The following is a 182,095-nucleotide window of genomic DNA, read 5'->3' on the forward strand; positions in this document are numbered from 1 at the left end:
CGGCATCGTGCAGGTCTCGGCCAAGGACAAGGCCACCGGCAAGGAGCAGCAGATCCGCATCCAGGCTTCGGGCGGCCTCAGCGAGGCCGACATCCAGAAGATGGTGAAGGACGCCGAGCTGCACGCCGAGGAGGACAAGAAGAAGCGCGAGCTGATCGACGCCCGTAACCAGGGCGAGGCGCTGGTCCACTCGACCGATAAGCACCTGAAGGAATACGGCGACAAGGTGAGCCCCACCGAGAAGGCCGAGATCGAGGGTGCGCTCGAGGGCCTCAAGACCGCTCTGGCGGGTGAGGACGTCGAGGCGATCAAGGGCAAGACCAACGACCTGACCCAGGCGGCGATGAAGCTCGGCGAGGCCATGTACAAGGCCCAGCAGGCCGAGGCGCAGGCCGGTGCGGGCGCCGCGGGCGGTGCCTCCGGCGGCGCGACCGATGCCAAGGGCGAGAAGGTCGTCGACGCCGAGTTCGAGGACGTCACCGACAAGAACAAGAAGACAGGGTCCTGAACCGGGACATCCTGAAAGGCAAGGCGGCCTCCCGCGCGAGCGGGAGGCCGACCTGTAAGGGGCGAGTAGGGGCTGCGTAGATCATCATGTCGCAAGACTTTTACGAGCTGCTGGGTGTCAGCCGCACGGCCAGTGCCGACGACATCAAGAAGTCGTACCGCAAGCTCGCGATGCAGTACCATCCGGACCGCAACGACGGTAACGCGGAAGCGGAACGGAAGTTCAAGGAAATCAACCACGCCTACGACATCCTGAAGGACCCGGAGAAGCGTGCGGCCTACGACCGCTACGGACCGGCGGCCTTCGAGGGCGGCGCGGGGCCCGGCGGACCGTTCCAGGGTGGGCAGGGCTTCGATTTCGGCTCGGTGTTCGGCGACATCTTCGAGGAAATGTTCGGCGCCGGCGGCCAGCGCGGGCGCGGCGGACGGGCCGACATGCGCGGCCAGGACCTGCGCTTCAATCTCGAGATCACGCTGGAGCAGGCCTACGCCGGCACCGAGGCCACGGTGCGCGTGCCGAGTTCCGTTTCCTGCGAAGTCTGCCACGGCAGCGGCGCCGAAGCCGGCTCCAAGCCGCAGCAATGCCCGACCTGCCAGGGTCGCGGGCGCATCCGCGCGCAGCAGGGTTTCTTCACCGTCGAGCGCGCCTGCCACACCTGCCACGGCGCGGGCCAGGTGATCGACAAGCCGTGCAAGAACTGCGGCGGCCAAGGCCGCGTGCGTCGCGAGAAGACGCTCAAGGTCAACATCCCGGCCGGCGTCGAGGACGGCACGCGCATTCGCCTCACCGGCGAGGGCGAGGCCGGCGCGCGGGGCGGTCCCGCCGGCGACCTCTACGTCTTCCTTTCGGTGCGCCGCCACCAGCTGTTCGAGCGCGAGGGTGCCGACGTGCATTGCCGCGTGCCGATCTCGATGGTGCAGGCGACCCTGGGCGGCAACATCGAGGTGCCGACGCTCGACGGCAAGATGGCGCGCATCAACATCCCCGCCGGCGCGCAGGGCGGCCACCAGTTCCGCATGCGCGGCAAGGGCATGCCGATCGTGCGCTCCAGCCAGCGCGGCGACATGTACATCGAGATCAACGTCGAGACGCCGACCAACCTCACCTCGAAGCAGAAGGAACTGCTCAAGGAATTCGAGAAGGCCGGCAAGACCAGCCCCGAATCCGAAGGCTTCTTCAGCAAGGTGAAGGAGATGTTCGGCGGCTAGAGTCTTTCCGCGCGAAGCAGAATCGGCTTCCTCCTCATTCAGATGGGGAGGTGGCGCCGTCATACGGCGACGGAGGGGTCAGGGTGTGTGCCGACGAGCATGACCCCATCGCCCCGTATGACGGGGCACTTCCCCATCTGAATGGGGAAGAAACCGATTCCGAAGTCTGACGCTTCAATCCACGTCGGCAAGACTCTAATCCGGCCGCCGCATGAGCCCGTCACAGGGCTCATGGGCACGCGAGCGATGCTTCCTACTGGGCCGCGATCTTCGACGCCGCCGGTGCGAAGTCGCGTTCCATCTCGCGGCGCAGCTTCACCGCGGTCAGCGACTCGTCCATCATCACGTCGGCATAGGTCAGCGACTGGCCGGCCTTGATCGGCTTCACCAGCTTGACGTTGTGCGCGAGGCCGAGCGGCAGGCTGCCGAGGCCGGTCGACTTCTCAGACGGGAACAGCTTGCCGTAGACCGTGTAGCCGCCCTCGCCGTCCAGCATCTCGCCGGGCTTGAGGTCGCGCTTGGCGGTGGCGATCACGTCGGCATGGAAGCCGATCGCCGTACCGGTCGGCTCCTTGCGCAGCCCGATCGAGGCGACCGACATCCCGACCTCGAGGCCGATCAGGTGCCAGCGCTTGTACATGACGGAGTACCGGCCGCTCGGGTCGGTCTGCAGCATGTACTCCTCGAAGCAGTTCTTCTGGTACTCGGTGCCCGCCTCGAACACGACCCAAACGCCCTTGCGGATCTCGTAGGGGATGGCGCGCCCGTCCTTCTCCAGCGACGAGGCCACCTCGACCTGGCCCTTGTGGTGGAGCTGGCCGCCCTCGGAGATCGGCCGCATCACGAAGGGCAGGTCCTCGACAGAGCACGGCGGAAAGGCGAGCCCGTCCGGCGCCGGCGTGAGGCCGGTGGCGTTGGCCACCGCGGTGCTCTCGATGGCGGGCTTGGAGCCGTCGAGGAACGAATTGAACATCTTGGGGTTCAGGCCGCCGCGCTTCGCCTGCTCCTCGTTGAGGCCCCAGTACTTCCACACCGTTTCAGGCGTCGACTGCGCAAAGTGCGGCAGCCACTTGTGGCCGCGGCCGGCCGCCGTCACCTCGAAGCCCGACGTGCGCGCCCAGTCGACCAGCTCGCAGATCAGCGCCGGCTGGTCGCCATAGGCCAGGGAGTAGATCACGCCTGCGGCGGCGGCGCGCTTGGCCAGCAGCGGGCCGCAGAAGGCGTCGGCCTCGACCGTCACCATCACCACGCTCTTGCCGTGACGGAAGGCTTCGAGCGCATGCTCGACAGCGGCGATCGGGTCGCCGGTCGATTCGACGATGATGTCGATCTCGGGATGGCTGACCAGGGCGCGCCAGTCGTCGGTGAGATGGGTGCTGCCATGCTTGCGCGCATCGGCGAACGAGGTCGCCGACGTCACGTCGGGCTTCCAGCCGAGCCGCGCCAGGTTCTCGCGCGCACGGTCGGGCGACAGGTCGGCGATGCCGACAAGATGAATGCCCGGCGTCGTCGGGATCTGCGACAAGTACATCGAGCCGAACTTGCCGGCGCCGATCACACCGATGCGCAACGGATTGGCTTCGGCGGCGCGCGCCAGAAGCATGCGATGGAGACTCATGTTTTCCTCCGGAGTGTCTTGATTATTCCGCCGCGGCCTTGCGGTTGACGGCGCGGATCACCGCATCGTCCTCCCAGGCGTCGACCGGCGTGAAGTCGCGGTGCGCGATGTATTCCGGCCGCTTGAACCGGCGGATCGCGTTGCTGACCGCGTTGTAGGTCACGTAGATGATCTGGCGATCCCACGGCGACAGGTTGGGCGGGCTGCCATGGACCAGCGTGCCGTGGAAGAAGATCGCCGAACCGGGGCCGCCCTTGGGCGAGACGATGCCGCCCTGGTCGACCAGCTTGGCGATCGTGTCGTTGTCGATCGTCCACAGCGGATAGGAGGTCGTGGTGAGGTCGTGCTTGGCCTCGATCGCACCCTTCTTGTGGCTCTTCGGGATGAACCAGAGCGGGCCATTGAACTCGTTCACCTCGTCGATGAACACCGCGAGGTTCATGGCGCGCGCCTCGGGCATGTCGTCGTCGGCCTTCCAGGTGCCGTAGTCCTGGTGCCATTGCCAGACGTCGCCGTCGAACGCGGCCTTCCCGTTGATCTTGAACTGGTGGATGTAGGTCTTGTCCTTCAGGAGCTGCTCGGCCGGCTCCACGAAGCGCGGATGGTGGATCAGTGCCTCGAACACCGGATGATAGGTGTGGACCGCGAAGGCGGTGCGCACCACGTCGCCCGTCTTCTCGCGCACGTTCTCGGGACGGCGCTGCGCGAAGACCTCGGGCACCGAGGATTTCAGGATTTGCGTCTCTTCCGGCGAGAAATAGTCGGGGAAGAAGAGATAGCCCTCTTCGTCGAATTGCCGGAGCTGCTCAGAGGTGAGCTTCATGGCGGTTCCTCCTTGGCTTTCTTTACTTCTTGGTAAACGCCGTCTTCAGGCGGCGCGGGAAATCACGGCCTTCAATCGTCCCGTCAGAATGCCGGCCATCTGCTCGGCATGGCCGCGGCACAGCGCTTCGGCCTCGGCGGCCTGCCCGGCTTCGAGCGCGCGCAGGATGGCCTCGTGCTCGTCCCAAACGCTGACCCGCAGATCCTCCTCGCTCAAGGCGGCGGCCATCACCCGACGCAGATGCTGCCAGTGCGGCTGGGCGGTCTCGCCGATCACGGGGTTGCCCGAGGCTTCGTAGACGAACAGGTGGAAGTCGATATCGGCCTCGATCACCGACGGCACGTAGCCGCTCGCCACGGCGCGCCGGCCGACGTCGAGCAGGGCGCGGCCGCGCTGCACGAGATGGGGCGTATAGTTCGCAGCGGCGAGGCGGGCGGCGGCGCCGTCGAGGGCGGCGCGGACCACGTAGAGGTTGCGGGCCTGCTGCACGTCGAGCGGGGCGACGCACACACCCTTGCGGCCGGCGTCGATCAGGAAGCCCTCGCGACGCAGCAACATCATGGCCTGCAGCACCGGCTGGCGCGACACGCCGAACTGCTGGGCGATCTCCTCCTGGGTGATGCGGGCGCCGGCCTTCAGCTCGCCCGAGCAGATCGCCTCGAGGACGGAATCGTGGATACGCTCGGAAAGATCGGGCTCGGGCAAAATGGGACGCATGTTCTGTATACAGAACACAGGGGCGGCCCGAGTCAACCGCCTAGCGGGCTTTCAGGCCCTTTGAAGCGAGAATCTGCGCTCCCCGGTCCGGATAGTCGGTGATCAGCCCCTCGACGCCCAGGTCGATCAGGCGGCCCATCTCGGCCGGCGCATTCACGGTCCAGGGCACGACCTTGAGGCCGAGCGCCTGGGCTTCCTTCACGTTCTCGGCGGTGACGTTCCGCCAGAACGGCGACCACGTCGCGCAGCCCGCCGCCTTGGCGAGCCGGGGCAGCGAGCCGCTCTGCGCCGCCAGGTCGAGACCGCCCAGCCAGGGCGAGGGACGGCCGCTGCTGCGCTGGACGGTGTCGAAGTTGTTGCTCTCGATGCTGAGGCAGCCGGTGGCGATCTCGGGCGCCAGCTTCCGGACCTCGATCAGGCCGCGCCAGTCGAACGACTGCAAGGTGCTGCGGGCCTCCGCCTTCCCTTTGCGAATGCCCTCGACCGCCAGCCGAGCTAACGTGCCCGGGTCCAAAGTGAGGTCGGGTTTTCCCGGGTCTGTCTTGATCTCGATGTTGAAGCGCACGCCGGGGGCGGCCTGGGCGAAGAACTCGGCCAGGGTCGGGAAGCGCTGGCCGTCGACCGGCTTCTGCTCCGGAAATTGCTGGGCATATTTGCTGGCCGGGTTCACGCGACCGATGTCGTAGCGCTTCAGTTCGTCCAGGGTCAGCGTGCGGATGGCAGGGCCCGCCGCCGCGAGCCACTGCCCGTCCGGCCCGCGCGTCAGGGCGGGGTTGAGCTCCGGGTCGTGGCTGATGACGACGACGCCGTCGCGCGTCACCGCGAGGTCGGTTTCGAGGGTCGTGACGCCGAGATCCTGCGCCACCTTGAAGCCGGCCAGCGTGTTCTCGGGCGCCAGCCCGCGCGCGCCGCGATGGCCCTGCAGGTCGAAGGCCGCCGCAAGGCCGGCGCTAAGCGCCCAGATTGCGCAGGCGAGCGATGCGATCCGCGATATCGGGATGCGTGGCGAGAAGCGCCGGCGTCTTCGAGGTGAACTGGTTGATCGGGTTGACGATGAAGAGATGCTGCGTGGCACGGCTCACTCCGGGAAAGGGGGCCGCCTTCTCCGCGAGCTTGCCCAGCGCAGAGATGAGGCCATTGGGGTTACGCGTGAACTGCACGGATGTCGCATCGGCGAGATACTCGCGCTGGCGCGACACCGCCATCTGCACCGCCTTGGCCGCCAGCGGCGCCAGGATCGCGACCACCAGCAGGACGATGATCAGGATACCGCCGCCCGAGCTGCCCTTGCGGTCGTCGCTGCGCATCCGGCCCCAGTTCATCGTGCGCAGCGCCATGTCGCAGACCAGCGCGATCAGGCCGACCGTGACGCCGACCACGACCATGTAACGCGTGTCGAGGTTGCGGAGATGCGCCATCTCGTGCGCCACCACGCCCTGCAGCTCGTCGCGGCTGAGCGTGTTCAGCAGCCCGCGCGTGACGGCGATCGTGCCGTTGCCGATCCGGTTGCCGGTGGCAAAGGCGTTCAACGCGTCGGTCTCCAGCACCATGACCCGGGGCATCGGCACGCCCGCGGCGATCGAGATCTCCTCGACCACGTTGTAGAGCTGCGGCGCGTCCTGCTTCTCGATCGCCTTCGCGCCGGCCATGGACAGCACCATCCGGTCGCCCACCGCCAGCGAGATCGCGCTCCAGCCGACGCTCGCGGCCGCCATCAGGCCGGCGCCGGCGATGCCGAGTTGGCTGACCGCGGGCAGGGAGCCGGAGGATTCGCCTTCGAGCAGCGCGCCGACCAGATAGCCGACCAGGGCGGCCAGCGCCGTAAGCACCGCCAGCAGCACCATCGTGTTGCGGCGGTTCTGGTTCTGCGCGGCGACGAAATCGGTGGTGGCGCTCATGCGCCGCGGCCCCTCAGCGCAGCGCGACCTTCGGCACTTCGCGCTCGGCCTCCGGCATGTTGAACAGGTCCATCGGCCCGAAGCCCAGCGACGCCGCGGCCAGCACGGCCGGGAAGCTCTGGCGCCGGGTGTTATAGGTGTTCACCGAATCGTTGTAGAACTGGCGCGCGAAGGCGATCTTGTTCTCGGTGGTCGTGAGCTCCTCCTGGAGCTGCATGACATTGTCGTTGGCCTTGAGCTGCGGGTAGTTCTCCATCAGGGCGAACAGGCCGTGCGTCGCCAGGCTGAGCGCCGCCTCGGCCGGTCCGGCTTGCGCCGCGTTGCCGCTGGCCGCCACCGCGTTGTTGCGTGCCTGGATCACCTTGGTGAGCGTCTCCTGCTCGTAGCCCATCGCGTCCTTCACCACCTGCACCAGGTTGGGAATGAGATCGTGCCGGCGCTTCAGCTGCACGTCGATCTGGCTCCACGCCGTCTGTGCCTGGTTGCGGCCGCCGACGAGCCCGTTATAGACGGCGATCAGCCACAGGCCGATGGCGACGACGATGCCGAGGAAGATCCATGAGCTCATGTCCGTTCTCCTTTGCCGCGGCCGCCAGTCTAGTCATGATTAGGGCCGTTCGGGAGGAATAACGATGGATACGTCAGAGCTGCTGAAGGCTTTCTGCTCGGCGGTGGAGCGCCGCGACGGCAAGGGCTTCGCGAGCCTGTTCACCGAGGACGCCGTCTATCACGACGTGTTCTACGGCGACTTCAAGGGCCGGGAGCGGATCGCCGAGATGATCGACGACTGGTTCCATCGCACCGCGCACGAGTTCCGCTGGGACATGCACCGGCCGGTCAGCGACGGCAGGATGCTCTACGCCTACTACACGTTCAGCTATGTCTCGAAGCTCCCCGGCGCCGAGGGCAAGCGCGTCGGCTTCGAGGGCTGCTCGATGATGCAGCTGCGCGACGGCCTGATCCTCGACTATCGCGAGGTGGCCAATGTCGGCCCGGCCTTCGTCGAACTGGGCTTCGCGCCCGAACGCACCTCGAAGATCCTCGCCAAGGAGGGCGCGCATCTCAGGGCCCAGCCGGAGTGGAAGCGTCACACCGGCTGATAGCCGGATCATCCCTTCCCCTTTGCGGACTCCGCAAAGGGGAAGTGCCCTCGTCTTACGAGGGCGATGGGGTCATGACCCCTCCGTCGAGTAAGACGCGACACCTCCCCATCTGAATGGGGAGGAGAATCCTAATCGCGCAGCAGCTCGTTGATCGAAGTCTTGGAGCGTGTGCGCTCGTCGACGGTCTTCACGATCACGGCGCAGTAGGTCGAGGGACGGTCCGGGCCGCCGCCGATGTTGCCGGGCACCACCACCGAATACGGCGGCACCTTGCCGATGTGGATCTGGCCGGTCGAACGGTCGACCACCTTGGTGGTGGCGCTGATGAACACGCCCATCGAGAGCACCGCGCCGGTGCCGACGATCACGCCCTCGACGACCTCCGAGCGGGCGCCGATGAAGCAGTTGTCCTCGATGATCACCGGATTGGCCTGCAGCGGCTCGAGCACGCCGCCGATGCCGACGCCGCCCGAGAGGTGGCAGTTCTTGCCAATCTGGGCGCACGAGCCGACCGTCGCCCAGGTGTCGACCATGGTGCCGGTGTCGACATAGGCGCCGAGATTCACGAAGGACGGCATCAGCACGACCGACGGCGCGATGTAGGAGCCGCGGCGCACGATCGAGCCGGGGACGGCGCGATAGTTCGCCTTGGCGAAGCGGGCGGCGTCCCAGCCCGTGGTCTTGAGCGGCACCTTGTCGAACCAGGGCGCGGCGCCCAGGCCGGGGAACGAAGCGCCGCCGTCCATCGGCACCGAATCGTAGAGACGGAACGAGAGCAGCACGGCCTTCTTCAGCCACTGGTTCACGACCCATTCGTCGCCGAACTTCTCGGCGGTGCGATAGGTGCCGTCGTCGAGGCCGGCGATCGCCGTCTCGACCGCGTCACGGACCTCGCCCTTGGTGGCGCTGTTGACGCCGTCACGCGCTTCCCATGCGGCGTCGATGGTGGCCTGTAGCTGCTTGCTCATTGTTCCCTCGGAATTTTGCCGCCGGACCTTATATGCTGCTCGCGATGGCCTTCAAGCTCCCAGAATCGGTGCTGGTCGTGGTCCACACGCCGCGTTTGGACGTGCTCCTGCTGGAACGCACGGGGAGCGGCCTCTGGCAATCCGTAACGGGCTCGCGCGAACCCGACGACCCGGACCTCGAGGCGACCGCCCGCCGCGAGCTCAGGGAGGAGACGGGCCTCGCGGTCGGCACGCTTACCAATTGGCGGCAGACCAACCGCTACGAGATCTGGGCGCAGTGGCGAGCGCGCTACGCGCCGGACGTCACCCACAATGTCGAGCATGTGTTCGGCTTCCAGGTCGCCGAGCAGACCGTGGCGACCCTCGATCCGGCCGAGCATGTCGCCCAACTCTGGCTGCCGTGGCAGGCGGCGATGGAGAAGGTCTTCTCGCCGACGAACCGGGACGCGATCTGGCAGCTCCAGCGGCGGGTGCCGGCCCGTTGACATGTGCTGCACATGTGATTATCACTTTCGCATGTCGACTATGATCCAAATCCGCAACGTGCCCGACACGCTGCATCGCCGGCTTAAGTCGCGAGCGGCATTAGCCGGCATGTCCCTGTCCGACTATCTGCTGCAACAGATTCGTGAAGTGGCCGAACGGCCGACGATCGAGGAGATGCGCGCAAGGCTGGAACGACGTTCGCCGGTTCAAGTGTCGGTCGACCCCGTCCGTGCCGTCCGGGAAGAGCGCGATAACCGGTGATCGTCGTCGATGCATCGGTCATGGTTGCGCTTCTCATGCGTACTTCCGCAGCGCCTGCGATCGAGGCGCGCCTGTTCGGCGGCCGGCAGACGTTCCATGCCCCGGAGCTGATCGATGTCGAGGTCACGCAGGTCCTCCGACGATACTCGATAGCCGGGCAACTCGATTCCGAGCGCGGCCGGACCGTCATGTCCGATCTGATGGACTTCCCGATGAGGCGCCATCCTCATGGCGTTCTGATGCAGAGGGTGTGGGAACTGCGGCACAACCTCAGCGCCTACGATGCGGTCTATCTGGCCTTGGCCGAGTCTCTCGACGCGGTCTTGCTGACCGATGATCAACGTCTCGTCACTGCGACCCGCCGACATTCTTGGGTGCAAATTCTGTGAGCGAAAACGCAACGCCGCCCGTCCGTGAAGCCTCGAAGGTCGGCCAGTTCAGCTGGGCGCTGTTCGACTGGGCCAACCAGCCGTTCTTCACCATCATCACCACCTTCATCTTTGCGCCCTACTTCGCCAACGTGCTGGTGGGCGATCCGGTGAAGGGACAGTCGGCCTGGGCCTTCACGCAGTCGGCGTCGGGCATCCTGATCGCGCTGATGAGCCCGTTCCTCGGCGCCATGGCCGATGCCGGCGGCCGGCGCAAGCCGTTCATCCTCGTGTTCCAGCTCCTGCTGGCGGTGGGATGCGCCGGCCTGTGGTTCGCCTATCCCAACCGGCCCGATCTGATCCTGCCGATCAGCTGGGCGGTCATCCTGGCCACGGTCGGCGCCGAGATGTCGATCGTGTTCAACAATGCCCAGCTTCCCAACATCGTGCGGCCCGAGCGCATGGGCTGGCTGAGCGGTTTCGGCTGGGGGCTGGGCTACTGCGGCGGCCTCGTCTCGCTGTTCGTCGTGCTCGCCGTGTCGATGCCGGCGATGTTCGGCCTGGCGGCATCGAACGACCGGCCGCTGTTCGGCCTCGATCCCGAAAGCCACGAGCTGGAGCGCCTGGTCGGGCCAGCCTCGGCGGTGTGGATCATGATCTTCGTCCTGCCGATGTTCCTGTTCACGCCGGATTCCGCCGGCGCGCGGCGACAGCCGCTGCTCGTCGCCGCGCGGGAAGGCGGCCGCTCGCTGCTGTCGACCCTGAAGCGCATCCCGCGGTTCGGCAACGCGCTGCGCTATCTCATCGCCTTCATGCTCTACAATGACGGGCTCGCCGCGATCATCGCCTTCGGCGGGGTCTATGCCGCCGCGACCTTCGGCTGGAGCACGGTGACGCTCGGCATCTTCGGCATCATCCTGACCGTGTTTGCGATTCCCGGCGCCTTCCTGGGCGGGCGGCTCGACGACTGGATCGGCAGCAAGCGCACGGTGCAGCTCGCCATCGCCGGGGTGATCGTGGCGACCCTGGGCATCGTCGGCGTCACCGCCACGCACATCCTGTTTGTCGTCCCGGTCGATCCCATCAGCCCGACGCGCGGCCTGTTCGGGTCGGTTCAGGAAAAGACCCTGATGGGCTTCGCGCTGCTCCTCGGCTTCTGCATGGGCCCGATGCAGGCGGCCAGCCGCACCATGGTCGGCCGCATCGCGCCGCACGGCATGACGGGCGAGTTCTACGGGCTGTTCGCCCTGTCGGGGCGCGCCACCGCCTGGATGGCGCCGCTGGCCATCGGCATCGTCACCACCGCCACCGGCTCGACCCGCATCGGCATGGCCTGCGTTCTCTTCTTCCTGGTGCTAGGCTTCGTCCTGCTGTGGAGCGTGCGCGAAGAGCGTGCCCAGGCCTAGGGAGGATTCCATGATCACCGCCATCGTGAACTTCAAGCTGCCGGCCGATGTCGATGCGAAGAGAGCCGCCGAACTGTTCAAGGGCTCGGCGCCGAAGTATCGCGGCATGAACGGGCTGATCCGGAAATATTACCTGTTCGACGACGAGAACCGGATCGGTGGCGGGGTCTATCTGTGGAAGAGCCGCGCCGACGCCGAGGCGGTCTACACCCCGCAATGGCAGGCCTATATCGCCGAGCGCTACGGCGCCCCGCCCGACATCCGCTATTTCGAGACCGCCGTGGTCGTCGACAACGACAGCGACACGATCACCGCGGACGCGGCGTAGTAACCCACCTCATCCTGAGGAGCCGTGCGAAGCACGGCGTCTCGAAGGATGGGCAACACACGTGGTGCTCGTGCCCGCCCTTCGAGACGCGCTCCTGCGGAGCGCTCCTCAGGACGAGGACAATGTTCGACGCCAGGCCTTACTTGCCTCGACGGGCCGCCTCGATGCGGGCGACGTCGATCTTCTTCATGTCCATCATGGCCTCGAAGGCGCGCCTGGCCTCGTCGCCGCCGGCCGCCATCGCTTCGGTGAGCACGCGCGGCGTGATCTGCCACGACAGGCCCCATCTGTCCTTGCACCAGCCGCAGGCGCTCTCCTGGCCACCATTGCCGACGATGGCGTTCCAGTAGCGGTCGGTCTCCGCCTGGTCGTCGGTGGCGATCTGGAACGAAAAGGCCTCGGTCTGCTTGAACACCGGCCCGCCGTTGAGGCCGAGGCAGGGGATGCCGCAGACCGTGAACTGCACGGTCAGCACGTCGCCCTTCTTGCCCGACGGATAGTCGCTCGGCGCGCGATGCACCGCGGTCACCTTGCTGTCGGGAAAGGTCGCGGCGTAGAAGCGCGCTGCGTCCTCGGCGTCCTTGTCGAACCAGAGGCAGATCGTGTTCTTCGCAACGGTCATCTTCCCGGCCTCAGACGTCGAGGATCGGCGCGAAGCCGCCATAGATCATGCGCTTGCCGTCGAACGGCATCTGATGATCCTTCATGCGCTGGTCTTCCATCATCTTCTTCCAGCCCTCGTCGCGGACCTGCTTGGACGGCCATTCGACCCACGAATAGACGATCCTCTCGTCCTGCGTAGCCTTCACGGCACCCTTGTAATCGGTGACCTTGCCGTCGGGCACGTTGTCGCCCCAGGTCTCGACGACGCGCACCGCGCCGCAATCCTTGAACACGGCAGCCGCCTTGCGGGCCATGTCGAGATAGGCCTGCTTGTTGCCGGCCGGCACCGCCGCGAGGAACCCGTCGACATAGCCGGTCTTGCCTGTGTTGCGCTCGTCGAGGATCGGCGTGAAGCCGGCGACGATCATGCGCTGGCCGTCGAAGGGCATGTCCATGTCCTTCATGCGCGGGTCGACCATGATCTTTTGATGAGCCGTCTCGGCAACTTCCTTGCTGGGGAACTCGATCCACGAGAAGACCACCACCTCGTCCGGCTTGGCTTTCACCGCGCCCTTGAAGTCGGTGAGCTTGCCGTCGGGCACGTCGTCGCCCCAGGCCTCGACCTGGCGGGTGGCGCCGAATTCCTTGGCGATCGGTGAGAAGTCGGCGGCGGCCTTGCGATAGGCTTCCTTCTTGTCGGCCGGTACCGGCAATACGAATCCCTGTACGTAGCTCATCAGATCCTCCTCATCGGTGGTTGATTTCAGCGCGATGGGTTGATATCAACGTAATTGCATCATGTCAAAGAAACTGAACGCCTCATTCGAGACGACGTTGCACGTCTACGACCACTGCCTGTGTTTCGCCGCACAGCGTGCCGCGCGCGCGCTGGCACGCCGCTTCGACGAAGCCTTGTCACCCATTGGTCTCACCAGCGGCCAGTTCTCGCTCCTGACCTCGCTCAATCAGCCCGACCCGCCGTCGATGGGTTCGATCGCCGCGCTGCTGGTGATGGACCGCACCACACTCACCGCCAATCTGAAGCCGCTCGAGCAACGCGGCCTGGTGGAGATCGCCGTGGATGAGGCCGACCGCCGCGTGCGGCGGCTGATCCTGACGCCGGCTGGTCGCAAGGTCCTGCAGTCGGCCCTGCCGGTCTGGGTCGAGGTGCACGGCGAGATCGACCGGCTGCTGCCCGCCTCCGACGGCCGCACCTTGCGCCGCGGTCTGAGGGCGCTGGCCTGACACGTCAGGCGGCGAGGGCGCCGATCCCGGCCGCCACGAACGGCAGGGCGACCAGCGCGAAGAGCGTCTGCATCGCCGTGATGCCGGCCATCAGCGGCGCGTCGCCGCCGAGCTGGCGCGCCATGATGTAGGCCGAGGACGCCGTCGGCAGGGCCTGGAAGAGCAGGGCGATGACGAGGGCCGGTCCGCTCAGGCCCATGAGGGAGGCGACGAGCACGGTCATGACCGGCATGGCCAGGAACTTGATTGCCGACGACGTCGCGACCGGCGCCATCCAGCCGCGTACCGATCCGAATTCGAGGGCCGCCCCGACGCAGAGCAGGCCGAGCGGCAGCGATGCAGCACCCAACGCCCGCAGCGCCGGCTCGAGTCCGGCCGGAAGACTGAGCCCGAGCAGCTGGAAGCCGATGCCCGCGAAGGAGCCGAGCACCAGCGGGTTCGTCACCAGTTGCCGGGCGATGCCGCGGCCGCTCAAACGTGCGGCGCCGTGGCGGGCGAAGACCAGCACGCAGAGAATGTTGACCGTGGGCACGATGGCGGCGCTGCACAGGGCGGCCAGCGCGAGACCCTGCGCGCCGAACAGGCCGGCGGCCAGGGTCACGCCGACATAGTTGTTGAACCGGATGCCACCCTGGAAGATCGAGGTGAAGGACGGCCCGTCGACCCTCAGCACCGGCCGCAGGGCGACGAGCAGCGCGGCCACGGCGAGGATCGAGAGAATGAGGGTCGTGACGAGCTCGCGCGCCGGCAGCGAGTCGAGCTTGGCGGTGGCGAGACTGTGGAAGAACAGGCACGGCACCAGCACGTAGTAGCTGAGCCGTTCCGCCTGCGGCCAGAACCCGTCGGCGAGGAAGCGCAGGCGCCGCAGCAGCATGCCGAACCCGATCAGCAACACGATGGGCAGGAGGGCGAGGATCACGTCGGCGCTCATGGCGTGATCTGTACGCCGCCGGCGACCCTGAGCGAAAATTCTTAATACTCAATCGATCGATGACAAATTATCATCGATTGCATGTCGCTCCGCGCCCTCCGCACGCTGCAGGCCATCGCCCGCCATGGGTCCTTTGCCGGCGCCGGCAAGGCGGTCGGGCTGACCCAGTCGGCCGTCAGCCTGCAGGTGAAGGCCCTGGAGGAGGAGTTCGGCGCACCGCTGTTCGATCGCTCGCGGCGCCTGCCGGTGCTGACCGAAGCGGGCCGGATCGTCGTGGCGCGGTCCGCCGAGGTGCTCGCCCTCTACGACGACATCGCGGCCGCGCTGGGCGACGAGCGATCGCTCGCAGGCCGCCTCAGGGTCGGTGCCGTGCAGACGGCACTGGCCGGCGTGCTGCCCGATGCGCTGGTCGCCCTCAATCGCGCCCATCCGCGCGCCCGCGTCTCGGTGTCGGTCGGCCTGTCGGCGGAGATGGCCGAAAAGGTGGCAGCCGGCGAACTCGATGCGGCGCTGACCACCGAGCCGGTGCGGCCCTATCCGGCCGGCCTCGTCTGGACACCGCTCTACCAGGACCGTTTCTGGCTGTTCGCGCCGCCGGGCCAGGGCCAGCGCAGCGCCCGCGACCTGCTGCAGGAGCTGCCCTTCATCCGCTTCGACAGCAAAGCCTGGGCCGGGCGCGTGATCGACCGCGAGCTGCGGCGCATGCGGGTCGAGGTCCATGAGGAGATGGTGCTCGACAGCCAGGACATCATCCTGCGCATGGTCGAGAAGGGGCTGGGTGTCGCGGTTCTCGCGGTATCGGACGAGATCTTCGCCGGCCAGAAGCTCACCTGCCTGCCGTTCGGCGAACCGCAGCTCATCCGCAACATCGTGATGCTGGAACGCCAGGACCGCCGCGGCGGCCGCCTCGCCGTGGCGCTGGCCGAGGCCGTGAAGGGTGCCAAGGAAGCGGCCTCGGCCCCGAAGCGGTCGAAGGGCACTCGCAAGCCTAGGCCGCGACGGTCTTCCCCTTGAAGGTGCAGAGGTCGTTCACGACGCAGGCCGGACACAGGGGGGTGCGTGCCTTGCAGGTGTAGCGGCCGTGCAGGATCAGCCAGTGATGGGCGTGCAGCTTGTATTCCTCCGGCACGCGCTTCAGCAGCTTCAGCTCGACCTGCAGCGGATTCTTGCCCGGCGCCAGGCCGGTGCGGTTGCCGACGCGGAAGATGTGCGTGTCGACGGCGATGGTGGCCTCGCCATAGGCCACGTTCATCACCACGTTGGCGGTCTTGCGGCCGACGCCCGGCAGCGCCTCCAGCTCCGCGTGGGTGCGCGGCACCTCGCCGCCGTGCCGCTCGAGCAGGAGCCGGCTGAGCGCGATCACGTTCTTCGCCTTGGTGCGGAACAGGCCGATCGTCTTGATGTGGTCGATCAGCTTCGCCTCGCCCAGCGCCACCATCTGGGCCGGCGTCTTCACGAATTTGAACAGCGGCCCGGTGGCCCGGTTCACCCCGACATCGGTGGCCTGCGCCGAGAGCACGACGGCCACCAGCAGCTGGTAGACGTTGTCGTATTCCAGTTCCGTTTCGGGCTCGGGCATCGCCTTCTTGAGGCGTGCAAAGAACTCGGGGATGACGGCGGTCTTCATCAGGGCCATATAGTTCCATACCATGACCGAAGCGCCCGTTCCGGCGGTTCATTTCGCCACCTCGCTGAAGCCCTATCGCAGCCTGTCTGCGGACGGCTTCCGCTTCGTCATGCTGGGCGCCGTGGCCGCCAACCTGGTGATCGGCCTGCCCCTGTTCCTCATGGGCGCCTGGCCGGTCTTCGGCTTCATGGGCCTCGACGTCTTCCTGCTGTGGTGGCTGTTCCAGCGCAGCTATTTCGACGCAAGGCGCAGCGAGACGCTGACCCTGACCGACCGCGACCTGGTCGTGGTCCGGATCGCGCCCGATGGCGAGCGCGAGGAGCTGCGGCTCGATGCCTATTGGCTGAAGGTCGAGGCGACCGAGGAGCGCCTGGTCGTGACCTCGCGCGGCAACCGCGCCGTGATCGGCCGCTTCCTGGGCCCCGACGAACGCCTGCGGGTCGCCGACCAGCTTAAGCAAGCGATCGCCGAAATGCGCGCGCCCCGCTACGACCACGCCTGGGACGAATAGGCGACGCCTTCCGGAGTTCTTCGCCTCTTCCCCATTCAGATGGGGAAGTGCCCCGTCATACGGGGCGATGGGGTCATGCCTGTCGACGCCGCAGGGTCTGACCCCTCCGTCGGCGATGACGCCGCCACCTCCCCATTTGAATGGGGAGGAAAGTGATTCACTTCACCCGAAGGGCTCTACAGCCCCAGCACGTCCTTCATGCCGTAAAGCCCGGGCTTCTTTCCCTCCAGCCACTTGGCCGACGTCACGGCGCCCGCCGCGTAGGTCTCGCGGCTGAAGGAGCGGTGGCTGAGTTCCAGCCGTTCGCCGGCCGCCGCGAAATAGACCGTGTGCACGCCCACCTCCTCGCCGCCGCGCAGGGTGGCGAAGCCGATCTCGCCGCTCGGCCGCGCGCCGGTATGGCCGTCGCGGCTCTTGCGCCAGACATCCTCGAGCTGGACCTTGCGGCCGGCCGCCGCGGCGCGGCCGAGCGCCAGCGCGGTGCCCGAGGGCGCGTCGATCTTGTGGCGATGGTGCATCTCCAGCACCTCGATGTCGTAGCTGGGATCGAGCATCGACGCCGTCTTCTCGACCAGCGCCAGCAGGATGTTGACGCCCAGCGCCATGTTGGCCGCCCACATGATCGGCACCTTCGTCGCCGCATCCTGGATCAGCTTGGTCTGGATGGGATCGAGGCCGGTCGTGCCGATCACCATGGCGACGCCGTTCTCGCTGGCCACCTTGGCATGCGCCACCGTCGCTTCCGGCACGGTGAAATCGATCACGCACTGGGCGGCCCTGATCGCGGCAGCGCTGTCGTCGCCGATCAGCACGCCGTTCGGCTCGATCCCGGCCAGCTCGCCCGCATCCTTGCCCAGCGCCTTGCTGCCCGGCCGCTCGCTGGCGGCGGCCAGGGTCACGCCCTCGGTCCGTGCGATCTGGCGGACCAGCATCTGGCCCATGCGCCCCGAGGCGCCGACGACGGCGATCTTCATCTCGTTCCTCTTTCCATTGACTGGCCTAGACTAACGGACCGGAAGCGAGGGGAACACATGCTCTTCATGGTGGTCGAGAAGTTCAAGAACCAGGACGGCAAGGCCGTCTATCGCAAGCTGCAGAAGGGCCGCGGCCTGCCCGACGGCCTCGAGTTCGTCGCGAGCTACGTCACCGCCGATCTCGGCCGCTGCTTCCAGCTCATGCGCACCGACGACATCACGACCTTCCAGAAATGGATCGCCGACTGGCAGGAGGTCGTCGAGTTCGAGGTCGTGCCCGTCGTCGAAGGCAAGACGACGCGCGAGGCGCTGGAGCCGTTGCTATAGACAGAAGTTCCAACGCAGGAGAGCAGACGATGATTACAGGTGGCTGCCATTGCGGCGCGATTCGCTATCAGGCCGAGGGCGACGCCCTCCACCATGCGCTCTGCCATTGCACGGATTGCCGCCGGCATGCCGGCGCGCCGATGGTGGGCTGGACGATGTACCCGCAGGACGCGGTCAAGGTGACCAAGGGCACGCCCCGGGTCTACGCCTCGTCCGAGGATGGACGGCGGCACTTCTGCCCCGACTGCGGCACCGGGCTGTTCTACGACAATGCGAAGATGTTGCCGGGGCTCATCGACATCCAGAGCGCGACCTACGACGACCCGGACGCGGTCCCGGCGCAGGTCCATATCCAGGTCGCCGACCGGATCGGATGGATGAAGAACGCCCACGAACTGCCGGCGTTCGACCGCTATCCGCCGCAGCCGTAGGCGGGCGGATATTTCCAGGGAGCGGCTACCTTCGGCCAGAACAGTGTAGTTCGAGGTCGTTCCCGTCGTCGAAGGCAAGACGCGCGAGGCGCTGGAGCCGCAACTCTGAAGGATTGCTCCTTGGCTACGGTTCATGCGGCTCCACTTTCATTGCGGCGCTAATCCTTGCCGCCCGTGCCTCGAAGAAATCGCGATCAAGTGAGAAGCTGACTTGTTTTAAGCCCTTACGGGAACCGGGCATTGGTTGCGGCTTTTGGCCGTCTCGTTCCGCCTCGAGCGAGATCCGTTTCCAAGTTACTTGCATGTCTGCGGCCTGAAGAGGCAGCACTTCTTTATCGTCTTCCCAACGGGGAGAGTGCTTGAGGATCTGGGTTAGTATGTCTGGCGGATCGAGATTCGTTGAGTGCTTCAATGCATGGTCACGTAGAGCTTCCCATGCCTCTAGGACCTTCACCTTCTCCATCGCCTGATTGTCAAAAATGATATCAAGCCGCTCGCTAGGTAACTCGAAATTATGAAGGGCCCGCGCTAGTTCGGGCATCAGCGCAGAGACCGCTGTGTAATATGGATTGAGCCATCTCTTATCGAAGTTGGCGTGTGTTTCCTCAAGATGATCGACCCGGAAACTGATCGAGAAGCCAGAGATGTCAAAAAGTTCGATCACGCCGCGCATGATGCCCGCCCGCTCCATGCGAAGAGCCTCAGATGCCCCGTTAAACTCGCCCTCGCCTCTCAGGGCTTCCCTGAGTTTGAAGTACCTAATGCGTGAGCGCATTTCGAGGGCGCTTCGCCATTTTTCTGAGAAGCGAGTCCAAGTATCCGAGGTCGCAATGTAACCGCCCAGCACGAAGATGGGGGGTGAACCTTCTGATTTGCTGTCGTCGATGAATGCTTGGAGCATGAGCCTTCTATCGAGGAATTCGTTATGATCCTCGCCTCAGAAGAGAAATGAGCCTTTCGATTCTCATCCAGGTTCCGCCTACGGTTGCGTAAAGCACTTCCTTGACATAGTCGGTGGTTGCTACCCAAGGCCGGCCTGACCGCCCGAGCGTGTCATTGTAAGCTTCTTGCGCGTCACCGAGCACGGCGTCCCTCACGCGCGCGGGTAATAAAATTCGAAACACCAATTGCAGTATTGCAGGAGGCTCAGACGTATTGTTCGAATGCTCCATGGGCGCGGTCGGAGCGAACACAATTGCACCCGTCGCTTCTGCCGCCGTAACTCTGGCACTTGCGTTGATGGCTTCTGCTTGTCCCTTAAGTGCCCCGCCATAGGAGAACGAAGTTTGACGCAAGCCTGAGAGTATCTGGGTGGCGGGTAGGTATGAATATTTTGTCGGCACTTTGCCGGTTAGCAATCGGGCTCCAGCGCTGGGGTGCGATATGAATATGAGACCGATGGCTGGGATAGTGGCCTTATTTTTGTCGGCGCGCACCTTGTCCGAGTTATCTTTGTCTGAGGTGCTCAAGCGACGCCTCCCTGCAGCGCGACGGCGGAGTCACGCATTCGATCAAAAGACTCGAAGGTCTGCGCCAGGATGCGTTGACCTTTTCCGGTAATGGAAAAATATCGCTTCGCCTTTCCACCCCGCTCAGGTGTTGCTTCGCCTTCGCGCGACGTAACTAAGCCATCTTGTTCAAGGCGCGAGAGGATTGTGTATAGCCCCCCGAAACTTAGCTTCGTTCCCGTCTGCTCTTCAATTTCATTGCGGATTACAACGCCGTAAGCATCCCGAATTCGCCGCCGAATTGCGAGTAAAACTAGAACTTCGTTATGCGTGGGCATTCGATTTTTGCCAGCCACAGCCACCATCCGTTGGTCTGGCCATCCATTTAATCTGAAGTTCGGAATAAATCAATGATTTGATGGCTGAATTCTTACTTCCACGGATCCGCCACCTTCGGCCAGAACGGTGTCTTGCGCTTGGTGTAGGGCCAGCGGGTGACGTCGGGGTCGGCGGCGCCGGGGGTGGCGACGTAGAGGATCTCCTTCGCGACGCCGACGAAGCCGTTATAGAAATGCTGCGCGCTCTTCACGACGACGACGCGGTAGTCGGCGGGTTCGGCGCCGACCGCGCGGAAGGCGTCGGCGTGGAAGGTCTGGTTGCGGCGGGTGCAGATCGCGATGTCGACATGCTCCGACGACAACAGCGCCATGTCGCCCAACGGCGACATCACCGGCCCGTAGGGCTGGAAGACGTTGCGGGAGATCTTCTTCACCGTGACGTCGAGGTCGATCGGATCGCCGCTCACCGTGCCCGACTTGCCACCCAGCCGCATGCGGATGCGCGCACCCTCGCCCGCCTCCTCGGCGATCTGGAAGGCCATCGGGTCCCACATCACGCCGAACAGGGCCGGGCCGATCTCGCGTTCGACCAGCGCCTTCAGCACGAAGGTCGAATCGCCCGGCGCGCCCGAGCCGGGATTGTCGGCGCGGTCGGCCAGGACCAGCGGGCCCTGGTTGTGCGAGGCGGCGCGATCCATTGCCTCGTCGACGGTGAGGTACTTCGTGGCATAGCGCTCGCGATTGTCCCACAGCTCCTTGCCGAGCTGCTCGGCCAGCGCCTCGGCCTTCTTCATATCGCCGTCGGCCACCACCAGCGTGCGGGTGCCCACGTCCTCCACGTCGGCGAAGGAGAAGCCGTGGCTCAGCGACACCGAGAGGATGCCGTCCTTGCCCTCGAGGCTCTTCATGCGGACGACGAACTCGCTGATCGGCGGCACGGAGGTGCGGTACTGCGCGATCATGCGGCAGTCGTAGCGCGCCATAACCGGCTTCACCTTCCCGTCGACCGTGTCGGCGATGATGGCGAACAGCTCGGCCGCGCGCTCCATCGTGTCGGTGTGCGGGTATTCCTTGTAGCCCACCAGCACGTCGGCGCTGTCGAGCATCAGGGCGCTCAGGTGACAGTGCAGGTCGAACTCGGCACCGATCGCCACGTTGGGTCCGACGATGGCGCGGATGCGCGACAGGAGATCGCCTTCGCAGTCATCGTAGCCGTCGGCCACCATGGCGCCGTGCACGTTGATCAGCACCGCGTCGAGCGGCAGGGCGGCCTTTACGCCATCCAGGATCTCGCCGCGGAAATCCTCATAGACCTTGCGTACGGTGGTGCCGGAGGGTGCGGCAAAGGTCGAGAGGCCCTCGATCACGGTCCAGCCGCGCTTCTCCGTCTCCGTGCGCCAGACATGCACCGGCGCCGTGAAGTTGGTCGGCGCGTGCTTCGTGGCGTCGCCGTGCCAGATGCCATGCTCCTGGTAGCCGCGCAGGCCGGTCGGAAAGGGGACGAACTGGTTGGTCTCGGTCCCGAGGGCCGCGATGTACACACGCTTTGTCACGATTACTCCTTGGCGCAGTGGCAGCCCACGACATGGTCGTCGACCATGCCGGAAGCCTGCATGAAGGCATAGCAGATGGTGGAGCCGACGAACTTGAATCCGGCCTTCTGCAGCGCCTTCGACATGGCGTCGCTTTCCGGCGAGCGCGCCGGCACGGCTTTCAGGTCCTTCGGGCGATTCTTCTTCGGCTTGCCGCCGACGAAGCCCCACAGGAACTTCGCGAAGGAACCTTCGCGCTCCTGCAGCGCGAGATAGGCCTGGGCGTTGCTGACACTGGCGGCGATCTTGCCCTTGTGGCGGATGATGCCGGGATCGAGCAGCAGCTTCTCCAGCTTCGCAGGGCGATAGCGCGCGATCTTCTCCGGATCGAACCCGTCATAGACCTTGCGATAGTGCTCGCGCTTGCGCAGCACCGTGATCCAGGAAAGGCCGGCCTGGCAGCCTTCCAGGGTCAGGAGCTCGAACAGCGCGCGATCGTCGCGCAGCGGACGTCCCCATTCCGTGTCGTGGTATTCCTGGTAGAGCGGATCGTCGGAAACCCAGCCGCATCTTGGCTTGCCGTCCGCGCCGCTCACTCTATCGTGCTTCCAAACCATGTGAGGAAGCTACCCAATGTCCAAGGTCCCCGCCAATCTGAAGGTCTGCATTTTCGATGTGTTCGGCACGGTCGTCGACTGGCGCGGCAGCCTGATCCAGGATCTGCCCGCGCTCGGCAAGAAATACGGAATCGAGACCGACTGGACGAGCTTCGCCGACGACTGGCGTGGCCTCTACCAGCCGCAGATGGGCAGGGTGCGCAAGGGCGAGCTGCCGTGGACGCGCATCGACGATCTCCACAAGGAAGCCTTCGAGATGCTGCTGCAGAAGCGCGGCCTGAAGCATCCGGGCGAGGAGGGCGCGTGGGAGTTCACGCATCTCTGGCACAAGCTGCGGCCGTGGCCCGATTCGGTCGAGGGCATCGGCATGATGAAGAAGAAGTTCGTCGTGGCGACCTTGAGCAACGGCAACGTCGCGCTGCTGATCAACATGGCTAAGAACGGCGGCATCCCCTGGGACCACTGCTTCTCCGGCGAGACCTTCCATCACTACAAGCCCGACCCCGAAGCCTATCTCGGCGTGGTCGACAGCATGTACGTGAAGCCCGAGCAGGTGATGCTGGTTGCCGCGCACAACAACGATCTGGCCGCGGCGCAGAAGTGCGGCCTGTCCACCGGCTTCGTGCTCCGCCCCACCGAACACGGCCCGAACCAGAAGCGCGACCTCAAGGCCGAGGGCGAGTGGAACGCGGTGGGCACGTCGATGATCGATCTCGCGAAGAAGCTCGGGTGCTGAGCCAACGAAGGGCGTCTTCATCACTTCCACCTCTCCTCCGCTAGGGGGAGAGGAACATGACGATGGAGGATTTCAGCTCCCGTCAGAGTTGCGGGCGGCGCGAACGCCACGGCGTGGCGCGTTCGTAGGCGGCGCCGGCGGCGAGGACGCTGGCTTCGTCGAAGGGGCGGCCGGCCAGCTGGAAGCTGAGCGGCAGGCCGGCGGCATCGAAGCCGCAGCACACCGAAGCCGCGGGCTGGCCGGTGACGTTGAAGGGCATGCTGAGCGAGGGCTTGCCCAGGAAGTGGAAGATCGGCGCCGGATCCTCGAAGACTTCCGGCGGCCCCCACTGGTTGGCGGTCATCACGAGATCGTAGCCGCGCATCGCCGCGCGCGTGTCCTGCTGCAGCTTGCGGCGGAACCGCAGCGCCGAGATGTATTGCTCGGCCGACAGGAAGGCGCCGAGCTGGAAGCGCCGCCGCGTCGTGTAGCCGAACTTTTCGGGCCGCTCGATCACGTCGCGGCGATGGATGGCGTGCGCCTCGGTCGTGATGATGACCCGGCCGCAGATGTGATAGTCGCGGATGTCGGGGAACGTCACTTCCTCGACGATGGCGCCGAGATCGCGCATCACGCGCACGGCCTCTTCCATGCCCGCCGCCATGTCGTCGGAGAGCTTGCCGTCGGGCCCTTCGTACCAGCTCCGCGCCAGCGCGATGCGCAGGCCCTTGATCGGGCGTTGCGCCGCCGCGCCGTAATCGACCTTGGGCGCGCGCGCCGAGGCCTGGTCGTTGGGATCGTGCCCGGCCAGCACGTCGAGCATCAGCGCGCAGTCTTCCGTCGTCCAGGCCATGGGCCCGGCCGTGTCGAGGCTGAAGGAGAGCGGGAAGATTCCGCAGCGGCTGACCAGTCCATAGGTCGGCTTGATGCCGGCCGTGGCGCAATAGCCTGCGGGGTTGCGGATCGAGCCGCCGGTATCGGAGCCCATCGCGCCCATGCAGAGGGCGGCCGCGATCGCCGCACCCGAGCCGCTCGACGAGCCGCCGGGCTGATAGGCGGTGTTCCACGGATTGCGCACGGGCGGGAAGGGCTGGTCGGGCGTCATCGCCCCGTTGGCGAACTCGTGCGTGCCGAGCTTGCCCAGGATCACGGCGCCTGAATCCTTGAGGCGCCGCACCGTCTCGGCGTCGATGGCGGGCACGTAGTCGAGCTTGAGATGCGAATGGCCGGTCGTCTTGATGCCGGCTGTCTCGTAGATGTCCTTCAGCCCGATGGGAATGCCGTGCATCGGCCCGCGCCGCAGGCCGCCGCGCATCTCCATGTCGGCCTGGCGTGCGGCGTTCAGCGCGATGTCGGCGGTGACGGTGACATAGCTGTTGAGAGTGCGATCGATGGATTCGATGCGCGCCAGGAAGGCTTCGGTCAGGGCCGTCGCGGTGAGGTCGCCACGCGCCATCAGGCGGCCGGCCTCGGCGATGCCCAGTGTCGTGAGATCGCTCGTCGTCAAATCGGTCATGTGAAACTCTACTCGTCGGCGCGGAAGACTTGCGGCGGCTCGGCGGCCCACGCCCAGCGCTCGGGGATACGCTCCATCAGGCGGAGCAGGCCGACATAGCCCTTGTGCAGGTGGCCGATGTCCTCCTCGGTCAGGGTGAGACCGGTCAGCGCGGCGCGTGCCCGGAATTCCTCGAGCGTCGGCGCCTTGTTCGACGATGCCATTACATTCCTCCGCGACTGTTGATGCATGCAATCGACATGCCGCCTCACGCCTGGCGCGAACATGTTGCGTTGGCTTGGCCCTTGCATGACGGAACGGACAGCGTCTCGCGTCGGGACTGCCGAACCGGAGAGTGGTGAATGTTCAAACGTCTTCGCGTCACTGTCGCCGGCCTGGCGGTCCTCGCAGCGACGGCGACGCCTGCCTTCTCGCAGGGCACTCTGCGCATCGGCATGACAGCCGCCGACATTCCCTTGACGACGGGTCAGCCCGATCAAGGGTTCGAGGGTTTCCGCTTCGCCGGCTACACGATCTATGATGCGCTCGTGAACTGGGACCTGTCGAAGGCCGACACGATCGCCGACATCCGTCCCGGTCTCGCTTTGTCGTGGGCGCCGGTGGAGGGCGAGCCGACCAAGTGGATCTTCAAGCTGCGCGAGGGCGTCAAGTTCCACGACGGCTCGGACTTCGACGCCGATGCCGTGATCTGGAACCTCGACAAGGTGCTGAACGACAAGTCGCCGCAGTTCGACAGCAAGCAGCTCGCCCAGGTGCGCGCGCGCATTCCGACCCTGGTCGGATACAGGAAGATCGACAAGTACACGGTCGAACTCACGACACGCATCGTGAACTCGCTGTTTCCCTACGACATGTCCTACGTCTTCTATTCCAGCCCGGCGAACTGGGAGAAGCAGGGCAAGGACTGGAACAAGGTCGCCCTGAACCCGTCGGGCACCGGCCCGTTCAAGGTCGATCGCGTCGTGCCGCGCGAGCGCATGGAACTCTCCCGCAATGCCGACTACTGGGAAAAGGCGCGGGTGCCGAAGCTCGACAAGGTGATCCTGTTCCCGATGCCGGAGGCGGCGACCCGCACGGCGGCGCTGCTGGCGGGCCAGGTCGACTGGATCGAGGTGCCCGCCCCGGACGCCATTCCGCGCCTCAAGCAGGGCGGCATGACCATCGTCACCAACAAGTATCCGCACAACTGGGCCTACCAGCCCAGCATGGTCGAAGGCTCGCCCTGGACCGATATCCGCGTGCGCAAGGCGGCCAACCTCGCCATCGACCGCGCCGGTCTCAACAAGCTGCTCGGCGGCCTGATGATCGAGTCCAAGGGCCATGTCTATCCGGGGCACCCCTGGTTCGGCTCGCCCACCTTCGACATCAAGTACGACCCGGCGGCGGCCAAGAAGCTGCTGGCCGAGGCCGGCTACAGCGCGACCAAGAAGCCCAAGATCAGGATCGCGATCTCGACCTCGGGCTCGGGCCAGATGCTGCCGCTGCCGATGAACGAATACGTGCAGGAGAACCTGAATGCCGTGGGCTTCGACACCTCGTTCGAGGTGATGGAGTGGAACGCGCTGGTGAACTTCTCCTTCCAGCCAGCGACGGGCGAGAATGCGAAGAAGGCGGGCGTCAACGCCATCAACATCAGCCGCGCCACGGTCGATCCCTACTCGGCCTTCACGCGCCTGATGAACAGCAACTTCGTGACACCGGTCGGCGCCAACTGGGGCATCCTCAAGGACGAGAAGCTCGACGCCATGATCAACAAGGCGCACGCGAGCTTCGACAAGGCCGAGCAGACCAAGGCCCTGGCCGACGTGCACAGCTACGTCGTCGACCAGTCCTACTGGGTCTGGATCGCGCATGACCTCAACCCGCGCGCCATGAGCCCCAAGGTGAAGGGCTTCGTGCAGGCGCAGAGCTGGTTCCAGGACCTGACGCCGGTCGAAATCAAGTAGCTCACAGAAACTAAGGAGAGGCGGGCCGCAATGCTCCTCTATGCCCTACGCCGCCTGATCTACCTGATACCCGTCGCGTTCGGCGTGTCGCTGCTCGTCTTTGCGCTGGTGCACCTGGCGCCGGGCGATCCGATCTCGGCGATCGTACCGCCCGACGCGCCGAAGGAAGTGGTCGACAAGCTCAAGGAATATTACGGCTTCGACAAGCCGCTGCCGGTTCAGTACCTGCGCTGGCTCGGCGTCACCCTGACGGGCGATCTCGGCACCTCGATCGGCACCGGCCGGTCGGTGGCGGCCGAAGTCGGCAGCGCCTTCGGCAACACCATCATCCTGGCGATCGCCGCCACGCTGCTCGCCTTCAGCCTCGCGGTGATCCTGGGGACGGCCGCCGCCTACGCCAAGTCGCGCATCGTCGACCGGCTGGTGACGATGATCTCGTTGATCGGCGTCAGCGTGCCCCATTTCTGGCTGGCGATCGTGCTGGTCATCATCTTCGCCGTCGAACTGGGCGTGCTGCCGCCGATGGGCATCGGGCCGGAGAACTCGACCGGCTGGCAGTTCGATCGGGCGCACCTCGCCCACATGGTCCTGCCGACCATCGCCCTCTCGGTCATCCCGCTTGGCGTCGTCACCCGCACGGTGCGTTCCACCGTCAAGGAAACGCTCAGCATGGAATTCGTGACGGCGCTGCAGGCCAAGGGCATGCGCGACAGCCGCATCCTGTTCCATGTGCTCAAGAATGCCGCCCCGACCTGCCTCGCCGTCATGGGCCTGCAGGCCGGCAACCTGATCGGCGGCTCGATCCTGATCGAGACGGTGTTCGCCTGGCCGGGCACCGGCTTCCTGCTGAACAGCGCCATCTTCCGCCGCGACCTGCCGATCCTGCAGGGCACGACCCTGGTGCTGGCCGGCTTCTTCATGCTGCTCAACCTGACCGTGGACATCATCCAGACCATGGTCGATCCCCGCATCAAGCGAGGCTGACCCGATGGCCCTGCAAAGTCCCTCCCTCGACGTCGGCGGCGCCATCCTGGTGAAGCCGACCCCCACCTCGGCCGGCCGCGGCTACTGGCAGTCGGTCGGACGGCGCCTGCGCCGCGATCCGGTCACGCTGATCTGCGCGGCGATCCTGATCCTGCTGGTCGTGGCGTCGATGGCCGCGCCGTATCTCAATCTGGCGGATCCCTACAAGACCTCGATGCTGCGCCGCCTCTATCCGCTGGGGTCGCCCAACCACTGGCTGGGCACCGACGAGCTGGGACGCGACATGTTCGCCCGCCTGATCTACGGCGGTCGCCTGTCGCTGTTCATGGGCGTGACGCCGGTCGTCTGCGCCCTGCTGATCGGCGGCAGCCTGGGCATTCTCGCCGGCTTCGTCGGCGGCAAGACCAACATGGCGATCATGCGCGTCATGGACGTGTTCTACGCCTTCCCGTCAGTGCTGCTCGCCATCTCCCTGTCGGGCGCGATGGGCGCGGGCACCGAGAACACGCTGCTGTCGCTCACGCTGGTGTTCATCCCGCCGATCTGCCGCGTCTCGGAGAGCGTCACCACGCAGGTGCGCGGCTTCGACTTCGTCGACGCCGCCAAGGCCAGCGGCGCCTCGGCCTTCACCATCGTGCGCGTGCATGTGCTGGGCAACGTGCTGGGACCCATCCTGGTCTATGCCACGTCGCTGATCAGCGTCGCGATCATCCTGGCCGCCGGCTTGAGCTTCCTCGGCCTCGGCGTGAAGCCGCCGGAGCCCGAGTGGGGCCTGATGCTGAACACGCTGCGCCAGGCGATCTACGTCAATCCGGTCCTCGCGGCCCTGCCGGGCGTGATGATCTTCATCACCTCGATCTGCTTCAACCTGATGAGCGATGGCCTGCGCGCGGCCATGGATGTGAAGGCCTGACATGGACACGCTGGTTCCCATCGAGGATCGCGGCGGCCCGGCCCAGCCGCTGCTGCTCGCCACCGGCCTGCGCAAGCACTTTCCGGTCGCCGGGGGCCTGCTCGGCCGCACCACCAAGGTGGTGCGCGCCGTGGACGATCTCACGCTTTCGGTCGCCAAGGGCGAGACGCTGGGCGTCGTGGGCGAATCGGGCTGCGGCAAGTCGACGGTAGCGCGGCTGCTGATCCGCCTGATCAAGCCGGACAAGGGCACGATGGTGCTGGACGGCGATCCGGTCGACGAGCCGCACGGCATCACGGTGAACGAGCTGCGCCGCCAGGTGCAGATGGTGTTCCAGGATTCCTACGCCTCGCTCAACCCGCGCCTCACCATCGCCGAGACCCTGGCCTTCGCACCGCGCGCGCACGGCCTGCCGGCGGCCGAGGCGCGCGAGCGGGTGCGCGATCTCCTGAGCAAGGTCGGCCTCGACCCGGCCAACTACGCCACGCGCTATCCGCACGAACTGTCGGGCGGCCAGCGCCAGAGGGTCAACATCGCTCGCGCGCTGGCCCTGCGGCCACGGCTGATCATCCTCGACGAGGCGGTGTCGGCGCTCGACAAGTCGGTCGAGGCGCAGGTGCTGAACATGCTGGTCGACCTCAAGACCGAGCTCGACCTGACCTATGTCTTCATCAGCCACGACCTGAACGTCGTGCAGTATCTCAGCGACCGCGTGCTGGTCATGTATCTCGGCAAGATCGTCGAGCTGGGCCCCGTGGAGGCGATCTACGGCAACCCGCAGCATCCCTATACGCGGGCGCTCCTCTCGGCCCGCCCGTCGATGGATCCGCGCAAGCGCACGCGCGAGGCGCCGATCCAGGGCGATCCGCCCAACCCGATCGACCCGCCGTCGGGCTGCCGGTTCCGCACCCGCTGCCCCTTCGCGGAAGAGGTCTGCGCCCGCACCGAGCCGCTGCTGGCCGATACCGGGCACCAGGCCGTGGCCTGCCACATGAGGGTGGCGGGTTCGGGACACTCAAAGGCGATGGCTGCATGACGAACATGCTTCAGGTACGGGACCTTCACGTCACCTTCGTCACGCCCGATCGCACGGTGCATGCCGTCAACGGCGTCAGCTTCGACCTCGCGCGCGGCGAGACGCTCGGCATCCTGGGCGAATCCGGCTCAGGCAAGAGCGTCACCCTGCGCTCGATCCTGCGGCTGCATCCCGAGCATCGCACGCGCTGGTCCGGCAGCATCAAGCTCGAGGGCGACGAGGTCCTCGAAATGGGTCCCAAGGCCTTGTCCGACCTGCGCGGCCAGCGGGTCTCGATGATCTTCCAGGAGCCGGCGACCGCCTTCGATCCGGTCTTCACCATCGGCCAGCAGATCGCCGAGACGGTCCGCCGTCACACCGGCAAGAGCGAGACCGAGGCCATGAAGCGCGCCAAGGACCTGCTGGAGATGGTGCGCATCCCCTCGCCGGCGCAGCGGCTGAAGGCCTATCCGCACGAGATGTCGGGCGGCATGCGCCAGCGCGCCATGATCGCGCTCGCTCTGTCGTGCAACCCGACGCTCCTGCTGGCCGACGAGCCGACCACGGCGCTCGACGCCACGGTGCAGATCCAGGTACTGCTGCTGGTCCGCGAGTTGCAGCGCGAATTCAACCTCGGCGTCATCTTCGTCACCCACGATATCGGCGTGGCCGTCGAGGTCTCCGACCGGATCGGCGTCATGTATGCCGGCAAGCTGGTCGAGATGGCCCCGGTCGAGCGCATGGTCGACGCGCCGCAGCACCCCTACAGCCGCGGCCTGCTGGCCTCGACCGTGCACGACGGCATGCGCGGCCAGCGCCTCGAATCCATTCCCGGCGCGCCGCCCGACCTCGCGGAAGTCCCGTCCGGCTGCAGCTTCGCCCCGCGCTGCAAGTTCGTCCGCCCCGACTGCACGGCGGCGATCCCGTCGCTCCGCGACGTCGAAGCCGCGCACGCCGTGCGCTGCGTGCTGGCGGCTTAGAGCCGCTCGACCGCATCCCAACACTACCTCACCCTGAGGAGCATCGCCCCTCGAGTACCTCGGGGTAAACTCCACGATGCGTCTCGAAGGGTGGGCACGCGCACCCCGTCTGTTGCCCATCCTTCGAGACGCCGTGCTACGCACGGCTCCTCAGGATGAGGTAAGTGCTTGAATCGATTCAGTTCCTTTCCGGTCGGCGTCTCGGGATGAGGTGGGTGGCTCAATGCGAGAAGGAAGGACTCTAGCGACCGCTCCTTCATGCCGCTAAGATTCGGTGGGGAGCACAACCATGAAAACGCCAAAACCACGCCGAACACGGCGTGAGGGCCTCGTTTATGGCCACCTGGAGCGCGTATCGCGCGACCTGCTGAAGGAACATTTCGCGACCGTGCAGAGATATGTCGGCAAAGGCTCCGGCATCTATGCTCTCTACCGCAAGGATCGGCTGATCTATGTGGGCCTCGCTTCGGCTTTGAGCGGCCGGGTCCGCGCCCATCTTCGGGACCGGCACAAGGAGACCTGGGATCAGTTCTCGATCTACCTGACCGTCCGCGACCAGCACATCAAGGAGCTTGAAAGCCTGCTGCTCCGCATCGCCAAGCCCGAGAGCAACGTCCAGGGCGGCAAGCTCTTCGGATCGAGGGACCTCAAGAGCAAGGTCCAGCAGGCGATCCGGCAGCAATACAAGCAGGAGATGGCCGGCCTGTTCGCTCGTTCTTCGCGCGCTGCCAAAGCCCTGCCGAAAGCCAACAAGGAAGAGAAGGAAAAGGTCCTCCAACTCTTCCCCGAAGGCGCGCGCGTGCGGGCAACCAACCACACGAAGTCATTCAGGGCCGTCATCAGGCGCGACGGTCAGATAAGGTTCGACGGAAAGCTCTACGGCTCGCTGTCCGCCGCGGCGAAGGCAGCGATCGGCAGATCGGTGAATGGCTGGTGGTTCTGGCAGGTCGAGCGGGGCAAGAACAATTGGATTAGACTGAGAGAAGCACGACGTGCGGGGATCCCCATCTACCGGCGAAAGTGACCCCCAACAGTTGAATATCGGAAGTCCCTGCGTCCCATGAACGATTCGAAGCTTTCCGCGTTTCTGTGGTCCGTCGCCGATCTCCTTCGCGGAGACTACAAGCAATCCGATTACGGCAAGGTGATCCTGCCCTTCACGGTGCTACGGCGCCTGGATTGCGTCCTGGAGCCGACGAAACAGGCCGTGCTCGCCGAGCTGGCCAAGCGCAAGGCGTCGGGCGTCAATCCCGAGCCGTTCCTGCTGAAGAAGGCCGGGCAGCGCTTCTGCAATATCTCCGATCTCGACCTGAAGATGCTGATGGGCGACCAGGGCAACATCGCGGAGAACCTGCGGGCCTATCTTCAGGGCTTCTCGCCGTCCGTCCGCGACATCTTCGAGAGCTTCGACTTCCACACGCAGATCGACCGGCTCGCCAAGGCCGGGCTGCTCTATCTCGTCACCGAGAAGTTCGCTAACGTTGACCTTCACCCCGATGTCGTCAGCAATGCCCAGATGGGCATGGTGTTCGAGGAGCTGATCCGCAAGTTCGCCGAACTTTCCAACGAAACGGCCGGCGAGCATTTCACGCCGCGCGAAGTCATCCGCCTCATGGTCAATCTGCTCTTCATCGAGGATGACGACGCGCTGACCAAGCCCGGCATCGTGCGCTCCATCTACGACCCGACCGCCGGCACCGGTGGCATGCTGAGCGTCGCCGGCGAGTACCTGGCCGAGCACAATCCCAAGGCGCGGCTCGTCATGTACGGCCAGGAGCTGAACCCCGAATCCTACGCCATCTGCAAGGCGGACATGCTCATCAAGGGCGAGGACATCACCAACATCGTGTTCGGCAACACGCTCTCCGCCGACGGCCTCCCGGGGCAGAAATTCGACTACATGCTCTCCAACCCACCCTTCGGCGTGGAGTGGAAGAAGATCGAGAAGGAGATCCGCAAGGAAGCCGAGCAGATGGGCTTCAACGGCCGCTTCGGTCCCGGCCTGCCGCGAGTCAGCGACGGCTCGCTGCTCTTCCTGCTCCATCTCGTCTCGAAGATGCGCCCCGCCGCCGAGGGCGGCAGCCGTTTCGGGATTGTGCTGAACGGCTCACCGCTGTTCACCGGCGGCGCGGGTTCGGGCGAGAGCGAAATCCGCCGCTACATGCTGGAGAACGACCTGGTGGAGGCCATCATCGGCCTGCCGACCGACATGTTCTACAACACCGGCATCGCCACCTATGTCTGGATCGTCAGCAACGCAAGCCGGCCCATCGCAAAGGCAAGCTCCAGCTCATCGACGCCAGCGGCTTCTGGCAGAAGATGCGCAAGAGCCTCGGCAGCAAGCGCAAGGAGCTGAGCGACGACCACATCGCCGATATCACCCGCCTGTTCGGAAGCTTCAAGGAGGCTACGCGCGACGGCGTTCCCATCAGCCGAATCTTCAGGAACGAGGACTTCGGCTACCGCACCATCACCGTCGAGCGCCCCGAACGCGATGCCGCAGGCGAGATCGTCGTCGGCACCAAGGGAAAGAGCAAAGGCAAGCCCGTTCCGGATGCGTCCCTGCGCGATACCGAGAACGTGCCCCTGAGCGAAGATGTAGCGACCTACTTCAAGTGCGAGGTCCTGCCTCATGCGCCGGACGCGTGGATCGACCCCGAAAAGACCAAGGTCGGCTACGAGATTCCTTTCAACCGGCACTTCTATGTGTTCAAGCCACCACGGCCGCTCAGCGAGATCGACGCCGAACTGAAGGGCGTCACTGACCGCATCCTAGGAATGATCGGGGGATTGGCAGCGTGAGCTTCCCAAGGCATGCGAGATACAAGGAAAGTGGGGTGGAATGGCTGGGTGACATACCAGAGCACTGGCATGTCCGACGGCTAAAGCACGTGTGCCAAGTGACTCCAAGTAATGTCGACAAGAAGTCACATGAGGGCGAGACCGCCGTAGCACTCTGCAACTACACCGATGTCTATTACAATGACACGATTGTCGCTGACATGAACTTCATGCCGGCAACCGCATCAGATGATCAGATCGCCAAGTTTACGCTGCGCGCGGGCGACACCATTATTACCAAAGATTCCGAAACTGCTGATGACATCGCGGTCGCCGCTTACGTTCCAAATGATCTACCGGGCGTCGTCTGCGGCTATCACCTATCGATAGTTCGCCCTCTGGCCGGTACCCATGGCGCATTCGTTAAGAGATTCTTTGATTCGAGTTATGCGAAGTCTTGCTTCGCAGTGCGCGCTAACGGTCTTACGCGCGTGGGTCTAAGTCAGTATCAAATAGACAACGTGATATTGCCGGTCCCGCCATCTACCGAGCAGGCGCTGATTGCCACTTTCCTAGACTGCGAAACTGCGAAGATTGATGCGCTGATCGCCGAACAGCAGCGGCTGATCGAGTTGCTGAAGGAGAAGCGCCAAGCCGTCATCTCCCACGCCGTCACCAAGGGACTCAATCCCAATGCTCGAATGAAACCTTCGGGAATCGAATGGCTGGGCGACATCCCAGAGCATTGGGCAATAACGCCTCTAAAGTGGCTTACCGATCCAAAGCGACCAATCATGTATGGTATTGTGTTACCTGGGCCAGACGTTAGTGAAGGCATTCCCATTCTCAAGGGCGGCAACGTGAAGCCTTCCCGAATGAACCTTCAATCAATGGCGCGGACCACTCCTGAAATAGAGGCGCCATACGCACGGGCACGCCTCAAGAAAGGTGACCTCGTTTATTCAATTCGCGGATCAATCGGAGACTGCGAGCCTGTACCGACTGAACTTGAGGGATCAAATATCACGCAAGATGTCGCAAGAGTGGCAGTAGTGGCCGGCGTTTGCGCATCGTGGGTGCGATGGGCTCTGTTGTCGGCGGCCGTCCGGGAGGACTTGGCTAGCGGAAGCCTTGGGGCAGCGGTCCGCGGCATCAATATCTTCGATCTAAAGCGCGCAGATATTCCGACGCCACCTCTCGACGAGCAAATCGCGATTGCAGATTATGTCGGCGGAGAGAATTCTCGCATCGAGAAGCTTAGCGCGGGAGCGCAGCACGCCATCGACCTCCTTCGAGAGCGCCGAGCTGCTTTGATATCTGCCGCTGTCACCGGCCAGATTGATGCTCGTGCCTTTGCCGAAAGGAAAGCTGCATGACCCTTTACCGCGTAACAGCAAGCAAGCTCGAGTCGGTTTCTCCCACGAACTTTGCCGCTGAACGGCTGCTGGAACGCAGGGACTTGCAGCGGCTGCTGCGTCAGGACATCAGCGCTATTGGCGAAGACCTGATGGTCATCGACGAAGAGTATGGCAACTGGGAGGACAGCAATCGTCGAATTGATCTGCTCTGTCTCAGCAAGAAGCGCGATCTAGTGGTGGTGGAGATCAAGCGGACCGAGGATGGCGGACATATGGAGCTTCAGGCGATCCGCTACGCTGCAATGGTGTCGAGCATGACCTTGGAGAAGGTTATCCATGCTCACGCCCGTGCTCATGATGGCGATCCTGAAACAGCAAGAAGTGAGATCCTTGGATTTCTCGAGCTGGATTTCGAGAACGAAGCTGAACTGACAGGCACTGTACGCATCGTTCTTGTTGCTGCCAACTTTTCGCCCGAACTCACGACGGCGGTGCTGTGGCTCAACAAGCGTGGGGTCGACATAACGTGTATCCGGTTGCGCCCCTACAAGATGGGGAACGACGTGCTGATTGATGTCACGCAGATTATCCCGCTTCCTGAGTCAGCCGATTACGAAGTGAAATTGCGGGAACAAGACGAGGAGAAAAGGAAGGTCGTTGGTGCAAGGCAGGAAATTTTCCGGAAATTCTGGACCCAGTTTATCGACCGTTCCAAGTCTCACACTCAGTTGCTCGCGAACCGGTCCACCACAACAGAACAATGGATTTCCGCCGGAATCGGACGCGGCGGATTCAGACTCAACATAGCGTTGACCGAAAACAATGGACAAATTCGTTGCTTCATTCGCCCTGGCAGCGAGCAACAGAACTCCGCCGCCTTTAGTGCTCTGCTTGCGCAAAAGAGCCAGATCGAGACGAGGTTTGGAGGAGAGCTAGTCTGGGATGAGGTCTCTGGCCGCCTGCGACGAAGCATCGGGACCGAACTACCCGGGGGGTGGGCCTCACCCGAGGTCGAATGGCCTGAGATTCAGGACCGGATGATCGATACCCTGGTCCGGCTTGAAGGTGCGCTGAGACTTCCCATTCAGCAACTCCAAGTCTGACATCGCGATGAGCCTGCACAAGGAAATCAGCTTCGAGACGGAGATCTGCCAGCATCTCAAGGCGAACGGCTGGTTTTACGCCGAGGCCGATGCCACCAAGTACGACCGCGCGCGGGCGCTGTTTCCGTCGGATGTTCTGGCCTGGGTGCAGGATGCCCAGCCCTCGGCCTGGGAAGCGCTGAACAATAATCACGGCGCCAAGGCTGGCGAAACCCTGCTGGCCCGCCTGCGCGAACAGCTCGACAAGCGCGGGACGCTCGACGTGCTGCGCCACGGGATCGAGCTGCTGGGGCTCAAGCAGCCACTGAAGCTCGCGGAGTTCAAGCCGGCCTTCGGACTCAACCCCGACATCCTCGCCCGCTACGCCGCCAACCGGCTGCGCGTGGTGCGGCAGGTCCGCTACTCCCTGCACAACGAGAACAGCATCGATCTGGTACTGTTCCTCAACGGTCTGCCGGTGGCGACGGCGGAGCTGAAGACGGACTTCACCCAGGGCGTCGCCGATGCGATCGACCAGTATCGCTTCGACCGGCTGCCCCGGCCGAAAGGCCAGGCGCCGGAGTCGTTGCTCTCCTTCCCGCACGGCGCGCTGGTGCATTTCGCGGTCAGCAATGCCGAAGTCCGGATGGTCACGCGGCTGGACGGGCCGGCGACGGTGTTCCTGCCCTTCAACCGGGGGAACGAGGGCGGCGCCGGCAATCCGGTCAATCCCAAGGGCGGGCACCGCACGGCCTATCTGTGGGAAGAGGTCTGGGCGCGCGAGAGCTGGCTGGAGATCATCGGCCGCTACCTGATCGCGCAGCGGGACAAGAAGAAGCAGATCGGGCGGATCGTCTTCCCGCGCTTTCACCAGCTCGACGTCACGCGCAGGCTGCAGGCGGCGGTGCTGGCGGAGGGGGCCGGCGGCAAGTACCTCGTCCAGCACTCCGCAGGATCGGGCAAGACCAACTCCATCGCCTGGACAGCGCACTTCCTGGCCGAGCTGCACGACCTCAAGCACAAGAAGGTCTTCGATTCCGTGCTGGTGGTGTCGGATCGCAACGTGATCGACGCGCAGCTCCAGGAGGCGCTGTTCGATTTCCAGCGCACCACCGGCGTGGTGGCGACGATCACCAACAAGGAGGGCAGCAAGAGCGGCAAGCTCGCCGAGGCGCTGTCGGGCGACAAGAAGATCGTGGTCTGCACCATCCAGACCTTCCCCTTCGCGCTGGAGGCGGTGCGTGAGCTGGCGGCGACGCAAGGCAAGCGCTTCGCGGTGATCGCCGACGAGGCCCACAGCTCACATTCCGGCGAGGCGGCGGCGAAGCTCAAGGCCGTGCTGTCGCCCGAGGAGCTGAAGGAGATCGAGGAGGGCGCGGAGGTCAGCAGCGAGGACGTTCTCGCGGCGCAGATGGCGACGCGGGCCGAGGACCGGGGGATCACCTTCGTGGCCTTCACCGCGACGCCCAAGAACAAGACCATGGAGCTGTTCGGCACGCGGCCCGACCCGACGCGCAAGCCCGCGCCCGACAATGTGCCGGCGCCGTTCCACGTCTATTCGATGCGGCAGGCGATCGAGGAGAAGTTCATCCTCGACGTGCTGCAGAACTACACGTCCTACAAGCTGGCCTTCAAACTGGCCCACGAGGGCGAGGAATATGACGAGGCCGAGGTCGAACGCAGCGCGGCGCTGAAGAAGATCATGGGCTGGGTGCGGCTGCACGCCTACAACATTGCCCAGAGGATCGAGATCGTCGTCGAGCACTACCGGCGGTTCGTGGCGCCGCTGCTCGACGGCAAGGCCAAGGCGATGGTGGTCGTCGGCAGCCGAGTCGAGGCGGTGCGCTGGAAGCTCGCGATCGACACGTACATCAAGGCGCGCGGCTACGGGATCGGCACGCTGGTGGCCTTCTCCGGCGAGGTGAACGACAAGGAGTCCGGTCCGGACGCCTTCACGGAGAACAGCAAGGCGCTCAATCCCAACCTCAAGGGCCGCGACATCCGCGAGGCCTTCAAGGGCGACGAGTATCAGATCCTGCTGGTGGCGAACAAATTCCAGACCGGGTTCGACCAGCCGCTGCTCTGCGGCATGTATGTCGACAAGCGGCTCGCCGGTATCCAGGCCGTCCAGACCCTGTCGCGCCTCAACCGCGCCCACCCCGGCAAGGATACGACCTACGTCCTCGATTTCGTGAACGACGCGATGGAGGTGCTGGAGGCGTTCAAGGTCTATTACACGACGGCGGAACTCTCGGGCACAACCGACCCCAACCTGATCTTCGACCTGCGCGCCAAGCTGGATGCCGTGGGACACTATGACGAATTCGAGGTCGATCGCGTGGTCAAGGTGGACCTCGACCCCAAGTCGAAGCAGGGCGATCTGGTGGCGGCGCTGGAGCCGGTGCACGACCGGGTGATCAAGCGGTACAAGGCGGCGCAGGAAGCGCTGAGGCTCGCCACCGAGAAGCAGCAGGAGAATGCGGCGGCCAACGCGCATGACGAGCTGGAGGCCCTGAAGCTGTTCAAGGCGGACATGGGAGCGTTCGTCCGGCTCTACACGTTCCTGTCGCAGATCTACGACTACGGCAACACCGCCATCGAGAAGCGCGCGATCTTCTACAAGCGCCTGATTCCCCTGCTCGAATTCGGTCGCGAGCGCGAACAGATCGACGTCTCGAAGATCGTCCTCACGCACCATCACCTGAAGGACCTGGGCAAGCAGGCCATGCCGCTCGGCGGCGGCGAGACGCCGAAGCTCGATCCGATCACCGAAGCCGGCAGCGGGAGCCTGCAGGACAAGGAGAAGGCCTATCTCAGCGAGATCATCGAGAAGGTAAACGACCTGTTCGAGGGCGATCTCTCGGACCAGGACAAGCTGGTGTACGTGAACAACGTCATCAAGGGGAAGCTGCTGGAGTCGGAGACGCTGCGGCAGCAGGCGGTGAACAACACCAAGGAACAGTTCGCCAATTCGCCCGACTTGAAAACCGAAATCGTGAACGCCATCATGGGCGCATTGGACGCCCACAATGCCCTGAGCACGCAGGCGCTCAATTCCGAGACGGTGCGGCAGGGGCTGAAGGACGTGCTCCTGAACAATGTCGGACTCTACGAGAGCCTTCGGAAGGGTCCGGGGAATTAGCAGGCTGCAGGAAACATCCAGGATCCTGCAAATAAACGAAACAGACGAGATAAACGAAACAAACGAAACGGAAAAAGCGACTCCCGGCCACGCTCGCTTGACGACACCGAATGTTCATATGAAAGTCATATGAACGAAAACAACGGCCTGCAGAGTTCATTCGAACCATGCAGATCGATCGGGACAGGAAACGGGCTCAGGATCCGGGAATGCAGGCGGAAGAACGCGCCCGCGCCATCGTCGAACGCGTCCGCGGGGACGGTTTCCAGGCGATAGAGGCGCTTGCCCTCCAGTTCGGCGTCACGCCGCAGACGATCCGCCGCGACGTCAACCTGCTCTGCGACCGCGGCCTGCTGCGCCGGCGCCATGGCGGCGTCGAGCTGCCGCCCGAGGGCGAGAACCTCGCCTATCCCGCCCGCCAGGTGCTGAACATCGACGCCAAGCGCCGCATCGCCCGGCTGGTGGCGCGGGAGGTGCCGGACGGCGCCTCGCTGTTCTTCGGCATCGGCACGACGCCCGAGCAATGCGCGCTGGCGCTGGCCGACCATGCCGGGCTGCGGGTCATGACCAACAACCTCAATGTCGCGCTGGCGCTGAGCCGCAGCGCCTCCTGCGAGATCACCGTCGCCGGCGGCCGCCTGCGCAACCTCGACCGCGACGTGGTGGCGGGCGAGGCGCACGGCTTCTTCGGCCGCTTCGCCGCCGACATCGGCATCTACGGCGTCGGCGGCGTCGCCGAGGACGGCACCCTGCTCGACTTCAGCACCGACGAGGTGACGATGCGCAGCGCGCTCGCCGCCCACTGCCGCCAGCGCTTCCTGGTCCTCGATCATTCCAAGTTCGGCCGCGGCGGCACGGTGCGGGGCGGCACCATCACCGAGGCGAGCGCCGTCTTCACCGATCGTCCGGTGCCGGCCGCCATCGCCCGGCAATTGAGCGAGGCCGGGGTCCGGCTCGTCACCTGGTCCGATGAAACCGCGTCCAGCGAATCGACAAGTCAAACAAGGAGGGGTTGATCTCATGTTGAAGAAACTGGCCATCGTGGCCGCCCTGGGCCTCGCCGCCTTCGGCACCGTCACCGGCGCCGCCGCCCAGCAGCGGGCCATCTGCTACAACTGCCCGCCGGAATGGGCCGACTGGGGTTCGCAGCTCAAGGCCATCCAGGCGAAGCTCGGCATCACCGTGCCGCCGGACAACAAGAACTCAGGCCAGGCCATCGCCGCGCTGATCGCGGAGAAGGGCAGCCCGGTGGCCGATGTCACCTATCTCGGCGGCATCGCGGCCGACCCGGCCAAGGATGCCGGCGTTCTGACGCCCTACAAGCCGAAGAACTGGGAGAAGATCCCGGCCGACCTCAAGGACCCGGATGGCAACTGGTTCACCATCCACTCCGGCACGCTCGGCCTGTTCGTGAACAAAGCCGCACTCGGCAACAAGCCGGTGCCGCAGAGCTGGGCCGACCTGCTGAAGCCCGAATACAAGGGCCTGGTCGGCTATCTCGATCCGACCTCGGCCGCCGTCGGCCAGCTCGGCGTGATGGCCATCAACCTGGCACTGGGCGGCACCTACGACAATCTCGATCCGGCCATCAAGTTCTTCAAGGAGCTGGCCAAGAACCAGCCGATCGTGCCGAAGCAGACCTCGTACGCCCGCGTGATCTCGGGCGAGATCCCGATCCTGCTCGACTACGACTTCAACGCCTATCGCGGCCAGCACACCGACAAGGCGCCGGTGCAGTTCGTCATCCCGAAGGAGGGCACCCTGGTGTTCCCCTACGTGATGGCGCTGGTGAACAAGGGCCCGAATGCCGAGAACGGCAAGAAGGTGCTCGACTTCGTCCTGTCCGACGACAGCCAGGCGATGTGGGGCAACGCCTATCTGCGCCCGGTCTTCGCCGATCGGCTCTCGGCCGAGGCCAAGGCCAAGTTCCTGCCCGACGCGGAATATGCCCGCGCCAAGCCGGTCGACCTGAAGAACCTCGCCAAGGCACAGCCGCAGATCGTCGAGCGCTACCGCAAGGAAGTGAACTGACGTCCAGCACGGAACGGCGGGGCGGTTTCAGGGCCGCCCCGCCGTTCCAATCTGACCAACCCCGTCGTCTCGACCGGAGCACCGAAGGTGCGGAGCGGAGAGACCTTCTCTCCACCAAAAGCCGGCAAATCGTGGAGAGAAGGTCTCTCCGCTCCGCGCTGCGCGCTCCGGTCGAGACGACGGAGTTTGATATCGAGCTCTGAGGACTACGAGCAAATGCGGCATGAAACCCGCCGACTGATCCTTCTGCTGCTGCCGGCCGGCATCGTCTTCGCGGCGTTCTTCCTGCTGCCGATGGCGCGGCTGTTCTTTATAGGCGGCAGTGGCAAGACCGGCTGGGCGGCCTATGCCGCCATCCTCACCGATTCCCTCTATCTCGACAGTCTGTTCTCGACCCTCGGCGTGGCGGCCGCGACGACGGCGGCGACGCTTGTCATCAGCGGCATCTCCGGCGTGTTCCTGCAGCGGCACAAGTTTCCCGGCAATGCCCTCCTCGTATCGATGCTGACCTTTCCGCTGGCTTTCCCCGGCGTCGTCATCGGTTTCATGGTGATCATGCTGGCCGGCCGCCAGGGGCTGATCGGCCAGGTGACGCAGGCGCTGACCGGCGAGAAGCTTGTCTTCGCCTACACGCTGTCCGGCCTGTTCATGGGCTACGTCTACTTCTCGATCCCGCGCACCATCCTCACCGTGATGGCGGCCGCCGAGAAACTCGACCCCAAGCTCGAGGAGGCAGCGCGGTCGCTCGGCGCCTCGCCGTGGCGCGTGCTGCTGGATGTCATCATCCCGGGCCTGAAGCCCGCCTTCATCTCCGCGGGCGCGATCTGTTTTGCGACGGCGGTCGGCGCGTTCGGCACCGCCTTCACGCTCGCCGCCAGGATCAACGTGCTGCCGATGGTGATCTATACCGAGTTCACCCTGTCGGCGAACATCGCCATGGCGGCGGCGCTGAGCTTCGTGCTGGGCATCGTCACCTGGCTGGTGCTGGCGCTGGCGCGCACGGCCGCCGGTTCCAGCGTTGCAGCGGCGGGCTGACATGAAGCGCCGCGGTCTCTTCTACCTCCAGCTCGGTTTCACCCTGCTGGTCTGCGCCTTCCTGGTGGTGCCGGTGATCCTGTCGATCATGGCCGGCCTCACCGTGAACTACTTCGTCGGCATCGAGAGCGGCCTCACCCTGCGCTGGGTCATGGAAGTGTGGAACGGCTATCGCGACACGATCTTCCTCTCGATCGGGCTGTCGCTCGCCTGCCTCGCCGTGACGCTGGTGATCGGCGTGCCGGCCGCCTACGTGCTGGCCAAGCGGCAGACCGCGCTCACGCGGGCGCTGGAAGAAATGCTTGTGCTGCCGGTGGCGGTGCCGGGGCTCGCGACCGCGCTGGCGCTGATCGTGACCTATGGCAGCCTCTCGGGCTTCCGCACCTCGTGGGCCTTCATCCTGGTGGGCCACGTGCTCTTCACCCTGCCCTTCATGGTGCGCAGCGTGCTGGCGGTGCTGAGCGCCATCGACCTCAGGACGCTCGAAGAGGGCGCGGCATCGCTCGGCGCCGGCTTCTGGCCGCGCTTCCGCGACATCGTGTTGCCGAACTGCCGGCAAGGCATCCTCGCCGGCTCGCTGATGGTCGTGACCCTGTCGATGGGCGAATTCAACATGACCTGGCTGCTGCACACGCCCTTCACCAAGACGCTGCCCGTGGGCCTCGCCGATGCCTATGCCTCGCTGCGGCTCGAAGTCGGCAGTGCCTACACCCTCGTCTTCTTCCTGATGATCATGCCGCTCCTGCTGGCGCTGCAGGCTTTCGCCAAGCCGCGCCCGGCGAAGTTCGTGGCAGAGGATGCCGAATGACCGACACCGCCAAACCCGTCTCCATTTCGCTCGCGAACTGCGCCAAGACCTTCGCCGACGGCACGCGCGCGCTGGAGCCGCTCGATCTTGCCATCCATGCCGGTGAGACCGTCGTCTTCCTCGGCCCGTCGGGCTGCGGCAAGACGACGACGTTGCGCATCATCGCCGGGCTCGAGGAGCCCGATGCCGGCGGCAAGGTCCTGTTCGACGGGGTCGACGTCACACACCTGCCGATCGAGCAGCGCAACGTCGGCATGGTTTTCCAGTCCTATGCGCTGTTCCCCAACATGACGGTGGCGGGGAACGTCGGCTATGGCCTGCGCATCCGCAAGGTGCCCGAGGCCGAGATCAAGGCGCGCGTCTCGGAGATGCTGGCGATGATGCAGATCACGCGACTCGCGGACCGCCGCATCGACCAGCTCTCGGGCGGCCAGCGCCAGCGCGTGGCGCTGGCCCGTGCCATTGCCGTGCGGCCGCGCGCCCTGCTGCTGGACGAGCCGCTGACCGCGCTGGACGCCAAGCTGCGCGACACGCTGCGCCTGGAGATCGATTCGCTGCTGCGGTCGCTCGGCATCACGGCGATCTATGTGACGCACGACCAGGCCGAGGCGATGGCGCTGGGCGACCGCATCGTCGTCATGGAACACGGCCGGGTCGCGCAGATCGGCAAGCCGCGCGAGATCTACCAGCGCCCCGCCACGCGCTTCGTCGCCGAGTTCATCGGCACGATGAACCGCCTGACCGGCTCGGTGCGCAACGGCACCTTCACCTGCAGGGCGGGCGGCGTCGCCTGGGCGCAAGCGCCGGCCGCCGCCACCGAGATCCTGTTCCGGCCCGAGGACATCCGCGTCGTCGAGAGCGGCGAGGCGACCGGGCTGAGCGGCACGGTCGCGGCCGCGTTCTTCCTGGGCGACCGTACGCGCCTGTTCGTGGATGTGGGCGAGGCGCAGCCGCTGGTGATCGAAAGCACCGCGCGGCGCGACTTCAGCCATGGCGACCCGGTGGGGCTCGCCATCGACCCGCGTGGCCTGCTGGTGTTGTGAGGAGTCTGCCATGCTGATCGCCCAGATCACCGACACCCATATCAAGCTACCGGGCAAGCTCGCCTACCGGAAGGTCGACACCGCGGGCATGCTGCGGCGCTGCGTGCAGGAGCTGCTGGCGCTGAGCCCGCAGCCCGACATCGTCCTGCTGACCGGCGACCTGGTCGATCTCGGACGACCGGAAGAATACGATCACCTGAAGTCGATCCTGGCACCGATCAAACAGCGCATCATCGCCATCCCCGGCAATCACGACGAGCGCGAGGCAATGCGCGCGGCCTTCCGCGACGGCGGCTACCTGCCGGCGATGGGGAAGTTCCTCCAGTTTGCGATCGACGATTATCCGCTGCGCCTCATCGGCCTCGACACGCTGATTCCCGGACAGGGTGGCGGCGAGCTCTGCAAGGAGCGGCTCGACTGGCTCGACCGTACGCTGGCCGACCGGACCGACGTGCCCACCCTGGTGATGATGCATCACCCGCCCTTCGCCACCGGCATCGGCCACATGGACAAGATAGGCCTTTTGGGGCGCGAGGCCTTTGCCGACATCGTGGCGCGTCACCGCCAGGTAGAACTCATCCTGTGCGGCCATCTCCATCGCACGATCCACGCCCAGGTTGGCGGCCGGCCCGTCCTGACCTGCCCCAGCCCCGCGCACCAGGTCGCGCTCGACATCCATCCCGATGCCCCGAGCCGCTTCCGCATGGAGCCGCCGGGTTTCATGCTTCACTGGTGGAACGACGGCCAGCTCGTCACCCATCCCGCCGTCATCGGCGACTATGACGGCCCCTATCCGTTCTTCGACGCCGACGGCAAGCTGATCGACTAGGCAGCCTCTCGACGTGCGCGTGCGAACGCGCCGGGAGAGATACCGGTCCGGCGGCGGAAGGCCGTGCTGAAGGCGCTGGCGGATTCGTAACCGATCTCTTCGGCGAGACGATCGAGCGACTTGGAGCCGCGACCGAGCGCGTCCTGCGCGAGCGCCATTCGCCAGCGCAGGAGATACTCCATCGGCGCGCAGCCCAGCGCCTGGGTGAAACGGGCAGCAAAGGCCGAGCGCGACATGCCGGCGTGGCGCGCAAGGTCCGCGACCGTCCAGCCGCCGCGCACGTCCTGGTGCATGGCGCGCAGGGCGCCGGCCAGCGCCGGATCGCGCAGCCCCGCCAGTAAACCCGCCGGCAGCGTATCGGCCTCGACGCCCGGTCGACGCAGGCATTCGACCAGCATGACCTCGAGCAGGCGCTGCAGGATCATCTCGCGACCGGGCTGGTCGGCCTCACATTCCTCGCGCAGCAGATGGACGAGGCGCGCGAGGCGGGTCGTATCGCCTTCGGCGGCGCGGACATGGATCATGCGCGGTAGCAGACCCGTCAGCAGAGCGGCGTTGACCGGCTCGATCCGGAAGGCGCCGCCCAGCATCTGCACGTCGGGCTCACCGTCGGGATCACCATGCCGGACCGGCGCGTCCGAGGGCTCGACCCGCGTGCAGGCGACTCCGGGATGGCTGAACAGAGCGAAGGCGGGGGTTGCAGGCAGCAGCACGAAGTCGCCGCGCTCGAGCAACACCGGCTCGCCGCCGTCGAGCGCCAGCCAGCACCGGCCATCGAGGACCAGGGCAAAGCCTGGCTGTTCGTAGGCGGCGTACCGCACACCCCAGCGTCCCCGGCCGGTGATCGGCTTCGACAGGGCTGCATGGGGTCGCAACAGCCCGATGACGTCGCTGAAGGGATCCATTTTGGACGATCTGTAATTAACCATGGTCTTCAGATTATATATAATCTGAAATGGATGGCTATCCTGGGCCCGTCGAACAGCCAACGGAGCATCACATGGCCCAGACAGTTCTCATCACCGGCACTTCATCCGGCTACGGCAAGGCGATGGCCGAACTCTTCCTCGACCGCGGCTGGAACGTCCTGGCCACGATGCGGAAGCCGGATCCGGCGGTATTCGCGACCTCTTCGGCGCGGCTGAAGGTGCTTCCGCTCGACGTCACGGATGCCGGCAGCATCGACCGGGCCATCGCCGGCGGCCTCTCAGCCTTCGGCGCCATCGACGTGCTGGTGAACAATGCCGGCATCGGCCTCGCCTCGATCGTCGAAGCTACATCCGACGCAATCGTGCGCGAGATCTTCGAGACCAACACGTTCGGCGTCATCGCGACCTGTCGCGCCATCATCCCGCACATGCGCCGGCAGGGACACGGCACCATCGTCAACGTTACGTCGAGCGTTACGCTGGGCGTCATGCCGCTGGTCGCGGTCTATGCCGCCAGCAAGTGCGCCGTCGAGGGTTTTACGGAATCGCTCTCGTACGAACTCGGCGCCTTCGACGTCAGGGCGCGTCTGGTCGAGCCCGGCTACGCGCCGACCACCAACCTCACCGCCAACGGCGGCGCGCGCATGCAGGGCCTGTTCCCGGAAGAATACGCCGCCATCACACAGTCCTGCTTCGCGAACATGGCGAACTATCCCACGCCCTACTGCACCGAACTGGAAGTCGCCGAAGCGACCTTCGCGGCCGCGACGGCAAATGACGGCAGAATCCGTTTTCCGGCTGGCGCCGATTCGAAGCTCCTCGCCGAGCTGCGCTGGTCGACGTCGGAGGAGCACTATCTGAAGAAGATGCGGGAGATGTTCGGGCCGAAACCCGTAGGCGCCGCCGCCTAGATCGCAGGCTCCGCGTCCTTGGCCTTCGCCCTGGCGGGCCGGCCTTCGGCCGCGTCGCGTTCCTGTTCCTTCCGCGCCTTGAGGAGCTTGCGCAGGATCATGTTCCGCTTGAGGGCGGAGATGTGGTCGATGAACAGGATGCCGTCGAGATGGTCGATCTCGTGCTGGACGCAGGTCGCCAGCAGGCCGTCGCAGGCCAGTTCTTGGGTCTTGCCGTCGCGGTCGAGGTAGCGGACCGTCACCTTGGCCGGACGGACCACGTCGGAATAGTGGTCCGGTACCGAGAGGCAGCCTTCCTCGTAGGAGACGTCCTCGTCCGAAGCCTCGACGATCTCGGGATTGGCCATGAAGAGCGGGCCGGTCTTGGTATCCTCGCGGTCGATGTCGAGCACGATGACCCGCTTCAGGACGCCGATCTGCGGCGCGGCGAGGCCGATGCCCGGCGCGTCGTACATGGTCTCCAGCATGTCATCCATGAGCTGCCGCACGCCGGCGTCGACCGTCTCGACGGGCAGGGACTTCTTTTTCAGGCGTGGATCGGGCGCCGTGAGGATGGGCAGGAGAGCCATTGCGCCTAAATATGCAAGGAAATCGGGCTTTTCAAGGTCATGCGCGGCGGACCATCGTGCCCACGCCGGCCTCGGTGAAGACCTCGAGCAGGAGCGAATGGGGCACGCGGCCATCCATGATCACGGCGGCCTCCACGCCCGAGTTCACGGCGTCGATGCAGTTCTCGACCTTGGGGATCATGCCGCCGGAGATCGTGCCGTCGGCGATCAGGGCGCGCGCCTGCTCGATCGTCATGTCGGGAATTACCTTGCCCTCCTTGTCGAGGACGCCCGGCACGTCGGTCAGGAACAGGAGGCGTTTGGCCTTCATCGCGCCGGCGATGGCGCCGGCCGAGGTGTCGGCGTTGATGTTGTAGGTCAACTCGTCGTCGACGCCGAACCCGATCGGGGCGACGACCGGGATCACATCGGCCCGGCGTAGCTGCTCCAGTACCATGACGTTGATCTTGGCGGGCTCGCCCACCTGCTTCAGGTCGACCTTGAGCAGCTCGCCGGTCTTGGGATCGCGTATCTCGGTGACCTTCTTGGCCAGGATCAGGTTGCCGTCCTTGCCGCAGATGCCGACGGCGATGCCTCCGCATTCGTTGATGTCGGCCACGATCGCCTTGTTGATCGAGCCGGCCAGGACCATCTCGACGATCTCCATCGTCGCGGCGTCGGTAACGCGCAGCCCGTTCACGAAATTGCTCTTGATGCCGACCCGCTCCAGCATCTTGTTGATCTGCGGGCCGCCGCCATGGACGACAATCGGGTTCATGCCGACCTGCTTCATCAGCACCACGTCGCGGGCGACCAGGTCGCCAAGCTTCGGGTCGGTCATGGCATGGCCGCCATATTTCACGACGAAGGTGGCGTCGTTGTGCCGACGCATGTAGGGCAGCGCCTTGGAGATGGTCTCCGCCATGCGGATGAGCCGCTTCTGCTCCTTGTCGGGTTGAACCGGCTCGGCCATTTCCAGCATCTCCAGTTGAACGAAAGCCCTCTCCGCGCCGGGAGAGGGCCAAGGCGCATAATATATCAAGCGGGTCGCGGATAGAAGAACCGGCCCGACCGCGTCAGGATGTCCGCATGGCAGCCACACACGTTTTCGATAGCGAAACCCTGGCAGATCGCGGCTTCGCGGTAGCGCGCGGCCTGATCGGCGCCGACCAATGCCGCGCACTCGCCGCCCTGTGGCCCGAGAAGACCCTGTTCCGCAAGCACATCGTCATGCAGCGCCACGGCTACGGGCAGGGCGAGTACCAGTATTTCGCCTACGACCTGCCCGAGCCGGTCCAGCGGCTGCGCCAGGCGCTCTATCCGGCCTTGGCCGAAGTTGCGGACCGATGGAACGAGCAGCTCGGACGGCCCAGGCGCTTCCCCGCAACGCTGGATGCGTGGCTGCGCGAATGCCACGAAGTCGGCCAGAAGCGGCCGACGCCGCTGCTGCTGCGCTACGGGCTCGGCGACTACAACTGCCTGCATCGCGATCTCTACGGCGAGATGGTCTTCCCGCTGCAGGTCGTCGTGCTGCTGAGCGCGCCGGGCCGCGACTTCACCGGGGGCGAGTTCATGCTGGTCGAGCAGCGCCCGCGCATGCAGTCACGCGGCGAGGTCGTGCCTCTGGAACAGGGGGACGCCGCGATCTTCGCCGTGAACGAACGGCCGGCGAAGGGCGTGCGCGGCTGGCACCGCACCGCCCTGCGCCACGGCGTCTCGAGCCTGCGCAGCGGCGAGCGCTTCACGCTGGGTCTGATCTTCCACGACGCGGCTTAAATGTAGGCCCGTCGTCTCTCCACTACGCCTCGCTGCCGCGAGGCTCCGGCCGAGACGACGGAGTTTCTAAACCTGCGCGACGGCGAAGATCTCGGCGCGCAGTTCGGGAATCCCGAAGCCGGTCTCGCTGCTGGTCGGCAGGACCACGGGATGGGCGGCGCCGTGCTTGCGGGCCACGGCCTCGGCGGCCGCGACGGCGCGCGGCACATCGGCGGCGCGCAGATAGTCGGTCTTGGTGAGCAGGATCTGGTAGGAGACGGCGGCACTGTCGAGGTTGCGCATCGTCTCGCGATCACTCTCCTTCACCCCGTGACGGCCGTCGATCAGCACGAAGATGCGCATCAGGGTCGGCCGGCCGCGCAGATAGGCCGAGGCGAGGTCCTGCCACGTCTCCTTCATCGACCGCGAGACCTTGGCGAATCCGTAACCCGGCAGGTCGACCAGCATCAGCCGGTCGGCCAGGTTGAAGAAATTGACCTGCCGCGTGTGGCCGGGATTGGCCGAGACGCGCGCGAGCGTGCGCCGGCCGGTCAGCGCATTCACCAGGCTCGACTTGCCGACGTTGGAGCGGCCGGCGAAGGCCACTTCCGGCAGCGAGATGCCGGGCAGCGATTCGACCGACGCGGCCCCCGAGACGAAGTCGCAGGGACCCGCGAACAGCTTGCGGGCCGCCTCGATCTCTTCAGGGGAGCGGCGTTCCTCCTTCGTCTCGTCGGGCGACTTGTCCGGCATCAGACCTTCTTCTTGCCCGAGCCCTTGCCGCCCTTCTTGTCGACGGTCGGAGCCGCAGGCGCCGGCGCGGCCGCCACCGGCACCGCCTTGCCGCCGATCGGTGCGCCGTGGCGGCGCATGATCGTGTACTGCTGCGCGATCGAGAGCGTGTTGCTCCACGCCCAGTAGATCACCAGGCCGGCGGCGAAGGGCGCCAGCATGAAGGTGAACAGGATCGGCAGGAACTGGAACACGCGCGCCTGCACCGGATCGGTCGGCTGCGGGTTCAGCTTCTGCTGCAGGTACATCGTGACGCCCATGATCATGGGCCAGATGCCGATGTTGAAGAAGTGCAGGAACTGCGGAACGTCCCACGGGAACAGGCCGAAGCCGGTCAGGATCGTCAGCGGATCCGGCGCGGACAGGTCCTTGATCCAGCCGTAGAACGGCTGATGGCGCATCTCGATGGTGGTGTAGAGCACCTTGTAGAGCGCGAAGAACACCGGGATCTGCACCAGGATGGGCAGGCAGCCGGCAGCCGGGTTCACCTTCTCGCGGCGATAGAGCTGCATCAACTCCTGGTTCATGCGCTGGCGGTCCTCGCCATAGCGCTCCTTGAGCTTTTCCATCTCCGGCTGGAGCCGCTTCATCTTGCTCATCGCCGCGTAGGACTTGTTGGCCAGCGGGAAGAACACGGCCTTCACGATCACGGTCAGAACCAGGATCGACAGGCCGAAATTGCCGAGATGCACGTAGAGCCACTCGAGCAGCCAGAACAGCGGCTTGGTGAAGAACCAGAACCAGCCCCAGTCGATCGTGAGGTCGAATTTCTCGATGCCGTACTGGCTCTCATAGTCGGAAATCACCCGCACGATCTTCGCGCCGGCGAACAGCTTGGCATCCGTCGTGGTGTTGGCCCCGGGAGCGACCGTGACGCCGCTCGAGACATAGTCGATCTGGTACTTCACGTCGGCGCCAGCGCCGGTCTGCTTCAGCGAGACGTCGACCTTCGACTTCTGGTCGGGCACCAGCACGGACATCCAGTACTTGTCGGTGATGCCGACCCAGCCGCCCGTGGTGTTGATCTTCTGTTGCTTGTTGCCCTTGAAGTCGGAGTAGCTGAATTCCTTCAGCGTGCCGTTGAAGACGCCGTACGGGCCTTCATGAAGGATGTACATGCCCTCGTACTTCGGCTCGCCGTAGCGGACGATGAGGCTCCACGGGAACAGGGTCACCGGCTTATCGGTCTTGTTCTCGACGCTCTGCTTCACGTCGAACATGAAGAACTCGTCGATCGAGACGGTGAGGCCGAACACCAGGCCGTCGCCATTGTCCCAGGTGAGCTTGGCCGGCTTGCCGGGCGCGACGGTCGGCGCATCGGACGTCCACACCGTATCCGGGCCCGGCACCTTGAGGGCGGGATCGGAGGAGGACCAGCCGAACTCGGCGTAATAGGGATGCTCACTGCCGACCGGCGACAGGACGGGGACCGGCGGGCTCTTGGGATCGATGGTCTCGCGGTATTTGACGAGCTGCACGTCGTCGATGCGCGCGCCCTTCAGCGAGATCGAGCCGGTGAGCTCGGCGGTGTTGAAGGTGACGCGCGGCGTGAGCGCAACGGCTTCGCTGCGGCTGACCACCGGCTGCTGCGTCGGCGCGGCGCCCGGACCGGGTTGCGCGCCAGGTGTGCCAGGCTGGCCTGTCGGTGCGGCCGGCGCGCTGGACTGCGTCGTCGCCTGCTGCTGGGCCGTGTTGGTCGCCTGCTTGGACGGCGGGAACACCACCTGCCAGCCCACGATGATCAGCACCGAAAGGACGATGGCGACGATAAAATTCTTCTGATCCATTTGTCGGCGATCTTTCGTGGCGCGTCAGGAGCGCCGGGCGGGGTGACAGGAAAGCGGCGCGCGCGAGCGGGCGGCGGCCGGCGGAACGGGATCGTAGCCGCCGGCACCCCAGGGGCCGCAGCGGCACAGGCGATGGGCGGCGAGCCAGCTTCCCCTCAGCCCGCCATGCGTCGACAGCGCCTCGACCGCGTAGGCCGAGCACGAGGGCTCGTAGCGGCAGGCTCCGACGAAGAAGTAGGCGAGCGTGAGTTGGTAGAAGCGAATCGCGCCGCGCAGGACCTGGGACATCATGCGGCCCGGAAACTGGCGATTTAAGCGCCCCGGCGCAAGCTGCCAATGCACGTCATGGCGTCGCTATGGGCGCCACGACGGGTTTGGGGCCGGCCGGCGGCACGGCCAGCGCCTTGAGACGCCGCAGCGCCTCCTGCAACTCGGCCCGCATGGCGAGGAAGTCGCGGCCCAACGCACCCTGGCGACCCACGAGTACATAGTCATGGTCGGCCCGGGCCGCTTCCGGGATCACCTGGCGGGCGATCTCGCGCAGACGGCGACGGACCCGGTTGCGCACCACGGCATTGCCGACCTTGCGGCTGACCGTGAAGCCGACCCGGATGGCCGGAAAAGCAAGTTCGGGAGGGGCGGGGGCGGTTTGCAGCACGAATCCGGGCATGGCGCATCGCCGCCCGGCCTGGACGCGCAGAAAGTCGCTACGATTCGGCAGACGCCCGAGGCGCGCCGCGGCCAATCGGACTAGGCCGACAGACGCTTGCGGCCGGACCGGCGGCGGTTCGCGATGACCTTGCGGCCACCGACGGTCGCCATACGGGACCGGAAGCCGTGCCGACGGGCGCGGACCAGCTTGCTCGGCTGATAGGTGCGTTTCATGACGCAACTCCTTAAAACACAACAAGGCCCCCGCCGCGGTGCACCGGGGGCGAATTCCGTGGGCGAGGGTAATAAGCGGCTGACCCTCCAGAGTCAACGCGCGCTAGGATGGGCCATGAGCCTCTTCCTTCACGGCTATCGCTACAGCGTCTACGTCCGGATCGTTCGCCTGGTCCTGGCGGAGAAGGGCGCGGCCTACGAACGGGTCGAGGTGAACCCGTTCGCTGCCGACGTCCCGGCCGAGTATCTGAGGCTGCATCCGTTCGGCCGGGTGCCGGCGCTCGTCCACGACGGCTTCGCCCTCTACGAGACCGGTGCCATCACCCGGTATGTCGATCGCGCCTTTCCCGGTCCAGCCCTCCAGCCCGAGGACCCGAAGCGGCTGGCGCGCATGGACCAGATCATGGGCGTTGTCGACGCCTACGCCTACTGGCCGCTGGTGCGACAGGTCTTCGTCCACGATGTCGTTCGACCCCATATGGGCACGGCGGGCGACGCCGCGGAACTGGAGAAGGGTCTCGCAGCCTCCGCGAAGGTGCTCGACGCGCTGGAGACCCTGGCCGCGGCCGATTCCTGGCTGACGGGCCCGGACATCTCCCTCGCCGACTTTCATCTCGGCGCGATGGTCGCCTACTTCGCGCAGTCGCCGCGCGGCACGCAGCTGCTCACGGCCCAGCCGCGTTTGTCGACCTGGTGGCAGCGCTTCAAGGCAAGACCGAGCGTCGTCGCCACGGATCCGGGCTTGCCAGTCACTCAGGCGTGACAGCATGTGCTTTGAGGATCGACCCCGCAGCGTCAATATCGAGGCGGGGCGAGACGAAAGGCCAGATGAACACATCGACACTGCGCCGGCTGCTGCCAGTGGCGATCCTGCTGGCGGGGCTGGCGACCTTCCTGCTGCTCGGGCTCGACCGCTATTTCTCCTTCGAGATGCTGGCCCGCCACAAGGCGACGGTGACGGCGTGGGTCGCCGCACATCGTTTGCCGGCGGCGCTCGCTTTCCTGCTGGCCTACGCGATCATGGTCGCGTTCTCGCTGCCCGTCGCCATGGTGGCGACGCCGGTGGGTGGTTTCCTGTTCGGCACCTGGGCTGGCGCCGGCCTGTCCGTGATCGGCGCGACCCTGGGTTCGATCGCCGTCTTTCTCGCCGCGCGATACGCGTTTCGCGATCTCTTCCGCGCCCGCGCCGGCACGAAACTGGCGCGTCTCGAGGACGGATTCCGGCACGACGATTTCAGCTATCTCCTCTTCCTGCGGCTCGTGCCGGTGTTTCCCTTCTGGCTGATCAACATCGTGCCGGCGCTGCTTGGCATGCCGATCCGGCGCTACGTCCTCGCGACGATGCTGGGCATCGTCCCGGCCTCCATCATCTATTCGGGCCTGGGCGCAGGCCTCGGCGCGATGCTGAAGCGGGGCGAGCAGCCCAATCTCGGCATCATCTTCGAATGGCATATCCTGCTGCCGCTGCTGGGACTTGCCGTGCTGGCGCTGCTGCCCGTCGTCTTCGCGCGCTGGCGCCGGCGGCGGTCCGCCTGAGATGAGCGGCCTGCTCACCCCCGACGTCTGCGTCGTCGGCGGCGGCTCGGCCGGCCTCGTGGTGGCGGCCGGCGCAGCGCAACTCGGCCTCGACGTCGTGCTGGTCGAGCGCGCGCTGATGGGCGGCGACTGTCTCAACTACGGTTGCGTGCCGTCGAAGGCATTGATCGCCGCAGCGAAGGCGGCGCAGGCGCAGCGCAGCGGCGCGGCCTTCGGCATCGCGCCGGTCGAGCCCGCCGTCGATTTCGGCAAGGTGATGGATCATGTCGCCGGCGTGATCGCGGCGATCGCGCCCAACGATTCGGTCGAGCGTTTCGAGAAGCTCGGCGTGCGCGTCCTGCCCGAAGAGGCGCGCTTCGTCGGCCGCACCGAATTGCAGGCCGGCCCCCATCGCATCCGCAGCAAGCGAATCGTCCTGGCGACGGGCTCCCGGCCCGCGTTGCCGCCGGTACCCGGCCTCACGGAGGTGCCGCACTTCACCAACGAGACGATCTTCGCCAATCGCGTCCTGCCCTCGCATCTCGTGGTGCTGGGCGGCGGCCCGATAGGGCTCGAGATGACGCAGGCCTTCCGGCGGCTGGGCTCGAAAGTCACCGTGCTGGAAGCGGCGACCTGTCTCGCCAAGGACGATCCGGAACTCGCCGCCATCGTCGCCGCGCGCCTGCGCGGCGAAGGTGTCGACCTGCGTGAGAAGACGCGCGCCACGAAGGTCGAGCGCACGGCCGAGGGAATCGCCGCCGTCCTGGACAGTGGCGCGCGGATCGAGGGCTCGCATCTGCTCGTCGCAACCGGCCGCACGCCCACCATCGACGGACTGGATCTCGATAAGGCCGGCGTTGCCCACGACAGGCGCGGCATCACGGTCGACGACTCGCTGCGCACCGCCAATCGCAACGTCTGGGCGATCGGCGATTGCAACGGCCGCTATGCCTTCACGCACATGGCGGGCCACGAGGCCTCGCTGTTCATCCGTGGCGCGTTGTTCCGCGCCCCGGCGAAGCTCGATCCCGCCATCGTGCCCTGGGCGACCTATACCGATCCGGAGCTGGCGCAGGTCGGCCTCAACGAACGCGACGCGCGAGCCCGGCACGGCGACGGCATCAGGGTCCTGCGCTGGAATTTCGCCGAGAACGATCGCGCACAGACCGAGCGCGAAACCGACGGGCTGTTGAAGGTGGTCACCGACGGACGCGGCCGCATCCTGGGGGCGGGCATCGCCGGACCGCAGGCCGGCGAGCTGATCCAGAGCTGGTGCCTCGCTCTTTCCGGCCGCCTCAGGATCTCGACGCTGGCAGGCTTCGTGCCTCCCTATCCGACACTGGGCGAGACCGCGAAGAGGGCCGCCGGCAGCTATTACACCGAGACGCTGTTCGGGCCGCGCACCCGCGGCCTGGTGCGATTTCTCGCCCGGTTGCCGGTCTGGTAGGCTAGCCGGATGAGCGCCGACGTCACCCTGCCGGCCCAGTCCGCCCGCCCCGCGCGCCGGCGATCTGCTACCTTCGGCCTGTCGTGGCGAATCCTGGGCCTCGTGATCGTCGCCGTGATGACGGCCGAGGTCGCGATCTTCCTTCCGTCGATCGCGCGCTTCCGGCTGGTCTATCTCGAGCAGCTGATCGAGAGCGGTACCCTGGCGGCGCTGGCCCTCGATGCCACGCCCGACAACATGGTGACGGAACAGGTGAAGGGGTCGCTGCTGGCGCACGCCCGTGTCGAGGCGGTCGTGCTGGTCGAACCGAACAAGCCCAAGCGCGCGCTGATGAACATCGAGCCGCGGCCCGAGATGCAGGGCTTCAACCTGAAGGATCGCGGGGCGCTCGGCCTGATCTGGGATGCGCTGGAAGCCATGGCGCGGGACGGTTCGCATTTCATCCGGGTGGGGGGCGAATCGATGCGCCTGCCCGGCGCCATGGTCTGGATCGTCGTCGACGAAATGCCGATGCGCGCCGCCATGTACGGCTACACGAGCCGCATCCTCGTCCTGTCGATCATCATCGCACTGTTCACCGCCGCCTTGCTCTATCTTGCGCTGCGCTGGCTGGTCATCCGGCCGCTGCAGGACCTCTCCCGCGCCATGATCGACTTTCGCCGCGCGCCGGAAGAGGCCGACACCGATCGCGCTCCGGTACAGCGCAACGACGAGATCGGCGTGGTCGACCGCGAATTCCAGCTCCTCCAGCGCGAGCTGCGGACCTCGCTGCGCCAGAAGTCGCGCCTTGCCGAGGTCGGCGCCGCGACCAACAAGATCAACCACGACCTGCGCAACATGCTCTCGACCGCGCGCCTGCTGTCGGACCGCCTGGCGCGCAGCGACAATGAGCGGACGCGCGCGCTGGCGCCCACCATCCTCAACACCATCGACCGCGCCGCCCGACTGGCCAGCGACGCCATCGAGTATGTCCGGGAGAAACCGTCGCCACGCCTTGCCGAAACCGACCTTGCCGACCTTGTCGACGAGGTTGGGATCGCGCTGCAGGAACAGGGCGAGGAGAAGGACCCCAACCTCCTGCGCACATGGGTCAACGAGATCGGCAACGGCAGCATCGCGCGCTGCGACCGCGACCTGCTCTACCGTGTGTTCGTCAATCTCGGGCGCAATGCCTTCGAGGCCGGGGCGACCAGCGTCACCATCCGCACCCGGCGCAGCGGCGGCTTCATGCTGGTCGAGGTTGCCGACAACGGACCGGGCATTCCCGCGGCGGTGGCCCGACAGCTCTTCCGGCCCTTCACCACCGGTGGCCGGCAGGGCGGCACCGGCCTCGGTCTCGCGATCGCGCGCGACCTGGTGCGCCTGCACGGCGGCGACATCACCCTGATCGAATCGAACGCCCAGGGCACGCTCTTCGGCTTCACCCTGCCGATTGCCTGAAGTCCTTCGTCATCCCTCGCTCTTCAGCCGGGCGATGAAGGTGCGGACGCGGTCGGCATTGCCGCCGAGATCGGCCTCGCCGATGCGGCTCTTCGAGCGGATGTCGACCCGGCTGCCGGTCCCCTGGGGGCGAATCCGGACGACGATATCGTCGCGAAAGCCGAACCACGGGCTGGTCACGACGGCTTCCAGGCGGCCGTCCGCCGGCACTCGCGCCACGATCTCCCAGTTGAGCCCGGTCGCCACCCGCTCGGCACGCTTGAAGGCCTCGGCCGGCGGCATGGCCAGCAGGACGGGTTCGATGTCGGGGAAGGCGGCGCGCTGGAGGCCGGCGTTCTCCTTCGGATAGGTCGGCGGATTGGGCGCCCCGCGCCGCAGTTGCGCCGTCGCCACGAGCGGCGGCGGATTGGCCGTGTCGGTCGTGATGTCGTTGATGGCCGGCCGCTGCTGCGCCTGCAGGAACCAGTGCAGCGGGACCCATGCGCCCGCGCCGCCGATCACGACGGCGAGGAAGGCGGCAACGCTGCCGCGGCGCCGGTCGCCGGGCCGCGCCGGAAGGATCGTGGCGAGTCCCAGCGCGACACCCGCGACCGCGAGGTAGAAGCCGTAACGGAAGACGGCGATGGCCGCCTCGATATCGAGGCCGAGATAGCGGTGCAGGGGTCCGGAACCGGCTACGATCAGCGAGCCGACGGTCGCTAAGATGAAGGCGATACGCGCCAGTCGATGACTGATCGGATTGGTCGGCCTAACGAACATCCAGGCTCCGCTGTAATGACATCGTAACCGTGAAATTCATCCAGCGCATCTTCTCGACAATCCTCGCTTCATTCTCTATGCGGCGGCGATGACGAAGACCGACACCGTGCGGCGCCGCGCCATGGCGGCCGGCCTGGTTTCCATCGGCCTGTGGAGTTCGCTGGCCCTGCTCTCGGTGCTGGCCGGCGCAATCCCGCCGTTCCAGATGGTCGCCATGACGTTCGCGGTCGGCGCCGCCATCGGCATCGTCCGCGCCCTGGCCAACGGGGTCGGCTGGGCCGGACTGGTCGGCTGGCCGCGGCGCGTCTGGCTGCTCGGGATCGGCGGGCTGTTCGGCTACCACGCCCTCTACTTCGCGGCCCTCCAGCTCGCCCCGCCGGCCGAGGCCAACCTGATCAACTACCTGTGGCCGCTGCTCATCGTGCTGCTCTCGGCGCCGCTGGCGGGCGAGCGGCTGGGCTGGACGCATCTCGCCGGCGCGGCGCTGGGCTTCGCGGGCGTCGTGCTGCTGGCCCTCGGCCGCGGCCTCGATTTCGCGGACAGCCACGCGCTGGGTTACCTGCTGGCGCTGGGCTGCGCTTTCGCCTGGTCGATCTATTCGGTGCTGTCGCGCCGCTTCGGAGAAACGCCGACCGACGCCATCGCCGCCTTCTGCGCCGCCTCGGCCCTGCTCTCGCTCGCCTGCCATCTCGCTTTCGAGCGCACCGTCTGGCCGGCGAGCGGGACGGCGTGGCTCGCCGTACTGGCGCTCGGCCTCGGCCCGGCCGGATCGGCGTTCTATTTCTGGGATCACGCGGTGAAACGCGGTGACATCCGCGCGCTGGGCGCGATCTCCTATGCGACGCCCATCCTGTCGACGGCGATCCTGATCGTCTTCGGCCTGGCCGAACCGACCGGCACGTTGATCGCGGCGGCGCTGCTGGTCACGGTCGGCGCCGTGCTGGCCTCGCACGAACTCTGGAAGCGTTAGGGCGCCAAGCGGCCTCATTGGAGCGCGCCACTCCAGTGGCGCTCATGAACATGATTGCGCCACTGGAGTGGCGCGCTCCATTGCACTATGCGCCCGGCCGCCAGCCGGGCGGAGCGAGTTCGAAGCCGGCGAAGTCGAAGGCCGGCGCCACGGTGCAGCCGACCAGGGTCCAGTGGCCGAGCGAGCGGGCGGCCTGCCAGACGCCGCGCGGCACGACGATCTGCGGCGTCTCGCCCAGACCGAAGTCGCGGCCCAGGCGCAGACGCCGGGCGGTGCGGCCATCGTCGCTCATCGCGACCTCGAGTGGTGCGCCGTCATAGTGGTGCCAGACCTCATCGGCATCGACCCGGTGCCAATGCGAGCGCTCACCGGCCTTCAACAGGAAGAAGATCGCCGTGCTGGCGCCGCGCCCGTCCTGTCCGGCGGGTGCGCGGAACGTCTCGCGGTAGTGACCACCCTCGGGATGCGGCTGCAGGCCGAGGCGGGCGATGATCTCGTCAGCAGTCATGGAGGCGGTCATGACATCAGGCCGGCGGCGGAACGGTCGCCTTCATCGACGGCAGCTTGGCGAAGGCGGTGAACCACTTGGTGAGCTTCGGCCGCTTCGCGCGCCAGTCATGGTGGCCGAAGCGGAAGTCGAGATAGCCCAGGGCGCAGCCGATCGAGACGGTGCCGATGGTCGGCTTGCCCTTGAGGGCCTTCGATTCGGCTTCCAACTGGTCGAGCACGCCGTCGATCTTCTTCATCTGGCCCTTCGACCAGTCGGGCCAGCGCTTCTCCTCCGGCCGCAGGAAGCTCTCATAGCGCGCGAGCAGCGCGGCATCGAGCAGGCCGTCGGCCATGGCCTGCTGGCGCAGCGCCATCCAGCGCTCGCGGCCCTTGCGCGGGAACAGCTTGCGGCCCTTGTGCTGGCTGTCGAGATACTCGCAGATCACGGGCGAGTCGAAGAGATCCATGTTCTTGGTCGACAAGGCCGGGATCTTGCCGATCGGATTGTGCTTGTCGACGTCGGCGTTGGGCGCGACCGGCGTCAGCGCGACGTTCACCATGTCCATCTTCTTGTCGAGGCCGGCCTCGATCGCCACCACCCTGACCTTGCGGGCATAGGGCGACGACGGCGAGTAATAGAGCTTCATCTTGGCCATGGTCCGTCTCTCCTGTCGTCTTCCGGTCGCGTCAGGCGCCGGCCATCTGCGGGATATCCGTGTCGTTCAAGCGCACCTTGCGGGCCGTATCGACGAGCTGCTGCCAGGTCGTGGTGTCGATCGGCACGCCGTTCTTCTCGCGGTCGAGCTTGCGCGCCCGCTCGGGCTCGCCCGGCACCAGCACCTCGGCGACGCCGGGTTGCGGCCTTGCCGATTTCACCCAGCCGATGAAGTTGTCGACCTCGTCCTCGAAGAAGGCCGTGCCGCCCATCGAGTCGGGATCGATGATGATCGACAGCATGTTGTTGATGATGTCGGTGCCGTCCTTCTTGATCGTGCGCGGACTATGCGTGCGGCCGCCGGTCAGTGCGCCGGCCAGCAGGTCGCAGATCACCGCAAGGCCGCCGCCCTTGTGCAGGCCGAACGGCAGGATGGCGCCGTAGGGAGGATTGTACATCACGCCCGGTTCGGTGGTCGGATTGCCGGCGGCGTCGATCAGGAGGCCTTCCTCCATCTGGATCTTCTTGTTGTTGGCAACCCTCACCTTGCCCATCGCCACCTGGCTGGTCGCGAAGTCGAGCACGATCGGCTCCTGCCCCTTGCGCGGAATGGCCGTGCAGTAGGGATTGGTCGTGAAGCGCGCCTCGGCACCGCCGAACGGCGCGACCAGCGACTTGTGGCCGTGCACGTTCACCCAATGGGTGCTGACCATGCCGGCGCGCGCGCATTGCTCGCCCCAGTGACCGATCCGGCCGATGTGATGGGAGTTCTTCAGGCCGACGACGCAGACGCCGTGCTTCTTCGCGCGCTCGATGCCGATGTCCATCGCCTCCTTGGCGATGACCTGGCCGTAGCCGGCGCCACCCTCGACCACGATCACCGCGCCGTTGTCGCGATCGATCGTGGCGTGATGGTTGCGCTTGCAGGCACCGTTGATCGTATTCTGGATGTAGCTCGGCATCATGCCGACGCCGTGGCTGTCATGGCCGAACAGGTTGGCGAGGACGAGATGGTCGGCGACGAGCCTGGCTTCCTCGGCGGAGCTGCCGTCGGCCCGGCAGATCGCCATGGTGAAATCGTGGAGGCGATCGGGCTTGATACGAACTTCGCCAACAGAACCTTGGCCCTCGGCCATACCCTGATCTCCCCTTTACATTTCGGGCGGCAAGGTTCCGCGTCGTCACGGCGCTGTCAACGACGAAGCGATGACGGTCGGGAGCGCCCACCGAAGGGCGCCCTGATTTCGCCGCTCTGCGCGGCCAGACACGGTCAGCGGCGTGGCCCGGTCCGGGCCGCCCGTGGTAGTGACCGTCAAAGCCCTTTCTTCGTTTCCGGGAATCGCGCACCGAATGCGATCTCTAGCCCGCCTCGCATTGTTCGTGCTGCTGTTCGCAAGCGTCGCAGCCTCGGCCCAGACCGTCCCGCCGCCGCAACGACCGTTCGGCCAGCTGGTCGAGCTGTGGGGCCGGCAGCTCGACCGCATCGCTGCCCGTACCGAGCAGGCCGACCTGCTGCCGGTCGAGATCGACGGATTGCGCGAACAGACGACCGATGTGCGCACGGCTGCGATGGCCGCCGCCGCTTTCGCCCGCAACGACCTGGCCGACACCAAGAAGCTCCTGGCCCCGCTCGACCTGAAGCCCGGCACCGACGCGCCACCGGAGACCGATGCCGTGAAGGCGGAGCGAGAGAGGCTGACCGAACAGGCCACGATCGCCGAGAGCCGGGTCAAGCAATGCGAGGTGGTGATCGCCCGCGCCGACCAGCTGCTGGAACGCCTGACCAAGGTGCGCGGCCAGCTGGTGCTGCAAACCCTGCTGCGCCGCGATCCGTCTCCGCTCTCGCCCCGCGTCTGGAACAAGATCGGCCCGCAGTTCGTCGCATCGATGAAGACATTGACCGGTGCGATGGCGAAGTGGAGCCATGAGGGCTTCCTCACCCTGAGCTCCGGCAGTCCCGAACTGGTACCGCTCGGCCTGTGGGCCGCGCTCACGATCGTTCTATGGTGGGTCGGGCGCGCGCTGCGCCGACGCTTCGGCCGCGGCGGCACGCACATCGACGCACGGCACGACCAGACAATCATCGGCGCCATCGACGGGCTCGGCCTCGTCCTCGTGCCCATCCTGGCGGTATGGCTGATCGGGAAGCTCCTGCTGGCGAGCAATCCGCCGGCGCCGATCGACGCGCTGATCCCCGAGGCCGTTGGCCGCCTCATTCTGCTCCTGCTGGTGTTCGGCATGACCGCCGCGGGCCTGTCGCCGGCGCGTCCCGAGTGGCGCGCCCTGCCGTTCAGCGACGAAAGCGCCCACTACCTGTCCCGGGCGTTGCGGCGACTATACTCGATCAGCCTGCCGCTCGAATTCGTCTACCTCGCGCTCAGCCGCGGCGAGGGTCGCGACGCGGTCGCCTCGGTCGGCGCCGTCGTGCTGACCGCCGTCGTGGCCGTGCTCAGCCTGCCGACCCTGTCGAACCGCGCCTGGCACGCCGTCCGCCCCGAGGGATCCGAACTGCCCCCGATGATCGGCGGGACCTGGTGGGCGGTCGCGCGCCTGCTGCTGGTCCTCGCCGTCCTGTCGTCGATCGTCTGTGCGCTGATCGGCTATGCGACCCTGGGCGCGCATCTGCATACGGCGATTTCGACGACCTGCCTGCTGGTCGCGATCGCCTTCCTGCTTCACAAGCTGGCGGCCGATCTGCTGGACGCCGCCGCCGCCCCGGGTTCACCCTCCGGCGCCTTCGTGCGGCATGCGTTCGGCCTGCCCGCGGACAGCACATTGCGGGGCCAGTACCTGGTGCTGCTGCTGTTCGACGCAGCTCTGGTCCTGCTGCTGGGGATCGCCATTCCGGCAGCCTGGAACGTCGATACCGATGCGATGATCGACGGGCTGAGCCAGCTCGTCCGTGGCGTGAAGGTGGGCGGCGTCACCATCTCGCTCGGCAATGTCGGCATGGCGATCGTGGCATTCTTCGTCTGCATGCTGCTGGCGCGCCTGGTGCGCGGCATCGTGCGCGATCGCGTGATGCCGACCGTCGACGCGCCGATGCCGTTGCGCCAGTCGATCGATGCCGGCCTCAACTACGCCGGCGTGATGATCGCCATACTGGTGGGGATCGGGGCGCTGGGTGTCGATTTCACCAATCTCGCCATCGTCCTGGGCGCGCTGTCGGTCGGTATCGGCCTCGGCTTGCAGAACATCGCCAACAACGTGATCTCCGGCGTCATCCTGCTGGTCGAACGGCCGATCAAGGCGGGCGACTGGGTGATGGTGAGCGGCCACGAGGGCTTCGTGCGACGGATCAACATCCGCGCGACCGAAATCGAGACGTTCCAACGCACGCACGTCATCGTGCCCAACAGCATGTTCCTGCAGAATCCGGTCGTGAACCGCACCTATTCCGACACGTCGAGCCGCATCGAGATCACGCTCACCGTGCCGGTCGGCTCGGACGTCGACGCCATGGAGGCGATCCTGCGCGAGGCGGCGCTGGCGCATGCGCGCGTTCTGCGCATCCCTCCGCCGATCGTGCGCTTCGTCAAGGTCGGTTCCGATGGTCTCCAGTTCGAGCTGTTCGTGTTCGTCGCCCGGCTCGAGGACCGGCTGATCGTGACCAACGACCTCAACCGCGCCATCCTGGCCAAACTGATCGGCCAGAAGATCCTCGATCCCAGCGCGGTGCCGGAGATCCGGCTGCGCGGCCTCGACAAGATGAATTTCTCCCTGCACGCCGACCCTTCACCAGATACGAAGGGAAGCCCCACCGACAGGCCGGGCGATGCCCCCGCGGCGTCGTAGGGACGAGGCGCCGCGCCGGCGCTGGCCGCTCTACGCGCTGTTCGGGGCGGCGGTGCTCGCGGGCGTGGCGATGTGGGCCTACGCGCCGTCGCTGCCGCCCGAGAGCCTGATCGCACGCTATGCCAACGACCGTTCGCGCTTCGTCGATGTCGGCGGCGTCAACGCCCATGTCCGCGAGCAGGGCAATCCCGACGGTGTGCCCATCGTGCTGATCCACGGCTCGAACGGTTCGCTGCACGTGTGGGAGGGCTGGGCGCGCGAACTGGGCCGGGATGCGCGGGTCATTTCGGTCGACCTGCCGGGCCATGGCCTGACCGGCGCCTGGCCGCGGGACGAATATACGGTCGAAGCCTATGCCGACTTCATCGAAGTGTTGATCGACACATTGCACCTCGACAAGGTCGTCGTGGCCGGCCATTCGCTGGGCGCCGCCGTCGCCTGGACCTTCGCGGCGACGCGACCCGATCGCGTCATCCAGCTCGTTCTGGTCGATGCTGCCGGCTATCCGCGGCAGGGCGGCGAGGCGCCGCTGCCGACCCGCCTGGCCCGCACGCCGCTCTTCGGAGACGTCGGCATCTACTTCAAGCCGGAAGGCCTGGTTCGCCGGTCGCTCACCGAAGCCTATGCCGATCCGGCGATGGTGACGCCCGAGCGGGTCAGGCGTTACGCCGAGCTGCAGCGCTTCCCCGGCAACCGCGAGGCGACCCTGCAGCGCGCACGCACGCAGGAACCGCTCGATCCCACGCCGCTCAGGCGCATGGACGTGCCGACCCTGATCATCTGGGGCGCCAAGGACCGCTGGGTGCCGGTCGCCGATGCGTTCCGCTTCCAGGAGGACATCAAGGGCGCCAAGCTCGAGATTTTCGAGAATCTCGGCCACAACCCGATGGAGGAGGCGCCGCGCGCGACCGCCGCCGTCGTCGCGGCCTTCATCGCCAACGCCCCGCTGCCACCGCAGACGGCGGCGCCAGTGGAATCCGATGCCGACGCGACCGTCGACGAGACCGTCCAGCCCGCCGTAGTCCCGGAAAAGGATTAGCAAAAGACCCCGTCGTCTCGACCGAAGCCTCGCGCAACGAGGCGGAGCGGAGAGACCTTCTCTCGACGATTTGCCAACAATTGGTTGAGAGAAGGTCTCTCCGCTCCGCACCTTCGGTGCTTCGGTCGAGACGACGGGGTTTTCTATCTACGGACTCTTGAGCAGCGCCATCACTTGCCCGAACGCGCGGTCGGCGATTTCGTCGATCTCCGCCCTGGTGCGGTTCTGGATCGGATGAGGGACGTAGACGACCGCCGGCTCGAAGCCCAGCGCATCGCTTTGCGCGGTGACGCCGTCCACGAATTCGGTGGTCACGATGTTGACGCCGGGAAGCCCGCGTCCGTCGAGATTATGAAGGTCGTGCAGACTGCACGATGTGCAGGAGCCTCAATCGCTTAAGGCGATCACCGCAAGCTGCGCTTCGGCCGCGATGGTCTGCATCACCGAAGCCGGCGCGACCTTGGTGTTGGTGGGCTTGCGGTAGCGCTTCGTGGCCACGCCGGCCGACTTGAAGTGGCCTTCGAGCCGGTCGAGGAACACCGCGCCCCCCGACTTGCCGATATCCATCAGCGCCACGACCTTGCCGTCGAGCGAGGGCGGCGGCGCGAGCCGGGGGCGGCGCGTCGGCGAGGTCTCGGCCGTTGGATCGCGCAGCTTGCTCGAATAATTCATCGATCTACGTCCTTCAGCGGATCTCGTGGGTGACGGCCTGGCATTCCTCGCGCACGCGCTGTCCGGGCCAGCCGCCGATAATGGCGGAGAATAGACCGGCGGGACCGCCGGCGCGAACGATCAGCAGACCGTCAGGCGGAAACTTGTCGACCATCTTGTCGGCCATCGACGCAGGCAGCCCTTCCGGCACGCCCTGCGCGCCGTGGATCAGGTCGCGGCCGGGACGCTTCAGGGCCTGGAAGAGCTCGTCCTCGATTCGCCGGCGGTTCCAGCCGCCCTCCGTGAAGATCCCGTAATGCTCGGGCGAAAGCACCAGCACGGCGTTCCCCGAATCGCAGAGCTTGGGATGGCCGACCCCGAACAGGGCCATGGCCAGCGAACGCGTCAGCTCCTCCGGCGTGCGCGACTTCTGGTCGATGAAGCCGTGCACGCCCTCGGCATGGAACAAGGTGACGGCGCTCTTGCCGGCGGCGATGCCGCGGCGTTGCGCCAGCGGCTCCCAGTCCGGATCGGATTCGTCCTCGGCGAAGCAGAACGTGTACTTGCCGGGATTGCCCAAGGTGGCGCGGTCCATGCCACCGGGCAGGCCGCCGCCGACATTGCGCACGATGAGCTGCAGCGCCCGGCCGATCGTGGCATTGGCGCGATTGCCCTGGCCCAGCGCATTGATGCCGGAGTTCATGCCGACGGCCTTCGCTGCCGGTCCGTTGATGATGACCAGCGGGCCCGAGAAATGCGTCGTGCAGAGCAGCCCGTGCAGCACGAACAGGGGATCGAGTGCTGCCTCCAGCACGCCCAGCACGACCGGCATGTATTCCGGCTTGCAGCCCGCCATCACCGCGTTGATCGCCACCTTCTCGACCGTGCAGGGCGCGAGGTTGGGCGGGATCAGGCCGACGATCTCGTCGGGCTTGCGGTCGGTGCCGCCCAGCATGCGCAGGATGCGCTCGTCGGTCGGCGGCACGACGGGCAGGCCGTCGCTCCAGCCGCGTTCGAAGCAGGCCTCGATGGGATCGTCCCATTCTCCCACCGGAATCTCGCGCGACGCGAGGCCGGGATCGCCGTAGCGCGCGATCAGCGCCTCCTGCACGCCGGGCTCGACGCTGCGCGAACCGCAGCCGGGCTACCAGGCCGGCAGCCCCTCGCCTGCAGCCGCTTCGCCGGCGAGGCGCGTCCATTCGGCGCGATCCCAGCCCACGGTGCGGCCGACCTCGCGCCCGCCCTCGAAGCGGATCAGGGTCGGCACGGCCTCAATGTTGAGATGGAAGGAGCGTTCGAGCTGCTGGTCGTCCAGCACGCGGCCGACGCCCGAGGGAAAGGCCGGATCGTCCTGGGTGATGACGGTGAGCGGGCCCGCTTTGTCGAGGCGCTGCATCACCGGCTCGACCAGCACGCAGGTATGGCACTCGTGCTTGGCAACGATCACCAGCCCGTCCGCGGGCAGTACTTCAATCATTCAGCAGAGCCTCCACCTGGGCATCGATGAACGCGGCATCCTCGGGATTGTCGCGCGGGTTGCCGGCGCGATGACCCCATACGGACGGGATCTCGACCAGCTTTCCATACTTCAGATGTGGCAACTCTTCCCTGTTGTCGTCGGTCTGGAAATAGAGATCTGTCGCCGACGGCATCAGCAGCACCCTGGCCTTGATGCCGGCCAGCGCCATCTGAAGGTCGCCGCGATAGAGATCGTTGGCCGAGATGTCGCCGTGCTGCCAGGTCCACAGTTGGGCCAGCAGGTCGCGCATGTCGCGGCGCAGGAAGTTCGCCTCCCAGGAGCGCACCAGGAAATCCTCGAGGCTCGCGAAGCCCAGGCCGCGCCACATCTCGCGGCGATAGAAGGTCTGGCTGAGCGCCCAGCCGGCATAGATGCGGCCCATCGCGCGCAATCCCTGTTGCGGCGTCGCGGCGGCCTGCAGCGTGGTGCGGATGCCTTCGAGGAAGACGAAATTGTGCGGCGCGGTCTTCGCCGAGCCGCAGTTGACGACGATGCGCTCCACCGCCTCGCCGAACAGCGCGCCCCAATGATAGGCCTGCTGCGCGCCCATCGACCAGCCATAGACCAGCTTCAAGTGGTCGATGCCGAACAGCTCCACCAGCATCTGCCGCTGCAGCATGACATTGTCGTAGGTCGTGACCTCGGGGAAGTCCGGCGTGTTGGACGGCGACGAGGACAGGCCGTTCGTCAGCATGTTGGGGATGACGATGAAGTAGCGGCTGGGATCGAGGCAGTGCCGCACGTCGACCAGCCATTCGATGTCGGTGTGATGGGCACCGTAGCTGGTCGGGTAGAGGATGACGTTGTCGCGCCTGGGCGACAGCGTGCCGTAGGTCTTCCACACGATGCGGGCCTGCTTCAGGGTGCCGCCGCGCTGCAGCCGGACATTGTCGGCCGACCAGGTTCCTTCGTTCGTCCGCATTATCCGACCTTAGCCGAAGCTGCGGATGATCTCTGCATGTGTCTGGGTATAGGTCCTCGCCACGTATTTGAGGTGCGGCCGCAGATGCCGGTGCGCCTCGGGCAGGTGATGGAACGGGATGTTCGGCAGCAGGTGATGCTCGGCATGGTAGGGCAGGTTCCACATCAGGAAGCGCACGATGGGATTGGAGATCGTCGTGCGCGTGTTGGCGAACCCGTCGTCGCTGTTGGGACAGAGCGTATGCTCGGTCAGGAGATAGAGCCGCAGCAGGGGCAGGCCGATCAGCAGCGGGAAGAACCAGACCCAGAGCAGCACGTCGGTCCTGAGCAGGATCGAGCCCACGATCAGCACCGCATAGAAGGCGAGCAGCCAGCGGCCCCAGCGCCGCACCTCGGGCCATGCGGAATCGTGGATATAGGTCACGTCGCCCCGGAAGCCGAAGGGGAACAGGAAGATGTCGCGCACCCGGATCATCAGGAACGGGATCGCGCTGATGCGGAAGAGGTAGCTGCGCCACCCGGTCGGCGTGACCGAGGTGATCAGCTCGGGGTCGCGATCGGGATCCTGCGTGTAGCGGTGATGGGCGAGGTGATAGTGCCGGTAGAAGCCGGCATTGTTCAGGATCGCCGCGCCCGAGAAGAAGGCCAGCAGATCGGCCATCCAGCGCGTCTTGAACGATCCGTAATGCACCGACTCGTGCATCGCGCCGAACAACGCGTTGATGAAGATGCCCTGCAGCAGCAGCGCCGGCAGCACCCACCAGGTGCCGCGCGTTTCGAGCACCAGCCAGCCACCGAGCACCAGCAGCGCGAGATGCGCGCCTGTCTGGATCAGGCCCTTGGTGTCGTCGCGGGCATAGAGGCGCTTCAGCACCTCCGCCGGCACCACCCGCATCTGGCGGGCGCGCTGGCCGGTTACTGTATAGGTGCCCACAGTCCCTCCTTGTATGCGTGTTCGGTGGCGGCCTCGCGCTTCTTCTTCTCCTCTTCGCTGAGGCCGATCTGGTCGCCGACCATGCGCGAGATCGAGGGGAAGGTGCCCTTGGGCTGGACATAGTCCGGCGACCACAGGCGCGAACGCAGCAGCGCCTTGGCGCAGTGCAGGTAGGCCTGGCGCACCGAAACCACGATGGCGCATTTCGGCGCCTTGCCCTGCACCGCCATCGACTCGAGCAGCGCCGGATCGACCGAGAGCCGCGCCGTGCCCGCCACCCGCACCGTCTCGTTGACGCCCGGCAGCAGGAAGATCAGCGCGACTTCGGGGTTCTCCAGGAGATTGCGCAGCGTATCGAGCCGGTTGTTGCCCGGCCGGTCGGCCAGCGCGATCGTCTTCTCGTCGAGCACCTTGAACGAGCCCGGCGGATCGCCGCGCGGGGTGACGTCCTGCTTGCCGGACGCATCGGCCGTCGAGATCAGGCAGATCGGCGACAGGCCGATGAAGCGGCCCATATGCGCATCGATCCGACCGATATCCTTGACCGCGGCGGTCACGCTGACCGGCGCATAGGAGGCGACCAGCGCCCGCGCGCCCGCATCGTCGAGCAGCGCCGGTTCCGTCGGGGGAGCCGAAAGGGGCATTGAATCGGGCATTCTGTAGACCTCCGGAATTTGCAAGGCAGGGTAGCAGCCACCCCCCTGCGGCGAAACCATCTGGCCCAAGGAGTCGTTGGTTCTCCAGCCACAGCAAAAGGAGGACCAGATGAGCGATTATGATCCCAACCTGGGCCCGGGCCGCTTCGGATACGATCCCAAGGACCCCTACCGTGCGCCCCATGACGGTCGCCCGGGCTATATCCTGCTGGCCGCGCTGGCCGGCGTCGCCCTGGTGGGCGGCTTCCTGTATTTCGGCAACCCGCAGAATAGCGCCGGCCCCGAGCAGGCGCAGGCCCCGGCCCCGATCGAGCGGACCGTGACCGATAGGCCGGCAGCAACCCCGGATGCCGATCGTCCGGCGGCCGTTCCGCTCCCCGCGAACCCGGCCAGCCCGGCTCCGGCGACCTCGCCAGCGGCGCCGCAGGAGTAAGGGGCGATGAGCGATTATGACCCCAAGCTCAACAAACCCGCTTACGACGACGTGGCTTTCGAGCCGCACCCGCCGAGCCGAGGACTCTATCTGGTGGTGGGCGTGGTGGCCGCGATCGTGGCGGCGGCAGGCCTGATGTTCTTCTCGGGCGATCGCCCCGGCGGGAATGAACTGGCCCGCAATCCGGATCCGGCGGCGATCGACGCGCAGACGAACGCGACGCGGACGCCGGCCGTTCCCCGGGTCGCGCCGATCCCGGCCACGCCGACGCCCGAACCGGTCACCCCGGCTCCGAGCCAGCAGCCGTAACGGCGGCAGCGCCTGGACAAAAAAATAGCCCGACCGCGAGATCCGCGGTCGGGCGCACAGGCCTTTATTCTCTGCATTCCTCACGTAGCACAGCCCGCTGTGGGAGCTGGCGAGTCAATCCTGCAGAGCTGGCCTGCTATTCTTCATTACATCGTGAGTTCAACCTTCAGCGCCTCGCCGAGCGCGCGGAAGGTTTCGGAACGTGCGGACGAACGCCGCCAGGCGAGACCGATGCGGCGGTGCGGGACCGCGCCGGCCCTCACCATGTCGAGGGGCCGCACCGTCACGTCGAGGCCGCGCAGGATGCCGGCGTCGAGCGCCATCTGCGGCATCAAGGTGACGCCCAGCCCGTTCGCCACCATCTGCGCCAGCGTATGCAGGCTGGTGCCGTTGAAGCCGGCATTGCGCCGCGCGCCCTCCAGCTCGCAGGCCGCCAGCGCCTGGTCGCGCAGGCAGTGCCCGTCCTCCAGCAGCAGCAGGTTCTCGTCGGCGATGTTGGATGCGGGCACGTGGCCGGCCGGCTGGACGATCGAGAACCGGTCCTCGCCGAGATCCATCACTTCGAGGTCGCCCAGCGCATAGGGCAGCGCCAGCAGAACGGCGTCGAGAGCGCCCGAGTCCAGCCGCTCCAGCAGACGTGCGGTCTGGTCTTCCCGCAGGTAGAGCTGCAGCTTGGGGAAGTTCTCGCGCAGGCGCGGCATGGCGCGCGGCAGCAGGAACGGGCCGATCGTGGGGATGACGCCGAGATGCAGCGGCCCCGACAGCGGATCGCGTGACGCCTGGGCCAGGTCCACGAGATCCTCGGCGCCCTTGAGCAGGCTGCGGGCGCGGTCGGCGACCTTCCGCCCCAGCGCCGTCGGCACGACCGAGCGCTTGGTGCGCTCCAGCAGCGGGGCGCCCAGCAAGTCTTCGAGTTCTTGGATGCTGGCGCTCAAGGTGGACTGGCTGACGGTGCAGGCCGCCGCCGCCTGCCCGAAATGACAGCGATCGACCACCGCCACCAGGTAGCGGAGCTGTCGCAGTGTCGGGGTAGGTTTCATCGGGGGCATATAATCGCTTTTACCGATTATTCAATTCGGTATTTTGCGCTTTAAACGATCTTAGAATGCCCCTAAGTAACGGTTGCCAAGAGTTAACCAAGGAGTTTCAAGCGTGTCCCTCATCAACACCGAGATCAAGCCGTTCAAGGCCACCGCCTTCCAGAAGGGCAAGTTCATCGACGTGACCGACGCCGACCTGAAGGGCAAGGGCAAGTGGTCGGTCGTGTTCTTCTACCCGGCCGACTTCACCTTCGTGTGCCCGACCGAGCTCGAGGATCTGGCGACGAACTACGCCGAGTTCAAGAAGCTGGGCGTCGAGATCTACAGCGTCTCGACCGACACGCACTTCAGCCACAAGGCGTGGCACGACACGTCGGAAGCCATCAAGAAGATCGAGTACGTCATGGTCGGCGACCCGACCGGCACGATCACCCGCAACTTCGGCGTGATGATCGAGGAAGCGGGCCTGGCCGATCGCGGCACCTTCGTGGTCGACCCGGACGGCAAGATCCAGATCGTCGAGATCACCGCCGGCGGCATCGGCCGCGACGCCCAGGAGCTGCTGCGCAAGGTCAAGGCGGCCCAGTACGTCGCCGCCCATCCGGGCGAAGTCTGCCCGGCCGCCTGGAAGGAAGGCGAGAAGACCCTCGCCCCCAGCCTCGACCTGGTCGGCAAGATCTAACCAAAGGGCGGAGGGGCCTCATCGGAGGTCCCTCCACTCCGCTTCGATACATTTCAGTAGGAGTACCTCCCATGTTGGACGCCAACCTCAAGACGCAGTTGAAGGGCTATCTCGAGCGCCTGACCTTGCCGGTCGAGCTGGTGGCGTCGCTCGACGGTTCGGCCAAGTCGGCCGAGCTGAAGGAGCTGCTGCAGGAGATCGCGAGTCTCTCGGACAAGGTGACGTTCGCCGAGGCCGACGAGGACATGCGCAAGCCCTCCTTCGCCATCGTGCGCGCGGGCACCGACATCTCGGTCCGCTTCGCCGGCATCCCGATGGGCCATGAATTCACCTCGCTGGTGCTGGCGCTGCTGCAGGTCGGTGGCCACCCGAGCAAGGAGGCGCAGGACACGATCGAGCGCGTCAAGAACCTCGACGGCGACTACACGTTCGAGACCTATTTCTCGCTCTCGTGCCAGAACTGCCCCGACGTGGTGCAGGCGCTGAACCTGATGAGCGTGCTGAACCCGCGCATCCGCCATACCGCGATCGACGGCGCCCTGTTCCAGGACGAGGTCGAGAAGCGCGGCGTGATGGCCGTCCCGTCGATCTTCCTGAACAGCCTGCCGTTCGGCCAGGGCCGCATGAGCCTGGAGCAGATCCTGGCCAAGCTCGACACCGGCGCCGGCGAACGCGCGGCCGAGGAGATCGCGGCCAAGAAGCCCTACGACGTGCTGGTGGTCGGCGGCGGCCCCGCCGGTGCCGCTGCAGCCATCTACGCCGCGCGAAAAGGCATCCGCACCGGCATCGCCGCCGAGCGCTTCGGCGGCCAGGTGCTGGACACGATGGGCATCGAGAACTTCATCTCGGTCTCGCACACCGAGGGCCCGAAGATGGCGGCGGCACTGGCCGCGCACGTCAAGGACTACGAGGTCGACGTGATGGACCTGCAGACCGCCACCAAGCTGATCCCGGCCGCGACGCCGGGCGGCCTGGCCACGGTAGAGCTGCAGAACGGCGCGACGCTCAAGGCCAAGACGATCGTCCTCTCGCCCGGCGCGCGCTGGAGGCAGATGAACGTCCCCGGCGAGGCCGAGTATCGCAACAAGGGCGTGGCCTACTGCCCGCACTGCGACGGCCCGCTGTTCAAGGGCAAGCGGGTGGCGGTGATCGGCGGCGGCAATTCCGGCGTCGAGGCGGCGATCGACCTCGCGGGCCTGGTGAGCCACGTCACGCTGATCGAGTTCGACGGCCAGCTGCGCGCCGACGCCGTGCTGCAGGCCAAGCTCAACTCGCTGCCCAACGCCACGGTGATCGTCTCGGCGCAGACCACCGAGGTGCACGGCGACGGCGCCCGGGTGACAGGCCTCGCCTACAAGGACCGCGCCACAGGCGAGCAGAAGACGATCGAGCTCGAGGGCATCTTCGTGCAGATCGGCCTGGTGCCCAACACCGAGTGGCTGAAGGGCGCGATCGCCTTGAGCCCGCGCGGCGAGATCGAGGTCGACGCCCGCGGCCAGACCTCGGTCCCCGGCGTCTTCGCCGCCGGCGACGCCACGACCGTGCCCTACAAGCAGATCGTCATCGCCATGGGCGAGGGCGCCAAGGCCGCCCTCTCGGCCTTCGACCACCTGATCCGCAGCACCCCGGTCGAGGTGAAGGAAGCCGCTTAGAAGGGCCGGACGGTGGACGCCTGCGTCTGGCGCATGCGTCCACCATTCGCTCATGACGTTGAGCCAAATCCGCTTTTTTCAGTTCATTTGTTTCGTTTATTTCGGTTATTTCGTTTGTTCGCCAGAAAATCCAGCAATTTCAACGGCCCGCTAGGCCACCCGCCGCGGGCGGCCGCCCTTGCGGCCGTTGGCACGGGCGGCGGCGGCCTTGGCCTTGGATTTCGTCTGGCCGGCGCGGCGTGCCAGCTCCGACAGCATCCAGGCGCGGGTCCCGAACACGCCCATCAGCAGGCCGGGCACGGTGAAATCGGCATCGAGCGCGGGCCAGTGCAGCCCATGGCCGGCGCCGAGGATCTCGATCTCGGCCAGCTCCGCGTCGGTCGCCTGCGCCAGCCCCTGCAGCGAGCGCGCCGGAAAGACGAAGCTGCAGCCGTTGGTCAGATCGACCACGACCCGGCCGGTCCGCCGTTCATAGTGCGCGCGCTCGGCCTGCGGCTCGCTCACGGCCCGGTGCCGACCGCGCGCCAGGGCGCGGTCGATTTCGCGATCCATCTCGGCCTTCGATCGATCACCGACCATCCCGAGCTTTCCCGTTCCCCGACGCCCCGTGATTGGACTTAGTGTAGCACATCGGACGGCCACCGGCGCGTGCTGCCTCACCCCGGCATCTTGTCGATGAAGCCGACCACGGACTCGAGCCGGCCGTCCGGCGCCAGAGTGCAGAAACCGACGCCCTCGACGACCGAGGGCCCGCCGGCCGGACCCAGCGACCAGGTGAAGCGCAGATAGCGCGCCCCTGCACCGCCGGAGGGGCCGCCCGGGGAACCGCCCGGGGAGCCACCGTGCGTGTCGATCTTCGAGGTGCGCGCGAGCACGAAGCCCGGGAACTTCGCCTGCACGCCCGCCAGCATGGCATCGATCCCGGCCGGCCCGTCGCCCGCCATCACCGGATCGCGATAGATCCCCGTCTCGGTCCAGGCCGCGGCAAGGCCGGCGCGGCGGCGCGCGGGATCGGTCTCGTTCCAGGTGGCGACGTAGGCCTCGACGACGGCGTCCGGCGTGGCGGTGGGATGGGACATGGCTTCCTCCTGCGGATGGTTGATCCACGCGGGAGATAGGCCGGCACAGGCGATGCGGCGATTGTCTGGGAGGTAATGAGGCTGGAACAAAGCTTCCTTGTTAGTGTCCCAATTTGATGAGTGAGCCGAACCGGATTTCCCACATGCTGGCCTTTTCCTCGTCATCTTCGATAAGAACGAGTCTCCTTGGGAGCTTATTCAATTTAGTGCATTCGCCCGGTAAAAATCATTGCCAATCCGCCTTCAGAACCAAAGACTGCCAAAGCTTTCGATCGACAGAACACAGGATCAGCCAATGAAACCGATGATCACACGGGTTCACGCGGGCACCCGCACGGACACCACGCTAGATCTGGAGATCCACCTGCAGAATCACGAGGTCATCAATCTCCATCTTAACGCAGAGGGCGCTGCCGCAATCATTGCGGCGATAGTTGAGCACTGCCCGCCTGATCCGACGCGCTCGGTCGGTTTTCCTTGTTATGGCTTCGCGACAACCCCCTCTGTCGAGGGAGACACAGTTCTAGGTTTCCAGCTTTCCGCAAACCGCTACCCGATAGCGATCAGGGTTCCTCAAGAGAAGCTACTTGAGGTGCGCGCCGGCATTGCGAAATGGGAAACCCAGCGACCCGGCAGAGCATGACTGGGTTTCAACTGGAAGGGAAAGGCGCGCGACATCAGGATCAGACCCTGCTGCCTAAGATCTGACGCCAATCGGGACGTTGCCACTTGCTTGCATCGCTTGCTGCCAACCGTGGGCATTTGCGTTGGTGGCAATCCGGCGACGCCACGACTGCGCCCTACAAGCAGATCGTCACCGCCATGGACGAGGGCGCGAAGGCCGCGCTGTCGGAGTGCGGCCACCTCATCCATAGTACGCCGGTCAATGCCAAGCACTTCAAGTGCACCCGAATGGGAAAGCCACACAATGGTGAGCCTTCCATTGAAATAGCCTTGAAAACGCCCTCACCCTTAAGCAACCGGCCCACCAACCAATCTCACTCTTCGTCAGCGAGTTCCTGACTGGCGCGTAGATCACTAAATCTTTCCCAAGCGCGAGCTATTTCTTGCAACCCTTCAAGCCCCAAGCCCCACAAAGGCACAACCGCCTTATCCAACGCGTCTTGCAGTGATTGGCCCATGTCACCTCGCCTCGCGGCCTGATGACAATCCTTCGAAGCCATCACAATATTTTTGTGCACGCTGTTACTTGCCATAAATCGCGGGAGTTTAATGAACTCAGTTACATGAGTGCTCTTTCCGGTGTTCGTCGTATAGGCAGCGATAGCGAGCCGACACGGCGTACTCATAAGTACGCCACAGACATAGTGCGCCTCATCGGCGGACTTCGTTGGAACAAACATGACATGGTGCTCAGGGCATACTTCTCCAGACACAACAGCAGCCTGAATTGTTAGGCCCATGTCACGCCACACCACTTTGTGGGTATCCAGAGTGCGAGGCCCAATATTATACATAGTATAAAAGGGATCCGTTTGCTTAAAATATCGCTGGAATAACTTCCGTCCGCGTAGTGTGCCTCGCTTCTTGGTTTTGGAATCTCCCTCAAATAGCTTCAAATAAGCATATAGTTTAGGCGCTTCCTTCTTTAATTTAGATTCGGAAATGCCGATCTTAGAGATCGCATCTTGAACAAAAAGAATCTCTAATGACGGGACCGCCTGCCAAGGCTTGATATCTCGTCCCCGAAGCAGTGGCTTAACATACCTGCTCTCGATTGCTTTCTGAACATGCTCAACTTTAATTTTTCCGATGTCGTGGAGATTCTCGATGATGCTGATCTCACCACGTTTCTCTAGCGTTCTTACCCAATAGACACCGTTCAATCCTCCGGTGTTGGCACCCTCCAGGGCTTCGTACAAACCCTTTCCTAGAATCTGTCGGATGGCCTTTGATGCAGCCTTGGGCAAAGACAACCATGGCGACCGCTCGTTTCCATCGATCGGCGCTGCCTCCATCGAAATCCGCTGGGTAAACTTGAGGACTTCCGAAAGCTCTCGATCTTGTGAAATTCTTGCGGGCCCAGTCCAGAGCTTATAAGGAACCGGATACGCAAATCGCCGCGAAGTTTTCTCCGCAACAAAGGTAGCCGTGGCGTTAGAGGCGCCGTCGAAAACTTGGATTCGACTCAAGTCCTCTATCTCGATTGGCTTAATGTAAGTCCGAACATTGTCGATATCGAAATTAAAGCGCCGAAAGCCATCGCCTGCGCCTTTCGTCTTAAAGATGGATTGAGTAATTACGAAACCTAGCCGGCCGCCGAGTCTTAAATAGCGTTCCATACATACGTAGACGAAGAGCATGGATAAGTCCTTTTTCCCACCTCCATGTCTTCCCGCTGCGCCATCGAGCGTGAGCAAATTGTACCGATTCCAAATCGTCTTAAGTTCTTCTCGATAGTCATTCGGCAAGCTTTCCCAATTTACCCATGGCGGATTCCCGAGAATAAGATCAAACCGATCCAACAACAGAGGGGCAAAAGCATTCTTTATGATGCGCGCCCAAATACCATCCTGACCGGCGTTGTTCAGTTTTGTGAGGATACCGAAAAGTGCAGCGTGCTCTTTAAGGTCGGCAACGGCAAACTTTTCCGTTTTGCATCGATCGAGAAATTCCGCCGGTGAGTATGCGTTACTGACACACTCTTCCAACAACTCCGTGTAAGCACGAAGCTTTCGCCAATCTCCAGTGACTTCCGCCGGAATGATAAACTCGGCAACCGAAGTTCGCAGGCGCCGCTGCCGCTGAAACAACGAGCCATACTCGGATGGTGTCGCAATCGAATCACAGAGATAAACAGGGAGCTCGACCTCGCCGAGGTACTTGAGCAAATCGCGTACAGCCAACAAGTAATTTACTCTGGCCGCCATAACTGCGAGCGGATTCAGATCGAAACCCACGATATTCGCTAAGACGCGGCGGGCAAACTCGCTCTCGTCAAAACCGCAATCATGGCGATGTTCCTCGAACCATATTTTGCACCGGTTTATAGCTTCAACGAGAAAGGTGCCAGATCCACAACCGGGATCGAGGACTCTTATTGCTGGATCTCCGCTAAACCCAACCTTGTTTATTAGTCGAGTCGCGAGCCAATCTGGAGTGTAATATTCGCCTAGATCATGGCGCACAGTTCGGGGGAACAGCTGTTGATATAGGTGCTTGAGGAGATCTCGATTTTCATGATGATCGACGCTCAAGGTCGCCGGATCGTACTCTATAAGGATTTCTGCGATTTTACGAACGACTGCAGCTACATCATCATTCCACGCGGCGAGATACCAAGAGAAGAGATCGCCTTCTAGAAAATTTGTGATCCCTAACTCTGTCCAGATACCACCTTGCTCCAGACGCTGCATGAGGCCATGCAGCTTCGCGGAGGATGATGAGGCGGCGCATTGCCGAACAATTGATGTTCCCAATGGTGTAAACGTAGCTGCAATCTCTGCAGCCAAAAATTTCATTACAATCGCATAGTAACTTTGAAGCGAGAAAAGTAGTTGGGCCGCTTTAGGGTTATCAATCCCATAGCTTTCAGCAAGGGCTGTAATCTTGTCGTTTTCCGAACTTACATCGTAGCCACAGACCTCACCGAAAAGCACTGTCCACTGATGGAAAAAGACTTTTGCTTTTGGTGACTTAGTGACAATTAGAGTGTTGTAAAGTGCGCGGACACCGCTTTGGGCCTTTTGGCTTGTGTTTCCGAAATCGCGGACTAGGTTCTCGGCCGTAAACGAGTGCCCACGTGCGCCGAGTGAAAGAACAGCACGCAGGAGTCGGCGCATCGATATTGGTGAGACTGGCATCGGCGTTTCGACATCGAACTCGCCGCCGCGGCTTCTGGAAAAAATGACATAACGCCCGTCGATTCCTACTCCCAAGACCTTTTCAATAGGTATAGACTCACTGGCAACAAAGTCTTCGAACCTACCTCTGAGCTGCTTGATAGCCGCCTTGCTTCCGCGTCCTTTTCCAGTCGAATCCAATCGATCGGCGCCGCTCGGATTCTTGTATTCTACGATTAAGCCACCGTACTTAGAGTCAATGCGGCCACCGGCTAAGCCGTACTCATGTCGCGCTCGCAGGTTGAGATTTGCTTGCGTTGCGAACAGATCTATTCGAGTAGCAACAGCGATTCGAACATCTTCTTCCGACGCATGTCCGGTAAGTAGGCTCGCGAGATTGGCACTGAGTGCTTCTGCGTGGGCGCTAACCAATCCCTCAACGTCGAGTGCCCCGCCGGTGTCGTCGCTATTCATTTTATCTTTGCGCTGCAAGCAAAATGCGCAGCCCCCTTGTCCGATGGTGACTTAATCACGCGAGCACTCTTGTAGCAATCGTGCGTTGTAAAGCTCCGTTGATTAATGAGGAAGCTCGCGATGAATCAAGAATCGATCAATGCGCTTTCGATACATCTCATCACCTGCGACCTCACCCCCCCGCCGCCTTGATCCTCTCCTCCAGCATCCCACGGATCGGCGCATCCGCCGGCAGCAGGGCCAACAGCGTCTTCCAGCGCTGCAGCGCCGCCGGCTTGTTGCCCGCGGCTTCGGCGGCGACGCCCAGGTAGAACAGGGCCAGCGCGTTGCGCGGCTCGGCCTTCTCCAGCCGCTCCAGCACGGCCACGGCCTGCGGCGACGGCACGGCGCCGGGTGCGAGCTGGCGCACATGCGCCTCGGCCCAGTCGGCCAGGATGGGCGCGTCGACGGGGGCCAGCGTGTCGGCGCGGGCGTAGGCGTCGGCGGCGTTGGCGTTCTCGCCCAGCACCTTCCAGGCATTGGCCAGGCGCAGCCAGCCGGCGCGGTCCTGCGGCGCGTCGGCGAGGCGCGCGGCCAGCCCCTCGACCATGGTGCGGATCGCCTGCTGGCGCTGCTCCGGCGTGAGCTGGGCCATCGCCTCCTGCTGCTCGCGGCTGGGCTGCGGCGTGGTGGATTGCGGTGTCTGGGTTGGCGGCACTTCGATGCCTGCTGCTTTTGAGACGCGCGCGATCTCGGCGCGCAGCATCGGCAGCCAGGGCGCGTCGGTTGGGCTCTTGGCCTCCAGGTCGCGCCAGCGGGCGATCGCGGCCTTCGACTCGCCGCTCTGCGCCTCGTGCAGGCCGAGATAGTAGAGGATGCGCGCATCGTCGGGCCGCGTCTTGAGCGCCCGCTGCAGCGCCTCGAGCGCTGGTTGCGTGACGGTGCCGCCGGCCTCCAGGGTCAGGCCTTCGCCCAAAGCGGCCAGCGCGTCGGCATCGTTGGGGTCCTGCGCCAGGCGGGCGCGCGCCTCGGCCAGCAGGCCAGCGATATCCATCTGGCGCGACGGGGCGGGCTGTTCGGCGCCCCTCTCCGCAAACGGCGCGGCGGGCAGGCCGGGGCGGCCGACCTGGAGGTAGAGGCCGAGCGCCAGCAGCGGCACGAAGAGCGAGAGCGCCGGCGGCAGCCACTTCTGCACCGCGTCGGAGGCGCGTGCGGTTTTGGGGCTGGTGGCGGCGGCGTCGCCGGCGGCCAGCATGCGGCGCTCGATCTCGGTGCGGGCGGCGGCGGCCTCGGCAGTGGGGAGCGTGCCGGCGGCGCGCTCGCGCTCCAGCTCGGCCAGCTGGTCGCGGTAGATCGCCAGTTCGCCCGAGAGACGGTCGCGCGCCGGCAGACGCATCCGCATCAGCGGCCAGAGCAGGGCGGCGACGGTCGCGGTGGTGAGCAGCGCCAGCAGGAATTCGAGCATGGCTGCGTCAGCCCTTCAGGAGCGCGTCGAGGCGGCGGCGCTCCTCCTCGTCGAGCGGTTTGGGCGCGACGATGGGCGTGGCGCGGCGGCGGCGCGCGGCGAGCAGGAGTGCGGCACCGGCGACCAGCAGCACGAGCGGCGCGCCCAGCCACAGGATCAGCGTGCCGGCCTTGAAGGGCGGCTTCAGCAGCACGTAGTCGCCGTAGCGCGCGACCATGTAGGCGAAGACGTCGCCGTCGCTGTCGCCGGCGGTCAGCCGCTCGCGCACGGCGCGGCGCATGTCGCGCGCCACCTCGGCCGAGGAATCGTCGATCGACTGGTTCTGGCAGACGACGCAGCGCAACGAACGGCCGATCTCGCGGGCGCGCGCTTCGAGCGCGGGGTCGGGCAGGATCTCGGACGGCTCGACGGCGAGGGCGGGGAGCGCGAAGAGCAGCGCGAGGAGGCAGAGCAGGCCTCTCAACCAAACCCTCCGTCGTCCTGAGCGGAGCGAAGCGCAGTCGAAGGACCTGTCTTCCGTTCGACCGCCCGTGCGCCGGAAAAGAGGTCCTTCGACTGCGCCACCCTTCGGGTGGCTTCGCTCAGGACGACGGAGGGGGCGGTGTGCGCCGATCACTTCACCGCCCCCTTGAGAAACGGCAGGATCGTCTCGTTCAGGTCGCGTTCGGTGATGGGCCCGCGATAATGCCGCCGCACGATGCCGGCGCCGTCGATCAGGTAGGTCTCGGGCACGCCGCTCAGCCCCCAGTCGAGGCCGGTCTTGCCGTCGAGGTCGAGGCCCGCGAGTTTGAACGGATCGCCCAGCTTCTTCAGCCAGGCGGTCGCGTCGTCGCGCTTGTTCTTCCAGGCGATGCCCACGATGGTTGCGCCCTCGCGTTCGCGGAGCCGCGTGAACAGCGGATGCTCGGCGAGGCAGGGCGTGCACCAGCTCGCGAAGAAATTGACGATCACCGGCTTGCCGGTGCGCAAGGATTCATCGGTCAGCGGCGGCTCGCCCGGGCGCAGCGCCGGCAGGTCGAGTTTCGGCGCCGGCCGGCCCACCACCACCGAGCCGATCGAGGCGGGGTCGCGGCCGCTGGTCAGCGACCAGGCGAAGAAGCCCGCCATCAGCGCCAGGGTCAGCAGCGGCAGGATGAAGAGGAGGCGGCGCATCTATTCGGCCGGCTGTAGTGCGGGTTTGCGCGACGGCGCACCGATGCGCAGCCGCCGGTCCGACAGCGAGACGAAGCCGCCCAGCGCGCACAGCGCCGCGCCCAGCCAGATCCACGGCGCCAGCGGGTTGAGATAGAGGCGGATCACCCAGCCCTGCTGCGGGTTGCCCTCGCCCAGGGTGGCGTAGAAGTCGCGCAGCAGGTTGGTCTGGATCGCGGTCTCGGCGACCTGGCGGCGCTGCACGGTGAACAGGCGCCGCTCGGGCTGCAGCACCGTGTAGGGCTTGCCACCGACGCTGACGTTCAAGGTCGCGCGCTCGGCGATGTAGTTGGGGCCGCGCACCTCGTCCATGCGCTCGAGCAGCACCGAGTAGCCGGCGAAATCGACCCGGTCGCCGGGCTTCATCGTGTGCATCAGCTCGGTGTTCCACGAGGAGGTCGCGACCGAGCCCAGCACGACGACGCCGAGCGCCGCGTGGCTGATGACCATGCCCAGGGTCGAGCGCGGGATGGTGCGCAGGGTGCCGCTGCGCACGCGGTCGGAGAGCGACGCGAGGCTGCCGACGATCAGCCAGACGCCGAAGCCGAAGGCCAGCGCCGCCAAGGTCGAGCGGCTGTCGATCATCGTCATCGCGACGACGATGGCGGCCAGCGAGACGACCAGCGCGATCCGCAATCTCATGAGGGCGGGCCACAGCTCGGCGCGCTTCCAGCCGAGGAACGGGCCGACGCAGAGCGCGGCGAACAGCGGCGCGCAGAGTGGCACGAAGGTGGCGTTGAAGAACGGAGGCCCGACCGAGACCTTGTTGCCGGTCAGCAGGTCGAGGAACAGCGGATAGAGCGTGCCCAGCAGCACCGTGGCGGCGAGCGTGCAGAGCAGGAGATTGTTCAGGATCAGCGCGCCCTCGCGGCTGACCGGCTGGAACAGGCCACCGCCCTGCAGCTGCGGCGCGCGCCAGGCGTAGAGCGCGAGGCCGCCGCCGGTGACGAACAGCAGGAACGCGAGGATGAACATGCCGCGCGCCGGATCCTGCGCGAAGGCATGCACGGAGGTCAGCACGCCCGAGCGCACCAGGAAGGTGCCGAGCAGCGACAGCGAGAAGGCGAGGAGCGCCAGCAGCACGGTCCAGCTCTTCAGCGCGTCGCGCTTCTCGACCACGATGGCCGAATGCAGCAGCGCGGTGCCGGCCAGCCACGGCATCAGCGAGGCGTTCTCGACGGGATCCCAGAACCAGAAGCCGCCCCAGCCCAGGATGTAATAGGCCCACCACGATCCGAGCGCGATGCCGAGGGTCAGGAAGCACCAGGCCGCCAGCGCCCACGGCCGCACCCAGCGCGCCCACGCGGCATCCACGCGGCCTTCGAGCAGCGCCGCGATGGCGAAGGCATAGGTCACCGAGAAGCCGACATAGCCCAGGTAGAGCAGCGGCGGATGGAAGGCGAGGCCGGGATCCTGCAAGAGCGGATTGAGCCCGTTGCCGTCGGGCGGCGCCGGAAACACGCGCTGGAACGGGTTGGAGGTGAAGAGCAGGAAGGCCAGGAACCCGACGCCGATCAGCGCCTGGATCGCCAGCACGCGGCTGCGCAACGTGTCGGGCAGGTTGTTGCCGAAGATCGCGACCGCCGCGCCGAACAGCGCAAGGATCAGCGCCCACAGCAGCATCGACCCCTCGTGGTTCCCCCACACGCCGCTGATCTTGTAGAGCAGCGGCTTGGCCGAATGCGAATTGTCGACGACGTTGAGGACGGAGAAGTCGGACGTGACATAGGCCTGCGTCAGCGCGCCGAACGCCAGCAGCACGAGGAAGGCCTGCGTCAGCGCGGCGGTGCGGCCGAGGGCCATCAGTCTGAGATCACCACGCGATGCGCCGACGAGCGGCAGGGTCCCCTGCACGAGCGCAACCGCGAGCGCCAAGATTAAAGCAAAATGACCCAGCTCTGGAATCACGACACCCTCCCCCCGTCGTCCTGAGCGGAGCGCAGCGTAGTCGAAGGACCTCTCTTCTCTTCGACACAGCGTGCGCCGGAAGAGAGGTCCTTCGACTGCGCCGCCCTGCGGGCGGCTTCGCTCAGGACGACGGAGGGAGTCACTTCTTGTCTTTCCATTGCCCCGACTCTTTGATCGCCTTCGCGACCTCCGGCGGCATGTAGTTCTCGTCGTGCTTGGCCAGGATCTCGCGCGCGGTGAAGACGCCGTCCGGCCCGATCGAGCCCTCGGCGATCACGCCCTGTCCCTCGCGGAACAGGTCGGGCAAAATCCCGCGATAGACGACCTTCACCGTCTTGTGCGTGTCGGTGACGGTGAAGCGCACGGTCTGCCCGTCCTTCTGCACGCTGCCCTGCTCCACGAGGCCGCCCAGCCGGAAGCGGCGGTCCGGGCCGATGCTCTTCTCGGCGACCTGGGTCGGCGAATAGAAGAAGACGAGATTGTCGTTCAGCGCCGTGAGCACGAGCGCAGCGGCGACGCCGAGCGCGCTCAGCGATCCCAGCAGCAGCCAGAGGCGGCGGCGCTTCGGGGTCATCGGCGCTTCTCCAGGCCGCGCGCCGCCAGCTCGCGCCGTATCTTCCGGCGCGCGCCCAGCGAGGCGATCACCAGCCCGCCGAGGATCACGGCGGCGACGAGCCAGGAGCCGAGGATATAGGCCGCGTGGTTGCTCATGCCGCAGCCTCGGCATTCTCGAGACGGCGGCGGTCGATCTCGGTCTCGGTGCGCAGCAGCACCAGCCAGACGAACAGGAACAGCAGCGAGACCGCCATCCAGAGCAGCGGCACCAGGATCGAATTGTGGATCGCCGGCGCGTCGAGCCGCGTGATCGAGGCCGGCTGGTGCAGCGTGTTCCACCAGTCGACCGAGAACTTGATGATCGGCAGGTTGATCACGCCGATCAGCGCCAGGATCGCGGCCGCACGATCGCCGCGCTCGGGCGAATCGTAGGCGCGGCTCAGCGCAATGTGGCCGAGATAGAGGAAGAACAGCAGCAGCATCGAGGTGAGCCGCGCGTCCCACACCCAGTAGGTGCCCCACATCGGCCGGCCCCACAGCGAGCCGGTGAGCAGGCACACCGCCGCGAAGCTGGCGCCCACCGGCGCCGCCGCCCGCGCCATCAGGGCCGCCAGCGGATGGCGCCAGACCAGCAGCGAGGCACCGAGCGCAGCCAGCAGCGCGTAGCCGCCCATCGACAGCCAGGCCGACGGCACGTGCAGGAACATGATCCGCACCGTCTTGCCCTGCTGGTAGTCCTCGGGCGCCACGAAGAAGGCCATGTAGGCGCCGACCGCCAGCATCAGCACCGTGGCGAAGCCGAGGCCCGGCAGCACCCGCTGGCTGAAGCGGCGGAAACGTGCAGGATTGGCGAGAAAATGCAGGTCGGCCATCGGCCCCATCCTCCCTATTCGCCGGCTTGCCGCAAGGCTGCGGCAATCGCCCAAGGCGTCGTGGCCAGGGCGACCAATGCAAGAGCGGCGAGGATCGCGACATGTGTCACGATGCCGTCACCCGCCGCCAGCGTCTCGATCGCGCCGGCGCCGAAGATCAAGGTCGGCACGCAGAGCGGCAGCGCGAGCAGCGCCAGCAATGCGCCGGATTTGCGCGCGCCCAATGTCAGGGCCGCCGCGAGCCCGCCGATCAACGACAAAGTGGGTGTGCCGACCAGCAGCGTCGCGCCCAGCGCCAGCAAGCTCGTTCCGTCGAGGCCGAAGGCGATACCCAGCACAGGCGCCAGCAGGCTGAGCGGCAGGCCGGTCACGATCCAGTGAGCCAGGCACTTGGCGAGCGCCGCCAGCTCCAGTGGCCAGGGCGCCAGCAGCAGCAGGTCGAGCGTGCCGTCCTCGTAATCGGCGGCGAACAGCCTCTCCAGCGACAGAAGTGCCGCAAACAGCGCGGCGCACCACAGCACGCCCGCCGCGATGCGCGCCAGCACGTTGGTCTCGGGGCCGATGCCCAGCGGGAACAGCACCGTCGCCACGACGAAGAAGGCCAGCACGACGCCGACATCGCCCGGCCGCCGCAGCACCAGGCGCAGGTCGCGCATCAGCAGGGTCGTGAAGCCGCTCATGGTTCGTCCCGCACGCCGCCGCCGCGCAGGTCGAGCCGCTGCGCGCCCTCGATGCCCAGCTCGGCGTGGGTCGCGGCGATGGCGAGACCGCCGGCCGCCAGATGGGTCTGCAGCGCCGTCCGGAACGCCGCTTGGGCCGGCGCGTCGAGCGCGTTCAGCGGCTCGTCGAGCAGCCAGAGCGGCGCCTGGGACAGCACGACCCGGGCGAGCGCCGTGCGCCGGCGCTGGCCCGCCGACAGCGTACGCACCTCCCGTGCAGCGAGTCCGGCGAGATCGAAGGCCACCAAGGCGCCGTCCAGCCGGTCGCCGGCCTCGCCGCCGCGCAGCCGCTCGGCAACGCCTAAGTTCTCGGCCACCGTGAGGTCGCCCTTCAGCCCCTCGAGATGGCCGAGCCAGGCCAGCCGGCCGCGCCACGTCTCGGGATCCTCGCCAACGTCCACGCCCTGCCAGATGATCGTGCCCGCCTCGGGCGGCGTCAGCCCCGCAAGCGCCCGCAGCAGGGTGGTCTTGCCGCTGCCGTTGCGGCCCGTCAGCGCCAGCAGCTCGCCCGCGCCCAGCCCGAAGGACAGGCGGTCGAACACCAGCCGGCCGCCGCGGCGGCAGGACAGGCCGGTCACTTCGAGGAGCGGAGGCACCATGCGGCGCCCTCCTAGCACGCGATTGATGGCTACGCTGGCCGCAGGCAAAGAAAAAGGCCGTCATCTCGGGGGAGGTGAGATGACGGCCTAAGCGCCTCCGAAGAGGCTAGAACGTGGCTTTGGGGGGACCACGTTCGGGGGAGATACCCAACCTAAATGGAAGTCCCCCGCGGCGACCGCCAGACCTAAATAGGGCAATAGTGTGATTTCTGGGCAACAGTTGGCATGCGAGTGCACGGCTGTTGTCCCAGGAAGAATGGATAAGGATTTCAAGGACTTGAGGGTGTCGCGCCAACCCTCATCCGGTCTGAGCCCGCTACGCGTAAGCGCTGCGCGATTACGCGTAGGGATCCGCAGCGTCCCTCATACCGTCACCCATGAACTGGTACGCGAGGATCACGAGAATGACCGGTACCACCGGCAGCATCAGCCACCAGTTCACGGCGACGACGTTGATGTCCGTCGCCTCGTTCAGCAGCACGCCCCACGAGGTGATGGGCGGCCGCAGCCCCAATCCGAGGAACGACAGCGCCGTCTCGGCCAGGATCATCGAGGGGATCGAGAGGGTGGCCGAGGCGATCAGGTGGCTCATGAAGCCGGGCAGCAGGTGCCGGCCGATGATGCGCGCGGGCTTGGCGCCCATCATCTGGGCGGCCGCCGCGTAATCCTCCTCGCGCAAGGACAGGAGCTTGGAGCGCACGGCGCGTCCAAGGCCCGGCCAGTCGAGCAGCGCCAGGATGATGGTGATGCCGAAATAGACCAGCAGCGGCGACCAGGTGACGGGGAGCGCCGCGGACAGGGCCAGCCACAGCGGCAGGTGCGGGAAGCTCTTGATGATCTCGGTCAGCCGCTGGACCACGCTGTCGATCCAGCCGCCGTAATAACCCGCCAGTCCGCCCAGCACCAAGGCCAGCGCAAACGACAGCGCGATGCCGATGATGCCGATGGTGAGGGATATTCGCGCCGCGTAGACGATGCGGCTGAACATGTCCCTTCCCAATCGGTCGGTACCGAGCAGGAAGATGGTCCCGTCCTCCGGCGGGCAGACGAAATGGAAGCGGCCCTCGATCAGGCCCCAGAACTCGTAGCTTTCGCCCAGGCAGAAGAAGCGCAGCTTCTGCGGCTTGGTCGTGTCGGCCGAGTAGATGCGCTGCAGGGTGGCCGGATCGCGCTCCATCTTGAGCCCGTAGACGAACGGCCCGAGGAAGGAGCCCTCGTGGAAGAGATGGACCCCCTGCGGCGCCGCGAAGATGTAGCGCGAGTGCCGGGTGTGCAGGTCGTAGGGCGCGATGAACTCGCTGATGAGCGTCGAGAAGTACATCAGCAGCAGGAAGACCATCGAGACGACGGCCGGCTTGTGGCGGCGGAAGCGCCACCACATCAGCTTCCACTGGCCCGCCATGTAGTAGCGTTCCTGCTCGGCGGTCAGTCTGTCGGCGACGTAGGGGTCCCACGGCTCCTGCGAGACGAAGTGCGGTGCGTGGCGCTTGGGATCGGGCGTGACGCCGGTGGGTGTCGTGCCAGAGGGTGTCGTGTCTGTCATGGCACCCTCACTTTTCCGAACTGCCGAAGCGGATGCGCGGATCGAGCGCCGCGAGCGCCAGGTCCGAGATCAGCATGCCGATCACGGTGAGGACCGCCACGAACAGCAGGAAGGTGGCGGCGAGGTTGACGTCCTGGGTCTTCAGCGCGCTCAGCAGCATGGGGCCCGTGGTCGGCAGCGACAGCACGACCGAGACGATGACCGAGCCCGAGATCACGTCGGGCAGCAGGCCGCCGATGTCGGCGACGAACGGGTTGATGGCGTGGCGCAGCGGATACTTCACCAGCAGCTTCATGGGGGGCAGACCCTTGGCCCGGCCGGTGACGACATACTGCTTCTGCAGCTCGTCGAGCAGGTTGGCTCGCAGCCGGCGGATCATGCCGGCCGTGCCCGACATGCCGATCACGATGACCGGAATGATCAGGTGCTCCATGACCGACACGACCTTGCCCCAGCTCAGCGGCTTGTCGATGTACTCGGGGTCCATCAGGCCGCCGATCGACAGGCCGAAATAGACCTTGCCGACATAGAGCAGAACCAGCGCCAGCAGGAAGTTCGGGATGGAGAGGCCGATGAAGCCGATGAACGAGGCGACGTAGTCTCCCCATCTGTACTGATGGGTCGCGGCATAGACGCCGATGATGAAGGACACGATCCAGATGAAGGCGATCGTGCTGGTCTCCATCAGGATGGTGAGCATCATCCTTTCGCTGATCAGGTCGGCAACCGGCACCGTGTCTTGGCAGGAAAGCCCGAAGTCCCAGTGGAAGATGCCGACCACCCAGTCGAGGTAGCGGTGCCAGAGCGGGAGATTGAGGCCGTAGAGTTCGCGCAGCTCGGCGGCGCGCGCGTGGGCGTCGGGATCGCCGCGCGCCAGCAGCTCCTCGATCTGCGAGGTGACGCAGTCGCCGGGCGGCAGGTCGATGATGAAATAGACGAGCGCGCTGATCACGAACAGGGTCGGGATCATCAACAGCACGCGGCGGACAATGAACTGCAGCATGTCAGGCACCTCTCCCGACAGCCGACGCGTCGAACGCCCTCTCCGCCCGCGTCATACGCGGGGGGAGAGGGAGGGGACCCGCGTCAGCGGGGAGGGTGAGGTGGGTCATATTTCTCGGGAGCGAAAGCGCGTGGTGTCGAAACACCACCTCACCTTCCCGTTGCTGCGCAACGGGTCCCTTCCTCTCCCCCACTGCGTGGCGGAGAGGACCCATGAGACGAAGACGGCTTTCGTGCAGCATGTCAGACGACCTCTCGCCCATTCGGCCGCGAGACGCGGACATAGTGGCCGGGCTCGGCCTCGGTCCAGAAGAGCGGCGTCTGGCCGTCGTCGCGGAACGGCTCGGGCCAGACCGTGGGATCGGACGCCTTGCCCTCCATCAGCGCGCCGAGATCGAGGCGGGCGTCGGGATCGGGCATCGGCACCGCCGAAAGAAGCGCCCTGGTGTAGGGATGCATGGGATTCTTGAACAACTCGCCGGCCGGCGCGAGTTCGACCAGGCGGCCGGCGCACATCACGGCGATGCGGTCGGCGATGTAGTCGACCACCGCGAGGTTGTGGCTGATGAACAGGTAGGTGAGGCCGAGCTGCTTCTGCAGGTCCTTGAGGAGGTTCAGGATCTGCGCCTGGATCGACACGTCGAGGGCCGAGACCGGCTCGTCGCAGATCACCATGTCGGGCCTGAGCGCGAGCGCCCGCGCGATGCCGATGCGCTGGCGCTGGCCGCCGGAGAAGGAATGCGGGTAACGGCTGAGGTGCCGGCGGTCGAGGCCGACCATCTCCATCAGCTCGGCCACCATCTCTCGGCGATAGGCGTCGTCGCCGATGCCGTGGATGACCAGCGGCTCAACCAGGATGTCGTAGACCGTCATGCGCGGGTTCAGCGAACCAAACGGATCCTGGAAGATGAACTGCAGCTTGGTGCGGAAGCGGTTCAGCTCCTCGCCCTCGAGGCTCATCACGTCGATCTTGCGGCCCCAGTCGTCGAAGATCACGCGCCCGCCCTGGCCCGAGTCGGCCGAGATGCCGCGCATCAGCATCTTGCTGAGCGTGGTCTTGCCGCAGCCCGATTCGCCCACCAGGCCGAGGCACTCGCCGCGCAGCACATCGAAGCTCACGTCGTTGACGGCGCGGATGGAGCGCGTCGTGCCGCCGCCCAGCAGCTGTTCCATCAGCGTGTCGGCCTTGCGGATGCGGAAGGTCTTGGTGACGTGGCGCACCTTGAGCACGGGCGCGTCCGGATTGAACGTCGCCGTCGGCGTCGAGACCGGCTTCTCCTTCAGCAGGTGGCCGGTCGTGCCCTTGATCTCGCGGATCGGCTGGAGCCGCTCGCCGGGTTCCATGTCGAAGCGAGGCACCGCGTGCAGCAGCGCGCGAAGGTAGGGATGCTGCGGATCGCGGAAGATATCGTGCAGATCGCCCGATTCGACGACCTTGCCGCGATACATCACGACCACGTCGTCGGCGACGTTGGCGACCACGCCGAGATCGTGCGTGATCATCAGCAGCGCCATGCCGAGCTCGGACTGCAGGTCCTTGATGAGGCGCAGGATCTGGGCCTGAATGGTGACGTCGAGCGCGGTGGTCGGTTCGTCGGCGATCAGCAGCGCCGGGCGGCAGACCAGCGCCATGGCGATCATCGCGCGTTGACGAAGACCGCCGGACAGCTCGAACGGATAGGTCCTGAGCGCGCGCTTGGGATCGGGGAAGCCCACCATGCGCAGCATGTCGATCGTGAGCCCGTCGATCTCGGCACGGCTGAGCTTGCGCCCACCCTCGCCCCCCTTGCCGCCCAGCGGACCGCCCGGCTGCGCGCCGTGCAACTCCACCGCCTCGCCGATCTGGTCGCCCACGGTGTGGAGGGCCGACAGCGACGTCATCGGCTCCTGGAAGATGATGGAGATCTGCCCACCACGGATGCGCCGCATGGCCGGACCAGTGCGATCGATGCGGGCGATGTCGACGACGCCCTGGTCGACCCGCGGGTCCTGGAACAGGATCGAGCCCGTCGTGATCTTCGCGGTGCGCGGCAGCAGGCCCATGATCGCCTGGCTGCAGACGGACTTGCCCGAGCCCGACTCGCCCACCAGCGCCACCGTTCCGCCGGGTGGGATGGAGAACGACACCTTGTCGACGGCGCGCAGCACGCCTTCGTGCACCCCGAATTCGACGGTCAGGTCCTCAACGCGCAGCAGATCCTTCATACCGGTTCTTCCTGACCCACCACCACGATGCCCATCGACCTCAAGTTCGCCCGCGTCGCGTCGCTCAGCGGCGCGCCCGTCGCCTCGGCTGCCTGCGCCGCCCGCTCCACGATATCGTGAAAGCCTTCCAGCGCGGAATCGACCTTTATCAATCGGCCGCCCGTCGAGCCGACGCTAAGCTGCATCCAGCCATCCGACCGGTCGCGCTTGGTCGAGAAATAGCTGAGCTTCAGGCGGTCGAGACGATTCCATTCCACCAGCGTCCCGGCGGGCCCGTCGGCGCAGAGCGTATCCGGCCCCAGCACGAAACGCGTGCGATGGCGCAGGGCCGTGCGAACCAGGAAGAGCGCAAAGAGCGCGAAACCCGCCAGCAGGAATGCCGCCAGCCAGCGATTGACGTCGAGCAGCAGGAGCGGCGCGCCGCACAGCACCACGCCCGCCGTGGCGCGCAGATAGTCCGCCATCAGCGTCTGCTGCGGATAGCGCAGATCTGCGGAATTCACCCGCGTCCTCCCTGACGTCCGGCTTCAGGAGCAAACAGCTCGCGCGCGCTGCGCACACGGACGTTCTCCAGTCTTGTCATTCTTTCCCACAACGACCTTAGGAAATCCCATGCCCCGGCGTCCATCGCAAGATGATGACTGAGGATGCCGACCGGCTCGCCGTCGCCGGCGCGGGCGCGTGCCAGCGCGGTCACGAGGGCGGCAAGCGCCGCTTCTTCACCGGCGAAGGTGGGACCGCCCTTCCAGTCGATCAGGTCGACATGCGTATTGACCTGCAGGAGGCCGCGAACCGGATGGACGCGCGGTCGCGGCCCGAAGGTCGAGAGGCCGCGATAGCCGATCTCCGGCAAGGTCGACACGAGGACCGGCGCAATACGGTTCCATGGCGGTACCATGACGGCGAGCGCCCGCGAGCCGAACAACCGCTCGAGCGCCATCCAGCCGGTGCCGAGTTCGCCCAGGACCATCATCGCGGGGCGCTGCAGGCCAAGTTCGACCTTCTTCTCCGGCGCCACCGCATGATTGGCGTGGGCATAGCCATGCTGCAGCACGTCGACCGCCGGCTCCTCCGAAAGTCGGCCGGCCAGCGCCGCCGTTGCCTGCGCCGGCACCACCGCAAGCGCCAGCGGCATTTCCACATCGCGCGCGATGGCGAGGAGGCGATCGAGAGCGGGGCCCCCATCGAAGGCGTCGTCGTCGCGCCACCACAGCTCGGCGATGCGGCCCGCGTCGCGCCAGCGCGCCACCTCGTCGGCGAGTGCCTGCCAGCCGCTCATGGCGCCACCATCTGCTTCAGCGCCGCGACCGTGGCCGCCGCGCCCCTGGCATCGACCGGTGGGAAGCTGCGGATCGAAGGACCGGCCCACGCTCTGCCGATGGCGGCCGCGAGGCTCGCGGGCGTGAGATCGCCGGGCGCGACGGCCGCAACCATGCCGCGCTCGACCAGCACGCGCGCGCGATCGGCCTGTTCGGTTTCGCGCGCCGTGCCGAACGGCACCAGCACCGCGCGATCGCCATTGCAGAGCGTCTCGACCACCGTGTTGTAGCCGGCCTGCGAGACCGACAGCACGGCATTGCGCAGCAGCGACGGGAAGTCGGCGCGCACCGGCTCGACGATGATGCCGTCACCGGCAGACGCGCGGAGCGCCGCCACTTCCACTTCCGGCATGTTCGGCCCGACCAGCAGGCGCCACCGGCGATCGGCCAGGGGCGAGAGCGGCCGCGCCGCGATGGCGGCGTGGAGAAGCGGCGCGCCGACAGCTCCACCGCCGGCCGACACGATGACTTCACCCTTGCCGACGGTGTCGCCGGAATCAGGCACAGCCTCCGAATCCATGACGTAGCCGGTATAGAGCGCGCGGTCCTGGATGTCGGGCCAGGCGGGGAAACTGTCGTCCAGTCGCACCAGGGCGGGATCGGCGTGGACCAGCACGGCGTCGAAGGCCTCGAAGGTCTGGACCATCTCGTCGACCCTCGCCGGCGAGGCGGTGCGGCGCAGCACGTCGCGGATCGACGAGACGATCCAGGGTGCCGAGGGCCTGTCCTGCGCCGCGTCGAGCAGCGGCAGCAGCTCGAAGCGAAGCTGCGTGCGGCCGAAGGGGAACTGCTCGGTCAAAAGGATATCGGGCTCCTCGATCGCGAACAGATCGAGCAACTGCCGCGTGCGCTTCGCACGAAACGTCTCGTCGACCACCGAGCCGTCGAGCCGTGCCAGCTCCTTCAACCGCGCATCGGCGGCGCGCACCGGCGGCAATTGATGAAGCCGTGCATCGCCCAGCGCCAGCCCGTCGACCGGCGCGCCTCCCGACACCAGCAGCACGTCGAAGCCGCCCGCTGCCAGCGCCCGCGCCAGGGTCGCGGCGCGGCGCAGATGGCCGATGCCCAGCAGGTGCTGCACGTAGAAGAAGACGCGCGCGCTCATGGGATGAGCGGCACGTTCAGCCGCTCGATCGTCACGCGGCCGTCGCCCTGGGCCACGAAAAAATGCAGGCACGTCCAGTCGAGCTTGTGCGGCGGACGGCCCAGCATGTTCCAACCGGTCGCCAGCGCCAGCAGCGCCCGGATCGCCGCCTTGTGCGACACCGCGACGACCGGCTCGGTGAGCGTCGAACTCCACTGCGACAGCCGGGCCATCGTCATGCGCGGCGACTCGCCGCCCGGCGGATGGAAATCGAGTCCGGCGGCCTCCGCGGCCGCAAACTCTTCGCCGCCCGCTGCGCGCAGCTCCGTCACGGTAAACCCTTCCCAGATGCCGAAGCTCATCTCGCGCAAATGGGAGTCGATCGTGACGGCTGCCGAAGGCTGCACAAGCTCGGCCGTGCGGCGTGCGCGTTGCAGGGGGCTGCTCACCCGCTTCCAGCCGTCAGCCGGCGCCGGCAGGCGCCATTGCCGCGCCGCCGCCTCGCCTTCGGGGCTGAGACAGGTGTCGGTCAGGCCCTGCAACCGGCCCTGGCCATTCCAGACGGTGGGCGCATGGCGCAGGAGGGCGAAAGGCACGGCGCTCATCGCCGCACGCCCTTCAGGGTCGCGAGCGCGGATGCCAGCGCGTGTGCCGCGGCGCGCTCGTCGTGATGCGCGGCCACGCGTGCGGCGGCGGCGGCCCCGAGACGTGCACGCTCGGCTGGAGTCTCCAGCAGGCGAACCACGGCCGTGGCGAATGACGCGGCATCGCCGATCGGGGTCAGCAGGCCCGTGACGCCATCGGCCACGACCGCGGGCACGCCGCCGGTGCGGCCGGCGACGACGGGCAGGCCGGCCGCCTGGGCTTCGAGAAAGGCCATGCCGTAGGCTTCGTTGATCGCGGGCCAAAGGTAAAGGTCCGCGGCGGCGTAGAGCGCCGGCAGTTCCGCTCGCGGCACGGCACCTGCGAAGCGGACGCGCGCGCCGAAAGGCGCCATCAATCCCTCGATTTCGGTGCGCGCCGGACCGTCGCCCACCAGCAGGGCGCGCCATTCCTTGTCTTTCATCAAGGCGAAGGCGCGGGCCAGTACGCGGTAGGAATCGAGCTTGTCGCGCGTGCGCATCATGCCGACGCTCATCAACAACGGCGGCTGGCTCGGATCCCGGCGTGAGGGAACACGGAACGGCGCGACATCGATGAACGGCGGCAGCCAGACCTGACGCGCGCCGGGCCGCAGCCGCGCCTTCACGCCGGCAACGTCGCGCGGATTGACGGTCAGCACGAGGTCGACGGCCGCCAGCGCGCGCTCCACGGCGCGGTGACCGATCCGCGTCGGACCCTGTGCGCGGCGCGGCGCATGCGAGGCTTCGGCGATCACATAGGGGATGCGCAGCGCCCGCGTCACGATGGGACCCAGCCAGTCGGGCTTGCGATAGTAGCAGTGATAGGTGAACCAGAGATCGAAACGCTCCGGATGATGCGCAGGCAGCGCCCGCCAGCGCGCGATCAGCCGCGCCGCCTGTGCGCGCGCGCGACGCTCCCGGGCGAGATGGGCATCCATCGGCGGCACGCCGGGCACGACACGACTCGCCGCCGGCATCAGGACCTTGTGGCCAAGACGTTCGAGCAGGCGAACCAACCCGCGCGCCATCTCGCGATCGCCGGAAGGCACGGGACTGTCGGGTGCCTTCAGCGGCGTGTGCAGCAGCACGCGCACGCCTACTCCGCGGCGCGGGCGGTGGCAGTGCTCTCGCCCGTGCGCCCCTGCAGGGCCGACGCGATCCATTCGACGCCGGCTTCGTAGGAGAAGCGCGTGCGCACGACTTCGCCGGCGCGCTGCGCCAGCCGCTGCCGAAGCGCCGGATCGGCGATCATGCGGGCGAGCGCAAGACCCAGCTCAGGCGGAGCGGCGGGCGGCACGAGCAGGCCGGTCACGCCATCCTCGACGAACTCGCCGATGGCTGCCGCCTGGGTCGACACGAGAGGCAGGCCCTGATGCGCGGCCTCCATCAACACGTTGGGCAATCCGTCCTGGTCGCCGTCGGCGGCTCTCTTGCTCGCCAGCACGAACAGATCGGCGCTCGCCAGCGCCGCAAACACGGCCTTCTGCGGCTGGGCACCCCGCCAGACGCAACGGTCGGCGATGCCGAGGGCAGCGGCCTGCGCCTTCAGCGCATCGGACAAGTCCCCCCCGCCGACATGTTCGAAGCGCCAGTGCAGGTTGGCCGGCAGAGATGCGAGCGCGTTCAGGAGATCGTCGTAACCCTTCTTCTCGACCTTGCGGCCGACCGAGAGGATCACGACCGGATCGGTCGCGTCCGAGCCGTCGCGCGGCGGCCGCGAGGGCGGCGGCGGCGGCAGGTGGGCGAAGTCGAGCCCGTGATAGACGAGGCGCAATTTGCCCGGGTCCGGTGCCAGCTCCTTCAGCCGCTGCAGGCCGACATTGGTGCACGTCACCAGCCAGGCGCAGTCCTCCAGCTTTTCGCTGACGTCCCAGGGCTCGCTGGTCCAGATGTCCTTGGCGTGCGCCGACACGCTCCAGGGCAGGTCGCGCATCGTCGCAGCGTAGCGAGTCACCGAGGCCGGAGTGTGCAGGAAATGCGCGTAGAGCCGCTCGATCGTGTCCGGCATTTCGACCGCCAGCACCAGCGCCTGGCCCCAGCGCCGCACGCGATTAGCCGTGCGGTCGCGCCGGTAGTCGGCAAGGAACTTGGCGCGCGCCGCGGCGTAGCCGGGCAAATGGCGCGCCTTCAGCCAGGCCGACAGTACGCGGCGGCGGTCGTCCTCAAGATACTCGGGCAGATAGACGACCTTGGCCGCGACACGATCGTGGACCGGGTGGCGTGCCTTGTCGGTTGGGTGGCGCATCGACCACAGCTCCAGCGCCACCCCGCGCGCCTCGAGGCCGGCGATCTCCTGGGCGATGAAGGTCTCGGAGAGGCGCGGCCAGCCCTTCAGGATGACCGCGACCTTGGGCCCTATCATTTCGTGCGACATCGGTGTCCGGGAAATCAGCTGCGGTGGCGTCCCGGCAACGGAACGGGGTCCGCCGAGGCGAGTTCGCCGCCCGTATACGCATCCAGTGCCTCCGCGGCATCGAGCGAGGCCGGGCCGCGATGCGGATGGGAAAGCTGCTTGGACACGAGCCGCCAGACGCTGCCCAGCCCGTCGAGCAGGCCCGGCACCACGACGTCGCTCGGCAGGCCCTGCTGCGGCAGGTGGCGTAGTGCCGTGGCCATCGCCTGCGGGTCGCGACCGCGATTGGGATCCAGCATCTCGATCAGGCCGATGTTGCGGGCTGCGCGGGCGCGGATGAACTGCTCGAGGCGCGGATGTGTGCGCGGCACGATGATCGCACGCTTGTCGAACGACAGGATCTCGCAGAACGTATTGTAGCCGCCCATGGCGACCACACCGGCGGCGCTCTGCATCAGGGCGCCGAGATTGTTGGTGAAGGTGAGGGTCCGGATGTTCGGAAACTTCGCAGCGCGTTCCTTGAAGGCTTCGCGCGCCGTGGCCGGCATGAACGGGCCGAACACGATGACCGCACCGTAGGGAATATTGGGGTCGGCCTCGTACGCCGCGAGCACCCAGTCCACGAGCTCGACGCCGTCGCCGCCACCGCCCGGTGTTACCAGGATGAAGGGACCGTCGATCTCCTCCATCTCGTGCGGCACGTCGCCATGCAACGGCAGTTCGCGCCGCAGATAGCCCGTGTAGACCATCTTGTGGCGCACCGAGGGCGGCACGTCGATGCCGGTCAGCGGCTTGTTGACCTGCGGCAGGCCGTAGACCCAGATCTCGTCGTAGAGGTCGCGCAGCGCGGGCACGACGTTCTTGCGCTCCCACTCCTTGGCGAGCTGGGTGGGATCGTCCATCACGTCGCGCAGGCCGAGGATCAGCGGCGTGCCGCGATCCTTGAGCAGGCGCAGGGCGGGTCCGACCTCACCGCGCAGACCGAGCGGCTCCTTGTCGACGATGAAAAGGTCGGGACGGAAGATGTCGGCGGTATCGCGGATGATGCGGGTGCGCATCTCGAGCGTATGCTCGACGTTCATGCGCAGGTTGGCCGAGTCGTATTCGCCGGTCTCGATCTTCACGACGCCGGGGATGCGCACGAAGTCCACGCCCGACCGGAATTCATAAGAACCGACCACCGGCGAGCCGGACAGGATGAGCACCGACACGGAATGGTCGGCCTCGACGATGGCGTTGGCGATCGTACGGCAACGGCTCACATGGCCGAGACCGAACGAGTCGTGGCTGTAGAGCAGTACGCGTTTGGACCGGGTGCTGGCGGGCATTGGCCTCTCCCTCGCCGAAGCAGCTGCCCCGACCGGTGAACGACGGTCAGACTATGCCACAAGCCGCAGGGGCCGCGAAGCCGGGTGCGGCAACCCGGCAAATATCTAATGTAATCAAGGCACTGATCGCCTATAGGGGGAGACTGGATCGCGGCGGCGCAGGATTCATGGAACGCAGTCTCTTCTCCTACATCTGGCGACACAGCCGGCCCGAACAGGTCGTGATCCTGCTGCTGGTGGTCCTGGCCCAGGTTTTCTACTTCATGTCGCTGACGGTGCCGAAGTCGGTCATCAACAACGGCATCCAGGGCAACGCGTTCAAGGACAGCAAGACCATCCCCTTCCTGGTCTGGGAGCTGGACCTCTCCGCCATCTTCCCCGGCAGGGTCATCCGCTTCTTCGACGGATTCCAGGTCGACCAGCTCCAGTATCTCGTGGTGATGAGCTTCGTCTTCCTGGGAGCGGTGATCATCAACGGCCAGTTCAAGAAGACGATCAACACCCAGAAGGGCCGCATGGGCGAGCGCATGCTGCGCCGCCTGCGCTACGAGCTCTACGATCGTATCCTGCGTTTTCCGCCGGCCCACTTCCGCAAGGTCAAGCAGGCCGAACTCGCGACCATGGTGAAGGACGAGGTCGAGCCGCTGGGCGGCTTCATCGGCGACGCCTTCGTCCAGCCCATGTTCCTGGGCGGCCAGGCCCTCACCGCCATCATCTTCATCATGATGCAGAACTGGCTGCTCGGGATCATCGTCATCGTGCTGCTGGCGGTGCAGATGGCCATCATCCCGCGCCTCAGGAAACCCGTGCTGGTGCTCGGCCGCCAGCGCCAGATCTCGGCCCGGCAGCTCGCCGGCCGCATTGCCGAGACTGCCGACGGCGTGCACGAGATCCACATCCATGGCGCCGCGAACTACGAGCGCGCCGACATCTCCGAACGGCTGGGCCTCATCTTCAAGATCCGGTTCGACCTCTACCAGAAGAAGTTCGTCGCCAAATTCTGGAACAACATCCTGTCGCAGGCGACACCCTTCGCCATCTACCTGGTGGGCGGCTACTTCGCGATCACCGGCCAGATGGACGTCGGCGCCGTGGTCGGCGTCCTGCTCGCCTACAAGGACCTGCCGTCGCCGATCAAGGAGCTGATCGACTGGGACCAGCAGCGCCAGGACGTGCAGATCAAGTACGAGCAGGTGATCGACCAGTTCCAGCCCGAGGGCATGATGCCACCGGAGCTGCAGGCGATTCCGGACGGACCGCCGCCGCCGCTCGGCAAGGAGCTGGCTCTGGTCGGGGTAGTCGTGACCGAGGACGGCCGGGTCAAGCAGCTCGACAATCTCTCGCTCACCCTGTCGACCAGCAGTCGCGTGGCCGTGATCGGCGGCTCGGGTTCGGGCAAGGAAGTGCTGGGCCAGGTGCTGGCGCGCCAGACCCTGCCGGCCAGCGGCACGATCCGCGTCGACGGCAAGGATTTCTTCCAGATCCCGGAATATGCCCTCGGCGCGCGGCTCGCCTATGTCGGGCAGGATACCTACCTCTTCCCCCTGTCCGTTCGCGACAATCTCCTGTTCGGTCTGAAGCTGCGGCCCGTGGCGCCGGCGACCTACGACGAGGCGACACGGGCACTGCGCGAGACGTTCTGGAAGGAATCGGTACGCGCCGGCAATCCGGCCTTCGATCCCAACGCCGACTGGGTCGACTACGAGCTGGCCGGCGCCACCGGCCCGGCCGACCTGCTGCCGTGCATGGTGCGGACACTGAAGCAGGTCGAACTCGACGAGGACATCTATTCGCTGGGCCTGCGCGGCACGATCGATGCGGCGGCACGGCCCGACCTCGCCGAGAAGATCCTGAAGGCGCGGCATACGCTGCACGAGCATCTCCAGGACGGTACCTATGCCGGCCTGGTTGAGCCGTTCAACGCCGACCACTACAACAAGAACCTGTCGGTCGCCGAGAACCTGCTGTTCGGCACGGCGCTCGGCAAGCAGTTCGACGGCGACAACCTGGCGGCCGATCCCTACGTGATGTCGGTGCTGCAGAAGACGGGACTGGATCTCGACCTGCAGCGCATGGGACTCACCATCGCCGAGACCATGGTCGAACTGTTCTCCGGCCTGTCGCCCGACAATCCGTTGTTCGAGCAGTACAGCTTCATCTCGGCCGACGAGCTGCCGAACGTCCGCCTGCTGCTGCAACGCCTCGGCGGCAAGGGCATCGAGGCGGTCCCCGAGGCCGACCGCATCCGCCTGATGACGCTGCCGTTCCGTTACATCGAAGCACGCCATCGCCTCGGCCTGATCGACGCGGCCATGGAGGAGCGGATCCTGGGCGCCCGCCGCGCCTTCGCCGAGGGCCTGCCGGCCAGCCTGCGCGACGCCGTCGAGTTCTACGATTTCGAACGCTACAACAGCGCCGCCACCCTGCAGGACAACATCCTGTTCGGCCGTCTGGTCTACGGCCAGGCGCAGGCCGGCGAGCGCATCGGCACCCTGATCGCCCAGGTGTTCGACGAACTCGGCCTGCGCGATTCGGTGATCGAGGTCGGACTGGAGTACAATGTCGGCGTCGGCGGCAAGAGATTGCCGGCGAGCCAGCGCCAGAAACTCGGGATCGCCCGTGCCCTGATCAAGCGGCCGCAGCTCGTGGTGGTCAACGAAGCCGTGGCCATGTTCGACGGCCGCACCCAGGACCGCATTCGCGACAACATCCTGGCCGATGCTTGCGAGCGGGCCTGCGGCGTGTTCTGGATCGCCAACCGGCCCAGCCAGGCGCAGCCGTTTGAGCAGATCGTCGTTATGCAGGGTGGCCGCGTGGTCGCCCAGGGATCGCCGTCGGAGCTGGCGGCAAGAGGCGGGCTCTACACCGACCTGATGGCGTCGGGGTAGGCACGAGGAGGACACGATGAACCTCAACGAAGAAGTTGAACTCCTGAAGGGCGTGCCGATCTTCTCGAAGGTCGAGCAGGCGCGACTGAAGCTGCTGGCCTTCACCAGCGAGCGGGTGAACTTCGGCATCGGCCAGGAGGTCTGTCACCAGGGCGATCCCGGCGACACGATGTACGTCATCCTGGGCGGCACGGCCGACGTGCTGATCGATACGCCGAACGGCCAGATCGCCGTTGCCGAGATGAAGCGCAACAGTTTCTTCGGCGAGATCGCCATCCTGTGCGACGTGCCGCGCACCGCGACCATCAAGGCCAAGGAGCCGCTCGCCACGCTCAAGATCACCAAGGACATGTTCTATCGCCTGGTCGCGGAGTTCCCGGAGATGGCGATCGAGATCATGCGCGAGCTGGCGCACCGACTCGAGGACACCAACCAGAAACTGCGCGCCGCCACCCGGGCCGCCTGATCGCATCAATATGAGCCGTCTCGACAGTTTCATCGCGCGCATGCAGGCGCAGCGCGACTGCCTGAATTTCCTGAAGCCCGCCATCGACGCCGTGCCGGGTCCGATCCTCGAAGTCGGCCTGGGCAACGGCCGCACCTACGATCACCTGCGCGAGCTCTTTCCCGGCCGCGACATCTATGTGTTCGAGCGCAAGGTGGCGGCCCATCCCGACTGCATCCCGCCCGACGACCGGCTGTTCCTCGGCGACGCCGACCGGACGATCGAGGAAGCCGCAGGAAAACTCGGCGCGACGGCCGCGCTGATCCACACCGATCTCGGCACCGGCGACCACGACGCGAACGTCGCGATGGGCAAATGGCTGGGGCCGGCGCTCGACCGGCTGGCCGCCTCCGGCAGCTACGTGCTGGCCAACCAGGCGCTCGACGTCGCGCGCTGGCAGCGCCTGCCCGAGCCTCCGGGAGTGCCGAAGGACCGGTATTTTCTCTATCGCGTGAGCTGACTCAATGGAGCGCGCCACTCCAGTGGCGCAATCATGATCTTGAGCGTCACTGGAGTGGCGCGCTCCATTGATGCGGCGGAACTAACGGCCGAAGAGCTGCACGAGAGCCAGCAGGACGATCGCGCCGATCACCGAACCGATGAAGCCGGCCGGCTGGCCGGCGCGGTAGAGGCCGAGCGCCTGGCCGCCATAGGTGGCGATCACCGAGCCCACGACACCGACCAGGACGGTGATCCAGAAGCCCTGGATCTGGGCGCCGGGACCGATCCAGCGGGCCAGGAGACCGACGACGAAGCCGATCAGGATGGTGACGATGATTTGCAGCATGGCGGGCTCCCCCCAGACTTCACACTAGACCTCGAACGTTGCCGACACCGGCACATGGTCCGATGCCTTCTCCCAATCGCGCAGATCGACGTCGATGTGATGACTGCGGATCGCTCCCGCAAGGGCGGGGCTCGCCAGGATGTGGTCGAGCCGGCGGCCGCGGTTGGAAACGCGCCAGTCGTTGTTGCGGTAGCTCCACCACGAATAGAGCTTCTGGTCGGCGGCCACGAAGCGGCGCGGCACGTCGATCCAGTCGAGCGAGGCCTGCAGCTTGCCGAACAGTTCCACTTCGATCGGCGTGTGCGACACGATCTTGAGGAGCTGCTTGTGGCTCCACACGTCGTGCTCCAGCGGCGCCACGTTGAGATCGCCCACGGTGATGCGGCGCAGGCCCTTGCGGGCGCGCGGACCGGGCTTGCGCGCGGCGTACCAGTCCGCCATCTCGCGGTAGAAGTCGAGCTTGTGCGCGAACTTCACGTTGAGGTCGGGATCGGGAATGTCGCCGCCGGCCGGGATGTAGAGATTGTCGAGCAGGATCGGGTCGGAGCCGACATCGAGCGCGACCTCGACGTGACGGCAATCCTCCTTGCCGCAGCGGTGATGGATGGTGCCGGCGGCGAACGGCACCTTCGACAGGATCGCCACGCCGTTATAGGCCTTCATCCCCTGCACGAACCGGTGCGCGTAGCCCATGCGCTCGAAGGCCTCGTGCGGAAAGAATTCGTCCGGGCACTTGGTCTCCTGGAGGCACAGCACGTCGGGCTTGCGCAACTTCAGGTACCGTTCGACGTTTGCGATCCGCAGCCGGACCGAATTTATGTTCCAGGTCGCAATGGTGAGGCTCATCACCGGGCATTATAGACGATCCGGAGACGATCTCGCCGGGAACATGCCGGCCAAGGAGACCTGATCCATGCGAATGGATGGCGACGAGAGCAGCAACATCGAGGATCGCCGCAGCGAAGGCGGCGGGTTCGGCGGCGGGGGATTCGGCGGCGGCTTTCCCATCCCGATGGGCGGCGGGGGCGGCGGCCTGTTCAAGGGCGGCTTCGGCCTGGTGGCCTTCGTCGTCATCGCCATGATCATGGGCGCCGATCCCGGCGCCATCCTGAGCGACATCGCGGGCGGCGGCACCTCGAGCTATGCGCCGGCGCCACCCTCCTCCTCGGCCAGCCGCACGCCGGGCACGCCGGCGCCGGCCGGCGACGCCGAGACGCAGTTCGTGTCGCGCGTGCTGAAGAGCACCGAGGATGTGTGGCACGAGATCTTCCAGGGCATGGGCCGCCAGTATCGCGATCCCAAGCTGGTGCTGTTCCGCGACGCCACGCGCACCCAGTGCGGCGTCGGCCAGGCGGCGATGGGGCCGTTCTATTGCCCGGCGGACCAGAGGGTCTATCTCGACCTCGGCTTCTTCGACGAGCTGGCGCGCCGCTTCCGCGCGCCGGGCCAGTTCCCGCAGGCCTATGTGATCGCCCACGAGATCGGCCATCACGTGCAGAACCAGCTCGGCATCTCGGCCAAGGTCCAGCAGATGCAGCAGAGCATGAGCAAGCGCGACGGCAACGCGCTGTCGGTGCGGGTCGAACTCCAGGCCGACTGCTTTGCGGGCGTCTGGGCCAACCGCGCCGACAGGCAGCGCGGCGGCCGGATGATCGACGACAAGGACGTGGACCAGGCGCTGGCCGCCGCCACCGCGATCGGCGACGACGCCCTACAGAGGCAGAGCCAGGGCCGCGTGGTGCCCGACAGCTTCACCCACGGCACCAGCGCTCAGCGCGCGCGCTGGTTCCGCAAGGGGTTGGACACGGGCGATCCCCGCCAGTGCGATACTTTCCGCGCGCAACAACTTTAGTTGCGCGCTTCCCGCGTCAGACCAAAACGCACGTCACCGTGCCGCAGCCGTCGACGAAGCCGGACAGCGTGTCGCCCTTCACCACCGCGGCCACGCCGTCGGGCGTGCCGGTGTAGATGAGGTCGCCGGCCGCCAGGGTGACGAGGCCCGACAGGTAGGAGATCGTCTCGGGCACGCTCCAGATGAGCGCGTTGAGGTCGGACTTCTGGCGGGTCTTGCCGTTCACGTCGAGCTGGATGGTGCCCTTCGACGGATGGCCGATCTTCGCGGCCGGATAGATCTCGCCGATCGGCGCGGACTGGTCGAAGCCCTTGCCCATGTCCCACGGGCGGCCCATGTCCTTGGCCTGGTTCTGGAGATCGCGACGCGTCATGTCGAGGCCGACGCCGTAGCCGTAGACGTGCTCCAGCGCCTTCTCGACCGGGATGTCGGCGCCGCCCGACTTCATCGCGACGACCAGCTCCATCTCGTGGTGCAGGTTCTTGGTGGCGGGCGGATAGGCGACCCTGGTCGGATTCTTCGGATCCGCGCAGATCACGATCGCGTCGGCCGGCTTGGTGAAGAAGAACGGCGGCTCGCGGTCGGGATCGTGTCCCATCTCGCGGGCATGGGCGGCATAGTTGCGGCCGACGCAGAAGATGCGGCGCACCGGGAACAGGTCGCCGGTTCCGTGGACCGGCACGCCGACGGTGGCCGGCGGGGTTACGACATAAGCCATCGCTTTCTCCCTCAAGAGCGTGCCTTTATGAAGGGCACCGGAGTGCTGGGCAATGACCGACGAGAATGTCCTGATCGTACAGGCCGATTCGGCCGAAACCTCCCTGGGGTGGGCCACCCTGGGCGGGCGGCGCTGGCGTTGCACGGTGGGTGCAGGCGGCATCCGCGAAGACAAGGTCGAGGGCGATTCCGCGACGCCGGTCGGTGAGTTCCCGCTGCGCCGGATCTATTTCCGCAACGACCGGCTGGTCCTGCCCAAGGTCAACCTTCCGGCACGGCCGATCAACGAGCACGACGGCTGGTGCGACGACCCACGCTCGCCGACCTACAACCGGCTGGTCAGCATTCCCAACGAATGGAGCCACGAGAAGATGTGGCGCGAGGACGGGCTCTACGACCTCGTCGTCGTGGTCGGCTACAACGACGACCCGCCGGAAGGCGAATGGGGCAGCGCCATCTTCCTCCACATCGCGCGCGACGACTATGCCGGCACGCAGGGCTGCGTCGCCTTCTCGCGCGACGATCTCCTGGAGCTGGTGCCGCTGCTCACCCGCGAGACACGCCTTCGTGTCCTCTCACATGCCGCCGACGAAGAGGCACGGCCTCCTTCGGAGGAGGACGTGCGCATGAAGCAGTTCGAGGATTTCGACGAGAAGGATTGGTGAGTTCTTCCTCCTCTCCCCCTGCTCGGGGAAAGGAATATGAATCAGCCAACCACTCTTCCAATCGCGCGGGCGGTGTAGTCGACCAGCGGGATGATGCGCGCGTAGTTGAGGCGCGTGGGACCGATCACGCCGATGGCGCCGAGGATCCGTTCCTGCGAATCGCGGAACGGGGCGACCACCATCGAGCAGCCGGTATTGGCGAACAGCGGGTTGTCGGCGCCGATGAAGATCTGCACGCCCGACGCGGTGTTGGCGAGTTCGAGCAGGCGCACGAAGCTTTCGCCGCGCTCCAGAGCGTCGAACAGGATGCGCACCCTTTCCAGATCCTCGATCGCCGTGATGTCCTCCAGCAGCCGCGCCTGGCCGCGCACGATCAGCGCGCCGCCGCCGGGCTCGCCGGACCAGGTCGCCAGGCCCGATTCGATCACGCGCGCGGTGAGGTCGTTCAGCTCGGCGCGCTTCAGCTTGATGTCTTCCAGTATCAGCCGGCGCGCCTCGTCGAAGGTACGGCCGCTCAGCCGCGCGTTGAGATAGTTGCTGGCCTCGGTCAGCGCCGAGGGCGGCATGCCGATGGGCGTGTCGATCACGCGGTTCTCGACATGGCCCGATTGCGTCACCGTCACGACCAGCGCGCGGCCCGGCCCGAGATTGACGAACTCGATGTGCTTCAGCGGCTGTTCGGTCTTGGGCGCCATCACGAGGCCGGCGCAGCGCGACAGGCCCGACAGCATCGCGGTCGCCTGTTCCAGCGCCTCGGTGACGCTGCGGCCCGAGGGAGCGCAGCGCGCCTCGATCGATTCGCGCTCCTCCTCGGAGACGTTGCCGACCTCGAGCAGGCCATTCACGAACAGTTTCAGCCCGGCATCGGTCGGTAACCGGCCGGCCGAGGTATGCGGCGCATAGAGCAGGCCGGCATCCTGCAGGTCGGCCATGATGTTGCGGATCGTGGCCGGCGACAGGGTTTCGGTGAGCTTGCGGGTGAGGGCGCGGGAGCCCACCGGTTCGCCGGTTTCGACATAGCCTTCCACGACATGGCGCAGCACCTCGCGGGCGCGCTCGTTCAGTTCCGCCACGGAGGCGGCTCGCTGACCTGTCGGGGTGTCGGCATGGGCACCCCCGGGCATGCCGATGCGGTGAATCGCCATGGGAAAAATGTAGGTAGTGCGGAGGGCACGGTCAATGAACGCCGGCTCGAATGCGGTATGGCGGCTGGATTCGCCTTCTCCCGGGCGCTACACACCGGCCGCCCGCCCCTCAGGAGAAATAAATGCGCCCATCAGGCCGCGCCCCCGACCAGCTTCGCCCGGTTTCCCTGGAACCCGGCTTTTCCCGTCACGCCGAGGGGTCGTGCCTGGTGAAGTTCGGCGACACCCATGTCCTCTGCACCGCATCGGTCGACGAGAAGGTGCCGCCGTGGATGCGCAACAGCGGCAAGGGCTGGGTCACGGCCGAATACGGCATGCTGCCGCGCTCGACCCATACCCGCATGGACCGTGAGGCCGCGCGCGGCAAGCAGTCGGGTCGCACCCAGGAGATCCAGCGCCTGATCGGCCGCTCGCTGCGCGCCGTCGTGAACCTGCAGGCCATGGGCGAGCGGCAGATCAACATCGACTGCGACGTGCTGCAGGCCGATGGCGGCACGCGCACGGCCAGCATCACCGGCGCCTGGGTCGCCCTGCACTTCGCCTACCAGCGCCTGATCAAGGACGGCAAGCTGGCGGCCAATCCGCTGTCCGGCACGGTCGCCGCGGTGTCGTGCGGCCTGTGGGAGGGCACCGCCGTGCTCGACCTCGACTATCCCGAGGATTCCAAGGCCGAGGCCGACGCCAACTTCGTGCTGACGGGCACGGGCGGCATCGTCGAGGTTCAGGGCACCGCCGAGACGGACCCCTTCACCGAAGCGCAGTTTCTCGAGCTGCTGGCGCTCGCCAAGAAGGGCATCGGCGAGCTGACCAAGATGCAGCGTGCCGCCGTCGGGCTCGACTGATGGCCCGCCGCTTCGCCCTGCCCAAACTCGTTGTGGCGACCCACAATCGCGGCAAGGCGGGCGAGATCCGCACCATGCTGACCCCGTTCGGCGTCGAGATCGTCTCGGCCGGCGATCTCGGCCTGCCGTCGCCGGACGAGACCGGCACGACCTTCGAGGACAATGCCACCCTGAAGGCGCTGGCGGCGGTCCGGGCAAGCGGCCTTCCCGCGCTTGCCGACGATTCCGGCCTCAGCGTGCACGCGCTCGACCATCAGCCCGGCGTCTACACCGCCGACTGGGAAGGACCGACGCGCGACGCCATGGTCGGTATGCGCCACATCCAGGACGAGCTCGCGGCGCGCAAGGTGCCCCAGACCGATGCGGCACGCAGGGCGACCTTCCATTGCGTGCTGGTGCTGGCCTGGCCCGACGAGCATGTCGAGCTGTTCCACGGCACGCTCGACGGCGCCATCGTCTGGCCGCCGCGCGGCACCGGCGGCCATGGCTACGATCCGTGTTTCCAGCCGGTCGGCGAGACGCGCACGACGGCGGAAATGTCGGACAGCGAGAAGAACGCCATCAGCCATCGCGGCCGCGCCTTCCGGATGATGGTCGAGGCCTGCTTCGGATGAGCCCGGCGCCGCTGGGCGTCTATGTCCATTGGCCCTTCTGCAAGTCGAAGTGCCCCTATTGCGATTTCAACAGCCATGTCCGCGACGGCGTCGAGCAGGCGCGCTGGCGGGCGGCGCTGCTGCGCGAGCTGGAGCATGCCGCGCGCGAGGCTCCCGACCGCCGGGTCGAGACGATGTTCTTCGGCGGCGGCACGCCCTCGCTGATGGAGCCGGAAACCGTCGCCGCGCTGATCGCGCGCACGAAGGAACTCTGGGACAGCGCGCCGGACATCGAGATCACGCTCGAGGCCAACCCGACCTCGGTCGAGGCCAGCCGTTTCGCCGCGCTGGCCGAGGCCGGCGTCAACCGCGTGTCGCTGGGCGTGCAGGCACTCGATGCGGCGTCGCTGAAGTTCCTCGGCCGCGAGCATTCGACCGACGAGGCGCTGGACGCGCTCGCCACGGCGCGACGTCACTTCGCGCGCCATTCCTTCGACCTGATCTACGCGCGGCCCGGCCAGACGCCGGAGGCCTGGGCCGAGGAGCTGGAGCGGGCGCTCACACAGGCCGGCGAGCATCTGTCGCTCTACCAACTCACCATCGAACGCGGGACGCGCTTCTTCACCGATCACGCGCGCGGGAATTTCGTGCTACCGGACGAGGAAGCGTCGGCCGCGATGTTCGAGCAGACGCAGGCGCGGCTCTTCGAAGCCGGCCTGCCGGCCTACGAGATTTCCAACCACGCGCGGCCGGGGGCTGCCTGCCGCCATAATTTGATCTATTGGCGGTATCAGGATTACGTCGGCATCGGACCGGGCGCGCACGGCCGCTTCGCCGTCGGCAGCGCCAAGAAGGCGACCCGCCGGTCGAGCGGACCGGAAGCCTGGCTGGAGTCCGTCGAGCGGACGGGCCACGGCACGGCGGAGACGTCGACGGTCGAGGGACAGGACCTGGTGGAGGAGGCGTTGATGATGGGACTGAGGCTGGCCGACGGCATCGACCGCGCCACCTTTGCGTCCGTCGCCGGCGTCGATCCCGTCGAAGCCATCGACGCCGCGCGACTCGACCCGCTGGTGCGCGCGGGCTTCCTCGAGTTCGACGCCACGCATCTGCGCGCAACGCCGGAGGGACGGCAGCGTCTCAACGCGCTGCTGGAGCGGCTGGTCGCATGAGGCTCATGCTCGGTCTCCTGGCTCTGATTGCGATGACGGGCGCCGCGTCGGCGCAGCAGCCGCAGAAGCCGCCAGCCAAGCCCGCGGCGGCACCGGCCGCCAAGCCGGGGCCGAAGTCGCCGTTCACGCCACCCGCCTTCAAGATCACCATCGCCACCGAGGGCGCCTTCCCGCCCTTCAACTATCTCGACCGCAAGGGCCTGCCCGCCGGCTTCGAGATGGAACTGGCGCAGGAAGCCTGCCAGCGCATCAAGGCGGAGTGCGAGTTCGTCGCGCTGAAATGGGACGAGCTGATCCCGGGCCTGCTGGACAAGAAGTTCGACATCATCATGTCGTCGATGGAAGTGACGCGCGAGCGGCGCCAGCGCATGGGCCTGTCGCGCCGCTATTATCTTTCGCCGGGTGCCTTCATCGCTCCCAAGGGCGCGCCGTACGACGGGCCGCCGTCGCTGCTGCGCAACAAGCGCATCGGCATCCAGAAGGATTCGATGCACGCCGACTGGGCCGACAAGAGCTTCCGCCGCTCCGCCCAGCTCAAGCGCTACAACTCGATCACCGAGGCGTTGAACGCGCTGGCCAACGACGAGGTCGACGCGGTGTTCGGCGACAAGGCGCAGCTCTGGCTGTGGAGCCAGAAGCCCGAAGGCAAGTGCTGCGAGCTGGTCGGCCAGGACATCAAGGACACGCAGACGCTGGGCGTCGGCGTCGCGGCGGGCCTGCGCAAGGAAGACGCCAAGCTGCGCGAGGCGCTCAACAAGGCCTTCGGCGAGATGATGACCGACGGCACCTACAAGAAGATCAACGACAAGTATTTCCCGTTCGCGCTGAATTAGAAGCGACGCCCCCTTATTCATGTCATCCTGAGCGAAGCGAAGGATCTAACGGCAGCAACGGAGTACTTCGCTCGCTCTACCAGGTCCTTCGCTTCGCTCAGGACGACTTTTACGCCGCGTTGATCGCCGCGAAAGCCTCGAACGCATCCTCGACCAGGCTGACGTGGTGGATCATGGCGGCGTGGGCGCCGGCGGCGTCGCCGGAGACGATGGCGCGCACGACGGCGTCGTGTTCCTGGTTGGAGCGCAGCAGGCGGCCGTCCACGCGGAACTGGGCGCGGCGGTAGGGGCCGACGCGGCGGCGCAGGTTCATCGCGTATTCGGCGAGCGGCGCATTGTGGGCTCCGGCATAGATCGCCGAGTGGAAGGCGACGTTGGCATCCGAATAGGCTTCGGTGTCGCCGGCTGCCGCGAGCGCCATCATCGCTTCGTGCCGCGCCTGCAGGCGCCGCCGCTCGACCGGCGTCATGCTCATGGCCGCCAGCCGGGCGCAGGTCGCCTCCATCTCGGCCATGGCCACGAACAGGCTTTCGATCTCTTCGGGCGTCGCCTTGGAAACGATCGCGCCCTTGCGCGGGCGCATGTCGATCAGGCCGCTCATCGCCAGCTGGCGCAGCGCCTCGCGGACCGGCGTCCGCGACACGCCATGCTGCTCGGCGAGGCCCACCTCATCGAGGCGTTCGCCGGGCGGCAACCTACCGTTGAGGATGCCGTCGGCGATCGCCGTGGCGAGCTTGTCGGCCAGGGTCGGGTTGGTGTCGGTGCTCATGCCAGTCTGCATACAAGATGGATGCCAAAGGAGGAATTGCACTCATCCATGCACAAAAAGAATGCAATGAGATGAAATTGCATACAATTAAGGCGGGCAATTTGCCGTTTCTTCGCGGATTCGCCTGCTTTTGGGGCCTCCAGGGCGTGGCACACCGCTTGCTGTTTCCCTTTCGGGCCGCGACGGCCGGACACGCGATCGAGGGGGACGTTCGATGATCGACAAGTTCAATATCGGCCGACGGGCACTTCTGGGCGGCGCGGCCGGCGCAGCCGCTTTCGGTCTCGCGGGCGGCGCCCAGGCGCAGAAGCCGCTGGTGGTGGGCTTCATCTATGTCGGCCCGCGCGACGACTACGGCTACAACCAGGCCCATGCCGAGGCTGCGGCCGTGCTGAAGAAGATGGCCGGCGTGAAGGTCGTCGAGGAAGAGAAGGTGCCGGAGACCGTCGCCGTCGAGAAATCGATGGAGAGCATGATCAACATGGACGGCGCCACGCTGCTGTTCCCGACCTCGTTCGGCTACTTCGACCCGCACATGCTGCGCATGGCGGCCAAGTATCCGAAGATCCAGTTCCGCCACTGCGGCGGCCTGTGGAACCAGGCCAAGAACCCGATGAACACCGGCAGCTACTTCGGCTACATCGACGAGGCGCAGTATCTCGCCGGCATCGTCGCCGGCATGACGACCAAGAGCGGCAAGCTGGGCTTCGTCGCCGCCAAGCCGATCCCCCAGGTGCTGCGCAATATCAACGCCTTCACCATGGGCGCGCGCTCGGTGAACCCGAAGGCCACCACCCAGGTCATCTTCACCGGCGACTGGTCGCTGCCCGTCAAGGAGGCCGAGGCGACCAACTCGATGATCGCGCAGGGCGTCGACGTCGTGACCTGCCATGTCGACAGCCCGAAGGTCGTGATCGAGACCGCCGAGCGCGCCGGCATCTTCACCAGCGGCTATCACACCAACCAGGCGAAGCTTGCGCCCAAGGGCTACCTCACCGGCGCGGAGTGGAACTGGGAGCGGATCTACGTCGACTTCGTCGAGACGATGAAGAAGGGCGGCGTACCGGGCAACTTCGTGCGCGGCGGCCTGAAGGAGGGTTATGTCCGCACCTCGCCGTTCGGACCGGCCGTGTCGGAGGCCGCCAAGGCCAAGGTCGACGAGGTGAAGAGCGGAATCCTGAACGGCAGCTTCGCCATCTACAAAGGCCCGCTCAAGGACAACAAGGGCAACACCGTCATCGACGGCGGCACGGCCTACACCCAGACCGAGCCCAAGCTCGAGGGGATGAACTACCTGGTCGAAGGCGTTCTCGGCGCGACGTCTTAAGCCGCGCCGCGGACCAGGGCCCAGTTGTGAGTACGGGCATCGGCACCGCCCTCGAACGCATCGCCGTCTCGGCGCTGGCTCTGCTGGCGTCGGCGGTGATCTTCGGCCTGCTGCTGATCCTCTATGCGGGCGTCGATCCGTTCGAGGCCTACGCGCTCATGTACCAGGGTGCATTCGGCAGTTGGTTCTCCTTCCAGAACACACTGACGCGCGCGGCACCCCTGATCCTGACGGCGCTGTGCACGGCGCTGCCGGCACGGCTCGGACTGATCATCATCGGCAACGAGGGGGCGCTGGTGCTGGGCGGCGTCGCGGCCGCCGCCGCGGGCGTCGCCGTCGCGGCCTCCGGGCCGCTGGTCACCAACCTCGCCATGGCGGCGGCGGCGATGATCGTGGGCGGTGCCTGGATCGCGCTGGCGGGTGGCCTGCGCCAGTATCGCGGTGTCAACGAGACGATCTCCAGCCTGCTGCTCACCTACATCGCCATCGCCCTGATGAACCACTTCGTCGAGGGCCCGCTGCGCGATCCGACGAGCCTCAACAAGCCGTCGACCCCGCCGATCGGCGACGCCAACATGCTGGGCACGATCGGCGGCAGCGACGTGCATTGGGGCCTCGCCTTCGGCATCGTGGCGTGCCTGCTCTGCTATGTCGTGCAGCGCTTCACCACCTTCGGCTTCGCCATGCAGGTGATCGGCGGCAATCCCAAGACCGCGCGCATGATGGGCCTGAACGTCGGCCGTTACGTGCTGATCGCCTGTGCCGCCGGCGGCGCGGCGGCGGGTCTCGCCGGCATGGTCGAGGTGGCGGCGGTGCACGGCAAGGCCAACGCCTCGCTGGCCGTCGGCTACGGTTTCACCGGCATCCTGGTCTCGTTCCTCGCGCGCCATCATCCGCTGGCGATCATTCCCGTCGCCATCCTGCTGGGCGGCATCGGCGCCAGCGGCGGCCTGCTGCAACGCCGGCTCGACCTGCCGGATGCGGCGGTGGTGGTGCTGCAGGGAATCATCTTCGTCTGCATCCTGGCCAGCGAGACGCTGTACGGCCGCTCGTGGACCTGGTTGTGGCGCTTCCGGGCGGCGGAGGGACGCTGAACATGGACGGCAGCGACATCGGTCTCTGGGGCGTACCGCTGGCCATGCTGGCCGGCGCCATACGCGTCAGCACCCCCTTCATCTTCGTGAGCCTCGGCGAGTGCCTGACCGAGCGCAGCGGCCGCATCAACCTCGGCCTCGAGGGCACCTTGATGATGGGCGCGATGAGCGCTTACGGCACGGCCCTGCTGAGCGGCTCGCCGTGGCTCGGTGTGCTGGTCGCGGCCTTCGTCGGCCTCCTGCTGGGCGCGCTGCATGCCGGGCTCTGCCAGCTCCCCAAGGTCAACGACATCGCCACCGGCATCGGCCTGATGCTGTTCGGCACCGGCCTCGCCTTCTTCCTGGGCAAGCCCTATATCCAGCCCAAGGCTCCCAACCTCGGCGCGCTCGATCTCGGCGGCTGGAGCAGCATCCCGCAGGTGCAGCAGGCGCTGCAGGTCAATCCCCTGTTCATCGTCGGCATCCTGCTCGCCTTCGCCCTGGCCTGGGCGCTGAAGAACACGCGCTGGGGCCTGATCGTGCGCCTCGCGGGCGAGAGCGTCGATGCGGCGCTGGCGATCGGCGCCTCGGTCGGCCGGGTGCGGCTGCTGGCGACCGCGGTCGGCGGTGCCTTCGCGGGCATCGGCGGCGCCTTCCTGTCGCTCTATTATCCCGGAAGCTGGAACGAGGGCCTGTCGAGCGGCCAGGGCCTGATGGCCGTGGCGCTGGTCATCTTCGCGCGCTGGGACCCGATCCGCTGCCTGTGGGCCTCGCTGCTGTTCGGCGCGGCCGGCGCGATCAGCCCGGCGCTGCAGTCGGTCGGCGTGACCCAGGGTTACTACCTGTTCAGCGCCGCGCCCTATGTCCTCACCCTCGCCCTGATGATCGCCACCTGCTCGCCCGCGCGCAGCCTGCGCGGTGCGCCGGGCGAGCTGGGCGCCGTCAAGTAGGAGCCGCCATGAGCAAGACCCATATCGACTCCCGCCCCTATGCCTGGCCGTGGAACGGTGCGCTGCGGGCCGACAACACCGCCCTGGTCATCATCGACATGCAGACCGACTTCTGCGGCGTCGGCGGCTATGTCGACAAGATGGGCTACGACCTCTCGCTGACGCGTGCACCGATCGAGCCGATCAGGAACCTACTCGCGGCCGCGCGAAAAGCCGGCTGGACGGTGATCCATACGCGCGAGGGCCATCGGCCCGACCTCTCGGACCTGCCGCCCAACAAGCGCTGGCGCTCGCAGCAGATCGGCGCCGGCATCGGCGATCCCGGCCCCTGCGGGCGCATCCTGGTGCGCGGCGAGCCGGGCTGGGAGATCATCCCCGATCTCGCGCCGATCGCGGGCGAACCGATCATCGACAAGCCGGGCAAGGGCTCGTTCTGCGCCACCGACCTCGAGCTGATGCTGCGCACGCGCGGCATCGACAACCTCGTGCTGACCGGTATCACCACCGACGTCTGCGTCCACACCACGATGCGCGAGGCCAACGATCGCGGCTTCGAATGCCTGATCCTGGAGGATTGCACCGGCGCCACCGATCCCGGCAACCACGCCGCCGCGCTGAAGATGGTCGAGATGCAGGGCGGCGTGTTCGGCGCGGTCGCCCATTCGGCCGCGGTCCTGAAGGCGCTCGCGTGACCGCGCCGTCCCTCGAGCTGATCGGCTTCACCAAGCGCTTCGGCGCGATGGCCGCGCTCGACGACGTCTCCGTGAAGATCGAGGCCGGCGCCTTCCATGCCCTGCTGGGCGAGAACGGCGCCGGCAAGAGCACCCTGGTGAAATGCGCCATGGGCTACTACGCCGCCGACCAGGGGCAGATCCTGCTGAACGGGCGCGAGGTCGAGATCGCCCATCCGCGCCAGGCGCACGAGCTCGGGCTCGGCATGGTCTACCAGCACTTCACGCTGGTGCCGAACATGACGGTGCTGGAGAACTTCGTGCTGTCACGCGGCGACCTGCCGGCGGTGATCGACTGGACGGCGGAGCGCAGGGCGCTCAACGCCTTCTTCGAGACGACGCCGTTCACGGTGCCGGTCGACGTGCCCGTCGCCGACCTCGCGGCGGGGCAGAAGCAGAAAGGCGAGATCCTTCGCCAGCTCTACCTGAAGCGCAACCTGCTGATCCTCGACGAGCCGACCTCGGTGCTGACGCCGGACGAGGCCGACGAGGTGCTGACGACCCTGAAGAAGCTGACGACGAGCGGGCAGATCACCATCGTCACCATCACTCACAAGTTCCGTGAGGTGAACACCTATTGCGACGCCGTCACCGTGCTGCGCCGCGGCCAGCTCATCGGCACCAAGCCGACGAGCGAACTCGACAACGACAGGATGGCCGAGATGATGGTCGGCCGGCGCGAGACGCGCACCGTCGTCGAGCGCGAGACGCGCCCGCCCGGCAAGGCGGTGCTGAAGCTCGAAGGGCTGTCGGTGGCTGACAATGTCGGCCAGCTCGCGGTCGAGGAGCTGGCGCTCGAGATTCGGGCCGGCGAGATCGTCGGCATCGCGGGCGTGTCGGGCAACGGCCAGCGCGAGCTCGTCGAGACGCTGGCCGGCCAGCGCGACCTCGAAGCCGGCCGGATGCTGGTGCACGGCGAGGTCTACACCGCGACGCGACCCGAGATGGTCCGTCACAAGATCGCCTGCCTGCCGGAGGAGCCGTTGCGCAACGCCTGCGTCGCCGACATGTCGGTGGCGGAGAACATCGCGCTGCGCTCCTTCGACCAGCCGCCCTCCTCGCCCGACGGCATTCGTCTCAGGCGCAGCCCGATGCGCGAGACGGCGCGGAAGCTGATCGAGGCCTACAAGGTGAAGACGCCGGGGCCGGATGCCGCCATCCGCGGCCTGTCCGGCGGCAACGTGCAGCGCGCGGTGCTGGCGCGCGAACTGTCGAGCGAGGGCGATCTGCTGATCGTGGCCAATCCCTGCTTCGGCCTCGACTTCGCCGCCGTCGCCGAGATCCGCGCCCGCATCGTCCAGGCGCGCAACCGCGGCGCCGCCGTGCTGCTGGTCAGCGAGGATCTCGACGAGATCCTGCAGCTCTCCGACCGCATCGTGGTCATGTTCGACGGCAAGCTGGCCCTGCAGACCGATGCCGCGACTGCTGAAGTCGGCGCGATCGGCCGCGCGATGGCAGGACACTGATGAAAACCATAGCGGCACAGCCGTTCGACTTCACCTTCGATCCGGCGCATCTCGCGCTGATCGTGATCGACATGCAGCGCGACTTCATCGAGCCCGGCGGCTTCGGCGCGACTCTGGGCAACGATGTGAGCCTGTTGTCGGCGATCGTGCCGACGGTCGGGCGGCTGATCGAAGCCTTCCGTCGCGCCGGGTTGCCGATCATCCATACGCGCGAATGCCACAAGCCCGACCTGTCGGATTGCCCGCCGGCCAAGCGGCTGCGCGGCAAGCCGTCGATGCGCATCGGCGATCCGGGCACGATGGGCCGCATCCTGATCGCGGGCGAACCCGGCGCCGATATCGTGCCGGAACTGGCCGCCCGGCCGGGCGAGATCGTGCTCGACAAGCCGGGCAAGGGAGCCTTCTACGCGACGCCGCTCGGCGACATCCTGGCCGAGCGCAAGATCACGCACCTGGTGTTTGCCGGCGTCACCACCGAGGTCTGCGTTCAGACGACCATGCGCGAGGCCAACGACCGCGGCTTCGAGTGCCTGCTGGCCGAGGATGCGACCGAAAGCTATTTCCCGGAATTCAAGAAGGCCGCACTCGACATGATCCGCGCGCAAGGCGCGATCGTCGGCTGGACCGCCACCGTCGACCAGGTGGCCGAGGCACTAAATTAACCTCGTCGTCTCGACCGAAGCCGAGCGCAGCGAGGCGAAGTGGAGAGACCTTGTCTCCACCAATTGCCGGCTCTTAGCGGAGAGAAGGTCTCTCCACTCCGCACCTCCGGTGCTCCGGTCGAGACGACGGAGTGTTAGTGCAGCGCCCGCTCGCGCGAGACGTAGTGGCCGCGTTTCAGTTCCTTGAAGAACTGCGGCACCTGCGGATGCGACACCGGCTTGCCGGTATCGTCGGCCAGCAGGTTCTGCTCCGAGACGTAGGCCACGTAGGTGGTCTGCGCGTTTTCGGCGAGCAGATGGTAGAAGGGCTGGTCGCGTCGTGGCCGCACCTCTTCGGGGATCGACGACAGCCACTCCTCGGTGTTCGCGAACACCGGGTCGACGTCGAAGATCACGCCGCGAAAGGGGTAAACGCGGTGCTTCACGACCTGGCCGATGGCGAACTTGGCGCAACGCAGGGGCGGCACCGCGGCCGCCGGGGTAGAAGCCTGATTGATGGGTTCCATAGGCAAAGTATTGCTCCGAACAGGCCGGTAGGCAACGCAGTCGGGACGCCGGATTCGACCGCCGACTGCAAGAATACGCGAAAAACAGCCGCCTGGATCGCTACGCAAGAATGTGGCCAGAATGATGGAGCCTCTTGCCTCGGTTGACGGGACGCACCCGCCTGTGGACTCTGGCGACACAGTTGCCGGGAAGGGTTTGTGGTCGACGGTCTTAAAGTCCGATTCTGGGGCGTGCGGGGATCCATCTCGTGCCCCGGCGCAGAATATGCGCGGTACGGCGGCAACACTTCGTGCCTGGAAGTCACCGCCGGCGGCCGCCGGCTGATCTTCGACGCCGGCACGGGTATTCGCACGCTGGGCGTGGAACTCGCGCGTCAGGCGCCGCTCGACATCGACATCTATTTCACCCACACCCACCTCGATCACATTTCGGGGCTCACTTTCTTTGCGCCGCTGTTCGACCGCCGCAATTCGGTGCGCATGTGGGCCGGCCATCTCGAGGCCCCGTACACGCTGAAGAAAGTCGTCGGCCACCTGATGCAGGCGCCGCTCTATCCGGTGTCCCTCGACGTCTTCCAGGCACGCGTCGAATTCCGGGAGTTCAAGGCCGGCGAGGGCCTGTCGTGCGGCGCGGTCGCGGTACGCACGGCACCGCTCAATCATCCCAATGGCGCCACCGGATATCGCATCGACCATCTCGGCAAGTCGATCTGCTACGTCACCGATACCGAGCATCGTGAGGGCCATGTCGACGGGGGGATCGTCGAGCTTTGCCGCGGCGCCGACGTGATGATCTACGATTCGAGCTACACCGATGAGGAATACGCGCGCTATCGCGGCTGGGGCCATTCGACCTGGCAGGAGGGCGTCAGGGTCGCCGATGCGGCCGGCGTCGGGACACTTGCGATCTTCCATCACGATCCCAGCCATGACGACGCCTTCATGGACGGCGTGGCGCGGGCCGCGGCCGCCGCGCGGCCCGGGATCGCGGCGAGCGGCCTGCCGCGCGCCCTCGTCGCCCACGAAGGCCTGACCCTGACGCCGTGAGCATGTCCCGATGAGTGCCAGCTCCACCCTGCGCGGCCGCTGGCGGCGGTTCGCCCTCGGTCTGCCGACCGTGCTCGGCCTGAAGCCGCGCGGCTGGTTCATCCCGCACCGCTATGCGCCGCTGCTGCCGCCGCCGGGGGCGCAGCCACCCTATCCCGCGATCGAGCGTTTGTTCGAGGAGCATGCCGACCAGTTCGCCGCCATCCTCGATGCCGTCGACGCGCGGGCGGAGGCACTCGAGAACTGCAAGGCGATGTTCGAGCAGTCGTGGTTCCCGTCGCTCGACGCCGCCGTCGCCTATGCGCTGGTGCGCGAACGCAAGCCGCGCCGCATCATCGAGGTCGGTTCCGGCCATTCGACGCGCGTCCTGTCGAAGGCGCTGGGCGGCGTCGGCGAGATCCTGGCCATCGACCCGGCGCCGCGTGCCGACATCGCCGACCTGCCGGGCGTGCGCGTGAAATCGTCGACGCTGCAGGCGGCGCCGGACAAGGTCTTCGACGGCCTGGTGCAGGGCGACGTGCTGTTCATCGATTCCAGCCACATCCTGATGCCCGGCAGCGACGTCGACATCCTCCTGAACCGCGTCCTGCCGCGCCTGCCGTCCGGCACGCTGGTTCACATCCACGACATCTTCCTGCCGTTCGACTATCCCGCAATCTGGGGCTGGCGCGCCTACAACGAACAACAGGGTGTGGTGCCGCTGCTCGCCAGCGGCGCGTTCAAGCCGCTCTTCTCCAGCGTCTGGGCGGAGCGGCGCATGGCCGACCGGCTGGCCGCCTCCGTGATCTCGCGCCTGCCGCGACCGCCGGATGCGCTCCCCGCCAGCCTCTGGCTGGAAAAGCGCTGATGCTGCGCCGCCTGCGCGACTGGTTGTTCGGCAGCGGCGATGCGGCCCAGCTCCCCGTGCGCGTGCGCGAAGCGATCGCGCGCCAGCAGGATCAGAGCGAGATCCTGATCGGCTGGGTGCAGCTCGTCATCGTCGTGCTGGTGGCCACGGTCTATGAAACGAGTTCGATGCCGGGCGGCGTGGTGCAGGAGGATTATTCCTTCGAGTTCGACGTGCTGGTCACCTACGGCATCTTCTGCCTGGTACGCCTCGGCCTTGCCTATGCGCGCCTGCTGCGGCCCTGGATGCTTTATCTTTCGGTGGTCGCCGACATGCTCCTGCTGATGGGGCTGATCTATTCTTTCCATTACAAATATGCCCAGCCGGCCGTCTTCTATCTGAAGGTACCGACTCTCCTCTACGTCTTCCTGTTCATTGCGCTCCGGGCGCTGCGCTTCGAGGCGCGCTTCGTCATTTTTACCGGCCTGACGGCGATCGCAGGATGGATCGGTCTCATCCTCTACGCGGTGGGCGGCCGCGGCGGGCCGGCCAATCCGACCGACGACTTCGTCGAGTACATGACCTCGAACGCGTTGCTGGTCCACGCCGAGGTCGACAAGATCATCGCCATCCTGCTCACCACCCTCGTGCTGGCACTTGCCATCTCGCGGGCGCGCCAGCTGCTGGTGCAGGCGGTGAGCGAGAGCACGGCGGCCCAGGACCTGTCGCGCTTCTTCGATCCGGGCGTGGCGGCCCGCATTCGGGGCGCGGCGATGTCGATCAAGGCGGGCGAAGGCGAGCTGCGCGACGTCGCCATCCTCACCGTCGACCTGCGCGGCTTCACGCGCCTGTCGACCGAACTCCCGCCCGACGCGGTGATGAAGGTCCTGCAGGACTATCAGGGGCGCGTCTGTCCGCTTATCGCGGCGGCCGGCGGCAGCATCGACAAGTTCCTGGGCGACGGCATCCTGGCGTCGTTCGGCGCGGTGATGCCTTCGACCACGGCCGCCGCGGACGCGCTGCGGGCCGCCGACGCGGTGATGCAGGCCGCCGCGGACTGGGCCTCGGAGCGCCGCGCCGCCGGCGCGAGCCCGCTCGAGATCGGATTGGCCGTCGCGGCGGGCCGGGTCGTGTTCGGCGCGGTGGGCGACGGCGAACGGCTCGAATTCACGGTGATCGGCGAGGCCGTGAATTTCGCGGCGAAACTCGAGAAGCACAACAAGGAAGAGCGGACCCGCGCCCTCACCGACGGTATCACCTACGCGCTTGCCGAACGCCAGGGCTATCGCGCGCCCGTGAGGCATGAGCGCCGCCCCGGTCGAACGGTCGGCGGCGTCACCGAAGCGGTCGATATCGTGGTTCTGGCTGCCTGAGAAATGTCGTTGCCCAGGAGGCGGGCAGGCGGTTGCCTTGCCCTTTCCCCATTCGGAGCCTATGTAATTTAGGACAGTGGAGCGCCATCGTGGGAAACAACTACGACATCATCCTGATCGGGTTGGTCGCGGTCTTCTTGATCCTGCGGCTGCGGTCCGTGCTGGGCAAGCGCACCGGCAACGAACAGCCGCCAGCCCGCGATCCCTTCACGCCGCCTGCGCCGCCGCCGGCCACGCCGCGCGTCGGTGATGCCGCGCAAGGCAGCGACAATGTCGTGCCGCTGCCGACGGCCAATGCGCCGGCGCCGCGTCAGTCCTCGGCGACCAGCGGACCGGGCGGCATTCGCGCGACCGTCATGCCGACCGCCGCCCCCGGCGTCGCCGCGATCCGCACCGCCGATCCGGACTTCGAGCCGATCGGCTTCACGGGCGGTGCCCGCGCCGCGTTCACCGCCATCGTCGAGGCGTTCGCGCGCGGCGATACCGCAACGCTCAAGCCGTTGCTCGACAGCGCCACCTACGCGAGCTTCGAGGCCGCCATTCGCGGCCGCATCGAGCGAAACGAGAAAGCGGAGACGACGCTGATCGGCTTCGAGGCCTCGGACATCGCCGCCGCCGAAATGCAGGGCACGAACGCCGTCGTCACGGTGCGGTTCGTCAGCGAGCAGATCAACGTCGTACGCAATGCCGACAGCCAGATCGTCGACGGCAATCCCAACGAAGTTCAGAAGGTCGTGGACCTCTGGACGTTCCGCCGCGATACGACATCGCGCGATCCCAACTGGCAGCTCATCAAGACCGAAAGCGAAGGCTGAGGGAGGCGTTTCCGAGAATGCGACAGAGCCTCCTTGCCGGTGGCATGGCCCTTTTGGCCGCTGCCGGTTTCCTCTCTGCCTGCGCCTCGACCCCCGGCTCCGCGCCTCAGCAGCGCATTTCGATGGAGCCGACCTCCTATAACGAAATCGCGGGCTGGGCTGAGGATCGCCACGCCGAAGCCCTTGCAGCCTTTCGCCGCTCCTGCCCCAAGCTGACCGCCGGCCCGGATGTCGCGATCGCCACCGACGGCGGCGAGAAAACGATCTCCGCCGGGGAATGGAAGCGCATCTGCGACAACGCCGGCGCAGTGAAGCCAGGGGATGCCCGCGGCGCGCGCAATTTCTTCGAGTCGAATTTCCGCCCCCTGATCGTCAAGGTGCAGGGCAAGTTCACCGGCTACTTCGAGCCCGAGATGCGCGGCAGCAAGGTGCCGTCGCGGCTCTTCACCGTTCCGGTTTACCGCAAGCCACCCGACCTCGGCGATCAACCCTACCTGACGCGCGCCGAGATCGAGGCGGGCGCCCTCAAGGGCAAGGGGCTCGAGATCGCCTACGTGCAGGATCCGGTCGGCCTGTTCGAGATGCAGGTGCAGGGCAGCGGGCGCATACAGCTCGCCGAGGGCGGCAGCATGACCCTGGGCTTCGACGGGTCCAACAACCGTCCCTATACGGCGATCGGCACCGTGCTGGTCGAGATGGGCGTGATGAAGAAGGAAGACGCGACCTGGCCGGCCATTCGCGACTGGCTGAAGCGCAATCCGCAGCAGGCCCGGGACGTGATGCGCAAGAACGAGCGCTACATTTTCTTCAAGGACACCCGGACTTCGGCGCCGATCGGTGCCGAGGGCGTGCCGCTCACCGCCCAGCGCAGCATGGCGGTCGATCCCACGATCACACCGTACGGCACGCCGGTCTGGATCGACACGCGCCGTCCCGTCTATCGCAAGCCCGGCGCCACCGAATCCTATCGCCGCCTGATGATCGCGCAGGACACGGGCGCGGCCATCAAGGGCCCGGCGCGCGGCGACGTGTTCTACGGCGCCGGCGCGCAGGCGGCCGACTGGGCCGGCCGCATGAACAGCGACGGTCGCGCCGTCGTCCTGGTTCCGAACAAGAACTGACGGCCGCGACCCATCCGCGACCTTCGGCGGAGGCGCCGGCAAGCCGCCCCATCACGCTGGAACAATTCCAGACAAGCCGCCGTTGCACGCCCATTTCACCGCTGCCATGTTCGGGCCGTGTCCAGATCGCCGTCCAAGCCACCCGCCCGCCCGCGCCGCGTCGCGCTCTTCGTCACCTGCCTGGTCGACCTGTTCCGGCCGTCGGTCGGGTTCGCGGCCGTCAAGCTCCTCGAGGAGGCCGGCTGCACCGTCGAGGTGCCGCCGCTCCAGGTCTGCTGCGGCCAGCCCGCCTACAATACCGGCGACCGCGCGACGACCCGCGCCATCGCCGCACAGGTCATAGACACCTTCGAGGGTTACGATGCCGTCGTGGCACCCTCGGGCTCCTGCGGCGGAATGCTGTCGCATCATTATCCCGGCCTGTTCGATGACGATCCGGCGATGAAGGCCCGCGCGGAGAACCTGGCCGGCCGCAGCCATGAACTCATCTCGTTCCTGGTGGACGTACTGGGTGTCAAGGAAGTCGGCGCACGCTACGACGGGTCGGTGACCTATCACGATTCCTGCTCCGGCCTGCGCGAGCTCGGCGTGAAGGCCCAGCCGCGCAATCTGCTGGGGTCGGTGCAGGGGCTCGAACTCCGCGAGATGAAGACCCCCGAAGTCTGTTGCGGCTTCGGCGGCACGTTCTGCGTGAAGTACCCCGAGATCTCGAACGCCATGGTCGGCGAGAAGTCGGCCGATATCTCTTCCACCGGAGCCGACACGCTGCTGGCCGGCGATCTCGGTTGCCTCATGAACATGGCCGGCAAGCTGCAGCGCGAAGGCAGCGCCATCCGCGCGCGCCATGTCGCCGAGGTGCTGGCTGGCATGGGCGACCTGCCGGCGATCGGCGAACCGGAGCGCGGCTGATGGAATCGACCGCCCATGCCTTCAAGGAGAATGTCGGTCACGCGCTGGCGGATCCCAACCTCCAGGATTCGCTGGCCAAGCTGAAGGTCGGCTTCTCCGAGCGGCGACGCCAGGCCGCCGAGCGGCTGCCCGAGTTCGAGGCGCTGCGCGACCGCGCGCGCGACATCAAGAACCACACGCTGGCCCATCTCGACTTCTACCTGGAGGAGTTCGAGCGCAAGGTCATCGGGCTCGGGGGCCATGTCCACTGGGCGCCGACGGCCGCAGATGCGCGGCGCATCATTGCCGAACTCTGCCAGAGCGTGAACGCCCGCACCGTCGCCAAGTCCAAGTCGATGGTGGCCGAGGAGATCGCCCTCAACGAGCATCTCGAGGCGCTGGGCATCGCGCCGATCGAGACCGATCTCGGCGAGTACATCATCCAGCTGCGCAACGAGCCGCCCAGCCACATCATCGCGCCGGCCGTCCATCTCACCAAGGACCAGGTCGCCGACACGTTCCTCGAACACCACGCCAAGCTGGGCTTCGACAAGCGCCTGACCGAACGCAACGATCTCGTCGCCGAAGCGCGCTACGTCCTGCGCCAGAAGTTCCTCGACGCCGATGTCGGGCTGACCGGCGCCAACTTCCTGGTGGCCGAGACCGGCTCGTCGATGCTGGTGACCAACGAAGGCAATGCCGACCTCTCGAACACGCTGCCCCGGATGCACATCGTGCTGGCCAGCATCGAGAAGGTGATCCCGACGCTCGAGGACGCGGCAGTGCTGCTGCGCGTGCTGGCGCGGTCGGCGACAGGCCAGGAATCCTCGGCCTACACGACGCTGAACACCGGCCCGAAGCGGCCGGGAGACCTCGACGGGCCGGACCAGTATCACGTCGTTCTGCTCGACAATGGCCGGTCGAGCGTCCTCGGCACCGAGATGCAGGAGATCCTGCGTTGCATCCGGTGCGGCGCCTGCATGAACCATTGCCCGGTCTACGGCGCCGTCGGCGGCCATGCCTATGGCTGGGTCTATCCCGGCCCGATGGGCGCGGTGCTGACGCCGCAGCTCGTGGGCGTCGAGGAAGCCAGCAACCTGCCCAACGCCTCGACCTTCTGCGGCCGCTGCGAGAGCGTCTGCCCGGTGCGCATTCCGCTGCCGAAACTGATGCGCCACTGGCGCGAGCGCGAGTTCGAGAAGCACCTGACGCCCAAGGCGGTGCGGCAGGGGCTGGCCTTGTGGAGCTTCGCCGCCCGCCGGCCTGCGCTCTATCGCCGTCTCACGGGAATTGCGAACCGCGTGCTGGCCCTGTTCGGCCGCGCCGACGGTCGCTATCGGGCGCTGCCGCTCGCCGGCGGCTGGACGCGCTTCCGCGACTTCCCTGCGCCGCAGCCTGGCGGCACGTTCCACGCGCGCTGGGCGAAGAGGAAGGCATGAGCGACGCGACGCACGACGCCCGGACCCAGATCCTGGACGGCATTCGCCGCTCGCTGCGTCGCGGCGAGCTTGCCGGCGAGGCCCGCAATGCCGTCGATGCACGCCTCGCCGAGCCGCCGCGCGGCCCGTCGGTGGCGCGCGCGCGCCTGCCGCAAGCTGAGAAGGTCGCGCTGTTCTGCCAATGGGCCGAAGCCCTCAACGCCACCGTGGCGAGGGTCGGCGCGGCCGACGTGCCGGGTGAAGTGACGGCCTATCTCGCGCGCAACAATCTGCCGGCGACCGTCGCGATGGCGCCCTCGCCTCTCCTCGAAGGCTACGACTGGTCGAGCCAGAAGATGCTCTCGATCCGACGGGGTCGCGGCGAAGGCAGCGACCAGGTTTCGGTCACCGGCGCCTTTGCCGGCATTGCCGAGACCGGCACCGTCGTGATGGCCTCGGGGCCCGACCATCCGGTCTCGCTCAACCTGCTGCCCGACACGCATGTCGTGGTGCTGCGCGAGGCCGACATCGTCGGGGGCTATGAGGATGTCTGGGAGCGGCTGCGCGCCCGTTACGGCAAGAGCCGGATGCCGCGCACCGTCAACACCATCACCGGGCCGTCGCGTACCGGCGATATCGAGCAGGCGATGGAGCTGGGCGCCCACGGCCCGCGCCGCATGCACATCCTGGTCGTGCGCGACTGATGGCCGCCGGGGGCGCCACTCCTGGTGAGCCGCGCCCTGGTGAGCTACGCCCGGATGAGCTGCGCCCCGGGGAGCTGCGCCCCGGTGAGCTGCGCATCGTCGGCACGAGCGTTGCCCGCGAGATCGACCTGTTGCTGGACCGCGTGGCCCAGTCAATCGGCAAGCGGACGCCCCGGGTCCTGCAGGTGGGATCGCGCACCCTCGTCGCCGATCGCAACGTACGCAACTGGCGCAAGCTCGTCGCCAAGCGCTTCGGTCCCAAGGCCCGCTTCATCGGTCTCGACCTCATCGAGGGCGCCAACGTGGATTGCGTCGCCGACATCTGCAGCGATCCGCGGACCCTGAAGGGGAAGCTGGGCGAGGAGCCGTTCGACCTCGCGATCTGCTGCCACGTTCTCGAACACACGCGCCATCCCGCGCGCGCGGCGCGCAATATCGAGCAGGCGCTGCGGCCCGGTGGGCTTGCCTATGTGACGGCGGCCTGGTCGCAGGCCTTCCATGCCGCGCCCGACGACTATTGGCGCTTCTCGGTGCGTGGCCTGATGCTGCTGTTCGGGCGGCTCGAAGTTGCTTCATCCTTCTACAGCGGCGGCGACGTGGGCCTCGACGTCGCCTATCGGATCGAGCGGGACGGCAGGCCGGAGCTCGACCCGCGCGCGGGCGCGGTGGAGCAGGGCCTCTTCCAGCTCGTCCTCGACCATGAGGACAATCGTGCCGTGCTGGCGCGTCAGGCGACCGAGCGCCTGCCAGTGTCGCGGACCTACCTGCCCAGCCTGTTCGTCAACCTGGTCGGCCGTCGCGTCTCGCGATAGGAAGCCGCCGTCGCGGCTCGCGACAGGAATCCAAAGTCCGCACAAAAGAAAAGAGCGGGCTTTCGCCCGCTCTCTCCAATTTTCGGATCGCCCTGCGACTAGAAGCGCAGGTCCATACCCAGCAGCAGACCCCAGCTGTTGCCCGAGACGGCAGCAGACGGACCCGAAGCCGTGTACAGCAGACCACCGCCGGTGAGCTTCACGCCCGGCCCGAGCGCGTAGTTCACGCCGATTTCCCACTTGTTGACCGACTCCTGGCCAAACGCGAGAGACGCCGGGTTGTTGCCGGGGCTGAACGCCGTGGAGTTCACGCCCGGAACGCCGGTGGCGGCCGGTGTGGTGCAAGTAGCGCTGTTGACCGCGATCGTGTTGCAGCCAATGGAGCCGTTGCCGTTGTTGTTATACGAACCGACCCAGTTGAACGACATCTGCCACGGACCGGTCTCGTACATGATACCCGCGGTGTAGAAGCGGGTGTCGTTGTTCTGGCCGGTGTAGTAGTTGGAGCCCAGACCCTGGTTGTCCCAGCCAAGCGCGCCACCGAGGGTGAAGCCCTTGAAGCCGACCTGAGCGCCGACGACCCACTGCTTCCAGGCGGTCGCGTTGGCGCCCGTCGCCATGTTGGCGGCGCCAGCGAACGGCTGGTTGCCCGGGATGAAGCTGCCGTACAGGAACGCGCCGTACAGCGCGACCGTGACATCGCCGAACTTGTTCAGGTAGTTGGCGCCGACGTCGAACACGTCCTGATACGAGTAGTCGTTCGTCAGGCAGTTCGGCGCCGAGGTGGCGTTGGTGTAACCACAGACACCGGTCGTGCCGGAACCCGGACCGACGCCGAGGCCGGACATCGCGCCGCCCTGCGGGTTCACGTTGATCTTCGGACGATAGCCGACACCGATCTGCAGGCCCTGGAAGCGCGGGGTGAAGTAGTTGATGCCCTGCGCGTCCTGGAACTGGCCGGCGTTCGTCGTCGTCGTGGCGTGGAACCACGCCTTGTTGTTGGCGATGACGCTCTGGTTGGCCCAGGCGAAGTTCGAGTTGTGCTGAACAGCGCCGAAGCCCAGCAGGGCCGACGGCGTGCCGTAGTACATACGGTAGGTCGCCGGATCGCGCGAACCGAACTCGATGCGGCCCCAGTCGCCGAAGGCGAACAGGAAGGCTTCGTCGATCCAGGCCGCGCCGGTCGTCGCCGTGCTGCCCTGCGCCCAGCCTTCGAGTTCGACGTGCACGCCGACCGAGGTGCCATTGTCCAGCTTGGTCTGGCCGATGAAGTGGATTTCACCTTCCTGCTGGAAATTGAGACCCTTGTACTGCGCCCACGAGCCGTCCGTGGCATAGGTCGACTGGATGCCGCCGGCGATGGCGTAGAATTGGTAATAGCCGCCCACGCCGATCTTGATCGGATCGGCGGCCATGGCCGGCGCGGCCATCAGCCCACCGACGACCAAGGCGGTCGAGCCAAGTAGAAGCTTCTTCATCATTCTCCCTCTCTCATTGATCAGAGACTGGTACGTACCAAAAGGCCTGTCCGACCGGCGGGAACTGGAAGCCTGAAGACACGAGGCCCACCGAATCCACCAATGCGGCAGGGCTATAAAACACTTCGCCAAAACGAGGGTCAAGAAATGGTCGCCCGACGGCTTCATTCTGCCCGCACCTGTGGCGTCTTTGTCACATTTTGCGAGCCTTCCAAGCGGCGGCGAAGGCTTCGTGGATAATTGGTTGCAACACAAGATCGACAAGGAACAAAAGAAGGTGGCTACAAGAAACTCATTGCGTCGTATCGCCCCGCCGCTTGCAGTTCAGGTCGCCTTGCGCCTATGGTCCCCGCCACTGTCTCCGCCGCAGAATTGCGGCCCATGGGAAGAGTAAGGCGCCATTCTATGACGGGACCGTCCAGATTAGCGAGCATTGTTGCGGCTGCGTTGTTGGCAGTGGGCGCCACCGGCTGTGCCGACGAAACCAGCAAGTATGAAAGGGCCACGGGTCCGTCGGGCGACCGCAGCAGGGAGGACGTTCGAGCGGGACTGGGCGGCCGCACCCAGGAGCAGGGCACGCTGTTCGGTCCCGGCGGCCTCCTGGGTTCCAAGGCGGAAAAGAGGGACGACACCGGCACCGGCGTGGCGGTGAATGCCTATCTGTGGCGGGCGTCCCTCGACACCATCAACTTCATCCCGCTGGTCTCGGCCGATCCGTTCGGCGGCGTCATCATCACCGACTGGTATACCCCGTCCGAGACGCCCAACGAGCGCATGAAGGTCCAGGTCACCATCCTCGACCGCGAGCTGAGGGCCGACGGTGTGCGCGTCTCGGTCTTCAAGCAGCAGACCAGCCCCAAGGGCGGCAACTGGGTCGACGCCCAGGTCGACCCACGCACCAACATCGACATCGAGAACGCGATCCTCACGCGCGCCCGCCAGCTTCGCATCGCCGGCGGGTCCTGAGTCGGCTCTCCTCTCTGTCAAAGCTTGACGTGAGAGGCCGCAGCGGGCATCCGCTGCGGCCTCAGTCTTTTCTGGGTACACCCTTTTTCGGGAAGAACTCCGTGTCGTCGACGCAAGCCGCACCCGCCGTGCGCTACAATTTCACCGAAACCGAGAGCAAGTGGCAGAAGGTCTGGGAAGAGCGCCAGACCTTCAGGGCCGCGATGGACAAGGCGCGACCCAAGTACTACGTGCTCGAAATGTTCCCCTATCCGTCGGGGCGCATCCACATGGGGCACGTGCGCAACTACACGCAGGGCGACGTGATCGCCCGCTACAAGCGCGCCAAGGGCTTCAACGTGCTGCACCCGATGGGCTGGGACGCGTTCGGCCTGCCGGCCGAGAACGCCGCCATGGAGAAGAAGGTCCATCCGAAGAAGTGGACCTACGAGAACATCGCCACGATGAAGAAGCAGCTGAAGTCGATGGGCCTGTCCCTCGACTGGAGCCGCGAGCTGGCGACCTGCGACCCGAGCTACTACCGCCACCAGCAGAAGATGTTCCTCGACTTCTGGAAGGCCGGGCTCGCCTATCGCAAGGAAGCCTGGGTCAACTGGGATCCCGTCGACAACACCGTGCTGGCCAACGAGCAGGTGATCGAGGGCAAGGGCTGGCGCACCGGGGCACCGGTGGAGCGGCGCAAGCTCACCCAGTGGAACCTCAAGATCACCCACTTCGCCGATGAGTTGCTGAGCCGCCTCGACACGCTCGACCGCTGGCCCGAGAAGGTGCGCCTGATGCAGGCGAACTGGATCGGCAAGAGCCGCGGCGCGCGCGTCTTCTGGCAGCTCACCGACGCCTCGGGCGCCGCCTTGCCTGAAAAGGACGGGGGCAAGCTCGAGATCTTCACGACGCGCCCCGACACGCTGTTCGGCGCCTCGTTCATGGCCCTGTCGGCCGAGCATCCGCTGGTCCAGGGCCTCGCCGCGGGCGATCCCGGCCTGCAGCACTTCGTTGCCGAATGCCGCAAGACCGGCACGGCCGCCGCCGAGGTCGAGACCGCCGAGAAGCAGGGCTACAAGCTGCCGCTTCTGGCGAAGCACCCGTTGATACCGGGCAAGACGGTCCCGGTCTTCGCCGCCAACTTCGTGCTGATGGAATACGGCACGGGCGCGATCTTCGGCTGCCCCGGCCATGACGAGCGCGACCACGAGTTCGCGACCAAGTACGGCCTGCCGATCCTGCAGGTCGTGGCGCCGGTCGACGGCAAGGCGCTCGACATCGCCGCCGCGCCCTATGTCGAGGATGGCGTCATCGTGAACTCCGGGTTCCTCGACGGGCTCGGCGTCGAGGACGCGAAGGCCAAGGTGATCGCGCGCCTCGAGGAGATGGGCGTCGGCAAGGGCACCATCCAGTATCGCCTGCGCGACTGGCTGGTCTCGCGCCAGCGCTACTGGGGCTGCCCCATCCCGGCGATCCATTGCGAGGACTGCGGTGTCGTGCCGGTGCCGGACAAGGACCTGCCGGTCGAGTTGCCCGACGACGTGACCTTCGATCGTCCCGGCAATCCGCTCGACCGGCATCCGACATGGAAGCATGTCGCCTGCCCGGCCTGCGGCAAGCCCGCCCGCCGCGAGACCGACACGTTCGACACCTTCATCGATTCGAGCTGGTACTTCGACCGGTTCACCTCGCCGCATCTCGAGACGGCGCCGTTCGACCGCGAGGAGAACCAGTACTGGATGCCGGTCGATCAATATATCGGCGGCGTCGAGCACGCGATCCTGCACCTGCTCTATTCGCGCTTCTGGACTCGCGCGATGCGCGAGGTCCAGATGACCAGCCGCGACGAGCCGTTCGACGGTCTCTTCACCCAGGGCATGGTCTGCCACGAGACCTATCGCGCGAGCGACGGGACGTGGCTGACGCCCGAGGAGATCGCGCGCGAAGGCGGCAAGGTGGTGCGCCTCTCCGACAAGACCCCGGTCGATGTCGGCCGCTCGGAGAAGATGTCCAAGTCGAAGAAGAACGTCGTCGACCCGGACCAGATCATCCGTGACTACGGCGCCGACACCGCGCGCTGGTTCATGCTGTCCGACAGCCCGCCGGAACGCGACCTCGAATGGACCGAGGCCGGCGTCACCGGCGCCTGGCGCTTCCAGCAGCGGCTGTTCCGCATCGCCTCGCAGGCGATCGAGACCATACCGGCCATCGGCACGGCCAGGCCCGCGACCTTCTCGGACGCGGCCGTCGCCCTGCGCCGCGCCGCGCACAAGTCGATCGCCGGCCTCTCGGCCGACATCGAAGCCTTCCATTTCAACAAGGCCGTCGCCCGTCTCTACGAGTTCGCCAACACGATCGATTCGGTCGAGGCCAGGGACGACTCGACGCGCTGGGCGCTGCGCGAGGCGCTGGAGATCTTCGTGCGCCTGATCGGCCCGATGACGCCGCATCTCGCCGAGGAGCTGTGGCACGCACTCGGCCACAGGAGCCTGCTGGCCGATGCGCCGTGGCCGCTGCCCGAGGACGCGCTGCTGGTCGACGACACCGTCACCGTCGCCGTGCAGTTGAACGGCAAGCTGCGCGGCACCCTCGCACTGGCCAAGGACACGCCCAAGGACGCGGCGGAAGCCGCGGCGCTGGCCCTGCCCGAACTCATCCGCGGCCTCGACGGCAAGACCCCCAAGCGGGTGATCGTCGTGCCGAACCGCATCGTCAACGTCGTGGTCTAGGGTTCCAACACCCAGAAAGGCCGGAGAACATGGCACGCAAGCCGAACTACGATTTCGAGCGTCGCGAACGCGAACGTCTCAAGGCCATCAAGGTCGCCGAGAAGGCCGAAGCCAAGCGCGCCGCCCGCGAGCGCGCCAAGCTGGGCGAGGGCGGTGAAACGCCCGAGGACGAGAGCAAGCCTGCGTGAAGATCGAGGCACGCCAGGTCGAAGCCTTCCTCAAAAAGCCGGACCCCAAGGTCCGGGGCGTGGTGATCTACGGCAACGATGACGGGCTGGTCGCCGAGCGCGCCGTGGCGCTCGCCAGAACGATCTGCGACGATCTCAAGGATCCGTTCCGCGTCGTCGATATCGCGGGCGACGTGCTGAAGCAGGATCCGGCGCGGCTGGCCGACGAGTTCGGCGCCCTGTCGATGATGGGCGGCCGCCGCGTGATCCGCGTCCGGCCGGCGGGCGAGGAATCCGTCGCGGCGCTGGAGAACCTCGTCGAAGCAACGGCCGGCGATGCGCTGATCATCGTCGAGGCCGGCAACCTGACGCCGCGCTCCAACCTGCGCACGCTCGCCGAGACCGAAGCCACGCTGGCCGCCATGCCCTGCTACATGGACAACGAAGCTGCGCTCGAAGGCCTCGTTGAAGGCGCGGCTCGCGCGCAGGGCATGACCGTCGAGCCCGACGCGCTGGACTGGATCGTCGAGCGGCTGGGCGGCGACCGCGGCCAGACGCGCGGCGAGATCGACAAGCTGCTGCTCTACAAGGGCACCGACGCCGGCAAGACCATCACGCTCGAAGATGCGATGGCCGTGCTGGGCGACACCGCCTCGATCGGCATCGACGACGTGATCGCCGCCACCTTCGACGGCGAACTGGTGGCGCTGGATCGTGCACTCGATCGCGTCTTTGCCGAGGGCGGCAATCCCGTCCAGCTCGTGCGCTCGCTGCAGCGCCATGCCGACCAGCTGCATCTCGTGTCGGGACACGCCGCCAAGGGCGGCAATCTAGAAGGCGCGATGTTCAAGGCACGCGGGCTGCCGCGCGGCGGCCCGGTCCGCCAGCGCTTCGAGCGCCACCTGCGCACCTGGCCGCTGCCGCGATTGAGCGCGGCCCTGTCGACGATTCTCGAAGCGGAGATCGAGTGCAAGCGCACCGGCTTGCCCGACGAGGCGATCGCCCGCCGGCTCTGCCTGCGGCTCGGCCAGGCCGCGCGTTCGGCCAAGGCGCGGCGTTAGCTTCAGCTTCTACTTGCCCGCCGACACCAGCGGGATCGCCGCCTGTGGCGACAGGACGAGGAAGGTGAAGCTCTCCTCGATGTAGAGGCGCACGCGTTCGGTATCGTGCTCGAGATAGCCGATCGAGAAATCCTGGCCGACCGTCAGCTCGAAGTCGCCGCCGCGCAGCGAGATCACCAGGCCGCCATCGAGGCCGGGCGCGGCATGGACCTCGCCGTCGATCAGGCGCTGCACGTGGCTCAGGATCGGATAGCCGCCGTCGGTGCGGGCCTGCAGGTCCTTATAGAGCTGCTCGCTCAGAACGACGGCAAAGGGACCTTCGACGCCTTCGTCGCGCAACTTCTTCAGCGCCGCGGCGACGGCATCGGGATAGTCGGCGTGGCTGGTGCCGAGCGCGACAGCCTGGCCCTTCTGGGCCTCGCAGATGCCGGTGATCTGGGCCGCCTTGTAGCCGTGGAAGATGGCGCGGTCCTCGGCCATGGCGATCTCACGCGCCGCCGCCGTCACATTGTCGAGGTCGGGATCGCGCGCGCCCCGATCGATCGCGTCGAGCTCGGCGCGCGACACCTCGAAGGGGATGCGCAACTCGACCAGCGGCTGGATACGGCGCAGGAGTGCCCGCACATTCTCGCCGCCGCGCGGCGACGCGATGGGATCGGCGCGACCGAGTTCGACGTCGGAGGCACCCCAGCCCAGGGGTCCCCGGAAGTCGACCACGCGGCGTGCCGCGAGCAGGGCGCGCAAAGTGCGCTTGGCTTCCTTCTCGATTTCTTCCCAGCCGGCCTCGGTGATGGGCGCGCGGTCGCGAAACAGATGGTTCTTCATGGTGTCACCGGCTCGACTTCTTGCGCAGGCTGCCGATTCCCAGGCTGCCGTCTGATTGAGAGGCCGGCTCGGCGTCGTCGCCAGCTTCGCCACCGCCCTTGATCATGGCGGCCTCGATCCCGGTGATTGGGCCTTCCTTGAAGAGGAACGTGCGAAGGTGCTCGTCCATCTTCGGATCGTTGCGCCGCAACCATTCGAGGGCCATTGCCGCGTGTTCCTTTTCCTCGTCGCGATTGTGCTCGAGGATGGATCGCAGCTCGGCGTTGGCGGTGGCCTTGGCGCGCTGGTCGTACCAGTCGACGGCTTCAAGTTCTTCCATGAGGGAAACGATCGCGCGATGGCGATCGATGACCTCGGGGCCGAGCCGGGCCGGGTCTTCGTGGAGCGTTTCACTGGACATGCGCGCGACAACGCTTGCTGCGCGCGGAAGTTCCTCTTGCTTCGCAAAGGCAACCGAACCGTCATTGCGAAGCATTCGCAAGGACGATATCTAGAGCTTGTGACGCCCGAGTCCACCTCCCTGTTCATCGAACACCGGCTCTCGCTGGTCGACTATGCCGCCGGCATCGTCGGGTCGCGCGCCGCCGCCGAGGACGTGGTTCAGGAGGCCTGGCTTCGCTTCGATGAAGTCTCGCGGCGCCAGCTCCTCAACCAACCGCTGAGCTACCTGTACCGGATCGTCCGTAACCTCGCGATCGACGGACATCGCAAGCAGGTGCGCGAGGAACGCTACATGGTTCCTGGCGCCGCCGTGCTGGCGGAGAGTCTCGCCGAGGATCGGCCGACGCCGGAGGCCGAGGCCGAGGGGCGAGGCGAGTTGCGCGCCCTGCTGGCGGCCATGCAGGAATTGCCGGAGCGCACACGTGTTGCCCTCGAGATGCATCGCATGGGCGGCGCGACGCTGCGGGAAATCGCCGAGTATCTCGGCATTTCAGTAGGGCTTGCGCATACCCTGGTCATCGATGGCCTCGAACATTGCCGAGCGCGCCTGGCCCGCCCTGCCGCGCGTTAGCCCCCTCCAAATCTTTTTCTGAACATCGCGCCTGCCGCCGTCGTCTAGAGGGTGTGGTGTAATGCGCCCATCGGCGGGAGTGGCATGGCTGAGCAAACGCGTCCGGCAAACGAGGGAATGCCCACCAGGGCCAGCGAATGGCTGGTGGCTCTGGCCGAGCAGCCCGGGAACCCAGACCTGCGCGCGCAGTTCGATCGCTGGCTGGCCGCAAGCGAAGATCGCGCACGCGACTGGAAAGAGATCCAGCACGCGTCAACGCTCTTGTCGTCCGCTGCGCCGAAGAAGCCGGAATGGGCAAGTTTCCTCAATCGGCGCCGTGCGATGGAAGCGGCGCGGGCGCGCCGGCAGCGTCGGCGTCGGTTGACCGGCCTGGTCGCGGTGGCGGCGGCGGCGTGCCTGCTGGTGTTCTTCCAGGCCGGGAACCTGCTGCTCAGGATGGAAGCCGATCATCTGACGGCAACCGCGGAGCAGCGCCGAGTCGTTCTCACCGACGGCACGGTGGCGTTGCTCGGAGCGGAGAGCGCAATCGACGAAGCCTATTCCCGATCCGAGCGCCGGCTCAGATTGCTGAAAGGCGAAGTTTTCTTCGAGGTCGCGGGCAATGACCGGCGACCCTTTTCCGTGGAAGCACGCGATGTCGTGGCGCGCGACATCGGCACCGCGTTCGAGATTCGGTTGGGTCTTCATGCAACCGAGGTTGCCGTCCGCGAAGGCATCGTCGATGTCGCCCGCGTGGCGGCGGCGATGCCGCCCCAACGCCTCCTCGCAGGCGAATGGGCACGCCTCGCACCGGATGGCGGTGTCGAACGCGGACGGGTGCCGCCGGATCAGGTGGCGTCGTGGACCCAGGGGCAACTGGTCGTGAACGACCGGCCGGTGGCGGAGGTCGTCGAAGCATTACGGCCCTATTTCGACGGCATGATCGTGCTGCGCGGCAGCCGCCTCGCGGCCGAGCCGCTGACCGGCGTCTACAACCTGGGCGATTCCCTGGAAGCGCTGCGGGCAGTCGCGCGCGCACAAGGCGCTTCGCTGCACCGGATATCACCGTGGCTGGTCGTCATCTCCGGCGATTGAATTCCATCGACTCACAAAATCTGAACATGGGGCGTGTCGCCATCGTCTCCTGATGGAGGGCTGTTGACGCGTCGCCTGTTGCCATCGTGCTCAGCCTCCGAGAATGAGCGATGCGCATACAGGCGATGGGAACGGCGGCCGGACTCGTGCTGGCTCTTGGTGCGACATGCCAGATGACAGGCATCGGGCCTGCGCACGCGCAGAACCTGCAAGGGCAGACGCCGGCCGAAACGTCGGGCCAGCGAGCCCGCACGTTCGACATTCCGGCGCAGCCGCTTGCCGACGCGCTCACCCGGTTCGGGCGCCAGAGCGGATTGCAGGTTTCCGCCCACGGCGATCTCCTGCGCGGCTTGTCGGCGCCGAGCGTCAGCGGACTCATGACAAGCGAACAGGCGCTGGGTCGGCTGCTGACCGGCAGCGGGCTCGTCTACAGCATCAGCGACGGAGGCACCGTCGTGCTGCAAAGACCCGGCCCCGCGGGTGCATCCGGTGCGCTGCAGCTCGACCCGGTGCAGGTGCAGGGCGTCTTCCCGGTGCCCTCGCAAGCGATGATCGACAACCTGCCGCCGCCCTATTCCGGCGGCCAGGTCGCGACCGGTGGACAGGTCGGCCTGCTGGGCGACCGCGGCGTGATGGACACGCCCTTCAACCAGACGAGCTACACGGCGAAGAAGGCACAGGACCAGCAGGCGAAGACGGTCATGGATGTGCTGGTCGACGATCCCTCGGTGCGCGTGCTCCTGCCGGGCAGCACGCCGGGATCCGACGCCGTCAGCATTCGCGGCTTTCTCGCCGACACGCTCGATATGGCCTATGGTGGACTGTTCGGCATCAGTCCGCACTACAGCATCATGGCGGAACTCGCCGAACGCGTGGAGGTTCTCAAGGGTCCGAACGCGATGCTGTACGGGATGCAGCCGCGCGGCGGCATCGGCGGTACGGTCAACATCGTTCCCAAGCGCGCACCGGAAGAGCCGCTGACTCAGGTGACCGCCAACTATCTGTCCGCGGCGCAGTTCGGCGGTCACGCCGATGTCGCCCGGCGCTTCGGTTCCGAAAAGCAGTTCGGCGTGCGCGTCAACGGCGCCTTCAGGGCCGGGCAGACGGACGTCAAATGGAACAGCGACGAGCGGGCGCTCGCCGTTCTCGGCCTCGACTTCCGCGGCGAGAATATGAGGTTCTCCGCCGATCTCGGTTACCAGTATCGCTATACCGGCGGCGTGCTGGGCTTCCTCAGCCTCGCCGACGGCGTGCCTCTGCCGTGGGCGCCGAATGCACGCAACAATCCGGCGGGCCAGCCCTGGAGTGCCTCGGAGCACAAGGATCTCTTCGCGACGTTTCGGGCCGAACTCGACGTAACGCAAGGTGTAACCGCTTACGTTGCGGGCGGTGCCCACGATTGGCGGATGAACAACACGCTGGCGTTCGGCATCAACATTACCGACCCAGGCGGCAACGGCACCGGCTTCGCGCCCACCGCCCAGAGCTATTGGCGCGGCTTCAGGACGGCGGAGGCTGGCGTGCGCGCGCTCGCGACCACCGGTCCGGTCGGGCACGAGCTGGCCTTCACGGCCACCAGCTACAATCAGACCGGTGGCGCTTCGAGCGTGGCCCAGGGCGCGGCCTTCGCCACCAACATCTACAACCCGACCGTCATCGCGCCGCCGACCGGCAGCACGCCCCTCGCGAACATGAACTCGACCTTGGAACTATCGAGTCTCGCCATCGCCGATACCCTGACGGGTGCCGACAAGCGCATCCAGTTGACGCTCGGCGCCCGTCTGCAGCGCGTGGTGTCGCAGAACTTCGACGACATGAGCGGGGTCATGACCTCGAGCTACGATCAGAGCGCGCTCAGCCCATCGGTGTCGCTGGTCCTCAAACCCTGGGCAAACGTGTCGGTCTACGGCAACTGGATCCAGGGGCTTCAACCCGGCTTCACCGTCGGGCCGTCTTACGCCAATTCCGGGGAGGTGTTCGCACCCTTCAAGTCGACGCAGTACGAGGTCGGCGTGAAGGCCGACTGGGGCAAGTTCACCACCACGGTGAGCGCCTTCCAGATTTCCCAGCCAACGACGGTATCCGTGGCCGGTCCGGCGTTGCCGACCCTCAGCCTCGCCGGCGAGCAGCGCAATCAGGGCCTGGAATTCAACGTGTTCGGCACGCCCACCGAGGGCGTTCGGCTGCTGGGCGGCGCGATGCTTCTCAATCCGGTCATGACCCAGACGCAGGGCGGCGTGAACGATGGTTGGATCGCGCCTTTCTCTCCGACCTTCCAATTCAACCTGGCGGGCGAATGGGATCTTCCCTTTGCCCGCGGTCTCACCCTGAACGGTCGTGTCGTCTACACGGGATCCCAGTATGTCGATCTCACCTGGCCGCGGCGCAGCCTCCCGGCATGGACGCGCTTCGACCTCGGTGCCCGTTACGCCTTCGAGAATCCAGGTGCCAAGGGCAAGCTGCTCGTGGCGCGCTTCAATGTCGACAACGTGCTGGACACCAATTACTGGGCCGGCGGCTCCAGCGTTTCCAGTCTCTACCTCGGCGCCCCGCGGACCTTCCGCCTGTCTCTCACGGCGGATTTCTGAGCCAAGTCTTCGTGCTCCCGGAAAAATAGGCCCTCCAGAGAGAGAAAATCGTCCCTGCGATTCGTCTGATTAAGAGGACGGTGACGGAAGCGGTCTTTGCAGATGCGTGCATATTTGGCGGAAGCCTGACTTGGAGCCGACATTTCGCGCGTCCATGAACTGGCTGCACACCTGGGCGGGCGTCGTCCTGGGTGGGTTGTTGTTCGCCATCTTCTGGATGGGCACCTTGTCGGTCTTCGATCGCGAGATCGATCTCTGGATGAAGCCGGCGACGCGCATGGATTCGTCCCGGCCGGTCGCCGCCGACATCCTCGCGCGCGAGATGAAGCCCTTCATCGGCGATGCGATTCAGTGGTTCATGCTCTTCCCAACCGAGCGGGAACCGGCGGTCCGTATCGGCTACCGTGGCGAGAGCGGACCGTTCGTGCAGCGCAGCGCTGATCCTGCGACCATGGCCCTGCTGCCGGAAGCGGGAACCCTGGCCGGCACCGGGTTCATCTTCCCGTTCCACTACAGTCTGCACATCCGCTTTGCGTCGCTGGGCTACTGGATCGTCGGGCTCGCCGCGATGGCGATGATGGCGCTGTGCGTGTCGGGCGTCGTGATCCATCGCAAGATTTTCACCGACTTCTTCACTTTCAGGGCCGACAAGAAGCCGCGCCGGCTCATGCTCGACCTGCACAATGTCGCGGGCGTTCTGGGGCTGCCGTTCCATTTCATGATCACACTGTCGGGCGTGATCATCTTCTTCTCCATCTACTTTCCCACGACGATGGAGTTCGCCTACGGCGACGATCGACGCGCCTTCAACCGGGAAGCGTTCGGAAATTTCAGCCGGCCCAAGGCGAATGCACCTGCCGCCGCTTCGGCATCACTGGATGGCCTTCTGGCCGATGCCTCGCGCCGATGGGATGGCGGGAGGCCTTACTTCCTGCGGGTCTGGCATCCGGGGGACGCCAACTCCTACGTCGAGATACGCCGGGCCTACGACGATGCGATCACCATGAATCTCGACGTCCTGTACTTCGACGCCGCGGCCGGCGAGCTGCTCCGCAGCTCCTCCACCTCTCCGGTGATGACCGCGCAGCGCTTCATCTCCGGCCTGCATTTCGTCCAGTTTCGCCACTGGACCCTTCGCTGGGTCTATTTTGCGCTGGGGCTGACCGGGTGCCTCCTGATCGCGACCGGCTATTTTTTCTGGCTGGAGTCGCGAAGAAGGAAACATGAGCAAATGGGCCTGCGCGGTGTGCGCGTAGTGGAAGGCCTGACCGTCGGTTCCGTGACCGGCATCGTGATCGCGACGCTGTCCTTCTTCGTCGTGAACCGGCTGCTGCCGTCGGGGGCCAAGTTCCTCGGCGAGGAGCGTGCCGCCCTCGAAGTGTGGACCTTCTATCTCGTCTGGCTCGCGACCTTCGCCCATGCGTGGCTGCGGCCGGGCAGGGCGTGGCTCGAACAATGCTGGACGGTTGCGGCGCTCGCGCTCGCCGCCGTCGGGCTCAACTGGATGACGACGGGACACCATCTCGGCCGCAGCCTCGCGCAACCGCATCTCCACGCCATTGCCGGCATGGATCTGCTGTTGTCGCTCGGCGGTGCTGGTGCAGCCTTGGCCGCATTGAGACTCGCGAGGAGGACGAGGGCGACCGTTCGCGGCACACGTCCTCAGCATTCCTGAAGTCCTCGGCTCGTCAGGCGCTCAGGGCTCGTCCGGGCATTTAATTTGCGAATAATTATCAATTCAAATAGGATGGCCACCGACTGGAGCGAGCGGAGAGTTGGGTATCAGTGCCTTCGGACACGACTGCTTTATTCGTCGAGCACCGCGGCTCCCTGGTTAACTACGCCACGAAGCTGGTCGGCTCGCGCGCGCAGGCAGAGGATCTCGTGCAAGAGGCGTGGTTGCGGCTCGACGCGGCCGCTCGCGAAAGCGCGGTGCATGAGCCGCTCGGCTATCTCTATCGCATCGTCCGCAACCTCGCCGTCGATCAATCGCGGGCGGCCGGCCGAGCACGGGGCTGGCAACGCGACGAGAAGGCAGGTCTCGAGGTCGTCCTCGGCCTGCGCTCGACGGCGACGCCCGAGAACATCGCCCTGCATCGCGACCAGATGCGCCTGCTCAGGGCGGCGCTCGACGAGCTGCCGGCCCGCACGCGTATCGCCTTCGGCATGCATCGCGTGGGCGGGTTCAAGCTGCGCGAGATCGCCGATGCCCTCGACATCTCCCTGCCCATGGCGCAGAAGCTCGTGACCACCGCCCTCCTACATTGCCGCAAGCGTCTTGGTCGCTGAGGCGCCGGCCAAGTAGAAAAGGGCCGCTCGTAACCGTCTAGGAATTACGCCGAGGCCGATCAGCGGGTCGGCACATGAAGGATGGGATGAAAGCCAGGTCGGACATTCCCAGCAGGGCGATCGAGGAAGCTGCGGAATGGTCCGTGCTGCTGATGGACGAGCCCGGCGACCTCGACCTTCGCCGGCGTTTCGAAGCTTGGCGCCGGCGGAGCACGGAGAATGCGGCGGCGTGGGTAGACATCCAGCAGACCATCGACCTCGCCGACGAAGCCTTGCCCGACCATGCGCATGAGTGGCGAGCGATGGCAGCCCCCCGCAGGCAGCGTCGGGCCAAGGCGGGGCGGCGGCGGTGGCTGATGCCGGCAGCTGTCGTCGCGCTGGCGGCCGTCATCGGCTGGTCGGTGCTGCCCGGCGCCCTCCTGCGCCTGCAGGCCGACCATGTCACCGCGACGGCCGAGCTCCGCACCATCGGATTACTGGACGGAAGCACCGTCACCTTGGGCCCCGACAGCGCCATCTCCGTCACCTTTTCGCCCCGCGAGCGACAGGTGCGGCTGATCAAGGGCGAGGCCTTCTTCGAGGTCGCAGCCGATCGCAACCGGCCCTTCAAGGTCGCGACGCCATGGGCGCAGGCCTCCGTGCTGGGCACGCGCTTCGAGGTGTGCCTCGATGATGCCGGCACGAAGGTCGCGGTCGAGGAGGGGCATGTCCTGGTCGAAGGAACGCACGGGCGCGAGACGCTCGATCCGGGACAGGCGATTGAGGTGGCGACCACAGGCACCTTGCAGCGCGTGAACCTGGAGGCGGGCTCCGTCGCGATGTGGCGCCAGCGCTTGGTCTATCTGAAGAACCGGCCGATGGCGGAAGCCGTAAACGAGATCCGCCGCTATTTCCCCGGCAGGATCGTCGTGACTGATGACGCCTTGGCGGAACAGCCGACCACTGGCGTGTTCAACCTCAACGATCCGGAAGCCGCCTTGCGTGGCCTTGCGCAGGCCCACGGCGCCAGGGTGCGCCGCATATCGCCATGGCTGCTCGTCGTTTCCGGCTCGTAGCCGGCACCGATGATTCTTTCGGTATAAAAACCGGCGAGCCCATCGTCTCCGGGCGGGAGCAAATCGCGACGCACTAGCCCGGTCACCGCCAAGCGTTCCGACGAGCCCGAATTTTCGGAGATGGGAGCGAGCCTGTGACCACGCACTTCGGCAGACACTTTCGTCGCGCGCTTTTCGGCGCCTGTGTTTCGCTGGCGGGGGTGGGCGCTGACCTGCAGGCCAGCGCGCAGGATACGTCCGCACCGCAGCTCGCCCAGACGCAACCACGCGCGTTCAACATTCCCGCACAGCCTCTCGAATCGGCGTTGCTCGCTTTCGGACAACAGTCGGGCCGTCAGATCGTTTCCCACGGCGACCTGGTGAAAGGCCTCTCGTCGCCCGGCGTGCGGGGCATGCTGTCGATCGAAGCGGCGCTCCAGCAGCTCCTCGCCGGAACGGGCCTGACCTATTCGACGAGCGGCGGCGCCGTCTCCTTGCAGCGAGCGGGCCAAGGAGCGGGTTTACCGCCGGGCGCCCTGCAGCTCGACCCGGTCCAGGTGCAGGGCGCCTTTCCGGTGCCGGCGCAGGCGATGATCGACAACGCGCCGCCGCCCTACGCAGGCGGGCAGGTGGCCACCGGCGGACAGCTCGGCCTGCTCGGCAATCGCGGCGTGATGGATACGCCCTTCAACCAGACGAGCTACACGGCGCAGAAGGCGCAGGATCAACAGGCCAGGACGGTGAAGGACGTGATGGCCGACGATCCCTCTGTGCGCTCGCAGCGCCGCGTCAACGCGATCGGCGACGACAACGTCTTCATCCGCGGCTTTCAGGTCAGCTCCACCGCTACCGCGTATGGCGGGCTCTACGGCATCCTGCCGACCGCGTCGATCTCCGCCGAGCTTGCAGAGCGCGTCGAGGTCCTGAAGGGCCCGAGTGCCATGCTGAACGGCATGGCACCGAACGGCGGCTTCATCGGCGGCACAGTCAACGTCGTTCCCAAGCGCGCACCCGATGCTGACCTGACGCAGATGACAGCAAGCTATGGTTCAATCGGCCAAGTCGGCGCGCATGCCGACGTGGCACGGCGCTTCGGCGAGGAGAAGGAATTCGGGGTCCGGTTCAATGGTCTTTTCAGGGCCGGGCAGACCGAGGTCGAGTGGAACAGCGAGCAACGTGGGCTTGCGGCTCTCGGCCTGGACTATCGCGGGCAGCGACTGCGGCTTTCAGCCGATCTGGGCTATCAGTACCAGTATGTGGGCGGCGTGATTCCCTTCATCGGACTGAGCCCGGGCGTTCAATTGCCATGGGCGCCCGATGCGAGCAAGAGCCCGGGCGGCCAACCCTGGGCGTGGCAGCAGCGCAAGGATCTGTTCGGCGTCGCACGCGCCGAGTTCGACGTCACAGACAACGTGACGGCCTTCGCGGCCTTCGGCGCGCACGACTATCGGCTGACCACACTTACGACGCCAATCGTCACAGTCACGAACTTCAGCGGCAACGCCACATCGACGGCACCGGAAAATACCAGCAGCGCCTATACCTATCTCTCTGGCGAAGCTGGTGTACGTGGCTTCGCCGACACGGGCCCGATCCGGCACGAATTCTCCTTGGCCGGTTCGATCTTCCGACAGTTCACCAGTTCCGGCTCGGTGACAGGCGCGGCCTTCACCACCAATATCTACGCGCCCAACGTCACGGCGATACCGAATCTCGCAACACCCGCGGCCAACCTCGCCTCGACGGCCGCCCTGTCGAGTATCGGCCTCGTAGACACGATGTCGGGCGCGAACGGGCGGGTGCAGCTCACTGCTGGTGCCCGTCTGCAACAGGTGCAGGCCAACAACTACAATCCGCTGACGGGCATCCAGACCTCGAGCTACGATCAGAGCGCAATCAGTCCCACGGTTGCGCTGGTCGTCAAGCCATTCTGGGAGAACGTGACCTTCTACGCCAACTACATCCAGGGCCTGCAGCAAGGCAGTGTCGTGCCGAACAACTTCGCCAATGCCGGCGAGATCTTTCCGCCCTTCCAGTCGACGCAGTACGAAGCCGGCATAAAGATCGACTGGGGCAAGCTCACGACGACGGCGAGCATCTTCCAGATTTCCCGACCCAGCACGCTCACCAACGTGGCAACCAACACGCTCGTCCTTTCCGGCGAGCAGCGCAACCAAGGGCTCGAACTGAATTTCTTCGGCGAGCTCGCGGAAGGCGTGCGGGTACTGGGCGGCGTCATGTTCCTGAATGCCGTGCTGACCAAGACGCAGGGCGGCGCCACCAATGGCTGGATCGCGCCCTTCGCGCCCGGTGCGCAGTTCAACATCGCTGGCGAATGGGATCTACCCTTTGCAAAGGGCCTCACCGCCCTCGGCCGATTGACTTACACGGGCTCGCAATACATCGACACGACGCTCCCACGCCGCAGCCTGCCGGAGTGGACCCGCTTCGACGTCGGCGCGCGCTATGCTTTCGAGAATCCTAGCGCCAAGGGCAAGCTGCTGGTCGCCCGCTTCAACGTCGACAACGTACTGGGCGCCAACTATTGGGAGGGCGGCAACCAGGTGACGACGCTCTTCCTCGGACAGCCGCGCACGTTTCGCCTCGCTTTGGCCGCGGACTTCTGAGGCAACAGCGCGTCAGCGCCGCATGAAGAACTGTACGGGTACGACCAGCCTCAAGGTTTCGCCGGGCTGGTCCTGCGGCAGCGGCGGCAGAGGTTCGGCGCGCGTCAGGAGTTCCAGACCTTCGCGGTCGAGCACGGCACTGCCTGCGCTGCGCTCGATGCGGGCGCTCAGAACGCGTCCTTCGCGCGTTATCGTGAACAGAACGTAGGCGACACCTTCGCTCCGGTTGCGTTGCGCTTCCGCCGGGTAGCGCTTGTGCCGTTCGAGGTGGCGGAGGAGCTGCGCCTTCCACGTCGGCAGGGCGGTCGACTGCCGATCCGGGGACATGCCGAGCGTCGGCGCGGCGGTCGCCGGAACGTCGTCGGAGGAGGCCGACGGCGTCGCTTTCGCTTCGACGGGCGGTTTCTCCGGTTTCTTGTCGGCTGGCCTCTTCTGTGTGCGAGGACGCGTCGAGGTCGTCGGCGCGGGTTGGTGGATGCTCACCGCCGCGATCGCTGGCGGCAGCAGCTCGACCGGCGGCGGCGGCTCCGGCTCCGGGATCATCTCGCTCAAATCGGGAACGGGAAGCGGGTCGGGCTCGGCCTCGGGCGCCAGCGGCGCCAGTTCCAGCAGGATGGCGGCCGGCGGCTCGAGGTTCCGTAACGGTGGCGCAGTCGGTTCTTGCTCCAGGGCGAAGGCAAACAGCGCTGAGTGCATCGAGAGCACGAACGCAAAACTGCCGGACCACCGTAGGATTTCGGTTAAAGCCAACGCGTAGAGCCTCGCTTTGCGGGCGGCGGCTTCCGGATTCAGGGCTTGAGTCTAGACAAATTGCGACTAATTATCAATTGCCTTTTTGCAGCCACGCGCGGAGAGCGATCCGACCGCAACGATGGCGGTTCGCCACGCGTTTCGTCGGTCCAAGTTCCCCGGGAGGAAGACGTGCGCGCTTTGGGTTGCCTGCTGACCGCCTCGATCCTGCTCGCCGGATGCGCCTCCGTCCCCATGGCCGGTCCCGCGGCGGACGCCGAGGGCAAGCGCTTCGATCCGCCGCCGCCGGGTCAGGCCGTCCTCTATCTCTACCGAAGCTCCTTGCTGGGATCCGAGGTCGCCTTTTCGCTGGCCGACAACCAGCAGCCGATCGGGTCTCTGGCCGACAAGACCTGGATTCGGCTGGAGGTCGCGCCGGGGCAGCACGTGATCACCTGTAGCGCACCCAGCTACGCACCACTCACGCAGACGCCGGCCCAGGCGGCCATCGTAGATCTCGCACCGGGCGAAACGCGCTTCCTCGAAGTCGACGTGTGGCCCGGACTGCCGCTGAACCCGCGCTGCAAGGCGACCGAGGTATCGGCGGACCAGGGCCGCGCCGGCGTGACCGGTGGCAATCGCGCAATCGCATCGGGCAGCTAGGTCGATCCGAACCGTCGGTCGAGAAATCCCAGCAACAGAGCATTGAAGGCCTCGGGCTCCGTGACGTTGAGCCCATGGCCGCCATAGGGCACGACGTCGAGGGTGGCGTCGGCCAGCTGCACCGCCAGCGTCTCGGACTGGCTGCAGGGCACCAGCACGTCGTCGCGCGCCGCCGACAGGAGAACGGGCAGGCGCAGGGCGTGGAGATGCGGCGTCGCGTCGAAGCGCAACAGCGCCTCGATGCGGCGCAGCAGGTTGTTGCTGCCCTGGAAGCCCGACAACGCGTGCGCGTCCTCCGCCACCATGCGCTCGGCGTTCGCGGCCAGCCAGGTCGCGGGATAGAGGAAGATCGGTTGGGCGCGGACATAGGCTTCGACCCCGGCGCCTTTCAGCAGCGCGACACGGATCTCGAAGCAGCGCCGCGTATGGGCATCGGCCGCGGCCCATCCATTCACGACGGTGAGCGAGCGAACGCGATCGGGATGGCGCAGCGCGAGGTCGATGCCGGCGAGGCCGCCCAGCGCGTGACCGACGAAGTGACAAGTCTTCGTCGATGTCGCATCGAGAATCTCAAGGACCTCATCGGCCATATCGGAGATGGCATAATTCGCCGGAAGCTGCGGCGCGCGGGCGCGGCCGGTGCCGCGCTGATCGTAGGTGATGACGCGATAGCGCGCGCCGAGGGCGGCGAGCTGGGGCGCCCAGTAACCGGCCGCACCGCCAAGGCCCGCCGAAAGCAGCACGGTCGCGGCGTCCGGCCGCTCGCAGGCGTGAACGTCGAAAGTCACGTCCTGCCGATATGCGCGACGGTCGCGATCTCGATCAGTGCGTCCTTCTTCACCAGGCCGCACTGGATGCAGTACCGCGCCGGCTTGTCGCCCGGGAAATACTGCGCATAGACGGCGTTGATCGCGGCGTAATGCGCCCAGTCGGTGAGGAAGATCGAGTTGAAAGTGACGTCGGCCATCGCGCCGCCGGCGGCTTCGATCACCGACTGGATGGTCTTCAGCACGTGATGCGTCTGCGCCGTCGGATCGCCGACATGCACCACGTTGGTCTCGGCATCGAGCGGCAGGGTGCCGGAAACGTAGACGATGCCGTCGGCCACGACGCCGGGCGAATAGGGTGCCAGCGTCTTGCCGGTGCCGGGCGGGATCACGGGCTTCATGGGCATCGGTCTTATCCTTCCGTCTTGAGGGCAGGGTGGACGTTGGCCTGCAGGGCCGTGCGAAACGCATCGACGGACGACACCCAGCCGAAGAAGCTCTCGATGTTGAACAGTGACGCCTTCTGGATGTAGTCGGGCCCGGCGTGATGCGTCGCGTCATGCAGGACGATGCCGAAATATTCGAGGAAGAAGCCGTCGCGCAGGGTCGACTCGACGCAGACGTTGGTGGCGACGCCGGTGAAGACCAGAGAACGGATGCCGCGGGCGCGCAGCATGCTGTCGAGGTTGGTGTTGTAGAAGGCGCTGTAGCGCGGCTTGGAGATGACGATGTCGCCCTTCTGCGGCGGCAACGCCTCGACCAGCTCGTAGTCCCAGCCGCCCTTGGCCAGCAGCTTGCCGTACAGCTCCGGCCTGGCGCGCATCGTCTTCATCGCGTTCGACTTGTGCCAGTTGGGCGAACCCGGGCCGCCTGCTTCGACATAGTCGGGATCCCAGCCGTTCTGGAAATAGATCACCGGGATGCCGGCGGCGCGCGCCGCCGCGGCGGCCTCGCGGATCTTCTCGATGGCGGGCGCGGCGCCGGAGATGTCGAAGCCCGCGAGGTCGAGATAGCCACCGGGCGAGGCATAGGCGTTCTGCATGTCGACGATGATCAGCGCCGTTTCCGACGGCTTGATCAGCATCGGCTCCGGCCGCGCCTCGAGCAGGCGCGCGTCGGGGTCTTCGGGTGAGAAATAACTGACGGGCTTTGCCATGCTCCAAGTCTCCCGGTGCCGTTGGGCCGCTCCGGGAGACGCCAGCAAGAACCTGACCAGATCGACGGTCTTGGGTCTTTCCGCCTGGGATGGAATCATATCGAATCACCCAAAAAAAACACCTCACCCTGAGGAGCGCTCCGCAGGAGCGCGTCTCGAAGGGTGCGAACGAGCACCCCGTCTGTTGCCCATCCTTCGAGACGGCCGCGGTGCGGCCTCCTCAGGACGAGGTGGTGTGGTGAACTTGAAGCGTAAAGACGCTAACGCCGCGTGAGTTTGTCGACGACCGTGTCGAGCTGGTCGAAGTCGCGGATTTCCAGCGTTAGGACGCTCTGCTCGCCGAGCCCGCGCAAGGTGAGGTCGACCTTGAGCCCGAGCGCCTCCTCGAGGCGCTTCTCGAGCGCCCGCGTGTCGGCGCTCTTCGGTGTGCCGCCGCTGCCGGCTCCGCCCTTGACCCTGGCGCCGCCGGCCGCCTTGGACGGCTTCTTGGTATCGCCGGCGAGGCGTTCGAGATCGCGCACCGTCAGCTTCTCGGAGACGGCGCGTTTCGCCATCGCCAGCGGGTCCGGTACACCGATCAGTGTACGCGCCTGCCCGGCAGAGAGCTCGCCCTCGCGGACCATTTCCTGCACCGGCGGCGGCAGGTCGAGCAGGCGGATCGTGTTGGCGACATGCGGGCGGCTGCGGCCCATCATGCGCGCGATCTCTTCCTGGGTGTGGCTGTAGTCCTCGATCAGGCGCTTGTAGCCCTGCGCCTCGTCGATCGGCGTGAGATCGGAGCGCTGCAGGTTCTCGACGAGGCCGATCTGCAGGGCATCCTGGTCGTCGATCGTGCGGATGACGACCGGCACGTCGTGCAGCTGGGCCCTCTGGGCGGCCCGCCACCGCCGTTCGCCGGCGATGATCTCGTAGCTGTCGGCCGCGTCCCGAAGGGGACGCACAAGGATGGGTTGCAGAAGCCCATATTCCTTGACCGATTCGACCAGCATCTCGATGCCCTCGAAGCTGGTGCGCGGCTGCATCTTGCCGGGCTTGAGCTGGCCGATCGGCAGGGTGAGCGGCGGCAGCTTGCCGGGCGACGGGCGCGCGGGTTCAGCCTCGGCCGGCGCGGCTTGCGCAGCGGCTGGAGCGGGAACGGATGGGGGCGGCGCCACGGCAGGAGCGGCAGGCGCCACGGCAGAGGCGACTTCGTCGTCACCGAGCAGGGCGGAGAGACCGCGGCCGAGACCGCGCGGCTTGGGTGCTTGGCTCATGGGACATTTGCCTGTTCTGCGGCGAGACGCCGGCGGCGGATGAATTCGCTCGCCAGCAGGATGTAGGCCTGCGATCCGGCGCAGGCATTGTCGTAGATCAGCACGGGCATGCCGTGCGAGGGCGCCTCGGCGATGCGGACGTTGCGCGGGATGGTCGTGCCGAAGACCATCTCGCCGTAATGCGCACGCACGTCTGCCACGACTTGTTGGCTGAGCGTCATGCGGCGGTCGACCATGGTCAGGACGACCCCGAAGATGTGCAACCTGGGATTGAGTCTCTTCCGAACCCTGTCGATCGTGTTGCCGAGCGCTCCGATTCCCTCGAGCGCCAGGAACTCCGCCTGCAGCGGCACCAGCACCGCGTCGACCGCGACGAGGGCATTCAGGGTGACGAGGCCCAGCGAGGGCGGGCAGTCGATCAGGACGATCGTCCAGCGCTGGCGCGCGTCGTTGCCGGGCGCGGCCAGCGCATCGGCCAGCCTGTGCTCGCGACGCTCGAGGTCGATCAGCTCGATCTCGGCACCGGCGAGTTGGCCGGCCGCCGGCATGATGTCCAGACCGGGGATCTGGGTCGCCCGAACGGAGGCGTCCAGCGGGTTGAGACCCAGCAAGAATTCATAAGAACCGGGTGAGCGGTCACTTCTCCCTACACCCAGACCTGTCGACGCATTCCCTTGAGGGTCCAAGTCTATCAAAAGGACCTTCTCGCCAACGGCGGCCAGGGCCGTGGCGAGGTTAATTGCCGTCGTCGTCTTACCGACGCCGCCCTTCTGGTTGGCGATCGCGAAGATCTGCGGCGGCGGTGTAGGGGCCGATTCTGAGGAGGACGGCGTCACGGTCGGTTACGCTCGCAAATGCTTCCGGGGAAAAGTCCCATTTCTTCTTGGCCTCGTCCACCTCGGCCTGCCAGCCCTTCCCCTTGTGGAAAAGGCAAATAGCGGTATCCTTCCTGTGGCGGTCGGACCATTCCAGCAACTGCGCCAGCGGTGCCAGCGCCCTGGCCGTCACCACCTCGGCATTGGCCGGCGGCGCCACCTCGATCCGCTTGATGACCAGCTTTGGCGGGTTCGCCAACCCCATCTTGCGGCTCGCCTCGCCCAGGAAGGCCGCTTTCCGGGCGTCTGATTCGATCATGGTGATCTCCAGATCGGGCCTCATCGCCGCGATCACCAGACCCGGAAAACCGCCGCCGCTCCCCAGGTCGGCGAGGGTTTTGGCCTCCGCTGGGATCAGGGAAACGACTTGGGCCGAATCGACTACGTGCCGCTTCCACACCCCATCCAGGGTGTTCCGGCCGACCAGATTGATGGCCTTCTGCCAGCGCTCCAGGGTTTCGACGAGAACTTCGAGACGCTGTCGTGTTTCACGTGAAACATCGCGGAGGGGATCCATCCTAGGCGGCTCGGCGGCGGACATGCTTCAGGAGAGCAACCAGGGCGGCCGGCGTGACCCCTGAAATCCGGGCCGCCTGACCGAGGGTGGCCGGCCGGTTGGCCTCCAGCTTCTGCCGGACCTCGGTGGAGAGACTGCCGATCGCGCCGTAGTCGAGGTCGGCCGGGAGGGCCAAGGCCTCGTCGCGCCGATAGGCGGCGATGTCACCACGCTGCCGGGAGAGGTATCCTTCGTAACGGGAGTCGATGGTGAGCTGCTCGGCAACCTCCGCCGATACCGCTCCGAGTTCCGGCCACAGGCCGACGAGCCGCAACCAGTCGATTTCCGGATAGGCCAGAAGATCCAAGGCCGAGCGGGCGACGCCATCCTGGTTGATGGCAATGCCGCGCTTGGCCAGGGCGGAGGGGCTGATCTTCAGGCCGGCGGCGAGGGTGCGGGCCGCTTCCATCGCCTGATGTTTCACGTGAAACATCGCCGCTCGCTCCCGGCCGACGCACCCGATCTCCAGACCTCGCGGGGTCAGGCGCTGGTCGGCGTTGTCAGCGCGGAGCCAGAGGCGATACTCCGCGCGCGAGGTGAACATCCGGTAGGGCTCGGTCACGCCGAGCGACACCAAGTCGTCGATCAGAACCCCGAGATAGCCGTCGGCCCGGTCGACGATGAAAGGCTTTGCCAGCACCGCATTCAGACCGGCGATCAGACCCTGGGCGGCTGCTTCCTCGTAACCGGTGGTACCGTTGATCTGGCCCGCCATGTAGAGGCCCGGAACCCGGCGGGCTTCCAGGGTCGCGTGCAATTCGCGCGGATCGATATGGTCGTACTCGATGGCGTAGCCCGGCCGCAGCATCTCGGTCCGCTCCAGGCCCGGAATGGTCTGCAGCATGGCAAGCTGGACGTCCTTCGGCAGCGAGGTCGAGATGCCGTTGGGATAGACGGTGAAATCGTCCAGCCCTTCGGGCTCCAGGAAGATCTGATGCCGGTCGCGTTGGCCGAACCGCACGACCTTGTCCTCGATCGAGGGGCAGTAGCGCGGCCCGACACTCTCGATCTGGCCGGAATACATCGGTGCCCGGTGGAGGTTGGCGCGGATGATCTCGTGCGTCGCGGCGGTGGTCGTCGTGATGTGACAGGGCACCTGCGGCGTCACGATCCGATCGGTCAGGTACGAAAACGGCCGGGGTGGATCGTCGCCGTCCTGCTGCTCGAGCGCGCCATAGTTGATCGTGCGACCGTCCAGCCGGGCCGGTGTCCCGGTCTTCAGTCGTCCGAGCTTGAATCCGAGACGATGCAAGGTCTGCGCAAGGGCCGTGGACGGCTGCTCGACACCGTCGCCCCGCACGCGGCCTGCCGGGATCTTGGTCTCGCCCATATGAATGAGGCCGCGCAGGAAGGTGCCCGTCGTCAGGATCACGCGCCCGGCGCCGATCTCGAGCCCTGACTCGGTGACCACACCAGAACACGCACCGCGTGTATCCAGAATGATATCCGCAACCGCATCGGCACGGATCTCCAGATTCGCCTGTTCCGCCAGCAAGGCCTGGATGGCCTGCCTGTACAGCTTGCGATCGGCCTGGGCGCGCGGCCCGCGCACCGCCGGCCCCTTGGAGAGATTGAGCGTCCGGAACTGGATTCCGCCGCGATCGATCGCCCGGCCCATGATTCCGTCCAGCGCGTCGACTTCGCGAACCAGATGTCCCTTGCCGAGACCGCCGATCGCCGGATTGCACGACATCTCGCCGATGGTTTCGACGCGATGGGTGAGAAGCAGGGTGCGTGCACCAAGGCGCGCCGACGCCGCCGCGGCTTCGCAACCGGCATGGCCGCCGCCCACCACGATCACGTCATATGAAAAGGCGCGCATGTCGCGCCATTTACGCCTCCGGTCAGCCCCGGTCCAGATGGTCGAGATGGCTCGTGTCGTTGATGAACCCCACCCTCACGTCGCCATCCGCCAGGATCTCGACCTCGTTCAACGCGCACGGATCCTGCGCCAGCTTCCAATAGGCCGAGAGCGGCTGGTCGAGGAGCTGCAGCAACAGCGCCCGGTTCACGCTGTCATGGCCGACCAGCACGACGGTCTCGCCGGCGTGCCGATCCAGCACCAAACGCAGGGCATTCGACGTGCGCGCGACCACGTCCTGGAGGGATTCGCCTCCAGGAAAGCGCACGAGATGCGGAGCCCGCCGCCACAGGCGATAGGCCTCCGGCGATTCCTTCTCGATCTCGTCGTGGGTGCGCATCTGCCACGCGCCGTAATCGATATCGCCCATGCCCTCATGGATGGACGCGGGAATGCCGCAGACTTCCGCAACCCGGCCTCCCGTCACGACGCACCGCTGCAGCGAACTCGTATAGACGGCAACCGGTTTCCAACGGGCGACAACGCGGACGGCCAGTGCTTCGGCCTGCGCCACCCCCCTGTCGGTCAGCGGAAGTTCGGCCCGACCTCGGAAGCGGGCGGGGTGGATGCCATCGACGTGTCCGTGACGGGTCAGCAGGATTCTGGTCATTCCCAAGTGTAGCCTGCGAGCCACACGACGCACCTCTCGCATTGGGTCTGCTCCCGAATCTTGACGGAGGCAGCAGACGTGTCTTAACGATTGCCCATCGACGGTCCTCCTTAACCGGAGGCTAACAGGGAATGCCGTGATGCTCCTTTGGGGGCTAATCGGCAGCTGTACCCGCAGCTGTAAGCGGCGAGCGACTGCCCCAGCGTCACTGGACCAATTTGGTCTGGGAAGACGGGCAGGAGCTGCGACCCGCGAGCCAGAAGACCTGCCGGCGATAGCGTCGCTCTTCCGATGGACGGGACAATCCAACGGGACGGTCAACCGAGCGGTGACGCGCCTTGTGCGTGTTCTGTCTTGGGAGATCCGTCGATGACGCCGATCCGTCGAATTCTATTCGTCCTTCCGTTCCTGGCGCCTCTGGCCGCACCAATGACCGCCCAGGCCCAGACCGAACCGGACGCCATGATGCCCACGACGGTCGTGACGGCCGATCGTTTCCCGACCGATCCGGACAAGGTCACCGCCAGCTACACCGTCGTCATGCAGGAAGAGATGCAGCGCCGGCAACTTCGCACAGCCGCCGAGGTGCTGAAGACAGTCCCCGGCGTCTCCGTGCAACAGTCCGGCGGCGTTGGCACGCAGACCTCGGTCTTCGTGCGCGGCTCCAATGCCAATCACGTGCTGGTCCTGATCGACGGCGTCAACGTCAGCGATCCGTCGAGCGGCAACGGCGCAGTCGACTTCGGCAACTTCCTCACCGAGAACCTCGACCGCATCGAAGTCGTGCGCGGCCCGATGAGCACGATGTACGGCAGCCAGGCCATGGGCGGCGTCATCAACATGGTCACCAAGGCCGGCAAGGGGCCGATGAACGGCGCGGCCTTCACCGAACTCGGCACGCGGCTCACGAGCAACAGCGGCGCCTATGTTCGCGGTAGTGAAGGTAAATTCAATTACAACCTGACATTCGCCGGCACCTTCAGCCCGAACGATACGCCGGTGCCGGCCCGGTTCACGCCGAACGGCGGCTTCGTCGACATCGATCCCTATCGCAACATCACGCTCGCGGCGCGCCTCGGCTACGAGATCAACGAGAACACCCAGTTCAACTGGTATGGCCGCTACATCGACGCCAAGGTGAACTACGACCAGGTCGGGCAGGAAGATCCGAACGCCAATACCTACACGTCGCAGTTCTACACGCGCGGCGAAATCGAAGGCTCGTATTTCGACGGACGCTGGAAGCCCGTCGTCGGCGTCAACTACAGCACGATCACGCGGCACGATCTCGATTATGCCAGCCCGCAGGTCCCGTTCCCGTTCAACACCGACAGTTGGTTCAACGGCCGCCGCCTGCAGGCCGATTTCAAGAACCTGGTGAAGATCATCGACCAGATCGAGGTCATCGGCGGCATCGATTACGATCGCCAATGGTCCTACACGAACACGATCGGCCCCTTCACGCCCTTTACCCAGTCCTGGGGAGCGATGTCCCAGACCGGCATCTACGGCCAGCTTCGCCTCAACCCCTTCGAGGGCTTCAACCTCAATGTCGGCGGCCGCGTCGACATGAACGACATGTTCGGCACTGTCGGCACCTGGCGCGCCGGCGCGTCCTACCTATGGGCGCCGACGGACACCAAGATCAAGGCGTCGTACGGCACGGCCTTCAAGGCACCGGCGCTGATCGAGATGTTCGGTCCCGGGCCGTTCTGCGGCGGCAATCCCAACCTGCAGCCCGAGTACATGCGCGGCTACGAGGTGGGCGTGGAGCAGGGGATCTTCGACCGTAAGGTGAAGGCCGGCATCACCTACTTCTTCAACACCTACTCGAACCTCATCCAGTGCGCGCCGCCGACTTTCGCCCTGATGCAGAACGTCGCCAACGCCCAGACCGAAGGCTTCGAGGTGACTTTGCAGATCAGCCCGGTGAAGTGGTTCGATCTGTACTTCGATTACACGCACCTCATCGCGCGCAACGTCGACGCCAACCAGCCGCTGGTGCGCCGGCCGGGCGACACCTTCAACATCCGCGCCGAAGTGCGCCCGTGGGAGAACACCCTGTTCGGCGTCGGCGTGCTGCAGGTCAACAGCCGCACCGACATCAACGCCACCACCGGCGCGCTCATGACCCCGGCGCCCTACACGCTGGTGCGGATCACGGCCCAGTACGACGTCATCCCGTCGGTCCAGCTCTTCGCCCGCGCCGAGAACGTCCTGGACCGGGTATACGAGGAGCCGGAAGGCTATCAGGCGCCGTACTTCCAGGCGTTCTTCGGCGTGAAGGCCCGGTTCTGAGCGGCGCGACACGCCTGCGTCACCGGCGAAACTTGCTGCAAGTCTTCGCCGGTGGCTTAGCTTTCGCTACCGTGACCCCAGCGACCGCCACCTCGACTTCGACGATTGCCCTGCTCCATCTCGCCCCCCGGCCCGGGGAGATCGGGATGAACAGAACCGCCCTCGAGCAGGCCGTGCGCCGGGCCGCGGCAAGCGGCGCCCGGCTGATCGTGACGCCGGAACTCGCCGTGAGCGGCTACGGCTTTCGAGACCTGGTCGGCACCGACTGGATCGCCCCCGGACAGCCCGCGCTGTTCGCCTGGGCCGGCGGGCTCGCGCGGGAGACCGGGGCGTCTCTGGTGCTCGGCACCCCGGAAGCCGCGCCCGAGAAGGACGCGCTGTTCAACAGCATGATCCTGTTCGCGCCTGATGGGTCGGTGGCTGGACGGCACCGCAAGGTGAACGCCCTTCGGATGGGCTCGGAATCCTGGTCGACGCCGGGCGACCGGCCGTCGGTACTGGCGGTCGATGGCGTCGGCCGGATCGGTCTCTTCGTCTGCGCTGACCTGTATTCGCCCCGTCTGGTCGAGGAGACCGCGGCCCAGGGTGTCGACCTGCTCCTGTCCTCCGCCGCCTGGGCGCCGGGCCTTCACGGGCCCGACGGCGAATGGGAGCGCGCCTCCGCGACGACCGGCCGGCCCGTCCTCGTCTGCAATCGCACCGGCAAGGACGTGCTCGATTTCGACGCGGCCCAGTCGGTTGCGGCCGTCGATGGTGCGATCGCCTTCTCCCATGCGTCGCCTGAGCCAGGCATCGCGCTGATCGATTGGACGGCCGGCACACGCCACCTCGCTAACTGGCGTGTCGTGAGATGATGCCAATCGAAAAATTCCCGTCGTCTCGACCGGAGCACCGAAGGTGCGCAGCGGAGAGACCTTCTCTCCGCCAAAAGCCGGCCAATCGTAGAGAGAAGGTCTCTCCACTCCGCGCTGCGCGCTCCGGTCGAGACGACGGATTCTTTCGGAATCTTGTTCGCGCCTTCACGTGCCTGATACTGCTGCTCGCCGCCGTCCCGGCCGCCGCCCAGGTGCCGCAGAGGGTGGTCACGCTCAATCTCTGCCTCGACCAGATGGCGCTGCGCCTCGCGGCGCCGGATCAGCTCGTCGGCGTCAGCTACCTTTCGCAGGACCCGCGCCTCTCCGTGCTGGCCGACCGCGCCGCCGCCCTCCCGCCGGTGCGCGACTCCGTCGAATCGATCCTGATCCTGCGGCCCGATCTCGTGATCCTCGGCCAGGGCTCGCACGCGCGGCTGAAGCGCCTACTGCGCGACGCCGGGGTGCGCGTGCTCGAACTGCCTTGGGCGACTTCGATCGGGGAGGCCGAGACGGTCATCGAACAGATGGCGGCGGCGCTCGGCCGCGAAGACGTCGGCCGGAGCCTGATCGCCGGCATGCGCGAGCAGCGCCGCCAGCTGGCCTGGAAGGGTGCGCCTCGCGGCACGGCCGTCTATCTCGAGGCCAATCGCGGCACGTCGGGGAAGGGCAGCCTGATGGACGAGCTGCTGCGTCTCTCGGGCTATCGCAATCTCGCTTCGGAACTCGGCATCGGCTCCTTCGGCCGCCTGTCGCTCGAAACTGTCCTCGCGGGTCAACCCGACCTCGTGGTGCTCGACGGCACTGCCAACGACAACCCGGCGCGCGCCACCGAGTTCGTCGGCCACCACGCGCTGCTTGCCCTGGCAGGCCAGGCGAAGCTTGCTTCGGTGCCAACGAAATATTCGATCTGCGCGGGGCCGGACAATTTCGAGACGATGCGGCGCCTCGCGGAGGCAGGGCGATGAACCGCTGGCTCCTGCTGCTGGTCGCGGCACTCTATCTCCTGTCGCTGGCGGTCGGTCCGGCCTGGTGGCCGTGGCGGCTGGGCAACGAGGTCGGCTGGACCATCGTCTGGGAACTGCGTGTGCCGCGCGCGACCCTCGGCCTGCTGATCGGCGGCGTGCTGGGCCTCAGCGGCGCGGTGCTGCAGGGCTGGCTGCGCAATCCGCTGGCCGAGCCCGGCGTGATCGGCGTGTCGGCCTGCGCCGGCTTTGCCGCCGTGTGCGCCTTCTACAGCGGTCTCGCCGCCGCCTTCGTGCTGGCGCTGCCGCTGGCGGGCATCGCCGGCGCCGCGATCGCCGTCGCCTTGCTGATGGGCGCGGTACGGTCGGGCACGGGGACGGTCTCGCTCCTGCTGATGGGGGTGGCGATCAACGCCATCGCCGCGGCGTTGATCTCGCTGGTCCTCGCGCTGTCGCCCAATCCCTTCGCCTACCAGGAGATCTCGCTCTGGCTGGCCGGTTCGATCGTCGACCGCGACCTGCGCTATCTCGCCATCGCGGCGCCCTTCATGATTGTCGGCGCGGCCATCGTGTTGGGGGCCGGCCGCTGGCTGGACGCCCTGTCCCTGGGCGAGGACACGGCGCGCAGCCTCGGCGCCGACACGAGATCGCTCGGCCTCAGGCTCACCCTCGGCGTCGGCTTGATGGTCGGCGCGGCCACGTCCGTGGCCGGCGTCATCGGCTTCGTCGGCCTGATCGCGCCGCATCTCATCCGCGCCCGCGTGGGCTTCCGGCCCGGCGGTACGCTGGTCCCGTCGATGCTGGTCGGGGCCGCGCTGGTCCTGGGGGCCGACACCGTCGTACGCCTGCTGCCAACGGCGTCCGAATTGCAGCTCGGCGTCTTCACCTCGCTGGTCGGTGCGCCGTTCCTGGTGCGTGCGGTGCGCAAGGCGCATGGCGCATGGCTCGCCACATGAGCTCACCCGCCATCGCCGTTCGCGGCCTCGTGTGCCGCCGCGACCATGCCGTGGTTCTCGACGGCATCGATCTCGCCTTCGGCGCCGGCGAGGTCACCGCGATCGTGGGACCCAATGGGGCCGGCAAGACGACCCTGCTGCGCCATCTCGCAGGTCTCGACACGCCGGCCGCCGGGCAGGTCGACTTGCGCGGCCAGCCCCTGGCCTCGCTCGGCCCGGCCATCCGCGCCTGGAGCATCGCCTATCTGCCGCAGGCCGCGTCGGCCTACTGGCCGTTGCGCGCCCGCGACCTGGTGGCGCTCGGTCGCCTGCCGCATGGCGCCGACCTCAGCCGCCCGACCAGGGCCTCGGATGCGGAAGCCGTCCAGCGCGCGCTCGAACGCGTGGACGGGGTGCGTCTGGCCGACCGTGCCATCAACACGCTGTCGCAAGGCGAGCGCGCGCGCCTGATGATGGCCCGCGCGCTGGCCACCGAAGCGCCGATCTTCCTCGCCGACGAACCGGTCGCCAGCCTCGACCCGGCCTATGCGCTCGAGACCATGACGATCCTGCGCGCCGAGGCGGCCCGCGGCGCCTGCGTGATCGTGGTCCTTCACGATCTTGGTCTTGCTGCCCGCTTCGCCGACCGGATCGTCGTGCTCGCCAACCACAAGATCGCGGCCGACGGTCCTCCCGATGTTGCCCTCGCCGCCGGCGTGATCGACGCCGCCTACGGCGTCACCTTCCGCCACATCACCGTCGACGGCGTGCCGCAGCCGGTGGCGTGGGAGAAACAAAGGTAGCCATGGAGCGCGCCACTCCAGTGGCGCTCATGGGTTGTCGACAGAGTATGAGCGCCACTGGAGTGGCGCGCTCCAATGACTCAAGCCGCGCGTTTGCGTGACACGGCCTTGTGGCGGGTCTTCGTCTTGGCTTTTGCCTTCGGCTTCGCCTTGCTTCGCCCATGCGCTTCGAGGAAGCGGTCGGCCTTGTCGCGCGAGGGACCGCCGCCGCCCTTGAGGCTCTTCTTCAGCGCCTCCATGAGATCGACGACCTTCTCGTCGTCCTGCTCCGGCGCCTCGGAGACGACGGGCTGGCCTTTCTTCTTTTTCGCGATCAGTTCGCGCAGCGCATCCTCGTAACGATCCTTGAAGCGCGTCGGATCGAACCTGGCGTCCTGCTGCTCGATGATCTTCTCGGCGATCTGCAGCATCTGCGCATTCGGCCTGGGCAGGCTGCGGTCGAACACTTCCGACGTGGCGCGTATCTCGTCGTGCGTGCGCAACGTCGTGAGCAGGATGCCCTTATCGCGCGGCTCCAGGGCGCAGATGCGCTCGCGCTGGTGCATGACGACGCGACCCAGCGCGACCTTCCTGCGCTTTTCCATGGCGGCGCGGATCACCGCATAAGCCTCGATGCCGGTCTTGCCCGACGGCGCGAGATAGTAGGGCTCGTCCCAGTAGATGCGATCAATCTCTGTGGCATCGACGAATTCCTCGATGTCGAGGATGCGCGTCGATTCCAGCCGCACCGCGTCGAGCTCTTCCTTCTCGAGCAGCACGTACTTGTTCTTCGAGACGGCGAACCCCCTGACGAGATCGGCGCGATCCACCGGCTTGCCGGTTCCGGCATCGACCGTCTGCATGCGGATGCGGTTGTTGGTCCTGGGATTGATCATGTTGAAATGGATGTCGGCGGTGCGCTCGGTCGCGGTGTAGAGCGCGACCGGACAGGTCACCAGCGACAGGCGCAAGTGGCCCTCCCAGGTCGGTCGCATTGCTTTCTGCTTGGCCATTTTTCTACTCCGACTTCACGAGCTTCTCGATGGCGGCGCGCAGCGGACGTGCGGACTTCGCGTAGTCCTTCCACGGCTTGTTGCGCTTCAGCAAAGCCGGCGCCGTGCGCACCGTGTACTTCATCGGATCGAGACCCTTCTTCACCTGCGTCCATTCGATCGGCATCGACACGGTGGCGCCGGGACGCGCGCGTGAGGACAGCGGCGCGACAGCCGTCGAGGTGCGGTCGTTGCGCAGATAGTCGAGGAAGATGCGGCCAGTCCGTTCCTTCTTCGCCATGTTGATCACGTAGAGGTCGGGCTCGTCCTCGGCGACCCTCCGGCAGATCTCCTTGGCGAAGGTCTTGGCCGTATCCCAGTCCGGACTCTTCCTGTCGGCGGTCAGCGGCACCACGACGTGCAGGCCCTTGCCGCCGGTGGTCTTGCAGAAGGGTACGAGGCCCAGTTTCTTCAACCGCGCAGCGATTTCGCGTGCGCCGGCGATCACGGCGTCGAAGCCGACATCGGGCGCCGGATCGAGATCGAAGACCAGGCGGCCCGGCAGTTCGGGATTGCCGGGCTGGCAGTTCCACGGATGCAGCTCCGTCGCGCCCATCTGCGCCACCGCCGCGAGGCCCTCGACCCGGTCGATCTGCAGATAGGGCTTCTTGTCGCCGCTGACCTTCACTTCGGAAAGAAGGTGTGACGAGCCGGGCATTGCATGGCGCTGGAAGAAGTGCTGCTTGCCGTCGATCCCGTCGGGCGTGCGCACGATGGAGCAGGGGCGGCCCGCGATGTGGTCGATCATCCAGTCGCCGATCTGCTCGTAATAGCGGGCGAGTTCGAGCTTGGTGACCGGCGGGTCTTCGCCGGGCCACAAGGCCTTGTCGGGATGGGAAATGGACACGCCCATCACGATGGCCCTTCCCGACGACGTCGGCCCCGCCTTGCGTGTGCGCCTGGACGTCGTGCGCGGCGTGGGCTTCGCCATTTCGACCTTCTCCGGCTTGGCGGCGACTTCCGCCTCGACCTCCTCCGCCGGCTTGTCGGCGCGCAGGCCCTTGAAGGCAGCCTGACGCACGTTGCCCGCGCCGGTCCAGCCCGCGAACTCGATCTCGGCCACCAGCTCGGGCTTCGCCCAGTGCATGTTGGCTTCCTTGAGCGGGCTGGCGCCGGCTGCAAAGGGGCTGGTGCCACTCTCGACCGCGCGCAGCTTGGGCACGAGCGTACGCATCACGCTCTCGCCGAAACCGGTACCGACCCGGCCGACATAGACGAGCTTCCGGCTCTTGCCGTCGCCGCGATGGACGCCCGCCAGCAGCGAGCGCAGGCGACGACCCTCGCTGGTCCAGCCGCCGACGATCACCTCGTGACCGGCCCGGCACTTGGCCTTGGTCCAGCTGCCGTTGCGCCCCGACTTGTAGGGTGCTCCGAGATCCTTCGACACGATGCCTTCCAGGTGCATGCGGCAGGCCGATTGCAGGACGGCATCGCCCGCCGTCTCGAAGTGGTCGACATAGCGCAGGCCACCATTCTCCGGCAGGTCCTCGAGCACTTGCTTGAGACGCTCCTTGCGCTCCGACAGGGGCAGCGCACGCAGATCCTCGCCCTCCAGGAACAGCAGATCGAAGGCAAAGAAGATCAGCTTCTCGGACTTGCCCTCCGAGAGCGCCGCCTGAAGGGCCGCGAAATCCGGCGCGCCGTGTTCGTCGAGCGCCACCGCTTCGCCATCGAGGATGCAGTCGGGTAGTTTCTTCGCCTGTCGCGCGACGGCGGCAAACTTCTCCGTCCAGTCGAGACCCTTGCGCGTGCGCAGGCGCGCCTCGCCGTCCTCGACACGAAGCTGCAGGCGATAGCCGTCGAACTTGACCTCGTGCGCCCAGCCCGCCGCCGCCGGAGCACGCTCGACCAACTTGGCGAGCTGCGGCTCCACGAACTTCGGCATCGAAGAGACTTTCCTGGCTTTGCCCTTGCTCTTCCTGGGCTCGGCGCCGTCACCCCCGTCCTTGCGGTTGCTCTGCCAGACGGCGCCGGCACCGCGCTTCCTGCTCGTCATGAACGGCTTGGGCGCCCGGCCGGTGCCCAGCGCGATCTCTTTCAACGTCCGGCCCGAGGCGATCGACTTGGGGTCCTTCAGGATCCTGTCGTCGTCGCCTTTGTGCGCCGCGGCATCGCGATGCTTGATCAGCAGCCAGTTCGTGCGCTTGCCGCCCTTACGGTCCCACTTCATGCGAACCAGCACCCAGCTTCCCTCCAGCCGCTCGCCCATCAGGGTGAACTTGAGGTCGCCGCGCTTCAGCCCGTCATGCGGATCGCCCTCGGGAATCCAGTAGCCGCGATCCCAGAGCTGGACCGTTCCACCGCCATACTGGCCCTCGGGAATGGTGCCTTCGAAGTCGCCATAGTCGAGCGGGTGATCCTCGACTTCGACCGCCAGGCGCTTGACCGTCGGATCGAGCGAGGGGCCCTTGGTCACGGCCCAGGACTTGAACGTACCATCGAGCTCGAGGCGGAAATCGTAATGCAGCCGCGTGGCGTCGTGGCGCTGGATCACAAACCGCAATTGCTTCGATTTGGGGACGGAAGCCTTGCCCGAAGGCTCCTCCGTCAGGCTGAAGTCGCGCTTGGCGCGATAGGGAGCGAGACTGTCCTTCCGCATGACTCACCATTCGGGCGCGGGGCCGCGTTGCCGCACCATACGCCTGCTCGATTTCGCGAACTATGCCGGGACCTGAACGTCTCCTGCCGGGAGTCGTTCCGGTGTCTTCACTTCCCGATGCAGAAGTCGCGGAAGATCACATCGAGGAGTTCGTCGATGCGCACCGTACCCGTGATGCGACCGATGGCGCGCATTGCGAGGCGAAGGTCCTCCGCCGCCAGCGCTACCTCCGGTGCGTACAGCGCGCGTTCCAAAGATGCCTGACAATCCAGCAGCGCTTCGCGATGGCGCGCGCGTGTGAGGGGCGGCGCGCCGGCACCTTCCTGCATCGCAGCTTCCGCGGAGGCTTCCAGACGCACCAGCAATCCGGGCAGGCCAATGCCTCCCCTGGTCGACAGGGGAACGATTCCGGGATCGTCGACCGGCACGAGATCCGTCTTGTTCACCACCACGATGTCGCGCGCCGCATCCCAGCGTTCGGTCGCGTCGATGATCGCTTTCATGCCGGCGCGCCAGTCGCCGGAAGCGTCGAGCACCAGCACGCGCAGGTCGGCGGCGTCTGCCCGCGCCCGCGCCCGCCGCACGCCCTCCTGCTCGATTGCATCGTCCGAGTCGCGCAGGCCCGCGGTGTCAGCCAGCACCACCGGCCAGCCGCCGAGATCGAGATGGACCTCGATCACGTCGCGCGTCGTGCCGGCGGTTTCCGAGACGATCGCCGCCTCGCGGCGGGCGAGGAGGTTGAGCAGCGAGGACTTGCCCGCATTGGGTGGCCCGATGATCGCGATCGACAGGCCGTCGCGCAGACGCTCGCCGCGGCGATCCTCCAGATGAGCCGAGATTTCCTTTTGCAGACCGGTAACGGCGACCCGTACCTCGTCGGCCAGACCCTCGGGCAGATCCTCGTCCGGAAAGTCGATGGCCGCCTCGAGATGGGCGAGGGCACGCAGGCCCTTGGCTCGCCAGTCCTCGTAGAGCCGGTGCAGGGCGCCGTCCATCTGCTGCAGCGCCTGCCGCCGCTGTGCCGCCGTCTCGGCCGCGACCAGATCGGCGATGCCCTCGGCCTCGGTGAGATCGAGCTTGCCGTGCTCGAAGGCGCGGCGCGTGAACTCGCCGGGCTCGGCCAACCGGCAGAAGCCGAGATGGGCGATGGCCTCCAGCGCCGCCCCGACGACGGCGCGGCCACCGTGAAGATGCAGCTCGGCCATCGGCTCGCCGGTCTCGGTGTTGGGCGCGGCGAACCACACGACCAGGCCCTTGTCGAAAACCTCGCCGGTCGACGGATCGAGCAGGGAGCGCAGGGCCATGCGGCGCGGCGCGGGCAGGGGCCTCCGGGTCAGCAATTCCAACGCGTCGCCGGAACGCGGGCCGCTCAGCCGGACGACCGCGAGCGCACCGGGGTGCGCGCGCGTGGGCGTCGGCGTGCCCAGCGCGTAGATCGTGGCGTCGGTCACGTCCGCTTGGGCGCGGGTTGAGCCGGCCGCGGCGCGGGGGCGACCGGCGGCGGCCGGGCCATCACCTTGTCGGCAATCTTTTCATAGAGCGCCTCGGGGATCAGGCGACGCTCGACCAGCTCGGTCTTGGCCTTGAAGGGCCGCGCCCGGATGATGGCGTCGGCGCGCACCTCGCCGATCCCGTCGAGCGACATGAGATCGTCGCGACTGGCGCTGTTGAGATCGATCAGGCCGGAAGCCGGCGCCGCCGGCGGGGCAGGGCGCGCACCCTGAGCGTGGACGGCGACAGCGTTCAGCAGAATCACCATCGTCGCGAGGAAGGCTTTGAACGACATGACGACGGTCACTATCGCACGAAATCGGCCCAATTCGGGACGGGACGTTGCGCGAACGGCACCTTCCAGCGATGGCAGTTCGACCGGTCGATCAGCTCGGCAGGCACCATGACCTCGGTTGGCACGGGCTGACCCAGGAGACGCCGCAACACGGCGCGGGCCGCGATGGCCGCGATGTTGAAGGCGCTGAAATCGACGCTGGCCAGCATGGTGCCGCGTTCGATGTGCTCGATGGCGGCCGGCAGGCCGTTGATGCCGACGACGGTCGCGTTCCGTCCGGCCTCGTGCAGCGCCTTCAGCGCGCCAAAGGCCATGACGTCGTTGGCCGTCCAGACACCGTCGATCTGCGGATGGGCACGCAGCAATTCAGCCATCGCCGTCCGGGCCGGCGCTTCCTGCAGATAGCCGACCCGCGATCCCACCAGCTCGATGCCGGGATATTCCGCCAGCGCCCGCTTCAACCCCTCCGTCCGGTCGCGCGCGGTGCGGGCGCCCGGCGTGCCGTCCAGCGCCACGACCTTGCCGGTGCCGACCAGCCCCCGGAACAGGGCACGGGCGATCGTTTCGCCCACCCGGACATCGTCGGAGCCGACGAAAGTCAGGACCGGCACCCTCATGCGGTTGATGAATACCGCGACCGGGATGCCGGCCGCGGCGATCCGGGCTACGTCCTCTTCCATCGCGACATCGTCGGTCGGGTTGAACAGGACCGCATCCGGCCGCGCCGCCAGCGCCTCGGCCACCAGCGCCTTCTGCTCGCCGACATGGTCAGGCGTCGCCGGCACATAGTGCACGGCGCGGGCGCCGGCCTCGGCCGCGATCCGGTCGACCGCCAGCCGGGCGGCGTCGTAGGCCGGATTCACCCGATTCTTCGTGAAAACCGCCAGGGTGAAAGACTGGGTCATGAGCCCTACTGTAAGCTACCCGCGCCCTGTAGTATCCGCCGGCCATGGCCCAACCCTACGACGAGATTCCGGACCGCCGCGCCATCGTGCGCCGCCGCACCCTCGAGGAGGCCCTCGCCCGCCTGGTCGAGGACCTGCCGGACGGTGGCGAGCCGCCGCGCCCGCCGGTGCTGGCCCTGCTGCGGGATGCGCTGGCCAAGGGCCGGGCCGAGATCCGCCGCCGCTTCGAGGAGCCGGGCCCACTCAAGAATGACGGTCCGGCGGTCCTGGTCGCGACCTCCTACCTGATGGACCAGATCATCCGGGTCCTGTTCGACTTCGCCGACCATCACGCCTATCCGGCCGCCAATCCCAGCGCCGCGGAACGGCTCGGCGTGGTGGCGACCGGCGGCTACGGTCGCGGAGAGTTGGCGCCGCTCTCCGACATCGACCTGCTGTTCCTGCGTCCCTACAAGCAGACCCCGCGCGGCGAGCAGATCGTCGAGTTCATGCTCTATCTGCTGTGGGACCTCGGCCTCAAGGTCGGCCACGCAACCCGCACGGTCGAGGAGAGCCTGCGCTACGCCGAACGCGACCAGACGATCCGCACCGCCCTTTTGGAGGCCCGCTATCTGTGGGGTGACCGCGCGCTGTTCGATGAGTTGCAACGCGGCTTCGCGCAGAAATTCTATAGCGGCGACGGCCGCGACTTCGTCGACGCCAAGCTGGCGGAGCGCGATCAGCGCCACCAGCGCATGGGCGATTCGCGCTATGTGGTCGAGCCCAACGTCAAGGAAGGCAAGGGCGGGCTGCGCGATCTGCACCTGCTGTTCTGGATCGCCAAGTATCTCTACCGCGTGAGCGAACCGGGCGAGCTGGTCGCCAAGGGCGTGCTCACCAAGGAAGAGGCCAGGCTCTTCGAGCGCGCCGAGCGCTTCTTCTCCACCGTGCGATGCCACATCCACTATCTGACCGGCCGCGCCGACGATCGCCTGTCATTCGATCTTCAACGCGAGATCGCGGCGCGCCTGGGTTACCAGGACCGGCCGGGCAGCCGCGGCGTCGAGCGCTTCACCAAGCACTACTATCTCCACGCCAAGACGGTTGGCGACCTGACACGCATCTTCGTGGCGGCCCTCGAGGACAGCCGCCGTCGCAAGCCCAAGCTCGCCGCGCTGTGGCAGAGCCTGCGGCCGCGCGAACTCGAAGGCTTCCGCCTGGACGGGGAGCGTCTGGCCGTCGCCTCTCCCGATGCCTTCAGCAAGGATCCCGTCGCCATCCTGCGCCTGTTCCATGTGGCGCAGGAGAACGATCTCGACATCCATCCCGCGACCCTGCGGCTGATCACGCAGAACATCCGGCTGGTCGACAGGCTGCGCAACGATCCGGAAGCCAACCGTCTCTTCATGGAGATGCTGACGTCTCGTCATGATCCGGAGACGACTTTGCGACGCCTCAACGAGGCCGGCGTATTCGGCCGCTTCGTGCCCGATTTCGGCAGGGTCGTCGCGCAGACGCAGCACGACATGTACCACACGTACACGGTCGACGAGCACACGATCCGCGCCATCGGCATCCTCTCGAAGATCGAATCGGGTGCGCTCAAGGAAGACCACCCGATGTCGGCCGACGTGGTGCACAAGATCGTGTCCCGGCCGGTGCTTTACCTCGCGGTGCTGCTGCACGACATCGCCAAGGGACGCGGCGGCGATCATTCCGTGCTTGGCGCCGAGGTGGCGATGCAGCTCGGACCTCGCCTCGGCCTGAGCGCTGCCGAGACCGAAACGGTGGCGTGGCTGGTACGCTATCACCTCGCCATGTCGGGCACCTCGTTCCAGCGCGACCTGATGGATCCCAAGACCATCGAAACCTTTGCAGCACTCGTCCAGTCGCCCGAGCGCCTGCGCCTGCTGCTGGTCCTGACGGTCTGCGATATCCGCGCCGTGGGCCCGAACGTCTGGAACAACTGGAAGGCCGCCCTGCTGCGCCAGCTCTATAATGCAACGGAGCAGGTCTTGTCGGGCGGCACGCTGAGCGGCGGCCGCGCCGAGCGCATCAAGCAGATCCAGGCCGAAGTCGCCAAGCGACTGCCGGGCTGGAGCGACGCCGACAAGGAAGCGCATTTTTCGCGCGGCTACGCCTCCTACTGGCTGTCCTTCCCCATCGAAACGCTGGTTCGCCAGGCCGAACTGGTGCGTGGCGCCGAGAGGGCCAAGCAACCGCTCGCCATCGAGCACAGGGTCGACGATGAGCGCTCGGTGACCGAGGTCACGATCTACACGCTCGACACCCATGGCCTGTTCGCCCGCCTCGCCGGCGCCATGGCGATCAGCGGCGCCAACATCGTCGACGCCAAGATCTTCACCCTGGCCAACGGCATGGCGCTCGACACCTTCTGGATCCAGGACCTCGAGGGCAAGCCGTTCGACGGGCCGCAGCGGCTGGCGCGGCTGGCCGCCCGGGTCGAGCTTTCGCTGTCCAACCGGCTCGATATCCAGCGCGAACTCGACAGCCAGCGGGCCTCGTGGCCCAAGCGCGACCGCGTCTTCACCGTGGAGCCGCGGGTGCTGATCGACAACAACGCGTCCGACGCCTTCACGGTGATCGAGGTCAACGGCCGCGACCGGCCGGGCTTCCTGCACGTCGTCACGCGCGCGCTCACACGCCTCAACCTGCAGATCGCCACCGCGCACGTCACGACCTACGGCGAGCGCGCGGTCGACGTCTTCTACATCAAGGACCTGTTCGGCCTGAAGGTCGTGCACGCCGAGAAGCTGAAACAGATCTCGACGGCCGTCGAAAGCGCCATCCGCGACTTCGACTCCCGCTTCGATCTCGTTCCGAAAGCGGCGGAATAGTTCACCACCTTCCTTGGCAGATCCCTCGCAAATGCTCGGGATGACGGCCGAGGCCGTCACTCCGGCTTGAAGTTGGCTTCCTTCAGCAGGGCTGTGTTGGTCTCGATCTCCTGCTTGATGAAAGCCCCGAATTCCTTCGGGCCGCGCGCGGTCGGGACGATGCCGAGCGAGGTGGTCTTCTCGATGAAGCCCTTGTCCTTCGAAACCTCGGCCATTCCGGCGGCCAGCTTATTCACGACGGCATCGGGCGTGTCCTTGGGCGCCCAGACGCCGTACCAGGAGCTGAGGTTGAAATCCTTCAGGCCGACTTCGGCGCTCGTCGGGATGTTGGGCGCGAGCGGCGTGCGCTCCTTGGAGGTCACGAACAGACCCTTGGCTCGGCCTGAGGTGGCGAGCGGCAGGAGGGCCGTCCACGGATCCATGAAGAACTGGACGCTGCCCGACATGAGGTCGTTGTTGGCCGGCGCCGTGCCCTTGTAGAGGATCTGGTCGAGCGGAATGCCGATGCGCTTCAACCAGGCCAGTGTCGCGATATGGCCGGCCGAGCCGCCCGAGGAGATCGCCACGAAGAACTTCTTCGGGTCCTTCGTTACCGCCGCCATGACGGCAGCATAGTCGCTGCCCGGCACGTTGTTGTTGGCCAGGAGGACCAAGGGCGCCTCGCCCGCCTGGGCGATGGCGCGGAAATCCGTCTGCGGGTCATAGGGGCAGGACGGCACCACCGTCTTGCCCAGCACGAACAGGCTGGCATTGAACAGGATCGTGTAGCCGTCGGGTTCGGCGCGGCGGACCGTGTCGGAGCCGATGGTGCTGGAAGCGCCGCCGATGTTCTGGATGACGATCTGCTGGCCGAGCTTTTCCGACAGGAACTGTGCGGTGATGCGGCCGAGCCCGTCCGTGCCGCCGCCAGGCGGGTAGGGCACGATCATCTTCAGCGGCTTGTTCGGATACTCCTGAGCGAGGGCCGGGGCAGCAAGAAGCGAGGCGCCCACGGCGCCCAGCACGGTCCTACGACGAAGTTTCATGGAGAATGCCTCGGGAAAGGTGCCTAGGGTTGCACACTGACCGAAGATGCACACGCCGTGCCATGAGCCGTCTCGCAGATCGTCCGGGAAACCCGGCGTTCGGCGACCTCGCCACAGGGCACACCCAGGGCGCGCGAGGTGTCGAGATGCTGGCGGAGCGTTGCCGAAGCGCCGGGGGGAATGGGAAAGGGCGCGCCTTCGCGATAGGCCGATTTCAGCTCGACCGTGCGCTGGCGGCCATCACGCAGGGCCAGCACGACATCAACCTGGAGGTAGTCGATGGTCTCGGCCGTCTTGTTCTCGACGACCAGGCTCGGCACGCAGTTGCCGTAGACGTTGGCATCGCTGCCGCGCGTCACATCGATGCCGTTGGCGGCGAGGGCCGCCGTACCCAAAAGAACTAAACTCAACGCACCAAAGGCTGCCTTCATGGTCGCCTCCTGCCCGGTATTCCTAGCTCGATTGCAGCCGCTGCTCCCGGCGGGTCGCCAACATCTGGAGGATCGCCGCGGCGGTCTCCTCGATCGACCGGCGGGTCACGTCGATCGTCGCCCATTTGCGGCGCGCATAGAGGCGTCGGGCGTCCTGGATCTCGCCCTGCACGGTATCCATGTCGGTATAGTCCGTCTCGGTCTCCTGCTGCATGAGCCGCAGCCGGTTGACGCGTATCTGCACCAGGCGTTCGGGATCGGTGATCAGCCCCACGATCAGCGGCCGCCTGGCCGCTTCGAGCTCGGCGGGCGGTGGCACCAGCGGCACCAGCGGCACGTTGGCCGCACGCACGCCGCGATTGGCGAGATAGACACAGGTCGGTGTCTTCGAGGTGCGCGAGGGTCCGACCAGGATCACGTCGGCATCGTCGAGATCGTGCGTCGACTGGCCGTCATCGTGCGCCAGCGTGAAGTGCATGGCGTCGATGCGATCGAAATAGCCTTCGTCGAGCTGATGCTGGCGGCCCGGCCACTGCTCGCTCTTGGAATGGAAATGCACCGCCAGCACGCTCATCGCCTGGTCGAGCACGCCGACGCAGGGAAGCTGCAGGCGCCGGCAATGATCGCGCACGACGTCGCGCAGATCGGGATCGACCAGCGTATAGAGAACGGGGCCGCGGTCGCGCTCGACCGCCTGCATCACCTTCTCCATCTGCGCCGGTGACCGCACCAGCGACCAGACGTGCTCCTGGACGAAGATGCCCTCGTACTGGACGAGGCAGGCACGCGCGACGCTCGACACGGTCTCGCCGGTCGAATCGGACACGAGATGGACGTGGAAGTTACGGTTGGCCACGGCTTGTTTTACCCCACAGGTGCGCCGGGAGAAACGCGGGATTGCGCCGGGGATTTCGGGGACAAGCGGAACATCGATCCACCCGGTCCTGATTCGGGACACGACTCGCCCGCCCCATCCAATCCGCCGTCCCCTGCGTACAGCTCGGGATGAATGAGCTGTGAGTCGGGAATCAAGGCCGGCAGTCGCGTGGAAACGGTATTTTCTGGTCCACAGCCCCCTGGGGACCGATGGCCAATAAGGCGCATCCCCACGTGCCACAGGCTCTACTACTGCTACTACCTATTATGAATAGAGTAGAAGGAAGCATGAGGGACAGAGAGTGAGCGGCGGGAAACTCCTGGAAACGCTGGCCGGAAAGCGGCATGCGACGCCACCGATATGGCTGATGCGCCAGGCGGGACGTTACCTGCCCGAGTATCGCGCCGTGCGGGCAACGACCAAATCGTTCCTCGAATTCTGCTATACGCCCGACAAGGCCGTCGAGGTGACACTGCAGCCGATCCGCCGTTTTGGGCTGGATGCCGCGATCATCTTCTCCGACATCCTCGTGGTACCGGATGCGCTCGGCCAGAAGGTCTGGTTCGCGGAAGGCGAGGGCCCGAAGCTCGAGGCGCTGACCGATCCGTCGCAATTCGGCCGCCTGTCGCGGGGGCGACTGCAGGAGCATCTCGCACCGGTTTACGAGGCGATCCGCCGGACCCGGGCGGAGCTGCCCGCGGACACGGCGCTTCTGGGTTTTGCCGGCGCGCCCTTCACACTCGCCTGCTACATGATCGAAGGCAGCGGCAGCAGGGATTTCGCCAAGGTGAAGAAGTGGGCCTATGCCCATCCCGAGTCCTTCAAGCTCTTGATCGATCTTCTCATCGATGCGGTCGTCGAACATCTCGGCCACCAGGTCGAGGCCGGCGTCGATGCGGTGCAACTCTTCGATTCCTGGGCCGGCGTGTTGCCGGAAGAACAACTTTTCCATTGGTCGCTCGATCCGATGGTGCGGATCGCCAAGGCCTTGCGCGAGCGTCATCCCGGCGTGCCGATCATCGCTTTTCCGCGCGCTGTCGGTCCCGCGGCGCTGATGTACCGCCTGCCCGAGACGTTCAGCGCCCTGTCGCTCGACACCGGCATCGGTGCGCATTGGGCGGCGAAGGAGATACAGCCGCACATCTGCGTGCAGGGAAATCTCGACCCGATCATGCTGGTGGCGGGCGGCGAGGCGATGGAGCGCGAGGCGACTCGGATCCTCGATAAGCTCGGCCACGGCTCCTTCGTGTTCAACCTCGGCCATGGCGTGGTGCCGCAGACCCCGCCGGACAATGTCGCGCGCCTGATCGAGATCGTGCGCAACTGGAAGCCGGGATCATGATCCTCCCCATTCAAATGGAGAGGTGTCGGCGTCTCACGCCGACGGAGGGGTCAGCCGAATTGGCCCCGCTATTCATGACCCCTCCGTCCGCTTCGCGGACACCTCCCCATTTGAATGGGGAGGTGGAAGAAGCATGAAGATCGCGATCGTCCTGTTCAATCTCGGCGGCCCGGATTCGCCGGAGGCCGTGCAGCCGTTCCTGCGCAACCTGTTCAGCGATCCGGCAATCATCTCATTGCCATCGTTCCTGCGGTTGCCGCTGGCGCGGTTCATCTCCAGCCGGCGGACCGCGAAGGCTCAAGGCATCTACGCGAAGATCGGCGGCAGCTCGCCGATCCTCGGCCAGACCGAGGCCCAGGCCCGCGCGCTCGAAGCGGCGCTGGGCCCGGAACATGAATGGCGCGGCTATGTCTGCATGCGCTATTGGCATCCGATGACTGAAGCGGTCGTGCGCTCGGTCAAGCGCTTCGCGCCCGATCGCATCGTGCTGTTGCCGCTCTATCCGCAATTCTCCACGACGACGACGGCGTCGTCGGTGAAGGCCTGGAAGGAAGCGGCCGTGGCCGCGAAGCTCGGCGTGCCGACGCAAACCGTATGTTGCTATCCCGACGAGGATGGCTTCATCGCGGCCTCCGTCGACCTGCTGAAGCAGGGGCTGGTGGAAGCAGGCGACCGTCCGACGCGTGTTCTGTTCTCGGCGCATGGCTTGCCGGAGAAGGTCATCAAGGCCGGCGATCCCTACCAGGCGCAGGTCGAGCGCACGGCCAGGGCGATTGCTGAACGTATCGGCGGCCTCGATTGGTCGGTCTGCTACCAGAGTCGCGTCGGGCCCCTGAAATGGATCGGCCCTCCCACTGACGACGAAATCCGACGTGCGGGCACGGATGGGAAAGCCGTGGTGCTCTATCCGCTTGCCTTCGTGTCGGAACATTCGGAAACGCTGGTCGAACTCGACATGGATTATCGCACCCTGGCCAATGAGAGCCGTGTGCCGGCCTACGTCCGCGTGCCGACGGTGGGCACGCATCCCGCTTTCATCGCCGGTCTCGCCGACCGGGTGCGTGCAGTGCTGGCCGAGCCGCAGGTCGCGATCTGTCACGGTGCGAGGACAATGCCCTGCAACGGCAACCACCGCGGCTGCCCGCTGATCGCCGGAGCGGTCTGATGCTCTACGAAGTGCTGAAGGCGCTGCACATCATTTCGGTCATCGCCTGGATGGCGGGACTGCTCTACCTGCCGCGCCTGTTCGTCTATCACGCAGATGCCGAGAAAGGCTCCGTGCAGAGCGAGACCTTCAAGACCATGGAACGGCGCCTGCTGCGCGGCATCATGAACCCGGCGATGATCGCGACCTGGATCTTCGGCCTTCTGCTCACCTGGCAGGGCGAGTGGTGGCACTCGGGTTGGTGGCACGCCAAGTTCACCTTCGTCTGCGTCCTCACGGTGGTGCACCACCTGTACGGCCGCTGGCGCAAGGACTTCGCGGCGGACCGGAACGTCCGGCCGGCGAACTATTATCGCTGGTGGAACGAGGTGCCGACCCTGCTGATGATCGCCATCGTCTTCCTGGTGGTGCTCAAGCCTTTCTAAGCAGTTGCCCCGGCCAGATCTTCCGTTCGACTTGGTCGGCAACGATGTCGGCGATCGTCTCGCCGGCAAATCGCGTCAAGCGCGAGACGGGCCGGTCGGCCGGATAGGACAGGACGAGTTGTCGGACCGGCGCCGGATCGGTGAGCGGGGCCGCGAGCAGCCGTCCCGCTGCGATGTCGTCGTGGATGGGCGAGAGCGGCAGGATCGTCCAGCCGTGGCCGTGACGGACGAGGTCCTTCAGGGTGGCGTAGGAATCCGCTTCGACGGCGATGTGCAATGTGATGCCAGCTTCCACGGCGCACTGCTCGACGATCGTTCTCAGGCCATGGCGCGTGCTCGGCAGCAGGATGCGTTTGAGGTCGAGATCGCTGAACGGGATCGAGCGATCGGCGGAAAGTCCCGAGCCTGGCGGTCCGATCAGGAACAGGTTCTCGAGCAGCAGCGGCTCTGTGCGCAGCGACCGGGCGACATGCGGATCGTAGAGGATCGCCACATCGATCTCGCCGCGATGCAACCAGTCGATCAGGTGACCGGTATAGGCGCCGACCAGACGCAGCTCGACCTGCGGATGGGTCTTTCCAAAGGCGGCGACCAGCGGCAACGAGAGGATGTCGGCCACGGTCGGCGGAAAGCCGATGGCGATCCGGCCGCGCAGCGGCGCGTCGAGATCGGCGGCGGTGGCGCGGATCTCCTCCAGCTCGGTCATGACCCTCGTCGCGTGTTCCAGGATCTCCCGGCCCTTCTCGGTGAGGACCATGCCGCGCCCGTGCCGGGTGAACAGGCGGACCGACAGCTCCTCTTCCAGCATCCGTATCTGGCGGCTGAGCGCCGGCTGGGCGATACCGATCCGGTCGGCCGCCTTGCTCAGGCTGCCGAGCTCAGCGACATGGATTAGGGTGCGAAGTTGGGAAAGCTCCATGGGAGCCATACAATATCGTTATATCTGTTCATTCCCAACAGTCGTCCAGTTTCGCGGCCGTTATAGCTACTGTGCCGGCCGATCCAGAACCGGGAATGGGAGAAACATGACCGCCGCCCCGACGCAGCCGGCCCCGTCCAAACTTGATTGGCGCGACCAGATTTTCGAGGTCTTCCAGGACCACGACATCAAGCAGGTCTATCACGTGCCCGACGCCGGCCATGGCCGCCTGATCGAGGCCTGCCAGAAGACCAACTCGATGCGCACCCTGGCGCTCACGACCGAGGAGGAGGGCATTCCGCTCGCCGCCGGCGCATGGCTGGGAGGCCAGCGCTCGGTGCTGCTGATGCAGAGCTCGGGCGTCGGCAATACCATCAACCTGATGGGCATGCCGAAGACCCTGCGCTTCCCGTTCCTGACCCTGATCACGATGCGTGGCGACTGGGGCGAGTTCAATTCCTGGCAGTATCCGATGGGCCAGGGCACGCCGAAGGTGCTCGAAGCCATGGGCGTGCTGCTCTACTCGGTCGAGACCGCCGACGAGGTGAAGGCGACTGTCGATGCCGCCGCGCGCTCGGCCTTCAACGGTGGCCAGGCCGTCGCCGTGCTGCTGCGCCAGAAGCTGATCGGCATCAAGAATTTCGGGAAGAAGTAGGATGAGCCCCAACAAGTCAGGCGCAACTCTCCAGCGTCGCCCGCTGGTCAAGCAACTCCTCGAGAATGCCGGCGACGACCTCCTTGTCATCGCGGGCCTCGGCTCATCGAACTGGGATATCACCGCCGCCGGCGACCGTCCGCTCAACATGCCGCTCTGGGGCTCGATGGGCGCCCCGGTCGGCATGGGTCTGGGCCTTGCGATGGCGCAGCCCACCAAGCGCGTGCTGGTGATCACCGGTGACGGCGACATGCTGATGAGCCTGGGCTCGCTCGCCACCGTGGCGACGCAGATGCCGGAGAACCTGGCGATCGTCGTGCTCGACAACGAGAAGTTCGGCGAGACCGGCAACCAGGCCACTCATACGAGTCCGCGAAACAATGGCCCGACCGATTCCGGCGCCGGCACCGACCTCGCCATGATCGCACGCGGCTGCGGCATCGCCGACGCCACGACCGTGCGCGAGTCGGGCGAGGTCGCAGAGCTGGTGAAGGACGTCCGCACCAAGAAGGGTCCGGTGTTCCGCCTCGTCAAGGTCATGGTAGAGAAGCTGGAATTCGTGATGCCGCCGCAGGACGGCGCGCATCTCAAGGACCGTTTCCGCCAGGCCCTTCTTGGACATCCCTAAGTTGGGCCACCCATAAGAGGCTCCTATGACCGACTACGCTCCCTTTCCGCTGATCGATCTGTCCGGCGGCCCCCGGGAGCGGGGCCGGATCCATGGCAAGGCCGCCGCGGATCGCTTGAAGCGCGGCGCGAAGATGTACGCCGAGTCGCTGCTCAAGTCGGGTGTCGACTGGAAGGAGCTGGAGCGACGTGCCGAGGCGATGGTGCCGCTGATCGAAAAGTTCGATCCGGCCTATGTCGAGGAGATGCGCGGCATCGCCGAGGGCGCGAACGAGCCCTTCGCGGCCGTCGTGCTGATGAACGCGCGCACCGAGATGGTCGTGGCGGCGCGCAAGGCGCAGGCGGCCAAGCATTTCCCCGACGGCTGCACGGCGGCGCTCGCGCTGCCTGAAGCCAGCGCCGACGGCGTCCTGCTGCACGGACAGAACTGGGACTGGCGCGCCGAATGCGCGGAGACCGGCGTGGTGCTGCGCATCCGCCGCGACGACGGACCCGACATCCTGACTTTCACCGAGGCGGGCGGGCTCGCGCGCTCGGGTCTCAACTCGGCCGGCATCGGCCTCACCGCCAACGCGCTGGAATGCGACCGCGACTATCAGCGCGGCCCGGGCGTTCCGCTGCCCTTCATCCGTCGCAAGGTGCTGGAGGCGGCCCATCTCGCCAACGCGGTGCAGACGATCGTTTCGACGCCCAAGCCCGGCTCCAACCACATGGCCGTGAGTCATTGTGGCGGCGAGGCCTTCGGTTTCGAATGCGCGCCCGACGATACGTTCTGGATCGCGCCCGACCGCGGCCTCTACGTGCACGCCAATCACTGGATCGCCGAGTCGGCGCGCGCCAAGGTGAAGGATACCGGCCTCGCCGAGACGCCCGACTCGATCTATCGCGACAAGAGAGTCCGCGACCAGCTCTCGCCCAGGCGCGGCAAGCTCACCCTGGAGGATTTCCGCCAGGCCTTCTTCGACGATTGGGGCACGCCGCATTCGGTCTGCCGCCCGCCGCGGATGAACACGCGCGGCGTCATGACGGCCACGACGGCCATGATCCTGATGCGCCCGGCCGAGGGCCATCTCGAAGCCTGCCCGATGCCGGCGCTGAACCGCCAGTTTACGACCTACACGCTGACCCCCGACCGCCTCGCGCAGAAGCAGGCGGCGGAGTAGCGTCCCGGCTAAGGCGGGTTGGTTATCCCGGATACCACGACGGCTTGCGCTTCTCCCTGAAACTCGCGAGTCCCTCGGTGGCTTCGTCCATCTGACGGGTACGGGCGTGTTCGTCGATCAGGTCGCGCAACTCGCCTTCATCGATAAAGGCGCGGGCGGAAGCGAGCGAGCGCAGCTTGGTCGCGGTGGTGGCGCGCGGCGCGTTCATCAGGACCGACTCGACGATCTTCTCGCCGGCCTCGGCCAGGCCGCCCGTCGGACAGACCTCGTGCACCAGGCCAAGACGGCGCGCCTCGTGGGCGCCGAAGCGTTCGCCGGTCAGCGCATAGCGCCGTGTCTGGCGCAGGCCGATCGCCTGGCAGAGCTGCGGCAGGATGATGCCCGCCATCAGGCCCCAGCGCGTCTCGCTGATGGAGAAGAGCGCGTCCTCCTGCGCCACGACGACGTCGCAGGCTGCGGCGATGCCGGTGCCGCCGCCGAAGCAACCGCCCTGGATCAATGCGAGCGTCGGCACCGGACACGTGTCGAGCCGCTTCACGGCCTCGGCGGTGAGTCGGCTCACCTTCTCGTTCTCGGCGGGCGACTGCTGGGCGACGGCGGTGATCCACGAAAGGTCGGCGCCGGCCTGGAAGTGCTTGCCGTTGCCGCGCAGCACGACGATGCGAAGGTGGCTCTCGGCCCCCAGCGAATCCATCGCATCGTGCAGGCCCTGGATGAGATCGCCGTTATAGGCGTTGTTAACCTTGGGACGGTTCAGCGTGACGGTGGCCACGCCGCGGCGGTCGATCTCCCAGAGGACGGTATCGTTCGACATCGAAATCACTCGGCCTTCATGTAGCTGTCCTTGAGCGCGATCTTGCCGTCCTTCACCTCGTAGAGGTCGATGCCGTAACGATCGAACGGTTTGCCGGCATGATCGATGCCGGTGGCGCGGAAGGTGCCGAACAGCTTGTCGCCGGCGCGATGGATACTCGCTTCGGAGAAGCGGACCTCGCGATGCGCCGTGCTCTTGTCGGCGAAGTGCGCGCGCAGCGCCTCCTTGCCCTTGAGCACCCGGCCGGTCGGCGACCCGCCGGTATTGAGACGCCATTCGAAGTCTTCGGTCACGCAGTCGGCGATCGCGTCGACATCGGCCTTGTTGAAGGCCTTGCCGAAGCGGCGGAACAGGTCGTCGATGGCATCGGCCATGGGTTACTCCTGGTTTACTTGAGCAATGAGCCGAAGCAGAGCTTGATGTCGTTCTTCACACCGGCATTCGTGACAGCCGAGAGATCGTAGCGTGCGGTCTTGCAGTTCGAAGCCATGACCTCGATCTCGCGCGCCGCCACGTCGCCGCGATAGCGCAGGACGCGCGTGTCGTCTGTACCGCTCGTGTGGATGGTCAGGGTGAGGGTCGGCGCGCTCTCGGGCGCGGTCTTCTCGTCGTGCGAGAATTCCAGGGTCGAGATATTGGCCTCGTGGCCTGCGTGGCGCAGCGCGTCGACGGCCTCGTCGAGTTCGGGCCGGATGACGTCGCGGCATTTCACCCAGAAGGCCTGCACGAAAAGATCGGTCTCAGTGTCCATCTTGGCTCCCCCGATTGTTGGACGGACCCTAGCATCTAAATTTCCCAGGGAGGGGGCGAGAATTTCTCGACGATGAAGTCGATGAAGGCCGTTACCTTGGGCGCGAGATGGCGGCGGTGCGGATACACCGCATGGATCGGGATCGGCTGCTCGGCGCGGAACGCCTCCAGCAGCGAGACCAGCTCGCCGTTCTTAATGGCGGCGGCGACGGTGAGGCGGGTCAGGCGCACGATGCCCAGCCCCTGCAGCGCCAGCCGCATCTGGGCCTCGCCCTCCGTGACGGCGACCCGCCCGCCGACCTCGATCTCGCGGATCTCGCCGTCGATGCGGAACGGCCAGCGGTTCAGATAGGTGCGGTCGCGCGAGACGATGCAGTTGTGCCGCGTCAGGTCCTCCGGCCGCTGCAGGGGGCGCCGGTTCCTGAGGTAGGACGGCGAGGCACAGACCAGCCGTACATCCTCGCCGATCCGGCGGGCCATGAAGCTGGAATCCGCCAACCGGCCGATGCGGATGGCGACGTCGACGCCTTCCTCAATCATGTCGACGACCCGATCGGTCGGCATCAGCTCGAGCTGCAGCAGCGGATAGCGTTCGAGGAACTCGGCGATCACCGGCGCGAGCTGGTGGGTCGAGAAGGCGAGCGACGTCGTGACCTTCAGGAGCCCGTGCGGCGTGCCGCTCTGCCCGCTGATCTGGTTCTCCAGCGTCTCGATCTCGCCCACGATGCGCCGGGCCGTGGCGTAGAAGGCTTCGCCCTCCTCGGTGAGGCTGATCGCCCGGGTCGTGCGCTGCAGCAGCCGCACGCCCAGGCGGGTCTCGAGTCGGGTCACCAGCTTGCTGACCGCCGAAGGGGTCAGGCCAAGGCTGGGTGCGGCGGCGGAAAAGCCTTTGGAATCAACGACCCGGACGAAGGCCGCCATCTCGCTCGCGTGATCGATCATTGCGCTATTGATGAATTTTATTCAGGAGTGTTCGTCATACACTCTGTATTAACCGCCGAGAAGAACGGAATTAGGTTTCTTTCAACCTCAGGAGGTCTTTTCCATGTTCACGGTCCCCTATCCCACCATCGCCGAACGCCAGGCCCTCGAAGCCCGCGCCCATCGCCTGCGCGGCGCGGCCGTGGCCGGCCTCATTCGCAACTTCACCCGCTGGGTTTCCGCCGCGGCCCGCTGACCGGGTCCTGGACGGAATGGCCGGCGCTCGACCTGCATCGCGTGCTGTGGCCGGATCCGACGTGATCAGCCGAAGCGTATCGTTGGAGCGCGCCACTCCAGTGGCGCAATCATGATCATGAGCGCAACTGGAGTTGCGCGCTCCAAGGCTAGTGGCGGGTCTTGGACGAAGACACACCCGCCGCTTTCAGCAGCACCATCGCCGCCTCTCGTGCCGCCGCCGCGACCTTGGGATCGCCGCGCACGATGGCGGCGGCGATGGCGCCGTCGGTCAGGAGCTGCAGCTGCATCGACAGCGGCTCGGCGTCCTCGATTCCGAGCCGTTCCAGAAGACCCTGAAACCACGCCCGCCGCTGTTCCTTGAAGGCGAGCGCTATCTTGTTGGCGGCGTGCGCCGGTTCCTTCAGCTCGGCCACGGCGTTCACGAAGGGGCAGCCGCGGAACACGCCGGTCGCGATGGTGCGTTCCAGTCGGTCGAACGCGCCCAGGATCTGCTCCAGCGGCGGCCGGTCCGAGGGCGGCGCCGGCTTCAGCCGTCGCGACAGGTAGGCGACGATCAGGTCGTCCTTGGACGGGAAGTGATTGTAGAGCGTGCGCTTGCTGATGCCGATCTCGGCGGCGATCGTGTCGACGCCGACGGCGCGGATTCCCTGGCCGTAGAACAGCCGGTCCGCCGTCTCGAGGATGCGCTCCTGCATTGCTGCCCTGACGTCCGCTCTCGCCATGGTGCCTTGACCCCCTTCCGGCGCCGACCTTAAAGTACACAGGTCTGTGTAACAAGGTGGAGGCGCATCGTGGCCGCCCTAAGGGTATTGCGCCCGGTCATGCCGATCCTGATCGGGGTCTCGGTCATGTTGAGCCTCGGCATGGGCGTGCGCCAGAGCTTCGGACTGGTGATGCCGTCGCTGACGCGCGACATCGCCATCACCGTCTCCGACTTCGCGCTGGCCATGTCGGTCCAGAACCTCGCCTGGGGTTTCCTCCAGCCGGTCGCCGGCGCGCTGGCGGTGCGCCTGGGATTCCGGCCGATCATGGTCGGCGGGGCGGCGCTCTTTGTCGCCGGGCTCGGCCTGTTCGCGATGGCCGGCGGCATGACCGGCGTGATGCTGGGCGGCGGCGTGCTGATCGGGATGGCGCTCGCTTGCACCGCCTCGGCGATCTCGCTGGCCGTCGGCGCGCGCGCCGTGCCCGCCAGGTCGCGCAGCTTCGTGCTGGGGGCGATCACGGCGACCGGCTCGCTGGGCGCGCTGCTCTCGGCGCCGCTCGGGCAGATGCTTACGACCGATCTCGGGTGGCGCGCCGGACTGCTGGGCTTCCTGGCGCTGACCGTCTTCATGTTGCCGGCCGCGTGGATCGCCGGCAGGGTCGACCGGCTGACGCCGCCCACGCCGGCGGCCGGCGACATCAGCGCCGCCTCGCCGCGCCTGGCGCTCAAGGCCGCGCTGCGCAATCCCTCGTTCCTGGTGATGACGGCGGCCTACTTCGTCTGCGGGATGCAGCTCCTGTTCATCACCACGCACCTTCCGTCCTATCTCGCGATCTGCGGCATGGATCCGTCGCTCAGCGCCGGCGCGCTGGGCGCGATCGCGCTGTTCAACGTGTTCGGCAGTCTATTCTTCGGCTGGGCGGGCGGGCACGGGTCCAAGCTCGGCCTGCTGGGCGGCATCTACATCGCCCGCTCGATCGTGCTCGCCTGTTACTTCGTGATGCCGCCGACGCCGGCCAGCACGCTCGTCTTTGCCTCAGCCATGGGCTTCCTGTGGCTGGGCGTCGGGCCGCTGGTCGCCGGCTCGGTCGTCGAGATGTTCGGCTTGCGTTGGCAGGCGATGATCCAGGGCGTCGCCTTCATGAGCCATCAGGTCGGCAGCTTCGTCGGCGCCCTGGGCGGCGGTCTGCTGTTCGACGCGCTGGGCTCCTACGATCTCGCCTGGCGCCTCGGCGTCGCGATGGGGCTCACGGCCGGCATCGTGCAGGTGGCGTTCGCGCTGATGCGTCCGCCACCCGCCTCGCCGAGGCCTATTCCGGCTTGAACTCCGGCTTGATCTCCTGCTTGCGCCATTTGAAGCGCAGCTCGGCCAGGCCGACGGAGAGCACGTAGAAGACCGGCGTGAAGATCAGGCCGAAGACCGTGACGCCCAGCATGCCCGAGAACACCGCGGTGCCCAGCGACTGGCGCATCTCCGCGCCGGCGCCGGTGCTGATGACCAGCGGGACCACGCCCAGGATGAAGGCCAGCGACGTCATCAGGATGGGACGCAGGCGGGTCTTGGAGGCGGAGACCGCCGCGTCGAAGCGGCTCATGCCGGCCTCATGCGCCTGCTTGGCGAACTCCACGATCAGGATGGCGTTCTTGGCCGCCAGACCCACCAGCACGACGAGGCCGATCTCGACCAGGACGTTGCGGTCGAGGCCGCGGATGTTCACGCCGATCATGGCCGCCAGGATGCACATCGGCACGATCAGGATGACGGCGAGCGGCAGCAGCCAGCTCTCGTAGAGTGCCGCCAGCAGCAGGAAGACGAACAGCACGGCGAGGCCGAAGGCCAGGATCGCGGTGTTGCCGGCCAGCTTCTCCTGCAGCGCGATCTCGGTCCATTCGAAGCCGAAGCCGGACGGCAGCACCTTCTCCGCCAGCCCTTCCATCGTGGCGATGCCCTGGCCCGACGAGTAGCCGCGCTGCAGCGCGACCTGCACCTCGGCCGCCGGATAGAGATTGTAGCGGGCCACGCGGTAGGGACCGGTGATGTCCTCGAAGGTGGCAACGGCGCCGATCGGCACCATCTCGCCGCTCACGCTGCGCGTCTTGAGGTTCTCGACGTCGCGCAGGGTGAGGCGATAGGGATCGTCCGCCTGCACGGTCACGCGATAGGTGCGACCGAGGATGTTGAAGTCGTTGACGTAGGCCGAGCCCATATAGGCCGACAGCGTCTCGAACACGCGGGAGATCGGCACGCCGAGCTGCTCGGCCTTGGTCCGGTCGATGTCGGCGTAGATCTGCGGCGTGCGCGTGTTGTAGAGCGTGAACGCCTGGGTGAGGCCCGGCGACTGTCCGGCCGCGCCGGCGAGCGCCCAGGTGGCGCCCTCCAGGGCCGTCAGCCCACGCGAGGCGCGGTCCTGCACGTACCCTTTGAGACCGCCGCCGGTGCCGATGCCCGGCACGGACGGCGGCTCCAGGACGAACACGAAGGCTTCGCGCAGCGCGAACATCTGCCCGCGCAGGTCGGCCAGGATCATGTCCTTGGTGATGCCTGGCCGCTCCTTGAAGGGCTTGAGGGTCACGAAGATCACGCCCGTATTCGGGGCGTTGGTGAAGGTCGCGCCGTCGAAGCCGACGAACGAGACCGCGTTCGCGACGCCCGGCCGCGACATGATGATCTCGCTGGCCTTGCGGACCAGCGCATCCGACCGCTCGAGCGTCGAGCCGGCGGGAAGCTGCATGGCCGCGATCAGGTAGGAGCGGTCGAGCTGCGGCACCAGGCCGGTCGGCGTGGAGGCGAGCCGGTTCTGGGTGAGCGCCAGGAGGCCGGCATAGATTACCAGCATGACGAAGCCCATGCGGATCAGCCGCGCCGTCATGCGGCCGTAGAAGTTCGACAGCGCCTCGAAGCCGCGGTTGAAGTGGCCGAAGAACCAGTTGATCGGCCAGGCGAGCCGCTCCAGCAGGCCGGGTTTCGGCTTCTCGACATGCGACAGGGCATGCGTCTTCAGCAGCAGCGCCGCCATCGCGGGCGACAGCGTGAGCGACACGAAGGCCGAGATCGCGGTCGAGGCGGCGATGGTGATGGCGAACTGCTTGTAGAAGGTGCCCTGCAGGCCGGTGATGAAGGCGGTCGGCAGGAACACCGCGATCAGCACCAGC

At 66.4% G+C, this 182,095-nt stretch carries 188 protein-coding genes and 1 riboswitch; of the genes, 95 read left to right on the forward strand and 93 right to left on the reverse strand.

Going from position 1 to position 182,095, the window contains the following annotated elements; translation table 11 throughout:
- The coding region (locus tag EPO41_RS24975) for an Hsp70 family protein (RefSeq protein ID WP_296331369.1) at positions 1–508 on the forward strand (508 nt) is incomplete at its 5' end.
- Between the two features lie 83 nt (positions 509–591).
- Positions 592–1,716: a molecular chaperone DnaJ gene (dnaJ, locus tag EPO41_RS24980; RefSeq protein WP_296331752.1), complete on the forward strand. Its 1,125-nt coding sequence runs from the start codon at positions 592–594 to the stop codon at positions 1,714–1,716.
- 253 nt (positions 1,717–1,969) lie between these two features.
- Here dnaJ and EPO41_RS24985 read toward each other — a convergent pair whose 3' ends face one another.
- From EPO41_RS24985 to EPO41_RS25010, 6 genes are read right to left on the reverse strand one after another with little or no spacing between them, the layout of a single operon-like run.
- The gene (locus EPO41_RS24985) at positions 1,970–3,334 is read right to left on the reverse strand and encodes a Gfo/Idh/MocA family oxidoreductase (protein WP_296331371.1); all 1,365 of its coding nucleotides are present in this window, start codon (positions 3,332–3,334) and stop codon (positions 1,970–1,972) included.
- A gap of 22 nt (positions 3,335–3,356) precedes the next feature.
- Positions 3,357–4,157 (reverse strand): phytanoyl-CoA dioxygenase family protein, encoded by an 801-nt coding sequence (locus EPO41_RS24990; RefSeq protein WP_296331374.1) that lies wholly within the window; start codon positions 4,155–4,157, stop codon positions 3,357–3,359.
- Between the two features lie 45 nt (positions 4,158–4,202).
- Positions 4,203–4,874, reverse strand: coding sequence for a GntR family transcriptional regulator (locus tag EPO41_RS24995; protein ID WP_296331377.1), 672 nt, complete (start codon positions 4,872–4,874; stop codon positions 4,203–4,205).
- Positions 4,875–4,914: 40 nt separating this feature from the next.
- The gene (locus EPO41_RS25000; protein WP_296331753.1) at positions 4,915–5,937 is read right to left on the reverse strand and encodes a glycerophosphodiester phosphodiesterase; all 1,023 of its coding nucleotides are present in this window, start codon (positions 5,935–5,937) and stop codon (positions 4,915–4,917) included.
- Positions 5,825–6,772 (reverse strand): M48 family metallopeptidase, encoded by a 948-nt coding sequence (locus EPO41_RS25005; protein ID WP_296331379.1) that lies wholly within the window; start codon positions 6,770–6,772, stop codon positions 5,825–5,827. The genes EPO41_RS25000 and EPO41_RS25005 overlap by 113 nt, the downstream gene beginning before the upstream one ends.
- Positions 6,773–6,785: 13 nt before the next feature.
- On the reverse strand, positions 6,786–7,340 hold the full coding sequence (locus tag EPO41_RS25010) for a LemA family protein (protein WP_296331381.1): 555 nt from the start codon (positions 7,338–7,340) through the stop codon (positions 6,786–6,788).
- Positions 7,341–7,404: 64 nt separating this feature from the next.
- Between EPO41_RS25010 and EPO41_RS25015 the strand changes: the two genes are divergently transcribed.
- Positions 7,405–7,872, forward strand: coding sequence for a nuclear transport factor 2 family protein (locus EPO41_RS25015; RefSeq protein WP_296331384.1), 468 nt, complete (start codon positions 7,405–7,407; stop codon positions 7,870–7,872).
- A gap of 131 nt (positions 7,873–8,003) precedes the next feature.
- On the opposite strand, the gene dapD is transcribed toward EPO41_RS25015, so the two are convergent.
- Positions 8,004–8,843 carry a 2,3,4,5-tetrahydropyridine-2,6-dicarboxylate N-succinyltransferase gene (dapD, locus tag EPO41_RS25020; RefSeq protein WP_296331385.1) on the reverse strand — a complete coding sequence of 280 codons (840 nt, stop codon included), beginning with the start codon at positions 8,841–8,843 and terminating at the stop codon, positions 8,004–8,006.
- Positions 8,844–8,887: 44 nt separating this feature from the next.
- Between dapD and nudB the strand changes: the two genes are divergently transcribed.
- Genes nudB through EPO41_RS25045 form a run of 5 tightly spaced genes read left to right on the forward strand, consistent with a single transcriptional unit; the run spans position 8,888 to position 11,692 of the window.
- A complete protein-coding gene (gene nudB / locus EPO41_RS25025) occupies positions 8,888–9,328 on the forward strand; it encodes a dihydroneopterin triphosphate diphosphatase (protein WP_296331388.1) in 441 nt (146 codons plus the stop codon).
- 31 nt (positions 9,329–9,359) lie between these two features.
- Positions 9,360–9,590, forward strand: a complete 231-nt coding sequence (locus EPO41_RS25030) for a hypothetical protein (protein WP_296331390.1) — start codon at positions 9,360–9,362, stop codon at positions 9,588–9,590.
- Positions 9,587–9,979, forward strand: a complete 393-nt coding sequence (locus tag EPO41_RS25035; protein WP_296331391.1) for a type II toxin-antitoxin system VapC family toxin — start codon at positions 9,587–9,589, stop codon at positions 9,977–9,979. Before EPO41_RS25030 ends, EPO41_RS25035 begins: the two co-directional genes overlap by 4 nt.
- Positions 9,976–11,364: an MFS transporter gene (locus EPO41_RS25040; protein ID WP_296331392.1), complete on the forward strand. Its 1,389-nt coding sequence runs from the start codon at positions 9,976–9,978 to the stop codon at positions 11,362–11,364. The genes EPO41_RS25035 and EPO41_RS25040 overlap by 4 nt, the downstream gene beginning before the upstream one ends.
- A 10-nt stretch (positions 11,365–11,374) precedes the next feature.
- Entirely contained in the window at positions 11,375–11,692 is a 318-nt protein-coding gene (locus tag EPO41_RS25045) for a YdhR family protein (RefSeq protein WP_296331393.1), read from the forward strand.
- A 139-nt stretch (positions 11,693–11,831) separates the two neighbouring features.
- On the opposite strand, the gene EPO41_RS25050 is transcribed toward EPO41_RS25045, so the two are convergent.
- Positions 11,832–12,314, reverse strand: a complete 483-nt coding sequence (locus EPO41_RS25050; protein ID WP_296331394.1) for a VOC family protein — start codon at positions 12,312–12,314, stop codon at positions 11,832–11,834.
- 10 nt (positions 12,315–12,324) lie between these two features.
- Positions 12,325–13,032, reverse strand: coding sequence for a DUF1428 domain-containing protein (locus EPO41_RS25055; protein WP_296331395.1), 708 nt, complete (start codon positions 13,030–13,032; stop codon positions 12,325–12,327).
- Positions 13,033–13,093: 61 nt separating this feature from the next.
- On the opposite strand from EPO41_RS25055, the gene EPO41_RS25060 reads away from it, so the two are divergent.
- Positions 13,094–13,540 carry a MarR family transcriptional regulator gene (locus EPO41_RS25060; protein WP_296331396.1) on the forward strand — a complete coding sequence of 149 codons (447 nt, stop codon included), beginning with the start codon at positions 13,094–13,096 and terminating at the stop codon, positions 13,538–13,540.
- A gap of 4 nt (positions 13,541–13,544) precedes the next feature.
- Here the strand turns inward: EPO41_RS25060 and EPO41_RS25065 are convergent, their stop codons facing one another.
- Positions 13,545–14,471 carry an AEC family transporter gene (locus EPO41_RS25065; protein ID WP_296331398.1) on the reverse strand — a complete coding sequence of 309 codons (927 nt, stop codon included), beginning with the start codon at positions 14,469–14,471 and terminating at the stop codon, positions 13,545–13,547.
- Between the two features lie 81 nt (positions 14,472–14,552).
- On the opposite strand from EPO41_RS25065, the gene EPO41_RS25070 reads away from it, so the two are divergent.
- Positions 14,553–15,485, forward strand: coding sequence for a LysR family transcriptional regulator (locus EPO41_RS25070; protein WP_296331400.1), 933 nt, complete (start codon positions 14,553–14,555; stop codon positions 15,483–15,485).
- Here EPO41_RS25070 and nth read toward each other — a convergent pair.
- The gene (nth, locus tag EPO41_RS25075) at positions 15,460–16,098 is read right to left on the reverse strand and encodes an endonuclease III (RefSeq protein ID WP_296331402.1); all 639 of its coding nucleotides are present in this window, start codon (positions 16,096–16,098) and stop codon (positions 15,460–15,462) included. The genes EPO41_RS25070 and nth overlap by 26 nt on opposite strands.
- A gap of 22 nt (positions 16,099–16,120) precedes the next feature.
- On the opposite strand from nth, the gene EPO41_RS25080 reads away from it, so the two are divergent.
- Complete coding sequence (locus tag EPO41_RS25080) at positions 16,121–16,609, forward strand: DUF2244 domain-containing protein (protein WP_296331403.1); 489 nt, start codon at positions 16,121–16,123, stop codon at positions 16,607–16,609.
- A gap of 176 nt (positions 16,610–16,785) precedes the next feature.
- On the opposite strand, the gene dapB is transcribed toward EPO41_RS25080, so the two are convergent.
- Complete coding sequence (dapB, locus tag EPO41_RS25085; protein WP_296331406.1) at positions 16,786–17,583, reverse strand: 4-hydroxy-tetrahydrodipicolinate reductase; 798 nt, start codon at positions 17,581–17,583, stop codon at positions 16,786–16,788.
- Positions 17,584–17,640: 57 nt separating this feature from the next.
- Here dapB and EPO41_RS25090 point away from each other — a divergent pair, with 57 nt between their 5' ends.
- Complete coding sequence (locus EPO41_RS25090) at positions 17,641–17,910, forward strand: DUF3303 family protein (protein ID WP_296331410.1); 270 nt, start codon at positions 17,641–17,643, stop codon at positions 17,908–17,910.
- Positions 17,911–17,939: 29 nt separating this feature from the next.
- Complete coding sequence (locus EPO41_RS25095) at positions 17,940–18,341, forward strand: GFA family protein (protein ID WP_296331413.1); 402 nt, start codon at positions 17,940–17,942, stop codon at positions 18,339–18,341.
- Between the two features lie 124 nt (positions 18,342–18,465).
- Here the strand turns inward: EPO41_RS25095 and EPO41_RS25100 are convergent, their stop codons facing one another.
- From EPO41_RS25100 to EPO41_RS25120, 5 genes are all read right to left on the reverse strand, one after another.
- Positions 18,466–19,242, reverse strand: a complete 777-nt coding sequence (locus tag EPO41_RS25100; protein ID WP_296331414.1) for a DUF3800 domain-containing protein — start codon at positions 19,240–19,242, stop codon at positions 18,466–18,468.
- 22 nt (positions 19,243–19,264) lie between these two features.
- On the reverse strand, positions 19,265–19,810 hold the full coding sequence (locus EPO41_RS25105) for a hypothetical protein (protein ID WP_296331417.1): 546 nt from the start codon (positions 19,808–19,810) through the stop codon (positions 19,265–19,267).
- The gene (locus tag EPO41_RS25110; protein WP_296331419.1) at positions 19,807–20,127 is read right to left on the reverse strand and encodes a PadR family transcriptional regulator; all 321 of its coding nucleotides are present in this window, start codon (positions 20,125–20,127) and stop codon (positions 19,807–19,809) included. Before EPO41_RS25110 ends, EPO41_RS25105 begins: the two co-directional genes overlap by 4 nt.
- 92 nt (positions 20,128–20,219) lie before the next feature.
- Positions 20,220–21,680, reverse strand: coding sequence for a M81 family metallopeptidase (locus EPO41_RS25115; protein ID WP_296331421.1), 1,461 nt, complete (start codon positions 21,678–21,680; stop codon positions 20,220–20,222).
- A gap of 2 nt (positions 21,681–21,682) precedes the next feature.
- Positions 21,683–22,276 (reverse strand): DNA-3-methyladenine glycosylase I, encoded by a 594-nt coding sequence (locus EPO41_RS25120; protein ID WP_296331422.1) that lies wholly within the window; start codon positions 22,274–22,276, stop codon positions 21,683–21,685.
- Between the two features lie 16 nt (positions 22,277–22,292).
- On the opposite strand from EPO41_RS25120, the gene EPO41_RS25125 reads away from it, so the two are divergent.
- Complete coding sequence (locus EPO41_RS25125) at positions 22,293–23,012, forward strand: haloacid dehalogenase type II (RefSeq protein WP_296331423.1); 720 nt, start codon at positions 22,293–22,295, stop codon at positions 23,010–23,012.
- A gap of 82 nt (positions 23,013–23,094) precedes the next feature.
- Here the strand turns inward: EPO41_RS25125 and EPO41_RS25130 are convergent, their stop codons facing one another.
- A complete protein-coding gene (locus EPO41_RS25130) occupies positions 23,095–24,507 on the reverse strand; it encodes an amidase (RefSeq protein ID WP_296331425.1) in 1,413 nt (470 codons plus the stop codon).
- Between the two features lie 8 nt (positions 24,508–24,515).
- The gene (locus EPO41_RS25135; protein ID WP_296331426.1) at positions 24,516–24,710 is read right to left on the reverse strand and encodes a hypothetical protein; all 195 of its coding nucleotides are present in this window, start codon (positions 24,708–24,710) and stop codon (positions 24,516–24,518) included.
- Between the two features lie 138 nt (positions 24,711–24,848).
- On the opposite strand from EPO41_RS25135, the gene EPO41_RS25140 reads away from it, so the two are divergent.
- From EPO41_RS25140 to EPO41_RS25220, 17 genes are all read left to right on the forward strand, one after another.
- Positions 24,849–26,453: an ABC transporter substrate-binding protein gene (locus tag EPO41_RS25140; protein WP_296331429.1), complete on the forward strand. Its 1,605-nt coding sequence runs from the start codon at positions 24,849–24,851 to the stop codon at positions 26,451–26,453.
- Positions 26,454–26,483: 30 nt separating this feature from the next.
- On the forward strand, positions 26,484–27,437 hold the full coding sequence (locus EPO41_RS25145) for an ABC transporter permease (RefSeq protein WP_296331431.1): 954 nt from the start codon (positions 26,484–26,486) through the stop codon (positions 27,435–27,437).
- A 4-nt stretch (positions 27,438–27,441) separates the two neighbouring features.
- Positions 27,442–28,350 (forward strand): ABC transporter permease, encoded by a 909-nt coding sequence (locus EPO41_RS25150; RefSeq protein WP_296331456.1) that lies wholly within the window; start codon positions 27,442–27,444, stop codon positions 28,348–28,350.
- A gap of 1 nt (position 28,351) precedes the next feature.
- Complete coding sequence (locus EPO41_RS25155) at positions 28,352–29,386, forward strand: oligopeptide/dipeptide ABC transporter ATP-binding protein (protein WP_296331461.1); 1,035 nt, start codon at positions 28,352–28,354, stop codon at positions 29,384–29,386.
- Positions 29,383–30,345 (forward strand): ABC transporter ATP-binding protein, encoded by a 963-nt coding sequence (locus EPO41_RS25160; protein ID WP_296331464.1) that lies wholly within the window; start codon positions 29,383–29,385, stop codon positions 30,343–30,345. The genes EPO41_RS25155 and EPO41_RS25160 overlap by 4 nt, the downstream gene beginning before the upstream one ends.
- A gap of 289 nt (positions 30,346–30,634) precedes the next feature.
- A complete protein-coding gene (locus tag EPO41_RS25165) occupies positions 30,635–31,369 on the forward strand; it encodes a DUF2924 domain-containing protein (RefSeq protein WP_296331467.1) in 735 nt (244 codons plus the stop codon).
- 36 nt (positions 31,370–31,405) lie between these two features.
- The gene (locus tag EPO41_RS25170; RefSeq protein WP_296331470.1) at positions 31,406–32,701 is read left to right on the forward strand and encodes a class I SAM-dependent DNA methyltransferase; all 1,296 of its coding nucleotides are present in this window, start codon (positions 31,406–31,408) and stop codon (positions 32,699–32,701) included.
- Positions 32,665–33,147 carry a hypothetical protein gene (locus tag EPO41_RS25175; RefSeq protein WP_296331473.1) on the forward strand — a complete coding sequence of 161 codons (483 nt, stop codon included), beginning with the start codon at positions 32,665–32,667 and terminating at the stop codon, positions 33,145–33,147. The genes EPO41_RS25170 and EPO41_RS25175 overlap by 37 nt, the downstream gene beginning before the upstream one ends.
- Positions 33,148–33,182: 35 nt before the next feature.
- Positions 33,183–34,502, forward strand: coding sequence for a restriction endonuclease subunit S (locus tag EPO41_RS25180; RefSeq protein ID WP_296331476.1), 1,320 nt, complete (start codon positions 33,183–33,185; stop codon positions 34,500–34,502).
- A complete protein-coding gene (locus EPO41_RS25185) occupies positions 34,499–35,587 on the forward strand; it encodes a DUF4268 domain-containing protein (protein WP_296331478.1) in 1,089 nt (362 codons plus the stop codon). Before EPO41_RS25180 ends, EPO41_RS25185 begins: the two co-directional genes overlap by 4 nt.
- 7 nt (positions 35,588–35,594) lie before the next feature.
- Entirely contained in the window at positions 35,595–38,708 is a 3,114-nt protein-coding gene (locus EPO41_RS25190) for a type I restriction endonuclease (RefSeq protein ID WP_296331481.1), read from the forward strand.
- A 167-nt stretch (positions 38,709–38,875) separates the two neighbouring features.
- On the forward strand, positions 38,876–39,724 hold the full coding sequence (locus EPO41_RS25195) for a DeoR/GlpR family DNA-binding transcription regulator (protein WP_296331483.1): 849 nt from the start codon (positions 38,876–38,878) through the stop codon (positions 39,722–39,724).
- A gap of 7 nt (positions 39,725–39,731) precedes the next feature.
- On the forward strand, positions 39,732–40,739 hold the full coding sequence (locus tag EPO41_RS25200; RefSeq protein WP_296331754.1) for an extracellular solute-binding protein: 1,008 nt from the start codon (positions 39,732–39,734) through the stop codon (positions 40,737–40,739).
- A gap of 216 nt (positions 40,740–40,955) precedes the next feature.
- The gene (locus EPO41_RS25205) at positions 40,956–41,774 is read left to right on the forward strand and encodes an ABC transporter permease (RefSeq protein WP_296331485.1); all 819 of its coding nucleotides are present in this window, start codon (positions 40,956–40,958) and stop codon (positions 41,772–41,774) included.
- Between the two features lies 1 nt (position 41,775).
- The gene (locus EPO41_RS25210) at positions 41,776–42,582 is read left to right on the forward strand and encodes an ABC transporter permease subunit (RefSeq protein WP_296331487.1); all 807 of its coding nucleotides are present in this window, start codon (positions 41,776–41,778) and stop codon (positions 42,580–42,582) included.
- Positions 42,579–43,625 carry an ABC transporter ATP-binding protein gene (locus tag EPO41_RS25215; protein WP_296331489.1) on the forward strand — a complete coding sequence of 349 codons (1,047 nt, stop codon included), beginning with the start codon at positions 42,579–42,581 and terminating at the stop codon, positions 43,623–43,625. The genes EPO41_RS25210 and EPO41_RS25215 overlap by 4 nt, the downstream gene beginning before the upstream one ends.
- A 10-nt stretch (positions 43,626–43,635) precedes the next feature.
- Positions 43,636–44,454, forward strand: coding sequence for a phosphodiesterase (locus EPO41_RS25220; RefSeq protein ID WP_296331490.1), 819 nt, complete (start codon positions 43,636–43,638; stop codon positions 44,452–44,454).
- Here the strand turns inward: EPO41_RS25220 and EPO41_RS25225 are convergent.
- Positions 44,451–45,359 (reverse strand): AraC family transcriptional regulator, encoded by a 909-nt coding sequence (locus tag EPO41_RS25225; RefSeq protein ID WP_296331492.1) that lies wholly within the window; start codon positions 45,357–45,359, stop codon positions 44,451–44,453. The genes EPO41_RS25220 and EPO41_RS25225 overlap by 4 nt on opposite strands.
- 95 nt (positions 45,360–45,454) lie before the next feature.
- Between EPO41_RS25225 and EPO41_RS25230 the strand changes: the two genes are divergently transcribed.
- Entirely contained in the window at positions 45,455–46,294 is an 840-nt protein-coding gene (locus EPO41_RS25230; RefSeq protein WP_296331494.1) for an SDR family oxidoreductase, read from the forward strand.
- Here the strand turns inward: EPO41_RS25230 and def are convergent.
- Both def and argB read right to left on the reverse strand, forming a co-directional pair.
- Complete coding sequence (gene def, locus EPO41_RS25235; protein WP_296331496.1) at positions 46,291–46,863, reverse strand: peptide deformylase; 573 nt, start codon at positions 46,861–46,863, stop codon at positions 46,291–46,293. The genes EPO41_RS25230 and def overlap by 4 nt on opposite strands.
- A 37-nt stretch (positions 46,864–46,900) precedes the next feature.
- Complete coding sequence (argB, locus tag EPO41_RS25240; protein WP_296331497.1) at positions 46,901–47,815, reverse strand: acetylglutamate kinase; 915 nt, start codon at positions 47,813–47,815, stop codon at positions 46,901–46,903.
- A gap of 116 nt (positions 47,816–47,931) precedes the next feature.
- Between argB and EPO41_RS25245 the strand changes: the two genes are divergently transcribed.
- Positions 47,932–48,618 carry a 2OG-Fe(II) oxygenase gene (locus tag EPO41_RS25245; protein ID WP_296331499.1) on the forward strand — a complete coding sequence of 229 codons (687 nt, stop codon included), beginning with the start codon at positions 47,932–47,934 and terminating at the stop codon, positions 48,616–48,618.
- Positions 48,619–48,684: 66 nt separating this feature from the next.
- Here the strand turns inward: EPO41_RS25245 and yihA are convergent, their stop codons facing one another.
- The 5 genes from yihA to rpmH are packed head-to-tail and all read right to left on the reverse strand — an operon-like array spanning position 48,685 to position 52,061.
- Positions 48,685–49,350 carry a ribosome biogenesis GTP-binding protein YihA/YsxC gene (gene yihA / locus EPO41_RS25250; RefSeq protein WP_296331501.1) on the reverse strand — a complete coding sequence of 222 codons (666 nt, stop codon included), beginning with the start codon at positions 49,348–49,350 and terminating at the stop codon, positions 48,685–48,687.
- Positions 49,350–51,176, reverse strand: a complete 1,827-nt coding sequence (gene yidC, locus EPO41_RS25255; RefSeq protein WP_296331503.1) for a membrane protein insertase YidC — start codon at positions 51,174–51,176, stop codon at positions 49,350–49,352. Before yidC ends, yihA begins: the two co-directional genes overlap by 1 nt.
- Positions 51,177–51,200: 24 nt before the next feature.
- The gene (yidD, locus tag EPO41_RS25260) at positions 51,201–51,467 is read right to left on the reverse strand and encodes a membrane protein insertion efficiency factor YidD (protein ID WP_296331505.1); all 267 of its coding nucleotides are present in this window, start codon (positions 51,465–51,467) and stop codon (positions 51,201–51,203) included.
- 52 nt (positions 51,468–51,519) lie between these two features.
- Positions 51,520–51,921 (reverse strand): ribonuclease P protein component, encoded by a 402-nt coding sequence (gene rnpA, locus EPO41_RS25265; protein WP_296331507.1) that lies wholly within the window; start codon positions 51,919–51,921, stop codon positions 51,520–51,522.
- A 5-nt stretch (positions 51,922–51,926) separates the two neighbouring features.
- A complete protein-coding gene (gene rpmH / locus EPO41_RS25270) occupies positions 51,927–52,061 on the reverse strand; it encodes a 50S ribosomal protein L34 (protein ID WP_068199953.1) in 135 nt (44 codons plus the stop codon).
- A gap of 115 nt (positions 52,062–52,176) precedes the next feature.
- On the opposite strand from rpmH, the gene EPO41_RS25275 reads away from it, so the two are divergent.
- The 4 genes from EPO41_RS25275 (at position 52,177) to EPO41_RS25290 (ending at position 56,463) form a co-directional block, all read left to right on the forward strand.
- Positions 52,177–52,824: a glutathione S-transferase family protein gene (locus EPO41_RS25275; RefSeq protein ID WP_296331509.1), complete on the forward strand. Its 648-nt coding sequence runs from the start codon at positions 52,177–52,179 to the stop codon at positions 52,822–52,824.
- Positions 52,825–52,889: 65 nt separating this feature from the next.
- Entirely contained in the window at positions 52,890–53,597 is a 708-nt protein-coding gene (locus tag EPO41_RS25280) for a TVP38/TMEM64 family protein (protein ID WP_296331511.1), read from the forward strand.
- A gap of 1 nt (position 53,598) precedes the next feature.
- On the forward strand, positions 53,599–55,023 hold the full coding sequence (locus EPO41_RS25285) for an FAD-dependent oxidoreductase (protein ID WP_296331513.1): 1,425 nt from the start codon (positions 53,599–53,601) through the stop codon (positions 55,021–55,023).
- A 9-nt stretch (positions 55,024–55,032) separates the two neighbouring features.
- On the forward strand, positions 55,033–56,463 hold the full coding sequence (locus EPO41_RS25290; protein WP_296331515.1) for a HAMP domain-containing sensor histidine kinase: 1,431 nt from the start codon (positions 55,033–55,035) through the stop codon (positions 56,461–56,463).
- A gap of 9 nt (positions 56,464–56,472) precedes the next feature.
- Here the strand turns inward: EPO41_RS25290 and EPO41_RS25295 are convergent, their stop codons facing one another.
- Positions 56,473–57,222: a DUF1499 domain-containing protein gene (locus EPO41_RS25295; RefSeq protein WP_296331518.1), complete on the reverse strand. Its 750-nt coding sequence runs from the start codon at positions 57,220–57,222 to the stop codon at positions 56,473–56,475.
- A gap of 88 nt (positions 57,223–57,310) precedes the next feature.
- On the opposite strand from EPO41_RS25295, the gene EPO41_RS25300 reads away from it, so the two are divergent.
- The gene (locus tag EPO41_RS25300) at positions 57,311–58,192 is read left to right on the forward strand and encodes an EamA family transporter (protein WP_296331520.1); all 882 of its coding nucleotides are present in this window, start codon (positions 57,311–57,313) and stop codon (positions 58,190–58,192) included.
- A gap of 85 nt (positions 58,193–58,277) precedes the next feature.
- On the opposite strand, the gene EPO41_RS25305 is transcribed toward EPO41_RS25300, so the two are convergent.
- The 3 genes from EPO41_RS25305 to EPO41_RS25315 are packed head-to-tail and all read right to left on the reverse strand — an operon-like array spanning position 58,278 to position 60,472.
- On the reverse strand, positions 58,278–58,700 hold the full coding sequence (locus EPO41_RS25305) for a cupin domain-containing protein (protein ID WP_296331522.1): 423 nt from the start codon (positions 58,698–58,700) through the stop codon (positions 58,278–58,280).
- Positions 58,701–58,716: 16 nt separating this feature from the next.
- Positions 58,717–59,337 carry a glutathione S-transferase gene (locus EPO41_RS25310; protein WP_296331524.1) on the reverse strand — a complete coding sequence of 207 codons (621 nt, stop codon included), beginning with the start codon at positions 59,335–59,337 and terminating at the stop codon, positions 58,717–58,719.
- A 31-nt stretch (positions 59,338–59,368) separates the two neighbouring features.
- A complete protein-coding gene (locus EPO41_RS25315) occupies positions 59,369–60,472 on the reverse strand; it encodes a malate/lactate/ureidoglycolate dehydrogenase (RefSeq protein ID WP_296331527.1) in 1,104 nt (367 codons plus the stop codon).
- A gap of 214 nt (positions 60,473–60,686) precedes the next feature.
- Between EPO41_RS25315 and EPO41_RS25320 the strand changes: the two genes are divergently transcribed.
- Both EPO41_RS25320 and EPO41_RS25325 read left to right on the forward strand, forming a co-directional pair.
- A complete protein-coding gene (locus tag EPO41_RS25320) occupies positions 60,687–63,131 on the forward strand; it encodes a DUF3772 domain-containing protein (RefSeq protein ID WP_296331530.1) in 2,445 nt (814 codons plus the stop codon).
- Positions 63,112–64,170, forward strand: coding sequence for an alpha/beta hydrolase (locus tag EPO41_RS25325; RefSeq protein ID WP_296331531.1), 1,059 nt, complete (start codon positions 63,112–63,114; stop codon positions 64,168–64,170). Before EPO41_RS25320 ends, EPO41_RS25325 begins: the two co-directional genes overlap by 20 nt.
- A gap of 147 nt (positions 64,171–64,317) precedes the next feature.
- Here the strand turns inward: EPO41_RS25325 and EPO41_RS25330 are convergent, their stop codons facing one another.
- Genes EPO41_RS25330 through EPO41_RS25355 form a run of 6 tightly spaced genes read right to left on the reverse strand, consistent with a single transcriptional unit; the run spans position 64,318 to position 68,851 of the window.
- The gene (locus tag EPO41_RS25330; RefSeq protein WP_296331533.1) at positions 64,318–64,842 is read right to left on the reverse strand and encodes a UGSC family (seleno)protein; all 525 of its coding nucleotides are present in this window, start codon (positions 64,840–64,842) and stop codon (positions 64,318–64,320) included.
- A 13-nt stretch (positions 64,843–64,855) separates the two neighbouring features.
- Entirely contained in the window at positions 64,856–65,932 is a 1,077-nt protein-coding gene (locus EPO41_RS25335; RefSeq protein ID WP_296331535.1) for a thioredoxin, read from the reverse strand.
- 33 nt (positions 65,933–65,965) lie between these two features.
- On the reverse strand, positions 65,966–66,298 hold the full coding sequence (locus tag EPO41_RS25340) for a thioredoxin family protein (RefSeq protein WP_296331538.1): 333 nt from the start codon (positions 66,296–66,298) through the stop codon (positions 65,966–65,968).
- Positions 66,291–67,262, reverse strand: coding sequence for an alpha/beta fold hydrolase (locus EPO41_RS25345; protein WP_296331539.1), 972 nt, complete (start codon positions 67,260–67,262; stop codon positions 66,291–66,293). The genes EPO41_RS25340 and EPO41_RS25345 overlap by 8 nt, the downstream gene beginning before the upstream one ends.
- 9 nt (positions 67,263–67,271) lie before the next feature.
- The gene (locus tag EPO41_RS25350; RefSeq protein ID WP_296331541.1) at positions 67,272–68,195 is read right to left on the reverse strand and encodes a fatty acid desaturase; all 924 of its coding nucleotides are present in this window, start codon (positions 68,193–68,195) and stop codon (positions 67,272–67,274) included.
- Positions 68,177–68,851 (reverse strand): MSMEG_1061 family FMN-dependent PPOX-type flavoprotein, encoded by a 675-nt coding sequence (locus EPO41_RS25355; protein WP_296331544.1) that lies wholly within the window; start codon positions 68,849–68,851, stop codon positions 68,177–68,179. The genes EPO41_RS25350 and EPO41_RS25355 overlap by 19 nt, the downstream gene beginning before the upstream one ends.
- A gap of 109 nt (positions 68,852–68,960) precedes the next feature.
- Between EPO41_RS25355 and EPO41_RS25360 the strand changes: the two genes are divergently transcribed.
- Both EPO41_RS25360 and EPO41_RS25365 read left to right on the forward strand, forming a co-directional pair.
- Positions 68,961–69,284, forward strand: a complete 324-nt coding sequence (locus tag EPO41_RS25360) for a hypothetical protein (protein WP_296331546.1) — start codon at positions 68,961–68,963, stop codon at positions 69,282–69,284.
- Positions 69,285–69,290: 6 nt separating this feature from the next.
- Positions 69,291–69,593: a hypothetical protein gene (locus tag EPO41_RS25365; protein ID WP_296331548.1), complete on the forward strand. Its 303-nt coding sequence runs from the start codon at positions 69,291–69,293 to the stop codon at positions 69,591–69,593.
- A 146-nt stretch (positions 69,594–69,739) separates the two neighbouring features.
- Here the strand turns inward: EPO41_RS25365 and EPO41_RS25370 are convergent, their stop codons facing one another.
- Positions 69,740–70,633, reverse strand: coding sequence for a hydrogen peroxide-inducible genes activator (locus EPO41_RS25370; RefSeq protein WP_296331550.1), 894 nt, complete (start codon positions 70,631–70,633; stop codon positions 69,740–69,742).
- Positions 70,634–70,745: 112 nt separating this feature from the next.
- On the opposite strand from EPO41_RS25370, the gene ahpC reads away from it, so the two are divergent.
- Both ahpC and ahpF read left to right on the forward strand, forming a co-directional pair.
- Positions 70,746–71,315, forward strand: coding sequence for an alkyl hydroperoxide reductase subunit C (ahpC, locus tag EPO41_RS25375; RefSeq protein WP_296331552.1), 570 nt, complete (start codon positions 70,746–70,748; stop codon positions 71,313–71,315).
- Between the two features lie 71 nt (positions 71,316–71,386).
- Positions 71,387–72,967 carry an alkyl hydroperoxide reductase subunit F gene (ahpF, locus tag EPO41_RS25380; RefSeq protein WP_296331554.1) on the forward strand — a complete coding sequence of 527 codons (1,581 nt, stop codon included), beginning with the start codon at positions 71,387–71,389 and terminating at the stop codon, positions 72,965–72,967.
- Positions 72,968–73,117: 150 nt separating this feature from the next.
- Here ahpF and EPO41_RS25385 read toward each other — a convergent pair whose 3' ends face one another.
- Both EPO41_RS25385 and EPO41_RS25390 read right to left on the reverse strand, forming a co-directional pair.
- Complete coding sequence (locus EPO41_RS25385) at positions 73,118–73,546, reverse strand: DUF2442 domain-containing protein (protein WP_296331556.1); 429 nt, start codon at positions 73,544–73,546, stop codon at positions 73,118–73,120.
- Between the two features lie 77 nt (positions 73,547–73,623).
- Entirely contained in the window at positions 73,624–74,046 is a 423-nt protein-coding gene (locus EPO41_RS25390) for a nuclear transport factor 2 family protein (protein WP_296331558.1), read from the reverse strand.
- A gap of 295 nt (positions 74,047–74,341) precedes the next feature.
- On the opposite strand from EPO41_RS25390, the gene EPO41_RS25395 reads away from it, so the two are divergent.
- A complete protein-coding gene (locus EPO41_RS25395; protein ID WP_296331560.1) occupies positions 74,342–74,689 on the forward strand; it encodes a hypothetical protein in 348 nt (115 codons plus the stop codon).
- A 355-nt stretch (positions 74,690–75,044) separates the two neighbouring features.
- Here the strand turns inward: EPO41_RS25395 and EPO41_RS25400 are convergent, their stop codons facing one another.
- The 20 genes from EPO41_RS25400 to EPO41_RS25495 form a co-directional block, all read right to left on the reverse strand.
- Positions 75,045–78,341 carry an N-6 DNA methylase gene (locus tag EPO41_RS25400; RefSeq protein ID WP_296331562.1) on the reverse strand — a complete coding sequence of 1,099 codons (3,297 nt, stop codon included), beginning with the start codon at positions 78,339–78,341 and terminating at the stop codon, positions 75,045–75,047.
- 154 nt (positions 78,342–78,495) lie between these two features.
- The gene (ccmI, locus tag EPO41_RS25405) at positions 78,496–79,767 is read right to left on the reverse strand and encodes a c-type cytochrome biogenesis protein CcmI (protein WP_296331564.1); all 1,272 of its coding nucleotides are present in this window, start codon (positions 79,765–79,767) and stop codon (positions 78,496–78,498) included.
- A 7-nt stretch (positions 79,768–79,774) separates the two neighbouring features.
- Entirely contained in the window at positions 79,775–80,230 is a 456-nt protein-coding gene (locus EPO41_RS25410; RefSeq protein WP_296331566.1) for a cytochrome c-type biogenesis protein, read from the reverse strand.
- Between the two features lie 149 nt (positions 80,231–80,379).
- Positions 80,380–80,919 (reverse strand): DsbE family thiol:disulfide interchange protein, encoded by a 540-nt coding sequence (locus tag EPO41_RS25415; protein ID WP_296331567.1) that lies wholly within the window; start codon positions 80,917–80,919, stop codon positions 80,380–80,382.
- Positions 80,920–82,866, reverse strand: a complete 1,947-nt coding sequence (locus tag EPO41_RS25420) for a heme lyase CcmF/NrfE family subunit (protein WP_296331569.1) — start codon at positions 82,864–82,866, stop codon at positions 80,920–80,922.
- 139 nt (positions 82,867–83,005) lie between these two features.
- Entirely contained in the window at positions 83,006–83,440 is a 435-nt protein-coding gene (ccmE, locus tag EPO41_RS25425) for a cytochrome c maturation protein CcmE (protein WP_296331571.1), read from the reverse strand.
- Positions 83,437–83,577, reverse strand: coding sequence for a heme exporter protein CcmD (gene ccmD, locus EPO41_RS25430; protein WP_296331573.1), 141 nt, complete (start codon positions 83,575–83,577; stop codon positions 83,437–83,439). The genes ccmE and ccmD overlap by 4 nt, the downstream gene beginning before the upstream one ends.
- On the reverse strand, positions 83,574–84,293 hold the full coding sequence (locus EPO41_RS25435) for a heme ABC transporter permease (protein WP_296331576.1): 720 nt from the start codon (positions 84,291–84,293) through the stop codon (positions 83,574–83,576). Before EPO41_RS25435 ends, ccmD begins: the two co-directional genes overlap by 4 nt.
- Before the next feature lie 14 nt (positions 84,294–84,307).
- Positions 84,308–84,973, reverse strand: coding sequence for a heme exporter protein CcmB (gene ccmB / locus EPO41_RS25440; RefSeq protein ID WP_296331578.1), 666 nt, complete (start codon positions 84,971–84,973; stop codon positions 84,308–84,310).
- Positions 84,970–85,611 carry a heme ABC exporter ATP-binding protein CcmA gene (ccmA, locus tag EPO41_RS25445; RefSeq protein ID WP_296331581.1) on the reverse strand — a complete coding sequence of 214 codons (642 nt, stop codon included), beginning with the start codon at positions 85,609–85,611 and terminating at the stop codon, positions 84,970–84,972. The genes ccmB and ccmA overlap by 4 nt, the downstream gene beginning before the upstream one ends.
- Before the next feature lie 337 nt (positions 85,612–85,948).
- On the reverse strand, positions 85,949–87,154 hold the full coding sequence (locus EPO41_RS25450; RefSeq protein WP_296331583.1) for an ABC transporter permease: 1,206 nt from the start codon (positions 87,152–87,154) through the stop codon (positions 85,949–85,951).
- Between the two features lie 7 nt (positions 87,155–87,161).
- Positions 87,162–88,157 carry an ABC transporter permease gene (locus EPO41_RS25455; protein ID WP_296331585.1) on the reverse strand — a complete coding sequence of 332 codons (996 nt, stop codon included), beginning with the start codon at positions 88,155–88,157 and terminating at the stop codon, positions 87,162–87,164.
- Positions 88,158–88,399: 242 nt separating this feature from the next.
- Entirely contained in the window at positions 88,400–90,361 is a 1,962-nt protein-coding gene (locus EPO41_RS25460; RefSeq protein ID WP_296331587.1) for an ABC transporter ATP-binding protein, read from the reverse strand.
- Positions 90,358–90,864 carry a hypothetical protein gene (locus EPO41_RS25465; protein WP_296331589.1) on the reverse strand — a complete coding sequence of 169 codons (507 nt, stop codon included), beginning with the start codon at positions 90,862–90,864 and terminating at the stop codon, positions 90,358–90,360. Before EPO41_RS25465 ends, EPO41_RS25460 begins: the two co-directional genes overlap by 4 nt.
- On the reverse strand, positions 90,861–91,640 hold the full coding sequence (locus tag EPO41_RS25470) for a polysaccharide deacetylase family protein (RefSeq protein ID WP_296331591.1): 780 nt from the start codon (positions 91,638–91,640) through the stop codon (positions 90,861–90,863). Before EPO41_RS25470 ends, EPO41_RS25465 begins: the two co-directional genes overlap by 4 nt.
- Positions 91,637–92,785, reverse strand: a complete 1,149-nt coding sequence (locus EPO41_RS25475; RefSeq protein ID WP_296331593.1) for a glycosyltransferase — start codon at positions 92,783–92,785, stop codon at positions 91,637–91,639. The genes EPO41_RS25470 and EPO41_RS25475 overlap by 4 nt, the downstream gene beginning before the upstream one ends.
- On the reverse strand, positions 92,782–93,369 hold the full coding sequence (locus tag EPO41_RS25480; protein ID WP_296331595.1) for a histidine phosphatase family protein: 588 nt from the start codon (positions 93,367–93,369) through the stop codon (positions 92,782–92,784). The genes EPO41_RS25475 and EPO41_RS25480 overlap by 4 nt, the downstream gene beginning before the upstream one ends.
- Positions 93,366–94,481 (reverse strand): glycosyltransferase family 4 protein, encoded by a 1,116-nt coding sequence (locus EPO41_RS25485; RefSeq protein WP_296331598.1) that lies wholly within the window; start codon positions 94,479–94,481, stop codon positions 93,366–93,368. The genes EPO41_RS25480 and EPO41_RS25485 overlap by 4 nt, the downstream gene beginning before the upstream one ends.
- Before the next feature lie 2 nt (positions 94,482–94,483).
- Positions 94,484–95,749 (reverse strand): glycosyltransferase, encoded by a 1,266-nt coding sequence (locus EPO41_RS25490; protein WP_296331600.1) that lies wholly within the window; start codon positions 95,747–95,749, stop codon positions 94,484–94,486.
- 26 nt (positions 95,750–95,775) lie between these two features.
- Positions 95,776–97,068: a glycosyltransferase gene (locus EPO41_RS25495; protein ID WP_296331602.1), complete on the reverse strand. Its 1,293-nt coding sequence runs from the start codon at positions 97,066–97,068 to the stop codon at positions 95,776–95,778.
- A gap of 167 nt (positions 97,069–97,235) precedes the next feature.
- Between EPO41_RS25495 and EPO41_RS25500 the strand changes: the two genes are divergently transcribed.
- The 3 genes from EPO41_RS25500 to EPO41_RS25510 are packed head-to-tail and all read left to right on the forward strand — an operon-like array spanning position 97,236 to position 100,921.
- A complete protein-coding gene (locus tag EPO41_RS25500; protein WP_296331604.1) occupies positions 97,236–99,956 on the forward strand; it encodes an ABC transporter ATP-binding protein in 2,721 nt (906 codons plus the stop codon).
- Between the two features lie 16 nt (positions 99,957–99,972).
- Positions 99,973–100,422: a Crp/Fnr family transcriptional regulator gene (locus tag EPO41_RS25505; RefSeq protein WP_296331606.1), complete on the forward strand. Its 450-nt coding sequence runs from the start codon at positions 99,973–99,975 to the stop codon at positions 100,420–100,422.
- 10 nt (positions 100,423–100,432) lie between these two features.
- On the forward strand, positions 100,433–100,921 hold the full coding sequence (locus EPO41_RS25510; RefSeq protein ID WP_296331608.1) for a class I SAM-dependent methyltransferase: 489 nt from the start codon (positions 100,433–100,435) through the stop codon (positions 100,919–100,921).
- Positions 100,922–101,002: 81 nt separating this feature from the next.
- Here the strand turns inward: EPO41_RS25510 and EPO41_RS25515 are convergent, their stop codons facing one another.
- The gene (locus tag EPO41_RS25515; protein WP_363247529.1) at positions 101,003–101,248 is read right to left on the reverse strand and encodes a GlsB/YeaQ/YmgE family stress response membrane protein; all 246 of its coding nucleotides are present in this window, start codon (positions 101,246–101,248) and stop codon (positions 101,003–101,005) included.
- Between the two features lie 24 nt (positions 101,249–101,272).
- Complete coding sequence (locus EPO41_RS25520; RefSeq protein WP_296331610.1) at positions 101,273–102,094, reverse strand: exodeoxyribonuclease III; 822 nt, start codon at positions 102,092–102,094, stop codon at positions 101,273–101,275.
- 67 nt (positions 102,095–102,161) lie between these two features.
- On the opposite strand from EPO41_RS25520, the gene EPO41_RS25525 reads away from it, so the two are divergent.
- Positions 102,162–103,100 carry a neutral zinc metallopeptidase gene (locus tag EPO41_RS25525; RefSeq protein WP_296331612.1) on the forward strand — a complete coding sequence of 313 codons (939 nt, stop codon included), beginning with the start codon at positions 102,162–102,164 and terminating at the stop codon, positions 103,098–103,100.
- 16 nt (positions 103,101–103,116) lie between these two features.
- Here the strand turns inward: EPO41_RS25525 and EPO41_RS25530 are convergent, their stop codons facing one another.
- Positions 103,117–103,818: a fumarylacetoacetate hydrolase family protein gene (locus EPO41_RS25530; RefSeq protein ID WP_296331614.1), complete on the reverse strand. Its 702-nt coding sequence runs from the start codon at positions 103,816–103,818 to the stop codon at positions 103,117–103,119.
- A 52-nt stretch (positions 103,819–103,870) separates the two neighbouring features.
- Between EPO41_RS25530 and EPO41_RS25535 the strand changes: the two genes are divergently transcribed.
- Positions 103,871–104,482, forward strand: coding sequence for a L,D-transpeptidase family protein (locus tag EPO41_RS25535; RefSeq protein WP_296331616.1), 612 nt, complete (start codon positions 103,871–103,873; stop codon positions 104,480–104,482).
- Positions 104,483–104,523: 41 nt separating this feature from the next.
- Here the strand turns inward: EPO41_RS25535 and hrcA are convergent, their stop codons facing one another.
- Positions 104,524–105,627, reverse strand: coding sequence for a heat-inducible transcriptional repressor HrcA (gene hrcA / locus EPO41_RS25540; protein WP_296331618.1), 1,104 nt, complete (start codon positions 105,625–105,627; stop codon positions 104,524–104,526).
- Between the two features lie 122 nt (positions 105,628–105,749).
- Between hrcA and rph the strand changes: the two genes are divergently transcribed.
- From rph to EPO41_RS25560, 4 genes are read left to right on the forward strand one after another with little or no spacing between them, the layout of a single operon-like run.
- A complete protein-coding gene (gene rph, locus EPO41_RS25545; protein WP_296331620.1) occupies positions 105,750–106,469 on the forward strand; it encodes a ribonuclease PH in 720 nt (239 codons plus the stop codon).
- Positions 106,469–107,083, forward strand: coding sequence for an RdgB/HAM1 family non-canonical purine NTP pyrophosphatase (gene rdgB / locus EPO41_RS25550; protein ID WP_296331622.1), 615 nt, complete (start codon positions 106,469–106,471; stop codon positions 107,081–107,083). The genes rph and rdgB overlap by 1 nt, the downstream gene beginning before the upstream one ends.
- Positions 107,080–108,234: a radical SAM family heme chaperone HemW gene (gene hemW, locus EPO41_RS25555; protein WP_296331624.1), complete on the forward strand. Its 1,155-nt coding sequence runs from the start codon at positions 107,080–107,082 to the stop codon at positions 108,232–108,234. The genes rdgB and hemW overlap by 4 nt, the downstream gene beginning before the upstream one ends.
- Positions 108,231–109,067 (forward strand): transporter substrate-binding domain-containing protein, encoded by an 837-nt coding sequence (locus tag EPO41_RS25560; protein ID WP_296331627.1) that lies wholly within the window; start codon positions 108,231–108,233, stop codon positions 109,065–109,067. Before hemW ends, EPO41_RS25560 begins: the two co-directional genes overlap by 4 nt.
- 109 nt (positions 109,068–109,176) lie before the next feature.
- On the opposite strand, the gene EPO41_RS25565 is transcribed toward EPO41_RS25560, so the two are convergent.
- The gene (locus EPO41_RS25565; protein ID WP_296331628.1) at positions 109,177–109,836 is read right to left on the reverse strand and encodes a GntR family transcriptional regulator; all 660 of its coding nucleotides are present in this window, start codon (positions 109,834–109,836) and stop codon (positions 109,177–109,179) included.
- A gap of 214 nt (positions 109,837–110,050) precedes the next feature.
- On the opposite strand from EPO41_RS25565, the gene EPO41_RS25570 reads away from it, so the two are divergent.
- Genes EPO41_RS25570 through EPO41_RS25595 form a run of 6 tightly spaced genes read left to right on the forward strand, consistent with a single transcriptional unit; the run spans position 110,051 to position 116,045 of the window.
- Complete coding sequence (locus EPO41_RS25570; protein WP_296331630.1) at positions 110,051–111,163, forward strand: BMP family ABC transporter substrate-binding protein; 1,113 nt, start codon at positions 110,051–110,053, stop codon at positions 111,161–111,163.
- A gap of 26 nt (positions 111,164–111,189) precedes the next feature.
- Positions 111,190–112,257, forward strand: a complete 1,068-nt coding sequence (locus tag EPO41_RS25575; RefSeq protein ID WP_296331632.1) for an ABC transporter permease — start codon at positions 111,190–111,192, stop codon at positions 112,255–112,257.
- Positions 112,258–112,259: 2 nt separating this feature from the next.
- Complete coding sequence (locus tag EPO41_RS25580; protein WP_296331634.1) at positions 112,260–113,186, forward strand: ABC transporter permease; 927 nt, start codon at positions 112,260–112,262, stop codon at positions 113,184–113,186.
- An 8-nt stretch (positions 113,187–113,194) separates the two neighbouring features.
- A complete protein-coding gene (locus EPO41_RS25585) occupies positions 113,195–113,878 on the forward strand; it encodes an isochorismatase family cysteine hydrolase (RefSeq protein ID WP_296331636.1) in 684 nt (227 codons plus the stop codon).
- A 47-nt stretch (positions 113,879–113,925) separates the two neighbouring features.
- Positions 113,926–115,383: an ABC transporter ATP-binding protein gene (locus EPO41_RS25590; RefSeq protein WP_296331756.1), complete on the forward strand. Its 1,458-nt coding sequence runs from the start codon at positions 113,926–113,928 to the stop codon at positions 115,381–115,383.
- Positions 115,383–116,045 (forward strand): cysteine hydrolase, encoded by a 663-nt coding sequence (locus EPO41_RS25595; protein WP_296331638.1) that lies wholly within the window; start codon positions 115,383–115,385, stop codon positions 116,043–116,045. The genes EPO41_RS25590 and EPO41_RS25595 overlap by 1 nt, the downstream gene beginning before the upstream one ends.
- Positions 116,046–116,179: 134 nt before the next feature.
- On the opposite strand, the gene hspQ is transcribed toward EPO41_RS25595, so the two are convergent.
- Complete coding sequence (hspQ, locus tag EPO41_RS25600; protein WP_296331640.1) at positions 116,180–116,551, reverse strand: heat shock protein HspQ; 372 nt, start codon at positions 116,549–116,551, stop codon at positions 116,180–116,182.
- 231 nt (positions 116,552–116,782) lie between these two features.
- Between hspQ and EPO41_RS25605 the strand changes: the two genes are divergently transcribed.
- The 9 genes from EPO41_RS25605 to EPO41_RS25645 all read left to right on the forward strand — a co-directional run bounded on the left by EPO41_RS25605 (position 116,783) and on the right by EPO41_RS25645 (position 125,555).
- Complete coding sequence (locus tag EPO41_RS25605) at positions 116,783–117,598, forward strand: MBL fold metallo-hydrolase (RefSeq protein ID WP_296331641.1); 816 nt, start codon at positions 116,783–116,785, stop codon at positions 117,596–117,598.
- Positions 117,599–117,608: 10 nt separating this feature from the next.
- A complete protein-coding gene (locus EPO41_RS25610) occupies positions 117,609–118,445 on the forward strand; it encodes a class I SAM-dependent methyltransferase (protein ID WP_296331645.1) in 837 nt (278 codons plus the stop codon).
- The gene (locus EPO41_RS25615; protein WP_296331647.1) at positions 118,445–119,797 is read left to right on the forward strand and encodes an adenylate/guanylate cyclase domain-containing protein; all 1,353 of its coding nucleotides are present in this window, start codon (positions 118,445–118,447) and stop codon (positions 119,795–119,797) included. Before EPO41_RS25610 ends, EPO41_RS25615 begins: the two co-directional genes overlap by 1 nt.
- Before the next feature lie 89 nt (positions 119,798–119,886).
- Complete coding sequence (locus EPO41_RS25620) at positions 119,887–120,612, forward strand: Tim44/TimA family putative adaptor protein (protein WP_296331649.1); 726 nt, start codon at positions 119,887–119,889, stop codon at positions 120,610–120,612.
- Between the two features lie 17 nt (positions 120,613–120,629).
- A complete protein-coding gene (locus EPO41_RS25625; RefSeq protein ID WP_296331650.1) occupies positions 120,630–121,733 on the forward strand; it encodes an MltA domain-containing protein in 1,104 nt (367 codons plus the stop codon).
- Positions 121,734–121,850: 117 nt separating this feature from the next.
- Entirely contained in the window at positions 121,851–122,642 is a 792-nt protein-coding gene (locus EPO41_RS25630; RefSeq protein WP_296331651.1) for a (Fe-S)-binding protein, read from the forward strand.
- Entirely contained in the window at positions 122,642–124,060 is a 1,419-nt protein-coding gene (locus EPO41_RS25635; RefSeq protein ID WP_296331652.1) for a LutB/LldF family L-lactate oxidation iron-sulfur protein, read from the forward strand. Before EPO41_RS25630 ends, EPO41_RS25635 begins: the two co-directional genes overlap by 1 nt.
- Positions 124,057–124,743: an LUD domain-containing protein gene (locus EPO41_RS25640; protein ID WP_296331653.1), complete on the forward strand. Its 687-nt coding sequence runs from the start codon at positions 124,057–124,059 to the stop codon at positions 124,741–124,743. The genes EPO41_RS25635 and EPO41_RS25640 overlap by 4 nt, the downstream gene beginning before the upstream one ends.
- Complete coding sequence (locus EPO41_RS25645; protein WP_296331654.1) at positions 124,743–125,555, forward strand: methyltransferase; 813 nt, start codon at positions 124,743–124,745, stop codon at positions 125,553–125,555. The genes EPO41_RS25640 and EPO41_RS25645 overlap by 1 nt, the downstream gene beginning before the upstream one ends.
- A gap of 98 nt (positions 125,556–125,653) precedes the next feature.
- Here EPO41_RS25645 and EPO41_RS25650 read toward each other — a convergent pair whose 3' ends face one another.
- Entirely contained in the window at positions 125,654–127,036 is a 1,383-nt protein-coding gene (locus EPO41_RS25650; RefSeq protein WP_296331656.1) for a porin, read from the reverse strand.
- Positions 127,037–127,489: 453 nt separating this feature from the next.
- Between EPO41_RS25650 and EPO41_RS25655 the strand changes: the two genes are divergently transcribed.
- The 4 genes from EPO41_RS25655 to holA all read left to right on the forward strand — a co-directional run bounded on the left by EPO41_RS25655 (position 127,490) and on the right by holA (position 131,938).
- On the forward strand, positions 127,490–127,999 hold the full coding sequence (locus EPO41_RS25655) for a DUF3576 domain-containing protein (protein ID WP_296331758.1): 510 nt from the start codon (positions 127,490–127,492) through the stop codon (positions 127,997–127,999).
- Positions 128,000–128,100: 101 nt separating this feature from the next.
- Complete coding sequence (gene leuS, locus EPO41_RS25660) at positions 128,101–130,710, forward strand: leucine--tRNA ligase (RefSeq protein WP_296331657.1); 2,610 nt, start codon at positions 128,101–128,103, stop codon at positions 130,708–130,710.
- 29 nt (positions 130,711–130,739) lie between these two features.
- Positions 130,740–130,898, forward strand: coding sequence for a hypothetical protein (locus EPO41_RS25665; RefSeq protein ID WP_296331660.1), 159 nt, complete (start codon positions 130,740–130,742; stop codon positions 130,896–130,898).
- Positions 130,895–131,938, forward strand: coding sequence for a DNA polymerase III subunit delta (gene holA, locus EPO41_RS25670; protein WP_296331662.1), 1,044 nt, complete (start codon positions 130,895–130,897; stop codon positions 131,936–131,938). The genes EPO41_RS25665 and holA overlap by 4 nt, the downstream gene beginning before the upstream one ends.
- 9 nt (positions 131,939–131,947) lie before the next feature.
- Here holA and EPO41_RS25675 read toward each other — a convergent pair whose 3' ends face one another.
- A complete protein-coding gene (locus tag EPO41_RS25675) occupies positions 131,948–132,763 on the reverse strand; it encodes a family 1 encapsulin nanocompartment shell protein (protein ID WP_296331663.1) in 816 nt (271 codons plus the stop codon).
- 4 nt (positions 132,764–132,767) lie between these two features.
- Positions 132,768–133,238, reverse strand: coding sequence for a ferritin-like domain-containing protein (locus EPO41_RS25680; protein WP_296331665.1), 471 nt, complete (start codon positions 133,236–133,238; stop codon positions 132,768–132,770).
- A 24-nt stretch (positions 133,239–133,262) separates the two neighbouring features.
- Here EPO41_RS25680 and EPO41_RS25685 point away from each other — a divergent pair, with 24 nt between their 5' ends.
- The 7 genes from EPO41_RS25685 (at position 133,263) to EPO41_RS25715 (ending at position 143,387) form a co-directional block, all read left to right on the forward strand.
- Positions 133,263–133,775 carry a sigma-70 family RNA polymerase sigma factor gene (locus EPO41_RS25685; RefSeq protein ID WP_296331667.1) on the forward strand — a complete coding sequence of 171 codons (513 nt, stop codon included), beginning with the start codon at positions 133,263–133,265 and terminating at the stop codon, positions 133,773–133,775.
- A gap of 84 nt (positions 133,776–133,859) precedes the next feature.
- A complete protein-coding gene (locus EPO41_RS25690) occupies positions 133,860–134,849 on the forward strand; it encodes a FecR domain-containing protein (RefSeq protein ID WP_296331669.1) in 990 nt (329 codons plus the stop codon).
- 173 nt (positions 134,850–135,022) lie between these two features.
- Positions 135,023–137,437, forward strand: coding sequence for a TonB-dependent receptor (locus tag EPO41_RS25695; protein WP_296331671.1), 2,415 nt, complete (start codon positions 135,023–135,025; stop codon positions 137,435–137,437).
- Positions 137,438–137,591: 154 nt separating this feature from the next.
- Positions 137,592–139,112, forward strand: coding sequence for a PepSY-associated TM helix domain-containing protein (locus EPO41_RS25700; protein ID WP_296331673.1), 1,521 nt, complete (start codon positions 137,592–137,594; stop codon positions 139,110–139,112).
- 110 nt (positions 139,113–139,222) lie between these two features.
- Positions 139,223–139,726, forward strand: coding sequence for a sigma-70 family RNA polymerase sigma factor (locus EPO41_RS25705; RefSeq protein ID WP_296331675.1), 504 nt, complete (start codon positions 139,223–139,225; stop codon positions 139,724–139,726).
- 86 nt (positions 139,727–139,812) lie between these two features.
- Complete coding sequence (locus tag EPO41_RS25710; protein WP_296331676.1) at positions 139,813–140,781, forward strand: FecR domain-containing protein; 969 nt, start codon at positions 139,813–139,815, stop codon at positions 140,779–140,781.
- A gap of 134 nt (positions 140,782–140,915) precedes the next feature.
- The gene (locus EPO41_RS25715) at positions 140,916–143,387 is read left to right on the forward strand and encodes a TonB-dependent receptor (RefSeq protein WP_296331678.1); all 2,472 of its coding nucleotides are present in this window, start codon (positions 140,916–140,918) and stop codon (positions 143,385–143,387) included.
- A gap of 12 nt (positions 143,388–143,399) precedes the next feature.
- On the opposite strand, the gene EPO41_RS25720 is transcribed toward EPO41_RS25715, so the two are convergent.
- The gene (locus EPO41_RS25720) at positions 143,400–144,083 is read right to left on the reverse strand and encodes a TonB family protein (protein ID WP_296331680.1); all 684 of its coding nucleotides are present in this window, start codon (positions 144,081–144,083) and stop codon (positions 143,400–143,402) included.
- Positions 144,084–144,308: 225 nt separating this feature from the next.
- Here EPO41_RS25720 and EPO41_RS25725 point away from each other — a divergent pair, with 225 nt between their 5' ends.
- Positions 144,309–144,779, forward strand: coding sequence for a hypothetical protein (locus EPO41_RS25725; protein ID WP_296331681.1), 471 nt, complete (start codon positions 144,309–144,311; stop codon positions 144,777–144,779).
- Here EPO41_RS25725 and rutD read toward each other — a convergent pair.
- The 8 genes from rutD to EPO41_RS25765 all read right to left on the reverse strand — a co-directional run bounded on the left by rutD (position 144,776) and on the right by EPO41_RS25765 (position 151,857).
- Positions 144,776–145,567: a pyrimidine utilization protein D gene (gene rutD, locus EPO41_RS25730; RefSeq protein WP_296331683.1), complete on the reverse strand. Its 792-nt coding sequence runs from the start codon at positions 145,565–145,567 to the stop codon at positions 144,776–144,778. The two genes, EPO41_RS25725 and rutD, sit on opposite strands and share 4 nt — an antisense overlap.
- Positions 145,564–145,953 carry a pyrimidine utilization protein C gene (gene rutC / locus EPO41_RS25735; protein WP_296331685.1) on the reverse strand — a complete coding sequence of 130 codons (390 nt, stop codon included), beginning with the start codon at positions 145,951–145,953 and terminating at the stop codon, positions 145,564–145,566. The genes rutD and rutC overlap by 4 nt, the downstream gene beginning before the upstream one ends.
- Before the next feature lie 5 nt (positions 145,954–145,958).
- Positions 145,959–146,702, reverse strand: coding sequence for a pyrimidine utilization protein B (rutB, locus tag EPO41_RS25740; RefSeq protein WP_296331687.1), 744 nt, complete (start codon positions 146,700–146,702; stop codon positions 145,959–145,961).
- Between the two features lie 260 nt (positions 146,703–146,962).
- Positions 146,963–147,955, reverse strand: coding sequence for a ParB/RepB/Spo0J family partition protein (locus EPO41_RS25745; RefSeq protein WP_296331690.1), 993 nt, complete (start codon positions 147,953–147,955; stop codon positions 146,963–146,965).
- Positions 147,952–148,791: a ParA family protein gene (locus tag EPO41_RS25750; RefSeq protein ID WP_296331691.1), complete on the reverse strand. Its 840-nt coding sequence runs from the start codon at positions 148,789–148,791 to the stop codon at positions 147,952–147,954. Before EPO41_RS25750 ends, EPO41_RS25745 begins: the two co-directional genes overlap by 4 nt.
- On the reverse strand, positions 148,709–149,347 hold the full coding sequence (rsmG, locus tag EPO41_RS25755) for a 16S rRNA (guanine(527)-N(7))-methyltransferase RsmG (protein ID WP_296331693.1): 639 nt from the start codon (positions 149,345–149,347) through the stop codon (positions 148,709–148,711). The genes EPO41_RS25750 and rsmG overlap by 83 nt, the downstream gene beginning before the upstream one ends.
- 1 nt (position 149,348) lies before the next feature.
- Positions 149,349–151,208 (reverse strand): tRNA uridine-5-carboxymethylaminomethyl(34) synthesis enzyme MnmG, encoded by a 1,860-nt coding sequence (gene mnmG / locus EPO41_RS25760; protein WP_296331695.1) that lies wholly within the window; start codon positions 151,206–151,208, stop codon positions 149,349–149,351.
- Positions 151,209–151,230: 22 nt separating this feature from the next.
- Positions 151,231–151,857, reverse strand: coding sequence for a histidine phosphatase family protein (locus EPO41_RS25765; protein ID WP_296331697.1), 627 nt, complete (start codon positions 151,855–151,857; stop codon positions 151,231–151,233).
- Between the two features lie 84 nt (positions 151,858–151,941).
- Positions 151,942–152,145, forward strand: a riboswitch (cobalamin riboswitch).
- An 81-nt stretch (positions 152,146–152,226) separates the two neighbouring features.
- Here EPO41_RS25765 and EPO41_RS25770 point away from each other — a divergent pair.
- The 5 genes from EPO41_RS25770 to EPO41_RS25790 all read left to right on the forward strand — a co-directional run bounded on the left by EPO41_RS25770 (position 152,227) and on the right by EPO41_RS25790 (position 157,709).
- Entirely contained in the window at positions 152,227–154,155 is a 1,929-nt protein-coding gene (locus EPO41_RS25770) for a TonB-dependent receptor (RefSeq protein WP_296331699.1), read from the forward strand.
- A gap of 71 nt (positions 154,156–154,226) precedes the next feature.
- The gene (locus tag EPO41_RS25775) at positions 154,227–155,009 is read left to right on the forward strand and encodes a carbon-nitrogen hydrolase family protein (RefSeq protein ID WP_296331701.1); all 783 of its coding nucleotides are present in this window, start codon (positions 154,227–154,229) and stop codon (positions 155,007–155,009) included.
- A 224-nt stretch (positions 155,010–155,233) separates the two neighbouring features.
- Positions 155,234–155,974: an ABC transporter substrate-binding protein gene (locus EPO41_RS25780; RefSeq protein ID WP_296331703.1), complete on the forward strand. Its 741-nt coding sequence runs from the start codon at positions 155,234–155,236 to the stop codon at positions 155,972–155,974.
- Positions 155,971–156,927: an iron ABC transporter permease gene (locus EPO41_RS25785; protein WP_296331706.1), complete on the forward strand. Its 957-nt coding sequence runs from the start codon at positions 155,971–155,973 to the stop codon at positions 156,925–156,927. The genes EPO41_RS25780 and EPO41_RS25785 overlap by 4 nt, the downstream gene beginning before the upstream one ends.
- On the forward strand, positions 156,924–157,709 hold the full coding sequence (locus tag EPO41_RS25790) for an ABC transporter ATP-binding protein (protein ID WP_296331708.1): 786 nt from the start codon (positions 156,924–156,926) through the stop codon (positions 157,707–157,709). Before EPO41_RS25785 ends, EPO41_RS25790 begins: the two co-directional genes overlap by 4 nt.
- A gap of 80 nt (positions 157,710–157,789) precedes the next feature.
- On the opposite strand, the gene EPO41_RS25795 is transcribed toward EPO41_RS25790, so the two are convergent.
- The 5 genes from EPO41_RS25795 to EPO41_RS25815 all read right to left on the reverse strand — a co-directional run bounded on the left by EPO41_RS25795 (position 157,790) and on the right by EPO41_RS25815 (position 164,030).
- Positions 157,790–158,701: a Ku protein gene (locus EPO41_RS25795; protein ID WP_296331710.1), complete on the reverse strand. Its 912-nt coding sequence runs from the start codon at positions 158,699–158,701 to the stop codon at positions 157,790–157,792.
- Positions 158,702–158,705: 4 nt separating this feature from the next.
- Entirely contained in the window at positions 158,706–161,339 is a 2,634-nt protein-coding gene (gene ligD, locus EPO41_RS25800) for a DNA ligase D (protein WP_296331712.1), read from the reverse strand.
- Positions 161,340–161,446: 107 nt separating this feature from the next.
- Positions 161,447–162,790 (reverse strand): tRNA uridine-5-carboxymethylaminomethyl(34) synthesis GTPase MnmE, encoded by a 1,344-nt coding sequence (mnmE, locus tag EPO41_RS25805; RefSeq protein WP_296331714.1) that lies wholly within the window; start codon positions 162,788–162,790, stop codon positions 161,447–161,449.
- Positions 162,787–163,125: a helix-hairpin-helix domain-containing protein gene (locus EPO41_RS25810; protein ID WP_296331715.1), complete on the reverse strand. Its 339-nt coding sequence runs from the start codon at positions 163,123–163,125 to the stop codon at positions 162,787–162,789. The genes mnmE and EPO41_RS25810 overlap by 4 nt, the downstream gene beginning before the upstream one ends.
- 11 nt (positions 163,126–163,136) lie before the next feature.
- The gene (locus EPO41_RS25815; RefSeq protein ID WP_296331716.1) at positions 163,137–164,030 is read right to left on the reverse strand and encodes a sugar ABC transporter substrate-binding protein; all 894 of its coding nucleotides are present in this window, start codon (positions 164,028–164,030) and stop codon (positions 163,137–163,139) included.
- Positions 164,031–164,074: 44 nt separating this feature from the next.
- On the opposite strand from EPO41_RS25815, the gene EPO41_RS25820 reads away from it, so the two are divergent.
- Positions 164,075–166,867: a [protein-PII] uridylyltransferase gene (locus EPO41_RS25820; protein ID WP_296331717.1), complete on the forward strand. Its 2,793-nt coding sequence runs from the start codon at positions 164,075–164,077 to the stop codon at positions 166,865–166,867.
- Positions 166,868–166,923: 56 nt separating this feature from the next.
- Here EPO41_RS25820 and EPO41_RS25825 read toward each other — a convergent pair whose 3' ends face one another.
- Genes EPO41_RS25825 through EPO41_RS25835 form a run of 3 tightly spaced genes read right to left on the reverse strand, consistent with a single transcriptional unit; the run spans position 166,924 to position 169,179 of the window.
- Entirely contained in the window at positions 166,924–167,892 is a 969-nt protein-coding gene (locus tag EPO41_RS25825; RefSeq protein ID WP_296331718.1) for a tripartite tricarboxylate transporter substrate binding protein, read from the reverse strand.
- A gap of 23 nt (positions 167,893–167,915) precedes the next feature.
- A complete protein-coding gene (locus tag EPO41_RS25830) occupies positions 167,916–168,323 on the reverse strand; it encodes a hypothetical protein (RefSeq protein ID WP_296331720.1) in 408 nt (135 codons plus the stop codon).
- Positions 168,324–168,345: 22 nt separating this feature from the next.
- The gene (locus tag EPO41_RS25835; protein WP_296331722.1) at positions 168,346–169,179 is read right to left on the reverse strand and encodes a pyruvate, water dikinase regulatory protein; all 834 of its coding nucleotides are present in this window, start codon (positions 169,177–169,179) and stop codon (positions 168,346–168,348) included.
- A 322-nt stretch (positions 169,180–169,501) separates the two neighbouring features.
- On the opposite strand from EPO41_RS25835, the gene hemE reads away from it, so the two are divergent.
- The 3 genes from hemE to hemJ all read left to right on the forward strand — a co-directional run bounded on the left by hemE (position 169,502) and on the right by hemJ (position 172,132).
- On the forward strand, positions 169,502–170,542 hold the full coding sequence (hemE, locus tag EPO41_RS25840) for a uroporphyrinogen decarboxylase (protein WP_296331724.1): 1,041 nt from the start codon (positions 169,502–169,504) through the stop codon (positions 170,540–170,542).
- A gap of 133 nt (positions 170,543–170,675) precedes the next feature.
- Entirely contained in the window at positions 170,676–171,707 is a 1,032-nt protein-coding gene (hemH, locus tag EPO41_RS25845; protein ID WP_296331726.1) for a ferrochelatase, read from the forward strand.
- Positions 171,707–172,132, forward strand: coding sequence for a protoporphyrinogen oxidase HemJ (gene hemJ, locus EPO41_RS25850; protein ID WP_296331728.1), 426 nt, complete (start codon positions 171,707–171,709; stop codon positions 172,130–172,132). Before hemH ends, hemJ begins: the two co-directional genes overlap by 1 nt.
- Here hemJ and EPO41_RS25855 read toward each other — a convergent pair.
- The gene (locus EPO41_RS25855) at positions 172,119–173,051 is read right to left on the reverse strand and encodes a LysR substrate-binding domain-containing protein (protein WP_296331729.1); all 933 of its coding nucleotides are present in this window, start codon (positions 173,049–173,051) and stop codon (positions 172,119–172,121) included. The two genes, hemJ and EPO41_RS25855, sit on opposite strands and share 14 nt — an antisense overlap.
- A gap of 106 nt (positions 173,052–173,157) precedes the next feature.
- Between EPO41_RS25855 and EPO41_RS25860 the strand changes: the two genes are divergently transcribed.
- Genes EPO41_RS25860 through EPO41_RS25870 form a run of 3 tightly spaced genes read left to right on the forward strand, consistent with a single transcriptional unit; the run spans position 173,158 to position 175,496 of the window.
- Positions 173,158–173,706, forward strand: a complete 549-nt coding sequence (locus EPO41_RS25860; protein WP_296331731.1) for a thiamine pyrophosphate-binding protein — start codon at positions 173,158–173,160, stop codon at positions 173,704–173,706.
- A 1-nt stretch (position 173,707) separates the two neighbouring features.
- Entirely contained in the window at positions 173,708–174,334 is a 627-nt protein-coding gene (locus EPO41_RS25865; RefSeq protein ID WP_296331734.1) for a thiamine pyrophosphate-dependent enzyme, read from the forward strand.
- Between the two features lie 25 nt (positions 174,335–174,359).
- On the forward strand, positions 174,360–175,496 hold the full coding sequence (locus tag EPO41_RS25870) for a C45 family peptidase (RefSeq protein ID WP_296331736.1): 1,137 nt from the start codon (positions 174,360–174,362) through the stop codon (positions 175,494–175,496).
- 22 nt (positions 175,497–175,518) lie between these two features.
- On the opposite strand, the gene EPO41_RS25875 is transcribed toward EPO41_RS25870, so the two are convergent.
- The 4 genes from EPO41_RS25875 to EPO41_RS25890 are packed head-to-tail and all read right to left on the reverse strand — an operon-like array spanning position 175,519 to position 178,002.
- Positions 175,519–176,310 (reverse strand): enoyl-CoA hydratase-related protein, encoded by a 792-nt coding sequence (locus EPO41_RS25875; RefSeq protein WP_296331738.1) that lies wholly within the window; start codon positions 176,308–176,310, stop codon positions 175,519–175,521.
- A gap of 5 nt (positions 176,311–176,315) precedes the next feature.
- Complete coding sequence (locus tag EPO41_RS25880) at positions 176,316–176,684, reverse strand: nuclear transport factor 2 family protein (RefSeq protein ID WP_289297234.1); 369 nt, start codon at positions 176,682–176,684, stop codon at positions 176,316–176,318.
- Positions 176,685–176,698: 14 nt separating this feature from the next.
- Positions 176,699–177,061 carry a hypothetical protein gene (locus EPO41_RS25885; protein WP_296331743.1) on the reverse strand — a complete coding sequence of 121 codons (363 nt, stop codon included), beginning with the start codon at positions 177,059–177,061 and terminating at the stop codon, positions 176,699–176,701.
- 35 nt (positions 177,062–177,096) lie between these two features.
- Entirely contained in the window at positions 177,097–178,002 is a 906-nt protein-coding gene (locus EPO41_RS25890; RefSeq protein ID WP_296331745.1) for a LysR family transcriptional regulator, read from the reverse strand.
- Between the two features lie 103 nt (positions 178,003–178,105).
- Here EPO41_RS25890 and EPO41_RS25895 point away from each other — a divergent pair, with 103 nt between their 5' ends.
- Complete coding sequence (locus EPO41_RS25895; RefSeq protein WP_296331747.1) at positions 178,106–178,237, forward strand: hypothetical protein; 132 nt, start codon at positions 178,106–178,108, stop codon at positions 178,235–178,237.
- A 148-nt stretch (positions 178,238–178,385) separates the two neighbouring features.
- Here the strand turns inward: EPO41_RS25895 and EPO41_RS25900 are convergent, their stop codons facing one another.
- Positions 178,386–178,961: a TetR/AcrR family transcriptional regulator gene (locus tag EPO41_RS25900; protein WP_296331748.1), complete on the reverse strand. Its 576-nt coding sequence runs from the start codon at positions 178,959–178,961 to the stop codon at positions 178,386–178,388.
- Between the two features lie 69 nt (positions 178,962–179,030).
- On the opposite strand from EPO41_RS25900, the gene EPO41_RS25905 reads away from it, so the two are divergent.
- On the forward strand, positions 179,031–180,266 hold the full coding sequence (locus EPO41_RS25905) for an MFS transporter (protein WP_296331749.1): 1,236 nt from the start codon (positions 179,031–179,033) through the stop codon (positions 180,264–180,266).
- On the opposite strand, the gene EPO41_RS25910 is transcribed toward EPO41_RS25905, so the two are convergent.
- A partial coding sequence (locus tag EPO41_RS25910; protein ID WP_296331750.1) for an efflux RND transporter permease subunit occupies positions 180,253–182,095 on the reverse strand: 1,843 nt, incomplete at its 5' end. The two genes, EPO41_RS25905 and EPO41_RS25910, sit on opposite strands and share 14 nt — an antisense overlap.

This window comes from Reyranella sp. (genome assembly GCF_004297265.1).
GTDB lineage: Bacteria > Pseudomonadota > Alphaproteobacteria > Reyranellales > Reyranellaceae > Reyranella.

What these genes read in the sequence shown, in the direction of transcription:
- EPO41_RS25385 (WP_296331556.1), bottom strand. Translation starts at nt 73,546, where the DNA reads ATGGTCGGTGATCGATCGAAGGCCGAGATGGATCGCGAAATCGACCGC.
- EPO41_RS25305 (WP_296331522.1), bottom strand. Translation starts at nt 58,700, where the DNA reads ATGACTGCTGACGAGATCATCGCCCGCCTCGGCCTGCAGCCGCATCCC.
- EPO41_RS25095 (WP_296331413.1), top strand. Translation starts at nt 17,940, where the DNA reads ATGATTACAGGTGGCTGCCATTGCGGCGCGATTCGCTATCAGGCCGAG.
- EPO41_RS25245 (WP_296331499.1), top strand. Translation starts at nt 47,932, where the DNA reads ATGGCAGCCACACACGTTTTCGATAGCGAAACCCTGGCAGATCGCGGC.
- hemH (WP_296331726.1), top strand. Translation starts at nt 170,676, where the DNA reads ATGAAGATCGCGATCGTCCTGTTCAATCTCGGCGGCCCGGATTCGCCG.
- EPO41_RS25460 (WP_296331587.1), bottom strand. Translation starts at nt 90,361, where the DNA reads ATGAAGGATCTGCTGCGCGTTGAGGACCTGACCGTCGAATTCGGGGTG.
- EPO41_RS25895 (WP_296331747.1), top strand. Translation starts at nt 178,106, where the DNA reads ATGTTCACGGTCCCCTATCCCACCATCGCCGAACGCCAGGCCCTCGAA.
- EPO41_RS25195 (WP_296331483.1), top strand. Translation starts at nt 38,876, where the DNA reads ATGCAGATCGATCGGGACAGGAAACGGGCTCAGGATCCGGGAATGCAG.
- mnmG (WP_296331695.1), bottom strand. Translation starts at nt 151,208, where the DNA reads ATGCGCGCCTTTTCATATGACGTGATCGTGGTGGGCGGCGGCCATGCC.
- EPO41_RS25295 (WP_296331518.1), bottom strand. Translation starts at nt 57,222, where the DNA reads ATGTTCGTTAGGCCGACCAATCCGATCAGTCATCGACTGGCGCGTATC.
- EPO41_RS25880 (WP_289297234.1), bottom strand. Translation starts at nt 176,684, where the DNA reads ATGGCCGATGCCATCGACGACCTGTTCCGCCGCTTCGGCAAGGCCTTC.
- EPO41_RS25080 (WP_296331403.1), top strand. Translation starts at nt 16,121, where the DNA reads ATGACCGAAGCGCCCGTTCCGGCGGTTCATTTCGCCACCTCGCTGAAG.
- hemW (WP_296331624.1), top strand. Translation starts at nt 107,080, where the DNA reads ATGAGCCCGGCGCCGCTGGGCGTCTATGTCCATTGGCCCTTCTGCAAG.
- EPO41_RS25675 (WP_296331663.1), bottom strand. Translation starts at nt 132,763, where the DNA reads ATGAAGAACCATCTGTTTCGCGACCGCGCGCCCATCACCGAGGCCGGC.
- EPO41_RS25795 (WP_296331710.1), bottom strand. Translation starts at nt 158,701, where the DNA reads ATGGCCAAGCAGAAAGCAATGCGACCGACCTGGGAGGGCCACTTGCGC.
- ccmB (WP_296331578.1), bottom strand. Translation starts at nt 84,973, where the DNA reads ATGAGCGGCTTCACGACCCTGCTGATGCGCGACCTGCGCCTGGTGCTG.
- def (WP_296331496.1), bottom strand. Translation starts at nt 46,863, where the DNA reads ATGGCTCTCCTGCCCATCCTCACGGCGCCCGATCCACGCCTGAAAAAG.
- EPO41_RS25710 (WP_296331676.1), top strand. Translation starts at nt 139,813, where the DNA reads ATGAAAGCCAGGTCGGACATTCCCAGCAGGGCGATCGAGGAAGCTGCG.
- hrcA (WP_296331618.1), bottom strand. Translation starts at nt 105,627, where the DNA reads ATGGCGATTCACCGCATCGGCATGCCCGGGGGTGCCCATGCCGACACC.
- EPO41_RS25570 (WP_296331630.1), top strand. Translation starts at nt 110,051, where the DNA reads ATGATCGACAAGTTCAATATCGGCCGACGGGCACTTCTGGGCGGCGCG.
- EPO41_RS25155 (WP_296331461.1), top strand. Translation starts at nt 28,352, where the DNA reads ATGGACACGCTGGTTCCCATCGAGGATCGCGGCGGCCCGGCCCAGCCG.
- EPO41_RS25455 (WP_296331585.1), bottom strand. Translation starts at nt 88,157, where the DNA reads ATGCTGCAGTTCATTGTCCGCCGCGTGCTGTTGATGATCCCGACCCTG.
- EPO41_RS25495 (WP_296331602.1), bottom strand. Translation starts at nt 97,068, where the DNA reads ATGCCCGCCAGCACCCGGTCCAAACGCGTACTGCTCTACAGCCACGAC.
- EPO41_RS25680 (WP_296331665.1), bottom strand. Translation starts at nt 133,238, where the DNA reads ATGCTTCGCAATGACGGTTCGGTTGCCTTTGCGAAGCAAGAGGAACTT.
- EPO41_RS25185 (WP_296331478.1), top strand. Translation starts at nt 34,499, where the DNA reads ATGACCCTTTACCGCGTAACAGCAAGCAAGCTCGAGTCGGTTTCTCCC.
- EPO41_RS25900 (WP_296331748.1), bottom strand. Translation starts at nt 178,961, where the DNA reads ATGGCGAGAGCGGACGTCAGGGCAGCAATGCAGGAGCGCATCCTCGAG.
- EPO41_RS25525 (WP_296331612.1), top strand. Translation starts at nt 102,162, where the DNA reads ATGCGAATGGATGGCGACGAGAGCAGCAACATCGAGGATCGCCGCAGC.
- EPO41_RS25510 (WP_296331608.1), top strand. Translation starts at nt 100,433, where the DNA reads ATGAGCCGTCTCGACAGTTTCATCGCGCGCATGCAGGCGCAGCGCGAC.
- EPO41_RS25745 (WP_296331690.1), bottom strand. Translation starts at nt 147,955, where the DNA reads ATGAGCCAAGCACCCAAGCCGCGCGGTCTCGGCCGCGGTCTCTCCGCC.
- EPO41_RS25215 (WP_296331489.1), top strand. Translation starts at nt 42,579, where the DNA reads ATGACCGACACCGCCAAACCCGTCTCCATTTCGCTCGCGAACTGCGCC.
- EPO41_RS25205 (WP_296331485.1), top strand. Translation starts at nt 40,956, where the DNA reads ATGCGGCATGAAACCCGCCGACTGATCCTTCTGCTGCTGCCGGCCGGC.
- EPO41_RS25830 (WP_296331720.1), bottom strand. Translation starts at nt 168,323, where the DNA reads ATGAAGGCAGCCTTTGGTGCGTTGAGTTTAGTTCTTTTGGGTACGGCG.
- EPO41_RS25300 (WP_296331520.1), top strand. Translation starts at nt 57,311, where the DNA reads ATGACGAAGACCGACACCGTGCGGCGCCGCGCCATGGCGGCCGGCCTG.
- EPO41_RS25875 (WP_296331738.1), bottom strand. Translation starts at nt 176,310, where the DNA reads ATGTCGAACGATACCGTCCTCTGGGAGATCGACCGCCGCGGCGTGGCC.
- yidD (WP_296331505.1), bottom strand. Translation starts at nt 51,467, where the DNA reads ATGATGTCCCAGGTCCTGCGCGGCGCGATTCGCTTCTACCAACTCACG.
- EPO41_RS25135 (WP_296331426.1), bottom strand. Translation starts at nt 24,710, where the DNA reads ATGGCATCGTCGAACAAGGCGCCGACGCTCGAGGAATTCCGGGCACGC.
- EPO41_RS25320 (WP_296331530.1), top strand. Translation starts at nt 60,687, where the DNA reads ATGCGATCTCTAGCCCGCCTCGCATTGTTCGTGCTGCTGTTCGCAAGC.
- EPO41_RS25175 (WP_296331473.1), top strand. Translation starts at nt 32,665, where the DNA reads ATGCGCAAGAGCCTCGGCAGCAAGCGCAAGGAGCTGAGCGACGACCAC.
- rpmH (WP_068199953.1), bottom strand. Translation starts at nt 52,061, where the DNA reads ATGAAACGCACCTATCAGCCGAGCAAGCTGGTCCGCGCCCGTCGGCAC.
- EPO41_RS25340 (WP_296331538.1), bottom strand. Translation starts at nt 66,298, where the DNA reads ATGATTGAAGTACTGCCCGCGGACGGGCTGGTGATCGTTGCCAAGCAC.
- ccmI (WP_296331564.1), bottom strand. Translation starts at nt 79,767, where the DNA reads ATGCTCGAATTCCTGCTGGCGCTGCTCACCACCGCGACCGTCGCCGCC.
- EPO41_RS25060 (WP_296331396.1), top strand. Translation starts at nt 13,094, where the DNA reads ATGTCAAAGAAACTGAACGCCTCATTCGAGACGACGTTGCACGTCTAC.
- EPO41_RS25090 (WP_296331410.1), top strand. Translation starts at nt 17,641, where the DNA reads ATGCTCTTCATGGTGGTCGAGAAGTTCAAGAACCAGGACGGCAAGGCC.
- EPO41_RS25170 (WP_296331470.1), top strand. Translation starts at nt 31,406, where the DNA reads ATGAACGATTCGAAGCTTTCCGCGTTTCTGTGGTCCGTCGCCGATCTC.
- EPO41_RS25640 (WP_296331653.1), top strand. Translation starts at nt 124,057, where the DNA reads ATGAGCGACGCGACGCACGACGCCCGGACCCAGATCCTGGACGGCATT.
- EPO41_RS25515 (WP_363247529.1), bottom strand. Translation starts at nt 101,248, where the DNA reads ATGCTGCAAATCATCGTCACCATCCTGATCGGCTTCGTCGTCGGTCTC.
- rdgB (WP_296331622.1), top strand. Translation starts at nt 106,469, where the DNA reads ATGGCCCGCCGCTTCGCCCTGCCCAAACTCGTTGTGGCGACCCACAAT.
- EPO41_RS25810 (WP_296331715.1), bottom strand. Translation starts at nt 163,125, where the DNA reads ATGTCGTTCAAAGCCTTCCTCGCGACGATGGTGATTCTGCTGAACGCT.
- EPO41_RS25150 (WP_296331456.1), top strand. Translation starts at nt 27,442, where the DNA reads ATGGCCCTGCAAAGTCCCTCCCTCGACGTCGGCGGCGCCATCCTGGTG.
- EPO41_RS25700 (WP_296331673.1), top strand. Translation starts at nt 137,592, where the DNA reads ATGAACTGGCTGCACACCTGGGCGGGCGTCGTCCTGGGTGGGTTGTTG.
- EPO41_RS25210 (WP_296331487.1), top strand. Translation starts at nt 41,776, where the DNA reads ATGAAGCGCCGCGGTCTCTTCTACCTCCAGCTCGGTTTCACCCTGCTG.
- EPO41_RS25865 (WP_296331734.1), top strand. Translation starts at nt 173,708, where the DNA reads ATGAGCCCCAACAAGTCAGGCGCAACTCTCCAGCGTCGCCCGCTGGTC.
- rutB (WP_296331687.1), bottom strand. Translation starts at nt 146,702, where the DNA reads ATGGCAAAGCCCGTCAGTTATTTCTCACCCGAAGACCCCGACGCGCGC.
- ccmD (WP_296331573.1), bottom strand. Translation starts at nt 83,577, where the DNA reads ATGAGCAACCACGCGGCCTATATCCTCGGCTCCTGGCTCGTCGCCGCC.
- nudB (WP_296331388.1), top strand. Translation starts at nt 8,888, where the DNA reads ATGGCCTTCAAGCTCCCAGAATCGGTGCTGGTCGTGGTCCACACGCCG.
- EPO41_RS25325 (WP_296331531.1), top strand. Translation starts at nt 63,112, where the DNA reads ATGCCCCCGCGGCGTCGTAGGGACGAGGCGCCGCGCCGGCGCTGGCCG.
- EPO41_RS25565 (WP_296331628.1), bottom strand. Translation starts at nt 109,836, where the DNA reads ATGAGCACCGACACCAACCCGACCCTGGCCGACAAGCTCGCCACGGCG.
- EPO41_RS25590 (WP_296331756.1), top strand. Translation starts at nt 113,926, where the DNA reads ATGGCCGCGCTCGACGACGTCTCCGTGAAGATCGAGGCCGGCGCCTTC.
- EPO41_RS25130 (WP_296331425.1), bottom strand. Translation starts at nt 24,507, where the DNA reads ATGACCGATTTGACGACGAGCGATCTCACGACACTGGGCATCGCCGAG.
- EPO41_RS25070 (WP_296331400.1), top strand. Translation starts at nt 14,553, where the DNA reads ATGTCGCTCCGCGCCCTCCGCACGCTGCAGGCCATCGCCCGCCATGGG.
- EPO41_RS25280 (WP_296331511.1), top strand. Translation starts at nt 52,890, where the DNA reads ATGAACACATCGACACTGCGCCGGCTGCTGCCAGTGGCGATCCTGCTG.
- EPO41_RS25505 (WP_296331606.1), top strand. Translation starts at nt 99,973, where the DNA reads ATGAACCTCAACGAAGAAGTTGAACTCCTGAAGGGCGTGCCGATCTTC.
- EPO41_RS25820 (WP_296331717.1), top strand. Translation starts at nt 164,075, where the DNA reads ATGGCCCAACCCTACGACGAGATTCCGGACCGCCGCGCCATCGTGCGC.
- ccmA (WP_296331581.1), bottom strand. Translation starts at nt 85,611, where the DNA reads ATGGTGCCTCCGCTCCTCGAAGTGACCGGCCTGTCCTGCCGCCGCGGC.
- EPO41_RS25355 (WP_296331544.1), bottom strand. Translation starts at nt 68,851, where the DNA reads ATGCCCGATTCAATGCCCCTTTCGGCTCCCCCGACGGAACCGGCGCTG.
- EPO41_RS25045 (WP_296331393.1), top strand. Translation starts at nt 11,375, where the DNA reads ATGATCACCGCCATCGTGAACTTCAAGCTGCCGGCCGATGTCGATGCG.
- EPO41_RS25010 (WP_296331381.1), bottom strand. Translation starts at nt 7,340, where the DNA reads ATGAGCTCATGGATCTTCCTCGGCATCGTCGTCGCCATCGGCCTGTGG.
- EPO41_RS25005 (WP_296331379.1), bottom strand. Translation starts at nt 6,772, where the DNA reads ATGAGCGCCACCACCGATTTCGTCGCCGCGCAGAACCAGAACCGCCGC.
- EPO41_RS25360 (WP_296331546.1), top strand. Translation starts at nt 68,961, where the DNA reads ATGAGCGATTATGATCCCAACCTGGGCCCGGGCCGCTTCGGATACGAT.
- EPO41_RS25610 (WP_296331645.1), top strand. Translation starts at nt 117,609, where the DNA reads ATGAGTGCCAGCTCCACCCTGCGCGGCCGCTGGCGGCGGTTCGCCCTC.
- EPO41_RS25220 (WP_296331490.1), top strand. Translation starts at nt 43,636, where the DNA reads ATGCTGATCGCCCAGATCACCGACACCCATATCAAGCTACCGGGCAAG.
- EPO41_RS25475 (WP_296331593.1), bottom strand. Translation starts at nt 92,785, where the DNA reads ATGAGCGCGCGCGTCTTCTTCTACGTGCAGCACCTGCTGGGCATCGGC.
- EPO41_RS25190 (WP_296331481.1), top strand. Translation starts at nt 35,595, where the DNA reads ATGAGCCTGCACAAGGAAATCAGCTTCGAGACGGAGATCTGCCAGCAT.
- EPO41_RS25415 (WP_296331567.1), bottom strand. Translation starts at nt 80,919, where the DNA reads ATGCGCCGCCTCCTCTTCATCCTGCCGCTGCTGACCCTGGCGCTGATG.
- yidC (WP_296331503.1), bottom strand. Translation starts at nt 51,176, where the DNA reads ATGGATCAGAAGAATTTTATCGTCGCCATCGTCCTTTCGGTGCTGATC.
- EPO41_RS25870 (WP_296331736.1), top strand. Translation starts at nt 174,360, where the DNA reads ATGACCGACTACGCTCCCTTTCCGCTGATCGATCTGTCCGGCGGCCCC.
- EPO41_RS25625 (WP_296331650.1), top strand. Translation starts at nt 120,630, where the DNA reads ATGCGACAGAGCCTCCTTGCCGGTGGCATGGCCCTTTTGGCCGCTGCC.
- ligD (WP_296331712.1), bottom strand. Translation starts at nt 161,339, where the DNA reads ATGCGGAAGGACAGTCTCGCTCCCTATCGCGCCAAGCGCGACTTCAGC.
- ccmE (WP_296331571.1), bottom strand. Translation starts at nt 83,440, where the DNA reads ATGACCCCGAAGCGCCGCCGCCTCTGGCTGCTGCTGGGATCGCTGAGC.
- EPO41_RS25520 (WP_296331610.1), bottom strand. Translation starts at nt 102,094, where the DNA reads ATGAGCCTCACCATTGCGACCTGGAACATAAATTCGGTCCGGCTGCGG.
- dapB (WP_296331406.1), bottom strand. Translation starts at nt 17,583, where the DNA reads ATGAAGATCGCCGTCGTCGGCGCCTCGGGGCGCATGGGCCAGATGCTG.
- EPO41_RS25695 (WP_296331671.1), top strand. Translation starts at nt 135,023, where the DNA reads ATGACAGGCATCGGGCCTGCGCACGCGCAGAACCTGCAAGGGCAGACG.
- EPO41_RS25125 (WP_296331423.1), top strand. Translation starts at nt 22,293, where the DNA reads ATGTCCAAGGTCCCCGCCAATCTGAAGGTCTGCATTTTCGATGTGTTC.
- EPO41_RS25595 (WP_296331638.1), top strand. Translation starts at nt 115,383, where the DNA reads ATGAAAACCATAGCGGCACAGCCGTTCGACTTCACCTTCGATCCGGCG.
- EPO41_RS25165 (WP_296331467.1), top strand. Translation starts at nt 30,635, where the DNA reads ATGAAAACGCCAAAACCACGCCGAACACGGCGTGAGGGCCTCGTTTAT.
- EPO41_RS24995 (WP_296331377.1), bottom strand. Translation starts at nt 4,874, where the DNA reads ATGCGTCCCATTTTGCCCGAGCCCGATCTTTCCGAGCGTATCCACGAT.
- EPO41_RS25615 (WP_296331647.1), top strand. Translation starts at nt 118,445, where the DNA reads ATGCTGCGCCGCCTGCGCGACTGGTTGTTCGGCAGCGGCGATGCGGCC.
- EPO41_RS25635 (WP_296331652.1), top strand. Translation starts at nt 122,642, where the DNA reads ATGGAATCGACCGCCCATGCCTTCAAGGAGAATGTCGGTCACGCGCTG.
- EPO41_RS25890 (WP_296331745.1), bottom strand. Translation starts at nt 178,002, where the DNA reads ATGATCGATCACGCGAGCGAGATGGCGGCCTTCGTCCGGGTCGTTGAT.
- EPO41_RS25480 (WP_296331595.1), bottom strand. Translation starts at nt 93,369, where the DNA reads ATGAGCGCCGTGCCTTTCGCCCTCCTGCGCCATGCGCCCACCGTCTGG.
- EPO41_RS25785 (WP_296331706.1), top strand. Translation starts at nt 155,971, where the DNA reads ATGAACCGCTGGCTCCTGCTGCTGGTCGCGGCACTCTATCTCCTGTCG.
- EPO41_RS25310 (WP_296331524.1), bottom strand. Translation starts at nt 59,337, where the DNA reads ATGGCCAAGATGAAGCTCTATTACTCGCCGTCGTCGCCCTATGCCCGC.
- EPO41_RS25120 (WP_296331422.1), bottom strand. Translation starts at nt 22,276, where the DNA reads ATGGTTTGGAAGCACGATAGAGTGAGCGGCGCGGACGGCAAGCCAAGA.
- EPO41_RS25370 (WP_296331550.1), bottom strand. Translation starts at nt 70,633, where the DNA reads ATGAAACCTACCCCGACACTGCGACAGCTCCGCTACCTGGTGGCGGTG.
- EPO41_RS25790 (WP_296331708.1), top strand. Translation starts at nt 156,924, where the DNA reads ATGAGCTCACCCGCCATCGCCGTTCGCGGCCTCGTGTGCCGCCGCGAC.
- EPO41_RS25650 (WP_296331656.1), bottom strand. Translation starts at nt 127,036, where the DNA reads ATGATGAAGAAGCTTCTACTTGGCTCGACCGCCTTGGTCGTCGGTGGG.
- EPO41_RS25055 (WP_296331395.1), bottom strand. Translation starts at nt 13,032, where the DNA reads ATGAGCTACGTACAGGGATTCGTATTGCCGGTACCGGCCGACAAGAAG.
- EPO41_RS25770 (WP_296331699.1), top strand. Translation starts at nt 152,227, where the DNA reads ATGACGCCGATCCGTCGAATTCTATTCGTCCTTCCGTTCCTGGCGCCT.
- rsmG (WP_296331693.1), bottom strand. Translation starts at nt 149,347, where the DNA reads ATGGATCCCCTCCGCGATGTTTCACGTGAAACACGACAGCGTCTCGAA.
- EPO41_RS25015 (WP_296331384.1), top strand. Translation starts at nt 7,405, where the DNA reads ATGGATACGTCAGAGCTGCTGAAGGCTTTCTGCTCGGCGGTGGAGCGC.
- EPO41_RS25470 (WP_296331591.1), bottom strand. Translation starts at nt 91,640, where the DNA reads ATGAGCGGCTGGCAGGCACTCGCCGACGAGGTGGCGCGCTGGCGCGAC.
- EPO41_RS25395 (WP_296331560.1), top strand. Translation starts at nt 74,342, where the DNA reads ATGAAACCGATGATCACACGGGTTCACGCGGGCACCCGCACGGACACC.
- EPO41_RS25050 (WP_296331394.1), bottom strand. Translation starts at nt 12,314, where the DNA reads ATGACCGTTGCGAAGAACACGATCTGCCTCTGGTTCGACAAGGACGCC.
- EPO41_RS25855 (WP_296331729.1), bottom strand. Translation starts at nt 173,051, where the DNA reads ATGGAGCTTTCCCAACTTCGCACCCTAATCCATGTCGCTGAGCTCGGC.
- EPO41_RS25145 (WP_296331431.1), top strand. Translation starts at nt 26,484, where the DNA reads ATGCTCCTCTATGCCCTACGCCGCCTGATCTACCTGATACCCGTCGCG.
- EPO41_RS25390 (WP_296331558.1), bottom strand. Translation starts at nt 74,046, where the DNA reads ATGTCCCATCCCACCGCCACGCCGGACGCCGTCGTCGAGGCCTACGTC.
- rph (WP_296331620.1), top strand. Translation starts at nt 105,750, where the DNA reads ATGCGCCCATCAGGCCGCGCCCCCGACCAGCTTCGCCCGGTTTCCCTG.
- EPO41_RS24985 (WP_296331371.1), bottom strand. Translation starts at nt 3,334, where the DNA reads ATGAGTCTCCATCGCATGCTTCTGGCGCGCGCCGCCGAAGCCAATCCG.
- EPO41_RS25160 (WP_296331464.1), top strand. Translation starts at nt 29,383, where the DNA reads ATGACGAACATGCTTCAGGTACGGGACCTTCACGTCACCTTCGTCACG.
- EPO41_RS25100 (WP_296331414.1), bottom strand. Translation starts at nt 19,242, where the DNA reads ATGCTCCAAGCATTCATCGACGACAGCAAATCAGAAGGTTCACCCCCC.
- EPO41_RS25030 (WP_296331390.1), top strand. Translation starts at nt 9,360, where the DNA reads ATGTCGACTATGATCCAAATCCGCAACGTGCCCGACACGCTGCATCGC.
- EPO41_RS25275 (WP_296331509.1), top strand. Translation starts at nt 52,177, where the DNA reads ATGAGCCTCTTCCTTCACGGCTATCGCTACAGCGTCTACGTCCGGATC.
- EPO41_RS25290 (WP_296331515.1), top strand. Translation starts at nt 55,033, where the DNA reads ATGAGCGCCGACGTCACCCTGCCGGCCCAGTCCGCCCGCCCCGCGCGC.
- EPO41_RS25110 (WP_296331419.1), bottom strand. Translation starts at nt 20,127, where the DNA reads ATGCCCACGCATAACGAAGTTCTAGTTTTACTCGCAATTCGGCGGCGA.
- EPO41_RS25345 (WP_296331539.1), bottom strand. Translation starts at nt 67,262, where the DNA reads ATGCGGACGAACGAAGGAACCTGGTCGGCCGACAATGTCCGGCTGCAG.
- EPO41_RS25285 (WP_296331513.1), top strand. Translation starts at nt 53,599, where the DNA reads ATGAGCGGCCTGCTCACCCCCGACGTCTGCGTCGTCGGCGGCGGCTCG.
- EPO41_RS25885 (WP_296331743.1), bottom strand. Translation starts at nt 177,061, where the DNA reads ATGGACACTGAGACCGATCTTTTCGTGCAGGCCTTCTGGGTGAAATGC.
- EPO41_RS25815 (WP_296331716.1), bottom strand. Translation starts at nt 164,030, where the DNA reads ATGACCCAGTCTTTCACCCTGGCGGTTTTCACGAAGAATCGGGTGAAT.
- EPO41_RS25585 (WP_296331636.1), top strand. Translation starts at nt 113,195, where the DNA reads ATGAGCAAGACCCATATCGACTCCCGCCCCTATGCCTGGCCGTGGAAC.
- EPO41_RS25860 (WP_296331731.1), top strand. Translation starts at nt 173,158, where the DNA reads ATGACCGCCGCCCCGACGCAGCCGGCCCCGTCCAAACTTGATTGGCGC.
- rutC (WP_296331685.1), bottom strand. Translation starts at nt 145,953, where the DNA reads ATGCCCATGAAGCCCGTGATCCCGCCCGGCACCGGCAAGACGCTGGCA.
- EPO41_RS25490 (WP_296331600.1), bottom strand. Translation starts at nt 95,749, where the DNA reads ATGATAGGGCCCAAGGTCGCGGTCATCCTGAAGGGCTGGCCGCGCCTC.
- EPO41_RS25665 (WP_296331660.1), top strand. Translation starts at nt 130,740, where the DNA reads ATGGCACGCAAGCCGAACTACGATTTCGAGCGTCGCGAACGCGAACGT.
- nth (WP_296331402.1), bottom strand. Translation starts at nt 16,098, where the DNA reads ATGAAGACCGCCGTCATCCCCGAGTTCTTTGCACGCCTCAAGAAGGCG.
- EPO41_RS25530 (WP_296331614.1), bottom strand. Translation starts at nt 103,818, where the DNA reads ATGGCTTATGTCGTAACCCCGCCGGCCACCGTCGGCGTGCCGGTCCAC.
- EPO41_RS24990 (WP_296331374.1), bottom strand. Translation starts at nt 4,157, where the DNA reads ATGAAGCTCACCTCTGAGCAGCTCCGGCAATTCGACGAAGAGGGCTAT.
- EPO41_RS25435 (WP_296331576.1), bottom strand. Translation starts at nt 84,293, where the DNA reads ATGGCCGACCTGCATTTTCTCGCCAATCCTGCACGTTTCCGCCGCTTC.
- yihA (WP_296331501.1), bottom strand. Translation starts at nt 49,350, where the DNA reads ATGCCGGACAAGTCGCCCGACGAGACGAAGGAGGAACGCCGCTCCCCT.
- EPO41_RS25225 (WP_296331492.1), bottom strand. Translation starts at nt 45,359, where the DNA reads ATGGATCCCTTCAGCGACGTCATCGGGCTGTTGCGACCCCATGCAGCC.
- EPO41_RS25825 (WP_296331718.1), bottom strand. Translation starts at nt 167,892, where the DNA reads ATGAAACTTCGTCGTAGGACCGTGCTGGGCGCCGTGGGCGCCTCGCTT.
- EPO41_RS25230 (WP_296331494.1), top strand. Translation starts at nt 45,455, where the DNA reads ATGGCCCAGACAGTTCTCATCACCGGCACTTCATCCGGCTACGGCAAG.
- EPO41_RS25365 (WP_296331548.1), top strand. Translation starts at nt 69,291, where the DNA reads ATGAGCGATTATGACCCCAAGCTCAACAAACCCGCTTACGACGACGTG.
- EPO41_RS25645 (WP_296331654.1), top strand. Translation starts at nt 124,743, where the DNA reads ATGGCCGCCGGGGGCGCCACTCCTGGTGAGCCGCGCCCTGGTGAGCTA.
- dapD (WP_296331385.1), bottom strand. Translation starts at nt 8,843, where the DNA reads ATGAGCAAGCAGCTACAGGCCACCATCGACGCCGCATGGGAAGCGCGT.
- EPO41_RS25535 (WP_296331616.1), top strand. Translation starts at nt 103,871, where the DNA reads ATGACCGACGAGAATGTCCTGATCGTACAGGCCGATTCGGCCGAAACC.
- EPO41_RS25315 (WP_296331527.1), bottom strand. Translation starts at nt 60,472, where the DNA reads ATGGCCGAGGGCCAAGGTTCTGTTGGCGAAGTTCGTATCAAGCCCGAT.
- EPO41_RS25765 (WP_296331697.1), bottom strand. Translation starts at nt 151,857, where the DNA reads ATGACCAGAATCCTGCTGACCCGTCACGGACACGTCGATGGCATCCAC.
- EPO41_RS25560 (WP_296331627.1), top strand. Translation starts at nt 108,231, where the DNA reads ATGAGGCTCATGCTCGGTCTCCTGGCTCTGATTGCGATGACGGGCGCC.
- hspQ (WP_296331640.1), bottom strand. Translation starts at nt 116,551, where the DNA reads ATGGAACCCATCAATCAGGCTTCTACCCCGGCGGCCGCGGTGCCGCCC.
- argB (WP_296331497.1), bottom strand. Translation starts at nt 47,815, where the DNA reads ATGGCCGAGCCGGTTCAACCCGACAAGGAGCAGAAGCGGCTCATCCGC.
- ahpF (WP_296331554.1), top strand. Translation starts at nt 71,387, where the DNA reads ATGTTGGACGCCAACCTCAAGACGCAGTTGAAGGGCTATCTCGAGCGC.
- EPO41_RS25690 (WP_296331669.1), top strand. Translation starts at nt 133,860, where the DNA reads ATGGCTGAGCAAACGCGTCCGGCAAACGAGGGAATGCCCACCAGGGCC.
- hemJ (WP_296331728.1), top strand. Translation starts at nt 171,707, where the DNA reads ATGCTCTACGAAGTGCTGAAGGCGCTGCACATCATTTCGGTCATCGCC.
- EPO41_RS25140 (WP_296331429.1), top strand. Translation starts at nt 24,849, where the DNA reads ATGTTCAAACGTCTTCGCGTCACTGTCGCCGGCCTGGCGGTCCTCGCA.
- EPO41_RS25720 (WP_296331680.1), bottom strand. Translation starts at nt 144,083, where the DNA reads ATGCACTCAGCGCTGTTTGCCTTCGCCCTGGAGCAAGAACCGACTGCG.
- EPO41_RS25580 (WP_296331634.1), top strand. Translation starts at nt 112,260, where the DNA reads ATGGACGGCAGCGACATCGGTCTCTGGGGCGTACCGCTGGCCATGCTG.
- EPO41_RS25065 (WP_296331398.1), bottom strand. Translation starts at nt 14,471, where the DNA reads ATGAGCGCCGACGTGATCCTCGCCCTCCTGCCCATCGTGTTGCTGATC.
- EPO41_RS25450 (WP_296331583.1), bottom strand. Translation starts at nt 87,154, where the DNA reads ATGACAGACACGACACCCTCTGGCACGACACCCACCGGCGTCACGCCC.
- EPO41_RS25500 (WP_296331604.1), top strand. Translation starts at nt 97,236, where the DNA reads ATGGAACGCAGTCTCTTCTCCTACATCTGGCGACACAGCCGGCCCGAA.